Genomic DNA, 230,686 nt, shown 5'->3' on the forward strand with positions numbered 1-230,686 from the left:
CTGCCGGATGATCATTACTCCGTGTTGGGTGCCAAGTTCCAGAAGTGGCTTGCCGGCGATGAGAATCGTGCAACCCTCGCCAAGGACATCGAGACCTACTGGAAGTCCGCCAAGTTTACTGGCGCAACCGCCTGAACCCACTAATAAGGCAACATGATGCAAGGTCCGCAGTTAACATCGACTGCGGGCCTTACATCCCCGTCCAGAATGGGATCCATCATGAAACAAAACAAGCTTTCTTATAAGATCAGCCAGTTTCTGATGTTCGGTGGTCCGGCGACGATTCTTTTCTTCGCCGTGGTGATCCTGCCGTTCTTCTATGGCCTCTATCTGACATTCACCAGCTGGGACGGCGTTTCGACAACGAAGCCGTTCGTCGGTCTCGAAAACTACAAGGCGGCTCTTGCCGACACCGCATATTGGCAGTCGCTTGGACGCACCTTCATCTACTCCGTCATCGCCGTCATCCTCACCAACATCGTCGCCTTTCTGCTGGCCTACCTCGTGACCAGCGGCATCAAGGGACAGAACTTCTTCCGTGCGGGCTTCTTCATTCCGAACCTCATCGGCGGCATCGTTCTGGGCTACGTGTGGAAGTTCGTCTTCAACCGCGCATTCGTGGCCATCGCCGAAGCAGCGACGCAAACAGACCACGCATCGCTGCTCTCCACGCCAAACGGCGCAATGCTCTGCTTGATTCTCGTTTCGGTCTGGCAGTATGCAGGCTACATGATGCTGATCTATGTGGCAGGCTTCATGAGCGTTGACCAGAGCCTGAAGGAAGCGGCCATGATCGATGGCTGCAACAAGGGCAAGGCCATGTGGCACGTGGTCATCCCGCTGATGCGCTCCTCCTTCGTTCAGTGCATCTTTCTGAGCACCACCCGTTGCTTCATGGTGTACGACCTGAACCTTTCGCTTACCAAAGGCGAACCGTTCAACCAGTCGGTGCTCGCAGCAATGCACGTCTACAACCAGGCATTCGTTTACAAGAACTATGGCACCGGTCAGGCGGAGGCGTTGGTCCTCTTCATCGTCTGCGCAGTGATCGGCATGCTGCAGGTGTACTTCGGCAAGAAGGGTGAGGTGGCAGCATAATGAAGGGTCAAGTCAGCACTCGTACCAAGGTTCTGCATGCACTGATGATTGTCGTTCTGACGATGATGCTGCTGCTATTCATCGCACCGTTCATTTTGGTCGTGATCAACGTCTTCAAGACCAAGGCGGACATCAACACCGCTCCGCTAGCACTGATCGGCAAGCACGGGTTCACCCTGGAGAACTTCCCCAGGGCAATGGACAAGATGAACTTCGTCACCGTGTTCGGCAACTCCGCGATCATCACCATCAGCGCAACCATACTGACCATCCTGTTCTCCGCGATGTGCGCATACGTGATCGTGCGCAACCCCTCGTGGAAGTTCGGCGGCATAGTGTTCGCACTCATGGTGGCCTCCATGGTCATTCCGTTCCAGGTGCTCATGGTTCCGCTCGTTTCCGTCTACGGCGGTCTGCTTGACGTGTTGAACAGTCGTATCACGCTGATCCTCATGCACACCGGCTTCTCGGTTTCCTTGGCGGTGTTCATGTTCCACGGCGCGATCAAGACGAACATTCCGAACGAGCTTGAGGAAGCGGCCAGCATCGACGGCTGCTCCAAGTGGCGCACCTTCTGGACGATCGTGTTCCCACTGCTCAAGCCGACCGTCGCCACCGTCGCCATCATCGACGCCATGGCGTTCTGGAACGACTACCTGCTGCCGTCCCTGGTTCTGGGCCGTCGCGAACTGTACACCATTCCGATCGCAACCCAGATCTTCTACGGCACCTACTCCAACGATATCGGCCTGATCATGGCGGCCCTACTGCTGGCCATGCTGCCGATCCTCATCCTGTACCTGTTCCTGCAGCGCTACATCGTTGAAGGCGTGACCTCCGGCGCAGTCAAGGGCTAATCGAACGGTACGGAATCCGCAATCATAACTGAACAGACTCACACAACCGGTCCGGATGCGAAGCGATAATCGCATCCGGGCTTTTCTTATGCGATATCGATTCTTATGCGATATCGATATTGAGATTGCCATCGCATGTTTCTGCTTTCTGACAGGACGTATTGATATGGTTGATTTCGCCGAAAGAATCGCTCGAATGCACTGTTGCAGTGCGTCCGGGCGATTTTCATATGTGCTGAATATCGTGTGACATTTCGAAACGAGCAACGAAATAGAAGCAAGAACGAGAAGCGACGATACAAAACAGGAAAAACAGGAATAGAAACAAGAGATGACTGAAGATAATCAACATAATGCAGGTGAGCAGCAGACTCCAATGCAGCCGCAGCCGCTGCCGGGCCAGGTGTTCGTGCGCCCCGGTATCGATGACCGTCCCGATTACGAAAAAACGCTGACCGAAGAGACCAAAGCGGCCCTGAAGCGCTTGGCCGTACAGCAGAATCCGCGCGTGCCCGAGGCCTCCAACGAACGCCCGGAAGTGCAGCAGACCCGCATCAACACGGAAGGTGGCTCCCCCCTGACCGCGTTTGCTCATCTTGACGCGGCCGTGCCGAACCTCGAATCGTCGTTCCTCGACCTGCGCGACCCGATGACCGCGCCCGACGGCACCACGCCCACCAAACCGCAGGTGCATCGCCTCACCGTCGGCTTCGCGCTTGGCGCGCTGCTGTTCACCGCGCCGATGGCCGCGCTCAACTCCGTGCTCATTCCGCAGACCATCAGCCGTCTTTCCGGCACCAACCGCGTCACCGATCTGGCGCTGCTCAGCATCGTCGGCACGCTGCTGACGTTCCTGATGAACGCGTGGATCTCCGTCGGCTCCGACCATTCGTACTGCCCGCTGGGCCGCCGCACCCCGTGGATCATCGCCGGCACGGTGCTGACCGCCACGTCGGTGGCGATTCTTTCCGCATGCGATTTCATGCCGTTGGTCATCGTGTTCTGGCTGTTCACGCTGATCGGACATGCGATGGTGTCGATGCCGCTGGCGGCTGCTTTCGGTGAGCGCGTGCCTGACAAGTTCCGTGATCGTGCGGACGCGTGGCGTGGCGCTGGCCAAGCGTTCGGCCAGGTGTTGGGCATTATCGCGGCCGTTTCGCTTACGTGGGCCGCCGACGATTCCGGTTGGGATGGCACCACGCGTTTCGCCATGATGGTGTTTGCGTTGTGCCTGGTGGTGGCCGGTGTGGCTACATTGCTGGTGTTGCCGTTTGAGGGTTCCAGCAGCTATTTGCCTCGTGAGGGTGTGAAGAAGGGCGATTATTTTTCGCAGTATCGTCCGCCGAAGGGCGCTCCGAAGTTCTTCATTGCGTTTGCCGCGCGCATGTTTGCCATCGCAGCCACTTCCGGCATTGCGATTTACCAGTGGTATCTTGCGCAGGATGGTTTGGGTGATGTTTCGCAGGTCGCCATGTTTGGTTTGTCCGGAGCGGCTGCGGTTATGTCGATGATGGCCGTTGCCGCGTTCGTCGGCTCGCTGTTGGCTGCGTTGCTGCTTGGCCGCATCGCCCGCGCTTTCAAGGATTCCCGTATTCCCGCGATTGCCGCCTGCTTGTTGTTTGTGGTTGCCGTGGTGCTTCCGTTGACGCCGATCGATAGAGCGATGGCAGTCGCGCTGTATGCGCTGTTTGCAGGTTTCGCGTATGTGGTGTATGACGGCGTGAGCCAAGGGCTGAATCTTGCGACGTTGCCGGATGTGCGTTCCGTTGGTCGTTCGTTGGCTGCGTTCAGTTTGGCGAATACGTTCGGTTCGTTGATTGGCGCTGTCGTTTGCGCGATTGCGATTGCGGTGACTGGCGAGTATCTGCTGATTTTCGCTGTTGCCGCTGGTTGCATGGCTGTTGCGGGCGTGCTGACGTTGCTGCTGAAATGATTTGGATGACCTGAGATAATCCGAAAAACGAATATCAAATTCAAAATTGCGCGTCCACATAGTGAACCTTTAGTAGAAAGGGTATGTGGACGCGCTTATCTTTACGGCTTAGTTCGAGCGGATCGCCCGCCGAATACAAGACTTTGCGAAAGGAGGTTCGCCACGATGAACGGAATGGTTGCACGCGTACTGCTGTCCGCACGAATTATTATTCCGCTTTCGTTGGCGGACTGATTCGAGCAATGCAGCTTCAATCCCTCGCCAACGGAGGCAGGGTTTGAGGCGCGCAAAACACACACGTTGATGGCCCTGCATGCTGCGGGGTCTTTTTGTTGCCGCCCACAAGGCGTAAGGCAACGAAATGAAGACTGCAAACAAGAGAATAGAAGAAAGACGTTATCGGCGCATGTTGGGAGCCGGTAACGCGTGACAGACGTAACAGGAGTAATCCAATGAGTGCAGTCGAAGCAGCCGCTGGCAAAGCGCAGGCAATGGTGCGCGATTCGGTGAAAACCGTGATCGCCGCTTCCATGGTCGGCACCGCCATCGAGTTCTACGACTTTTACGCATACGGCACCGCCGCTGCGAACTATTTCCCGAAGGTGTTCTTCGGAGACACCACCAATCCGACCGTCGCGCTGCTGGCCAGTCTGCTGACCTTCGCCATCGCGTTCATCGCACGCCCGCTTGGATCCTTGGTGTTCGGCCATTTCGGCGATCGTATGGGCCGCAAGACCACGCTGGTGGTTTCGCTGTTGACCATGGGCGTCGCCACGTTCCTGATCGGCTGCCTGCCGACTTATAGCCAGTGGGGCATTGTGGCTGTCGCCGCGCTGTGCCTGTGCCGTTTCGTGCAGGGCATCGGTCTGGGCGGCGAATGGTCGGGTGCCGCTTTGGTGGCCACCGAGAACGCTCCGGAAGACAAGCGTGCGCTGTATGGCTCCTTCCCGGAATTGGGCGCTCCGATCGGTTTCTTCCTGTCGAACGGCACCTACTTCCTGTTGGAAACGTTCAACGATGACGATGCGATGCTGGCATGGGGTTGGCGTGTGCCGTTCCTGCTGTCCGCAGTGCTGGTGATCGTCGGTCTTGTGGTGCGCGTGCAGATGGAGGAGACTCCGATCTTCCGCATGGCCCAGGAACAGAAGAAGGTCGTCAAGTCTCCGCTGACCGAAGTGTTCAAGAAGAGCTGGAGGGAAGTCATCCAAGCCACGTTCCTGGTGGCCGTCACCTACACGCTGTTCTACACGCTGGCAACCTGGTCCCTCGCTTGGGGCACCAAGACCGTCGAGCAGGGTGGCGGCAACCTTGGTTTCACCAATCGTGAATACCTGCTCATGCTGATGCTCGCCATCTGCGTATTCGCCGCTTTCATCGTCATTTCCTGCGTGAACGCCGATAAATTCGGCCGCAAGCGCGTGATCGTCATCTCGTCCTGCTGTCTCGTGGCATTCGCTCTGCTCTTCCCGTTCCTGCTTGATCCGGCGGTCGTCGGCCAGCGCAACTTCGCTGCCAGCCTGCTGTTCCTGTGCGTCGGCTTTGCACTGATGGGCACCGCTTTCGGTCCGATCGGCGCGTTCCTTCCGGAACTGTTCGACGCCAACGTGCGTTACTCCGGATCCGGCATCGGCTACAACCTGGCAGCCATCGTCGGCGCGGCATTCGTGCCGACCATTGCCACTTGGCTGTCGCATCATTGGGGCGTCCACTCTGTCGGTCTGTACCTCGGCGTGATGGCCGTGTGCTGCCTTGTCGCGGTGCTGAGCTGCAAGGAGACTAGGGATGTTGATTTCACCAAGTGACCAATCGCCAAGTGCCGTTTAACCGGCTATTCAGCGACGTGTCAAGATGACATCGACGCGTAAGCCTTATTAAAACGTTTGACGCGAATATAACCACTATGTGAACGTCAGCAAGCAACATAAAGAAAGCGGGACTAAAACAGTTCCGCAGGAGAGGCGGGGTGGTTCCTCGGACACAATCCGGGGGGAGTAACCTCCTAGGAACCATCGCCCGCTGTGAACAACCGAAACAAGAATTAAATATCGCGAGTTTGTTCGGGAATGCAAGTCCCGAATCGCTATAAAAAGAAAAATAAAGGAGCGCCTATTATGGCAGCAACTATCTGGTACGAGAAGGACGCCGATCTGTCCGTGTTCGATGGCAAGAAGGTGGCCATCCTCGGTTACGGTTCCCAGGGTCACGCCCACGCGCTGAACCTGCGCGATTCCGGTGTGGATGTCGTCGTCGGCCTGCGTCCTACCTCTAAGTCCGTGGAATACGCCAAGGAGCAGGGCCTCGAGGTTAAGCCTGTTGCCGAGGCCGTTGCCGAAGCCGACGTTGTGATGATCCTGCTGCCTGACCAGTACCAGGCCGCCGTGTACAAGAAGGACGTTGAGCCGAACCTGAAGCCGGGCGCTGCTCTGGCTTTCGCTCACGGCTTCAACATCCACTACGGCTACATCAAGCCGTCCGAGGATCATCCGGTGTTCATGGTCGCCCCGAAGGGCCCGGGCCACATCGTGCGTCGTGAGTATGCCGCCGGCCGTGGTGTTCCGGTCGTCGTGGCTGTGGAGCAGGATCCGGATGGCAAGACCTGGCCGCTGTGCCTGGCTTACGCCAAGGCTCTGGGCGCTCTGCGTGCAGGCGCCATCAAGACCACCTTCACCGAGGAGACCGAGACCGATCTGTTCGGCGAGCAGGACGTGCTCATGGGTGGCATCAACCACCTGTGCGATATGGGCTTCGATGTGCTGACCGAGGCTGGCTACCAGCCGGAGATCGCCTACTTCGAGGTGTTCCACGAGCTGAAGATGCTGGTGGATCTGGCCAACGAGGGTGGCCTGAACAAGGCTCGCTGGAGCTGCTCCGACACCGCTCAGTACGGCGATTACACCTCCACCGTCATCACTGAAGAGACCAAGAAGCGCATGCAGTACCAGCTCAAGCGCATTCAGGATGGCTCCTTCGCCAAGGAGTTCATGGATGATCAGGCCGCTGGCGCTCCGAAGTTCAAGGAGCTGCAGGAAGAGTACAGCCACCCGCACCTGGAGACCGTTGGTCCGAAGCTGCGCGCTATGTTCTCTTGGAACAACCAGACGGACGCCGATGCTGATATGGCCGAGTCCTTCAACGGCAAGATCGCTCGTACCCAGGTTCAGTGATTTCGCCTGATTTCGAGCTGAGAGCCGGAATCTGAAGTTAAGACCGTCGCCCGATTCGTTCGGACGGCGGTCTTTTGCGTTGTGTTGGCTCCTTTTGCCGCGCTGACAGGTGTTCGGCGCGATGAATCGGGTTTTTCGTGTATGGGGGTATGGTTTCTTCTGGTTTCTGTCGATTCGGTGCCCCCTTTCCTGTGTTGGCTGGTGATTGGTGGTGAGGATCGCATTTTTTCGAGTACGGGGTTATTCGTTGGAACCGTGGTTCTGGAATCTCGGAACCTTGAAACCTCAAAACCGTGAAATCCTCTGAAAATAGAGGAAGACCGACACCCACAAACGGGCGACGGCCTTCCATTGGTAATTGAGGCTTGCGATCCGGTCCATCGGGACCAATTGACCGGATTCCGATGGACCGAGGCCGCTTGATCGGAATCCCGATCAAGCGAAGCCCTAAGTCACTCAGCCACGGGCGATCTTGCCGGTGAAGGTGGCCATATCAGCATCGTCATCCTTGCCGTTGTTCCAGGAGAACATGGCGCGCAGCTTCGGGCCGACGGTCTCGATGCGCACGTTGCCGTACTCTTCCTGCAGCTGCTTGAACTTCGGAGCGCCAGCGTCCTGATCATCGATGAACTCCTTGGCGAAGGAGCCGTCCTGGATGCGCTTCAGGTGGTACTGCATGCGCTCACGCACGTGCTCGTCGATGCAGGTGTTGGTGTAGTCGCCGTACTGAGCGGTGTCGGAGCAGGACCAACGGGCCTTGTTCAGACCGCCCTCGTTCATGAGGTCGACGAGCATCTTCAACTCGTGGCAGACCTCGAAGTAGGCGATCTCCGGCTGGTAACCGGCGTCGGTGAGGACTTCGAAGCCCATTTCAACGAGCTTGTTCACGCCGCCCATGAGCACATTCTGCTCGCCGAACAGATCGGTTTCGGTCTCCTCGGTGAAGGTGGTCTTGATGGCACCTGCGCGCAGGGCACCCAGAGCCTTGGCGTAAGCCAGAGTGATGTCCCAAGCATCGCCGCGCGGATCCTGCTCCACGGCCACGACAACCGGAACACCACGGCCATTGGCGTACTCACGACGCACGATGTGGCCCGGGCCCTTCGGAGCGACCATGAAGATCGGGTGATCCTCGGACGGCTTGATGTAGCCGTAGTGGATGTTGAAGCCGTGAGCGAATGCAACCGCTGCGCCCGGCTTGATGTTCGGCTCGATGTCATTGGCCCAGATGGTGCGCTGGTACTGATCCGGAGCCAGGATCATGATGATGTCGGCCTCAGCTGCGGCTTCCGGAACGGACTTGACTTCCAGACCCTGCTCCTTGGCATGCTCAACGGACTTGGAGGTCGGACGCAGGCCAACGACGACGTCCACACCGGAATCGCGCAGGTTCAGCGCGTGGGCGTGACCCTGGGAACCGTAACCGATGATGGCAACCTTCTTGCCTTCGAGGACCGAGAGATCGCCGTCGTTCTCGTACCAGATTTGTGCAGCCATTGTGATTGGCACTCCTTTTTATGTAGTGGGGTGAACGCCTTCCGGCGCTCGGGTTTCTACCATTCGCAGATGAATTCGCGTGTTTTCATGCATGGATTTTGTCCTGCAAACTGGGGTCTATCCTACCGGAGCCTTCATCTTGCAGCGTGTCTGGTCCACAAAGTGAGCCGCGAAACCGTAAAAATCCGTCGCGGCAACGGCAAGTTTCATGTATTTTGACGGGAAGGCGGCATAGGATACAACGCGTAGGGATTTTTGATTAGGAAGAGATGTCATGGTCACTGCGACTGGTCCTGCGCCCGGATCTGAAATGACGGCGGCAATCGGCGATATTGAGGACCGTAGCACGGCAGGAGTTCTGCACGTCGCCGCGATTTTCGCTTCGCACATGGTATTGCAGCGCAACAAACCCATCGCCGTGTTCGGCGCGTTGGATGCCGATTGCGCTGGACTTGAAGTTTTGGCGGAAATACGCGATTTCGATGGTTCCGTGATTGTGCAGGCGCATGCGTACGCCTCCAAAGAGATCAAGAACAGCCTGTCTCCGTGGCGCGTTATGCTGCCCGCGCAGCCTGAAGGCGGACCCTACACGTTGCGCGTCACCGCAGGCAACGATTTCATCGAATATTACGACGTTCTTATCGGCGAAGTATGGATGGCCGGCGGCCAAAGCAATATGGAACTCGAATTGCGTAACAGCGAAAACGCTGAGGAAGCCCTCGAAAACTGCGCCGATCCGCTCCTTCGTTTCTACAATGTGCCAAAAACCGGTGTGATCAATCGCAACGCCGAACATGCGGCAAGCTGGCAGGAATCATCGCCGGAAAACAGTGGCGTTATGAGCGCGGTAGCCTACTATTTCGCTCGAAAACTGCGTAACGAACTCGATTCCGATCTTCCGATCGGCATTATCGACTGTTATATCGGGGGTACGTCGATCAGTTGTTGGATGAGCGAAGATGCGCTGAATTCCAGCGAATCCGGGCGTGGCTATCTTGCGCGCTACGAGCAGGCGGTCGCAGGTAAGACGCAGGAACAATTCGATTTGGAGTATAGCGAATGGCAGTCGCGTTCTGATACGTGGAATGCGTCGATTGCTGCAGCTCGTGAAGCCGATCCTGATGTGACGTGGGATACGCTGACCCAACAGTACGGCGAATGCCCGTGGCCGCCGCCGATGACGCCGACCTCGCAGTGGCGTCCGACTGGTCCGTTCCATGCCATGCTGGAGCGTATCGTGCCCTATTCCTTGGCTGGATTCCTGTGGTATCAGGGCGAGGAAGACGAGCCGTATTGCGGATCCTACCGTGAGTTGCTGGGCATGATGATTGGTGAATGGCGTGCGCTGTGGAGCGAGAATCTGCCGTTCCTGATCGTGCAGCTGCCGCAGTGGATCGACAAGAAGGTCGACGAGGGCGAAGGCGATCCGATGCTGTGGCCGGTGCTGCGTGAGGCCCAGTGGGATGCCGCACAGTCCATCGACAACGTGTTCGCCATCTGCACCATGGATTGCGGTGAATACAACAACATTCACCCGGTTGATAAGCGCACGCCCGGCGAGCGTCTCGGCAATTGTGCGCTTCACCAAGTGTATGGTATGAGCCGTATTCCGGTGTATGGTCCGACTGTGCTGGGCTTCCGCTGCGACGAAGGCGGTCGCGTGCGTCTGTTCTTCCGGTATGCGCACGGCCTGCATTTCAGCGGTACTACGCCCGACAGTTATGGTGATAAGTTCGACAAGAGCCTGCCTTCGTTGGTACGACTGCCGGAACGTTCCGGTTTCGAGCTTGCCGGCGCTGATGGTGTGTTCCATCCGGCCACTGCTGCGATTTTCGTGGATTGCGATATTGACGATTTGATCAACGCGAAGGTCAATGTGGTTGACTATAACGCTACGGAGTTCGGTATTCCGATTAACAGTCGCAGTATCGGCACGATTACGTTGGCCACGCCGGAAGTGCCAGCGCCGGTGATGATGCGCTACGCGTGGCGCAGTTGGGGGCCTGCACCGTTGGTTAATGACAATGATCTGCCCGCTCACCCATTCAAGCTAGACCTGACCGATCACACCGACTCTGATCACGCTGAATAATCACGTTGCATGATTGTCGCTAGTTGACAATGAATAGCGTGCGATTGCTGTGCTTATAGTGTGCTGCAGTCGCACGCTTTGTATTGCGATTGAAGTTCTGCTGATCGCACGTCAGTCAAATACGAATCAAATACCAGTCAAATAAAAAATCGTTGAAAAATCAACGTTTCTGCGATTTGCGGCACCAAAATCGCAGAAACGAATCAAATAAAAATATGTCACGAACGCATAGGCTATTGCCGCAGATCCGGGCCGAATGATTCTAGGTATGCGGTCAGTTCGGCGGCCATCTGTTCGTCTTCCGGAATGCGAGGATGACCATCCGTGCCGCAACCATTGCGTGAATACAAGAAATGTTTCACGTGAAACTCGCCTTCAGTCGAAGCGTATCGCGGCCGTTGCTGTGGAAGATGGTGTGGAACTTACCGTCACAGCCAAGAGCTACGTGCGTGACCTGTTCTGCATGGCGGACAAGGTCGACGCGAAGGCTTCGGTGGCCGAGGGCATGGTCTCGCTGCTTCCGGGCGAAAGCGTCGTGCTGCATATCGCCACTGCCGATGCCGCAGCGCTTGCCGCTCCGGGTGCGTTCGCAGCCGCCAACGTGCTGCGTTACGCCAACGATCTGAAGCGTGAATGGTGAGATTCCGTGAATACGCCGTCTGCTGAAGCGGTAGAAGAGTGGATAGAGGACTACTGAAATTTCAGTTGACGTGTTCGGTTGAGTAAAAACATAAGTTGAAGCGCCGCCAATCTTAAGAGAGGGAAGTGTTGTGAACACTGACTTTTCAAGAGGCTGGTCGGCGCTTTTACTGTACGATGTAGATGAATCGTTTAAGTTGCGATTTAAGTTAAGAAGAAGGACGCGGACATGCCTATTCAAAAAAGCAAGGTGACGATTTTTGACGTTGCCAAAGCTTCGGGAGTCTCTAGTAGCGCCGTTTCGTATGCGCTCAACGGCAAGTCTGGTGTTTCCGATGTGACCCGAGACAAGGTGTTGAAGGTCGCGCACGAACTGGGATGGAAACCGAATGGCGCGGCACGGGCGCTGGCCAAGTCGAAGACGCAGCGCGTGGGTCTGGTGTTGGGTTACGACCCGAAGCTGCTTTCCGTCGAACCCTACATGATGGAGCTTATTTCCGGTCTTGGCGCCGAGTTGGAAAAATACGATTATTCCCTGTTGATACGAATGGCCGTGGATGAGGCCGCGAAGCTTTCGATCATCGATGATTGGATCGCCACCGGCAACGTTGACGCCATGCTGCTCGTTAATGTTGAGCTTGGAGACCCTTGCGTTGCCTTGCTTGAGGAGCATGAGGAGATGCCGGTACTTGCCATTGCCGACGCCTCCGTGGTCGGCAATCTGCCGAGCCTGTCAAGCGCCGATGCCGATGCCGTGCGCCAAGCGGTGCGATACCTGTATGATCTCGGGCATCGTCAGATCGCCCGCGTCGGCGGTCCCGAATCGCTTGCGCACTCGTATATTCGTGATTCCGCCTTTGCAAATGTCGCTACCGAGCTGGGCATGCGTTACCGCTGCCTGCACACCGACTACACGCCGGAGACTGGTAGCGAGGCCACGAAGCGTTTGCTGGCGTTCCCAGAGCATCCGACGGCGATCATCTACGACAATGATGTGATGGCGTTGGCAGGCCTTGGCGTGGCAGCTTCGCAAGGCATCAAAGTGCCGGAGGAAATTTCCATCATGTCGTGGGATGATTCCTTCATGTGCACCGCGGCCTATCCGAATCTGACCGCCATGGGCCGTGATGTGGTCGATACCGGTAAGCAGGCCGCCGGATTGCTGCGCAAGCTGATCGGCGGCGAGCGTGTGGGGCATCTGATGGAAGAGCCGTACGAATTGCGTGCCCGCGCTTCGACCGGTCCCGCTCCGGCAGCGGAGAAGATGCGATGATGAGTTAAAAAATTGTGATTGCGCATTTGCTGCGCCCTGACAAGGGCAGGATGAAGGCGAGCAGCGAGCCGATCACGGCGATCGCCGCAAGGGTTCCGCCATACAGGATTGCGACCTTTGACCGGTACCACAAGTCGAACAGCGCGAGTCCCCAGAACAGCGCGGGAATCGCGGATTGGAAATCAAAAAGCGAAATCTGAAATCGTAATCTGAAATCAAAAAGCGCCCGTGCCCCTAGCTTGAGGCACGGGCGCATTGCTGCCCTATGACTTCAGGCGCGTTTCTGTGTGATCTGATAGGCGGCGAACAGCACGACCAGCCAAATCACGCCGGCGACCACGGCGATGCGATAGCTTGCGGAGAAGCACATCAGCACCACGACCAGCAGCATGAACGTGATCACCACATACGGCGTCACCTTGGCGAACGGCAGCTTGAAAGCGAGCTTGTCAAGTGCTTCCTGGCCCTTCAATCCCTTCAAATCATTCGGACCGTCGCCGGCGGCGACAACGCGACGGAACTTAATTTCCGTAATCATAATCATGATCCAATTGATCGCAGCGGCGATCGTGGCGATCGACATCAAATAATTGAATGCGAAATCAGGCCATACGAACACCACGACCACGGCGATCGCAATAATGATGGCCGACGTGATCACACCCCCGACCGGAACGCCGCGCTTGTTCAGACGGCCCAGATACGCGGGCGCATTGCCCTGCTTCGCCAACGAATACAGCATGCGCGAGTTCGCGTACAGGCCGGAGTTGTACACGCTCATCACGGCGGTCAGGCATACGAAATTCAGAATGCCGGCGGCCGCATGCACGCCCACCGAGTCGAAAATCTGCACGAACGGGCTGGAATCGCCGTCGATTGTGCTCCATGGCACCACGGCCATGATCACGCCGAGCGCGCAGATGTAGAACACGAGAATACGCCAGATAATGCCGTTCGTGGCCTTCGGGATGGTGGTGCGCGGATTTTCGGTTTCACCCGCGGTGATGCCGATGAGCTCAGTGCCACCGAAGCTGAACATCACCACGACCAGCGCCATCAGCAGGCCGGTCCACGTGCCGTCCGCATTGCGAGACATCAGGCCGTGGGGCAGGAATCCGCCGTCAACAGTGAACCAGTTGGCGAACGACGCGCGAATACCCGAAGCTGTCGGCACGTTCGCGATGATCACATACAAACCGCCGAAAATCATGGCAAGCACGGCCACGATCTTGATGATGGCGAACCAGAATTCAAATTCGCCGAACTTGTTCACGCCCATAAGATTCAGCGCCGCGATCGCCACGAGGAACACCGCCGCCGACACCCACTTCGGAATGTTCGGGAACCAGTAATTCACGAACGAGCCAACCACGGCCAACTCCACCATGGCCACGAGCACGTAGTTGAACCAGTAATTCCAGCCGGAAATAAAGCCGGCGCGCTTCGACCAGTACTGCGTGGCGTAATAGCTGAACGCGCCCGCCTTCGGATCCTCGACCGCCATTTCGGACAGTGCGCGCACGATCAGGAAAATCGCCAGACCGCCGATCAGATAGGCGAGCAGAATGGCCGGGCCAGCCAGCTGAATCGACTCGCTGGAACCATAGAACAGGCCGGTGCCGATTGCGCCGCCCAATGCGATTAATTGAATATGACGATTCTTCAAAGACTTGCGCAGTGTCGGCGGAACCGGCACATCGTCGGTTTCGCGCGGTTTCTTCGCAACGGTTGCGTCGCTCATGAATGCTTCCTCTTCTCTTGTGTGCTGTGCGTCTAGCGTTGTTCGCGTTGTTTGAGCTTACGCGCGTTGCGCTGTCGCATGTTCGCCTCACGCTCACGATTTGTGTTTCGTTTGCGATTGCTTGCGTTTCGCCCTTTGTGAGGGAACGTTCTCGATTGTAGCGGGATGCGGTGGGTAAGGCGCTGGAATGTTCGTTCTAGGTTGTCTGTTTTCGGTTGAGGCAGGTGTTGTGGCCGTTCCCGGTGCCCCACGAAGACCCATCCTAAGTGTCCGTTTCTGCCGAAGCGGACACTTAGGATGGGTTTTGGGGGACTCGATTGTATTTTCTGGCGATTTGGAATCGCAAGTACCTCATATCCCCAGTTTTATGGTGTTCAATGGAAGCGGGACTGCGTGAGCCGACTATGGGGCCGGTCGCGCGCAAATCGTACGTGGGTTGAATATGGAGGCCGAAATGGCGTTCGTCAAGGACATGCTGCGGATGTGGGCGCATTCGTGGAAACGGTTCATCTCAATCGCCATGATTACATTACTTGGCGTGGCTGTGCTTACCGGCATTTACGCAGGCTGCCGCGACGCGTTCCGCGGCACCGACCGCTTTTTCGACGCGCAAGGTCTGCACGACATCCAGGTGCTGTCCACCGCAGGATTGACGGATGGCGATATTGCCGCGTTACGCAAGGTGCGCGATGTAGCGAAGGTGCAGGCGGAGCGGTCACAGGAAGTGACGTTCGATTTGGGCGGCCGCAAATCGGCGACCATGCAGGAAATCGGTGCGAACGGTATTGACCGGCCGTACGTGCAGGAAGGGCGATTGCCGAAGAAAGCCGGCGAAATCGCAGTAACCCGTAAATTTATCCGCGATTCCGGCAAAAAGATCGGCAGCCACCTCACCGTAGCCCCCGAATCCTCTTCTTCCGCTACTTCAGTGTCCGTTTCTGGTGAATCGGACACTCAGGGTGCTGAAGATAAGGCACCAAGCTTCCCGACCAAGCTCACCATCGTGGGCGTGGTGCTCGATCCGCAGAATCTAAGCAATCCGGACGGATACTCCGCCATGACCTCGTTTCGTTCCACAACTGCCACCGACTACACGTTCTTCGCTCCGTCCGACGGCGTGACCGGCACCCTCTACACGTCCGCCACGCTGCTCGTCAAAGGTTCGGCCAGCGAAAACACGTTCGACGAATCGTATGAAAACACCGTCAAACAGGTGACCGACCGCATCGATGACGCCGTGAAAACCGACCGGCAGAAGGTCCGCTGGCAGGAACTGCTCGACGCGGGCAGCAGGCAGATCGCCGACGCGCGTGCGGAAGCCGACAAGAAGTTCGCGGACGCGCAATCGCAAATCGACGAGAATCGTCGGCAATTCGACCAGCAGGTCGACCAAATCATGAGCATGCAAGCCGGAGCAACCGGCGCAATGGATCCCACCCAACTCAACGAAACCACGCGTGAAACAATGCGTGAAACCATCATCGCCGCAACCCCTGAACTTGCGCATGCCAAGCAGCGGCTCGACCAGGCGCAATCGCAATTGGACGAGCAGAAAGCGCAAACCGAACAAACGCTGAAAACCAAAGAAAACGAGCTTAAAACCAGTATTCCGCAAGTGCGCTGGTATGTGCAGGATCGGCAGTCTCTCGGCGGATTCAGCGCGCTCAAATCCGACCTTGATTCCATCCAATCGCTCGGCAACGCGTTCCCGATCGTGTTTCTGGTGGTCGCTGTGATGATGAGCCTGACTTCCATGGCGCGCATGGTCGAAGAGGACCGCTCGCTCATCGGCACCTACGTGGGGCTTGGCTATGGGCGTCTTGCGGTGGCGTCGCGCTATCTGCTGTTCGCGCTGCTGGCGTGTCTCATCGGCGGGGGCTTGGCCTACTTGTCGGATTCCTTGGAATTCCGGCGTTCCTTCTGGTTGTTTTGGAGGGCATGTATGTGATGCCTGGTGTGCGACTGGAATACGACTGGCTGTACGGTTCGCTGGGCATCGCACTGTTCGTGGTCGGTGTGCTCGCCGCCACCATTTACGCGTGCGTGCAGGAGATGCGCATGACGCCCGCCGCGCTGATGCGGCCGAAAGCGCCGCGTGCCGGCTCGCGCATTCTGCTGGAACGAATCAAGCCGGTCTGGAATCGTATGGGATTCCTCAGCAAAGTGACCGCGCGCAACATTTTCCGCTTCAAGTCGCGCCTTATCATGACGGTCGGAGGGGTGGCCGGCTGCACCGCGCTCATCGTCTGCGGCCTGGCCATCAATGACACCGTGGCCGACCTTGGTATCAAGCAATATCGTGACGTTTACCAATACGATCTTATGGTGGTTTCTGGCGATTCGGACGCGGACGAAATGCGCGCCAAAGTCGCGTCGGACGGTCGTACCACATCCACGATGAACGTGCGTATCGAATCGGGTGATATGGCTGTTAGGAAGAGCGATTCTGGCAGCGGCGACAGCAGTGGCAGTGTCGGCAGTGCAAGTATTCAGCTGGTTGCAGTGCCGGAAAATCGACTGTCCGACCTGGGCGAAATGGTCACGTTGCAGCCGGTGCATTCCGGAATATTGGGCACGTCCAGTATCGGCGGGAAAGGCTCGCTGAAGCTGGACGACGATGGTGTGATAGTGGCGCAGTCGGCGGCAAGCTCGCTTGGCATCGCCGCCGGAAGCAAAGTGCGATTGACCAACGGCGACGGCGTGCAGGTCACTGCGAAAGTGAGCGCGGTGAATCGCAATCTTATCGGATCGGACGTGTACGTCAGCGAAACCTACTATGCCAAGCTGTTCGGCAAATCCTTCGTGTCCAACGTGTCCGTTTCTGGTGAATCGGACGTGCAAAGTACGAAATCGCTGACCTGGAATGCCATGTATGCCAAAATTTCCGGTTCTGACCAATCGCAAGCCGACTATGCTCAATCGCTCGAAAAGGACAGCTCGGTGGTGAAAGCCGTAAGCAGCACGCACATGGCCGACAGTTTCAAGTTCGATCTTATGGGCGCGGTCGTGGCGCTGATTGTGGCGCTCGCCGGAGGTTTGGCGCTTGTGGTGCTGTTCACGCTCGCCAATACGAATGTGTCGGAACGCGTGCGTGAGATGGCTACACTCAAGGTGCTCGGCTTTTTCGACCGTGAAGTGCACCATTACGTGAATCGCGAGATGATGATCCTCACCGTCATGGGCGTGGTGCTGGGATTGCCGCTCGGCCGGTTCGTTGGCGGGCTGCTGACCATGGCACTCAACATGCCGTCGCTCTATTTCGAGGTGGAGGTCAAGCCGCTGAGTTACATGATCGCAGCCGTGGCGACCATGATGTTCGCGCTGCTTGTGCAACTGTTTGTCAACCCCGTCCTCGACCGCATCGACCCCATCAGCTCGCTCAAGTCTGTGGAGTGACGTGTGTCCGATTCACCAGAAACGGACACTCAAAATACCGGAAAGGCTCGCTCGCGTCTCAGTTCTTCGGATAGCGGTAGTTGTGTGGCAGTTGCGTGGTGAGCTGCGGGTCGAGGCCGAGTTCCTTCAACTGCCGGTCGATCTCACGTCGGGCGCGTTCCACAAGTTCGGCCCGATGCTCGTCGCCGTGCCCATGCGCTTCCAGTGCGTCCAACGTTTCCGCCATACGCTTGAGCCGGTCCTGATGGTGCAGCAGCGCACGCACCTGCGCATGTTCGTGTACGATCGTCCGCCAATCGGATGGCGTGTGCGCAATCTCCCGAACCGCGGTGACCGGATGTACGTCGGCCACCTGATATGTGATCGAGCCAAGCAGCGGCATTAGGAATACCGTAATCGCGCCGGCTGCGACCAGTGTTGACGCGGTGTCGCTTTGCATGGTGCCGACCTTCACCGCCAACGACGTGACGGCGACGATGATCGGCAGCGCGGTCGTGCAATACAGCGCTACGGTGACGCGATGATGCGATGACAGCGGATTCTCGCGTTTGTCGAGCGATAGCGCAACGTATACGGGCACCGCGCGAATCAGCATGAGCATTACGATGAACGCGACGAGCAGCGCGGGCCGGCCTGCCACGGCGCGCACGTTGATCGCGGCGCCTGATACCACGAAGAACACAGGAATAAGGAAGCCATAGCCGACGCCTTCCAGTTTCATTTCCAGTGACTTGCTGCCGTCGGGGATGATGTAGCGCAGGATAAAGCCTGCGGCGAACGCGCCGAGCACCGCGTCAAGTTCGAACAGTGCAGAAATGGTGACAAGGAAGATGAGCAGGAATGTGGTCAGTCGCATGAGCGTTTGCGATGACGTGTTCGCATTTTCCGTAAGGAAATGGTACAGGCGATGGCCGGTTTTCAGTGCTTTCGTGGGTAGCATTGCGCACAGTAGGCAGATGACGAGGAACGCTCCGAGCACGAGCATGGTCTGCCAGCCGGTTCGGGTGGATAGCAGGATGGCCATGGCAAGGATTGGGCCGAGTTCGCCCCACGTTCCGTATGAGATGATGGCGTCGCCGATGGGGGTGCCTTCGAGGTTGCGTTCCTTGAGAATCGGCATGAGTGTGCCGAGAGCGGTGGTGGTAAGTGCGATTACCGTGGCGATGCCGTCGATGCCCTGCTTTGCGAAGAATGGAAGAAGGGTCACGACAAGTCCGGCGAGCCCCAAGGTGATGATCCATGTGACAAGGCCGACTTTGCCTTGATGTCCGGCGAGTCGTTTCGGATCGATTTCATAGCCGGCGAGCAGGAATAGGAACGCCATGCCGAGCTCGCTCAAGAGTTTCACAGCGTCGTTCACTTCGATTACGCCCAGTCCGTACGGGCCGAGTGCGGCTCCGGCGACGAGCAGCAGCACGGTTTGTGGAATGAACCTTCCCGGAATCAGCTGCGCCACAATCGGGCTGACGGCCGCCACCGCCATGATGATAGTCAATGAAACGAGCTCTTGCGTCATGTTTCTAGCTTAGTGAGTCTGCATGACGGTGTTCAGAGACGTGATACCCCATGATGTACCAAAAGGGTGCGCTAGGGCAAGGTTAAGTTTTTGTAAATTTTATGGGGGGGGGGGTAATTCTATGAGCGTTACTACCTGTGGAAAATGGCGGAACTGTTTTGTTTTGAAGATGGAACTCCTTCTTTTCATTGGGGGAAAGGTGGGCTTTATTCGAGGGTTTTAACGAGGGTACCAATGGGGAAAGCTCCGATATGATTCTGAACCAAGCTGTTTAGGCAATATAGGGGGAGGGAAGAATGGTTGATGGAAAATTCACCGCAAAGGAGCGCGCGTATTTGGCCAGTCTTCCCGCGGTGGAAAGCGTGAGCACGTCGCGTATTCGATATTCAGACCGTTTCCGAGTGGAAGCGATGTGCCGTTATAACGCCGGTGAATCACCGTCAGCCATTTTCCGTGAAGCGGGGCTTGATCCGAAACTGATCGGCTACAAGCGTGTGGAGCGGTGCATCGCGCGCTGGAAGCAGCAGGAACGTGATGAGCGTCGAAAGGGAAAAGGGCCCGCGAATCATTATCTGCAGGATGTCGAAGACGATTTATCGATCGCCGAACTGCAAGGGACTACGCGCGAAGAGGAGACGAATGATCTAACTGAAGCCGACGAATCGCAGAATATGGCGGCAAAGCTTGCGCAGGCGCAACTGACCATCAACAAATGCGACATGCTCATCGCCAAGCAAGCGTTGCGTATCGACGAGCTGGAACGCGTGCTGCGGACGTTCATCCAGTGATGGACATGCGGCAACAGCAGACGGAGCGCTATCGGGAACCGTCTTTCGAAGAGGCGGTCGACATTGCCGATGAGGTGCGGCAGTGGCGCAGGGATCGCAGGAAAGTCATTGCCATGCGGGTGGTTGCGGCGCTGTTGATCATTCTTGCGATAGGCATCGGCGGGTTTCCTACGTTTCTGCAGTATCAGTCGGCGCGGGAGCTACGGAATACGTCGGATCGGTCCGCGCAGGCGGTCGCCGGCTGGCCTTACCCCCAGGCTGATGAGGCGTTTGCCGCGGCCAAAGCGTATAACAGGCGGCTTGCGGCTTCGGGGCAGCCGATTCTCGGCGAGACTCAAGACCCGTTCTCCCAAGTGCAGGGCGGTTCGCAGTCCAGTGAATCAGGTGCTGCAGAATCAAATAGCGCCAGTGCAAAGGATGCGGAATATCAAAGTTTGCTCGATTCGGGCAGCGGCGTGATGGGCACTATCCGCATTCCGAAGATTTCCGCACGTCTGCCGATCTACCATGGCACGTCGCAGTCGGCGCTCGCTTCCGGCGCGGGCCACCTGTATGGCAGCAGCCTGCCAGTGGGCGGGCGGAGCACGCATGCGGTGATCACCGGCCACCGTGGGCTGGTCGAGGCGATGATGTTCACGCGCTTGGATGAGATGCGCGTCGGCGACTACTTCTACATCGAAGTGATGGGCCGTACGCTCGGCTACAAGGTGGATCGCATTTCGGTGATCGAACCGAATGACACCTCGAAGCTGAAGATTGTGCCCGGCGAGGACCGGGTGACGTTGATGACCTGCACGCCGTACGGGGTGAACACCCACCGGTTGCTGGTTTCGGCGGTGCGTTCCGCGATTCCTGGAGTGGTTCCCGAGGAACGGAATGCGGCAAAGGACGCGCGATTGATTGCGATTGCGGTGTCGGCTGGCGTGCTCGTGTCGGGGATGCTGCTTGCCTGGCTGCGTAGACGGCCGTGGCATATTCGCAGACATGCGGCTTGGTGGCCGAAACGTGGCTAGCTGTTGCGTTGGCATGCTGCGGTGACATCCGTACGGTTACGGACATGTGAATAATGTTGCCCCGTCGTACGTCGTGCTTATGTGAATTTCGGGTAGCGTAGATAGCTGGAAACGTTGTTATCACTTGGTTTCGAGGCTATTTCATACCCCCGAATCTCCCGCGCTTAGGGTGTATATATCCATTCCCTTTTCCTTTTATTGTTCAAAATTGGAGCGCTGGAAGTGTATCCGCGTCGGCTGGATGCGTGACTGGTGATGAAGATGTGAATCGTGCACATGCACACGGTGCGTAAGGGGAGGTAGCAGATGAGGCATGCGCGAATACAACAGGCAAAGCCCGAGAGGTGCTTTGCTGAACGAATAGTCGCCGTCATCATTGCGATTGCCATGCTCGGCGGCATGGGCTACGCCACCACTTCCGCCGCGATGGCGGATAATGCCGAACAGACCCCGGAGCAGCAGGCCGGCATCAGCCTGGGATTGCATGATTACGATCGTTATACCATCAATAAGAATCATACGTTGCAATTCAAGAACGTTGGCAATCCAGGAACGTATAACGGATATGTCGGTGGTGGCAATGGCGCATACACCGGTATTGTGAATAAAACCCTGATAAATGGCTATCCGACCATGGCGGCTGATAAGGGATCAGAATCATTGGACTATCTCTTTGGCGGGAAGCCTGATGATAAAGCCGTCACCAACTACAAGCCGACTGGCGGACTGCTGACATTGGACAAGGATGGGTATTATGGTTTCGACGCCGATTCCCAGAATGCTACATATGACAAGGCATCGAGCAAGTTCACGCTGAGCGACCGGCAGTGTACGAGCCATTCTGATACTCCTTGCTTCGCTCCATTTGGAGGCGATACTGAGCATAATAAATATTCTTTCGGCATGAATCTTGGCGCCGAGTTCTACATGCCGGAAGACGGCAAGGTCAACAATCAGGACATGGTGTTCGACTTTACCGGCGACGATGATGTGTGGGTGTTCATCGATGGTGTGCTGGTGCTTGATTTGGGTGGTATCCATCAGGCGTTGGATGGCAGCATCAATTTCTCCACCGGCGAGATCAAGTACGACAAGAAGCAGAGTCATGGAGACACTCCTGCCGGAACAATCACCCAGGCATTTAAAAACGCGGGAAAGACGTGGGATCCCGTGGCGTATAAGACACATCATCTGAGCTTCTTCTATCTGGAACGCGGCGACGGCGGTTCCAACTGCAAGATCAAGTTCAATCTGCCGGTGAAGCCGTCCAAGGCCATCGATATCGAGAAGGAAACCCTAGGCACCATCGACGCGAACGAAAAGTTCCAATTCCAGCTGTTCGTCAACGGTTCCTCAACCCCGTACCAGGGCAAATACAGCGTGTACAATGTGTACACCAATCAGGTCATTCAGTCCGATGCGCAGACCGGAAACAACGGTGTGATAATGCTGGCCAAGGGACAATTTGCCCGCGTGCAATCCGACAATTTCACTGATGGCACCATGTACAAGGTGCGGGAGCTGAACTCTAGCGACTACACTGTGTCCGCGAACGGTTCCCCAATGACGCAGCAGGGTAGCGGCGATAGTGCATACGCCGAAACCGGCTTGTTCACCGTGGGCGAGACGAGTCATGTAACCATCGTGAATTCCAATGTGAAGCCGTCGAACAACAAGAGCATCGTGAAAACCGATGGCGGAAAAGGTGATGAGTACACGCTGTATCTGACCGCATCCGGCGATAGCACCTCATCCACGGTCACCACTGCCACACCGGCCGACATTGTGCTGGTCATGGACAAGTCCGGCAGTATGAAGGAAGACAACCGCGACACCAATGCGCGGAACGCGGTCGAGACTCTCGCCAATAAACTGCTGACTGACAAGAATTCAAAGTTGCCGACTGATCAACAGGTGCAGATGGCGGTGGTGACATTCAGCACTAACGCTGCTATCAAGCAGAATTTCACCACAGACGTCTCGAGAATCAACAGCGCCGTGGAGGGTAACCCCGAGGGCGGCACCAACTGGGAGGCCGCGCTCAAGCAGGCAAACGATCTACAAGGTCGCCCTGGTGTGAAGAAGCACATCATCTTCCTGTCGGATGGCGATCCGACGTACCGTATATCCGATTACCCGATTGGGTGCGGTGGATGGGGGAATAGATGCAATCCTGACGATAGCTGGCAAACCACGCCGAAAGGTGTGCATGGTGCAGGTAGCAGTGATAGGAAAGGTTATAACTATGCTGCCGCCTTGGCTGAAGCTAACAGGCGTGACGATGCTGCACTCTATGTGGTGAAGACTTCCACTGATGCGAAGAAGATGGCTGATTTCGCCGATCAAGCCGGTGCAGTGGACGGCAAGGAATTTGACGGCACGAACGCTGAGAATCTGACGAAAGCATTCGACCAGATTTATTCCACCATTACCTCTTCTGCGAAGATCAAGGTCTTCTCCATCACCGACACCTTGTCCCAGTGGGTGGATCCGGTCGAGTTCGCAAATGCAGCCAACGATGCCGACATCACGCAATATGTGACGGTGAAGAACGGCAGTACTACCATGTCGACGAGCGAATACAAGGCCACATACAGCGTCGACAGTCCCGACCATCGCACCGTGACGGTGACGTTCAACGGTACTGACGGTACTGATGGCATCGTCGCAGAAAAGACTGATGTCATCGACGTTTCCTTCAAAGTCAAGCCAAGCGATGCCGCATATATCAACCATGCGAGCAACGACTATCCGGATAAGGGAGACGCGAATACGGGAGACGCATCCGCTGGGCAGCAAGGCTACTATTCCAACAAGGATGCGAAGCTGAACTATTGCGTGCTCACCGAGGTCAACGGCGTGGAATCCTGCGAAAGGACCGAAGCCGAATATCCGCGTCCTGTGGTGCAGGTGAAGCTTGGCAAGATCATCATCACCAAGCAATGGAAGGGCAGCGGTGAGCATGCCGATTCCGTGACGGTGCAATTGCAGCGCAAGGCAATCAGTGCGACTACTGATGCGGAGAACGTCGGTAATCCGATCACGCTGAACGCCACCAACAATTGGACCACAACGGTCGATAAGCTGGTGCCCGGCTACACGTATTCCGTGGTGGAAACCACCGGCGATGACCGATATGACGTCACCTATACGGGTAACAATGTCGACTTGACCAAGCAGATGGTGTGGTCTTCCAATGCCGATGCGGGAACATTGAATGCGACCATCATCAACACGCTGAAGCCGGTATCACTAAGCAACTCAATTTCGGTGAAGAAGAATCTGACCGGTCGTGAGTGGAAGGATTCCGACCAGTTCAGCTTCACGTTGAAGGCGGAAAACAATGCTCCGTTGCCGGTCAGCTGCAAGGATCAGCAGTCATGCACGGTTACGGTAAAGCATGATTCGACCGGCCATACCGTGTCCTTCGGCGGTATCACCTACAACGCCGGTAACGCCGAATACACGTACTACGTGACGGAAAACTCGGGAAAAATCACTGCACTGCACTACTCGCAGGCGAAGTACAAGGTCGTGGTGACTGTGAGCAAAAACACTGCCGGTGCGTGGACGACTTCCGTAACGTCCGTGACCAAGGTGCAGGACGACAACGGCAAGACGATTTCCGAATCGCAGAGTGACAGTACGCAACCGGTCGCTTTCACCAACCACTACATCGCAGTGTCGGCGCTGCCGTTGACGGGCGGGATGACGGATCGTCAGTGGCTGTTCGTCGGCGGTGTGGTCGGCGGGCTTGCGGTGCTGCTCATCGGCGCTGCCGGTGTGTGGAACAGCAAGAAGCGACTCGTCTGAATCGCTTGTACGGGGTCGGAACGTCTGCCAACTTAAAGGCGTTCCGACCGATAATCCAAGATTTGCGGATCGCGGGAGCAAGTTGGGTTCCCGCCTCCCGCGATTGCAGAAACAAGTAATCAAACAATAAGGAAGAGAGGATTCTCATGAAGATGAGGAAACTTTTCGCAGGCATCGCCGCAGCGGCGACGTTGCTGGGTGGCATGGCCCTGGGTGCAGCCAGCGCACAGGCCGATGACACTCCTACAACGGTGACGACGAACGCGACGTTCACGTTCACTGCTGAAACCGCTGAACAGTTGACCAACGCCAATCTGAAAGCATACAAGATTGGCGATTATGTCCAGTATGGTTCCGGTGCGGATGTTGCCTACGGTGTGGTGACGAATTCCGCCAATAAGAAGGCCGTTGACTCCGCGTTGACGGCAGCTGGCGTGCATGTTGCTGAGAATCAGGATAAGCTGGCTGCCGCTCTGAATACCGGTGCTCTGGATATTTCCGCAACGCGTCCGTGGAATTCTCCTGATAAAACCCGCAAGTTTGCCAATGCTTTGGAGAGCGAAAGCAAGTTGGTTGATGGCAAGTCGGTTACATTTGGTACTCCGACTGGCTCCGGTAAGAGCGGATACTCTGCTACCGTGAGCCTGCCGGCTGGCATCTATGTGTTCATTGACTCTGCGGTCGCTACTGGCTCCGTGACCAAGGCAATCCCGATGATTGTCGCTTCCGGTACCGTTGACACTGCGAAGAAGGTTCTAGCCGATCCGGCTGCCGGTGCCACCGTGAACATGAAGAACACTAAGAACCCCGGAAAGACCAAGGAGGTCGATAAGGCTTCCGTTGCCATCGGCGACACTCTGACCTACACGCTGACCGGCATCATCGCGAATCCGGCTCCGACTGAGTTCAAGTTCACCGATAAGCCGGGCAAGGGACTGACCATCAAGGCCGGCACCTTCAAGTTCTACGCTGATGATGTCGAGATTTCCGCTAATGAGGTCGCTACTGACTTCACTGTTCCAACCTTCGATGTGACCGGTAGCGAGAATGCGTCCTTCGATGTGACCGTGAATGATCCGTCCAAGTATGCGGGCAAGACCATCAAGGTCACCTTCAGCGCAATGATCAATGATGAGGCTTCCGTCACCGATGGTGTGGTCAACAAGCTTGACAATTACGGCACCGATGTTGAGGCCAAGACTGGGTTTGTCGGATTCGACTTCACCAAGGTCGATCCGGACGGCAAGGGCATCGAGAACGTCACCTTCCAAGTGAAGGATGGTGGCACCGTGCTGTATTTCGTGAAGCAGGAAGATGGTTCTTACAAGAAGGCTGCTTCCGCCACTACCTCGGGCGCAACGGCCGATGTTAAGACTAACGGCATGGGCAAACTGAGCTTCACCGGTCTTGATGCCGCCAAGACCTACACCGTTACGGAAACTAATCGTGCTAGCGACGTCTACCTTGACATCAAGCCGAGCTTTACCGTGTCCTTCAAAAATGGCACAGCTGTTCTGTCTAGGACCGCCACTTCCGATCCGTGGGGCTTGGTCAACACCACTGCCCGGACCGTGAAGAACGTGAAGTCCATCACCCAGCTGCCGCTTACCGGTGCTGCGGGCACGACCCTCTTCACCGTCGTGGCTCTGCTTGTGGCAGGCGTCGGTGTGACCGTTGCGGTTAAGAGCCGTCAGCGCATGCACTAAACCAGCAAGGCGGTAACGTCAAAAGCTATGCAGGGGCCAATCCAACCGGGTTGGCCCCTTTTGCGTGCGCCCGTGACCCGACTGTCCTACGGTCCGACCCGGCCCCGCGGGAACTTCTGTGGGGTGTCATCCGCATCGGATGAGGATGTTTTTCGAGGGGATAGTGCGGGTTGGTGCGACGTGTTGCAACAAGCTGAACCGTGGGCGCAAGGCGGCCGCAGACGGTCTCCGAAGAGAGGGGAAAAACGGGGGCGTCGTACGGCAGGCGGGCCATAGAATCACAAAGCATATCCATGAGAAGCGGGCAATGGAGACACAGGACGGGGGAGGTATTGCCGTGCGTGGCGGCGGAGTATTCAGCGACGAGGAGATTCAGTTGTTGCGGGGATTACCGGCGGTGGCGAATGTGACGCGTAATCGTATCACCTATTCCGACGCTTTCAAGCAGGTGTGCACCATCCGATATCTTGCGGGGGAATCTCCGACCAAAATCTTTCGTGAGGCGGGATTGCCGCCGGAACTGATTGGGTACAAGCGTATAGAACGAAGTGTGGCGCGTTGGAAAGCTGCCGTCCTCAAATCCGTGAATGGTAGCAGTAACATGAGTAACGGCGAAATCATTACGGAACTCGTCAACCTGTATGTTCATGCGGTGACGCGCAAGGAGAAACTCGACGACATCGCAGGAATCGTCAATCCCGATAAGGCAAATATTGGAAATGCTCCGCATCCGCTGGACGGGGCGAACGTGTCGGGTAGGGGATGTATACCCGCTGACGTGCCCGTCCCATCCGGTACGGCTGCCATCGCCGTGCCGCCTGCACCTCTCAGTGCGGACAACGGTCTTGACAGCGAGACGGCGCTTGTCATCATCAAGCAGCAGGCCCGCCGCATCGACGAGCTGGAACGTGCCAATGCTTCCTTGCTCGACAAGCTCAACAAGGCGATCCCATCCCCGACCGTTGACAACTAAAACCATTCGTCTGCTTGATTGACATGTGGAGTTTCGGGCAGGCTACCCCGCGATTTGCATAAGATGCCCCCCATCTGGCATGCGGCAAATATGGTTTGCGCTATATGTGGCAGAGTCCTGCGGAAAAAAGAGGTTAGAGGGTGTGATTCACCCCCTCTAACTACCTTGCATTCAAGATGATCTGCCACATATAGTGAAAATTAGTTTTGGAAAAGATGCGAATCTGCCACATATAAGGCATATGGGTGTGTTTCGCGGTGCGAACAATGGCGGAGATTGTGCGGCTCCCGCGGTAGGGTGTGAACATTATGACTTTTGGGAATACGAAAACCGAAAAAACCGGTACAAGCACGTCCGACGCGACGGAAACCGCGCACATCAAATCCGTCGAAAGCCTCGACCAAAGCAATGAAATGGAGCGAGGCCTGAAAAACCGCCACGTCCAGTTCATCGCCATCGGTGGCACCATCGGCACCGGCCTGTTCCTAGGCTCCGGCAAGTCGATTGCACTGACCGGCCCGAGCATCATTTTCGTGTACATCGGCGTCGGCCTGATCATGTTCCTGCTGATGCGTGCCATCGGCGAAATGATGTACAGCGACCCCAGCCAGCACACGTTCATCAACTTCATCACGCGCTATCTCGGCCGCGGGTGGGGCAAGTTCGCCGGCTGGACGTATTGGATCGTGCTCATTCTGACCGGTATGACCGAAATCACCGCCGTAAGCACATATTTCGTAACGTTCTTCGGCACGTTCGGCATAGATCTGAACTCGTGGAAGTGGCTGATCGAACTGTGCTTCCTCGTAGCGCTCACTGGTATCAATCTGATTGCGGTGAAAGTGTTCGGCGAGGCGGAATTCTGGTTCTCCATGATCAAGATCACGCTGATCGTCGGCCTGATCGTCACCGCCATCGTGATGCTAGTCATCGGCTTCAGCTACCCCGCCACGCACATCGAAGGCGTGGACGGCACGGTGTCGGGCGCCACGGTGAGCCTCACGAACATCACCGACGGCTTTCAGCTCGCGCCGAACGGTTGGATGAACTTCTTCATGAGCTTCCAAATGGTGTTCTTCGCCTACCAGCTCATTGAATTCGTGGGTGTCACGGTGTCGGAAACGCAGAATCCGCGCGAGGTGCTGCCGAAGGCCGTGAACGAGCTGATCATGCGTATTCTGATCTTCTACGTGGGCGCACTGATCGCGATCATGGCTATTGTGCCCTGGCGCAATTTCCACGAGAATTCCGACGGCTCGTTCGGTTCGCCGTTCATCATGGTGTTCAAATATGCGGGTCTTGATTGGGCCGCCGCACTGGTGTTCTTCGTGGTGATTACGGCTGCTGCGTCGGCGTTGAATTCGCTGATTTATTCGGCCGGACGCCACTTGTATCAGCTCGCTTCGGATTCCGAGTCGCCTGCGATGGCTCGTTTGGCTGAAGTTTCCGACCACAAGGTGCCTGCGAAGGCGATTGTCGCTTCGGGTTGCATGATTCTGTTCTCCCCGATCATCAACGCGATTCCGGGTATTTCCGGCGCGTTCGTGCTGTTCGCTTCGGCCGCCAGCGCCGTGGTGATTTTCATTTACGTGCTGACGATGCTCGCCCACCACAGGTATCGTCAGAGCAGCGATTTTCTGCCGGACGGTTTCGTCATGCCCGCTTGGCAGGTGCTTGATTGGATTGCGATCGCGTTCTTTGTGCTCGTGTATGTTACGTTGTTCCTGTCGACGGACACGATTGGTTCTGCGATCGCCGGTCTGATTTGGCTGGTTGCGTTCGGCGGATATTGCCTGCTGCACGAACGATTCCAGAATCGCGATCTTAAGGAAGCCTTGCAGCGGTAGCGTTTGCGGGTAACGCAGGATACAAGTAAGGGGCGTTTGTCGAACGTGAGTGCATCACGTACGTTCGGCAAACGCCCCTTTTCAGTATGGTCTTTGCGCGAATCCCCATTATGGGATTCAGTGCAAATCAGCCTATGTAGTCGGCCTCATTCGTCGGACTGGACGGCACGGCATGATCTTCCGTAACTTTGCCCAAGCCAGACAAATACGCTTCACGACCCGCTTCGATCGCCTTCTTGAAAGCGCGTGCCATCAGCGGAATATTGCCGGCGGAAGCAATGGCCGTGTATGCCATCACCGCGTCCGCGCCCATTTCCATGGCTTCCGCAGCCTGGCTCGGACGGCCAATACCAGCGTCGATAATCACCGGAACATTGGAGTTCTTGATAGTCACTTCAATGAAATCGCGTGCACGCAGGCCCTTATTCGAGCCGATCATCGCGCCCAGCGGCATTACGCAAGCCGCACCCGCGTCTTCAAGACGCTTCGCCGCAATCGGATCGGGGAACATGTACGGCATGACCACGAAGCCTTCTTTTGCCAGCTGTTTCGTGGCTTTGATGGTTTCCTCATTGTCGGGCAGCAGATACTTCGCCTCATGTTCGATTTCCACCTTCACGAAATCCGTCTGGCACACTTCGCGGGCGAGACGTGCAATACGCACCGCTTCCTCGGCATTGCGTGCGCCGGATGTGTTCGGCAGCATGGTGATGCCCTTCGGAATGTAATCGAGCAGATTGTTTTCGGTGGTACGGCAGCGACGCAACGCCATGGTGACGATCTGCGTGCCCGCGTTCTCAATGGTCGCCTTGATGAGGTTCAAATCGTAGCGGCCAGAACCGAGGATGAAGCGGCTCGTGAACTTATGTCCGCCGAGGATCAACGGATCGGCGTCACCGGTGGCGATTTCGTCATACGCGTGCGCATCCGGTTCCGGCAGCAGTGCGGTGTTCGTGGTGGTGCCGACCAGCTCGTCGAGCGTGGCGTTCGGTGCCGCCGCGAAGTCTTTTTCCGCGGTGGTGATCGTGTTTTCGGTGCTCATGGTTAATCCTTACTATGCGATCAGTATCGTGTCATTCGTTGTGATTTGCGATTGTGATTTGCGTTTGTGGTTGCGTTTCGCTGTCAGGCGTCTTCTTCGCCGAGAATCAAGCGAGTGATCATATTGGCTTCATGGCAGGCGACCACACCCACGCGCGGTGCCATCAGACCAGCGCCCGGCACCGGAGCGGTTTCGCCGTCGCCGCAGAAGTAGAAATTCTTCGAAACGCGACGAGTATTCACCAAATTGGAACTGCGGAATCCCGCCATTCCAGAAGCGCTCACCAGCTTCTTATTCGGCAGATTCTCAAGCACGGCATTCACCAGCATCGTCTTGTTTTCCGGCACGTCGAACGCTTCGCAAATAATATCCTCATTGTCGAATAGCGCCGGCACGTTCTCGTCGGTCACTTTCACGGTATCAATGGTGATATCGATAAAAGGATTGATCTGACGCAAGTTACTGCGTAATGCTTCCGTCTTGTACTGCCCAAGATCCTTCAAAAAATACTGCTGACGATTCAGATTCGTCATATCCACGCGATCAAAATCAATCAAATGCAGGTGACCGACGCCAATGCGGGTCAACGCCACTGCAATCGTCGATCCGAGGCCGCCGCAGCCGCAAATGGCCACGTGCGCCGCGTCGAGCTTGTCTTGCGTGGCTGCGGTATGGCGGTCGAGTAGGGCCGCACGGATTTCTTCGCGGCTGACGAGCGTGGTCGGGTCGGGCTGGTTGTCGAAAGCGTGCTGGCGGGCGTCGATCTGTGCCTGCGATGCGGATGGTTCAAAAGTCATGGTTGTTCTCGTATTCTCGTTTTCCGTTCGTGCGTTGTTTTTGCCGGGTTGGTTGTGTTTTGTATGTTCTTGCGATTGTTACGCGTGTATTGTGCCGGTCGTAATCGCAAGAAACTTTGAAAGTGGTTCAGCCGCCCTGCACGAACGTGACGATTTCCAGCGTATCGGTGCCCTTGAGCTGCGTCTGCGCGCGCTGGGTGCGAGGCACGATCTCACCGTTGAGCTCCACAGCCACACGGTCGGTGCGCAGGCCCTTGCTTTCGATGAGTTCGGCCACGGTGACCGGCGTGGCGATGTTCTCTTCCTTACCGTTGATGATCATTGCGGTTCCCTTCTGTGTCTGTCGTGACACATGCTTTCCTGCACTCCAAATGTCCGTTTCTGGTGAATCGGATATCCGGAGGTTCATTTTTGGTCTCTAAATGTCCGTTTCTGCAGAGTCGGACACTCAGTGCTGGTACGAAAAAAGGGTCGCCGAAGGAACCGTACCCTATGAGGTGGTGCGCCCCTCCGTGACCCTAATCACGCGATATTCGGTTATCGCGAACGGAAGATGAGATACGCTTTGCGGCGTGAACAACCCGTCTCCTTACGGCGGCATTACCCGCATCAAGTCCTCGGTCGAAGCTCTATGAGCTCCCTCTCAGCCTTTCGGCTCCCGTTCGGTTGTGTTTTTATCTTCGCGCACGCGCCCGACAAGCTTGCGCCGGTTCACGTTGGGTTAGTCTTGATGTGAACATGTGTGAATTGACAGCGTGCTTGCAAGGAAGGGGAAGATGATGATGAACAGCGAATTGGCAGGATTTACGATTCCTCGGCTTGGCATGGGAACAATGGCTTTGGCGATTGAGGGGCGCCCGGATCGTGATACTGCGATTCGTACGATTCATGCCGGTTTGGACGCGGGTGTTCGCTATTTGGACACGGCTTGGTCATATTATCTGCCGAGCGAGCCTGGCACCGGCACTGCGGAAGATTTGGGGTACGGCGAAAAGTTGGTGCGTGATGCGCTCGCTTCGTGGAATGGCTCCAGAGATGAAGTGCTCGTCGCCACCAAAACCGGCTATCGCCGTACTTGCGAGGCCATCGCGGCCACTGATGGCACGCATGCGGTGGGTGCTGATGAGAGTCGCCCGCAAAGTCAGCGTTTGCAGGCCGAAGGCAGCCGTTACGGTTGGATTGCCGACTCCCGCCCCGAAACCATGATTCGTGACGCCAAGGAATCCGCACTGCACTTGGGCGTCGATACGCTCGACCTGTTGTATTCGCATGGCCCCGACCCCGCGGTGCCTTACGAAGACCAATGCGGCGCGTTGAAACAGCTGCTCGACGAAGGCGTGATCAAATATGCGGGCATTTCCCGTGTGAATAACGAGCAGATCGACCTTGCGCGCAGCATTATCGGCAGCGGATTGGTCGCCGTGCAAAACCAGTTCTCGCCGTCGCATCCCGATCCGGAACATACGATGGAGCATTGCGCCGAATTGGGACTCGCGTTCGTCTGCTGGTCGCCGCTCGGTGGATTTCTCGATACGTTCGATCAGAGCGCGTACGATCCGTTCCGCACGGTTGCCGCGCAACGTGGTTGCTCCTACCAGCGTGTGGTGCTGGCGTGGGAATTGACCCGTTACGAACGTCTGTTCACCATTCCCAGCGCTCGCAATCCGCAGGAAATCAACGATTCCTTCGCTGCGACGCAACTTCAGCTCACTCAAGAAGAACTCGCGATTCTTCCTTGCTGATTCTCGTTTCCTTTTTGCGCGTTTTCCTGTACTTGCATGTTGCGATCGAAAAAAATGTTTACAGTAAAAGATATTATCGAGATATCACTGATGGGCATCGAATAAGGCGAGGTGAAGCGTGGGCTTCGAGCAGGAGTCGTTTGACAAGCTGATGAAGGCGGTCCGGGGCAAGAAGTCTCAGATGCGGCAGGCGATATCGCGTGATTCCAAGGGCGAGCCATTCATTATTCGTGAGCTTGAGTTTAAAGGCGCGCAAACGCCGTCGCAATTGGCATCTGCGTTGAAGGTCACGTCGGGCAGGATCTCCACACTATTGTCTGCGTTGGAAAAGAAGGGCTTGGTGGAGCGAGAGGTCGATCCCAACGACCGCCGAATCGTGCATGTGAATCTCACCGAGCAGGGGCGGGCGAAGGCCAAGCAGCAGCGCGAGGATATGCGCGACGCCGTCTGCTGGGTCTTTTCGCAGATGGGGGAGCGTCGCACGCGCGAATTCGTGGATCTTACCGAGGAATTTGCCACATACGTGACCATCTGCATCCCCGGACAGCCTCGCCCCACCGCCGAAGAAGTAAAGCAAGCCTTCGCAAAAGCCGAATCTGAAGATCCTGCGTAGGGACTGCCCACCTCGTAAGCGTGCGCCTGACATGTGCCGTTCGCGACTGTAAGCTTGGCCAAACGGCCTTGAGTGTGTCGCGAACGGCACATGTCAGGCGCATACGACCGAACCAAGAATCGCTCTCAGGTAACACACAGGAATATGAGATTGTCTTACACTATAAGTAATTAAATACTGTAAGACAATTCAATAGGACCATATGTAAGTCATCAATCGCAAGTAACCCAACCAATCCACCAATTCAATCATCTTCATCAATCAAGCAAACTTCAAACAGCGCAACACAAGAGAAGGAACCAAGCATGCTTCGCATTGTGCGATACCTCTCCAAAGCGGAGATAGTCCAGATGCTCATTGCACTGGTCAGCATCGTCGGTCAGATCTGGTTCGATCTGACGCTACCGGATTACATGGCCGACATCACGCAGCTCGTGGAAACGCCGGGCAGTGAAATGAGTGATATCTGGATAGCGGGCGGCAAAATGCTGCTCGTCTCGCTCGGATCGGTGGCGTGCGCGGTCGTCACCGGCTTCATCGCCGCGCGCGTCGGCGCGTCATTCAGCCAACGTCTGCGCTCGCTCGAATTCAAGAAGGTGGAAAGCTTCGGACCGGCGGAAATGAACCGTTTCTCCACCGCATCGCTCATCACCCGCTCCACGAACGACATCACGCAGATCCAGATGTTCGTGACCATGGGGCTGATGATGCTGATCAAAGCGCCGATCATGGCCGTGTGGGCCGTGTGCAAAATCGCGAACAAAGGCCTTGAATGGACGTTCGCCACTGGCATCGCAGTAGCCGTGCTGCTGGCGGTGATCAGCGTGATCATGAGCTTTGTCATGCCGAAGTTCAAGGCCATGCAGCGCCTGACCGACAATATCAACCTCGTGGCGCGCGAGAACCTCACTGGCCTGCGCGTGGTGCGCGCATACAACGCCGAGGAGTACCAGGAAGACAAGTTCACCGAGGCCAACAAGGAACTTACCGAGACCCAGCTGTTCGCCAACCGCTCCATGGCCATCATGATGCCGTTGATGAACACCGTCATGAACGGTCTGATGCTGGCCGTCTACTGGATCGGCGCCTACCTCATCGACGCCGCCGAAGCGCTCGACAAGCTCACCACCTTCTCCAACATGGTGGTGTTCTCCAGCTACTCCATCCAGGTGATCATGAGCTTCCTGCTGCTGAGCATGGTGTTCGTGCTCTGGCCGCGCGCCGACGTGTCCGCGCAGCGCGTGCTCGAAGTCATCGACACCGATCCGATGGTCGCCGACGGTGTGAAGACCGCCGGCAAGCCTGGCGTGGAAGGCGAAATCGAATTCCGCAACGTGAGCTTCGCCTACCCCGATTCTCGTCAAGCAATGTTGGAAGGCGTCAATTTCACAGCCAAGAAGGGCGAAACGGTCGCGTTCATCGGCTCCACAGGCTCCGGAAAATCATCTCTCATCAACCTCGTGCCGCGCTTCTACGATGCCACGCAAGGCGAGGTTCTCGTCGACGGCGTTAACGTGCGCGACTACACGCTCAAGGCGTTGCGTGACAAGATCGGCTATGTGCCGCAGCAGTCGTTCCTGTTCAAGGGCACGATTGCCAGCAATGTCGCGTACGGAGATACGGAACGCAACGATGCCGACGTGAAGACGGCATGTGAAGTCGCACAGGCCACGGAATTCATCGACAAGAAAGACAAGAAATACGATTCCGGCATTGCGCAAGGTGGCTCCAACGTGTCGGGCGGGCAGAAACAGCGCCTGTCGATCGCACGTGCCGTTTACCGTCATCCGGAAATCCTGATTTTCGACGACTCCTTCTCCGCGCTTGATTTCAAGACCGATCGCGCCGTACGCGACGCGCTCGAACGGGAAGCGAAGGATTCCACGAAACTCATCGTCGCGCAGCGCATCGGCACCATTATGAACGCCGACCGCATCATCGTGCTCGACGACGGCAAAGTCGTTGGCCAAGGTACGCACCACGAACTGCTCGACAACTGCGAAGTGTACCGGCAGATCGCCGAGTCGCAGTTGAGCGAAGACGAGTTGAATCGCTGAAGGGGAGGACCAACATGGCAAGAGGACCAATGGGACGCTCTCGCGGACCCGTGGAAAAACCGAAGGATTTCGGCGGTGTGATGAGCAAACTGGCGAAATTCTGCCGTCACTACATTCCTGTGATGATTTTCGCCCTGATTCTGGGTGCGGCCGGCACGATCTGCCAGATTGTCGGACCGGACAAGCTCAAAGACATGACCAACGAGATCACGAAGGGGCTGCCTGCCATGGTGCATGGCAGGCCGGTCATGCACTCGATCGATATGGATGCCGTCTCGCACATCGCATGGCTGCTTGTCGCGCTGTATGTTGGGTACGCGCTGCTGAGCTACCTGCAGAGCTGGCTGATGGCCAACGTTACGCAGCGCACCGCGCAGGAGCTGCGTGAGGCGATCAGCAAGAAGATTAATCGCCTGCCGCTCAAATATTTCGACAAGGTCAGCTACGGCGATGTGCTCAGCCGCATCACCAACGATGTGGACGCGATCGGCCAGACGCTCGGCCAGTCGGTCGGATCGCTGATCACTTCGATCACGCTGTTCGTCGGCGCGCTCATCATGATGTTCTACAACAACGTGATCATGACGCTGTGCGCCATCGGTTCCGCGTTGCTTGGCCTGGTGGTCATGGGCGTGATCATGGTCGCCTCGCAGAAGTACTTCACCCGACAGCAGATCGCGTTGGGAGATGTGAACGGGCACGTTGAGGAAATGTACACCGGCCACACCGTGGTCAAGGCGTACTGCGGCGAAGAGGACTCCATCGAACAGTTCGAGAAATACAACGATGATCTGTACGTCTCCGGCTGGAAGAGCCAGTTCCTCTCCGGCCTGATGATGCCGCTCATGAACTTCATCGGCAACTTTGGTTACGTGGTCGTGTGCGTGGTCGGCGCGGTGTTGGCCATGGACGGCAAAATCGAATTTGGCGTGATCGTGGCGTTCATGATGTACATTCGCCTGTTCACGCAACCGCTTTCCCAGTTCGCACAGGCGTTCCAGAACCTGCAGCGCTGCGCTGCCGCTTCCGAACGCGTCTTCGGTTTCCTGGAAGAGCCGGAACTGGCCGACGAATCCGGCAAGAAAGCACTGCTGGGTGTCGGTGTGGACGGCAAACCGCAACCGGTGCGTGGCGATGTGGAATTCAGCCACGTGCAGTTCGGCTACGACCCGGACAAGACGATCATCCACGACTTCTCTGCGTCGGTGAAGGCCGGCCAGAAGGTGGCCATCGTCGGTCCGACCGGTGCCGGCAAGACCACGATGGTCAACCTGCTGATGCGGTTCTACGAGATTTCCGGCGGCACGATTTCGATCGACGGCGTCGACACCAAGTCGGTTCCGCGTTGGAATGTGCACGACCAGTTCTCGATGGTATTGCAGGACACGTGGGTGTTCTGTGGAACGGTGCGTGAAAACATCGCATACTCGAAGCCGGGCGTTACCGACGAGCAGATTGTGGCCGCCTGCAAAGCCGTCGGTCTGCACCGCTACATCATGTCTCTGCCGAACGGCTACGACACCGTGCTCGACGACAAGGCTTCGCTTTCGCAAGGTCAGAAGCAGCTGCTGACAATCGCTCGCGCCATGGTTGAGGACGCGCCGATTCTGATTCTCGACGAGGCCACGTCCTCCGTGGATACCCGTACCGAGGAGCTGATTCAGAAGGCGATGGACGCGCTGACGGTGGGTCGCACGAGCTTTGTGATCGCGCACCGGCTGTCCACCATCCGCGACGCCGACATGATTTTGGTGATGAACGGTGGCGACATTGTGGAGCGCGGCACCCACGAAGAACTGCTCGCCAAGAACGGCTTCTACGCCGACATCTATAACAGCCAGTTCACGTTGATCGACTGATCTTCTAAGTCGACCGACCTGCTGGGCCGACTGGTAAGGAAAGTCGGTTGATTCGCCGTGTCGGCCACTGTGCTGGCTAGCGGTAGACCGATTGTACTGGCCAGTGCCGGTCGGACTGATTCGCAGGCGCCGCACGTTTCCCAAAGATGTGCGGCTCCTGTCATTTGTGCCGTTTACGCTGCTCTGCCTACGCTGCCAGTTCGTCCTCCCCATGCACATCCATACACTTTCGTGCACATTCGTATACATCGGTACACTTTCGTGTACATTGGTACACAGTCGTGCGTAGTATTCATGCGAAAGTCGAGGTAAGACAGCTCATGGCAATGAATCCATTCAAGCCGACCGCAGGCAAGATGCCTCCGGTGCTGGTCGGTCGTGAATCTGCCATCGAACAATTCGCGGAAGCGCTTGACAACGGTGCCGGCGCTCCCGGTCGAATCATGCTGGTCACTGGCCAACGAGGTTTTGGCAAAACAGTACTGCTCACGGAATTCCGGCGTATTGCGGCCGATCGCAAGTGGGAAACCATCTCCGAAACCGCATCTCCCGGTGTGGCGCAACGTCTTATCGAGGCGCTTGATTCGCATAATTTGCGCATTAATCAGGCAAGTCTGAATCCTTCCGTGAATATCGCAGGAGTTGCGGGAGCAAGCCTGGGATCAATCGCCATTTCGCCACCTGCGTCGCCGTTGAACCTGCGTAACGCGATAGCCAAGCGACTGGAAAGCAGCAAAATAGGCAAAGGCAAAGGCATTCTTATCACCATTGATGAAACGCAAGCGGCCTCGCTTGACGATCTTGTCACCATCGCCACCGCCGTGCAGCACGTCACTACTTCTATCGATGAAACCAACGTACCGGATAGCGAGAAAAAGGGTATCGCCATCGTGTTTGCAGGGCTTCCGTCGATCGTCAACGATCTCATCAATGATGATGTCGTCACATTTCTTCGCAGAGCTGTGCAATGCAAGCTTGACAATGTTCCGCTATTGGACGTCAAGAACGCTTTTCTTGAGTCCGTTGTCGATTCCGGCAAAACGATTAGCGATGACGATGCGTGGAAGGCCGCCCAAGCGAGTGACGGATACCCGTACATGGTGCAGCTCGTCGGGTACTACATGTGGCAGTCGGCGCAACGGCGGCATTCGTCGAAAATCACGTCGGGTGATGTTGATGCGGGCATTGCGGATGCGCAGGTGGCTTTTGACGATGCCGTTTGTGCTCCGGCTTTGGATGGCTTGAAATCGCCGGAATTGAAGTTTTTGCAGGCAATGGCGGTTGATGTTCCCGATGCTACTGCAGTTAGCGACATTGAACTTCGGACGGGCCGTAGTCGAAGCTGGGTGAATAAATACCGCGCCGCACTGATCAAAGATCAGGTTGTTCGTACTGCAGGGCATGGCAAACTGGCGATTGCGGTGCCGCACTTGGGTGAATATCTCAAAAAGCGGCTTTAGATTTGAGATTTGGGCTGGTGTGCGGCCGTGATGCGGATTGCAGGAAAAGCTCGGCGGGAAAGTCATTGCTGGCTGAGATTTGGCGAGATTCGTTCAATGTTGCGCATGTGAAATTGAACGTGCTCTGCAGTTGCGCCGCATCGGAAACGAATAGGGCCGTAGCCAGACCGTCCGCAACAGCGGTGGGATAGTTTTGTGCGAGGCTGAGCGTCGCGTTTGCTGGCTCTGCTGCATTGGCGGTATCATGCGAATTATTAAGATATTGCGAACTGCTGGGAACGTACGTCCAACTGGCTTCGGTTTGTTGCGCGGGTAGTCCGTCGATGGCATTGAGCAGATGATGAATGGCGATTTGGGTGTATTCGTTGATGGCTATATTCCAATGGCGTCGGCTGGGTGCGCTCGCACACAACGCACCGTTCGCAATATGTGCGACGCCGATCGCGCGGGATTGATCTTCCGGATCCTCAAGCGCAACGGAAATAGTCTGTTCGGCATGAACCAACAAATCACCCCCCGCATCAATAACAAATTGTGGCGGCTGTGAGGAGAAGTGATTCTGGTTGGGATAGCTGACCTGATTAGGGTGCTGGGTTGAGGAGCTCGCGGGGCCTGAGAAATCGTCCCAATCTGCTGATTTCTCTTGAATCAGCATGTGTCCGAGCAAATCAACGAGATAGCCTTTGCCGCATGCGCCGAAGTCCAACTGCACTGGATCGTGTGTAACCAGCGTGGTTCCATGACGTTCCACATCGTGCCCCCAAACGGAACGTCCGCGTAATGCACCCAAATGTTTGGGTGCATCCTGCGTAACCGTGAAATTCATCGACGCATCGTACCCAAGTCGAATCAAATCCTCGCCGACGCACGGATCGATTGCACCGTGTGTGACGTCGTGTAGTGCGTCGTACAAATCAAACAGTGGGCCGGTCCAATTGGGAAAATCGAAATGTCCGCCATGCTCCGCGTTCCCGATGCGCGTAACCAGCGAATCGGCGCGGAATCGCGAAAGCACATGCTCGTATCCGTCGATGAGTCGTTCCATGTTGGCACGCAGGCCCGTGGAAACCGGGCGGGCGGTCGAAATCAGCAAGCCGGTGCCGAACGCCTTGGGAAAAGCGGTGGTGTAGGGCATGCGCTGCGCGAGCGAAACGGAAGCATCCATACTCCTGATGCTAGCGCGTTCGTTCGTTGAGAGTGAGGCCTGATGTGCCCGTTTCGTCAATACGGGCGCCTGACTGCGGAACGTCTGACGCGTGTATCTCGCTTATGGGTGGCGGCCCCTTGTAGAGGGGATGCCTGTTGACCTGTTTGATTTGCGCTATATGTGGCAGTTTTTCCGGTCTTGGAAAAGTGATCTGCGCTATATGTGGCAGATTTCATTGGGCAACCGGTTTTGGAGGGTGTCATTTGCACCCCCTTAGGTATGGTTGGATGAGGGTAAGTGCCACATATAGCGCATATTGTTTTTCGTGAGGCCAGGAATCTGCCACATATAGCGCATCTCGCTTATCGTATGACGCTCCGTTTCGACTGGTCCCATACAGATGGCGGCGGATTCCGGCGCGTCGAATTCAACAAGCATGCTGCGAGTGTGCCACTATGTGAGATGACACGCGCGGATTACAGAAAATAAGAATGGCGGAATTCCATCGTTTTGTGGGTGTTTACAACAAAACTGCCAAAAAATCAAGACTGTTATTTCGATTTTTTTCGTTCTATCTTGTGAAGTCGGTGCGCACTGTGCGTATGGCAAAGGTGGCGCACTCGTGAATCGGATTATGAACGGCTGAGAGAGGAAGCGGTCTTATGTCATCCTGCGATACGCAGCGGGCTACAAGTGTGTTCGGTCGCCTTGTCGCGTTCATTGCGGCCTTGATGATCGCGTTGGCCACGCTTTTCGCGACTACCGTAGTCCCGCAGTCGGCGTCCGCCGCCGATGACGGTCAAACGAATTTTGATTCCTGGACTGCCGCTGCGAAGAACATCGAAGACCAGCTTGCGACTGCCGAAAAAGACTACAATGACGGCAATTACGGTCAGGCTGGCACCGATTTCCAGACCGCGCATTGGATCGGTTACGACGCATCCAACTTCTCGAAAGTCGTCAACGACACCATCAGCGCCGACAAGCAGAAGGAACTGCTACAGCAATTCACCGATCTTGAAGGTCTTGCCTACCAGCGGGACCAAGGCGACGCCATCGCAGCCAAAATCGGCGCGCTGACCGCCGAAATCAACGCAACCGCGCAAACGCTCGACGCGAACGCAGACCTCGCCAATCCTAAGGAATACGCGAAGCAGCGTGCCGCGCAAACCGCGGAAGAGCGCAAGAAGCTCGACGCGGCCAAGAAGAATTCATCCAAAGGCAAAGGCGACCGCACGTGGAGTGAGGTTGCCAGCGAAATGACCGCCATTCTCGACAAGGCATACAAGGCGGCCACTTCTGGCAATGGCGATGAAGGCTCCGCTTTGGTCAACAACGCGTACTACCAGTATTACGAGAAGCTCGGCTTCGAAAAGAACGTGATGAATGCGATTGCCGGCGATCGTGTTTCGCAGGTCGAATACCAGTTCAAGATGACTCGCAAGACCATGCGCGACGGCGGTTCCGACAAGGAAATCAAGCAGCTCGTCGACGATTTGAAAAGCTGGCTTGTGAAAGACGCGGCCATCCTCGACGGTGGTGCGTCCGGCAATGTCAACGGCTTCACCAAACTCGTCACCAGCTCCGCCGGGCAGGCGTTCCTCATTCTGATCCGTGAGGGCCTCGAAGCGCTGCTGGTGGTGGCCGCAGTGATCGCCTACCTGGTGAAGTCCGGCAACAAGCGTTTCGTCAAGTGGATCTACCTTGGTGTGGTCGCAGGTCTGGCCGGCTCCGGTCTGGTCGCCGTGCTCTTCACGTTCCTGTTCGGCGGTTCCGGCCCGATTCAGGAGATTTCCGAAGGCGTGTGTGCGCTTATCGCCACCCTCATGCTGCTGTGGACCAGCAACTGGATGCTCAACAAGAGCTCTGTGGAAGCGTGGAACAACTACATCAGGAACAAGACCGAAGCGGCTGTGGCCGGCGCGCAAAGCAAGGTCGAATCCGGTCAGGGCTTGGGCTTGGGCATGATCGCCTCGCTTGCCATGTTGAGCTTCCTCGCCGTGTTCCGTGAGGGTGCCGAAACGGTGATCTTCTACGAGTCCATCTACTCCATGAGCCAGGATGCGCACGGCATGTGGGTTGGCGGTCTGGCCGCCGCCGCGGTGCTGATCGTCATCTTCCTGATTCTGCGATTCACTTCGGTGAAGATTCCGATCGGCCCGTTCTTCCTCGTAACTTCGATTTTGATGGCCGTATTGGTTGTCATTTTCGCGGGTGGCGGCATCCATGCGCTCATCGAGGGTGATCTTATTGAAGGCACCTACTTGAGCACTGTGCCAACTAACGATTGGATCGGCTTGTATCCGTACATCGAAACGATTACGGCGCAGGTGATTGCCGCGATCGCGGTGGTTGTGCTGTTCGTGGTCGGTTTCATCAAGAAACACAGGATGAAGTTGGCCGCGCAGGTGGAACAGGCTAAGTAAGCGCCAATCAATAATCACAAGTAAAGATTTAGAGATTTCCATAAGTTTCCAACGTTCCTCAAGGAACCAAAGAAAAGGAAGAGAACACAATGAAGAATAAGAAGATCGCCGCCCTGCTCGGCATCCTGTTGGCAGGCTCCATGGCCTTCTCCCTGTCCGCATGCGGCAATTCCGACAATGCCGCATCCAGCGGCAAGTCCAGCACCTCCACGTCGGAGACCAAGGGCGCCGACGACTCCAGCTCCAGCGATTCCGGCGCGGGCTTCGAGGAGATCCAGGTCGATGAGAACCATTCCGACCAGGAAGTCGGCCCGCTGACCGTCAACGCCGTGTACTTCCAGCCGATCGACATGGAACCGTCCGGCATGGGCCTGAAGGCCGCCGACGCGAGCTTCCATCTCGAAGCCGACATCCACGCCAACAAGAAGGGCACTGAGCTCGGCTACGGCAAGGGCGATTTCGTGCCGGACCTCACCGTGAACTACGACATCATCGACAAGACGTCCAACGAGTCCGTAGGCTCCGGCACCTTCATGCAGATGAACGCCTCTGATGGCCCGCATTACGGCGCCAACGTCAAGCTCGACAAGGCCGGCTCTTACAAGCTCGTGCTGAAGATCGAATCTCCGGAGAAGAAGGGTTGGATGCTGCACGTTGATCCGGAGACCGGTGTCAAGGGCCGCTTCTGGACCGAGCCGATCGAGGTCACCTTCCCGGATTGGAACTACACCCCGCAGGAGTGGTGATCTGAAACTCGAGTTCCGGCATATGCCAAGCGAAACGGTTTGGATGTAAGCCTGAATTCATGTTGAGATTCAACTCGTGGTTAACGCCGTTCACGTATCGCGAAACGTATGTAAGTAGCGCGAATATGGGTACGGCGTTCGCGGTTGCTTGGATAGTCGTTCGACGCACTCAAGGCCATTCGGCCGAGCCTACGGTCGAACAACCATCCAAGCAACCGCTCTCTTGCGTTTTAGGGGATACGCTTTTGGGAGATAACGCGCTTTTTTGGGAATCTTGGTAAGGGGGTTCCTTTTGCGTGCCGAATTCACTAGGCTTTGACAGGGATATACAACGAAAGGTGTGAGATGCTGACGCAGTACGTCACGGTGTTGCAGGGAACGCTGGCACCGGCTTTGCTGATTATGGCGCTGAACGTGATGCTCACGGTCGGTGAGGGGCGTGACAAGCCGTTGAGTGCGTACTGGCGTCTTGCGGGCTTCATTATTGGATTCGCGGGTGCCATTGTGTTCGCCGCGTTGCGTGCGTCCGCGGTGATCAATCAGCGTACGTTCGTCAATTACCCCACGTTGTGGTGTTGTGTGATTTTCGATATCGCAGTGTTCGTTATTGTGCTGTTCGCGCGTCGCATCACTACGAATTGGCATGATCATCGCGCGTTGCTCGATATTGCGAATGCGATTGGCGCTCTTGCGATTGCCGCCACCACCTTCCGTGCGTTGCCTGATGTGATTTTGCGTTTGACGATTTTCGTGGAGCCGGGAGATCCGATTTTCACTTCGGATATGCTGCTTCGTGCGCTTGGTTTCGCATTGGGTGCGGCCACTGCGATTGTTGCGGCGTTGATTTTCCGTACGATGCGTTCCACTGCGATTCGTTGGTCGTTCACTACGGCTGTGCTGCTGCTGATTGCGCTGCTGTTTGTCTCGCATTTCACTGATCTTGCGCAGATTCTGCAGTCCAAGCGCATCGTTCATTTCCCTACGGAAGCGTTCCTGGCGTTGGTGTGGTGCATTAATCATCAGCGCCATATGGTCATTGCTATGGTGTTGGTGTTCATCATTCCGGTGGTCGCCAGCATTGTGATGGGCTTCAAAATCAAACCGGAAGGCGCAAACGAGGCCATTGCGCGATCTCATATCGCGTTCCGTCGCCGTGCGAAGGCGGCCGGCGCATGGAGCCTTGTTGCGATGATTGGCATCACGTTCGCGCTCACGTATGGTGTGGCACAAACGAAGAAGGTTATTACGCTGTCTCCGCCTGAGGATTATTCGCTGAGCGACGGTGTGGCCACCATCAAATTCAGCCAAATCAACGACGGTCATCTGCATCGCTTCCAATACAAGGCGAAAGACGGCACGGTGATGCGTTTCATTATCATCAAGAAGAATGGTGGAGCGTACGGTGTCGGTCTTGATGCTTGTGATAACTGCGGTGACGCGGGCTATTACGAGAAGGATGGCAAGATCATCTGCAAGAAGTGCGATGTCGCCATCAACCTCGCCACTATCGGATTCAAGGGCGGCTGCAATCCTGTGCCGTTTGATTATCAGGTTGAATCCGGCAAAATCGTAATCCAAACTTCGACGCTCGACGCATTGTCGACGCATTTCCAGTGAGCGGAAAGAGGTAGTCATGTTCTTTTTTCGAATGATTTTCCGCTCGTTCAGCAGACAGTTCAAACGTAGACTGCTGATCGCGGTCACCGTGTGCCTGTCGGCTACGGTCAGCGTGGCCATGCTGGGCGTGGTGTTCGACGTTGGAGACAAGCTGAACGCCGAACTGTCGACGTACGGTTCCAACATCACCGTGCAGCCCAAGGCTGATGCCGTGGTCAACGACCTGTACAACACGGGTGGTGACGCGGATAGCAGCGCTTCCGGCACTTCCGAATCCGATCCGACCACATTTTTGAAGGAATCGGACGCACCGAAGATCAAAACCATCTTCTGGGCGTTCAACATCACGAATTTCGCCCCCGAACTTAATATCCATGCTGACGTGAACTGCGCGTCCGAATCAGTGGATTCCAGCTCCTGCAAGGCTTCCAGCGTGCCGATCGTGGGCACATGGTTCGCCAAGACCCTGCATATGGATTCCGGCGAATCTACGGTGGCGGGCATGAACGGCATGCGTTCGTGGTGGAAGCTTGACGGCTCCTGGCCGAAAGACGATAGCGCGCAAGGCCTGATCGGCACTACGCTCGCATCCAAACTCGGCGTAACCAAGGGAGATGCCGTAACCCTCTACAAAACCACCGCCGACGGCAGCCGCAACAAGCAGCGGATCACCATCACCGGCATTTACGATTCCGGCGATAGCGACAACAATGCGATGTACATTCCGTCATCCACCGCGCAGGTGCTTGCGAATCTGCCTGATTCCATCGACAAGATCGAAGTCAAGGCTCTGACCACGCCAGACAATGATTTGGCGCGTAAGGCGTCGAAGAATCCGAATGCGCTTACACAAGACGAGTGGGAAACATGGTATTGCACCGCGTACCCTTCGTCCATCGCCTACCAGATCGAAGAGGTTATTCCCGGTTCCGTAGCCAAGCAGGTGCGTCAGGTGGCCGCATTGCAGGGCGATGTGCTGCAGAAAACGCAGGCGGTGATGGTGCTGATGACCGTGCTTTCGTTGGTTGCGGCCGCTATTGCAGTGGCGAACCTGATGGCCGCCTCGATTGGTGAGCGCGGTTCCGAATTGGCGTTGCTGAAGGCGATTGGTGCCACCGATGGTGCGGTTTCTCGCCTGATGCTCGCTGAGACGGCTGTGATTTCGTTGATTGGTGCGATTGTCGGTGCGCTGTTGGGTTCCGGTGTTGCGCAGATTGTGGGACACGTGGTATTCGGTTCCGGCATTACGATGCGTCCGATGGTGTTTGTGCTGGTGTTTGTGTTGCTGACGCTTACCGTGCTGATCGCCTCGTTCTCGTCGATCCGTTCGATTCTGGGACTCAAACCTGCGGAGGTCTTGCATGGCCGCTGAGTTCAAGACAGTCCGTAAGGGGCATGAGATGACTAATCGCAAGATGTTCTTCACCATGCTGTGGGGCGCGGTGTTCCGCCGCCGTTCACGAGCCGTTATGGCCGTGATCGCATCCATGGTGGGCGCTGCCACGCTATTCTGCCTTGCGGCGACATGTATTGCGGTACCGCAGCAGATGAACGAGGAAATGCGTGCGTACGGCGCAAACCTGATCGTCACGCCGTCCGAATCGAGTGAAAAGTCCAGCGGAATCGACACCGATACCGCCAAAGCGTTGAACCAGATGGTGAAAGGCTCATACAGCGCCCGTTCCGCAGCCTACCGGTATGAAAGCGTGCGCATCAACTCGGCGCCATACACGATGGCCGGCATCACAACCAAAGACGTGAAGGCGCTTAACCATCACTGGAACGTAACCGGCGACTGGCCTAGCGAAGGCAATGTGATGCTCGGCCGTGATGTGGCCGACGCGCTCGGTGTCTCCATCGGTTCGACCGTAACCATCGGCTACCGCGCATCCGACGATGCGCAGGATTCCGGCGCTCTCGGCCAAACCGAAGCGCAAGCCACGGAAAATGGCCGTGTTTCGTCCGACATTATGGAGAACACCGGCACTGAATTCCGTGTCGGAGGCATCGTCGATACGGGCGGCAGCGAAGACGAAATCGTCTACGCGGTCAACGCTGACGTGGCCAAACTGGCCGGTTCCAAACGCGGTGCGGACGTGATCGAATATTCCGTCAATGCGGTAGGTAGCGAACTCAACGACGTCGTCAAATCGATTAATGCGAATCCGTCAACCGGTGTGAAAGCGCAGACCGTCACCAAAATCACCTCCTCCGACACTCGTATCATCGCCATGCTGCAAACCCTGTTCTGGATCGTGTCGCTGGTCGTGCTCGTGCTGACGTTTGTGGGCGTGGGCACCACCATCAGTTCCATCGTGTCTCAGCGACGCAACGAAATCGGCTTGCGCAAGGCGTTGGGCGCATCGTCGCAGGCCATCGGCACTGAATTCTATGTGGAATCCGCCATCTACGGACTGATTGGCGGCCTGATCGGCACTGCTATCGGCTACCTGCTGGCCCGCGTGCTGTGCGTGTCCGTATTCGAGCGTGCCATCGGCTTCAACTGGCTGTTGGGCGTCGCTTCGCTGCTGTTGAGCGTGCTCATCGCCGTCATCGCATCCATTCCGCCGGTTCGCCGCGCAACCCGTATCGACCCCGCCATCGTTTTGAGGGAGGAATAATCATGAGTTCCGAGAATACGTTGAATACGTTGCTTGAATTGGATCATATTTCCAAGATTTACGGCGATTTGCGTGCCGTCGACGATTTGACTTTGACCGTTCCGCAAGGTGAATGGCTTGCGATTGTCGGTTCGTCGGGTTCCGGCAAAACCACGCTGATGAACATGATTGGCTGCATGGACACGCCTTCAAAGGGTTCCGTCATGCTGGAAGGCCGCAAGTTGGAGGATTTGAACGCCAAGCAGCTTGCCGACGTGCGTAAGAACATGATCGGATTGGTGTTCCAGAAGTTCTATCTGGTACCGCATCTGACGGCTGTGGAAAACGTGATGGTGGCACAGTACTACCATTCCGTAGTCAACGAGCAGCAGGCGTTGGAAGCGTTGGAGCGCGTCGGTTTGAAGGAGCGTGCCCACCATCTGCCCGGCCAGCTTTCCGGCGGCGAACAGCAGCGCGTGTGCATCGCACGTGCGCTCATCAATTGCCCGAAACTGATTCTTGCGGACGAACCGACCGGCAATTTGGATGAGAAGAACGAGAAAATCGTGCTTGACCTGTTCCGTCAGCTGCACGAGCAGGGCACTACCATCATCGTCGTGACCCATGATGCGCTCGTCGCATCTTGTGCCCAGCGTGAGATTATGCTCAACCATGGCGTGCTCGTCGGCGAGAAGTGGAATGATGAGGCCGCACGGAAGACCTATGAGCAGTCGGGCGGCAAGCCGGCATACACCGGTTCCACTGCGGAAGGCGCACAGAATGGCGAGACGGCCATCAGCTTCGCCGACCCGACCAAAGCCGCGAAAACCGGCGGTGAGGAATAAGCTGAAATCAGCCGAATAATCCAAGCCATAGCACTGACGAATCGTACGGAGCGAACATGAGCAACGAATCATCGAATGCGATCAAAGTAATCGCGCTGTCTGCGGCAAGCCTTGCATTACTGTCGGCATGCGGCGAACCCACGGCGACGCCGATGGACGATGAATATGCCGGAAATTCCGGCGAAAGCGTGCAATCGCAGGAAGAAAATTCAAAGAACAGCGGTAGCGCCACCGACTCCGGCGATTCTGCGGATACGGACGACAAAAACCATGCCGACGATCCGAACAGCACTACATCCGACAAGCAAGACACCGGCAACTACGCCGACGGTACCTACTCGATCAACGGCCAGTACGGGCCGGTGGGCGAAGACACCATCGACGTGCATGTGACGGTCAAAGACCAGACTGTCACCAATGTGGAGGTTATCGGGCATCCGTTCACGTCCATCTCCAAAAAGCACCAGAATGCGTTCGCCGAAGCCATCAACGGCGTGGTGGACGGCAGGCCTCTCAAAGACCTCAAGGTAGACAAGGTGGCCGGTGCCAGCTGGACGTCGGAAGCGTTCAACAAGGCGTTGGACGTGGCCCGTCAGGAAGCGTCAATCCAATAGGGCCAGTAGCGGCGAAAAGTCTGCAAACGTACAATGAGCGCCTCAGCTACAGCCTCACTCAAAGAGTGATTAAAGGCCGTAGCGGGGGCGCTTATTAGTTTCAGATACTACTAGTGCAACTCTGCTCTGCAATGCCTTTCAGACGGCCATAACGGGCCACAGAACAGCCGTCATGTTCTCAGGCCAAGGAATACTTGCGTCGCCATGCAACGCCTTACAGGCGAGCATGGAGCCGAGTATCGTGCTGAATAGGAATTGCGGATCCAATCCATTATGGAACACTCCGGCTTTCATACCGCGTTCAACAAACTCAGAAAAACGCTTTTCCGCAGGAACAAGCACTTGATCGGCAATCGCATGCAACGAAGTGTTATCAGACGAAAGCACCACACCAACGGCCTTCAAACCAAAATCGCTGTCGAAAAAACAACCTTGAATGCGTTGCAATATCGTCAGCAAACCGTTTTTCGACAACTCGACATCGCTGAAATCCGGTAATCCCGCAACTTCCAGCTGCACGCGGCGCAACAGATCATCAGCATTCTTATAGCGGCGATAAATCGTGGTTTTCGCAACGCCGGAACGACGAGCGACCTCTTCGATGGTCACCGCGCCGACGCCATCGGAAATCACAATCGCAAGCGTGGCCTTCATAATCTTATGGTCGGTCCGCTCACGAAGCTGCTCGCGGCGGCTTTGCGCCTTGCAAACAGCCTCATGCACGTCACTGACCGCGTCGGAAACCACATCGGAAACAGCTTCGGAAACCGCCTCATGCACTCCGGTAATCATGAGATCACCTTGGTGCTTTCCACCTTCGCCACATACCACTTGTTGAACTTGACCAGAGGAATACGCAGCACCAGGCCAATCAGCAGCAGCGGAATCAGGAACAGCAGCAGCGAGCCGAGCGCATGCCAGTAATCGTTGTTGTAAATACCGGCAATTGCCGCACGCAATGCCACAATCGAATGCGTGGCCGGCAGGAACGGGCTGATATCGCTGATAATCTTCGGCAGCACGGCAAGCGGATACGCGCCATTCGAACCGGAAATCTGCGCCACCAGCACCAGCACGCCAATAGCCTTGCCCACATTGCCGAAACTCGCCACCATCGTGTACGTGAAGAACGAGAACACCAAGGAGCTCGTCCAGCCAGCCAGCATGAACAGCCACGGATGCACCGCCTGCACATGCAGAAACAGGAGATTGCCGCCCAGCGAGAACGTGCTCTGCAGCAGCGCGATCACACCAAACACGCCATAATGGCCGAGGAACAGCTGATGCGGCTTCGGATTGTCAAGACCCTCACGGTTCTTGCGTGAAACACCGGGTTTCAGCGTTACAGCCATAAGCAGCGAACCTACGAACAGCGGAAGAATCGTGTAGAACGGCGCCAACTGCGAGCCGAAATTCTTAACAGGGAACACAGCCGTGCGCTTCACCTGGACGGGCGCCGCAAGAGCCGCCGCCAGCGAATCCGTGTTGTTGCCGAGCACTTCCTTAACGGTGCCCATATCGCCGCTGTTCAGCGCGTCGGAAAGTGTGCCATTGAACGAAGACAGCGCGGTGCTCGCCTTGGTGAGGCTTTCGGCGGTGGAATCAAGCACCGTGCGAATATTGGTCAGCTGCTTGTCTGCCGATTTCGTGGTGCTGTTGAGATCTCCCAACGCGCCCTTCAGATCGGCGGCCGTGCTGCTCAATGCGGTGGCCGTGCTGCTGATTGAATCGGAAATATCGTTGAGCTGCGGCTTGAGCTGGCTGTCGAAATCGGTTTTGATGCCGTCGATGGAGGCCTTCGCCTGCTGGGCAAGCTGGCTCACGCGCTCACGGTCGGCTGTGGTGTCGCTCACCTTCGCGTCGATATTGTCGGCGCTGGTGTTGAGTGAGTTCGCTAAATCGTTGAGTTGCGTAATGGTCGCGCCCACGTTGGTTTTGAGATGATTGATGGCGATTTTCGCGACTTCCGGCACCAGATTGTTGTTGCTGAGCTCGTCGAGGGCATCGTAGATGTTCTGATAGCTTTGCGCCTGCTTGGATACGTTCGCAGCCTGATTGCGCAGGGCGGTGGCCGTATTGCCGGCTTGGGTGCCCGCATTGTTGAATACGCTGTCAATATCGGTGGAGACCGCGCCGAAGCTGTTCGACGAGCTGCTCAATGCGGTGCTCAACGCATTCGTGCTGGTTTTGACGGCTCCGGTCAGATCGTCGATGCCGTTCTTCGACTGTTTGAGCTCGTTGACGGCGTTCTTCGCGCTGCCACTCACGTTGGAGAGCAGGCTGTTGGAACTGTCGAGCAGGTTCTGCGCGCTCAACGTCAGCGAGCTGAACGTGGTCAACGCGGACGACGTGTCTGTAAGCGTGTTCGCGAAATTGCCCATGTTGTTGCTGAAGTTGGTGAGCGTGGTCTGCGATTCCGGTTTGTCAAGCTCGTCGGCCAGCTGCGAGGCGATGTTGAGCGCGGTGCTCGTCAACGTTTTGGAGAACATTTCGTTGATCTGCGCTGCCACGGTGTCGGCTCCTTGGCCGGTGATCTTCGGGGCGAGTGCGTTCTTCTTCTCGTTGTTGTAGTAGGTGAGCGTGGCATGGTCGCCGTCCGCGGTGAAGAACGTCATCATGCGGGTGCTGAAATCTTTCGGAATCACCACTGCCGCATAGTATTTGCCGGATTTGGTGCCGTCGATGGCCTCTTTTTTGGTGGTGAAGGTCCAGTCCAGCTGGTCGTTGGCGCGCAAGGTGTTGACGACTTGCTCGCCGATGCTGATCTTCACTGGAATGAGGTCGGACTTGTAGCCTTCATCGTCGTTGGCGACGGCGAATTTCAGATTGCCGGTGTTGGCAAACGGATCCCAGCTTGCGCTGATGTTGAACCAAGAGAACAGACCTGGAATCACCACCAGTCCGGTAACGATGATGATGGAGACGATGTTGCTGGTCAGGCGTCGAACGTCGCCGACGAACAGTTTCCAGATGTTTTTCATGCGTTGCTCCTTTCGCTGTTACCGTTGGAATTGGTGTTGTTTGCTGTGCCGGTGTTGCCGGTCGCGTTCATGGCCTGTACCAGTGTTGCGATGCCGTCGGCATCGGCTTGGCTGGTGCTTGCGACGTTGGCGATCGCCTGTTTGGTTTCGTGTTTTCTTCGTTGTGCCTTGCGCATCAGCTCATCTCGCCTGATTCGTTGCGCGCGCTTCTTGCGGCGCAGCCTTGCAGCTTGGCGTTCCACCAGTTGTTCGCGAATCGCTTCGTCGCTGAGGCTGCCGAGTTCCACCTGGCGTTGCAGGCTGAAACGCATATATTCGATGACCATCAGGAATCCGATGATGAGCAGCACCCAGATGATCCAGGTGGCAAGCACCACGCTCTTCTCGCCGTTGGTGAAGGAGAAAATCAGCACCAGAATCACCGGCACAATGAAACCGGCGATGAGCGCGCCACGCTTGAACTTCGGATACAGTTCGGCGAAACGGCTTGCGCGTTCCTCGATCGCCTCACGGTAGCCGCCCTTGTCGGCAAGCACCTGAATGGCTTGGGATACGTTGTATCCGCGTTCCGGAAGCTGTACTTCCTCGCCGATGATCATGTCGCTTTCCTTGATCTGACGGGCGAACAGGCGGTTGAGATTAACCAGCAGCGGTCGAATCGCAAGTCCAATGAAGAACGCGGCCACGGCGAACAGCAGCAGCGTGCCAATCGACTTGAGCCAATGCCCATCGTAGAAGCCGGCAATCGTCTCGCGGAACGCGTCAATCGAATAACTGAATGGCACGAACGGGTAGACCATACGGAAGAATTTCGGCATCATCTCAATCGGATACAGGCCGGAAGCGCCCGGAATCTGCACGATAATCAACGCGACGCACAATCCCTTGCCGATATGCATGAACGTGGTCGATAGCGCGAATGTGATGCTCAGATACACCAGCGATGTGATGATGCCGGTAAGCGCGAACAACGGTGCGTTCACGGTCTGCACGCCAAGTAGCAGGTCGCCGATGGTGGTGATCGTGCCTTGAGCCGCGCCCATGATGCCGAGCAGCATGTAGCGGGCGAAATACTTTTCGGAAGCGGTCAGGTCGAGGTCTTCGAGGCCTTCATCGTCGACTTCCACCTTGAAGATCACCACGAAGGCGAACGCGCCCACCCACAGGGCCAGATTGGTCATGAGCGGAGCCATGCCGGAACCGTAGGAGTTTATCGGGTACACGTTCTTCGTGTCGATCACGGTGGGGGACTGCATGAACGAGGCGATTTTCTCTGTGTCGAGGGAGCTGTCGCCGGTCAGGTTTTTCAGCATGTCGACGCTGCCGAGTGCCTTCAGGTCGGTGCTGACGGTGATGAGCTTGTTCTCCACCTGTTCAAGCTGCTTGTCGGTGTTCTGCAGGGTGGTGCGGGTGTCGTTCGCTACCTGGTAGAGCTGGTCGAGCACGGCGGAGGTTTGGGTGACGATGGTGTTTTGGCTGGTCACGGTGCCAGACAGCGTGCCTGCGGTCATGGCGAGCGAGCTCAGGCCTGAGTTGAGCTGGGGGAGTGCGCCGGAATTCAACGTGTTGCGGGCATCTTCCATGCTTTTCAGTGAATTTTGCGTGCTGGTGTTGAAGTCGGTGGCGAGCTTGGCGACGCTGTCGGACGTGGATTGCGTGTTTTCGCTCAACGTTTTGAGGTCGTTGAGCGTGCCGGCGGCCGTGTTGTTGGTGTCTTCGAGCTTCTTGATGATGTCCTGATACTGCGTGTTGTCGCTGACGCCTTTGAGCTTCTCGATGAGCTGGGCGTTGCTGTCGGTCACGCTTTGCATGTTGCTGACGGCCTGCTGCGCGGTGCCGCTTGCGGACGAGACGGCCGTGGTTACCTTGTTGATGCTGGTGGTGGTGTCGCTGGTGGCCTGCGAAATCAGACCGGAACCGTTTTCCAAAGCGGTGTTGGCGTTGGCAGTGAAGGTATTGAGTCCGTTTTGCGCGGTGCCGATCGCGGTGGAGGTGTTCGCCAGGCCCTTGCCCGCGCTTGCTGCGGCCAGCTGCACGTCGTTCATTGCCTGACGGGCGGATTGCGTTTGTTGCGGCACGTTGGCGAGCTGTGCGTCAAGATCTTCGATGGTGGAGCGGATAAGGCTTACGTTCTTCTGGGTTTTGTCGAGTTCTGCTGTGGTTTCGTTGACGAAGGAGTTGGTTTTGCCGTTGATGGTGCCATTAGCGGAGTTCACGGCTTTAGTGAGTACTTCGCTGACGGTGGAGACAAAGGTGTTGTTGACGGTACGGTCAACGGTGGTCGCGCCTTGATCGGTGATTTTCGGGGAGATCGGGCTCGATTTTTCGTTGACATAGTATTCCAGCGTCGGCCGGTTCTTGCTTTCGGTCACGACGTTGGCGAGATCCTCGCTGAAATTGGAGGGGATGATGATCGCCGCATAGCAGTCGCCGGACTGTACCGCTTCCATCGCTTCGGCCTTGCCCATGAATTCCCAGCCAAGCTGGTCGTTGTCTTTCAGCGTGTCTTCAATCTGGTCGCCGAGGTTCATTTTGCCGAGCAGAGCGTTGTCGGTGCCTGTGTCGACGTTGGCCACGGCAACTTTGATGCCTTGGGTATTGCCATACGGATTCCAGAATCCGTAGATGTTGAACCATGCGTACAGCGGCGGAATGATGGTTATACCGATCATGATGACCCAGGCGGCAGGTACGGTGACGAGTCGTTTGAGGTCACGACGCAGAATCTGCAGTACGTTGCGCATTGTCTCCCCAGTCCAATGGATGTTCGACCGTGTTCGCGCATAGCGATACGTTATCCGTAGCGCTACGCCTCCCGTATCGTAATACCCGCTCTCGGACAAATTTGGGCACAGGCGTAAATACGATCCGCCCATGGCTGAAATAAACACGACAAACTGCGGCGGGACTGTGAATCTTGCTGTTGGCGACCGCACAACTTGCCTTCTGTGTCTGCGAAAGTCGAGTCTGCTGTCTGCACATCTTGTGATTGCGAGATGACATGTGACTTGTGCAGACAGAAATCGCAGGTTGTGCGGGTTGCGCACAAACAATCCTCTCGTGTAGCGCACTGCGATTGGATTTTGGTAGCGTTGTGCAGGGAAGGACGAATAGTATGGGCAAAACCGATAGTATGGGCAAAACCGAAGAAGTGAGCGCGGCCATTGCCGACGAAACCGAAATCGCAGCGATTGAAGAGGGCGGCATCATTGCGCAATCGCATGCGCAATCGCAATCGGCGGAAGATAACGGCAATCCTGCCGACCGCAGACTGCCGCTGATTGCACGTATTTACGGCATCATCATGTTGATCGAAGGCGTGGTGACGTTGCCGATCATCGTGATTTCCTGCCTGTATGCAGTCCATGCCGCGCTTTCCGGCAAACTGGCGTTTGGCGCGCTGAATCTCACCACTATTCTGTCGGTTATTCATGCTGTGGTGCTGCTGGTCTCCACCGCATGCCTTGCGATTTTCGGCGTGCTGCTGATTCTCAACAAGCGTCGGCATATCGCGCAATGGACGTATCTGATGATTCCGCTCACGCTTGCGGAAGGCCTATTGTCGTTGTCGTTGCAGGGTTTGGGTGTGAATCTGATCAGTCCGACCGTGCAGCTGCTTGTATTGGTTGCGTTGCATATCACGGCTGATCCGTCGCTGCGCGAGGAGCGACGTTTGCAGTTCGCGCTTCGTCGTTTGGATGCGCGCAGCGAGTATGAGACGGCTGTTTCGAAGGGTATGGCCGGCCGTGATCTGACTGGCAAAGGCTACATTTCGTTGGATTTCTTCAACTTGTTCTGGCTGTTTGTGGTCGGTTGCGTGTTTGGTCTGGTAGTGGAGACGCTGTACCACTATGTGCTGTTCGGCGAATGGCAGGATCGCGCCGGTTTTTTGTGGGGGCCGTTCTCACCTATCTACGGTTTCGGCGCGGTGATCCTGACGGTGTTGCTCAACCACTTGTGGCGGTCGAATTGGATGCTGATTTTCTGCGCGAGTGCGGTGATTGGCGGCGCGTTTGAATATTTCACCAGCTGGTTCATGGAGGTTGCGTTCGGTATTCGCGCGTGGGATTACACGGGTCAATGGCTGTCAATTGATGGGCGCACATCCGGCAAATACATGTTTTTCTGGGGAGTACTCGGCTTGGTGTGGGTGAAGCTGATTCTGCCGCATTTGCTTGCGATGATTCAGCGTATTCCGTGGAAGATTCGCTATACGTTGACGGCGGTGTGTTTCGCGCTGATTTTCGTTGACGGCGTGATGACGTTGATGGCTCTGGATTCCTGGTATTCGCGTATGGCGGGTATTGCGCAGAATTCGCCTGTTTCGCAATTCTTCGCCACGTATTTCGACGACGGCTTCATGGCCAATCGGTTCCAGACCATGACGCTCGATCCGTCTACTGCCAGCCGTATGTAGTGGATGACTGTTTTATGGCCTAGACGGCGAAGCTTTGTGGAAGAACGCGGATGGTGACGTCCGCTGTTGGTCGCGCCCTGCGTGACTGCATGTGACCTGTGCCCGCACTGCCTTCGCGGACTCGGTGCACTGACTTCTACTTGCTTATGCGGCGAAGCTTTGTGCGAGCTGGCGGATCAAATCCGGCCTATGTCCACTCCACGAGGAATTCGGTGAGATGACGACCGGAATCTGCTTGAAACCGGCGTTTTTGATCTGTTCGAAGGTGGACGGGTTTTTCGTCAGGTCGACGGTGTCGTAACGCACGCCCAGCTTTGCAAGCTCTTGTTCGGTGGCTTCGCATTGCGGGTTGCTCGGATTGGTGAAGACGGTCACGGTCATTCGATTTCCTCCCTATGCAAATGGCTTCCGTCGTTTGCGAAAGCCGTGTCGGCCACGTTCTTCGGTTATGCTCGCTTACGCAAGCCACTATCTAGCATACACACTACCGGTAGTGGTGTGTCGTGAGTTTCCTCACTGTATATAGTGGGGAATTCCCCAGAATTCCCGAAAATACGAACGTTTGTTCGAATATGTCTAGTGTACCCCAAACCACGGAATTCGCGCCCGCGCGTATGTCGAAACTGTTTCTAATGCTGTTTGATGGGCGCAAGATGCGTTTCGGGAGGTCGTGAAATGACATCGAGTCTGCGATGTCTGTAGCGGTGAATGTACTGGGTAAATGCTGGGTTGCGGCCTTTGACCTATTAGACCGCAAAAACAAGAAAGCCTCGGAGACTGTTGAAAACATTGGCTTCCGAGGCTTTTCGCATGTGCCCCCCGTGGGATTCGAACCCACAACCCACGACTTAAAAGGACGCTGCTCTAACCGTTGAGCTAGAGGGGCAACAGAGAGACAGTATACAGCATATTTACGCAAAACGCCACACGAATCAGCTGTAAGTAACAAAAAACGTGGATTATCACCAAGTCATCGCCGAATCATCATCGAATTCTCGCGAATCGCAATATCATTTCTGCATATCTGCTCGTACAGTGGAACGCATGTCATGTACCACGATTCTTGTAGGAAAGAAAGCCAGCTACGACGGATCCACCATCATCGCACGCGACGATGATTCCGGTTCCGGCCGTTACGACCCTAAGAAATTCATTGCGGTCGCACCGCAAGACCAACCTAGGCATTACCGCAGTGTGCTCAGTCATGTCGAAATCGACCTTCCCGACAATCCATGCCGATATAGCATTGTGCCGAACGTGCTGCCGAATCGCGGAATTCTCGCGGAAGCGGGCGTCAACGAGCGCAATGTGGCGATGAGCGCCACCGAAACCATCGCGGTCAACGAGCGCGTGCTAGCCGCTGATCCGCTCGTCAAACTGCAACCGGCGACTGAAGCCACTGACACCCCCGAAGTCCCGGGCGGAATCGGAGAAGAAGACATCATCACCCTCGTGCTGCCTTACGTAACCACGGCACGCGAAGGCGTCGCACGTCTCGCCGAACTGCTTGAAACATACGGCACCTACGAATCGAACGGCATCATCATTTCCGACGTAAACGAAATCTGGTATGTCGAAACGATCGGCGGGCACCATTGGATCGCCCGCCGCGTGCCGGACGACTGCTATGCGACCATCCCCAACCAGCTCGGCATCGACGATTTCGACTTCGACGACGCCTTCAGCACCCAACGCGAGTTCATGTGCAGTGCCGATCTGCGCGAATTCATGGACGCGCACCACCTTGACCGCACTATGAGCGCGACTGCGAGTAGCGGCTTCGGATTCCAGCCGACTAGCGCTTTCGGAGACGCCAGCATGAACGGCGGCGGCAATAGCAGTAGCGGCGCGGCGCTGGGTCACAACCATTTCAATCCGCGCACGGCTTTCGGCACCGCCACCACCAAAGACCGCATCTACAACACGCCGCGTGCCTGGTACATGCAGCGCTACCTCAATCCAAGCGAGGATTGGGATTCGCCGGCCGCCCGCTACACGCCCGCGTCCGACGATATTCCGTGGTGTCGTGTGCCTGAGAACGCTGTGACGCTCGAAGACGTCGACTTCCTGATGAGCGCGCACTTCGAAGGGACCCCTTACGATCCGTACGGTACGCTCGGAACGTCGGAAAGCCGCCATCGCTACCGTCCGATCGGCATCAACCGCACCGGGCATATGGTGGCCATACAGATCCGCCCGTACGCGCCGGAAACCAGCCGCTCGATCATGTGGATTTCGTACGGTTCCGGCCCCTTCACCGCGGCCACGCCGTTCTATGCGAACGTCAACGATACGCCCGCCTACCTGCGCGACACCACGCCGGAAGTATCAACCAGCAACCTGTACTGGGCGAACCGTTTGATCGCCGCGCTCGCCGACGCGCATTTCTACGAAACCAACAATGCGATCGAAGAATTTGCGGAATCGGCCCGCGCTTACGGCCATCGTCTGGTGGAACGTACTGATGCCGAATTGCGTGAGATGTCCGCGCAAACGAGCGCGTCCGAATCGCAAGAGAGTGCAGGGGTCGCGGAGATTACGGAAAACACAAGTATTGCAATCGTCGCCAGACTGCAGCAGTCCAACGAAGAAATGGCGGAATACTTGCGCACTCACGTTACGAAACTGCTCAACGACGTGCTCTACACGTCCAGTAATCTCATGCACAACAGTTTTGCCATGTCCGACCGCTGGAACTGAGCATAAAGTCCCGAAATCCGGCAAAACCCGTCCCAATGGGCCAGGTTTCCGCGCTCGGGGAGGTTCCGCATGAACGTAGGCTGTTGGAAGCGTCCGTGTTGCTTCCAACAGCCTCACGACTGCATCCTCACCCCCCGTACGTCAGTTCTGCCATATATAAGGCAGATAGTGCCATCCAGACCGTCGATTGACCATCAAATCGTCGGAAATCGCGATCAGTTGAACCCGACGACGTGTTCCGCTACGAAATATCCCTTGCGAATCACGAAACGACCGATCGACCCGCGCAAATTCAACGCACGAGACATGGCCTTCTTGCGCACATCCTTGTAAATAGTGGGGGAGTACGCCTTAATGTCGTCCCACATATCCTTTTTCTTCTCATAATTTTCCGGATCGCGAGACAAAATCATGAACACACTTGCCACGGAACTTTCAATCGCCAGGAAGTGGATCATATAACGGTACAGGCCGTCCGGCACCGTGTCGCGTTCCGGAGTTGCACGCACCATGCACTGGTTGACGAGGCGCAGCTGGTCGACACGGCGGATCATCACATCAGTCTGCACGCTTTGCCCGTCGCGCCCGATGAAATAGTGGTAGAACGGCGTATCCAAATACTGCATGGTCTTCACCCACGGGAACGGCTGGTACGCGTAAATGAAGTCCACGTAGAACGTGTGCTCCGGCAGCTGCATACCGGACTCTCGCACCACGGCGGTGCGGTACGTCAGCGCGTGCATGAGAATGTATTCAGCCAAGCCGAAATGCCCAAGATCGTTCCAAGTCAGGCGCTCGCCGGCCTTCATGGCATGGCGGAAGTTCACCACATGCTTGTTGCGTTTGCCAACCTTGTCATACACATAATTGGTGACGAGCATGTCGATCGGCTCGGTGGAATCGGCCTCTTCGCGCAGCACGGCCATGACCTGTTCGAGTGATTCGGGACCAACCCAATCGTCGGCGTCCACAACCTTCACATACATGCCGCGTGCCGCCGCGATGCCGGTGTTGACGGCCCCGCCGTGCCCCTTGTTCTCCTGGTGGATGGCGCGTACGATGCCTGGATAGCGGGCCTCGAATTTCTGCGCCATTTCCAGCGTGCCGTCGGACGATCCATCGTCCACGATCAGCACTTCGATGTCGTTGTTGCGCTTCGCTGCGATTAACGACATGACGCATCGTTCCAAATATTCGGTCATGTTGTACGCGGGCACCACGAAGGTGAGCGTCTTCTTCTCCTGCATAGTCTTCCTTGGTCGGCCGAGGTGACCTGCCGCGCGCGGCGCGTGGTCACTGCGTAACGAAACTAACGTAGCACCTTGTTCGCTTCAGGGAAACGGTTTGTACGCAATAGGCACCCTGAATAGCGCAATCTGCACCTGAAATTTCCCTTAAGGGTACCGTTGTTGACGATTCGTCAGTTTTCGTCGATGTTTATTGGCTGTTGCGCTGTTTGCGATTCCCTGTTGCGGGCACTGTTTGATTCCTGTGTCTGGCGCCTGTTGGCGTGGGTTGCAATGCTTGCTATGACTGGGTGCGGCTGGTTTTACGACTGCTGTTCGGCTTGCGTGCCTTGGCTTCCGGCTGTGCCTTGTTCGGTGTTCTGTTCAGCGTTCTGCTCGGCTGGGCTTTCTGTATTGTTTTGTGATTGTGCTTCTTTTGCGGCCTTGCGCTCGCGTTTCGCGATTTCCTTGATTTCGCGCCTTTCCTGCTTTTCCGCCTCTTTTGCGGCTTTGTCGCTTTCGAAACGCAGTTCCGGCTTGGCTTCCATGCGGCTCAAGCCATGCCAGGCCAGATTCACGATGTGCGCGGCAATCTGCTCTTTGCTGAGTTTGCGCTGGTCCGCCCAATACTGGCAGGTATATACGGTCATGCCGATGAGCATCTGCGCATAGTATGGCACGCCCTTGGCCGGCAGATGCTGGCGTTTGAACGCTTCGGCGAGAATGTCTTCCACGCGCAGGGCGATGTCTCCCAAAAGCGAATTGAACGAGCTGGCCGGATCGGTTTTCGGCGAATCACGGGTGAGCACGCGGAATCCTTCAGCATTCTCCTCAACATAGGTGAGCAGTGCCAGCGCCGTGCGTTCCACGATTTGGCGGGGGTGCGCTTGTGGGTCGGATAGCGCGTTGATGAGCGTGTCGGTAAGGGCGCGCATTTCGCGGTCCACCACCACAGCGTACAGGCCCTCTTTGCCTCCGAAATGCTCGTACACAATGGGTTTCGACACTTTTGCGGTGGCGGCGATCTCTTCCACGCTCACTGCTTCGAAGCCCTTCGACGCAAACAGCGAACGACCGATTTCGATGAGTTGCTCGCGCCGCTGATACGACGTCATTCTGGATGTATTGGCCATGCCGTCCAGTTTTTCACGCCCCGTGGATAGCTCCTTGACCGTCCGACCCCCACGTATCGTCCGATTCTGCGGAATCGGACACGTGTGTCATATTGACAATGCTTCATTGCGGCTTTAATATATTTAATAAATAATAAATTTTATTAAAGGGGGTGATGTGGACCGTCTACCAGAATGGTTGGCCAACCTTGCGGAGGAGGATTTGGCCTTCATCAAGAACTTCGTGCTATCGTCAGGATCTCTGAAGCAAATGTCCCAGCTGTATCAAGTCTCCTACCCGACCATGAGGATCCGGCTTGACAGGCTTATCGAAAAAATACGGTTGAACGACAACGAGACGGAGGATCCATTCATCCTCTTGGTGAAGAGTCTCGCCATTGACGATAGATACGACGTCGACACGGCTCGAATACTCATAGACGAGTACAGAAAGAGAAAGGATGAATCATGAGCTGGACATGGATCGCATTATTGATTGAGATCCTAGGTGTAATCGCCGTATTCGTTCTGGTCTTCCTCATCGCGAGGAGCCTGATTCGCTACGCAAATTCCCTAAAGAAAGGAGGTCCTTCAAAGCAGGCAGCAGAAGACAAAAAAATCACTCTTCATGATTTATAAAAACGTTACCAGATATATCGAAGTCAAAATCGCATTATCGATGCCTTGCATGGTAGAGCACCTTATTCTTCTGGCGAATCGGACATTCGTGGTGCGTCCGCGGGGCGGAGCCGGTGTGTCCGTTGCGCTTTTTAGGCTGGAGCCATGGATACGAATGTGATTATTGCGATTGTCGCCGTTGTCGTTATCGCGGCAATTCTGGTGATTGGCGGTTGGTGGCTCGGTAAGACCCGCAAGAACGCCGTCGATAAGTCCACGGAGGATGCGAAAGCCAAGGCTGACGCCCGTCTTGCTGCGGAAGCAAAGTCGGCTGCGGCTGATTCTTCCACGGTGAAGCCGTCCGTTGATTCCAATGTTGATGCAGCTGAAAAAGCTCCGGCTGAAAGTCAGCAGAAGTCCTCAGCTCAAGCTTCCTCTTCCGAAACGGCAACTCCTGCACCAGCCACCGAAGCCAAGCCCGAACCGGTTCATGAAACCCCCGAATCCGCCGGCACGCGCATGCAGCGTCTTAAGGCGCGCCTGTCGAAATCCGGCAATCCGTTCGGCAAGGCCCTGTTCAACATTCTTGTGAAGGATCAGCTCTCCGAAGCCGACTGGGAAGACGTCGAAGACACCCTCCTGCTTGCCGACGTGGGCGCGGAAGCCAGCGAACAGCTAGTTGAAGAACTGCGTAATGATGCCCGAATCGCAGGCCAGTCCGACCCGGCCGAAGTGCGTGCCGCGCTGAAAGACAAGCTGCTGAAGCTCGTAGGCACTGACACGGATCGCCGTCTCAACGCCGATAAGGAAGACGCGAACAAACCAAGCGTCATCATCATGGTCGGCGTGAACGGCACGGGCAAAACCACCACTGCGGGCAAGCTTTCCCGCCTGCTTGTTTCCGAAGGCAAGCAGGTCATGCTGGGCGCTGCCGATACCTTCCGCGCGGCGGCCGCCGACCAGTTGGAAACTTGGGGTGCCAAGGTCGGCGTCCCGGTCGTGCGTTCCGACAAGGACGGCGCCGATCCGGCGTCCGTCGCATTCGAGGCCAGCGCCAAGGCCAAGGAAGAGAACGCCGACGTGCTCATCATCGACACCGCCGGCCGCCTGCAGAACAAGGCGAACCTCATGGACGAGCTCGGCAAGATCCGCCGCGTTACCGAAAAGAACCTTCCGGTCGACGAGGTGCTGCTCGTGCTCGACGCCACCACCGGCCAGAATGGCATGACGCAGGCCAAGGTGTTCGCCGAAGCCATCGGCATTACCGGTGTGGTGCTCTCCAAGCTTGACGGTTCCGCAAAGGGCGGCATCGTGATTTCCGTGCAGAAAGAGCTTGGCGTGCCCGTCAAGCTTGTCGGCCTGGGCGAAGGCCCGGACGATCTCGCCCCGTTCGATCCGGAAGGCTTCGTCGACGGCATCCTCGCCTGAGATGATTGCGCTCTCGAGAAAGCCTCCCCGCGTGGGAGGCTTTCTTTTTACCTCCGACCAGTCCTATCTCGCCTATATATGGCAGATACGCTGAAAAATGGGCTGATATTGGTTTGGCTTGAGAGCGGTGCGCAATTTGAAACAAAACGTGCCAGCCGCTTTATTCCGCCGTTTTCGGTTGACGTAATGGTGAGATGGCGTTACCTTGCTGTAACACGTCGTAACGTTTTCAAAACGCGGGCGGCGTTCCATACCGTTTTGTCAGCCCCATACGATGGGGCCGGAAATGTGAACTCAAAGAGAAAGAAAGAGGAGGGTGACATGGGTCAGCTTGATTCTGGCAATGCCGCGTGGATTTTGACGTCCGCGTCCCTTGTGTTCCTCATGACGCCGGGTGTGGCGTTCTTCTACGGTGGTATGGTCCGCGCAAAGGCCGTGCTGAACATGATGATCATGGAGGCGGCCGCTCTATCCGTCACAATGGTGATCTGGGTGCTGTGGGGCTGGTCCATCGCCTACGCAGGCACTTCGGTCGGCGGTGTCTTCGGTGACCCGGCCACGGGCTTCCTGCTGAAGGATTCCATGGTTTCTGACGGCGGTGTCTTCACGTCGGCTTCGCTGAACTCCAACCACTACCCGGTCAGCGTCGATGTGGCGTTCCAGTCCGCATTCGCCATGATTACCGTCGCTCTGATTTGCGGCGCTATCGCTGAACGTGTCAAGTACTCCACTTGGATGATTTTCGTCGCGCTGTGGATTACCTTCGATTACGCTCCGCTCGCCCACATGGTGTGGAATGGCGGTCTGCTGAGCGCTGACGGCGCGATCTCCCAGGCCATCGGCGCTGCCGCCCACGATTTCGCAGGTGGTACGGTCGTGCACATCAATGCTGCAGTCGCCGCTCTGGTGATCGTGTTGATCATCGGCAAGCGCAAGGGCTTCGGCACTCAGCCGTTCCGTCCGCACAATGTTCCGTTCGTGATGCTTGGCGCTTTCCTGCTGTGGTTCGGATGGTTCGGCTTCAACGCTGGTTCCGCGTTCGCCGCCAATGGCACCGCAGGCTACGCTTGGGTTTCCACTTCCGCCGCAACCGCCGCCGCAATGCTCTCTTGGGGCTTCACCGAGAAGATCCGTACCGGCCACTACACCGCCATGGGTGCCGCTTCCGGCATCGTCGCGGGTCTGGTTGCCATCACCCCGGCCGCCGATGTGGTTTCCCCGCTGTGGGCCATCGTGCTCGGTGCTATCGCCGGCGTGCTCACTTGCCTCGCTTGCGGCCTGAAGTTCAAGCTCGGCTACGATGATTCTCTCGACGTTGTCGGCGTCCACGGCGTCGGCGGCTTCACCGGCACTGTGCTCATCGGCTTCTTCGGCGAAGGTACCGGTCTGTTCGCAGGCGGCGACTGGAAGCAGCTGGTTGTGCAGCTCATCGTTGCCCTCGTCGCCATCATCTGGTCCGCTGTTGTCACCGGCATCATCGCCTTCGCTCTGGAGAAGACGATTGGCTGGCGTGTCACCGAAGCTCAGGAAGTCGGCGGTATCGATCTTGCCGATCAGGGCGAACGTGCTTACGATTTTGCTGGTACCGCCAGCTCTGTTCTCAAGGAGGTGAAGTGAGATGAAGCTCATTACCGCTATCATTCAGCCGCATAAGCTTGACGATGTCAAGGAAGCTCTCGCTGCCGCAGGTGTTCACGGTCTGACCGTGTCTGAGGCTAACGGTTACGGCCGCCAGCGTGGCCACACCGAGGTTTACCGTGGCGCCGAATACACCGTGGATCTCATTCCGAAGATTCGCATCGAGGTGCTGTCCGACGACGCCGATGCCGAGACTCTGGTCGGTGTGATCGTCAAGTCCGCCGGATCCGGCACCATCGGCGACGGCAAGGTCTGGGTTGCCCCGCTTGATTCGGTGACCCGCGTGCGCACCGGCGAAACCGGCTCTGCCGCTATCTGATAATTCATTCGGATAGATATTAAGGGCCTCCGGGCTTAGGTTCGGGTTATCAATAGACAGATCCCCGTACGTGCTTCGCGCCGTGCGGGGATTTTCATACGATTTTCGCGTCATATTTTCTGCTTCGAATTTCCCCACTTTCGCTTTTATCTGCTCAGATTTGCTTGTTTTTGCGTAGATTTATAAGGATTTGCTATGACTTCAGCGGTTGATGGTCTTAAACAACGTTTCATGGATATGAGTCAGCCGGATGCCGACGGCGTGTACCGCGATGGTGCGGCTAAGCGCAAGGCTCGTACGGATCTGGCCGTGGATTGCCTGACGAAGTTGTGGCAGGAGGCCTGCCGGACGGTTTCTTTTGACGTTCCGCAAGTTGGTATTGGTCTTGGCGCGGTCGGTTCGTTGGCTCGCGGCCAAGTGGGACCGAGTTCCGATCTTGACTTGGTGGTCATTTATGAGCCTCACGCGCTCACTGACCAGCAGCTCAATGAGCTTGCTAACAAATTGTGGTATCCGATTTGGGATTCTGGTCTTGATCTTGACCAGTCGGTGCGTACCCGCGCGCAGTGCGAGGCGGTCACCGACCATGATCTGCCCGCCGCGATGGGTTGGCTGGACGTGGTGCCGATCGCGGGCGACACGCAGCTGATCGAATCCACGGCTGTCTCCATTTTAGAGCGTTGGCGTAGGGCCGCCCGTAAGCGTTTGCCTGAATTGTTGGATTCCGCCAAGTCTCGTTTGGACGAGTTCGGCCGGATGGCGTACGGTAATCAGCCTGATATTAAGGAGTCTCGCGGCGGTTTGCGCGATTCCGTGCTGGTATCCGCGCTTGCCGCTTCTTGGCTTGCCGACCGCCCGCACGGCCAGTATGACGATGCCGTTGGACGGTTGTTGGATGTGCGTGACTGCATTCATTTGGTTGCTGCCAAAGACACGAACATGTTGCTCGCTCCCTATCAGGCGAGGGTTTCGGCGATGTTGGGTTTGGCTGATCCGACGTTGCCGAGCGGTGAGCGTGAGGCGAAGTCGATTGATGATTTGCAGACGTTGCTTGCGCGTGTTGGCCGTCAGATTGCGTTTTCGCTTGATTCCACGGCTTCTCGAGCCGAGCATTCGTTGACTCATGAGAAGCCTCGTTTTGCGTTTTTTCAGGTGTTCCAGCCTCGTGGCGGCGGTAAGCGTCAGGCGCCTACGTTTGATGTGGTCGCGCCCGGTATTGCCAAGCATGAGGAGGAGATCGTGCTTGCGCCGGGTGCCGATCCGAAGTCTGATCCGTGTCTTGCATTGCGTGCGGCTGTTGCTGCGGCTGAGTTTGGTCTGCCGATTGCGCCCGGCACGTTGCAGAATCTGAAGTTATGTCCGATTGATGATCGCACTTGGAATGATGAGTCGCGCAGTCTGTTCTTGCGTTTGCTTGCGAGCGGTCCCGCGTTGTTGCAGGTATGGGAGGAGATTGATTTTGTTGATATTCCGGGTCGTTTGATTCCGGAATGGTTGGCGATTCGTAATCGTCCGAGCGCTTCGGCCGTGCATCGTTACACGATTGACCGTCATTCGGTTGAGGTGGTCACGCGGCTTGGTCGTGAAACACCTCGTGGAAACCGTTATGATGATCGGCATTATCAGGCGTTGCTGTTGGCTGGTATTTTGCATGATATCGGCAAGCGTCCGGGGGTTGCCGATCATGCTGCGGAGGGTGCCCGTCATGCGTCCACGGTTTTGAAACGTATGGGTTTTGACCGTGACATTATTTGGTGGGTCACGTTGCTGGTGCGCGAGCATCTTACGTTGTCGGAATTTGCGACTGGCCAGAATCCTAATGATCCGAATGTTGGCGACGAATTGGCCTCCCGTCTTGATCATGATCCGCTGCTGCTTGACATGCTCTTTGACCTGACTCGCGCTGACGGTTCGTCATTGGGTGCCACGTCCGGCGAGACTATTTCCAAACAGTACGGCTGGAGCAAATGGCGCGAAACCCTCGTCCGAACCATGTACAACGCCACCCGCTATCACATGTGAGGCCGTGTAGGCCGTGAGCGAGTGCCCAGCACAGCGACATGGTTGCCAATATGGTACCCGCCACGTTGTCGGATATGCGACGTTTAAGAAAATGTGGGGAACATATCACCTTCAGTTCACTTAAGCAAGTCAAAACCAGGGGAATAGACACCCGTACGAAAAATGTCCCCAAGTTGTCCACTTGGTTATCCCCATTTGGTGGATAACTCGATATGTTTTCCACATAGTTATCCCCAATATGTGGATAACTTGGCTTTTTCCGACTTTCTTATCCACAGCGAATCGATTCGCGCGTGTCGGGTGATTTCGATCCTGCCAATGCGGAGATTCCTCCAGAATCTCATCGCAACATCATTCGTGAAGCGGCACAGGTATTATGGTTTTTCCCGGTACACCACACATCGAAGAGCTGGAGAAGCATGGCGGAGAGCAATTCTTGGAACAACGGCCTGAATCAAGGGCAAAACCGCGGTTTTTCAGGCAATGGCAGCACTTCCGGAACATCCGGAACGGCCATTCGCGACGCCATCTTCGACCGTGTGCCGCCACATGACGACGCCGCAGAAATGGCAGTGCTCGGCGGCATGCTCATGAGCAAAGACGCCATCGGCGAAGTCTCACAGATGATCGACATCACCGACTTCTACCAGCCGCGTAACCAAACCGTGTACGAAGCCATCATCAACCTGTTCTCCGCATCGCAACCCGTCGACGCGGTGCTGGTAGCCAATCAACTGCTCAAAGACGGCGACCTCGAAAAAGTGGGGGGATCCGACTATCTGCACAGCCTCGTCGCATCCGTGCCGACCGCAGCCAACGCAACCTTCTATGCCGACATCATCCACCAGCGTGCCATCTTGCGCAATGTGATCGCAGCCGGCACCAAAATCGCGCAGCTCGGCTACACGGCCGAAGGATCCCAAGCCGAAGACGTCGTCAACCTGGCGCAGGCCGAAGTCTACGAAATGTCGACCGGCAAAGTAAGGCAGGATTACGCGCCGATCGGCACCGTCATCACCGACACCCTTGACCAGATCGACCGACTGCAGAACGGCGAAGTCTCCAAGGGCGTGCCAACCGGATTCCGCGACATTGACGAAGTGACGCAAGGCCTGCAGCCGGGTCAGATGATCGTTGTGGCAGGACGCCCCGCCATGGGCAAGTCCACGCTCGGCGTCGATTTCGCACGATCCGCCGCGTTGCACCACAATATGACATCCGTGATCTTCAGCTTGGAAATGAGCAAAAACGAACTTGCGCAACGAATTATCTCCGCGGAAACGAATATTCCGTTGGCAGCCATGCGCCGAGCGGAAGATATTACGCAGGAACGTTGGAATATCCTCAATAATCTGCAAGATAAACTGCAGAACGCACCATTATTCATCGACGATAGTCCGAACATGAGTTTGATGGAGATCCGTGCGAAATGCCGCCGATTGAAGCAGACGAACGATCTGAAATTAGTGGTGATCGACTACCTGCAGCTCATGACTTCCGGCAAGGCCGTGGAAAGCCGCCAGCAGGAAGTGTCTGACTTCTCGCGTGCATTGAAGCTGCTTGCCAAGGAATTGGAAGTGCCGGTGGTGGCGCTGAGCCAGCTGAACCGTGGTCCCGAAATGCGTCAGGACAAGAAGCCGCAGCTTTCCGACCTGCGTGAATCCGGCTCGATCGAACAGGACGCCGACGTGGTGTTCCTCGTGCACAGGCCGGACGCCTACGACAAGGAGGACCGCCCGGGCGAGGCCGACATCATCATGGCAAAACATCGTAACGGTCCGACCGATACCTTCAATCTCGCGTTCCTTGGCGCGTACTCCAAATTCAAAGATATGCCGCAGGACTATCAGAGCCAGCAGGAGGTATAAGCATGGCGTGGAACTCATTCGCAACGCCGTTGATCGGCAAAGCCGTGCGAGCGGCCTCCCGCCTGGCGCATGGCGGCGGCAGCGCGTTCCCCGGCAAAATCGTGGAACAGATCGACCCGCAATTCCTCGCACGCACGCTACAGCAGCTGCCGCTCGGCGTGGTGCTCGTATCCGGTACGAACGGCAAAACCACCACCACTCGCATGGTGGCAAGCATGCTGGAATCGTTGGGATTAAAGGTGTTCACCAACCCGACCGGATCGAACTTCACCCGTGGCGTGGTCTCGTCGCTGCTGGCGGAAGTTTCGCTCGGCGGCAAACTGGACGCCGACATCGCCGTATTGGAACTCGACGAAGCGTACGCGGTGCATTTCGTCAAACAAGTACAGCCCGACTACTGCCTGCTGCTCAACGTGATGCGCGACCAGCTCGACCGTTTCGGCGAAATCGACAATACCGCGAAACTGTTGAGCAAAGCCGCCGAAGCGACCACCGGAACCGTGGTACTCAATCGTGAGGATCCGCGCATCGCACGACTTGCTGACGTCGCCCATACTGAAGATGGTGTGGAAGTGCGCTATTTCGGACTTGACGAGTCGTTGCGTAGCTTCTTTCCTTCCGACGATGACATGCGCACGACGGTCGATGCGGAATCGGCAACTGATACTGAAGTGTCAGTTGGTGTTGACTTGTCCGATTCTGCAGAATCGGACAAGAATACTGAAATTGACGATTTCTCGGCAATTGCGAAAACTGGGGAACATGCAGAAAAATCGGCAAATGCAGACTCTGCGGAACAACTACCGGCTGATGTGACCCTGCTTGCCGTAGGCGACCATCGTGCCAGCTTCGGCATCGACGGTGAAACGTACGAAACCGGCGTGAAACTGGAAGGCGTATACAACCTGTACAACGCGGCGGCCGCACTGGCCGTTGTACGCGCGGTCGTATCCGATGCGCAAGCAATGTTCCTGCCGTTCGAAGAGAACGTAACCGACGAACTGCTGCGCCAAGTGGGAATCTCACAGCGCATGATCGACTTCGCGCACGCCACCACGCAAGCCATGATCGACGCGGCAGCCGAAGTCACTCCGGCATTTGGACGCGGCGAAGTCATCGACGTGAACGGCTCGCCGGTGGAGCTGCTGCTCGTCAAAAATCCCATGGGATTCCGCCTCTCGCTCGCATCCTTCACTCCCGAAGGCTGCGACACCATGATCGCCATCAACGACGAATACGCTGACGGGCGTGACATGAGCTGGTTGTGGGACGTGGACTTCTCCTCGATGCGAGGCACCGGTGTGTCCATGGTCTCAGGCGTGCGCGCATGGGATATGGCGTTGCGTCTCGAATACGATCAGGTGCCGGTGAACAGCGTCAACACGGAACTTGAGGAGGCCGTCTCAACGTTCGTGAACGCGAATCCGGGTACCCCCAAGCATATCTACTGCACGTACACGGCGATGCTCAAAACGCGAGCCGCGCTCGGCAGAATCGCCGAAGTCGCCGACGCTGGCGTAGGCAAATAACGGCGCGCATCCGCACAATCCGGCAAAACGTGCGAAAAACGCATGAAAATCGGCGCAACGAAAACGCATGAAGAACGTATGAAGAACGTATGAGGGAGACGATATGAGCCAGACAATCGACATCGTGTCGCTATATCCGAAAGACATGAACATCTACGGCGACTCCGGCAACGTACTCACCATCCAGCGCCGGCTCGCGCTGTACGGCTACGAACCGCATGTGCACGCCTACAATCAGGGCGACGCGTGGCCCGAACACGTCGATATGATTCTGGGCGGCGGCGGCCAAGACACCGGCCAGAAGAAAATCATCGACGATTTCTTCAAACGCGCCGATCTGCTGCGCTCGCTGGCTGCCGACGGCACCCCCATGCTCATGATCTGCGGCCTGTACCAGCTGTTCGGCGAATATTTCGAAACGGTGGATGGTTCCCGACTCGACGGCATCGGCGTGATCGGCGCGTACACGGTCGGTCAGGAAGTGCGCATGATCGGCAATCTGACCGAGCATTCCGCCGATTTCGGCGATATCATCGGCTACGAAAATCATTCCGGCCAGACCTTCCTGCGCGAAGGTGTGCAGCCGCTCGGCACTGTCGACGTGGACGGCACCGGCAACAATGGCGAGGATCATACGGAAGGCGCGCGCGTCAACAATGTGATTGGCACATACATGCATGGTTCGCTGCTGCCGAAGAATCCCGCGATCGCCGATTTTCTGATCCGTACCGCCGCGGAACGTCGATACGGTTCGTTCGATCCGGTTGCTACAGGGCAAACCCAAGCGCAGCGTGCGGAACTTGACAGCATCAATACGATTGCCGACAACGCGCGTCGCGTGGCCATGTCACGTCCGCGCTGATCGGTCGTTCGTTTTTTGCGTGAGTTTCGCGCGATTCCGCTGTCCTGCGTTTTTGAGGCTTCGTTTTCGTTTTCCGTACGCTGTGAGCATACGGCAGCGAGTCTTCCGCAGAATTGCGACAATTGACCAGTTTCGTTGGCTTTATTTGTGAAGATAATGCGATAGAGTAGGTACTACCATCACCTAAGGAGGTAATCATGGCTGATTTTGATTTTGGTGACGGCCTGCGTAAGGTCTTCCTCGCCGGCGTTGGCGCTTTGGCGACCACGGTTGAGAAGAGTCAGGAAATTGTCGACGAACTCGTCAAGAAGGGCGAGCTGACCGTCGAACAAGGCAAGGCCCTCAACGCCGAACTCAAGCATAAGGTCGAAGAGGTCAAGGAAGCCTCCGAAACCAAGGCTGCAGAGGAAACCAAGGAAGCGGAGCCTGGAGCCAAAGCCGAGTAACGTTCAATCGTTCCCATCGCCGTCTGCGCGTTGCATCACGTTCAGACGGCGATTTGCTATGCGCGTCATACGAAACCTGCAAGTTATGCGAAACATGCGAAAAATCGCGTGCGAATCGCATGAAACGTGCGGAACATGCGAATCGCATGAAATACGCGGGACGCAAGCCCCTATGAATCCTACTCATCGTAATCCGACCAACGTTTGCGAGCAGCGATATGTCTTTGAATTCCCCAATCGAGCCGGACGCGGCCCGTCCCGAAAGCGTGGAACCGGTCACACTCTCCGACCGAGTCAATGCGGTGATCAATCCGACGGCGGACCCCTCGCCCGACGCGGCGGCGGCGACGGCAGCCAAATCCGCGGAAAAAACGGGGATGCCACAATCGCACAAACAGAACAGCGCCTCCTTTACGCAACCCGAAATCATAGGACTGTTCGGCCCTCGTAAAGACTCCTTCTCGCAGCGTTACCATCTAACGCGGCGCGGCAAACTGAAACGACTTACGCAAATTGCGCAAATCGTCAACCAGTTCGACATTGTGCACGGACTGACGCCCATCAAAATGCGTCTCATGCTCGAAGCGCTCGGCCCGACCTTCGTGAAAGTCGGACAGATCCTATCCATGCGATCCGAAATCCTGCCCCAATCGTTCTGCGACGAGCTGTCCAAACTGCGCGCCGATGCCGATCCTATGCCGTATGGTACGGTACTGCAGGTGCTTGAGGACGAATATGGTCGTCCTGTTGGCGAGATCTTCGAACATATCAACGCCACGCCGCTTGGCTCAGCGAGTCTTGCGCAGGTACATCGCGCGAAACTTTCCACCGGCGAGGACGTGGCCGTAAAAGTACAGCGGCCGGGAGTGCGCGAAACCATGGCACAGGATGTGTCCATCATGCGCACCATCGCACGAATAGCCGCCAAAACCATGCACAGTGCGCAAGTGGTCGATCTCTCCGGCGTGGTCGAGGAATTGTGGGACACCTTCGAATCGGAAACCGACTTTTTGATTGAAACCCGCAATTTGGCGGAATTCAAACGATTCTGCGAACGCTACAAATACATGGACTGCCCGAAGCCCTACCCGGAACTGTGCACTGAGCATGTGGTGGTCATGGACTATGTGGAGGGCATCTCCGTTTCGCATCCCAACGAACTTATCGAAGCGGGCTACGATCTGAAGGAGATAGGCACCAAACTTGTGGACAACTATGCCACGCAAGTGCTTGACGAAGGCTTCTTCCATGCGGATCCGCATCCGGGTAACATCATGGTGCGCGGCGGGCAGATCGTGCTGCTCGACCTTGGCATGACGGGTCGGCTTAATGCCAAAACCCGTTCCGTGCTGAAGGACATGATCTTTGCCGTCGCCAAACAGGATTCGCCCGCGCTTGCCGACGGTCTGCTGCGTTTCGCCGGTGCCGAGGCCGATCCGGAGGATTATCCGGCGTTATTGGCCGACTTGGACGTGATCGTCAAGGAATTCGGCACAGTGGATTTGGCCGAACTGGATATCGCCGCCATGCTCACCGCATTGACACAAATGGCGCAACGACACGGCATTGAAGTGCCGAGCACCGTCACCACGGTCGGGCGTGCGCTGGTCACTTTGGAAGGCCTGCTCGACGAGTTCATTCCAGACGTGAATATGATTCAGATCATCTCCGACCATATCGCCGCAAGCACGTCGAAGAAGGATTTCGCCAAGGATGAGGCGAAATCGCTGGTTATCGAAGGTCATCAGGCTCTACACAGTCTGCTCGCTGCTGCCAATGAGCTGAAAGTGGCATCCCGTATGCTTACGCGCGGCCAATTGCGCGTGAATATGGAGATGGTCGGCTCGCAGGAACCGATCCATCTGCTTGCCAACATGGTGAACAGGCTTACGATGGCGCTGATTGTCGTCGGATTGTTCATCGGCTCGTCGATCGTGTACTACGCGGGCATCAAGCCGGTGATTTTCGGCATCCCGATCGTCGGTTTCATGGGATATGTGATCGCGTTCATTTTGTCCGTCTGGATTGTATTCGATATTTACTTCAAGGGACGTTCCAACAAAAAACGGTAGTCTCTTGTGGTTCTTAGCCCCGGTCTCTGGGCTGAATATGTGTGCTTGACGCACTCAAGGTACCGCTACGCGGTCTTCGGGCCTTATCTACGCCCCAATCAGGTGTCCGCGAGTCCAGCTTTGGCTTCGACGGGGGCGGATAAACGAGTTCGGATTTGAAGGCACTGCCTAACTGGCAAGTGTAATAAGTTCTTTTACGTTCGTGATTATTTCTTCGTAGGCGATATCTCAGAACCACGAAAGTGCCAATAGGTTTCGTACGTTATCGGAGATGACGGACGCTCAACAAACAGGCGATCGCGTATTGCGTAGATGACGGCTTTTTTGTGATTTATGGGCTAATCTCAGAAGAGACAGATTCGATGGCCGCGAACGGTGCGAACCAACGCGAGAGAATGCGCGAACGGCCGCGTAAGGGAGGAAAGCCCATGTCCAAATCATTCGTTAACAAAGTGCTGGTGGGCGGTGCGCTCGCTGCAGGAGCCGCAGTATGGGCGATCGCGCCGCGTACCTTCTCCGACAAGCGCCGCAACTATGTGCCGTCCATTCCCGACGTGTGGTATGCGCATCGCGGTCTGCATGACGCAGGTTCCGGTCTGACCGCGCAGTACGCCAACGAAAGCGGCGAATATGTGGCGCTGGCACGTCGCATGGCCATGAAGGCGGGCTATGGCAGCCCTAGTGTAGCCGGGGCGATCGCTCCGGAAAATTCACTCGCGGCATTCGCAGCGGCCTGTGAGGCGGGTTATGGCATTGAACTTGATCTGCAGATGACTGCCGACGGCGAAATCGTGGTGGTGCATGATGGCGATCTGATGCGCGTCGCCGGAGATCCGCGCCGTATCGCCGATCTCACGTACGATGAGTTGACTCGCATCCCGCTGTTTCCGACCGACGCCCCCGGTGCCGCCGTCGCCGCGCCGTTGTCGGGCTCGCTGGAGAAGCCGCCGCTGGTCACCACCCCCGACAGTGCTCCGGCAGGGTATTTCCAGCATGTGCCGCTGTTCGCCGACGTGCTCAAGGTAGTGGCCGGTCGTGTGCCGCTGATTGTCGAATACAAGTTCGATGACAATTCCAAGTGGAATCCGCGCGATGTCGAGCTTATGGAAAAGGGCGACGCACTGCTGCAGGCCTATTCCGGCGCGTATGTGATCGAATCGTTCAATCCGGCCGCCGTCAACTGGTATAAGGAGAACCGTCCTGAAGTGTGCCGTGGACAGCTTTCCTGGTGGCCGCAGGGGGAGGAGAAGCCGTCTGATCCTGCCGCGCTCGCCAAGGAATATGCGGCCGGTGCGTTGATCTTCGACTGGATTTCCCGCCCTGATTTCGTCGCCTACGACTGGCATGGTGGCAACAGCCCGCAGGTGCGGTTGGCTCGTTTCATGGGTGCCGTTCCCGTGTCGTGGACGGTGCGTAGCCGCGATGAGCTCGCCCAGTGCGATGACTGGTTCGACCACCACATTTTCGAAGCGTTCGTCCCCGACGAGCAGTAGAGGTTTTTACATATGATTTCGGCCTGCCGCCGCATGATTTGCGTTGTGGCAGGCCGTTTTTTATTCGATTTACTCGATTGACTGATTGGGCCGATTCGGTTGAACTCTGATTCGGTCAGTCGATCACGCCATACAGACGGTCGCCGGCATCGCCCAAGCCGGGCACGATGTAGCACTTGTCGTTGAGCTTCTCGTCGACGGCGCACAGCACCAGCTTGAACTTGATGGACGGATCGAGGTTCTCCTCAACGAACTTCAAGCCTTCCGGAGCGCCCAGAATGCACACGGCGGTAACATCCTTCGCGCCACGTTCAGCCAGGTAATGCGTTGCTGCGACCAGCGTGCCGCCGGTGGCGAGCATCGGGTCGATCAGGAAGCACTGACGGCCGCTCAGATCGTCGGGCAGACGGTTCGCATACGTGATCTGCTGGGTCGGGTTCTCCTCGTCACGCTTCATGCCGAGGAAGCCAACTTCAGCGGACGGAATCATCTTGGTCATGCCGTCAAGCATGCCCAGTCCCGCGCGCAGCACAGGCACAATGATCGGCGCCGGGGAAGCGATGTGCTTGCCTACCATCGGAGCGACGGGGGTTTCGATCGGCTTGTCCACGACTTCGATGTCGCGGGTGGCTTCGTAAGCCTCAAGCATCACGAGCTCGGAAACGAGCTCGCGGAACGTGGAGGACGGGGTGTTCTTATCTCGAAGAACGGTGAGCTTATGGTCCACCAGCGGGTGGTTCAAAACATGAATATCCATGATTGCTAAGCGTAGTCCATGATTGCGAAGAAAAGCGCGGGAACTGGGAAAGGAGCCAAGAAAGAAACTGAAAAATCGTATGAAAAAAGCAACGAAACTTAAGAAGAGGAAAAGCGCCGAACCACGAAAGCGCCTGTCGGCGCAAAGGCCGCTCGCAGCGGCAAAAAATGGAGCCCGGGGCTATGCATGGCCCGGCGCGAATTTCTATTCTACAGATGCTGCAGACCGCACGGTACGCCGTGTCGCGAATTGATATTGCGATTGCTGTGCGGCACTTTTATTAGGGGATAAGAGAAGTGGATTGCATTACTCCAGATTGCGCTACTCCAGTTTTCCTCGCCTCCACAGATTCGCCCCATGACGAAAATCCTTGGCGGTGACAAACAGATTGCCGGCCGTGTGCATCAAGCGGGCCGCTTTCGTGCGTGCTTGCTTTTTCGTGGCGTCCGAGCTTTCCGCTTGCACGGCCTCTGAATTCACCGCCTCCAAGCGTGAGGCCATATTTCGTGCCTCAATGCGCAATCCCAACGCAACCACGTCGGTGAACGCCGCCGCACGTTCCAACGCAATCGCGAAATCGCCGGTGAATGCGCCCGCCAGAATCGAATCGGCGGTGTGTGCAATGTCATCTTCCGTGGGTGCTTGGTCGACTCCGGCAATTGCCGAAGCGGTAGTTGCAATCGGTTCTCCGACGCGCCACAATCGTGCGATCGACTCACGATTCTTCCGCATCCACGTGCGCAGCACATACAGTCGCCATAGAATGCCCGGCAGCGAATCCGGCTCGGATTTGTTCCATAATTCGGCGATTACGTCAACGCCTTCGCGGTCCACCAGCGTGAGCACGCGCTCCACGAGTTCGGCGTCCTGCGTGTGATGCACGCGGTCCAGCAGCGCGGCTGCCGAGGTGTGGCTCATCTCGTTGATTTGTGCCGGATCGGCACCTCCCGCAATATTGTCGGCCATCATCTGGTCGAGCTGCCCCGGGCGGGCCGGACGCGGCGATCCAGTGTTGGTGAAACCGGCGGAACGGCTTGGAATAACCGAGCCGGAACCGTAATGCATGTTAGTAGACAATGGGCGAAACCTTTTGAATATCGATAATGCTGGGACCTTGCGGCGTATCGATTATAAACAGCGCTACGGCGGTGCCGGTAGGCATGAACGGCGTTTTGGCGATGAGCTGCTTGGAGAGCGCTTTGCGGGCGCACAGTCCGCGCAGATGGTCAAACATGCCCCCGATTACCGGTCGGTGCATGCAGATCGCCGTGGTTTCGCGGGTTTCGAGCGTGAGTTGGATCTGCTTGAGGAACGCCAGCCATGCGATGGTCGGGTGCTCGGCGAAGGCGTCTTCCGTGAGCGCGTCGATGTGTTCCATCGGGCGTTCGGTCTGCCAGCTAAGCACCTGCAGTGTTTCCTGGCAGCGCAGCCATGGTGAGGTTGCGAGGCGGGTTGGGTTGTAGCAGGCGAGTTCGCGGTTGAGTGCGAATGCTGCGGCCGCGCCTTTCGGAGTGATCGGCCGGTTCGCGTCGGTGCCTTTCCATGATTTGCGCGATTCAGCCTTGGCGTGGCGCACGATCAGCAGATTCTGCGCGGTTGCGGCACCCTCCTGTACACGGTCCACGAAGATGGCGAGGGTGTCTTTATCGGTGGAATGCGTGAGGATTTTACGTGCTTCACGTACGGAAACCCATACGATATCGTTGATTTCGCCTACGTCCGCGCGATGCACGGGGCCGAATGCGTCAAGCAGATGTTCCGCATCATCTCCGGAAATCGGTTGCGCCATCCAATACAACGTGTGCTTGGTGTCGACGGTGCGATCGTGTGAATGCCGGGTTTTCTTGCCTTCTTCGGACAGTGGATATTCGACTTCGCACAGATACGGGCCGAGGGCGATGGAAACGCCTGTCTCCTCGCCGATTTCTCGCACTGCGGCATGACGATGCGATTCGCCCTGCTCGAGTTTGCCTTTCGGCCAGCTCCAGTCATCGTACTTTGGTCGATGCACGATGCACACTTCAATGCTGTTGAGTTGTTCTTTTGGAGATTTCTGTGCTGCAATTGCTGGATTTTCAGCGATTTCGCTACCGGCTTTCCACCGCCATACAATACCCCCGGCGGCTTCTACGACACGTCTCATGTTCTCGCTCATATCTTTCATTGTAAGTGGTAGGCGTGGTTATTGTTCATGATTGCGCAACGAAAATGGCCGATCCCGCAATTGCAGAATCGGCCATTTTCGCGAAACTTAGTGCCTTGCCGGTCGGCGTGTATGCTTCTTGATGAGATATTCCTGGGAATCGACTAGCGGGCGACCCTCCTCATCCTTCGCATGGCGCACGTAGGTGCCGTCGGCTGCCATATGCCACGAGGTGGTGGAATCGGCCATCTGCAGATCCACGTACTTGATCAGTTCGTCGATCTGCTCCGGAGCGGTGATGCGCACCAGCGCTTCGACTCGACGGTCGAGATTGCGGTGCATCAGATCGGCGGAACCGATCCACACTTCCGGACCTGCGGCCGGGCCTTCACCGATCTGCGGGCCATCGGAGTTCGCGAATGCGTAAATACGGCTGTGCTCGAGGAAACGACCCAGAATGGAACGCACGCGAATGTTCTCGGAAAGTCCCGGAACACCCGGCTTGAGCGCGCAGATGCCGCGTTCCACGATGTCGATCTTCACGCCGGCCTGGCTTGCGCGGTACAGCGCGTCAATGGTCTTCTCGTCAACGATGGAGTTGACCTTGATCTTAATCCATGCTTCCTTGCCTGCGCGTGCGGCATCCTCTTCGCGGCGGATGCGCTGAATCAGGCCGGAACGCACGGTACGCGGCGCCACCAGCAGGCGGTGGAAGCTCGACTTCGGAGCATAACCGGACAGCTGGTTGAACAGGCGAGTCATATCCTGACCGACCACCGGATCGCAGGTCAGCAAGCCGAGATCGGTGTAGATACGGGCGGTCTTCGGGTTGTAGTTACCGGTGCCCACATGGCAGTAGCGGCGCAGGCCGTCGGCTTCCTGACGTACCACAAGGCTCAGCTTGCAGTGGGTCTTCAGGCCCACGATGCCGTACACCACGTGCACGCCGGCGCGTTCCAGCTTGCGCGCCCATGCGATGTTGGCGTCTTCGTCGAAGCGTGCCTTGATTTCGACCAGTGCCAGCACCTGCTTGCCCGCATGCGCCGCGTCGATGAGCGCGTCGATGATCGGGGAGTTGCTGGACGTACGGTACAACGTCTGCTTGATGGCGAGCACCTTCGGATCCGCCGCAGCCTGCGCTAGGAACGCCTGAACGGAGGTAGAGAACGAATCGTACGGGTGATGCAGGAGGATATCGCGTTCGCGAATCGCTGCAAAAATGTCTTGCGCGCGGGACGACTCCACCTCAGCAATCTGACGATTAGTGGTCGGTACGAACGAACGGTACTTCAAGTCCGGGCGGTCGATGCCGCCAAGCTCGAAGAGCACGGTCGCATCGAGCGGTGCCGGCAGGCGGTATACCTCATCGGCGCTGACGCGCAGCTGGTCGGCGAGCAGCTGGGAAAGGAACGGGCTGGTCTCGTCGGAAATCTCAAGACGGATCGGCGGTCCGAAACGACGGCGCAGCAGCTCCTTCTCCATAGCGTTGAGCAGGTTCTCTGCATCATCCTCTTCCACGTCGATATCCTCGTTACGGGTAACGCGGAAGGAACGTGCTTCCTTGATGATCATGCCCGGGAACAGGGATTCCAGATGCGCGATGATCAGGTTCTCCATGGTGATGAAGCCGTAGCGCACGTTGGTGGCATCGTCGTCGGTCATGTCGTCGACGGGCACGAGACGGTTCAGGTTTCCAGGAATCTTCACGCGAGCGAAGTGGGACTTGCCGGAAGCCGGATTCTCCACGAGCACGGCGAGGTTGATGGAACCGCCGGAAATGTACGGGAACGGATGGGCCGGGTCCACGGCGAGCGGCGTCAGAACAGGGAATACCTGCTGACGGTAGTAGCGAGACAGGCGCTCCTGTTCGGCTGCGGTGAGCTTGTCCCAGCTCAGAAGCACGATCTGTTCCTTCGCTAGGTCGGGAAGAATGTGATCGATCATGTAGTGCGCGTGCTCGTCCTGCAGACGGTGTGCTTGCTCGCTGATGGCGCGCAGCTGCTGCCTTGGGCTCAATCCGGAGGCTGCCGTCACGGCGATGCCGGTGTCGATGCGGCGCTTCAGGCCTGCGACGCGAACCATGAAGAACTCGTCGAGGTTGTTCGCGAAGATTGCGGCGAAGCTTGCGCGTTCGATGATCGGCAGGTCCTCGTCCTGAGCGAGTTCGAGGACGCGCTTGTTGAACTTCAGCCAGCTCAACTCGCGGTCGAAGAAGCGGTCGTTCGGCAACGGCTCTTCGCCGGCCTGAAGCTCACGCTTGTCGTTTTTATCGGTCTCGGCGATATGCTCAGCTATCTGGCTGCGCAAGATCGCCTTCGAGGGTGCGTCAAAAATCTGTGCCATACTTTCCTACTCTATCCTTAAGTAGCTGGAAATGCCGCCAAAAGTGTCAAAATTTAGCAGGAGTTAACATTCGTTCGTTCATTATGCAAAATAAAGCGTCGACACGCCGCATTTTTGCTACAAACGCACGCAATCAAACAAACACGCCGCGCGTTTCGCACATGACGGAACATTTTCGTGATTCTTGCGATCGCAAAGCAACAGTTGCGATAAATAGGGAACATCAGCCGGTTTCGGTTTGCGATTGCCGGATTGCTGAGCATAATTACAAAGTACGAGAACAACTTAAGAGCAGAGCCCACAAAGAGTGTATGGCCAAGATAGGTCGTTACGTTGGACGGGCATTGGATAGACTTACCGTTACGACGATGTTGTTGTGCAGAGATTCTGCTTTCGAGGTTCTTGCAAGGAAGGCCCGCTTCGGCGGGTCTTCCTTTTTGTTTTGAGGTGTGTGGCATGCGTCCGTCCCGTTTTCTGGAAGGAATCGACGGGCGTGGATATTTGATGTTTTGTGGATAGCTGTGGATGACACGCCGTGGTTGTGGATAACTAGCGTCCTCCGACCACAGGGCCGGTTCGGCTTGCGATGGTATGCATTGGGGCCTTTCAATCGACGGTATGAGTAGTGCAACGTCTTTTCCCAATATGCCTCCGGTGCCGTTGCCGTCGGGCGGACTGATGCCGGTCGTGAGCTCGGCCACATCAAGAACGGCGCCTCCGACGCAGCGTAGAACCATCTCTCCGCAACGGTTTTACACGCCACCTGGATTAGTCCAAAGCGGAGCGACACCGGTCGACGCGATGCCTGGAACGTACGACATGGTTGCCGAGCGTGGCCGTACGGTGCGAGAACAACGCTGCGATGTGAGCAATGTGGTAATCGTTGACTCCGTAGTGGCGGGAGTGGGAGCGAGCACCCTGGCGGCCATTTTGGCTCGTGAGCTGAACGAGCGTGGACTCAAATGCGTGCTTGTCGATGCCGATCTGCAAGGCGGAGGCCTTGACGTGCTTCTCGGCGTGGAAAACGAGGACGGCTCGCGACTTGGGGAAATCAGCGCACCGCTTGGCACCATCGACGGCAAGGCGTTGCTGCGGGAGCTGCCAGTCTGGGATGGCGTGCCACTGCTGTCCTGCGATCCTTGGAAAACCGAAAATCCGCAATCCTGGGAAGTGCAGGCGTGCATTCGCGCGCTATCGCAGGTACGAAGTGCGGTCATCGTCGACATGGGGCAATGGAACGGACTGCAAGATCTGATGGAACTACGACAAGCCATCCGCATCACCGTGGTCGAAATGACAGTACTTGGCCTTGCCCGCGCCAAAGCGAACATGCAATCGCAACGCAATCCAAGCGATCCAATTGGGGAACACGATGCCGCAACGCAGGAACGGGAGTTTCTTGTAGGCATACAACCGCGCGGAACCATACGCGACCATGGTGTGACGGCGACCGAGGAAGCGGCGGAATATCTCGACTGCGATATCGCCGCGGTCATCACAACGGACGCCAAACTCTGCAGCGAACTGTTGGAAGGGCTCGGACTGCGCAAACCCAATCGTGCGAATGCAAAAGCAATCGCAACGCTGGCTGATCTCATTCAGGAGGCATTGGGAGAAAAGAGCGTCAACCATGGAACTCGGCCCGCTTAGCGATATCGCATCCGAACCAGGCGTCACCGACATTGCGGTGACCTGCGACGGCACCGTATGGGTGGATCGCGGCCAAGGAATGCGGCCGCACGCATTGCGTGTGCCATTCGCCAACCCGCAAGCCATACGCGATTTCGCCGTACGACTGTGTTCGCAGCTCGGCAGAAGACTCGACGACGCATACCCGATAGCCGATGCCTCCACCGTGGAAGGCGTGCGTGTGCACGCGGTTATCGCACCGCTCGTTCCACAAGGCGCGGCCATCAGCATACGATTGCCGGACGCGGTTGCGCCCAGTCTGGAATCCTTGGCGAAAAACGGCATGTTTCCAAGCAAATGGATGCCTTTGCTGGAAGGATTCGTGGAACGCAAGGCCAGCGTGCTTGTGACCGGTGGCACCGGAGCCGGCAAAACCACGATGCTCAAGGCAATGCTTATGCGATGCGCGCCGGGGGAGCGCATCATCACTGTGGAAGAGGTGCGCGAACTCGGCATGCTCGACCATGACAATCGCGTGTCGCTGGTGACGCGAGACGCCAACATGGAAGGCAAAGGTGCCATAGGACTGTCGCAATTGATATGCGCGACATTGCGAATGCGGCCGGATCGCATTGTGGTGGGCGAATGCCGAGGCGGCGAAATTGTGGACCTGTTGCGTGCGCTGAATTCCGGGCATCGCGGAGGTATGACCACTTTGCATGCCAACCAAGTAGCAGCGGTCCCTTCGCGACTGGTGGCATTGGGGCTGCTTGCTGGGTTGAGCCCGCAGGCCACTGCGGCGCTTGCACAAGACGCATTCGACGTGGTGCTACACGTGAGTCGGGTGGGAGGCCGTCGGCGCATCACGCAAATAGGGCGGCTCGAATTTACGGAAGGCAAATTGCGCGGAAACCTGCTGTCCGGATGGAACGGCAGCCAAATGCTGGCCTCACAGCAGTGGCCCGATTTCGTACGTGCATGGAGTCGTTGAATCGAGGTGGATGGATGGGAAGTCTTGGCGTTATCGCCGCGATATTGTTCGGACTGGCCGTATGGCTGTGGCCACGCCGAAACACGTACGATGTGGGTGAACGAACAGGGGATGGTTCAGGGTGCGCAGGTGGGCGATGGAGTAAGGAACATGGCGGGAAGCAGGGATTGGAACCCGAAGGAATCGAAGACTTGAATGCGTCGGCGAACGCATTGCCCGCCATCGGATGTATGGCATGTGTGGCGTCTCTGCGAGCCTCCGTGCGTAGCGGAGCCACATTGGTGCAGGCGTTCGAAGAACTTGGAGGAACGCCGTTCGCCACGGCTGAACTCACCAGACTGCGCATAACCATGGTGATCCGCAGCCGATGTCCGCCCAACGAGCAATCCGGGAGATTCGGGCAATCCGGCCAAGTCGAACGGCTGAGCGGCGAGTTGCATGCGGCCTGCCAGCTGAGCCTGACGCTCGGATGCGAAACCGGCCGATGCTTGCAGGCGGTGGCTGAATCGTTGAAACGGCAACGATTATTGGATGATTTGCGTGCCAACGCATTCGCCATGCCCAAGGCGACGGTGAAACTCCTGCTGGCGTTGCCGCTGCTCACTGTGCTCTTGGGAGAAGGCATGGGTGCGCACTCATTGGCCTTCCTTGTTTCAGGGGTCAAAGGCTTGGCATGCCTCGGATTTGCCCTCTGCTGCTACACGTTCGGACTTATCTGGATACGTGCGCTGATACGGCAGGATGATATGAAAGGAGCCATGCGATGACTGGCTTATGGATGCTGACAGCGGTGGCGTGCGCGGCCGAGGCGATATGGCTGAAGCAGTGGAGGCCGGTTCGCGCGCCCTCCGACCTTGCGCCCGCCGAGCGAATGCGGGAACTTCCTCTGCCGTTGATATTGGAGATGCTCGGCGTCGCCATCCGACAGGGATCTTCCGTTCCACGTGCGCTGATTGCCGTGGGAGATATTGCGGCAGGAGAATTCGGCGCAGGACTGCGGTCGGCCGGAGAACAGTTGAACAAAGGTGTTTCCTGGGATGATGCGTGGCCAGATGATGGCGATCTTGCGGTAGTACGCGATGCGTTCGCCTCCTCATGGCACAGCGGTGCCTCTCCAGTGGAACGCTTGGAAACAGCCGTCGAACAATTGGATTGGGACGAGCGCTCGCAGATCGAACAGGCTGCGGCGAAATTGTCGGTTCGTTTGTTGTTGCCGACCGGATTGTGTTTTCTTCCCGCATTTATTGCGGTTGGAATCATTCCATCCATCATGTCGTTTGTGCAATGACGGCGTTTGCGCAACGACAACGAAAAAGCGGGGAATGTCGGGAGACGATAATTCACGGAGTTTTGTGGATAACTGTGGATGACACGCCGAGGGTGTGGATAACTCACATCCTCCGACCACAACCCTGGAAAAACGCTCCTGCAAGCGTGATGATGCGCAACACTGGGTGCACTCGGCCGTCCGGCCGGGGTTGTTCGAACGAAAGGAACGCCATGAACAACGTAACGCCAATCAATGTCGATGGCTTGCCAGGCCTGATAGGCAGGGCAGGGCAACGGCTGCATGCCATGCGGGGACAGGTTAACAAGGCGATATGCCTGTTGGATGCGCGTATGCGCACGCTGACCGCCGAACCGGAAGAAGGCGCCGCCACCGCCGAATATGCGGTGGTGCTGGTTGCCGCCACCGGATTCGCCGCCGTCTTGGTGGGCATCATGAAATCCGATGCCGTCAAAACGCTGCTGACCAACATCATCAAGAAAGCACTCAGCGTCGGGTGACCCATGGTGAGGCAGTGGTGGAAACGCCATGCTGATGATGCCGATGAGGGAGCGGCCACCGCGGAGTTCGCGGTGGTGCTCCCCTGTGTGGCGGCGGTGGCGATTTTGGTGTTGTGTCTGGGACGCGCGTCCGTGGTGTCGATGAGCTGCCAGGATGCGGCTGCGGCCGGTGCGCGGGCCTTTGCGGTTGGTGATGCCGGCGGCGAATCGAAAGCAAGGGCTGCCGCTGTGGCTGCGGCCGGCGATTCGGCGACGGTACGGTTCGACCGTAACGCGGATTCCGTCACCGTTACGGTGCAATGCCCTGTAATACCTGACCCAACCGGCATGCTTCCCACACGAGTCACAGGCAAAGCGACCCGCTACTTCTAGCGCCTGTGCCTTGCATTTGCGTGATACGGGGCTGCTGGGGTGTGGGCTATACGTGGGTCTTCGGTTTCGGGAACTTGCAAGCACGACATGTGAAACATGCTGTGAAACACTGTTGGAGAGCGTCCGATGGATGCGAATCAGAAAGGAATGAGAGATGTGAAACGCTTTGTGAAACATTGGCTTGCTTGGATTCGCCGATCCGACGAAGGTTCGGGAACCATATCCGGTGTGGCACTGATTGCGGTGGCGGCCATCATGTTGAGTGCGGTTGCGTCGGCAGGCAATCTGTTGCTTTGCCTGCATCGCGCGCAGAATGCGGCCGACCTGGCGTCGGTGGCTGCGGCCAACGCGCTATATGGAGGCTCTGCCGACCCCTGTTACGTGGCGGAACGTACCATTTCCGGTAATAATGCGACGATCGGATCCTGCACGATAGAAGGTGAGGATGTGCTGGTCGAAGCGCAGGTCGGTACGCAAGTGCCATTCGTATCCCACGTCAGCAAGCGGTCGAGAGCGGGACCGATTGTCTGCGAATAAGCATCGTCTGGACAAGCGTCTCATGGCGGAAAATCGTCACGCAAAACGTGGCCATTTGTCTGGAAATCCGTTCGCATGTGGCGTGTGACGCGAATCGCGATTATCGTACTGAAGTATGAGCGAAACGTCCTATGTGAATGCGACCGTTGCCGTTGTCGGCAATCCGACGTCGAACAAAGGCAAGGGCACCGAAGTCGGCAATCAGGTGACCGGTCTGCTGCGGGAAGCCGGGCGCAAGCATGGTTTCAACGTTATCGATGTGACCGGTGAGAGTTTTGAAGACTCTTTGCTGAACGCCAGGAACCGTAGAAACGAATATGACTACTTGGTGGTGGTCGGCGGTGACGGCATGATCGCGCTTGGCGCCAATGCCGTGGGCTGCTCCGGCAAACCGCTCGGCATAGTGGCGACGGGTTCCGGCAACGATTTCGCGCGTGGACTTGAATTGCCGGTCAATCGTGTTCAAACCGCTGTCGATGGCATTGTCGGCGCGATCGTGCGCGGCACGCATATTGACGTGGATATGGGACTGGCCACGTCGTTGCAGGGCGGATATGCCGTCGATTCCAGCACCGGTGATGAGTTGGTCAGCGATTCGGGTATGCCATTGCGTCCGGCGGTCAATCGCTTCTACGCGGGCATGCTCTCGTGCGGTTTGGATGCGAGCGTCAACGACCGTGCGAACCACTCTCGTTTGCCGAACGGTTCGTTGCGTTATTTCGCGGCCGTGCTTGTGGAATTGACCCATATGAAGCAGTACGGGTACCACATCAAAGCTACGTTGGCCGATGGAACGGTGGAAGAGCAAGACGTTATCTCGCCGCTGCTCACGGTGGCCAATTCGCGGCATATCGGCGGAGGCATTGAGATCTCGCCGTATTCGCGGTTCTCTGATGGTTTGCTTGACTTGGTGTGGCTCGACCATGTGCCCAATGTCGCCGAATGCGCGGATGCGGTGGCGCGTGCCTACAGTGGCAAGATCCTCGGATGCAAGGTGTTTGGCTGGAAGCGTGTGCGCGATATCGAAATCACCCGCGCGCAGGAGGGCGATGAGCCGCCGGTCTTGATGGCGGACGGCGAATATGTTGGTCGCCTGCCTGTCAAGGTCGTAGTTCAAGACCGTGCGTTGCGTGTGCTGGTGCCGCCGGCCGTGGCGGAAAGCCAGGCCGCCAACACCGAAGAGAAAGTGCTGGAAGCCATCAAGCGTGATCACCGTGATCCGGTCACTGGCAAAACCGACACCTACTACGCGAAGCGCTCGCGGTAGTGCGTGCACATTGGCCACGAGCGCGAACGGGAAGCATTTGAACCATTCGGACTTGCCGATCTTGCCTCACTTGCATTTGAGCGCCATAAAGCCGATGCAGCCTACTTTTACATGTATTCGTTCAGGTGCAGCGTCTGTGCTGCGACCTGCCTGATGACGGTGTCTTCAATGTCGGGGTGCAGTCTGATCAGCGAAATCAGGCCAACGATGAGCGTATAGAACGTCTCATGCTCGTTGGTGATGGGCATGCCATGTAATTTTTCGAAATCGCGCACTGTCGAATTGCAGATGTATTCCGCAATGCGATCGGCCACGCGGTCGATGAATTTGATGTACAGCCCCGCGTTGCCGTCTTCGATCATGCGTTGGCTGAACGGGCCCTCATCGGTGATGAGGGAGCGGGTCAGCCGCACCACGTCGTCGAGTGCTTTCGAGATGTTGCCGACCTCTCGATTGGCGTTCCACTGTTCCAATTGCGTGATCACTTCGTCGATGACGTCGTCAAGCACGGCATCCGCGACTTGATCTTTGTCTTGGAAATAGTGGTAGAAGAGAGATCTGGTCATGCCGACGCGGCCCGCAATATCGCTGATGGTGACTTTAGAAAAGCCCTTTTCCAGGCAGATTTCGTGGGCTGCGCGCACGATTTGCGCACGGCGTGCGTCTCCGACTGTCATCGCGGAAGCGTTGTGCTGTCCGTCCATGGCTCTCTCCTTCGCTCGAGTGGCGTCTCTCACCTGCGCGACATGTTGACACTCTGTCAATTTCTTGACTGCCTCCAGTCTAAAACGGAAATTGACGCGACGTCAATTTCGTAGTGTCGCTGTCGTTAATCCCAGCTTAAACGTTGCCACGATGCTTGTCTCCAGGGACACGCGCTGCACCGTTACGGGCAGGCTGTGCAGCTGGTCTTTGCAAAAAAACGTGTCGTAATTAATCGGTAGCCTAGTGGCACTACTGCGGAAGGAATTGCGATGGCACTGGCACTCTATAGAAGGTATCGTCCCGACACATTCGACGGCGTGATCGGTCAGGACCAGGTCACGGTTCCGCTGATGCGCGCGCTCGACGAGAACAAGCTTACGCACGCCTACCTGTTCTCCGGCCCTCGAGGTTGTGGCAAAACCAGTTCCGCCCGCATTCTTGCGCGATGCGTCAACTGTGCGAAAGGTCCGACCTCGCATCCGTGCGGCGAATGTGAAAGCTGCAAGGATCTCGCTACGGGCGGCCCCGGTTCCATCGATGTGGTGGAAATCGACGCGGCCTCGCATAACGGCGTGGACGACGCCCGCGAACTGCGTGAGCGCGCTGGTTTCGCACCGGCCCGCGACCGCTACAAGATCTTCATTCTCGATGAGGCCCACATGGTCACGCCGCAAGGCTTCAATGCGCTGCTGAAAATCGTGGAGGAGCCGCCGGAGCATGTGATGTTCATCTTCGCCACCACCGAACCAGACAAGGTGATTGGCACCATCCGTTCGCGCACCCACCATTACCCGTTCCGCCTGGTGCCGCAGGAGGTTATGGGTCCGTACCTCGAGCAGATCTGCGAAGACGAGCATATCGAGGCCGAGCCGGGCGTGCTGCGCCTTGCCATGCGCGCCGGCGGCGGTTCCGTGCGAGACACCCTTTCTGTGCTTGACCAGCTCATGGTTGGTGCGGTCGACGGCAGCATCGCATACGATTCCGCGGTTGCGTTGCTCGGTTTCACGCCCGACGCCCTGATTGGCGAGGCCGTCGACGCCGTTGCCGACAAAAATGGCGAAGCACTGTATGGCGTGATTCAGAAGGTTGTGGTCGGCGGTTTCGATCCCCGTCGATTCGTTGAAGATTTGCTTGCCCGCGTGCGCGATTTGCTGGTGCTCACGTTGGGTGGAGCGCGCGCGGAAAGCGTGCTTTCCGACGATGCGGCCGCCGAGAACATGGATGATTTGCGTCGTCAGGCTTCCGCTTTGGGATTATCCGCGCTGACGCAGATGGCTGACACGATCAATGCGACGCTTGCCAATATGACCGGTGCGATTTCGCCGCGCATGCGACTGGAATTGCTTGCCGCGCGCTTGCTGGCTGGGCGTGAGGAAGGGATGGCTGCCGTTGCGTCATCTTCCGGTATGCCCGATTTTGCCGGCGATTCCGGGGCTTCCGCCGCTGCAGAATCGCTGCGTGGATCCGTGGCCGGCTCGCGCCGCGGTACGACGAGACGTGCAGACGGTGCTCGGCCACAGGATTCCGCGTCGGCAATTGATGCTCCTTCCGCGCCTGTGAAACCGGCTGTGCAGCCGTCTGTGGCGCCGATGAATCCCGCCGACGCCGTCGCTTCCGGTGTGGCTTCCATGCTTGCGGATGTTCAGCAGGCGATGAGCGCGACGTCTTCCGTTGCAGCCGCTGCGCCTGCCGCGACGCCGGTGCCTGTGGCAACTTCCGCACCTGCTCCGGTACATGACGATCGCACCCCCGACCAGAAGTGGGATGCTTTGGTGGCCGCGCTCCCTGAAGATGTGCGCGGTTATGTGAACCGCGAAAAAGTGCCTCGTGTGCTGTTGCGCGGCGACAGCTTGTGGATCAAATTCGACAAGGCGCTCAGCAAATACGCGTTCGCCAAGGGCGTGGCGAAAGAGTCGGTGGATGGAACCACCGAAGTGGTGAAAATCGTCCGCGCCGAAGTGCACAAGGTGTTCGGCCCGAATGTCACGCTTGCCCCCGCCAAAAAGCTGGCGGACGGTTCCGAATCGGTGCCGTGGAGCAAGCTTAGTCCGGAAGAGCAAAGCAAGATCAACGTGCAGCTGGCGCAGGAGCGACTCAAATCCGCAACGCTGCTGACCGCGAATCTTGGCACCGCCGCAAGTCTTGAATCCTCCGGCAAAGAGCCGGCGGTCGAGGGCGCGCAGAAAGCCGAGGATGGCGGTAATGCAGGGGATTCTAACGATGAGGAGGCTCACCGAGCCGTTGCGGACGCAACCGCTGAAAACGATCCATGGGCGGTCTCACAGCAGGCCGCAGTAGCCCCACCGCAACTGGATGACGATCCATGGGCCATGCCAGCGCAACAGATGCAACCGCAATCGGTAATCGCAAGCGGCGTCAACGACGTGAAAGCGCCGGAACAACACGCGAAACATGTGGCCGTTCCCGATACCAGCGATAATGTCGACCCTTGGGCCGTGCCAGCGCCGGTATCGCAGCAACCGCCGGTGGACGACGATCCTTGGGGTGCCCCCATGCCAGTCCAGGCAGGGCCAGCGGAGCCCATGCCCGCTCCAGTGGAACCTGAAACGGCCCCTAAGCATGCCAATCACCAGCATCGCGCACCTCGGCAGGAAGCGGCATCGCAGCAAAACCAGCCGAACGCCGATCCATGGAGCCAACAATTCTCCGCGCCTGCACAGCCGACACCGCAGGTCGCCGCGGAAGACGACGAATATTCCATGAGCGACGAATCGATCGGAGCGTCCAACGCGTTAAGCGTGGATGATCTGACACGACTGTTCGAAGTGAAAAAAGTCGAGGATTTCGGCCCCGACGACGCCAAAAACCCGCGCAACATGCAGCAGAAGAAGAATCTCGACGATTAACGCGGCACAATCGCGAATCTCACGGAAACAACTGCGAATCTTACGGAAACCAAGGAAAGGTGAACCATGGCACTGGCCTATGACGGCGCCATCCAACGACTGATCGACGCATTCGCGCACCTGCCCGGCATCGGGCCGAAAGGCGCGCAACGCATCGCCTTCTACCTGCTCAACGCATCCGACGAGGAAGCGCAGACCCTGGTCGACGCCATCACCGAAGTCAAGGAAAAAATACGATTCTGCGACATTTGCGGCAACGTGTGCGAAACCAGCCCATGCCCGATCTGCGCCGATCCGCGCCGCGATCATAGCGTGATCTGCGTGGTCGAAGAACCGAAAGACGTGATGAGCATCGAACGCACGCGCGAATATCGCGGCCTATACCACGTGCTCGGTGGCGTCATCAATCCGATGGCCAACGTGCAGCCCAGCGACCTCAACATCTCCAAACTCATCGAACGGCTCAAAGACAGCGAAGTCACCGAAGTGATTCTCGCGCTCAATCCGAACGTGGAAGGCGAGGCGACCACCAGCTTCCTCTCGCAGCTGCTTTCGCAAACCGACATCACAGTCACGCGCTTGGCGAGCGGTCTGCCGGTCGGTGGTGACCTCGAATATGCCGACGAAATCACGCTCGGACGTGCGCTGGCCGGGCGTCGCGCGGTTTGACGCTACATTGCCTGCGCATTGCTTATGCTGGCTTGCGCTGGCATGTATTGGATTGCGCAAGCGTCGTACGGGCGATCTGCGGAAGATTTGACGGAACGTACGTCGAAAAAATGTGTGGATTCCATATATTGTTCCGCATGTTGGGCGTGCAGGGGCTTGACAAATCGGATTTTTCCTATAATCGACCAGCCTGCTTAGTATGTTGACAGGCAACACATTGAAGAAGATTGGATAAGTTGTGGCTCTCATCGTGCAGAAATTTGGCGGCTCTTCCGTAGCCGACCCAGAATCGATCAAGCGCGTGGCCCGACGCATCATCGAAACGAAGAACGCCGGCAATGACGTGGCCGTGGTGGTTTCCGCAATGGGAGACACCACCGACGACCTGATCGATCAGGCGCTCAGCATCGACTCTAACCCGCCGGCGCGCGAGATGGACATGCTGATGACCGCAGGCGAGCGTATTTCGATGAGTTTGCTCGCAATGGCAATTCATGCGGCCGGCTCTCACGCCTACTCCTTCACTGGCTCCCAGGCTGGTTTCATGACCGACGCCCAGTTCGGTACCGCGCATATCAAGGCCGTGAAACCTGACCGCGTGCGTCGTGCGCTCGACAAGGGTTCCGTGGCCATCGTGGCCGGCTTCCAAGGCGTGAACGAGGGCGGCGACGCCACCACGCTCGGCCGAGGTGGATCCGATACCTCCGCAGTGGCTTTGGCCGTGGCGCTGGACGCCGACGTATGCGAGATCTACACCGACGTCGATGGCGTGTTCACCGCCGATCCGCGCATTGTACCGACCGCACGTCGTATTCCCGTCATCGACTACGAGTCGATGCTGGAAATGTCGTCCTGCGGTTCCAAGGTGCTTGCCCTGCGTTGTGTGGAATACGCACAGCGGTTCAACATGCCGTTGCATGTGCGCAGCTCCTTCTCCCACCGCCGCGGCACTCTGATCGTGCCGGAAGATGTCGATCCGCGCACATTGCCGAATATCTGAGATTTGCAAGAAAAGAATCGCAAGGCATCGCAAGATATTGCAGGCAATCGCGAGAAAACGCAAAATAAGCTAAGACTTTACAAACAAAGGTAAGAACATGAGCGAAAACAACAACCAGTCCTTGGGTGACCTGTTCCCCGATCTGGGACCGGAAGTCCCGATCATTTCCGGCGTCGCGCACGACAACACCGAATCGCTGGCCACCGTGCGCCGTGTGCCGAATGAGCCGGGCATGGCCGCCAAGGTGTTCACGATGCTGGCTGAGGCCGGCGTGAACGTCGACATGATCGTGCAGGCCTCCGCTTCCACCGGCACCGCCGACATTTCCTTCACCGTGCCCGGTTCCGCCGCGGCCAAGGTACGGGATGTATTGCAGGAGAAGCAGGATGAACTGGGCTACCAGTCCTTCGACATCGACGCCAACGTGGGCAAGGTGGCCGTGGTGGGCGTGGGTATGAAAACCCACTCCGGCTTGGCTGCCAAGTTCTTCAACGCGCTGAGCGACGAGGGCGTGAACGTGCTGATGATCTCCACGTCCGAAATCCGCATCGCCGCGCTGGTTCCGCTCGAGCAGCTGCAGGACGCCGTCCGCGCGCTGCACACCGCCTACGGCTTGGACGCCGAGCAGGTGGAAGCCGTGGTGTACGGCGGTACCGGTCGCTGACGCAATAGCACGTAATATCAATCGCAAGAAAGACTTGACTGGATTGCCTTAGGCATCTCAGTCAAGTCTTTTTGTATTCCCATATCTGTTTTACAGATATTTTTTGCAGATAATCTGCAAATAAAAAAGCGGAGGATTGCTGAATAATCAACAATCCTCCGCAGTATTATGTTCTGCAGAAATCAGATATTACCATGTGCAATCATGCATGATCATGCGTAACTGCAGAATATACGCAGATCGCTGTCACTTCTTGGTGATGTAGCCGAGTGCCTTCAGCATTTCGGCGCTTTCCAGTGCACCGCCGGCGGCACCGCGCAGGGTGTTGTGAGCCAAGCCAACGAATTTCCAATCGAAAATGGAATCCTCGCGCAGACGGCCGATGGAAACACCCATGCCACCCTCGTAATCCACGTCCTTCTTGACCTGCGGACGATCATCGTCGGTCAGATACTGGATGAACTGCTTCGGCGCATGCGGCAAGCCAAGCTCGGAAGCCTGGCTTGTGTAGTTAACTAGGCGATCGACAAGCTCTTCCTTGGTTGGATTCTTGCCGAAGTTGATGAACACGGTGGCGGTGTGACCGTTGAGCACAGGCACGCGAATGCACTGCGACGTGATTTTCAGCGGACCGTCGAATGGCACGATTTCGCCCTTTTCCTCATCGACGTGACCGAACACCTTCAGCGGTTCCTTCTCGGACTTCTCCTCTTCGCCAGAGATGAACGGAATGATGTTGCCCAGCATTTCAGGCCAGTCGTTGAACGTCTTGCCAGCGCCGGAGATGGCCTGATAGGTGCTCACGATAACCTCGCGCGGCTCGAATTCCTTCCAAGCGGCGAGCGCCGGAGTGTAGGCCTGGATAGAGCAGTTCGGCTTGACGGCGATGAAGCCGTGCGTGGTGCCGAGACGCTTGCGCTGGTGCTCGATCACCTCATAATGCTCCGGGTTGATTTCTGGCACGACCATCGGCACGTCCGGAGTCCAGCGGTGGGCGCTGTTGTTCGATACGACCGGCGTTTCGGTTTTCGCGTATTCCTCTTCGATAGCGCGGATCTCGGCCTTCGGCATGTTCACTGCGGAGAACACGAAATCGACGTTCTTGACCACGTCTTCCACGTCGGCCACGTTCTTGACGACCATGTTCTTCACGAATTCCGGCATCGGCGTTTCCATCTTCCAGCGACCGCCGATGGCCTCTTCGTAGGTCTTGCCGGCGCTGTGCGCGGACGCGGCAAGGGTGACCAATTCGAACCACGGATGGTTTTCGAGCAGCGTGACGAAGCGCTGTCCGACCATGCCCGTAGCTCCGAGAATGCCGACCTTAATCTTTTCGGACATAACAACCTCTCGCTTATGCTGGAACGGTTTCGTATGATTTCACGCTTGAGGTCGACCAGCCGGCCCCAAACGACTCCGTGGGCGGCCACATGCGTTGTTTTATCTTACGAAATTCGCGGAACAAGCATGTTCTCCTATCCGTATGCTGGTCTGTTTCGAGTATGAGTTTGGCGATTGTTATGTGTGGCAAAATGACGTACACTATTGGTATGGCTACAGTAATAAGTAACAGGACATCGCGGTTGGATATTCGTTTAACAGCGGAGCAGCGTTCGTTGATTGAGCGCGCTGTCTCGCTGAAGGGGTCCACGATAACACAATGGACGGCGCAGCATCTACTAGATGCCGCACGACGGGAAATAGAGGAGGCTTCCTCACTCAAACTTGAGAATGAATCGTTTGATGCGTTTCTTCGTGCGCTCGATGAGCCTATTCCGGCTGAGACGAAGGAACTTATGCGGAGGGAACCTCAATGGGCGTAACTGAAGTGAGGTTTCTCGAGCCGCGAAGATTGAATCCTGGCGAGACGCTTGAAGGTTTCTCGTGTGGTGTCGAACTGATCGACAATTGGGCGAATCGCCATGCCCCTTATGCGGCGAAGCGGGGTACGGCGGTTCCATACGTGTGTTTCACAACAAGTGGGGAAGTTGCGGGCTTCTATGCGATTAGTGCGTATTCAATTGATCGTGATGCCGTGAGAGGTGGATGGCTTAAACGGAATGCCCCTGCCAAAATACCTGTGATTCTGTTAGGAATGCTGGGCGTGGATTCACGTTTTCAGCATCAGGGGCTGGCATGGATGTTGCTGCAGGATGCAATCAAGCGAGCTCTTGCAGTAGGCCGCCAAATCGGGTCCCGCGCACTTGTTGTTGATTCTTATGATGATGTCTCGCGTGGCTTTTACCAGCATTTTGGCTTCCGTGACGTCTCTGGTTCCAACAGTATGTTTGTCAGATTGGTTTGAACGCAGGATGCTTCCTGCCTCACAGAAACGCTGCATAGCCTTTCGTCTGCGCGTGGAGCAATAACAAATACCGGCGCTGAATAGTGCAACGAATGTTTTTGCGGAGCATGTTTGCCGTTGCTGTGCATAATATGAAAAACGGAAATCATTCTGCTTCCGGAGCGCGCAAGTCTACTTCGCGCACTTTTTGGTATATGGCTCCGATGTCTTTGAGGTTGATGCGGAACTGGCTGCGCGGTCTGCGAGGCTTTTCGTGCTTTGGACGTATCGCTCGCGTACACTGGAAGCCATGTCGAAGGCATCAGAAGAAGCGCAAAAGCAGTTGGATCGTATCGTGGCGTTGGGCTACCCGGATGTGGCCGATATGTCGGCCGCCGCGTTCCGTGCTTTGGCGCGCCCGCTCATCCGTGCGTTGGAGGATTCCGATTTGGGCACGCAGATTCTGTTGGTGCCTACGCGCGAGTTGGTTTCCCCGGAATCGTTGATCGCGCGTACGTCGATCAATCGCATGGCTGGTTTCACCACGATGCCTCCGCGCGATATTGCCAGTTTTCTTCCGCAGGATGGTTTCGAACCGCCGGAAGGCCCGTTTTACTTGGTGATCGAGCCGCATACGGGAACCTGTTACATCAATCGCGAGCCCGATGTTGCGCGCAAGCTGATCGATTCCGACGAGCGTTTGCCTCTCACGTTGGAAGAGGGGCTTGCGATTGCCACGCAGCATCCGGAATGGTTGTTGGAGGAGAACGGGTTTAATTTGTTGGGATCGCGTTCCGCGGATGGTCGTGTGCCGAGTATTTGGATGAGTCAGAATGCGCCTCGATTGGGTGCGGTATGGCCGAATTCCCGTCATACTTGGCTTGGCAACGCGTTTTGTGCGTCTCGTCGCGGTGTCAGTCTGTTCCATTGATGTTCCGCTGATATTTCGCAGATTTTCCACAGATTTTCCGCATTCCGCAGATTGGCGATTGTCCGACTGTCGCGACGGCCATGCCTTGCGGCGGTCGCGCCTAGCGCTTGAACAGTTTGGCGATGGCGTGGCCGGCTGCGGCGCACATCACCGATCCGACGCCCAGCAGTGTGACGGTGACCTGCGGGCGGCGCAATTCGTTGCGGATGCCGACCAGATCGGTCACGCAATGGTCTTCGAAGAACACGCGCAGTTCGTTGCTGGAATAACGCCCGACCAAATCGCCCCACGTGAGCATGCACGTCACGTAGCTGACCGGATTATTCTCACGGAATTCGAACAGGCGAATGCCGCGCAGTCGCGATTTCGGCCCATAGCATTCGAAGCCGCAGGTCGGCGCGTACCCAAGATCGATGTCGTGCGCGTGCCCGACGAACGCGTTCTTATGATCATGTCCGCAGAACAGCGCGAAATAGCCGCCGGCATCGCGCAGCGCCTGCACTTCGCCAACGTTCTCGTCCGCGCATCCGATCGCCTCGCCAAGCCGTGAGCCGGGTCTGCACACGTCTCGATCCAATATGTAGCAATGCCCTGCGAACGTTCGCGCACCCTCCACCGCATTCGGCGTGTATGCGGGCACTTCGCGCAGGCAGTCGTAGAATTCCTGCGGCGGAATATGTTGGAACGCGATCGCCGGAACCGCCAAACCGTCGCCGTTGCGTTCGCCCAACTCGCGTTGCACTTGCTTCAGCCATTCGATCGCCTCCGGCGAAGGTGTACCGTAGCCGTCGGAATCGGCCAAATCCCAGCCGCGTGAATTCGACGCATACTTTGCATAGGATGTCAGCGATTCCCGTCCGCCGGCAGTATTGCGGGCAATATTTCCGGCAGCATTGCTGGATTTACCAGTATCTCCAACATGCTCGTAATCGTTGGAAATGCTGCGATCGCCGTCAAACGCATTATCCGCATAATCGCCGGAATTCACCATCATCACGCTCATCGCAATGCGCCCCGACCCGTCGGAAGCCTCAATCGGAATCGCAAACGTGCCTGGTTCGAGCGCCAAAGGAGACGACCCGGCAATGGGGTTCATGCACCCGGAAAACTCGCGGTAGATGTCATCCTGCTCGTCTGCGAGAATGCCGCACTGGAAATCGTGGTTGCCGTAGGTTGCCGCGAAGGGGATTCGCGCTTCCAATGCAGGTCCGAGGAATGCTGCGAACGTGTCTCGTACTTTCTGCCGTGTGCTGTCGAGTATGGTTGCGGCGGTCGCGCGATTGATGGATTGTGCCCACGATTCAAGCTTGTTGGCGGATCCGTTGCGCCCGTCGCGTTTGTTGCGTTTCACGAGTTTCGGCGAGTCGGTGCCGATGCCGTCGATCATCCAATTGTCGTCGGTCGGGGGCTGTTCGAGCAACGCTTTGGTGAGCGGATGGCGTTTGATGCCGCGGATTTTCGCTTCGATTTCGGTGACCGCGCGTATGTGCGTGCCCGGCTGCTCTCCGCGGCGGCGCAGGAACGTGTCGATGTACGCGGGGTCGTATCCGCGAATCTGGTCGCCGGTGAAGACGATCAGATCGGGATGCGTTTTCTTGATGGCGGCTTCGATGAGACGGATCGTGTCTTCGCGCACGTTCGGTCCGTCCTGAATATCGGCCATCTGCAGCACACGGAAGGTGCCGTCGCTGTTGAATCGCAAGGTCATGATGCTCACTGTAATGCGGCAAATTTGGATATGAGGTGAAAAAGAGACGAAAATCGTGGTCTGCCCGTCATATGGCGGAATGCCGGCGATACATGGGATTGGTTGCCGCTACTATGGGCGGCAGTGCAGGTAGGTAACATGCACGTAACAATGTGGGCCGGCAGAAGGCCTGCCCAGCTTTACAGATAAGGAGGAGTGATGGGTCAGGATCAATCTTCAGTGTTTGATCTCGCGGCAGTCGCCGCGGCGTCCAACGGAGGGAACAACGACCCGCTGCTGCCTCCGGCGCGTTATATTGGAGCTCCGCAAAAGCCCAGCAAGATGCCGTACAACAAGTACGTCGCATACGATAAGCAGGTGCCATTTGATTACCCGGAGCGTACGTGGCCGGGTAAGCGACTGCAGCGTGCACCGCGTTGGTGTTCCGTCGATCTTCGTGACGGCAATCAGGCCCTCGTCAACCCGATGGATTCCGAGCGCAAGTTGCGTTTCTGGAATCTGCTGGTGTCGTTGGGCTTCAAGGAGATCGAGGTCGGCTTCCCGTCGGCTTCCGAAACCGATTACGATTTCATTCGTATGCTGATCGAGCGTGAGCTCATTCCTGACGACGTTACGATCGTGGTGCTGACGCAGGCTCGCGAGCACCTGATTCGCAAGACTTACGAGTGCCTGAAGGGTGCCAAGCGTGCCGTCGTGCACTTCTATAACTCCGTGTCCGTGCTACAGCGCGAGGTTGTGTTCCGTAAGGATAAGGCCGGCATCAAGAAGCTTGCCACCGACGCGGCCACCCTGTGCAAGGAGCTTGAGGGCGAGGCCGAGGGCATCGACCTGTATTACGAGTATTCTCCGGAATCCTTCACCGGCACCGAACCGGAGTACGCCGTCGAGGTGTGCAATGCGGTGATCGACGTGATCAAGCCGACTCCTGAGCATCCGATGATCATCAATCTGCCGGCAACGGTGGAAATGACCACTCCGAACGTGTTTGCCGATCAGGTGGAATACGTGTCGAACAATCTGGTGCCGCGCGATGCCGTGGTGCTGTCGCTGCACCCGCACAACGATGAAGGCATGGGCGTGGCCGCCACCGAGCTGGCCGTGCTTGCCGGTGCCGATCGTGTCGAGGGCTGCCTGCTGGGTAACGGCGAGCGCACCGGCAACGTCGATCTGGTTACGCTTGGTTTGAACTTCCTCACGCAGGGTATTGATCCGCAGATCGATTATTCCAACGTTCCCGAGATTCGCAAGACGGTTGAGTACTGCAACCAGCTGAAGATTTCCGAGCGTCACCCGTATGCCGGCAATTTCGTGTTCACTGCCTTCTCCGGCTCACATCAGGATGCCATTAAGAAGGGTCTTGAGGCTCGTCAGGTGGCTGCCGACCGCGCTGGCGCCGATCTTGACAGCTTTGTGTGGCTGGTGCCGTATCTGCCGATCGATCCGAAGGATATCGGCCGTACGTACGAGGCCATTATCCGCGTGAACTCTCAGTCCGGCAAGGGCGGTATGGCTTACCTGCTGAAGACCAACCACAATCTTGATCTGCCGAAGCGTTTGCAGGTCGAGTTCGACAAGGTTGTGCAGGCGTACGCCGATGAGACCAAGAAGGAAGTCAAGGACGAGGATATTTGGCGTCTGTTCAAGGACGAGTATCTGCCGGTCGAAGAGTCCGGCGCTACTGCGGCTGGTGCCGTGGTCGGCGACAGCAAGGACGACTCCCTCGAGCAGTGGGGCCGTCTGAAGCTGCTGAAGGTGTCGGTGTCTTCCGGTGAAGATGGTTCCGATACCGTGCTGAAGGCCAGGATTCTTGACCGTGGCGTGAACGTCGGCGTTGATGAGCCGGTGGAGCGTGAGGTTTCCGGCATGGGCAACGGCCCGCTTGCCGCTTTCCTGAACGCGCTGAGCAACTTCGGCATCGAGGCTTCCGTGATGGATTACGTGGAGCACACCATGTCCGTCGGTACCGACGCCATGGCCGCCTCCTACGTGGAATGCCAGATCGGTGAGGAAGAGGATCCGCGGATCGTGTGGGGCGTCGGCATTGACACGTCCATCGTCACCAGCTCGCTGAAGGCCATTATTTCGGCCATCAACCGTTCCGAGCGCTAAAGCCCTGGCGGGCGCTGGCTGCGGACTAGTCCGGTCCAGTTCCGGCCCGCAAACTGTAATCCCCGTACGGTTCTCCCATTCCGGGCCCCTTCAAGGCCCCAAAATGGAAGAACGGTATGGGGATTCCGTTTTGGTGGCGTTGAGGCCCTGAAACTGGAAGAGCAGCGCGGGGATTATGGAAATGGATGGCAGGAGCCCTCTGGAATGGAACAGCAGTACGGTTACGGATTCCGAGACCGCCTGATGCGCACGAACACTGATTTACATCGTTGTATACCATATGACGTACGCTTGAAGGCATCCATATAGTTCCATAATTGGAAGGTAATGCAATGACGCAGGCGCGACTTGTTGTCGATGATGATTTTATTGTGGCCGCGGTGAACGACCGACTGTTCGGCTCCTTCGTGGAGCATCTGGGCCGCTGTGTGTATACGGGCGTCTACGAGCCGGGCCATCCGACCGCCGACGAGCACGGATTCCGCGGCGATGTGCTGGATCTTGTTCGCGAGTTGGGTGCGACTACGATCCGCTACCCGGGCGGCAACTTCGTTTCCGGCTATCGCTGGGAAGACGGCGTCGGCCCGAAGGAAGACCGCCCGCGTCGCCTCGATCTGGCCTGGCACTCCACGGAAACCAACGAATTCGGTCTGCATGAGATGGCCGACTGGATGGACAAGGCTGGTGGCAACGAGCTGATGGAAGCCGTGAATCTCGGCTCCCGCGGCCTTGAGAACGCCCTGGATCTGCTGGAATATGCGAATGTTCCGTCCGGTACGGAACTGTCCGAACGCCGTCGCGCCAACGGCGCGGACAAGCCGTTCAACATCCGCATGTGGTGCTTGGGCAACGAAATGGACGGCCCGTGGCAGCTCGGCCACAAGACCGCGGAGGATTACGGCACTCTTGCCGCATCCGTCGCCGCCGGCATGCGCCAGATCGACCCGGATCTGGAATTGGTGGTGTGTGGCTCTTCCTCGCATGGCATGCCGACCTTCGGCGCTTGGGAACGCACGGTGCTCGAGAAGACGTACAACAACGTCGATTTCATTTCCTGCCACGCGTATTATGCTCCCGCACGTCGTGAAGACGGTTCCCGCGACATGGCCAGCTTCCTCGCATCCGGCGTCGACATGGACGGCTTCATCAAGGACGTCGCCGCCGTCATCGATTCCGTCAAGGCAAGTCTGAAATCGAAGCATGATGTGTATATCAGCTTCGACGAGTGGAATGTGTGGTATCAGCAGGATGAGCCGAGCAAGACGCCTGAGGGCATCGACAATTGGCCGGTCGCTCCGCGCCTGCTGGAGGATATCTACTCAGTCGCCGATGCGGTGGTGTTCGGCGATCTGATGATCACGCTGCTCAAGAACGCCGACCGCGTGCACGCCGCCAGCCTCGCGCAGTTGGTGAATGTGATCGCGCCGATCATGACGGAACCGAACGGCCCGGCATGGCGTCAGACCACGTTCTATCCGTTCGCGCAGACCGCGCGCTTGGCCAAGGGCGGCACGGTGCTGGAGCCGAAGCAGGATTCCGACCAGACCGCGACTGCGAAGTACGGCGACGTCGACGCCGTGAATTCGGTGGCCGTACGCTGCACCGACGGTTCGCTGGCGGTATTTGCGGTGAACCGTTCGCTGGATGAGGCCGCAACATTTGAAGTGCGCCTTCCGGAAGGATTCGCGCCGCAGTCCTGCTCCACGCAGACGCTGCATGACGACGACATTTTTGCGGCCAACACGCTCGAGCAGCAGAATCGTGTGACGCTGCACGAGAACGACAGCATTGCGATCGACGCTGACGGCAATGCGGCGACTATTTCGCTGCCGCCTGTTTCCTGGACGGTCATGCATCTTCGCTGATCGATAGTGCGATCGCTGATTGATGCATCGATAAAAATTGCGTAATAATGCGGCCCTGCCTGCATCCGACATATTCGCCGGATGCAGGCAGGGCCGTTTCGTTAGTACCAATCAGGATTGATCGGGGGTCGGCGCAGGTTGATGTTTCACGTGAAACTGATGATTATGCCGTGCGCCCCACAGTGCTTGATTGCCGCCGATTGCAGTGAAGACGAGCGTCTGTCGCCCGTCGAGTTCACGCGGCAGCTGCGCGAAGACACCGGTATAGGTGACGCCGTCGATAGTGATTTCCATATCACTGGCGCAGCATCGCACACCGGCCGGCGTCGCTCCAAACAGGCGCCAGGATCCACGGGAGACCGGCCCGTCAGTGGATCGGGGCAGATTCGCCTCCGGGGTGTCGAAGAAATCCACGGCGCCACCGCTGGTGACGCGGCCGTCGGCGTGCAGTGTGACGGTCTGCGGCGTATTGATGCCGTAGTAGGTGCCGTCAGCGTTACGCTTGCCGTTAAAATAAGTGTGAGGATCATGGAGCACGATATCGTATTCGCCGCAGAGCGTCTGCGTCATGTCGTTAGTGCCGTCGCAATGAGGCGGCGTCGCCACGGCTCCTTGGTATTCGTACGGCGCCACGGCCAGCCATCCGTCTTCCGTCGGCAGCAGCTCTCGCACATGCGTCTCGTAATCCTCGTCGTCTCCGCTGTGGAAACGCTCGGCGAAACGCGTGTGGTATGTGAGGAACAGACGCCCGTCGCTACGGCGGCGCAGTACGGAATTATGGCCTTGCGACACCTCCACGTCTTCCAACGTTGAAGGGCCTCCATCCCAAAGTATGGAAGAGGTGAGACGGATGCCTGTGCCCTTCTCGTGATTATCCGGTATCTCACCGTTGGAAATGGCGGGGTTGCCGAACTGGTCGACATAAGGCCCCAGCAGATGGCGGGAGCGGAATAGGCGGATCTGGTAGCCGCCGGCACGGCCCAGCCAGCCATACGACATGAACAGGTACCACCAGCCGTTTTTGCGCACGAAGTATGAGCCTTCGCCGGAATTCCAGTATCCGCCGGCGATCTTTACGCCGTAGTACGGGTCGGAGGAATCCTTGCGCAGCGGATATACCATACCGTAGTCGCGCAGGCCAGTGGTTGGGTCGAGCTTGATCATCCAGATGCCGCCGAACCAGGAGCCGACGCTCATCCACATCTCGCCGTGCTCGCATATGATGGGCGCAGCGTCGATCGCGTTGATGCGTGTGTCTTTCAGTGACTGGTATCGGGCGAGGTCGCCGTGCGCCTCTTCGCCGAGCACACGAGGCACGTCGGTGGCATCGACGTTATCCGGGGTGAATCCCGAATAGACGACCGGGCCGACATACCGCCAGTCGCCGTCAAGGCGATCGGCGACCAGCAGCACGATGACGGAGCGGAATTCGTGGCCGTTCACGGACATATACATGCACCATTTGTTCATGGTCGGGTTCCAGATCACATCCGGGGCCCAGGTGTTGCCCAGCAGGTCGGGATTCTCCGGCTGCTTCGGCCACGCCTGCCAGATGTCGCCGAGCACGGAGTATGGGTTGCAGCTCAGATTGTTCTCGAAACGTTCCCAATGCACCATGTCGGTGCTGCTCGCACAGCGGCGATGCGTGCCGAAGATGTAGTAGACGCCGTTATCTTCGACAATTGCCGGATCGTGGATGGCGATGCGGCTGTGGGCCAGTGGCATGTCGATTTCGTGGGCTTCGGGCGAAGACGTGGTGTTGCTATCCATATTGGTGAAAATCGCTTCCTTCCTCAAATCATTTCTGGGAGCCCCAAATGCACACGTTGTTGCCGACTGCGCTGAAGGTCATGACTTCCTTCTGGTCCTTGTCACGTGGCAATTCGTCGAACGCGCCGTTGTAGGTCACGTCACCGTCTTCGCCTGTCAGCGTGATGGTCATTTGGTTGGATCCTTCCGTGGCTTGCCAGGTGCCGGTCTGATCACCGGAGACGGTTCCGTCCTCGTTCAACGTGATGTTGACGGGTTTGTTGACTCCGCGATAGTCGGTGCTGGTCTTGTCGGTAACCTTCTTCGGACCTTTGAAATAGGTGCTCTTGTCGTGTGTGACCAATTCGTAGTCGCCGGTAAGGTCGGCGGCGTCGTATCCCTGCTGGTCGGCCTTGGTGCCGGTGTATTCGTAAGGCGCGGCGACCAGCCATCCGTCGGAAGTGGTCAGAAGTTCGCGCACGCGAACCTCATGTTTTTCGCCGGAGCCGGAGAAACGGGTGTGGTATACGAGATAGATGGTTCCGTCATCATCCACCAGGACGGAGTTGTGACCCTGCGATACCTCGATGTTGGCATTATCGTTGCCGCTCCACTGAATCGAGCTCATCAGTCGGATACCGGTATCACTTTGCCAGTTGTTGCCGATGGCGCGCGTGGAGACAGCGGTGTTGCCGGCTTCATCGACATACGGACCGGTGATGTTCTCGGAACGGAACATGCGGATCTGGTAGCCGCCGGTCTGTTGAAGGTTGCCATATGAGGCGAACAGATACCAGTAACCGTTGGTGTGGATCAGATAGGAGCCTTCGCCGGAGTTGCCGAAGCCTCCGCCAAGTTTGATGCCATAGTAGGCATCGGACTGGTTGGACACGGTTTCATAGGTGGTGCTGTAGTCGCGTAGGCCAGTGGCGGAATCGAGCTTGAACATCCACATGCCGCCGAACCAGGAGCCGAAGGTCATCCACATGTTGCCGTTGTCATCGGTTTTCACGCACGGATCGATGGCATTGATGCCGGTGTCGGTCTGCGAGGCGTAGCGAGTCAGATCGGCGCCTTCGCCCAAAACCTTCCAGACGTCGGTTTTGCCTGCATTAACCTTTTCGAAGCCTGAGTAGACCACGGGGCCGACGTAGGTCCAGTCGCCTTCAATGTCGTCGGCGGTGAGCAGCACGATTACGGAGCGGTAATTATCGCCGTTGATGGACATGTACATGCACCACTTGCCCATCGTTTCGTTCCAGACCACGTCGGGGGCCCACATATTGCCTTTGACGTCCGGATTCGTGGACTGCTTGGCCCAGCCTTCCCAAATGTCTTTGAAGACCCTCTCGTAGTCGGTGCTCAGATTGTTGGTGAAGGTGCTCCAGTTGATCAGATCGTCGCTTTTGAGCCAGGCGCGGTGCGAGCCGAAAATATAGTATTTGCCGTTGGCCTTGACAATGGAGGGGTCATGCGATTCGCTGCGCTTGATGCTGGCGGTGCTGGTTTCGCTGGTTTCGGCTTTCGACGATGCGGACGATTGCTTCGTCGAATTGCCGGAGCATCCGGCGAGCGTTCCCACCAGCATGGCTGCGGCGATGATGCCTGCCGCGATCTGCTTTGCTGTTGTACGGAGTTTCATTTTTTCCCCTTCCTTGCGGATGATGCGATTTGTACAACGATGTAATTTCTTGTATAGTGTACAACGTTGTAAAGAAAAGTCGAATCATAGGGGGTTTCTCGATGTCGAGTTCCTACGAATTGCTGTGCTACACGCGCGAAGCCACCAGCCGCGAAGAGGCGAATAATGAGGACATCGCCTACAGCATGCACCTTGCGTTGCGTGCCGACGGGGCCACCGAGTGGGAGCCGCTCAACGAGAATTACGGCGTTTTCTTCGCCGCCGGTGTGCCTATCCAGGCCGCATCCTCCGAATCTCGCCGCGCCTGCGTCGCCGCGGCGCATTTTGTCGCCGATCCGTTCGACGAGGCCCGTCCGGCCACCGATGCCGTCGCGTACGGCGCTGTGATGCCGGGAATCGACATCACGCTCAAATCCTTGAAGGATCCGTATCTGTTCCGCCTCGCGGACGGACGATTCGCTCTCGCGGCCACCCGTACCGCGCGCGGCGGCGAGCCGGATGGCTCCGAGCGATCGGCGTTCCTGTTGGCCGTCAGCGACGATCTGACCTCCTTTACGCAGCTTGGATTGGTGATGCTGCGTACCGGCGGCGGCGTCAATCGTCCGTCTGTCGCGTTTGATGCTGATGCCTCTCGTTATGTGATTTCCTGGATCTCAAACGATGGCGATCCATGTTCCGCAAGCGTTGCCGATATTGTCGCCGCGGCCGAATCCGGCGAGCCGATCGATGTTGCGGAAGCTGCGGTATCGGCGAAATCCTGCCATTTTGGCGGCCTTTCGGGCGATTGCGATATTCCCAATGCCGTTCCTGGAAACGTGATTGATATCACCGAAGAAGAAGCGGCGAAACTCATCGAACGTTTCGGTCGTATTTACAACGTTGGAACATCGGTGGCGACGCAACATATCGATGCGGCCATCAGCGGCGAAGCGGCCCGCGAGGCTGTGCTGGCGCTCGACAAGGTCCACGCCGATCTCGTCTACAGCGACGGTTCCGGTGCCACCCGTGCCGTGGATTGGAACAAAGACGAACTTGAGGCGATTGCGCAGGACGCCGCCGAAGGCAAGCTCCAGCCGGGCGACACGCGCACGGTGAGCGGCCGCATCCGCCAAACCGTATACCCGGTGCCATTTGCCGTGGAGCGTGCAGACCCGTCGGTGTTCGCTTGGAATTTCAACGGCAAGCCGATGTTCATGTTCATCGCCACCGACGATACCGACGGCAACTGCGTCGATCCGAACGATGGCGCCACGCATATGCCGTTGCGCATCGCCGACTCCATCGAAGCACTTTCCGACGTGGCGGGCGGCCGTGCCAAGGAAATCGATCTGCTCAAATGCGGCGATTACAACGCTGAAGGACGCGCCATGACCGGCTGCTTCTGGGCGCCGGAACTGCATGTCATCGATGGGAAACTGTCGGTGCTCTTCATGCCATGCTTCGATGGGCCGGCCACCAATCCAGACGGCACGCCCAACGATCGCGCGGGCAAGCCAGACATGTGGACGGGTAGCTGCCATATCATGCAGCTCAAGCAGCATTCCGACGGCACGGATTTCGACCCGCGTGAACCGGAAAACTGGACGGTCCCGAAGCCGATCCTCACCCCGGAAGGCGGCGTGCTCAATCCAATCCAGCGCATCTCGCTCGACATGACCGTCATCAGCGATTCCGGCCGCTGGTATTACGCGTGGCAGCAGGTCGGAAGCGTGTGGATCGCCAGCTTCGATCCGGCCCGTCCGGAACGGCTTACCTGCGAGCCGAAGCAGGTCGTTGTGCCGGAATTCGCGTGGGACAATATGATTGCCGAAGGTCCGAACGCCATTGTGCATGATGGCACGATCTATCTGATCTATTCCGGCTCGCTGGTCGGTATCGACTACACCACCGGTCTGGTCACCGCTCCGGCCGGGCAGGACGCCGATCTGACCGATCCGAATGTGTGGACGAAGCTCGACTATCCGCTGCAGAAATCCGGAGTATACAACGGGCAGTGGCAGCTCGGCACCGGACATGGCATGTGGTCGAACGATGAAGACGGCAATCTCATCTATGTATTTCACAATGCGGAATACGAGAATGGACGGTATGGTGGCCGCGACGCCCAGGTGCGCCGCGTGCACTGGTCCAAGGAGGGTATGCCGATACTGGACATGCAGGCGGCGGAAGAGCTCAATCCGGACTATGCTGATGTAACGATGAAAATCGTGGTTTCCGGCAATAAAGGCTGATTTCGTTGGTTTCAGCGCCGCAAGGGGCGAAAGCCGGTGCTGGAGTCGAATGTATGACGTTTTTGGTGAAAAGGGGTTGACATGCCGAAGCAGAATAGCGCCAACGGCGAGCACGTGGTGACCATGCGCGAGGTTGCGAAGGCGGCCGGCGTATCGATCAAAACGGTGTCGAATGTGGTCAACGACTACGAGTTCGTTTCCCAGGCCACGCGAGACAAGGTCAACAAGGCCATCGACGAGCTTGGCTACACGTTGAACGTGTCCGCGCGCAATCTGCGCAGGGGGCAGACAGGCATCATCGGTCTCGCCATTCCCGATCTGCAGATGCCATATTTCGCACAGCTTTCGTCGCTGGTCATCGAAGAGGCCAAGAAGCTGGGCATGCGTGTGATCGTGGAGCCGACGCAATATTCGCGTGAAGGTGAGATCGAGGCGCTGCACGGCTCCCAGCAGACGATGATCGACGGACTGATCTACAGCCCGCTGGAGCTTGACCAGGACGACGTCGACCAGCTGGACGTGGACTACCCGCTGGTGCTTGTGGGCGAACGCATCTTCACCGACAAGGTGGACCATATTGCCACGGAAAACGTGGAGGGCGCCAAGCGTGCCACGTCGTATCTGCTGCAGACCGGTTGCAAGCGCGTGGCCGTGGTCGGCGTGCATCCGGGCGAGAAGGTCGGCTCCGCCGCGCTGCGCTATCAGGGCTACCTTGAGGCGTTGGAGGAGGCCGGCGTCGAATTCGACGAGCGTTTGGTGATCGAATCGGGCATGTGGCATCGTAGCGATGGTGTGCGCGTGATGAACGCGCTGCTCGATTCCGGCGTGGTTCCCGATGGCGTCGTCGCGTTGAACGACATGCTTGCTTCCGGCGTGATGCATTCGATTCAGATGCACAATCTGCGCATTCCCGAAGATATTTCGGTGATCGGTTTCGATAATTCCGACGATTCGCAGTATTTGTCTCCTGCGTTGACGTCGATTGCTCCCGGTCTTGAGGCGGTGGCGCGTCTGTCGGTGAAATTGCTGAAGGATCGTATCGACGGGTCTCGCCGTCGCAGGATCTGAAGCCGGATCAGAAGGTGTTCCGCAAGGTTTCGTCGTCGTTGGTGGTGCGTCAGTCCACCAAGCTGCCCACGAATTCCTTGGTGGTGTGATCTTCCTTCCTTCTTTTTCTTCTTCTTTTGGAAGGAAGGAAGTGATTGGCACCTCGGCGCTGGCGTCCGGTTTTTTTACGGATTGCCGGTGCCGAGGTTTTTGTTTTCCCTTTCTGACGATTGCCTGTTGCCGGGTATTGTGATGTGATTCGTTGGATATGCGGCTGCGAGAAACACGCGGTGCATTTCTCCGATTTGTTACAACGTTGTAATAGTGATATATTCAACGTTGTAAATTACTGGAACAACGGATTGAAAAGGACTAGACATGGCTGTTTACAACAATCCGATCGTGCTTCAGCGAGCAGATCCTTGGGTCCTCAAAGTTGACGGCGAGTACTACTTCACTGGCTCCGACCCGGAATACAACTGCATCGCCATTCGTCACGCATCGAATATCAACGACCTGCAGAAGGCCCCTGAGACTGTGGTGTGGCGCAAGCATGAATCCGGCCCGGCGAGCATCTACATCTGGGCTCCGGAACTGCACCGCATCAACGGCGCTTGGTACATCTACTTCGCAGGCGCCGCAACGGATTTCGAGGCCTCCGGCCTACCGACCCACCGCATGTTCGTGCTGGAGAACACCGATGACGACCCCACCACCGACAACTGGGTGGAAAAGGGTCAGATCGTCACCCCGATCGACTCTTTCGCGCTTGACGCCACCACCGAGGTGATCGACGGTGTGCAGTACTTGGTGTGGGCCCAGAAAGATCCCGCGATCGAAGGCAATTCCAACCTGTACATCGCCAAGATGGCAAACCCGTGGACGCTGGACAGTGAGCCGGTCATGCTCACCAAGCCGGAATATGACTGGGAATGCATCGACTTCCTCGTCAACGAAGGCCCGGCCTTCCTGTTCCACGAGAACAAGATCTACATCACGTATTCCGCCTCCGGAACCGGTGTACCGTATGCCGTTGGCCTGCTCACCGCCGAGCGCGGCAGCGACCTGCTGAACAAGGATTCCTGGACCAAGAGCCCGGTGCCGGTATTCAAGACCTGCGCCGAAAACGGCCAGTACGGCCCCGGCCACAACTCGTTCACCAAGTCCGAGGACGATTCCGAAGACCTGATGATCTACCATTGCCGCAACTACACGGAAATCAAGGGCGATCCGCTGTTTGACCCGAATCGTCATGCCCGTGTCGGCGTGGTCAAGTGGACGGAGAACGGCCCCGACTTCGGCGTGCCGGAACCCGACAATCTGTGGACTCCGGACACGACGGATGTGTTGCCGTCCGACGGCGGCGCTCTTGCGGGAACGCCGGTAGCGAACTGACTTGCGTAATCGTAAGAAACGTTGCGATTCCAACAAAAATGAATAATTGAAGATTATAAAGAAACAGCTTTTCCATCGGCGTGTTTCCCGATTTGTACAACGATAGAAAAAGCTGTATAATCAAAATTACAACGTTGCAAACGGCAGTGCAGCTGACGAAGCGTGAACGACATCGCAAACAAGGTTGTTGATGAATGTCACTGCAACGGTTGGAGGAAATGTCTTGGGAGACCAAGAGGAAAAGGAGAAATCCATGAGGATCAAGAAGAGCACCAAGGCTCTCGCGGCTGCGGCGTCCTTGGCTATGATGGCCACCGTCGGCCTGTCCGCCTGCGGCGGCAGCAGCAACGACGCCGAGACGACCGCTGACGGCAAGGTCAAGATCACGATGTGGCACGGCTTCTCTGAGGCTGATGGCAAGACCCTCGAGTCCATCGTCAAAGACTTCAACAAGTCCCAAGATAAGTATGAGATCGATGCTCAGCTGCAGCCGTGGAGCACCATCGGCGAGACCATGGTGACCAAGGTCACCTCCGGCGACGGCCCGGACTTCGTGACCACCGGCGCCGACAACGGTCAAGGCTGGTCCATCGACGGCACCTTCCAGTGCGTCACCGATTTCTACGACGACAAGGACAGCGGCACCGATGAGTACATCGAGAACGTCGTTGACCAGATCACCTTCAATATCGACGGTTCCGAAGAGAAGTGCGGCGTCCCGATGGGTTACGCACCGACCGCTGTGTGGTATAACACCGACATGTGGAAGGCTGCCGGCCTGACCGACGCCGGCTACCCGCAGACTTGGGATGAGCTGCTCGAAGTTGCCAAGAAGCTCACCAAGTCCGATGGCTCCCAGTACGGCATCGCTCTGCCGGATCTCGGCTGGGCTCCGTTCCTGAAGGGCAATGGCACCGGCATCTACACCACCGATGGCAAGGTCTCCATCAACACCAAGGAGAACAAGGCCTTCCTCGAGAAGATGCGTGACTTCTACAAAGGCGGCTACTCCGTGTCCGGCATGGATGAGACCGCTGCTCGTGAATCCTTCGAATCCGGCCAGTCCGCAATGGTGATCGTCGGACCGTGGGAGGATCAGGCCTCCACCGACAAGGGCATCAACCACGACCTGTTCCCGGTTCCGAATGGCGACGGCACCTATGTGTACCCGGACGGCACCAAGGGCTCCAACACCGGCTCCACCGGTCTGTACTGGTGGGTCACCTCCCAGGTTGGCGACTCCGCTAAGAAGCAGGGCATCTACGACTTCTTCAAGTTCTACAACAACCACGACAACCAGGTGACCTGGTCCCTCGGCTCCGCTTACCCGCCGAACAACACCACCGTCACCGCCGATGAGCTCTCCGAGCGTCCGCTGATCGCCAAGATCGGTGAGAACACCAGCAAGTCCTTCATCGGTATCGCAGGCCTCAAGGGTGGCTTCGGCGACATCGCCGCCTCCGTCGACACCCTGACCTCCAACACCGCCCGCACCGACGACGACATCCAGAGCCTGCTGGACGACGCCGAATCCCAGATCCAGGGCTACCTCGACGAGTACACCGAGTAAGCGAAGCGGGATTCACCTACAATCAACAAGTGAGCGGGGCTAACCCGCTCACCACCCCAGCAAAAGGCCACGGTGCTGGCCCTCACGCCAGCGACGTGGCCTTTGCTGTCTTAAAAAACACATCCCTGGTGTCATTAAGGAGGAGATAATGGCACAAGCAACTGCCGTCCCAGGATCCGCGCATTCCGCGGTGGCCAAGGAGAACAAGAAGGCGATCCAGGCCCGTAACCTGCGCACCGGCCTGCTGTTCACCGCACCGGCCCTCATCGTTCTCGCAATCTTCGTTTTCTATCCGGCGATCAAGACGTTCATCACGTCCCTGACCTCCGACCGCATCAACCGTGCCGGCAAGTTCGTCGGTTTCGACAACTACATCAAGCTGTTCCAGAGCGCCGACTTCTGGACCGACGTCAAGAACACCCTCGTTTACGCAGTGGCCTACGCTCCGATCGTCGTGGTCGTCGCACTCGCGTTCGCACTGCTGCTCAACCGCAAGGACCTCAAGTTCGTCGGATTCTTCCGTACCTGCATGTTCCTGCCGTTCGTCATCTCCCTGACTGTCGCCGCCATCGCATGGCAGTTCATCCTCTCCCCATCGCTGGGCTTGGTTCCGTACTGGATTCAGCAGTTGACCGGCATCGCGCACGTCGATCTGCTCGGTACCCGTGAAACCGCCATGGCTACCATCGTCTTCATCACCGTGTGGAAGAACTTCGGCTACTTCATGGTCATCTTCCTCGCAGGTTTGCAGGGCATCTCCGCCGAACTGTATGAGGCCGCCTCCCTCGATGGCGCCTCCGCATGGCAGAAGTTCCGCTACATCACTCTTCCGGCACTGCGCCCGACCTTCAATTACGTGGTCATCTTCGGCCTCATCGGTTCCTTCCAGGTTTTCGATCAGGTCTTCATCCTGACCTCCGGCGGCCCGGCACGCGCCACCGAAACCATCGTGTATCGCATCTACACCGAAGCATTCGGCAACGGCAAGCTCGGCTACGCATCCGCACTGTCGTACGTGCTGCTGATCATGACGCTCATCGTGGGCCTCATCCAGCTATATACCAACAACAAGCATGAGAAGGAGGAAATCGCATGAGCACCGCGACTCTTTCCGCACAAGAGCAAGAGAATGCCCGCATCAACGCCGAAAACGAGCGTCTTCGCAAGCAGGCGACCCGCAAGCGCCGCATCGGTCTGGGCTTCAGCTACTTCGCTTTGATCCTTATCACCATCCTGATGATCTTCCCGCTGCTGATTGTCGTGCTGGTGTCGTTCACCCCGAACGCCATCACGCAGACTTGGCCGCCAAAGCTCGTCCCGAACCAGTTCACCTTTGAGAACTACCAGTCGCTGTTCGAACGTCTGCCAATCGGTCGAGAAATGCTCAATACCGTCATCTTCGCCGGTGCCGTGACCATCATCTCCGTGTTCTTCGACTCCCTGGCCGCCTACGGCCTGTCCCGCGTGGACTTCAAGGGCCGTGGCCTGCTGCTCGGCGTGCTGATTGCCACCATGATGATCCCGGGCATGGCCCTGCTCATCCCGGTGTACAAGTTGCTCGCCAACATGGGCCTCATCAACAGCTACTGGGGCATCATCATCCCGCGTATGGCCGACGTCGGCGGCATCTTCCTGCTGCGTCAGTTCTTCATCTCCATTCCGAAGGACCTCGACAACGCGGCCCGCATCGACGGCGCAGGCGAATTCCGCATCTTCGCGCAGATCATTCTGCCGAACGCCGTGCCAGCAATCCTCACCGTGGGCATGTTCAACTTCATGGGCAACTGGAACGACCTGCTTTGGCCGTTGATCATGACCTCCAAGCCGGAGACCCGCACCATCACCGCAGGCCTCGCCATGCTGACCGGCCACGGTTCCTCCGTCACCCCGTACGGCGTGGTGATGGCAGGTGCGCTGATTTCCGCGCTGCCGCTGCTTATCGTGTTCTTCTTCGTGCAGAAGCGCTTCGTCGAAGGCATCGCGATGACCGGCATGAAGTAACCATAATTCAATAACTTTCCTTTCATCTCCTCCATCCGCATCTTGATCGGGTGCGGAAAATCCGCCGCGGTGTCTGCGATGCACTTCGGCGGATTTTTTAAAGTACGTGCGCTACATTGGACACAACGTTTATAACGATAGAAATCATCGTGTTCCCCTACCAATCATGCTGTGCGCAAAGGAACAATCATGAACGATGCCATCACACGCTTTCCCACATCCCGCGTCAGCATTGACGATACCGAATACCTAGCGGCTCAACAAGCAGGGGCGCAGTACCTGCTTCATCTCAATCCCGACAGGCTGCTCTATCCTTTCCGTCGCGAAGCCGGCATCCCCCAGCCGACAGCATCAAACGGTGAAACGATATTGTCATATCCCAACTGGGAGGCAACCGGCCTCGACGGTCATATCGCAGGCCACTATTTGTCAGCATGCGTAGCCTTCGCACAAGCTCTTGCTGGATCCTCGACCAACAACATCGCCGCCGCTGTCAACAGCACTGCTTTCATACAGCGTGCCGCCCACATGGTGCGCGGCATGCGCGAATGCCAGCAGGCCTTCTCCGACGACGAAACAATGCGTGGCTACATCGGCGGTATCCCGAATTCCCGCAGCATCTTCACCCGAATCGCACGCGGCGACGTCGAATCGCAGAACTTCGCCCTCAACGGCGGCTGGGTGCCGATATACAACCTGCACAAAACCTTCGCCGGGCTGCTGGACGCTTGGGAAGGACTGGCATGCATCGATGCGGATACCAGCATCATAGCCCGGCGGTCCGTCATCGAATTGGCCGACTGGTGGTGCCGCATCGCCGAACCGCTCAGCGACGAAATATTCGAACGCATCCTCGTCTCGGAATTCGGCGGCATGTGTGAATCCTTCGCCGAACTATACGCGCGCACAGGCAACGAATGCTACCGGCGCATGGCCTACCGGTTCTGTGACGCCACGATCTTCGAACCGCTGTCACGCGGTGAAGACACTCTTACTGGCATGCACGCCAACACGCAAATCCCCAAAGTGCTGGGCTGGGAGCGATTAGGCGCGCTGTGTGGCGACGACACCTGCAATACGGCGACCAATACGTTCTGGAATTCCGTGGTGCATCACCGTTCCATCAGCATCGGCGCACACTCGGTCAGCGAGCATTTTCACCCGGCCGATGACTTCTCCTCAATGGTCGAATCGCGCGAAGGCCCGGAAACCTGCAACTCCTACAACATGTCGAAACTAGCCGAACGGCTGTGGCTGCGTGAGCCGAAGCCGGAATATCTCGACTTCTATGAGCGCGTGCTGGAAAACCACCTGCTGTCCACGGTGAACCCTGAACATCCCGGATTCGTCTATTTCACGCCGATGCGGCCAGACCACTACCGTGCATACTCTACGTCCGGCCAGTGCTTCTGGTGCTGCGTCGGCTCGGGCTTGGAAAATCATGCACGTTACGGACGCCTTGTTTTTGCGCGTCAGCATGTTGACGGCGAGCCGGAGCGACTGCTGTGCAACCTGCTGATTGGCGCGACGCTTGACTGGGCGGAGGAAGGTATTGCCGTTAGGCAGACGGTGACGCGCAGCAATGCTGACGGTGGACGGTACGTTGCACATATCCGCATTCATGCCGATGATGCGCGGACGCATCGTCTGATTGTGTGTGTCAGGGATCCGTGGTGGGCTGCCGACTTCAGTATAGAGGTCGTGGCCGGCGGCGTTGCAGGTGATTGCACTGCGGTTGATTGTGTTGTGGACGACTGCGCCGTATTTGATGGCGCTGCGCCGGAGGGAGGGGCTTCGCAGTTGGCTTCGCTGCCGGAAGGCTATCGGGCCATGCGGCTTGAATGGCGAGGCGAGACTGAGATTCGCGTGCTGGTGAAGCCGCGCGTGAGCGTGGAACTGCTGCCAGACGGCTCCGCATGGGCGAGCTTCATGGTCGGTCCGAAGGTGATGGCGTTGCGCGGTGACGATCAGGATCTTATCGGCCAGTTCGCGGATGACAGCCGTATGGGTCATATTGCGGCAGGCCCGTTGCGTGCCTCTGCGGAACTGCCCATTATCGTTGCGGGCGATGCTGATGGCGCTGGTGTCGCCGGCGCTCCCAGCATGCTCGGCCAAGCCAGGCTGGACATGGAGAACAAGCGCCTGTCCGTGCCGGCGCTCGACTCCCGGAATCACCTGGTTTCATTGGAGTTGGAATCGTTTACCAGCATTCATGAATCCCGTTACAGCGTATACCTACCGATTGCGCCCAACGGTGATGTGGATGGCCGCCGTCAGGAACTGGCGCAGGCCGATGCGGAACAGATGCGACACGAAAGCAGCACGATTGATGCGATTTCGTGCGGCCAGCAGCAATCGGAAGTCGATCATGAATACTGTGGACAGAGCGATGACATGGGAGCGGATGGCACCATTCATTGGAGGCGTACCGCAGCGGAGGGGTGCTTCGGCTATACGATGAGGAGACCGTCTGACGGTGGCCGTTTGGAAGTGTCGCTGTGCGTTGACGACGCGGATATGCCGTATGCGCTGTCAATCGACGATGTAACGCTGAAACGCGTGGAGCGCCGCGTCATCGACGGTGATCCGTTATGCGCTGACATATATGATTTGGCCACTGCCGGCGACGCCTCACGTATCGCAGTGCGCATTGCCGCTGCCGGTCGGGTTTCAACGCCGCGAATCTCCGTGCTTCGCGTTGTTGCGTGCTGAGTATGATGCCGCTATATTGCAGGAAAGGACGCGGCCGATGAGTGATTGCACCAACGACCCTTACGCTTATCTTCTTGTACATTTCTTAGAGGATCCGGACGGCTACGCCGAACGCATCTATCTGGACGTGTCGGACGGCGACAATCCCCATCGCTGGATTCCGCTCAACGGCGGGCGACCGGTACTGACATCGGATATCGGTACTACCGGTGTGCGCGATCCGCATATCATCCGCAATCTGCAAACCGGCATGTGGTATATCATCGCGACCGATTTGCGCGTATTCGGCGGTGACAACGGCGGATGGTACGAATGGTCTCATCATGCGAGCACGAATCTGATCGTCTGGCAATCGCCAGATCTGCTGCATTGGGAAGGCCCTCGCATGCTGGACGTCTCCCAGCGCGCCGACGGCACGCATATGCAACTTGGCATGGCCTGGGCCTGTGAATGCCTGTGGGTGCCGGACTATTATCCGGAGGAATATGAAGGCGATCGCGGCGCATTCGTAATGTACTGGTCCAGCACCGTATTCGACGATGCGGATACGGCGCATGATGATAATTCTGTGACCAGTTCCGTGCTGTGGGGCGCGACCACCGACTTCACACAGGATACGTTCGAATTCGGCGGCGTGCTGATCGACACCGGTGGCGATTCCATCGACACCACCATGGTGCAGCGTCAATTGCCGGACGGCGGGCTGCGCACGTATCGCATCACCAAAGACAATTCCTTCGGCAACGGCATTTGGATGGACTACACCGATGCGCGGCGCTGGTGGGAATCCGACACGCAATGGCATGTCATACAGCGTCATATCGGTGCGAATTATGTGGAAGACGGCAATCCCGGCGGTGTGGAAGGTCCCGCGGTATTCGCTAACCATCACAACAACGGTGGGCCGGACGACGAATGGTATCTGTTCGTGGACGTCATACCGTCAATCGGCTACAAGCCCATGAGCACGAAGGATCTTGACACCGGCTGGCATCCGCTAAACGCCGCGGATTATTTCCTCTCGCCGCACACCAAGCATGGCGGCGTCGCCTCGCTGACTCGCGAGGAATACGAGCGTCTCATCCAAGTTCTCTGATTCGTAAAGCCCCTCTAATTCGTTAAAACCACGCGGTTTTAACGCTTGATGGTCCCTAAACACGCAATCCCCGTACTGCTTCCATTTTCGCCCTTTTTCGGGCCACGAAAATGGAAGCAGTACGGGGATTACGGTTTTCAGACTTTAGGACTGGGACTCGGAACTCAGCCGAAATCTACTGCGTATTTCCGTTGGTTCCGGTCTGGCCGTTGGATTCGCTGGTGGAGCCTCCGCCGCTAGTATCGCCGCCGGTTCCGCCGGAATTGTCTCCGCTGCCGTCGCTGCCGCTGTTGCCGCCGGTCCCGCTACCGCCAGTGTTGCCACCGTTGCCGGAATTCTCTTCGTCTCCGTCTCCGCTGCCGTTGCCGTTGCTGTTCTGATCGCTGTTCTGCGTCGGATCAGGCGTGGTCTGCTCGGTGTTTTCCTCGACCTTCGGCACCGTCTGGCTCTGCCGTGTTTGGGCCTTCTGCGCGCCGGTACCCCACGTGCCGTCCGGACCGCCGATCTTGCCGTTGTCGGTCGACTCGGTGAAGGTCAGCACCTCCTGATTCTGCAGGGCGAGCGACATGAACTCCTCGAACAGATGCGACGGGTAGCCAGTGGAGGAAACGCCATAGCCCGCGAATGGTGGCACTTCCTGCGCGCTGCCGTCTTCCGCAGGATTCCAGATGGCCCACACATTGAGCAGTTGCGGCGTATAGCCTACGAACGAAGCTGCCTTCTCGTCGTTTGCGGTACCGGACTTGCCGGCCACCTGGCGTCCGAGACGTGTCGAAACGCCTGCAGCGGTGCCATACGTGGTGGTGCCCTGCATGGCTTTCTGCACCAAGTGGCAATCGTTTGCATCGAACACCTGCTGGTTCTCCTGCGCCGTCCTGTACAGTTCCTTCGAGCCGTCGGACGTGAGCACCTTGTCGACGATGTGCAACGTGTTTTTCACACCATCGTTGGCAATGGTGGAGTGGCCCTGAGCCAGATCCCATACAGTAATGCCGTTGATGCCCAGAATGTTGTAGGTGGTGTCTTCGGCAATGTCTCCCTCAATGCCTGCCTGATGCGCTATCTTGGCGAGATTCGCGGCGCCGAGATGCTTGTTGACATCCATGAATACGGTGTTCACCGAATTCGCGGTCGCCTGATAGAGGTTGATATACCCCCAGTTGGTGTTCAGTGCGTTCGGCACCTGCGCGGTGGTTCCCGGAGTTGTCTCAAACGTCAGTCCGGAATTACCGTTGAACAACGTGTTGAAATTCACGCCCTCCTGAGCGGCTCCCAGCAAACCGAACGGCTTCATCGTGGAGCCCGGCTCGAACGTGGCCTGAGTGACGTTGTTGAGCTGCTTGGTGAGGTAATCGTTGCCCGCATACATGGCCTTGACGGAACCGGTTTTCTGATCGACCGCAATGCCGCCCACCTGAATGCTATCCGGCATGCCTTCCGGCCGGGTGTCGCCGACCTGTTGGATTTCGTCCTGCATGCCCTTGTCAAGCGTGGTGACAATCTTGTAGCCGCCGGTTTCCAAATCGTCGGCGGTGAACGCCTTGGAATTGACCAGTTCGTTCTTCACCGTGGTCAGCAGATATCCGTTGGCGCCCGCCATCTGGTTGTTCTGCTGGATTTCCGCCACGGTGGGGAACTGCGCTTCCTTCTTTTCCTTGGCGGTGATGTAGCCATCTTCCTTCATGATGTTGAGCACGCGGTCGTATCGTTTTTCAGCCTGCTTAGGGTTGACGGCCGGATCCCATGAGCTCGGTGCCGGAATGATGCCGGCCAGCATGGCTGATTCCGACAAGGTCAGATCGCTGGCGTTCTTGTTGAAATACGCCTTCGCCGCCGCCTGGATGCCATACGCGCCACGACCAAGGTAAATCGTGTTCATGTAATTGCAAAGCACCTGGCTTTTATCTTGCGACTGCGCGATCTTGATGGCCAGGAACGCTTCTCTGAGCTTGCCGGAATACGACGTGGTTTCGCCCAGATAATATCGTTCCGCATACTGCTGAGTGATGGTCGAACCACCTTGCCTGCTGCCGGTGGTCAAGTTCGTATACAGCGCTCGCGCGATGCCATACAGGTCGATGCCCTTGTTGGTGTAGAAGGATCGGTCTTCCGATGCGACGATCGCGTTGCTCACGTAATCAGGCAGTACCGCGCAGTCGATGATTTCGCGGTTTTGCTCCGCGTAGCTGCCGATTTCCGTAGTGCCGTCGGCATAGTAGACGGTTGTTTTTTCGGCGAGGGCGAACTTCTCCGGTTCGGGGATTTCCGTGGTGATATACATATATGCGAACAGGCCGATTCCTGCCGCGAGCAGCGCCGCGAAGATGCCGAGTACCCACTTCAGTACGAGATGCTTGCGCTTGTTCTGCTTTTTCTGAGGTCCGTTGGCGCGGTGCGATCCGTGGTTCTGCGGCTTGGGCGCGCTATGGGATGCGTTGCTGCGATTGCTGCTGGCGCCGCCGTTGCGGGCGCTTCTTGAGCGTGAGCTTACGCTTCGTGTGTGTGAAACCATAGGTTCCACCGTAGCTGATTGACTTGAGAAATCAGGTGGAAATGGGGCACGTTTGCTTTGGTGGGAGCATTTTTGCGCAGCTCTTTTACAAATCGACAGTTTGCGGGACGTTGCCTCAATATCGGCTGATTTTCAGGGTTTTGTCAGTTTTTCAGGTGCCTTTTTGCTGTTTCGCAGGTATGCTTGAAACTTGGTACCTGTGAAACGCATACATAACAGAGGAGTCGTTTACAGATGAGCATTCGTGTAGCTATCGCCGGTGTTGGCAATTGCGCCTCGTCGTTGGTGCAGGGCGTTGAATACTACAAAGATACGAAGGACGAGGATAAGATTCCCGGCCTGATGCACAACAATTTCGGCGGATACCGCGTACGTGACATCGAATTCGTCACCGCGTTCGACGTGGATGCGCTGAAGGTCGGCAAGGACTTGTCTGAAGCCATCGAGGCGTCGCAGAACAACACGATCAAGTTCGCCGATGTGCCGAACCTGGGCGTCGAGGTGCTGCGCGGTCCGACCAACGATGGCTTGGGCGAATACTACCGTCAGATGATCGACGAGTCCGACGCCGAGCCGGTCGACGTGGCCCAGGTGCTGCGTGATAAGAAGGTCGATGTGCTTGTTTCCTACCTGCCGGTCGGTTCCGAGCAGGCCGACAAGGCGTACGCCCAGGCCGCCATGGACGCCGGCTGCGCGTTCGTGAACTGCCTGCCGGTGTTCATCGCCTCCGATCCGGAGTGGGCTCAGAAGTTCCGTGATGCCGGCGTGCCGATCGTCGGTGACGACATCAAGTCCCAGGTCGGCGCCACGATCACGCACCGCGTGCTCGCCCGCCTGTTCGAGGACCGTGGCGTGCGCCTGGACCGCACATACCAGCTCAATGTGGGCGGCAATATGGACTTCATGAACATGCTGCAGCGCTCGCGCCTGGAATCCAAGAAGATTTCCAAGACTCGCGCCGTTACCTCCGTGGTGCCGCACGATATGGACCCGCACAATGTGCATATCGGTCCGTCCGATTACGTGGCATGGCTTGACGACCGCAAGTTCGCGTTCGTGCGTCTTGAGGGTACCACGTTCGGCGATGTTCCGCTGAGCTTGGAATACAAGCTGCAGGTGTGGGATTCCCCGAATTCCGCCGGTATTGTGATTGACGCCGTGCGTGCCGCCAAGATTGCGCTCGATCGCCATCTGGCTGGCCCGATTCTGGCTCCGAGCGCGTACTTCATGAAGTCGCCGGCCGTCCAGCACGAGGATGGGGAGGCGCGCCGCTTGGTGGAGGAGTTCATCAAGGGTAGCGTTGAGGGCAGCGAAGAGCAGCTTGATGCCGATGTCGCCGCAGCGAAGGCCGCCGGCAAGGATGTGTGGCGCGCCTGATTTTTGGTTCGCCTGATATGAGGAATCCCCAATCTACCGTCGGTGGATTGGGGATTTTTAATTACGATTTGGAAACGATGCGTATCGTCACTTCTTGAGGAGGGGTTCGACCTGTTCCTCGTACGCGGTCAAAGCGGTGTCGATCACATTGTGCATGTCGTAGTACTTGTACGTGCCCAGACGGCCGCCGAACACCGTGAGCGGCTCGGCCTTCGCGAGCTCCTCGTACCTCGCGTACAGCGCCCTGTCGGCCTCCGTGTTGATCGGATAGTACGGTTCGTCGCCACGCTCCGCGAAACGGCTGTACTCCTCCCACACCACCGTTTTGCCCGGGTTCTGCGAGTCCCTGCGCTCCGGATTGAAGTTCTTGAACTCGATCGCGCGCGTGTACGGCACGTCCGCGTCGGAGAAGTTCATCACCGGGCATCCGAAATGGTCGCCCTCGTCGTAACGCACCTCCCTGAAATCGACCGTGCGCCACTTGAGCTCGCCCAGCGAATAGTCGAAGTAGCGGTCCACCGGACCCGTGTACACCACCGGCACGCCCGCCGCGGCCAGCGCGGCCTTGTTGAACGGCTGGGACCCGTCGAAGAAGTCGGTCTCCAGGGTCACATGGATGCGCGGATCGTCGATCATGCGCTCCATCCACGCGGTGTAGCCGTCCGTGGGCAGGCCCTCCCACGTGTCCCTGAAATAGCGGTTGTCGTAGTTGAAACGCACCGGCAGGCGGTTGATGATGCCCGCGGGCAGGTCCTTCGGATCGGTCTGCCACTGCTTGCCCGTGTAGTTCTTGATGAACGCCTCGTACAGGGGACGGCCGATCAGCGAAATGCCCTTGTCGTTGAGGTTCCGGGGATCCTGGCCCGCCAGCTCGCCGGCCTGCTCGGCCACGAGCGCCCTGGCCTCGGCGGGCGTGTAGTGGGCATGGAAGAACTGGTTGATGGTGCCCAGGTTGATCGGCAGGGGGTAGACCTCGCCGTCGTGCGTGGCATACACGCGGTGCACGTAGTTCGTGAACGAGGTGAACCTGTTCACGTAGTCCCACACGCGCCTGTTGGACGTGTGGAACAGGTGCGCGCCGTACTTGTGGATCTCCGCGCCGGTCTCCCCGTCCATGTAGCTGTACGCGTTGCCGCCGATGTGGTCGCGCACGTCGATGATCTCCACGCGAACCCCGAGCCTCTCCACGGCCTGCTGGGCCACGGTCAGGCCGAACAGGCCCGCGCCCACGACCACCAGATCGGGATACTCCACCGCTTCAGTCATAAGAACAACCTTCCGAACTCAAACAAACACACAATATTCGTATGCGATTCCTCATCAAGCATACCCGTCCGCCCTCCTTAATGCGGGGTGCAGCATTTTTGACGTTTGATTTTTCGTATGGCGAGGCCTGCGCGACGGCCTGTGATGCGGCTCGGTCCGGGCATGGTGTACACTGGTCTTTGCCTCCGCGTGGCGGTACGTCACCCAACTCCCCCAGGGCAGGAATGCAGCAAGGGTAAGTGGCCTCTTCCGGGTGCGTGGAGGTTTTCTTATATCTTCTTGCCATTCCCGTATACCGTAGAGACAATGTCGTATTCTCAATGATTATGACCGACGAATTCAAGCCAATCATCCGAGACCCGCATAAGTCCGCGAATATGTTGGAGCAGCCGGTCGCGCCCGTTCCTGCGCCGCAGCCGCCGTCTGATCCGATCGAACAGGTGCTTTCCCCGCGTGAAGTGAACGCAGGACTCGCCAAAGCCGATCCGCTGACCCGCCATCCGCGCGTGTCGAGCATCATGCTCAGCGTGGTGTTCGGCCTGCTGCTGCTTGCCGCCGCAGCGGGCGTCTGGTGGTTGGGCGTGCGCACGATGGAAGGCCAAAGCTATGAAGACATGGTCTGGTCGAAATTCGACGCGGCCTTGCCGGGATGGCTGGAACCGATCGTGCATGCCTTCACCATTTCCACCGTTGTAATCGCAACAAGCGCGATTATGTCGATAATCGCCCTCGCCGTACTCATCGTAAGAAAACGATGGCTGTTGATTGCGCAATTGGCGGTATTCGGCGGAATCTGCTTTGCCGCAGCGGAGTTGCTGAAGCCGCTGCTGCCACGTCCGTACTTGATTAATCTGGAATCAAATCCCAATAATTCCGCGCCTTCCGGGCATGTCATACTCGCAGCGACGGCGGGGGTGATCCTGTTGTGCGCTGTGCCTCGCATGTGTCGTGCGTTGGTCGCGGTGATTGGTTGGGCGTACGCGGTGCTTGTCGGATTGTCGGTGATCGCGGGGCAGTGGCACCGCCCGACCGACGTGATCATGGCGCTGCTGATCGTCGGCGGAGTGGCCATGCTCATGCTCGCCGCAACGTTTGCGAACGGTATGGATGAGCCCGGATCGCGTGCGTCGTCGCCTTCCGTGCAGATCGTCGGCAGCGTGTTGCTGACATTTGGCGTGATTGGCACCCTGTATGGCGCATACATTATTTGGCAGATCCAGCCGGGACTTGCGATGAGCGCGGAATGGACGAATTCCGGCGCGCATCTTTCCACGGTGATTTTGACTGCTTCCGTCGCATCGCTGGTGTTCGGCCTGGTGCTGACCATGCGTCAGCTGACCGCCTCGCCACTGACGCAACTTGGGCTGGTGGGGGCTCCTCCGGCACCGCCGAAACGCTGACGGCCATGCCTGCGATCGTACCGAAATTTTACGGTGAAGGTCGCTCGCGCCACACGGGCGGTTTGCCAACTGCATACGGTCAGTGAGTATTATTGCGTTGCAAACGCTAGTAATAAGGAGTGGCTATGGCTACCGGCAGCAAGCTCGTGATTGTGGAGTCTCCCACCAAGGCCAAGAAAATCGGTGGGTATTTAGGCTCCGAATATACGGTGATGGCCTCGGTCGGCCATATTCGAGATCTTGCGCAGCCAAGCCAGGTGCCGGCCGCCGACAAAACCAAATTCGGCAAGTTCGGCGTTGACGTGGAAGACGGATTCAAACCGTACTACATCGTCGACGGCAACAAGAAGAAAACCGTATCCGAACTGAAAAGTGCGTTGAAAAAAGCCGACACCCTGTACCTCGCAACCGATGAGGATCGCGAGGGAGAGGCCATCGCCTGGCATCTGGTACAGACGCTCAAACCGAAAGTGCCGGTCAAGCGCATGGTGTTCCACGAAATCACGAAGGAAGCCATCAAAGCGTCGCTTGACAATACTCGCGACGTTGACGACGACATGGTCGATGCCCAGGAGACCCGCCGTATTCTGGACCGCCTGTACGGCTATGAGCTTTCTCCGGTGCTGTGGCGCAAGGTTGGTCCGGGTCTTTCCGCGGGCCGTGTGCAGTCCGTCGCCACGCGTTTGATCGTGGAGCGCGAGCGCGAGCGTATGGCGTTCGTGCGTGCTCCGTATTGGGACGTCACCGCAACGTTGGAAGCGCCGGATGCCGATGGCAATAATGTTGCGTTTGATTCTCGTATGGTGTCGCTTGGTGGGCGTCGTTTGGCGGGTTCCAAGGATTTCGGCGCCGATGGCAAGCTGACTGCGGCCGGCGCGAAGGACCAGGTCGTGCAGTTGGATGAGGCGCAGGCTTCCGCGATTGCGCAGGCGTTGGAATTTGCAACGTTTACCGTCGCGTCGATGGAAACGAAGCCGTACCGTCGCCGTCCGGTTCCACCGTTTACTACGTCCACATTGCAGCAGACTGCCGGCAATCGTCTCGGCATGAGCTCGCGTCAGACCATGCGCGCGGCGCAAGGATTGTATGAAAACGGCTATATCACCTACATGCGTACCGATTCGGTGACGCTGTCGCAGGAAGCGATCGCAGCCGCTCGTGAAGCGGTCATCAAGCATTTCGGCGAAAACTATCTGTCGGATGCGCCGAAACAATATGCCACAAAAACCGCGGGCGCGCAGGAAGCCCACGAATGCATTAGGCCGGCGGGTGCGAAATTCCGCGACCCTGCGGAAATCGCAAGCAAAGTGCCGGCCGACCAGCTCAAGCTGTACACGCTGATCTGGCAGCGCACGCTTGCCTGCCAGATGGCAGACGCAACCGGTTCCACGGCGACCGTGCGACTGTCTGCACCGACCGAATCGAATGGGGAAGCCATGTTCCAGGCTTCCGGTACTGTCATCGAATTCCCCGGCTTTATGAAGGCGACCGGTGAAGGCCGCCGCGCATCCGCCGAATCGAAGAAGGGCGATGCTGCTGGAAGCGTTGAACAGGCTGCGCAATCCGGTAAATCCAGCAAAGCGGATAAGAAGTCGGATGACAATGTGTCGCTGCCGCCGATGAATCCGGGCGATGCGCTTGCCGCGGTGGCGGTTGGTGCCGACGGACACGAAACTCAGCCTCCGGCGCGTTACACCGAAGCGTCGCTCGTGAAAACGTTGGAACAGAAGGAAATCGGCCGCCCGTCCACGTATGCGAGCATTATTTCCACGATTATCGATCGCGGATACGTGTATGAGCGCGGTCGTGCGTTGATTCCGTCGTGGCTCGCGTTTTCCGTGGTCAAATTGCTGGAAACGAAGTTCCCGCGGTATGTGGATTACGAGTTCACTGCCGATATGGAAAGCGGTCTTGACCAGATTGCGAGCGGTCAGGAGACCGGCAGGAATTGGCTGACCCGCTTCTATTTCGGTTCCGGTGAGGGTGCCGCGCAGTCTGCGGACGAGGCGCATGCCGGTTTGCAGCAGCAGGTCGCGCAGTTGGGTGAAATCGACGCTCGCGAGATCAATACGATTGAGATCGGCGACGGTTTGCATGTGCGCGTCGGCAGGTATGGCCCGTATTTGGAGGATGTGAACCATCTGGATGATGAGGGCAATCCGAAGCGTGCGTCGCTGCCGGATACTCTCGCTCCGGATGAGCTGACGGTGGAAGTCGGTCATGATTTGATTGAGAATCATTCCGGCGGTCCGCGTGCACTTGGTGTTGATCCGGTTTCCGGGGGCACTGTTGAAGTGCGTAATGGTCGTTTCGGCCCGTATGTTGCGTTGGTGATGCCTTCTGCGGATGCTGGTGCTGACGGTGACGTGGCTGGTGATGGCAAGTCGAAGAAGGGCAAGAGCGCTAAGAAGGCTGCCGATCGCCCGAAGATGGCGTCGTTGTTTAAGACTATGAGCCCGGAATCGTTGACGTTGGATGATGCGTTGCGCCTGCTGAGTTTGCCTCGTGAAGTTGGTTCTTATGAGGAAGCGGACGCTCAGACCGGTGAAGTGCAGGCGGTTGTTGTGCAAGCCAATAATGGTCGTTACGGCCCGTATTTGACGAAGACTGGTGCCGATGGCAAGTCGGATACGCGTTCGCTCGCTTCGGAAGATGAGATTTTCACGGTTGATTTGGATAAGGCGAAGGAACTGTTCGCCCAGCCGAAGTATGGCCGTGGGCGCGGTCGTGGCGCTGCCAAGCCGCCGTTGCGTGAACTGGGCGTCGATCCGGAAACGCAGAAGCAGGTGACCATCAAGGAAGGCTTCTACGGCGCGTATATCACCGATGGTGAAACGAACCGTACGTTGCCGAAGCAGTATGCTCCCGAGTCGATCGAGCCGGCTGAGGCGTTCCGTCTGTTGGCGGAGAAGCGTGCGCAGGGTCCGTCGAAGAGGCGTGGGCGCAAGGGTGCTGCTGGCAAGGGTGGTGCGAAGAAGACTGCTGCTAAGGGTGCTAAGGCTTCTGCTGATCAGGCTCGTGCCGATCGCCGTGCCAAGGTGCGTGAGTTGGCCGATAAGGGTTGGGCCAACACCCGTATCGCCAAGGAGATCGGTTCCACGCCGACCACGGTGAAGGCCGATGTGGAATGGCTTTCCGCCAACGAAGGCTACATCCGTCCTGCCGTAGTTCCCGCCCGGTGATGGATATGCAGGGCATATTCATCTCCTTTGAGGGCATCGACGGCGTCGGCAAAACCACGCAGGTCGAACGATTGCGTGCGTATGTTGAGGCGCAGGGGCGTGAATGCGTGGTCACGCGTGAGCCAGGCGGCACTGTGCTTGGTGTGGCGATTCGCAAGCTGCTGCTTGGCGGCGTGGAAGGTTCCGACGCGGATATCGCTCCGCGTGCGGAGGCGTTGCTGTTCGCCGCCGATCGTGCCCAGCATGTTGCCGAGGTGATTCGCCCTGCACTGGAACGCGGTGCCGTGGTAATTACCGATCGGTACCTTGATTCTTCTCTTGCATACCAGGCTGGCGGCCGCGAATTGACGGCAGATGAAATCCGCAACTTAAGTATGTGGGCAACCAACGGTTTGTTGCCGAATCGCACGTATCTGCTGGATCTTGACCCTGTGCAATCGCATGCACGACTGCAGCATGATGAAGATCGCATGGAATCTGCAGGAGATGATTTCCAACGTCGTACACGACAGGCGTTTCTTGATTTGGCAAAGGCGGAATCGCAACGTTTCTGTGTGATTGATGCCAGCCAATCCATCGATGAAGTATGGGCGCATATCCAAGACGATTTTGCGCAAATCAGCCAAACGAAAACTTTCCAATCGGAGGCCGCCGAGTGAGCGTGTGGGATTCGATTGTCGGCCAGCAGCGGGTTGTAGAACAACTCAAAGTCATCGCAAGTGGCGATCCGAAAGCCATTGCGCAATCCTGGCTAATTTGCGGTCCTCCAGGATCGGGCCGTTCCAATGTGGCGCGTGCGTTTGCGGCGGCGTTGGAGAGCCCCGATCATGGTCTTGGTGACGAGCCGACCAAAGCCGCGCAGCAGGTGCTTGCCGGCACTCATCCCGACGTGACCGTGCTTGCCACCAACAAAGTGACCATCGGCATCGATGAGGTGCGAGACATCATCACCACTTCCGAGCAGATGCCGAGCACTGCGCCGTGGCGCATCATCATTATCGAAGATGTCGATCGTATGCTGGAACGCACCACCAACGTGCTGCTCAAGGAGATTGAGGAGCCGAGCGAGCACACGATTTGGCTCTTGTGTGCGCCGAGTGCGCAGGATGTGTTGCCGACGATTCGCTCGCGCACTCGCATCGTCAATCTTGCCGTGCCCTCCACACAGGCGGTGGCCTCATTTCTGGAACAAAATGGCGGATTTGAGCCGAAAATCGCGGCGCGTGCCGCACGTCTTGCGGAAGGGCATATCGGCATTGCGCGCTTGTATGCGGAGAATGAGCAGGTGATGTCTGACCGCGACGAGCTGATTGTGGGCGTGCTTGGATTGCGTCGCGCGTCGGATGCGGTGCTGCTTGCCGGCAATCTTATCGACAGTGCGAAAGCGCAGGCCGAAGCGGAGGTGAAGGTCAAAGCGGCAGAGGCGGAAGCTGATTTTCGTAGGGTCAATGGGCTTGGGGCGAAGGATCGTATTCCTCCGAAACTGCGCGGCGCGTACAATGCGATCGCCAAAAAAGACGAGCTGAAGCGCCAGACTACGCGACTTACGCGTGATGTGCTTGACCGTGCGTTGAACTCGATTGCCAGTATTTACCGTGATGTGGCTGTGCTACAGAATAATGCCGAGGATTCGGTGGGACTGATTAATTTGGAGAATCGTTCGTCGATCACCGAACTATCGGTGCGGCTCACGCGTGGGGGAGCGGTGCGGCGGCTGGAGGATATTGCCGTTGCACGTCGCCGCCTAGCCGGCAATGGCAATCCCGTACTGGTCTTCGAAGCCCTCTTCTGCTCCCTCATCGTCAGCTAGGGCTAGCAGCGTTGGCACATAAAAAATGTCGATTCAGCGCTGGCAGTTGGTGGATTCGCGCACGATCAGTTGCGGTGCAAGTGAGATATGCGCGGGGTTGTCGGGGCCGTCGTTGAGTAGGCGTAGCACTTCGGAGACGATTTGTTTGAATGGCGGGCGCACGCTGGTCAGCGGCGGCATGGTGGTGCGTGCGATTGGCGAATCGTTGTAGCCAACCACCAGCACATCTTCAGGCACGCGAAGCCCAAGCGAATGCAACGCCACCATCACGCCGAACGCGATCGCATCGTCGGCGCACACCACGGCTTCCGGTTGCACGAGCGGCTCGGAAAACAGTCGCATGGCGCAGTCGAATCCGCGCTGCACGCTACGGTCTCCGAACTTGTTCCATTCGGTTTCGGTGGCAAGATGGTGCGCTCGCATCTGAGTGTGGAACATGGTGAACAGTTCCGCCGATTCGAAGGAGATTTCCTTGCCGGCCATGTATGCCACGGATGCGATGCCACGTTCGGCCAAATGCCCGATCACGATTTCCATGGCTGCGCTTTCGTCGACGCTCACCATGGATGTGCGGAACGAGCATTGGCGTCCGCCCACCTGCACGATCGGCAGTGTGGAGGCGTAATGTTCAAGCCCCGCGGAAAGGTAGGCTCCCCAGGCGGGCAGCACAATCAGACCGTCAACATGGCGGTCCATCAATGACTCGATGCGTTGAATCTGCGTGGCCTGATCGCCGCCGATGCCCAGCAGCAGTTGCTGCGAATCCACGTCGATGACGGGTTCGATTTCGTCAAGCAGCTGCGCGCAGAACGGGTCGTTGGCGGTCGGAATCACCAGGCCGATGGTGTTGGTGACGGTGCTGCGCAACGCGCTCGCCGCATAATTGACCGAATAGTTGAGGTGTGCCGCGGCCGCTCGCACGCGACGTGCGATGTCGTCGTCTTTGGTGCGTTTGCCGGAAAGTACGCGGGAGACGGTGGCGATGGAGACGTTGGCCAGCGCTGCGACGTTCGTGATCGAACTGTTCGCCGAAGCTGCCGAAGCCGAAGCGTTGTCGGTTGTGCGTGCCATGCTCTCCTCACCACAAATATTCGAAATGCTCGAAAAAACTCGGATTATTCGAATTACTGCCGTATCTCAATCGCGTATTCAAGAATAAAACAGCCACCCGTCGAAAGCGGCAGGTGGCTGAACGCAAGTATCGCAAGTATCGCAAGTATCGCAATCATGCATGTTGCATTGCGATTCCATAATTGCGATGCAATAACTGAAGATTGTTGAACATCTTGCGAAATTCTGAAATCTTCAGCAAGAGGAAGATCACTCGGCGTTGACGAGGATGTTCAGCAGGTTGTCTGCCACGGTTTCATCATCGGCGCCCTGCACGTCGATGACTACGGAATCGCCCTGCTTGATGCCCAGGCCCATGACGGACAGGATGGAGTTAGCCGGAACCGGGTTGCCGCCTTCCTTGGCGATGGTGACGGTGCAGCCGGAGGCGGTGACGGCCTGGGTGAACTGTGCGGCCGGACGGGCGTGGATGCCGACGGGATCGTTGATGACGGTGGTGCGGGTTGCCATGATGGACACTCCTTTGAGTCGTGTGTTGATTGATTTTTGGTTGTGTTATTTGAAAGTCGTGCTGCTTGCCGAGCGAAATGCCTCGGTGCGCCGCTGCTAATTACTATAGCACCTTTTTTCACGAAACGCAGAAAACGTTTACCGGTTGTGTGTTACGGCTTAAAGTGTGTATACTGTGTGCAGGCTGAAAATGATTTACCGGCAAAGACGGTGGGAATCACGCAGTAACTCGACGCGCAAAGCAAGCGCGTAAATCACAACAACAAACGTTCGGTTCGCGTTCCTTTCGCGGGCAAACAACAAAACAAGGAAACAGGTCAAAGGAGTTCACATGATTATCAAAGGTGTTGGCATTGGTCGCGGTGTTGCAGTCGGCCCGGTCATCCGTATGGCGCAACCGCTGCCGGAACCGTCGGACGCTCCGCGTGCGGAAGGCATTGCTGCCGAAAGCGAAATCGCCCGCGTTGAAAAGTCCCTCGCACTGGTGAACGCCGACCTGAACCGTCGTGCCGAAGAGGCCGCCAATGGTGACGAAGGCGCCAAGCAGGCCGCTCCGATTCTGCAGGCCGTCGCCATGTTCGCTTCCGATCCGTCGCTGGCGGAATCCATCAAGGGTCTGATTCAGCAGGGTAAGACCGCCGAACGTGCAGTGCTCGAAGGCTTTGCCGCGGTGGAAGACATGTTCCGTGCCATCGGTGGCTATCAGGCTGAGCGTGCCGCCGATCTGCACGATGTCGGCCAGCGCGTGATTGCCGACCTTATGGGTGCTCCCGCTCCGGGCTTGCCGCAGAGCGAAACCCCGTTCGTGCTTGTCGCCGAAGATCTTTCCCCCGCTGATACCGCGGCGCTCGACATGAGCAAGACCCTCGCCATCGTCACCTCGCAGGGCGGCCCGACCTCGCACACCGCTATTCTGGCGCGCGCTCGTGGCATTGTGGCGGTTGTTTCCGCGGCCGAAGCCGAAAACCTGACCGATGGCACTACCGTGGTCGTGAACGCGGCCAAGGGCGAACTTGTCGTTGACCCGACCGAAGAGGAGATCGCCGTTGCCGAAGCCGCCAAGTCCCGTGCGGCCGCAGCCAAGGAACTGCGAGGCAATCCGGGCTCCACCAAGGATGGTCATCTGATTCCGCTGCTCGCCAACGTGGGCAAGCCGGCCGACGCAGCCAAGGCGCTGGAATATGGCGCTGAAGGCGTTGGTCTGTTCCGTACCGAATTCCTGTTCATCGGCAACTCCGAGCCGCCGACCGTCGAAGAGCAGACCCGCGCTTACACCGAGTTGTTGAGCCAGTTCCCGGGCAAGAAGGTCGTGATCCGTATGCTCGACGCCGGCGCTGACAAGCCGCTGCCGTTCCTCACTCCGGAAGACGAGCCGAATCCGGCTCTCGGCCTGCGCGGTCTGCGCACCCTGCGCGCCCACATGGACGTGCTCGAAGGCCAGCTCAAGGCGCTCGCCGCAGCCGATGCCGCCACCGACGCGAACCTGTGGGTCATGGCCCCGATGGTTGCCGACCAGCATGAGGCTGACTATTTCGTGAAGCTGGGCAAGAGCTTCGGTCTGCAGTTTGTGGGTGCGATGGCTGAGGTGCCGTCGATCGCGCTTATGGCCGATAAGGTGGCCGACGTGGCCGACTTCGTGTCGATCGGCACCAACGATCTGACCCAGTACACGCTGGCCGCCGACCGTACGCTCGGTTCCGTTGCCAACTATCAGACCGCTTGGCATCCGGCGGTGCTGCGTGCCATCAAGATGATCTGCGATGCGGGCAACGCCAAGGGCATGCCGGTGGGCGTGTGCGGCGAGGCCGCTGCCGATCCGGACTTGGCCGTAGTGCTGGCCGGTCTTGGCGTGAACTCCCTGTCCATGACTCCGGTGGCACTCGACGACGTGCGTGCCTCCCTTGCCGAAGTCACCTTCGAAGAGGCTCAGGCCCGTGCCGAAGCCGCCCTTAACGGCGACTTCTACCACCCGGCCAACTGAGCCGTATTAGCTGTGCCTATCGCCTGTAACGTCCTGTTTTTCAAGTGATGTGAGGTCTGGTAGGCCCTGTTTCCCGGAACGACCCCTGCCCGCGTGCCCCCATAGGCTCGCTCGCAGGGGTCGTTTCGTTATGCCGTCAATTGAAACCTTGTATGAGTCAGACGCTTGAGAGATACTGGGTTCATGAAGATTTCCGCAGATTTCACCGTCATTCCCGACGCGTTTGCCAAGGCGGCGCCGCCTGAGAACTGCATCGACGGTACGCCGATTGTTTCCTTCCCCTTCTACATTGATGCGCTTGATCCTGCAGTGCAGTTCCTGCATTGGGAATTCGTTGATCCGGATTCAATTCCGGTATGCGGTTTCCAGTGGAATCATTGGTCCCTCGCAAATCTGCCCGTGGATGCGCTGATGTACGATTTCAACGATTCCCACGCGCTCGCGATTCCGGCTGATTTCTCGCGCACGGTTTCCGCGATGATTCCTGAAGCGATTCAGGGACGCACGTCCGCCGCCTCGCCGTTGCTGCAGGGCCGCAGCAGTGATTCCGCAGTGACGATGCGTTACAACGGTCCGTATCCGCCGGATCAGGATCACGACTATTACCTGCATGTGTGGGGCACTACGGCTCCGCTCGCCGGCCTCAATCAGGGATTCTGGCTCAACGAAATGGAACGTGCGCTGCGTACTTCCGGTACAATCGTTGATCAGGGCGCTATTTTCCTCACTGGAAAAGCCTGATTTTTGAAAGAGAATCTCAAGTAAGGCCAGAAATCTGATTTCCGCAGCAATATAACGATATAAAAATGCGGAAATCAGAAATATATCCGACGAAAACGTATTAACAATAATCGAAAGGATTGCTGAATAATTATGGCGTGTACCACGATTTTGGTTGGCAAAGACGCAAGTTATGACGGATCGACCATCATCGCCCGTAATGAAGATAGTGCAAATGGTGAGTTTTGCCCGAAGCGCTTCATTGTAGTCAAGCCTGAAGATCAGCCGCGCAAGTACAAGAGCGTGCTTTCGCATGTTGAAATCGATCTTCCTGACAATCCGCTGCAGTATACGGCTGTGCCGAATGCCGATCTGAAGGAAGGCATTTGGGGCGAAGCGGGTGTGAACGAGGCGAACGTTGCCATGAGTGCCACCGAAACGCTCACCACCAATGAGCGTGTGCTTGGCGCCGATCCGTTCGTGGAACTCACGCCGGCCAAGGGCAAGGAAGGCGAAGAAGGCTTTGAGCCGGAAGTCGCCGGTGGTATTGGCGAAGAGGATTTCCTCACCCTCGTACTTCCGTACGTCACCACCGCCCGCGAGGGTGTGGAACGTTTGGGTGCGCTGCTTGAGGAATTTGGCACCTATGAGATGAACGGCGTTGCCTTCTCCGACGTTGACGAGATTTGGTGGCTGGAAACCGTTGGCGGCCATCATTGGATCGCCAAGCGTGTGCCGGACGAAGCGTATGTGACCATGCCGAACCAGCTGGGCATTGACGAATTTGATCTTGAAGATGCGTTTGGCGAGCAGGAGGACCACATGTGCTCCGCCGATCTGGCCGAGTTCATCGAACGCAACCATCTTGACTTGTCGGTGGAGAGCACTACGCCGTTCAACCCGCGTGACGCGTTTGGCTCCCACTCCGATTCCGACCACGTGTACAACACTCCTCGTGCTTGGTACATGCAGCGTTTCCTCAACCCGTACGACGAGCAGTGGGATGGTCAGGATGCCGACCACAAGCCGGTTTCCGACGATATTCCGTGGGCTCGCCAGCCAGAACGCAAAATCACCATCGAAGATGTGAAGTATGTGCTGAGCTCCCACTATCAGGGCACCCCGTACGATCCATATGGAAAGCTTGGCGACCAGCGCACCCGCCACATGTTCCGCCCGATCGGCATCAACCGCCAGAGCCAGCTTGCGGTAATGCAGATCCGCCCGTACCGCCCGCAGGTGAGCCGCGCGATCCAGTGGATCGCCTACGGTTCCAACCCGTTCAACACACTCGTGCCGTTCTTCCCGAACGTCAACTCCACGCCGAAGTATTTGGAAGACACCACTACGCGCGTCACGTCCGAAAACTTCTATTGGGAGAACCGCATTATCGCGGCCCTGTGCGATTCCAGCTTCGCCGACACCGCCAACGCTGTGGAACGCTATCAGGAGAAGACCGGCGCGATGGGCCACCGCATGGTTGCCTCTACCGACGAGCAGATCGAACGCTTGGTGGGTGACGTCACCGACGAATTCGATGCGGAAGACGAAATCGGCGATGTTCAGCCGATGGAACCGGATGAAATCATCGAAGCCGTGCGTAACGACGAAGCCCGTGAAATCCTTGCCGCAGCCAACGAGAACATGGCCGCGCAACTCAAGGAGGAAACCGACAAGCTTCTTGATTCCGTGCTGTACACCGCCAGCATGAACATGAAGAATGGCTTCCACATGTCGGACTTCTAATATCTCACTATTCGGCTCCTGTGACCACGTTACGGGAGCCGATTTTTTCCTGCAATACAACATCGTTAGAATGACGTCGTCCAAATCGAAGAAAGGAAACCCCAGTGACCAGCATTGAGGATTTCACCAGCCAGTACGGCTTGGTGCAGAAGATTGATGCGTTCGGCTATCTCGATTATTTGAAGAATGATCCGGATGCCCCGCGCAAGCATGGCAAGGTCGTGCTCGTCACCGCCGATACCCCGTTGAAGGCGTCTCGCGGCGAGGGCAAGACCACCACCACGATCGCGTTGATCGATGCGTTGCGTGAGCGTGGCGTCGATGCGGCCGCTGTGCTGCGTCAGCCGAGCATGGGCATTACCGCTGCCGGTTCCAAGGGCGGTGCTTCGGGCGGCGGCAAGGCTTCCCTGACTCACCCTGAGCTGATCGACTGGGGTCTGTGCGGCGAAATGGGTGCTATCGAAGCGGCTCAGAACCTGCTGGTTTCTTTCGCTGAGAAGGCCATCGACGATGGAAAGCTTGACGATATTGCCGTGCCGCGCGTTTCCGAAGTGCCGTCCCGTTCGCTGCGCCAGATTGCGGTGGATCGCGGCAAGGGCAATGTGGCTGAGCGTGTGGTGCTCACTCCGACCTGCGAGCTCATGCAGATTGTGGTGCTCTCTCGTTCCATGGATGAGATCGCCGATCGTGTTTCCAAGATGATTGCCGGTACGAAGGACGGCAAGGCCGTTACATTCGGTGAATTCGTTGATTTGTGGCGCATTACCGGCATTCTTTCCGATGCGGTGAAGCCTGCGAAGACGGAAACGGTGAATGGTTCTCCCGTGTATGTGCACGGCGGTCCGTTCGCGAACGTGTCTATCGGTATTCCGACGCTGGTTTCCGTGGAAATGGCGTGCGCTCTGCACGACGTGGTGATTGTTGAGGCTGGTTACGGTACTGACGCGGGCGCCCAGAAGTGGCTTGACATTGCTTGCCGTGAGTATGGCGCACAGTGGCCGTCCGCCGCGATTGTGGTGACTCGTGCTTCCACTTGGCGTGATGATCCGGCGCTCGCTTGGCGTTACCCGTTCCATGTGCAGCGCTTGGAAGGTCTTGATATTCCTACGTTCCCGCTGATTAACCTGTGGGATGGCGAAGACGATCAGATTCCGTCTTTGCAGCAGACCGCCAAGGATCTGGAGTTCCGCGAGCCGATTATCGGCAACCTGTATCGTGACGGCGGCAATGCGCTCGCCCCGCAGCTTGACGCGTTTGTTGACGCGGTGGTGAACGGTTCCATGCCGGCCACGCCGCACAGCCGCAAGGGCATGGCTCTGGTGGAGAACGTGCGTTGGGTCGCCGAAAACGCGTACGGTGTGCCGGCAGACCGTGTGATTCTAAAGGACGGTTTTGCCGAATCGCTTAATAAGGCGATGGACCTGTGCGCCAGCGCCGGCATTGACTTCGGTTCGCTCGCTCTGGTTGCGGTGAAGTCTCCGGCCACGATGACTGACAACGATTCTGCTCCGGCAGAGGAGCGTACGGTTACGTTGAAGAAGGTTGAGGTGCATTCCGGTGCCGGTTTGGTGCATGTGAACCTCACCACTTCGCTGACCACCCCTATGCCGAAGATCGTGTGATAAACGAGTCATAGCGTTCTGATCGCAACGTTTTAGGGCGGCCACTTACGTATATGCGTAGGCGGGCCGCCCTTTTTGCACCTTAATTTTGGTGGTCTCTAGCGAACGTCGCAACGCCATGACCTCGCAGGAAGGAGGTGACTTCGTTGGAAGTTGTCGCCCCGAACCGTGAGGCGGGGAACACGGTGTGTTTCCCGTAGGTGAGGTGAGAGGTTCGCAATATGGGCGAATCTCGAAGGAACGGTGGTGACTTCGTTGGAAGTTGTCGCCCCGAACCGTGAGGCGGGGAACACGGTGTGTTTCCCGTAGGTGAGGTGAGAGGTTCGCAATATGGGCGAACCTCGAAGGAACGGAGGTAACTTCGTCAGAAGTTGCCGCCGTTCCAGCCCCAGTCGGTGGTGGCGGTGTAGCGGATGTACGTGCGGTCGGCCGGAATGCCCAGTTCCTTCTCCAACGCGGCCATGATCTGCTCGGTCAGCTTCTCCCAGGCGGAACCGGGCACGGAACGACCGAACACGTTCACTTCGACGTATGCGGCTGGCTTGGAATTGTCGCCGCCGAAATAAATCGGCATATTGTCTTCAAACGGGCACATCAGCCAGCCTTCGGACTTGCCGGGAACGGCGGTGATCGCCTTGCCGTATGCGGACTTCAGCGCCTCTCGCTGTTCGGCGGTGGTGGACACGGAAACATGGGTGTGGATGACTGGCATGATGCTCTCCTTGAATTGTTGGAATCAGCCTTTGCGGTTCACCTCCAGTCTAGGCGTCGAACGGCGCAGTCGGGGTGGTTGTGTGAGAAATTTTGGGCTTTGCCTGAACGGCTGCCAAGGTGGTCTGCGTGCGCGTGTTAAATATTCGTTGTGAGAAAACTGATTGAACAGCTTATGAAATTTGGCCTCGTTGGCGTGATCGCCTTCATTATCGACTGGGGCATTCTGAATCTTCTCGTCGGCGTATTCCGCATGCACAACGTGCTCGCCGCAACCATCTCGTTCGTTATTTCCCTGATTTTCAACTATGTCGCCAGCATGAAACTGGTGTTCAAGCACCGTGACGACATGGCCCGCTGGATGGAAATCCTTATTTTCGTGATTGGCGCGCTGATTGGCCTGTTCATGAACGACGCCATTATTTGGATCTCCACGTATGGCATGAATCATGATGCATACGTGTCGCAGAGCACGGAATATCTGATCCGCACCAACGTCGGCAAGCTCATCGCAACCGCCGTGGTGATGGTGTGGAACTTCCTGACGCGCAAATGGTTGCTCGACGATACGCATACCAACGCTATGAACCGTTTGCGTAAGGCTGACAACCGTCTGACTCCGGAGGAGCTGGAAGCCAAGTGGCAGAACAGCTTCTCGCACAAGCTTGGCATATGGTCGCTGGAGCACACTCCCAACGGCTGGCCCAAGTAGTCCTGAATTCGGAAAATCTGTCTGCACAACCCGGAAATCTGCCCTGATTAAATATGCCCTGATTTTCGCATTGTGCAGACGGCCGGGCAGCCCTGAATATGAAAAGGCGGTGTCTTACACCTATACAAAGGTATAAGGCACCGCCTTCTCATATGCTTTGCATGCTTTAAGAGCGAAAGGTTACACGCTTACGGTGGTGAGCATGGGCTGCTCGGTGGAGTCCTTGATCTGCTTGAAGCCGAACAGGGCGATCACCAGCGAGGTGAGCGCCAAAGTCGTCACCACAATGAAACCACCGTGCGATCCCATACGGTCGATGAACTGGCCGGCAATCGCCGAACCGACAGAACCGCCGATCGAGTTCATTGCCCCCATCCAGGCCATGCCTTCGGTGAAGCGTGTGGGCGGTACCAAGTGCAGCATCAGCTGGTTGCCGTTCACCCACGTCGGTGCCTGGCACACGCCGATGAATAGGTAGATGATCATGATCACCCACAGATGTTTGGCGAACATGAACGAGCCAATGCCCAGATCGACCACGGCAAGGCAGAAGTAGAAACGCTTCCACAGCGGAATCGTCCAATTCTTCGCACCATACACGAGTGCGCCAATCAGCGAGCTGAACGAGAAGCAGGCGAACACGAAACCCGTGTACTGCTTCATATTCGCCTCCGTGGCGAACGCAACGATCGAAATGCCGGCAGCCGACTGGAACGCACCCAAGCCAAACCATGTCACGCACACGGCAATCAGGCCCGGCCCCCAAATCGACTCCTTGCGCCCGGCATTCACATCCGCGGCGGCCTGATCCATGGCGGCCTGCACTTCCGCAGCAGTTTTGCCTTCGGAACGTGCGCGATCGCGAGCGTATTCGATTGCCGCTTCAGCCTGCAACGCCTTGGAACGGGCAGCTTCGCGCTCACGGTATTCCTTGCGGGTCATGCCTGCTTCGCGAGCCAGTTGCGTCTGCGATTTCGGCTCGGTGGAAAGCTCGGTGAGGAACATGAGCGCACCGACCACTACGCACACGCCGGTGAACGAGAACGCCAACAGGCCGGAAATCACGGCCAGCGTGGAGGCGAGCGGATTGCCGATCACCCACATGCATTCGTCGAACACGCCGGAAAGCGAAAGCGCACGGTTCGTTTTCTCCGTATCGCCTTTAAGCAGCGTTGTCCAACGCTGACGGCTCATCGCGCCCCACGGCGGAATCGCCGCCATGAACGGCACGATGCAGAACAGAATCCATGAGGGCACTCGCGCGGTGATGCAGGAAACCAGCGCGGTCGCCGCGATCATCCACACAATGATCGTCGGAATCGACACCTGACGCTGGCCGAACTTATCAACCAGCTTGCCGAGCATCGGGCTTGCAACGGCCAGTGCGATCGCCTGCACGGCCGTCAGTGCGCCTGCCAGCGAGTAATTGCCGTAATAATGCTGCACGGAAATCGTGATTGTCATGCCGACCATCGGGAACGGCATGCATGCGATTACTGAACCGACCGAAAATCGGGCGGTGTGTGGTATGCGAAGAAGCTCCGCATACCCTCCGAAAAGACGTTGGCCGATGCTTTTGGCTCCGGCGAGGACTGAATTGGTCATGTTTTGCCGCTCCTTTCTGCTCACGGTTGGTGCTTGCGTCCGCCGCTTTGCGTTGCCGCAGACCGCTTGATATACCCTTGTTCTGCCTTGATTGGTTTTCTGTTTTTCTCCCCAGACCCAGTATCTCGCTTCAACCTTGCTTGAACGTCAATCGATTGACGCTTCAGCGTGTTGCATAGGGGTGGAGATTGGTTGTATGCCATTTTCTTGACCTGAACAACTTTATGCGGAGGTACTGTCGCAACACGCGGTACATTGAGGTTGGCAGACATAATTCGATTGGTTATTTTGTAAGTACTCATCACACGTTCACTTGGTAGACGAAAAGATGTTCGGCGGGCGAAAGACGGTTGTTGCAAAATGGTTGCGCAACGCTTCCAAAGCTTGCGATTGCAGAATTTTCGTTCCATCGGTCAACGTCAGCAGTCCGGCAGCATCTTGCGGAAAGGCGGTAGGGATGCCCGCAACAACCATCCATTTCGTACGTCACGGCAAAGTCGAAAATCCAGGGCATTTGCTCTACGAACGACTGCCCGGATTCCACCTGTCGGAAGTGGGTGTGCGCATGGCGCAGGCGACCGCGCACTACATTGCCGTCAGTCCACAACTCAACACAGTTTCCGCCATCTACTCGTCGCCGCTGGAACGCACGCGCGAAACGGCCGGCGAAATCCTCACCGCACTCAACGAAGTGCGCGAAACCCGTGGCGAGGAGACGCTGGAACTCACCACCGACGAGCGCATCATCGAAGCGCGCAACGAATTCCGCGGCACGCGCATCGGCTACGGCGAAGGCGCACTCTGGAAAAACGGCAACTGGAAGCTGGTACGCAACCTGTGGAAGCCAAGCTGGGGTGAAAGCTACCAGTCGATCGCGCATCGTGTGCAAGCGTTCGCCCTCGAAAAAGTGGGGGAGCATCCGGGCGAGCAAATCATTGTAGTCAGCCACGAATCGCCCATCTGGAGCTACAGGCACATGCTGGAAACCGGGCACCCGGAACATAATATGCTGCTACGTCACACGGCGCTCGCCTCCATTACCTCCATTACCTACGATTGCGATACGCGAAAGGTTTTGTCGATCACGTATGTCGACCCCGCTGCCGACGTGAAATAATGCGTGAAACGCGCGAAACGCGCGGCGGATAGTTGTGATGGCTGATATGCGGCAGGTAACGTGCGTCGGTTGTTGAAAGGAAGGGGATTCCATGCCATTATTGAAGGGCTGGGTCTCCTGATGGGCTTAGCGAAGATATGGACGTCGAGGCTGCAAAGGAGCACGAATGCCTTTTAAGATCAACAACGAAGCGCTTTACCCGCTCTACAATATGCCTCATACGCAGTTGGCCATCGAATATTGCGTCAAAGTGGTGGAGTTGTGGCCGCTGCAAACCGCGCAGGAGATGGAGAACGACGCCAAGTATATGGAAGATCTGCAGGTAGGGTTCTCCTGCATGATGGCAAGGGCGTTGCTGCGCTTGCCGGATGAAGTCGACATATCCGTGGCGGAAGCCGTATATGAGGGAATGGATGAGATTCCGGGCTGCGATCCAGCAGTGGTGCAGGCCCTGAAGAAAGCAAATCAGGCGTATGACGTGATGCGCGATTATTCCGAAACCAACAATGCCGACCTGTTCTTCAAAGCAGCCGACATTCTGGGCATCTTCATTGACGCCCACGTCGAAAAGAGCATCCGCAGTGTGATGAAAAGCGTCACTCACCTCATTCGCGGTAGCTCCGGATTCGAATTCGACGGCGAGGTGTCGAAGAACGTCAGCTTCTGCTACGCCACCACAGTCGATCCGTTGCAGCTCACCGGCCGCTACCTTGCGTCTGTTGCGGTGTGCGACGGACTGATGAATCTCATGTGTGACGGCATTGACGATTTGGGCGAGCAGGTCATACGTATACTGCCGGTATTGCTGTACGCCAACGAGCTGTGCGAACAGATGGCCATTCCGCCGACCTGCATGGGTGATGCGGCCCTGCTGCAACTGGTTGAGATGCGCGATTCCATACGCCACATGGATGGAATCGTTCCGGTCGAGGTCAATTCCTTCTGCGAGCGGACTTTCCTTATAACCGCAAACATGATGATTCCGCAGGCGGGCTTGGAATGGTCGTATCATGCGGATTGCCTGCGCTGGGATCCAAAGAAGGCTGAGCGGGAGGCCAAGGAAGAGGATGAGCGTAAGAGCAAGGAGGCGCTCGCTGAAAAGTTCAAATTGAAGAAGGACGATTCGGATAATTCGGACGATTCGGACGAAGGCGCGGAAGGCGATGATACGGAAGGTGGAACTTCAGAACGCGATTCGGAATAATCAAAATACTGCAAAACGGATATTCTGAAAATAAATTTGGAATATGAAATCTCGTCTCGATGTCGAATGATGGTATTGACGTGACAATATAAAAATCCCGGCACTTGCGACTGCGGTACCGGGATTTTTAGAGGAATATTACAATACTCTTTCATTACAAAAACCAAAAAAACTGCAGTGTGGAACAATCCCGACGAACCTCGAAGAAGAACGGCGCGTCGGATACTCTCGGCAATGTCGGCGTAAGGTCGTACGCATTGTCTGACGGATAAATTCAACGGTGTAGCGAAAAGCGAGTCGGTGTGTGGGGATGGGTGGCACGTCCGGTTTGCGGGGCACAATGGAACCTATGACTGAAGCTGAAAACACCAAACCGGAACTTCCCGAGAATGTTCGCGTGCGCTTCTGCCCGTCTCCGACCGGCATTCCGCACGTCGGCATGGTCCGTACCGCACTGTTCAACTGGGCTGAGGCCCGCCATACCAAGGGCACGTTCGTGTTCCGTATTGAAGATACGGACGCCCAGCGCGACTCCGAGGAAAGCTACAACCAGATCATCGAAGCCCTGAATTGGTTGGGCATCGACTGGGATGAGGGCATCAACGTGGGCGGTCCCGACGGTCCGTACCGCCAGTCCGAGCGCGGCGACATCTACAAGGATGTCGCAGCCAAGTTGCTCGCAGCCGGCTACGCGTACGAATCCTTCTCCACTCCGGAGGAAATCGAAGCCCGCAACGTGGCTGCAGGTCGCCCAAAGGCATTCGGCTACGACGGTTACGATCGCAACCTCACCGAAGAGCAGAAGGCCGCTTTCCGTGCGGAGGGCCGTAAGCCCGCCCTGCGTATCCGCATGCCCGACGAGGATATCGCGTTCGACGATCTGATCCGTGGCCGCATCGAATTCAAGGCCGGTTCCGTGCCGGATTACGTGATCGTGCGCCCGAACGGCGATCCGCTGTACACGCTGACCAATCCGGTCGACGATGCCATGATGAACATCAACGTGGTGCTGCGTGGCGAAGATCTGCTGAGCTCCACTCCGCGTCAGATCGTGCTCTACCGTTACCTGATCGAGCTGGGCGTGGCCAAGGAGATGCCGCTGTTCGGCCACATGCCGTACGTAATGGGCCAGGGCAACAAGAAGCTTTCCAAGCGCGATCCGGAATCCAACCTGTTCCTGCATCGCGACAACGGCTTCATTCGCGAAGGCCTGTTGAACTACCTGGCGCTGCTGGGCTGGTCCATCGCCGCCGACCGCGACGTGTTCTCCATGGAAGAGATGATCGAGAAGTTCGACGTGCGTGACGTCAAGGCCAATCCGGCCCGCTTCGACATCGACAAGGCCATTTCCATCAACGCCGAACACATTCGCATGCTCGAACCGCAGGACTTCCTAAACCGTGCCGTGCCGTATCTGAACCGTGACGGCGTGGTTTCCGCCGATTCTTGGGATGCGCTGACCGACCGTGAGCGCGAAGTGCTGTCCGCTTCCGTGGATCTCGTGCAGCCGCGCGTGCGTCTGCTGGGCGAGGTTGCGGGCATGGTCAGCTCGCTGCTCTCTACCGAGGGCTATATCGAGCCTGACGACGATGCCAAGAAGCAGTTGAAGGATTCCGCTCCGGCGGTGCTCGACGCCGCCATTGCCGCGCTTTCCGCTGTCGATGAGGCTGATTGGAAGACCGACTTTCTGCATGAGACGCTGAACAAGGCGCTGATCGAGGATGGCGGTTACAAGCCGCGTCTGGCATTCGGCCCTGTGCGCGTGGCCATGAGCGGCCGCCGCGTGTCTCCGCCGCTGTTCGAATCCATGGAGATCGTCGGCAAGGAGATTGCCGTCGCTCGCCTGCAGGGTTTGCGCGAGCACCTGTGATGCGCTGATTCGTGCGTTTGCATGATTGCATGACTGTTGACCCGCTGGAATGTTTTGTTCCAGCGGGTTTTGTTGTTCCTGAAATGATGCTCAAGAATGGCGGAAAATGGTGCGACACGCCGTGACTTGCGCACTTCTGAGGATTCGCGTATATTTATCACTCGTTGCGGTTCACGGCTTGGCTGAGAATCACAGCGATAACTCAAGCCCCCGTCGTCTAGCGGTCTAGGACTACGCCCTCTCACGGCGCCAACACCGGTTCAAATCCGGTCGGGGGTACGACGGACAACTTTTCGGAGTTGCCACGCCTGCCAAATTGGGATGTGGTGTAATTGGCAACACAGCTGATTCTGGTTCAGCCATTCTTGGTTCGAGTCCAGGCATCCCAGCCAATGACCCTCGCGGATGCGAGGGTTTTTTGTTTTTCGCAAGTATAGTCTGTCACTATGACACGGTCCAAGAAAGTTGCACTACCCTAGGAAACATGACTGAATTGCAGAACGCAGCAAAAGCCGCGGCCACGCGACCGCGCATCCAACCGGCGGAAGAAGGAGACGATCGCCCACTTTCCGTATCCGCGCGACTGGGGCGACTGCAATTCCACCAATCCGGCAAATTCCGTGTGCTGCAGCTTACCGACATCCAAGACGGGCCGAAAGTCAGCAAAGACACCGTCAAACTTATCGAAGCGTCGCTGGACGTCACACGGCCGGACATTGTTATCTTCACCGGCAATCAGATCGCAGGATACGATTCCGCATACGCGCAAACCACGCGCAAGCGTCGCTGGAGCGCTCCTGTCGGAACTGCGCGCGAGGCTGACTCATCCAAGTCTTCTGAAGCGTCAGAACGGTTCGAAGCCGCACTGGAATGTACACGCGCATCCGTGCGCGCCACCGTCGAACAGCTCGTGCGTCCGCTTGCCGACCGTGGCATTCCGTGGGCGGTAACCTTCGGCAATCATGATTTTCAGTGCGGGTTGGGCAATGCGGAAATCGAAAGCATTTGCAGGGAATTTCCCGGATGCCTGAATCCTGATCCTGCGCGACTTCAGGCGGAGCAATATTTGCCGAGCCAACGCGTGTTTGTCTGTGAGCCGGGCACATTCGCGTTGCCGGTTTCCGACGTGGATCATACGACGTCCGTGCTTGGCCTGGTATTGCTGGATTCAGGCGATTACGCACGTTCCGGCGGATACGGAAGCCCGTCCGCGGAGGCGTTGCGATTCCTTGCCGAAGTGCCGGAAATGATGGCCACGCAATCTCAGAAACAGGTAGAATTGCACGAAACCGCGCAATCGCAGGAACAGGCGGTGCCGTGCATGGTATTTCAGCATTTTCCGGTGCAACAGTATTACCAACTGTTGAAGCCGGCTGCGGCGAATGCGGCGCGCGCGATCGAAGGCTACCGCAATTACGCTGGGAAACACTACGTTTTGGACGAGGAGAAAACGCTTCCCGGCAGTTATTTGGGGGAGGGCATCAGCTGTCCCGACGTCGACAGCGGCGAATTTGCAATTTTAGAGCAATACGGATATTTCGCGATTTCCGCGGGGCATGATCACCGCAATGCGTTCGTTGGAACGGTACCGATTTCGCAGAATTCCGCTGATGCGCAGACGGCGAAGGTTCCACCGAAGGTGATTGACGGGCTGATGATGATCGCGTCGCCCACCAGCGGTTTCGGATCGTACGGTCCGGTGCCGCAGAAGAGGGCCGCACGTCTGATTGAGTTCGACATTCGACATCCGTACGAGCCGCGCACGCAGCTACTGGAATACGGCGAATTGGTGGGCAAGCCGAGCGCGGGCAAGGCGTACGCATACGGTATGACCAGCGAGTCGAAGCCCGAATCCGAAGGCGTGGATCTGCTGCATAGGTCAACTTGGTGGAGCAAACTGCTGTCTTGGCTGTGCAAGTGAACGGCAGTCGCGGCAAATGAAAACCACAAAACGAAAAACCGTGCCTTGCATGCGCTGCAAAGCACAGTCGAAAAGCTTGCGAAGCTGTACGGTCGTAAAACCGTAACCGCCTGTCAGCGGCCGGAAGAAGCCTTAATCAGGGCGTCGGTCAGATATTTACCGGCAGCCATAACCAGCGGGGCGTAACGGCGTCCGGGATTGGACCCCATACGACCGTCCGGACCGGAAATCGAAATCGCGGCAATCACTTGGCCGGAAGCATTGCGAATCGGCGCGGAAATCGAGCATACGCCCTCATCGCGCTCGTTCACGGATTCAGCCCAACCGCGCTTGCGCACGGCGGTAAGCTTGGACGCGGTGAACTTGGCGTGGCGCAACCCCTGATGCAGGCGTTCAGAATCCTCCCAAGCCAGCAGAATCTGGGCTGCGGAACCGGCCGCCATCGACAGCATCGCACCAACCGGAATGGAATCGCGCAAACCGGATGCGCGCTCCACAGCGGCGATGCACACGCGCATATCGCCCTGACGGCGGTAAATCTGCGCGGATTCGCCGGTACGATCCAGCAACGTCTGCAAAATCGGTGCGGCTGCGGTCAGCAAACGATCTTCGCCGGCGGCTGCGGCCAATTCCGCAAAACGCGAACCAAGCACGAAACGGCCATGTTGATCACGCAACACAAAACGGTGACGCTCCAGCGCAATCGCCAGTCGATGCGCGGTCGGTCGAGCCAGGCCCGTTGAGGAAACCAGCTGTCCGAGCGTTGCCGGACCGGATTCAAGCGCGTCAAGGATTTTGACGGTCTTGTCAAGCACGCCCACGCCGGAATGAATCTCGTTGCTTTGAGAAGACGTCGTGTGGTGGGTCTCAGCTTGAAGCTCAGTCTCATCCGACTGCGATTCAGGCATGGTGGTGCTTGTATTCGAAGAAGTCATAAGAGGGATTATGCCATCTCACATATTGAAATGCAAAATGTATGCAATGTCGGACTGCGGTAAAGCAGAAATTTTCTAACTTTTACTCAGTAAAGGAAAAGTTGGGAAAATGCTGATTTTTCAACGATTATGTTGGCTCATACGGAGAGATATGTCGCATTTTGCGTGTTTTTAGCGTGAATTAACGTGAACTCGACGCATGCATGATACGTGCGTTGCATGCAAGTATCTCATATACCGGCATAGACGCATTCGAACCGGGCTCAAACACCATAGGCTTATAGCACGAACAGCGCGGGTTGGCAATACCTGCGAGGAAAAAGCGAGGAAAAATCCGAGGAGGTCCCGCAATGGGAACGACATTGGCCGAGAAGGTCTGGGCCGATCATTTGGTACGCAGGGGTAGTGATGGGGCTCCCGACTTGCTGTACATTGATCTGATGCTCATGCACGAAGTCACCAGTCCGCAGGCATTCGAAGGCTTGCGATTGGCCGGACGCAAGCCGCGTCACCTTGACCAGCTGATCGCAACGGAAGATCACAACACTCCGACTGCCGACATCGACCGCCCGAATCCGGATAAGATCTCTGCGCTGCAGCTGAGCACGCTCGAAAAGAACTGCAAGGATTTCGGCGTACGTCTGTGCCCGCTGGGAGACGCCGATCAGGGCGTGGTGCACGCGTTCGCGCCGGTGCTGGGTCTGACGCAGCCGGGCATGACGATTGTGTGCGGCGATTCGCACACCTCCACGCACGGCGCGTTCGGTGCCATGGCCATCGGCATCGGCACCTCCGAAGTCGAACATGTTATGGCAACGCAGACCCTGAGCTTGAAGCCGTTCAAGACCATGGCCGTGAATATCGAAGGTGGGCTGCCGAAGGGCGTCACCGCAAAAGACATTATTCTTGCGATTATCGCGAAGATCGGCACTGGTGGCGGCCAGGGGCACGTCATTGAATATCGTGGCGAGGCCATCAAGAAACTGTCGATGGACGCACGCATGACCATCTGCAACATGTCGATCGAAGCAGGCGCCCGCGCCGGTATGATCGCGCCGGACGAAGTGACGTTCGAATACCTGAAGGGCCGCCCGCACGCGCCGGAAGGCGAAATGTGGGACAGAGCCGTCGAATACTGGAAGACGCTGAAAACCGACGATGACGCCGTGTTCGACAAGGAAGTGACCATCAAGGCTGAAGATCTCGAACCGTACGTGACTTGGGGCACCAATCCGGGCCAGGGCATCAAGATCTCCGGCGTGGTGCCGGATCCGGCCTCGTTCAACGACGAAACTGAGCGCACTGCGGCCGAGCGTGCCATTGCCTACATGGGTTTGACTCCGGGCACGCCCATCAAAGACATTGCTGTGGATACCGTGTTCATCGGCTCCTGCACCAACGGACGCCTTGAGGATCTGCGCGTGGCCGCCTCCATTATGAAGGGGCATCACAAAGCCGAGAACATTCACCGCGTGCTCGTGGTGCCGGCCTCCTCGCGTGTGCGCCTGCAGGCGGAAAAGGAAGGACTCGACAAGATATTCAAGGACTTCGGTGCCGAATGGCGTAACGCCGGATGCTCCATGTGCCTGGGCATGAACCCCGACAAGATGGTGGCCCGCGAACGTTCCATTTCCACGTCGAACCGCAACTTCGAAGGCCGTCAGGGCAAGGGATCGCGTACGCACTTGGCATCGCCGGCAGTCGCCGCAGCAACCGCCATCCGCGGTACCATCTCGTCTCCGGCCGACCTGTGAATACTTGGAAATCCTCGAAAAAACTCGGAAAATCTTGGATTTCCGGCATCCTGTGAATCGTAAATCGAAAGAAATGTTGAAATGGAAAAACTGACTGCTCTTACCGGCGTGGCCGTGCCGCTTCGCCGCTCCAACGTCGATACCGACCAGATTATTCCCGCTGTGTTTTTGAAGCGCGTGCAGAAGTCCGGTTTTGACGACGCGCTGTTCTACGCATGGCGTCGCGATCCGGAATTCGTGCTCAACCAGCCGGAATACAAGCAGGGCAAGATTCTCGTTGCCGGACCGGATTTCGGCATCGGCTCTTCGCGTGAACATGCCGTGTGGGCGCTGCACGATTACGGTTTTCGTGTGGTGATTTCGTCTCGTTTCGCCGACATTTTCTACGGCAACACCGCGAAGAACGGCGTGCTGGCTGCGATTATGCCGCAGGAATCCGTTGAGCTGCTGTGGAAGCTGCTCGACGAGGAGCCGGGCCGTGAAATGACCGTGAGCCTAGAGGATCGCACGGTGACGTGCGGTGATGTGACGCTGCCGTTCGAGGTGAACGACTACACCCGTTGGCGTTTGATGAACGGCTACGACGACATCGATCTGACGTTGCAGCATGAAGACGATATCGTGGCATACGAGAAGATGCGTGCTGAAAAGTTCCCATTCAAGCCGAAGACGCTGCCGGTCAAGCGCGAACCGGAGCAGACGATCGCTTCCGCGCGCGAAGGCGAATACCCGGATTGGCAGGGTCCGCTTGCCGATCGCGGCATTATCTGAGTTGGTTAGAGCTGTGGTCTCTTAGCTTTCGTGGCTTGTTAGCTTCAGGCTGGTGTGTTTCGTTCCGTGATGGAGCGGGCCGCACCAGCCTTTTCTTTTGCCGTCGCTTTTTGGAGAGGCTACAATAAAAGCGGTGATAAATTTACGAAAAGCGACGGTAAATTCTAAAAGCGGTGGTAAAATTGCTGGTAGCGCACAATGCTGAGTGGAAAGGCGGTGGCAATGGTGTCCCAATCTCGATTGCAATTGCAAGATGAAGATAAGTGGTGGGAGCGAGAGATTCCTCACATGCGTGAGCATAATCGTCTTGAGGCAAAGCGTGCGAAAGGTGGTCTGCCGCATAGCATTTGGGAGACGTACAGTTCTTTCGCCAATACTGATGGTGGAGTGATTCTGCTCGGCGTTTCTGAAAATCCCGATCATTCGTTGAGAATTACGGGTGTTGATGATGCACGCAAGATGGTTCAGGATTTTTGGAATACCGTGCACGATACGTCGAAAATCAGTTCGGTGGTCCTTAGCGATGATGATGTCAACATACGTTGCACCAGTCATGGAAACGTTATTTGCATTAATGTTCCGCGCGCGTCCAGGGAGCGGGTCCCCGTGTATGTCGGTCCTAATCCGATGAAAGGGTCTTACAGGCGCAATGGTGATGGTGATTATCTATGTGATGAGGAAGACGTGCGTGCCATGCTGCGTGATAGTGAACTGAAGCCACTGGATCGACAGATTGTTGGGGGCATGACCGGGGGCGTGCTGAATGGTGACTCCATTCGCGCATACCGTCAGCGTTTTCGTGGTTTACGGCCGGGGCATCCGTGGGCTGAGATTTCGGATGAGGATTTTCTCTTGCGTGTTGGTGCGCTTTCGCTTGACGGTTCTCTTGCTCGCCCCACTCGTGCCGGATTGCTGATGTTCGGACATGCCTGGAATATTATTGAAGAGTTCCCCTACTATTTTTTGGATTATCGTGAGATGTTCAATGGTGCAGATCGTTGGAGTGATCGCATCACTTCGGATGACGGGGACTGGTCCGGCAATATTTATGATTTCTGGGAGAAAGTGGTCAATCGGCTACGGTACGCGGTTGCGCATCCGTTCCAGTTGGGTGCGGATATGCACAGAATAGACGATAATCCAATGGATAAAGCGGTGCGTGAGGCTGTGACCAATACGCTTGTTCATGCGGATTATTACGTTCGGCGCGGAACGGTGATCGTGCAATATGCGGATCGAATTGTGTTTTCGAATCCAGGTAGATTGCGTCTTTCCGTTGACGAGGTTGTGTATGGCGGTATATCGGATGCCCGCAATCCCACGCTGATGAAGATGTTCAATCTGATTGGCGTTGGGGAAAAAGCGGGAAGCGGTTTCGACGTAATGCGTGCCGGATGTGAGTTTGCCGGTACTGCGGTTCCCGAATTGAGGGTGACCGATAATCCAGGCCGGGTACAGCTCACATTGTATCCGCGTGCGTTCCCGCACTATGCCGATTATGATGGGATGCCTTCGAATGGAACTTCAGCTGGCTCTTCCGTCGGCGGTATTCGCGTGGTGACTGATGATTCTTCCCTGGATTGTGATGTGGAGCGTGAGAATGCTTTGCATGAGAATGCTGGAAGCGCTGGGAATGATTCGGGCGTGGAAATTATGGGAAAATCTGCGGTCAAGTCGAAGAGCTATGTGGAGAAAATCACGCGTACGCTGATTGATGAAGGACCTTGTCAAACTTCATATTTGGCGCAGGTACTGGGGTTGGGGCTCACGCGCACACGCGAAATACTGGCCGACCTGGTGAAGGCGGGCACGATTCAGCCGGTTGGTGTTGGCCGTGGTCGCAAATACCAGCTAGTGGCTGATAATTAAGGATTAGGTGTTGGGATTGCTGATTATGTGAGATTTGCGCGGGTTTTGCATATGAGACGCGCTATGGTGGGCTTATTGTTTCGCGCTTTCGTAGCTTTCGGAGAGAAATATGAGTCAGGGTTTCGCGCCGTTTTATGATGTCAATCGCACGTATGAAGATAACTATTTGCAAGGGCCGTTCGGCGCGTTTGCCGAAGTGTTGAAGGCTGATTCGTCTGATTCTGCAGATTTGTTCGCTCCTGTTGCTGCGGCTGCGTCCAATTCCTCCAGTGAAGATCATGCTGCTCAGACTAATCAGGCTGCCCATGTTGTTCAGGCTCAAGCTCAGGAATTCCTTGGTTTTCGCGTGAATCTGCCGTTCGGAATTCCGGCAGGTCCGCTGCTGAACGAGCGTTTCACTACGGCTGCCTTCCGTATGGGTTTCGATTTGGCCGTGTATAAGACGGTTCGCTCCCGCGCATGGGGTTGCAATGCGTTCCCGAACGTGCTTGCCGTGCATCCGAGGAATGCTGACGGTTCGCTGGTTCCCGGCAGTGCCGAACTTGACGAGGGTGTGCTTGCCGACACCCGCTATGAGCTTCCGATTTCAATTTCCAACAGTTTCGGCGTTCCCTCCCGCGATCCGGACGAGTGGCAGCCGGATATGCAAAAGGCGATCGCGGCGGCCGGCGATGGCCAGCTGCTGGTGCCGAGCTTTCAGGGATCCCGCGTCGAAGGCATGGATCGCGAGGCGTACATTGCCGATCATGTCACCACCGCGCATTTGGTTGCCGAAACTGGCGCTGGCCTGATGGAAATGAACACCAGCTGCCCGAATGAGGGGCATAATCGTCTGTTGTGCCATGATCCGCATTTGGTCGGTGAGATTACGGAAGCGGTGAAGAACGAAATCGGCGATCGTCCGCTAATCGTGAAGCTCGCATACATTCCGAATGATGCCGATCTGGAGATCATGGTGAAGGAAACTGTAGGCCATGGTGCGGTGCAGGGATTTTCCACAATCAACACGATTTCCGCAAAACTGGTGGATGCGAACGGCAGTCAGGCGTTGCCTGGCGCGGGCCGTGACCGTTCTGGCGTGTGCGGCAATGCGATTCGTGGCGCAGGTCTCGATATGGTTGGTCGTTTGAGTGCGATTCGCGAGAAGTTGGGTCTTGATTTTGCAATCGTCGGCGTGGGCGGTGTGATTCGTCCGGAAGATTACAAGTCGTACCGTGAGGCTGGTGCAAACGCGGTAATGAGTGCCACGGGTGCCATGTGGGACGCGAATCTTGCGCGCGAAATTAAGGAGACACTGCGCTGAATTCCGTTTTCCGCGAATATGCTACATGCCTTATGGCAAACTGAAAGGCAGTGTTTCTTTAAATTTGATCCAATAGCGGGTCGAAAGAGGTTGAGCGTGTCTGACAATAACAACGACATTCTGCACGTCGAAGGTGGCAAGCCGCTGAACGGCACCATCAAGGTGCGTGGCGCGAAGAACTTCGTGAGCAAGGCCATGGTGGCGGCGCTGCTCGCCCCGGGCACGTCCGTGTTGAAGAATGTTCCGGAGATTCGCGACGTGCATGTGGTCTCCGATCTGCTGCGCCTGCATGGCGTGGACGTTACGGTGGATGGCGATCACGGCGTGGTCACGATTGATGCCACGAATGTGCAGCTTGCTGATGTGGCCGACGTGGATACGCTGTCCGGCTCGTCGCGCATTCCGATCCTGTTCTCCGGCCCGCTGCTGCACCGTTTGGGTGAGGCGTTCATTCCGGCTCTCGGCGGATGCAATATCGGCGGTCGTCCGATCGATTTCCATTTGGAAACGTTGCGCAAGTTGGGTGCCAACGTCGATAAGGAACATAAGGACGGCATTCATATCACCGCTCCGAACGGCTTGCATGGCGCGAAGATTCATCTGCCGTACCCGTCGGTGGGCGCTACCGAGCAGACGCTGCTTGCCGCAGTGCTTGCGGAAGGCAAGACGGAACTTTCCGGCGCTGCCACCGAACCTGAAATCATGGATTTGGTGTGCGTGCTGCAGAAGATGGGCGCGATTATTTCCGTGGATGTGGATCGTACGTTCCGCATCGAGGGCGTGAAGGAACTGAAGGGTTACACGCACACTTCGCTGACCGACCGCATCGAGGCCGCTTCTTGGGCTTCCGCGGCATTGGCTACGCATGGTGACATTTTCGTCAAGGGCGCTACGCAGCCTGAAATGATGACGTTCCTGAACGTGTTCCGCAAGATTGGTGGTGAGTTCGACATTACTGATAACGGCATTCGTTTCTGGCATCCGGGCGGCGATTTGAAGCCGGTCGCGATCGAAACCGACGTGCATCCGGGCTTCATGACCGACTGGCAGCAGCCGCTGGTGGTGGCGTTGACGCAGGCGAAGGGCCTGTCGATCGTGCACGAAACGGTGTATGAGAATCGTTTCGGTTTCACGAAGCCACTGGTGCAGATGGGTGCCACGATTCAGCTGTATCGCGAATGCCTCGGATCGCTGCCATGCCGTTTCCAGCAGCGCAATTACAAGCATTCCGCGGTTATTTTCGGACCGACTCCGCTGACCGGCCGCGATATTGACGTGCCGGATCTGCGTGGCGGCTTCAGCCATCTGATTGCCGCGTTGGCGGCAAAGGGTCCGTCCAACGTGCAGGGCATTTCTCTGATTGACCGCGGTTATGCCGATTTCCGTGGCAAGCTCGAAGCTCTCGGCGCAGATTTCGACTGATTCGCCGTGATCGGTCAGGATTGGTTGCGGCTGACCAGTCGTGGCTGATGATTTGCGATTGAACGGTCGTGTCGAACGTCCATACCGCCTTTCGCCGGCACTCGCCTTACGCGGGTGCCGGTTTTTCTTTATTCGCGATTGCCGCTGCCGTAATCGCAAACGTGCTTTCCGTGCCTTCCGCGCATTCCGTTTGCTGCCTCATCGCCCGTCTTTTCTGCATCATTCGATGGTAAAATGATGCAGAAAAATGCGGTATGCGGTAGAAAAGAAGGTGGAATGATGCATACGTTCGACTATTTGAAGACACCGTCCACCCTGTTGTCCGCAGACATCACCGGATTGTTGCTGGAACTGCGTGAATGCAAAGGTCGGCAGACTCTGTGGATGACGGCCCGGCCTGAGGTGCTGCGTTCCCTGCTTGACGTGGCGCGCGTGGAAAGCGTCGGTGCGTCGAACCGCATCGAAGGCATCGTCACCACCCGTCCAAGGTTGGAAGGAATCGTGCTGCACGCCACGGAACCCCACGGTCGCGACGAGCAGGAGATCGCCGGATACCGCGACGTTTTGTCGTTGATTCATGAACAGCACGACTATATCGACATCACCGCTAACACCATCCTGCAATTGCACCGCGATCTTATGCGGCACACCTCGTTTTCCTACGGTGGTCACTGGAAGGATACAGATAACGAGATAGTCGGTTTTGATGCGGGCGGCAATCGGGTGACACGTTTCGTTCCCACGCCTGCGATTGCCACACCTGAGGCCATGGAAAACCTATGTGCCGCGCTGCGCGAGGGGCTTGCGCAAGGGGATGGCGATCCATTGCTGACCGTATACAGATTCGTGTTCGATTTCCTCTGCATCCATCCGTTCAACGACGGCAATGGACGCATGAGCAGGCTGCTTACAGTACTGCTTTTGGAGCGGTTGGGGTACCAAGTCGGAGCGTATGTGAGTGTTGAACGGCTGATTGAGGATAACAAAACGTTGTATTACGAAGCGCTCGCCGCAAGCTCCGTTGGCTGGGATGGCGACGGCAATGATGAGGCGCCGTTCGTGCGGTTCATGTTGGGTATTGTTTTGGCGGCTTATCGCGATTTCGCCAATCGGGTGGAATCGGTGGCCGGCGGCAACCGTCGTACCAAAGCGCAGCGTGTCGCGGATGTGTTCGACCGTAGGCTTGGCAAGGTTACGAAGAGCATGATTCATGAGGAATGCCCGGATGTCAGCATGACCACTATCGAACGGACGCTTGCGAACATGCTTGCCCAAGGACGCATCGAAAAAGTGGGCAGTGGCCGATCGACTGGATATGTGGTGCGGCATGATGCGATAAAGAGCTGATTTTTTGTACGATTTTTGTCTGACTTTTCGCCGGCACTCGCCTTACGCGGGTGTCGGTTCTGTTTTTGCCGGCGATTGCTGTGGATGTGCGAAGTCTTCTTGTGTTTTGATCTTGCTGCCTCATGATTTCTTTTTCTGCATCATTTGATAAGAAAATGAGACAAGAAACAATGAAACATTTTGCAATAAATCTGATGTTTTTCTGAAAAATGAAACAATTGAAATGATGTTTTCTTTTGAGTCCTGAATCAACTTTACAGGTTTTTCCCCATACGACGGGCGTGTGAAAACCGTTGGAAATACGCAATTCCATTGCATAACGGGTGATTATACATAATCTGGGGGGGGGGGGGGGTTCCGTTGTTGTTGCTGTTATCTTGTCGTCGAAGTAATTGAGAACACCTTTGAAGCTGGGGTAATTTTCATGAGGGATGGTTTCAAAAAAATCGGGCGGAGCCATGTCTGGCGTAAAACCATGGTGACCTTCGTGACTTTCGCCACGCTACTGGCGATGGTGATGGTTGGTGGAGTGGCCGCTGGCAATGCTCATGCTGATGGCTCCCAGCATAGCCTGAACCAATACGTTCATTCCGTGACATTGAAGAAGGCTCCACAAGGTAGTGAAGACTGGACCGATCTCAATGGAACATTAGAAGAAAACGAACGTCTCAAGGTAACGTTCAACTTCGAAATTCCGAAAGGCACGCTTGGAACGGACGAGGCGTCACGCACGTTCGTATACGATTCGCCGGTCGGCATTACCTCTTCGGACGCCACCAAGGACCATCCGGGCACCTTTCCGTCAATCGGAGCGAAATACTATTTCGAAGGAGACAAGATCTATATTGTCTTCGATGAGGAGACGGCCAAGGAGAACGTCGACCATCCGATCACCAACGGAACGTTTAATTTCGAATCCGACGGCAGTCATGTCGAAAACACAGGCAAAAACGAGTTCGATTTCGGTGACGGCAATAAACAAACCATCAAGGTCAACCACAGAGGCGACCTAACGGTGCAGAAGACCCATGCCGAACCATCCGCAGACGGAACCGTGAGCTGGACCGTAACGGTACACAGTAATTCCGGCACCAAACCAGGCGAGAACATCAACATTACCGATGTGCCATCTTTGGGAACAATCGACCTGAACTCCATCCAAGTATCAGGCGGCAACTGCACATCCAACCCCTCGGGCAGTGGGTTCGCCATGTCCTGCCCTGCGCTGAACGAGAACGGCACCTACACCATCATCTACACCAGCAAGGTGGACGTAAAGAATGGCGAAACCACCTACCAGAAGAACGATGTGACCGTCAAAGCCACAGACAAGAATGGCAACACCATCGACAAGACTGTGTCCGGTGACGTTTCCTGGGACAAGAAACCCACGATAAACAAAAAAGAGGGCGTGCTGAATGAGAACGGCACTGCCACCTGGACCGTCACGGTCGACGTGTCCAAGCTGGACAATCTGAACGGTTGGACACTGAAAGATCAGGTCACCGGCGGAACCCTTGTCGGAACCATCACATCCGACAAGCCAGTGAACGGCCAGACTTCGTTCGCCTCATTCCCAATCGTTTTCAGAGCGAATGACGAGAAAACGACGTACACGTTCACCTACACCACCAGACCGAACAACGGCATCGGCGCGACCATGGTGAAGAATAGGGCCGAACTGGCCCCGCCAAACGGTGGCAATTCTGTCAACACTGGAGACAAGGGTGTGGCCCCGGGAGCGTTCAACCCGTTGCACAAGACCCACGGCACCGTGACCCCATCCACTGACGGCAAGACCGTCACCGTGCCATGGGCCGTGACCATTGCGCCGGAAAACGCGGCTGAAGCATTGCCGGCCGGATGGTCCTATACCGATAGATTGTCGGACAACCAGTATTTTGACGCTTCCCAATGCTCCGAGCTGGAAACTGCAATCAAGAACGCATTCCGGAAAGCCGGTTTCCGTGCGCCGAGCATCGTCTTCAACAAAACTTGGGATCAGAAGAAGGTCATCGGCTTCACCATCACCTCACCGGACGCCTTGACCGTCGGCCACAACGTTAAGTTCTCCTACAACGCCACCGGCGAGATCAGAGAGACCTGGAACGGTGAACAGGACTATTCGAACACGGTGAACACCAGTGGATTCACTAAGTCCGACAGTGTCAAATACACTCCAAGCAATCTGAAGTGGACGCTCAAGAAGGTCGATGCCAAAACCAATATGGACGCCGATTCCACGCACGAATACAACGACCTGAACTCGATGGAGCAGATTGACGGCAAGCCGGTCATGCACTGGCAGATTCAGGTCGATCAAGCCGAGAACGTCACCGGTACGAACGGTTACACCGATCTGACGATTACGGAACAGATGCCCGCAGGTGTGACGCTTCACAATGCCAACGGACTGAGTATCAGCATTAATGGCGGCAGCAGCGTGTGCAATACGAATCTGAACATTCCCGCAGTCGGTAATACGGTCCAAAGCTCATGCTCGTGGACTAAACATCCAGATACCGAATCCGGCAACATTAGCGTCACACAGAACAACAATGGGACCTTCGCCATCACGGTGCCCGGAGAACTCATGAAAAAACTGCGCACAGTCACTTATTATGATTCGCAGAAAATAAGCATTAGATTGGACGTCCACGCAACCATCGATGACGCCTCAGAACTCGGCAAGACGGCTACGGCGTTCAAGAACACCGCTAAGTTGAACGATGCCAGCGGTAAGGACTGGGGCGAGAAAAGTCAATCGCAGAAAATCACCAAGGACGACGAGTGGAACGTGATCCACAAGGCCACGTCCTACAATCCGAACGACAACAGCAATCTGGTGCCGTACTCCATCGTGGTTAATCCGAATGCGTTGGACCTGGACAAGAACTCCGACACCATTACCTTGGAAGACAGCCTTTCCTACCCGTACAACGGAAATCAGCCCGTCGAGTTCAGCCTCAATGAGGTGAAAGTCTACCATTACAATGCCGAGACTGGCACCAAAGGAACCGAACTGCCGAAAAACGGCTATACGGTAACCCCATCCGGCTCCTCGGACGGGAACACGCGCATCAACAAGTTAAAGCTGACCATACCGGACTCCACCGCACTGGTAGTCGAATACTCGTATAAGGCGGTCGGCGACGCCAACACGTGGGTCACAGTATCCAACAATGCGTCATTGCATGGCAAAACCAGTGGAGTAAACGGCACCAGCGTCAAAGTCGCATCCTCCCATGGTGACGCGACCATCAGCAAACTGACGTTCACCAAAGCCGATTCGAATGATCCGACCAAAACATTGCAGGGCGCCATATTCGACCTGTACCAATGGAACGACACGCAATGGGACAGACTATGCAGCGGGCTGAAAACCGGGAAAAACGGACAATTGGCGTTCTCGGCGAGCACAACGGAAACGACATCATGTCCGGAAAATCAAAGAACGGCCTGCAACTCCTCCGGAGCGAACGTCCGGTTCAATATGGCATACAAGCTTGTGGAAACCCAAGCCCCAGACGGTTATGACACCCCGATCGGAACGGCTGCGGAACATTACTTCATGCTGCGCGACAAGAATGCCGAAGCCCAATTCCCATTGTCCAAGCCGGACACGTTCCCAGTGGACGCGATTCACAACAGTGGATATACGGACTTCATTCTGAACAGTAGAAGCAAGGCATCACTGCCGTCGGCCGGTGGAAGCGGTGACGGCTGGTTCGTAGCGGGCGGAGCACTGACCGTGCTGGTCGCAAGCTTCGGCCTGGCCGAAACCCGCAAGAACGCCAAACGTATGACGTTCACGCGTCGGTAAGCCATTCCAACGCGGCAAGACTTTTGTGGCCGTTAGACATCCAGCCTAATGACCGTACCGAAAATGAAGAACTATCCCAACAGACAGGGGGGAAACAATAATGAAGAAGGCAATCAACGCCCTCGTTGCGGTGTTCGCCACCGTGGCCATGGCAGTTGCCGGTTTCGTGGGCGCGGGCTCCGCGCTTGCGGCCGAAGCCACCAACACCATCACCGGACCGTCCAACGGCCACACCTATGAGGTCTACCAGATCTTCACCTGCGAACTGACCAACGGCAAGCTGTCCAACATCAAGTGGGGTTCCGCCACCGCAAAGAACGGTACCGCCGTCACTGATGAGGAACTGAAAGCAATCACTGATCTGGCCTCCAAATCGGAGGACAACAACGCCCAAGCGACCGCGAACAGCATCGCACAATACCTCAAGACTAATGCTCAGCCGACCACGACCATCACCGATACCAACGCTTCCGCCCAAGTGCCGGCAGGCTACTACCTGATCAAAGACAAGGCGGGCACCATTCCCAACGGTCAGACCGCCACCACCTACATCGTGACTGTCGCAGGCGACGTGACCATCAAGCCAAAGTCCGACGTTCCGTCCTTCGAGAAGAAGCTGAAAGACAAGAACGACACTGAAGGCACCACTACTGGCTGGCAGGACTCCGCCGATTACGACTTCGGTGATGCGGTCCCGTTCAAGCTTGAGGGAACCGTCGCCTCCAACTACGCCGACTACACCAAGTACTACTTCGCCTTCCACGATGTCGAGGAACCGGGCCTGACCTTCAACAAAGACTCCGTCAAGGTCTACGTTGACGATACTGAAATCACTGAGGGCTACCAACTTGTGACTGACGGCTTGACCGATGGCTGCACCTTCGAGGTCAAGTTCGCCGATCTGAAGACCATCAAGGCTGTCAAGGCTGGTTCCAAGATCCGCGTCGAATACACCTCCACGCTGAACGAGCATGCCAACCTTGGCCAGCAGGGCAATGTCAACAAGGCCAAGCTGCAGTTCTCCAACAACCCGAACGACTCCCAAGGCGGCGAGAACGGTCCGACTGGCAACACCCCATGGGACAACGTCATCGTCTTCACCTACAAGGTCGTTGTGAACAAGGTCAACAAGGGCCAGCAGCCGCTCGAAGGTGCCGCCTTCAAGCTTGAAAAGAAGCAGTCCAATGGCACCTATCAGACCGTGAAAGACTTCGCTCCTGACGTCACTGATTCGAATAAGCCGACCTCGTTCGAATTCAAGGGTCTTGATGATGGCGATTACAAGCTGTCCGAGACCAAGACTCCGGCCGGCTACAACACCATCCAGCCAATCACCTTCACCGTGACCGCTGAGCATGACATCGAATGGACCACCAAAGATCGTGCGGACGTCCTGACCGAACTGAGCGGCGACGTGGCTTCCGGCGAGATCCACTTCACCGCTAACAAGTCCGAGGGCTCCCTGACCACCAACGTGGTCAACAAGCCGGGCTCCTCGCTGCCGGAGACCGGCGGCATGGGCACCATCGTGCTGTACGTGGCGGGCGCGGCCCTGGTAGTCGCGGCTGGCGCATACTTCACCCTCAAAAAGAAGTGCACCCGCTGACCCGCCGATCTACATTCGGCCACTGAAAGTGGCAAGAACGGCTGTGGGGCGATCCGAAACATCCGGATCGCCCCACAGCCGTCGGCAACGTGACAACGCAACGACCGCAGCATTAATCGCAAGGTATATGATGAGTCGGCATAAAACGGTCAAACCCAAAGCCAACATCGGCTCCAGAATCGCATCCCTGTTCTTCGGGACGGTTCTGGTGGCCGGATTGTGCCTGCTCTCATATCCGACCATAGCCAACTGGTGGAACCAACTGCACCAGTCAAAAGCCGTGGCCTCCTATGTTGCCCAAGCCAAGGACTATTCCAAACAGGAACGCAAGGCGATGCTCGCGCAAGCGCGGCAATACAACACATTGCTCGCAAAGCTCGCGTTACTGAGCAAAACCGAGAACGAAAACGACCGTTGGGTCATGACCGCAGACGAGAAACTGCGCTACGACAGCACACTCGACGTCAACGGTTCGGGCGTGATGGGCTACGTGACCATACCCAGCATCAAAGTGAGACTGCCGATCTACCACGGCACAGACGAAGGCATTCTGCAGATCGCCACCGGACACATCGCCGGAAGCTCACTGCCGGTAGGCGGCCCGGACACGCATGCGGTCGTCTCCGGACACACCGGACTGCCAAGCGCCAAACTCTTCACCGGCTTGGACAAGCTCAAAAAAGGCGACACCTTCGCCTTCCACGTGCTCGACCAGACCTACACGTACCAAGTGGACCACATCACAACGGTCCTGCCAAAAGACCTCTCGCAACTCAACATCGAATCTGGCAAGGACTACGCGACCCTCGTCACCTGCACACCATACGGCGTGAACACGCACCGGCTGTTGGTGCGAGGCCACCGCATCCCGAACCCGAAAACCGCCGACAACACCGACTATGATGCCCGCATCAGACTGATGAGTGCGGTGATCATCACCTCTGTAGCGCTGGTAATCACCGCCATCATCTGGTGGCTCGTAACTATTACGCGCGGCTATTTCATGGAGAAGAACGGCATGGCCGTTGGTGAGAACGCAATAACGGATAAGGTGAACGGAGGACAACACAGGCATGCGGGAAAACGACATGAATGAACAGGTAATTTAAGGGGATTGGATGGTGGTTAGGCAAAAAACGTTCACACTTGAAGAAGCCGCGTATTTACGGTCGCTTCCTGCGGTGAAAGAGGTGAGTGCGTCGCGTATCACCTATGCACACTGGTTCAAAGTGGAATGCGTACGCCGTTATCTAAAAGGCGAACCGGCTCGCAGGATTTTCCGCGAAGCCGGTCTGGAACCGTCCTTGATTGGTAGCAAGCGCATCGAGAGATGTGTCTCCCGATGGAAAAGCACCAGATCCATTGTAGGTGAGGCAGCCAGGGAGAAAACCGAAGGCCCGGATGATGAAAAGTCGAACATAGATGCGGTGGGGGGGGGCTTCCAAAGCCAAGACCCTGCTGGAAAATTACAACATCGCCAATGCGGCGTTCATGGCTATCGGCACCAGCAAAAACGGACGAAAGATGTTCGACGTGCGCGACTTGATCATCTACCAGCAAGTACGACAAATCGCGATGCTGCAGGAGAAGATCGACGAGCTGCAGCATCGGCTTGATGCTATGAACGAAAACTGATGCCGATACGGTTCCATACGTATCGGCGGCCGGTGGCACAATGAGACCATGGCATCCAAAGGAAAACCGTCGCCGCGCTCCGCAGTGAAGCCGCTGAGCGACGAGCAAGTCGCAAAACTCGCGCAGAAGCATCATCTTGTAGACCCGACCCATGATTTTCCGACCGGTCCTCGCAAAGCCAACACCGCGGAAATCGAAGCGCAGAACCCTAAAGCCACGCATCGCCTGCTGACCGGCTGTGACGTGGTGCTGCGCAATCGCAGTAAAGTGCGCGCATGGGGGCTGGAGCATGTGCCGGAAACCGGTCCGTTCATCACCGCAGCAACCCATGTGACCATGTATGACGTGTTCGTGCCGATGGTCTCACTGTTCCACCAAGGCCGCCGCCCACGCTACATGGCCAAGGCGGAAATGGCCAAATGGCCGCTGATCGGCAAATGGTTCCAGCTGGTCGGTATGCAGCCGGTGCAGCGTCGTTCCGGCAAAGCCAAAGCCATCGAGGAAACCTCCATAGAAATCCTCACCTCCGGTCGACCCCTAACCGTATGGCCGGAAGGCACGGTGACGCGAGACCCGCAGAAATGGCCGATGAGCATGAAAAACGGCGTGGGCATGATCGCACTTGAGGCCTCACGCCGACTTGGCTACCAGATTCCGCTATATTGCGCGGTAACGTGGGGTGCGGCAAGTATCAACCATTGGTGGCCGTGGCCGCGTAAAAACGTGGTCATGTGCTACGACGAAGCGCTTGATTATGCGGATCTGCTCGCCGATCGCGATTCCTGGGGTGAGGAAGTGCCGGAAGATCTCGCCAACGAACTCACCCGACGCATCCGCGTGCGCATGACCGAAGTCATGGCCGAAATCCGCGGCGAACAAGCCCCCGACGGATATTGGGATTATCGCACGATGAGCCGAGTGAAGGACTGAATCGAAAAGGCCGAATATGCGATTGCTGAAATGAAGTAATCGAAATACTGCCAGCCGATTGCGCATACGTATGGCGCGTATTGCAGTACGCATCGCGGTGTGCGCAGCCGGCGGTAGCATAGGAAAAGCAATTTTTGAGCCAAGACTCCGGCTATGAATGATGCCCGGAGTAATGCAAGGAGCAAATATGACGAACGTGACGGTACTGGGCGCAGGAGCTTGGGGAACCGCTTTCGGTCAGGTGCTTGCCGATGCAGGCAACAATGTGACCATGTGGGCCATCGAACCGGAGATCGTGGAAGGCATTCGCGACCACCATCACAACGGTGTTCGCCTGCCCAGCGTGAAAGTGCTGCCAAGCAACATGACCGCCACTGGCGACCGTGCCGAAGCCGTAGCCAACGCCGACATTGTGATCGTGGCCATCGCCGCACAGTTCGCCCGCGTCGCGCTCGCCGAATTCAAGGGTCTGATTCCCGAAACCGCACTTGTCGCCTCGCTGATGAAAGGCATCGAACGCACCACCGGCAAGCGCATGGATGAAGTCGTTATGGAAACTCTCGACCTGCCGGCCGACCGCTTCGCCGCAATTTCCGGACCGAACCTGAGCAAGCAGATCGCCGACCGCGAGCCGGCCGCAACCGTGGTCGCCTGCGAAAATCTCGACAATGCGCGCAAGATCGCAGCCGCTTGCACCACCGACTATTTCCGTGCGTTCGTAACCCGCGACGTGATCGGCTTGGAAATGTGCGGATCGCTGAAGAATGTGGTCGCGCTGGCCGTGGGCATGGCCCGCGGTGCCGGCTACGGCGAAAACACCGCTGCCATGATCGAAACCCGCGGCCTGGCCGAGCTGACCGCCTTGGGCGAGGCAGCAGGCGCCGATCCGAAGACATTCGCCGGTTTGGCTGGCGTGGGCGACCTGATCGCCACCTGCGGATCCCCGTTGAGCCGCAACTACACGTTCGGTTCCAACCTGGGCAAGGGCCTGAGCGTTGAGGAAGCCACCAAGGTGAGCAACGGCGTGGCCGAAGGCGTGCCGACCGCCGATGCGGTAGTGGCGCTCGGCAAGCAGTATGGCGTGCCCACGCCGCTTGCCACCGCCATGAGCCACGTGCTTTCCGACGGCATCTCCTGCGCGCAAATGCTGTCCGAACTTTTCGGCGAAGGCATCAGCGAAGAATAATCTTTCCGCAACATCGCAATTGCAAATAAGACCGCACTTTCAGGTGCGGTCTTTTTATTTTTTCGAGACATGCGATTGCGTAAAACGTCAATCGGAATTTACCAATCGTCAATCGCCATATATTCGGCAATAATAGTAAATCTGTATAAAAATAGTCTAATCGTAATTAGTATAATCGTGATTAGACAAAGCGCTTAAGCTCGGTTTTTCAGGCTGCAATCGCATCATTCCAACGTTTGATTCCGTATTCTATGATTCATGAAAATAGGACATGAGTGACGGGCGTGTGTAATCATGATTCGTCGCGTGTGGCTGTGGGGTGCGGTTTGTATACTGAACTGCGATATTACGAATGCGTGGTATCGCGGGCGAACAGAAGTGCGAACCGGCGCGATATTACGAAGACAGACAGTACAGACAGTATTGGCAGACGGTATTGGGCGCGTGTGCGTTCAACGGACCAACTTATGGAGCATAAGACAAAGATGGCAAAACAGCGCATTGTAGTGATGTATGGCGGCAAAGCCGACGAGCATTCGATTTCCTGCATCTCTGCGGCGGGCGTGCTGCGCGCGTTGGATACTGACAAGTTCGAAGCCATTGAGGTGGGAATCACCAAGAACGGCGAGTGGATTGTGGACGGCGAGGATCCACGCAAGTGGAACATGAGCGAAGGTCTGCCGACGGTGGAGAAGACGGATTCCTCCAAAGATGTGGTGCTGGAGGTGGCACTCGGCCAGGATGGTTTCTTCGCTCGTGAAGACGACGGCACGCTGACTTCGCTTGGCCACGTGGACGCCGTGCTTCCGGTATTGCATGGTCCGTACGGTGAGGATGGCACGATTCAGGGCCTGTTCGAAATGATGAACGTGCCGTATGTTGGCTGCGGTGTGCTCGCTTCCGCCGCCTGCATGGACAAACATTATACGAAGGTATTGCTGGCTGCGGCCGGTATTCCCGTGGCTCCAGGCATCACGTTGGATGTGCGTAATTATGATGCCGCTTCCGAATTCGCCACCGAGGCGGACGAGATGCTTGCCGCGGTGCAGCAGGCCGGATTGCAGTACCCGCTGTTCGTGAAGCCGTCCCGCGCCGGTTCCAGCTTCGGCGTGACCAAGGTCGAACATGAGGGCAATGCGGCCGAGCTTGCCGCCGCAGTGTTCGAAGCGTCCCACCATGATTGGCGTGTGCTCGTGGAACAGGGCGTCGACGCGCGCGAAATCGAATGCGCCGTGCTCTGCCCGAAGGCCGGCGAGGCTCCGCAGGCCAGCTGGCCGGGCGAAATCGTGCTTGACAAGCGTGCCGAAGGCGACGACCAGTTCTATGATTTCGACAGCAAGTACATGAACTCCGACGCAAGCCATGTGGAAGTGCCCGCAAGCCTGCCGGAAGAAACTCTGAACCGCGTGCGCGAAACCGCCAAAAAAGCGTTCATCGCAGTCGACGGCGCCGGCCTGAGCCGTGTCGACACCTTCGTGACGGCCGACGGCGAAGTGATGGTCAACGAAATCAACACCATGCCGGGCTTCACCCCGATTTCCATGTATCCCAAGGCATGGGAGGCGACCGGCGTGAGCTACACCGACCTGATCACCACGCTGATCGAAGGCGTGCTGCGCTGATTTCGATTGTGTGGTTGCTTGATTTATATTGGCCCGCTTTAGGCTGATTCGATTTGCATGAGACTGGCATCAATGCTGACACTGCGTTGGTGCCAGTTGACATATTTCGCCAATTTACCTGCAGTTTAGAAAAATTTAGTTTTTCCGATTCAAAATAAACTGCATATTTACTGTAAGGTCAGTATTACGCTGATTTGAGGGCTTATCTTCTTTCTTGTTGTTATGAACAAGGCATAAGAAAGATATTGATGTCCATGATTTCTCTGCGCAAACTGGCCGCCGGCTCCCTTGCGGCCGTTCTGGCTTTCTCCATGGCCGCCTGCGGATCGGACAGCACGGATTCCTCCGCTGATTCCACTTCCGGCAAGGCTGTGAAGGTTGATGAAAAGTCTGCAAAGGCTACTTCCTTGGCTGATTTCGGTACGATGGACGATCTGGTTGCCGCCGCCGAAAAGGAAGGCCAGCTCAACGTCATCGCACTTCCTCACAACTGGTCCAACTATGGTGAGGTTATCAACGGCTTCAAGAAGAAGTATCCGAACATTAAGATCAACGAGCTGAACCCGAACGCCTCCTCCAAGGAAGAAGTGGACGCAGCCAAGACCAACAAGGGCACCGACGCTGCTCCCGACGTGTTCGACCTCGGCTTGGCCGTGGCCTCCACCAGCACCGACAACTTCGCCTCCTACAAGGTGCAGGCTTGGGATAAGATCCCGGATTCCGTGAAGGATGCCGACGGCAAGTATTACGCCGACTATACCGGCATTATGTCGATCGGTTGGAACGCCGACAAGTACGGCGACATCAACAGCCTCGATGATCTGATGGATCCGAAGTTCGCGGGCACCGTGGCACTGAACGGCAAGCCTGCCGAAGCTGGCGCCGCATTCAACGGCTACCTCATGATCAATCAGCTCGCAGGTGGCGACATCAACGACCTGCAGCCGGGTCTCGACTACTGCAAGAAGCTTAAGGACGCTGGCAACCTCACCACCATTGACGTGACCGACGGAACCATCGACTCCGGCCAGACTGGCGTGGTGATGGACTGGAGCTACAACCAGGCCTCCTACCAGAAGAGCCTCAAGGAGAAGGGCGTGAACTGGAAGTTCAAGACCTTCAAGAACGCCCAGGTGGTCAGTTACTACAACCAGGCCATCAACGTGGACGCTCCGCACCCGGCCGCAGCACGCCTGTGGGAGGAATACCTGTACACCGCCGACGCTCAGAACGAATGGTTCAAGGGTGGCGCCAACCCGGTGCTCCTCGACTCCATGAAGGAAGACGGCACGGTTGACCAGAACACCCTGAAGACCGCCATCACCATCGAAGGCGATCCAGTGACCTATACCAACGACGATTCCACTCGCATCACCGAATGGCTCCAGAACAACTGGGACAAGACCATCGGCAACTGATTGGCAACCGCTCGTAAGCAACGCAAATGAGCTGGAACGCAATCGAAAATAATGCAATCCAAGGCCGGTAGACCGGCGGATACGACGGGCTGAAGCAAGTTCCCCGACGTCTTCTGCCGCAACAACCGGCCTTGAAGCATGTCTCCAGCGCAATAGCGGAATCCCACAATCCTATGCAATCTCACCGCATATCAATCGTATGAAAGCATGCATGCAACCATGACTGCAGCAATCACCCCCAAAGCGGGAGTCATCGGCGGACGTAACGCACGCGAAGCCCGCGGAACGCGAGGAAACGGCCCCTCCGCAACCTCCGATTTCGCCACGCATCGCCGCGAAATCGGTACATTCGTCGTGACCATCCCGTTCTTCGTCTACACCGCCTGCTTCCTGCTCGCGCCTACCGTTATCGTGATTGTCGGCGCATTCCAGGACGTCGACGGCGGATTTACCCTCAACAACTTCAGCAAACTCTTCGAAGCGAACACCATCGCCGCGTTCGCCACCTCCATTCTCGTTTCCGTGATCTCCGCACTCATCGGCGCGGTCGTGGGTGCGGTTGCCTCGTATGCGCTGGTGATTGGCAGCAAACCGAACGGACTGCTGCGCCGCATGGTCAGTGCCATTTCGTCGGTGCTCGCACAGTTCGGCGGCGTGATGCTCGCTTTCGCCTTCATCGCCACCATCGGTATCAACGGCGTCGGCACCATGCTGATCCGTCAGCTGACCGGACTGACCGTCAATCCGAACTGGTTGAGCTCCCTGCCTGGCCTAATCACGGTCTACTGCTACTTCCAGATTCCGTTGATGATTATCATCTTCCTGCCTGCGGTCGATTCGATTCGTCCGCAGTGGCGTGAGGCTTGCGAATCGCTCGGCGGTAACACATTCCAGTATTGGACGCGCGTTGCGGGGCCGATACTGGTTCCGCGTTTCATTTCCGCATTGCTGCTGCTGTTCGCCAGCGCGTTCTCCGCATATGCGACGGCCGCCGCATTGTTCTCACAGCGTTCGATTCTGGTGCCGCTTATGATTCAGGGCGCCATGCGCAACGAAATGGATCCGAATCAGCAGGGATTCGCGCAAGTGCTCGCCTTCGCGATGATCATCGTGGTTGCTCTGGTGATGATGCTGAGCCACGCTGTGGAAAAGAAGGCCGGACAATGGCAGTGAATCATACTGAAGCAATGCCCCCGCAGCTGCGTGCCGCCCGCGTGCGCAAGCAGCGCGTGATCAAGGCGATTATTCTCACGTTCACGCTGCTGTTCCTGTTCGTGCCACTGGTGTCTATGTTTGTGTTCACCATTCGACACCCGCTTTCCGGCAAGTGGAGTTTGGATCCGTGGATTGCGATTTTCACCGGCGATGGCAGCGCGCTTGGTGCTGACTTGTCCACATTGTGGAGCGGTCTTGGATCGTCCATGGGATTGTGTGTGGTGACTGTGGTCATCATGCTGCTGCTCATGGTACCCACCATGGTGATCGTGCACATTCGCTCCAAGCAGCTGGAACGCGCCATCGAATGGGTGGCCACCCTGCCGCTGACCATCCCCGCCATCGTGCTCGTAGTCGGCCTGGGGCCGATTTACCGTTGGCTAAGCGCCGACGTGCTCAGCACCAACCCGATCTGGCTGTGCTTCGCGTACGTTATTCTGGTGATGCCATTTGCATTCCGCGCGCTCGCTGTGGGCCTCAACTCCATTGACGTGAAAACGCTGTGCGAAGCATCCCGCTCGCTCGGAGCCTCCTGGCCGCGCGTGTTCTTCCGTGTGCTCATCCCCAACCTGTGGCAGTCGATCCTCTCTGCATCGTTCATCTCCATCGCCGTGGTGCTGGGCGAATACACCGTCGCATCGCTGCTTGGACGCATGAACCTGCAGGTGGCGCTCTACCAGCTTGGCCAATCCAACTCCCAAATCTCCACCGCCATGTCGCTGCTGGCACTACTGTTCGGCGTGATCCTGCTGGTAGCCCTCGATCTTATTTCCGACGCACTGCGTAAATCCACAGAAAGCAACGAATCATGACTCTCGCTGATCAGAAAGCAACCATCGCACGCACTTCGGAAGCGTTCGTAAACGCCAATCCGAGCGCCGAAACCGTAACCCGAGCCGCACGCGAAGTCCTCAACGACTCCGCGGAACGCGGCGGCGGCGTGCAAATGCTTAATGTAGACAAAATCTACCCAGGAGCCACCAACAAGGCGCTCGACAACTTCAACCTAGAAATCAATCCTGGTGAAATGGTCGTGCTGCTCGGTGGCTCCGGCTGCGGCAAATCCACCGCGCTGCGTTCCCTCGCAGGCTTGGAAGACATTCAGGCCGGCCGTATTCTCGTCGGCGGACAAGATGTGACTGGCGTGCCCGTCAACAAGCGAAACATGGCCATGGTGTTCCAGGCGTACTCGCTGTTCCCACACATGACCGCTCTGCAGAACGTGGAATTCGGGTTGGAAATCCGCGGCATGGGCAAGACGGAACGCCGTAAGCAGGCCATGGAGAAGCTGGAACTCGTAGGTCTTGCCGATCAGGCTGGCAAATACACGCAGCAGATGTCTGGCGGTCAGCAGCAGCGTGTGGCGCTCGCCCGCGCACTGGCCGTGAACCCCCGAGTGCTCCTGCTCGACGAGCCGCTTTCCGCACTTGACGCCAAAGTTCGTGTGCAGCTGCGCGACGAAATCCGCCGCATCCAGCTCGAAGCCGGCACCACCACCGTGTTCGTGACCCACGATCAGGAAGAAGCGCTCACCGTTGCCGACCGCATCGGCGTGATGAACCACGGATGTATCGAACAGATCGCCGACCCGCAGACGCTGTACCGCCGTCCGGCCAGCGAATACGTGGCCACCTTCATTGGCCTGACTAACCGGCTCCCCGGCATCACGAATGGTGAGGAAGCCGTGGTGTTTGGCCAGCGCGTGCCTCTGCTCGAAGCCTCCAAGCGCGACGCCTCCACCGTGCTCGTGAGGCCGGAAAACCTTGTGATCACTCTGGCCGCAAACGATGGCAACATGGTAGGCGAGCATGGTCGCGTCGACATGGTGCACTTCCTCGGTGCGCTCGCCCGCGTTGACTTGACGGTTGCCGCAGGTGTGGGCCACCTGCCCGTCACCGTGCAGCTGCCGGCCAATGAGCTTCCTGCCGGTCTGACGGTTGGATCCGAAGTGGTGGTGGCTCCGCGTCCGATCGCCGCGCTCGCCGTATGAGCTGTTTCGTTGCGGACGCTCATGACGACGGTCATGAGATTGTAAGCTGATATTCAGTATTCCTGTACTAAGGTGCTGGATATCAGCATTTTCGTATATGCACCCCGTGCACGTCGTCGCAAAGGCAAATATGACGTTTCCGCAGTACCCCCAATATCCGCAGCGGCCGCAACAACCGCATCCGCAGCAGAATCCACAACAGCCATCCCAATATCAGCAACAACCGCAGTATCCGCAGCCACAAGCCAATCCTTATGAACTTTGGCTCAGGCGCGTGAAAAGCGTGTTCTCCCGCATCGGCGCAGGCATGTGCCTGATGGTGGTGATCTGGTATGCGCTTGCAACGGTGCTTTCCGGTGTGTTCTATCAAGTACTGCATACCACGAATCTGCCGAATTGGGCGGTGTATGTGGCGTCGGATGCCCCTTTGTATCTCGTGGCCATGCCGCTCGCAGTGCTGATCATGGGCAAATCGTCGGTCCTTGAAACACGCAAGTTCGACATGAAGCCGGGCCAATTCTTCAAACTGCTTATCATGTGCTTCCCGCTCATGTATGGGGGCAGTCTCATCGGCAATATGTTGGCGTCGCTGCTTTCCGGAGGCAACGCCAGCAATTCGGTGAGCGATCTGGCCATGCAATTCGACGTGTGGAACGTGGTGTTCCTCGTGATTCTCGGACCGTTGTTCGAAGAATGGATCTTCCGCAAGGAACTCATCAGCCGCACGCGCAAATACGGCGAAAAAACCGCGATCGTGTTCTCCGCGCTGTTCTTTGGCCTGGTGCACATGAACCTGTTTCAGTTCTTCTACGCATTCGCATTGGGTCTTGTGTTCGGCTATGTGTACGTGCGTACCAGCAAACTGCGTTATTCGGTGGTCATGCACATGTTCGTCAACTTCATGGGCGGCGTGGTCGCGCCATGGGTGGTGACGAACATTGACATCGACAGTCTGATGAACGTGCTGACCAGTGCGGAAAACGGCGACGGAACAGCCATGATGCAGTGGATGGGCCAGAATGCGACGGGAATGATGATATTCGGCATCTATATGCTGCTGTATTTCGGTCTGATTATTGCAGGTGTGGTGCTGCTTATTCGTGAACGTAAGAATTTTGAATTCTATACCGCACCGGAAGAACTGCCTCGCGGCGTTCGCACGAGCACGGCAATACTGAACGTCGGTGTAGTTACTTACATTGTAGTGACGGTTATTATTACGTCAATCAATCTAATGATGCAATAATTTCAGTATAAAAAAGTGCCGCATGTGGACTACTGCATGCGGCATTTTATATATATATATATATATATGGGTCAACCGCGATTTCTTGTGTTCGCGAGGATATTACGATTCCTTGTTAATGGCGCGATTCTCAAGAAAATCAGCATTGGCGATGGAACGTGCCACGGCGTTGATCATGTCGGGAAGCAACGATTCCGGCTTGGCGTACGCGCACACTTCGACATTGATGCCGTAAGGGGAGTAACCGGTCAGTCTCACTTTCGGAGGGAAGCGCGGATCGGCCAAATCGGCGGTATCGCGCTGCACGGCCTGAACCACCTGACGGGTCATCTCGTCGATGTCGGTACCGGCCTTGGCGGTAAACGGCACACGAACCAGCATCTCATTGGACGGATTGAGTTTTTCCAGTGACGCGGTGTTCAGAATCGAATTCGGAATGATCTTGACGTTGCCATTGCGCTCGCGCACCACGGTCTGACGCCAGTTGATATCTTCGACCACGCCATCGGTGCCCGCCACATTCACCAGATCGCCCGGCTGGATTACACGGCCAAGCATCAGACCGAAACCGCCGATGATGTTCGCGATCGTATCTTTCATACCGAGCGACACCGCAAGACCACCAATGCCGAGCGCGGTGAAAATCGTGGTCGGATTAATGCCGAACACCGGCTGCAGCACAGTGCCCACAGCCAACGTCCACACCACCGCGCGCAGAATATTGATGAAAATCGAAGCGTTCGGCACTTGCGAACGGTCCAGCACTTTGCTCACGATTCGGGTAAGCGCCTTGTCGATAACGGCCGCAAGCAGTGCGACGACAATGAGCAGAATGATTTTTCCGGAATTGGTTTTCAGCCAATCCACAGCGATTTCAATCGGTTCCATGGTGTTCTGGAGCGTCCCTTCATAAGTTTGTTGCATGCATTACTGGTGCGTTCGACTTGCGTTCGCTGCACCTGCGATGTGTGTTTGCAACTGGTGTTCGCACATATCCTACAGTGTGTGGCTGAGTCGGTTTGAGCATGGGTGTACGGGGGTGTGTGCGAGAACATGTGGGGAAATGCGCGTGGTGGCATGTGGTCGGAGCCGCGAACGGGCTAAAGTTGAGGCATGGGCAATGTGGTGGATTATGTGCGCCGAGAGTTCCGCGGGTTTGGCGAATTGGCGTTCAGCAATGTCGATTCCTTGGTGCTTTCCGAGCTTTCCTACATGCGATTGCTGGGTTTGGTTCCAGTATTCGGCGAGGCTAAGTCGGTGGCGACCGTGCCGATTCGTGAATTGCTGCGCGCCGAAAGCTACGATGAGATGTTTGTTTCGAATTCCTCTGAAATGAATGATTACCGGCTTTCGCTGCTGCGTGCGGTTTGCGAATCGCCGCGATTCCGCGGATTGCGGGTGGGGGAGTATGCCGAACGTTTGGATGAGGGCGAGCAGCAACAATTCGCTGCGATGACCTTCGATTTGGGTGCCGATTTCGGCTTATATGTTGCGTTCCGTGGCACTGACGGCACGCTCGTCGGTTGGAAAGAGGATTTCAATATGGCGGTGCGTTGCCCAGTGCCGTCGCAAGAATCGGCATATCGATATGCGGACTCGATTTTGGACAGGACGGAACGTTTTCTCTCGGCGAAAAAATCACCCGACGTTATGATCGGCGGGCATTCCAAAGGCGGCAATATGGCGGTATATGCGGCCATGCAAATCACGCAAAGCGATATTGAAGCGACCAACGAGCGCGCGCAACGGCTCGGACTGCTGCCGGCACTCGGCGGAAGCGTGCCGGGGCGCAACTGCAGAATATCCCGCATCTTCTCGCATGACGGTCCTGGAATGTCTCAAGTCATGGTGCATAGCCGCGCATATCAGGCAATCGCGGCACGAATCGACAAAACCGTGCCGGAATCCTCCATCATCGGCATGCTGTTGCAATCGCAAATCAAACCAACCTTCGTCAAAGCCGACGCCATAAGCATTCTGCAGCATATGGGATCAAGCTGGCAAGTGACGCAATCCGGCGAATTCGAGCGGGCAAGCGAGTTGACAGGCGGTGCGCAACTCATCGGCAAAACCATCGACGGATGGTTCGACCGCGTAAGCCAGGAACAACGCGAACGAGCCATCAACCAGATATACGACATCTTCGCAGCGGCGGGGTACGGTAATATCGCTGATCTGGTGGCGAATTGGACGGATTCGCTGCCGAAAATCGTGGCAGCCGCCAGAGGTACCGACGTGGAAACGCGCGAACTCATCAAAGACGTGTTCAAAGCGATTCCAGCCAGTGCGGCGAAAGTCGCTGTCGGTGAACTGCGCAACGACAAGGAGGGGGATGCGTGATGGGCAATATTATTGACTATGCGCGCACGGAAACGCGCAGTTTCGAGGCATTGCCGTTCCGCGAGGCCGACGCATTGGTGTTGGCGCAGCTTTCGTACGACGAAGTACCGGAATGCGTGCTGCGATTGGACGATTTGGTAGCGAAATACGGTACGTTGCAGGCGCGTGCGAAGCAATTCGATATTCGGCGTCCGATTGCATCGTTGCGTATGCTGCGCAAGCCCCCGTTTGGCGGCGTGACGATTGCGCGTGCCGATGACGAGCTGAACCACGACAAGCCCGTAGCCGACCATGACGTGGAGAACGTGGGATTGGTCGATCCGCAGGTAACGCACGACTTCTACCATGCTGTGGCGGCGAATCCGCGGTTTTCCGACGTTGAGATGAGCGCGTATTGCGAGCAGTTCGATGGCGGTGCGCAAACGCAGTTCGCGGCAGTGACTTTCCGGCTGCCGTCGGGAACGCTGGTTGTGGCGTTTCGGGGTACCGATGATTCGCTGGTCGGATGGAAGGAAGACTTCAACATGGCCTTCCAATACCCGGTTCCAGCACAGGTTTCCGCAGCTGAATACCTGAAAAAAGTCGCCTCGCTGTGGGATGGGCCGATACTGCTGACCGGTCACTCCAAAGGTGGTAACCTGGCCGTATATGCGGCCATGAACGCCGAAGACGAGATCAAGGACCGCGTTGAACGCATCTACTCGCTCGACGGGCCGGGTTTCCCCGAAGAAGTGGTGAAAAGCTTCGAATATGCGAGCGTTAGCGACCGCATTGTGAAAATCGTGCCGGACTCCTCGGTGGTGGGCATGGTGTTTGAAACCCCCGAACGTTGTGTGGTGGTGAAATCCGACGTGGACGGCATCATGCAGCATTTCGCCTTCTCGTGGCAGATGCACGGGGGTGAATTCGCCAAGGCCGAAGATGTGGCCGACAGTTCGGTGGTGTTCAACAAGTCGCTGAATGGCTGGCTTGCGGGACTTTCCAAAGAACAGCGCGAGCATGCGGTCGACGCGCTGTTCTCCGTGCTCGAAGCTTCCGGGGCGGGCAGTATTTCCGCGATCGTGGCAGCCGGTCCGAAAGTAATTCCCGAAATGCTCGGCACATATGTTGGCTTGAGCAGTGCGGATCGGCGCAACATCAATCAGGCGCTGGTGATTCTGTTACAGGCGGCGCTCGCGCGCAATCCGAAAGTTCAGCGAAAGTGAAGTGCGAATGAGGTGTGAGCACTGTGCGAACGTGGGCGGGCGCTGTGCACGTAGCGTACTTGTGTTGTAAGCGTGAATTCGTATACGACATTTGCCGAAATTTGGTCTAGACAACTTGTACAATAAATGTGGTTATAAGGCAGCGTGACTAATTATCAGGGGGTACTGATGCCACGACCACGCAGAGACTCAGAAATCCTGCCGGCGAAAGAACGTCTCGAAAACGCATTCTGGGAGCTGCTTTCGGAACGCGAGTACAACAAAATCACCGTCACCGACATCGTTCGCGCGGCAGACGTGAATCGCAATTCCTTCTACTACCATTTCTCCGGACTGCCGGAACTCGCGGACTCCGCAATTCTGCACGCCGTCGAAAACACGCCAATGCCAGGCGTACCGGGACGGGATTTCGATCCGGACACCGAATGGCGCAAGCATGTCACCGCGCTGCTGCGCGATCCGGAACAGCGCCAGCGTCTCGACCGACTGGCATTGCTGGCCGGCCCGCACAGCTCACCGGAACTCGTTTCGTCACTCAAGGAATTCGGGCGACTCACCATGATTTCCGTACTTGGGCTGGAGGCCGACAACCTCGATCTGAAAACCGATCTCATGCTTGACTTCACGGTCGGCGGAATGCTTTCCGTACTGCAACGCTGGCCGAAACTGCATGAGAAACTGCCGATTGATACCGTATTCAACGAGGATGTCGCCGTGCTTGCGGCGGGCATGTTCATGTCAATGTCGAAATCAGACATGCTCGAATATTGGCGCAGAATCTTCAGCGAAGGATTCGTGCCCAGCATGGCGATTTCGCAACAGCAGCCGCCGTCTGCCAAGTGACCATCGAAAGCCGGCTGTGACAATCCGGTGGTAAAAACGATATAGCGGCGTTTTTCCGCGGATTGTCCTGCGGAAAACGCGAACGTGCGAACATGCGTGGCAGTATGAAAGCGCGTGGCAGCGTAAACGTGCGAAAGCGCGAAATGAACGAACGACGGGGAGGTTGTCCATGATCAACGAAGCTTACAAAGCCATGCTCGGCGGAAAATCTGTAATCCGCGAGCTGAGCGAATACGCGACCGCGCGTGGCGCCGAAATCGGCTATGAGAACGTGTTCGACTATTCGCTGGGCAATCCGAGCGTGCCCTGTCCGCAAAGCTTCACCGACGAGATGATCGCACTGTACCAGGAGGTGGGGCCGGTCGCGCTGCACGGATACTCGCCGTCGCTGGGCATTGCCCCGGTGCGCGCGGCCATTGCGGAAAGCCTCAACCGTCGCTTCGATATGGACTATACGGCCGATTACATCTTCCCGACCACGGGAGCGGCCGGCGCGCTGGCCCACGCACTGCGCGTGGTGATCAAGCCTGGAGACGAAGTCATCACGTTTGCCCCCTACTTCCCTGAGTACCAGCCGTATGTCAACGGAACCGGCGCGCACCTGACCGTGGTGCCAGCCGATACCGAAAGCTTCCAAATCAACTTCGAAGCGTTTGAACAGGTGTTGAACCCGGGTACTGCCGCAGTGCTCATCAATACGCCGAACAATCCTTCCGGAGCCGTCTACTCCGCCGAAACGCTGACGCGACTGGCTGAAATCCTGCGTGCCAAGCAGGTTGAATACGGTCATGACATCTTCTTGATCTCCGACGAACCGTACCGCGAAATCGTATTCGACGGGGGTGTGCAGCCGTATCCGAGCAAGTTCTACGACAATACGCTCTCGTGCTACTCGTACTCCAAGTCGCTGTCATTGCCGGGCGAGCGCATCGGCTATGTGGCGGTGAATCCGCGTGCCACCGACGCCGAACTGATCGTGCCGATGTGCGGGCAGGTCAGCCGCGAAACCGGACACAACTGCCCAGGATCCAGCGTGCAGCTGGCCGTGGCCAAGGTGGTGGATGAGACGAGCGATCTTTCCGTATACGAAAAGAACATGAACCTCCTGTACGACGCGTTGGTGAGGCTCGGATTCGACGTGGTGCGCCCGGGTGGTACGTTCTACATCTTCCCGAAGGCGCTAGAAGATGATGCGAACGCATTCTGTATGAAAGCCAAGGACTACGATCTGATTCTCGTGCCGTCCGACAGTTTCGGTGTGCCCGGCTACTTCCGTATGGCGTACTGCATCGACACGGAGAAGGTGGAGCGTTCCATCGCCGCGCTCGAAAAGTTCGTGCACGAAGTCTACGGCCGCTGAACAAGTCGTTTGCGCTATATGTGGCAGGTTTATGCGGAAAACGACGGTTAGAGGGGATAAAACTTGCCCCCTAAGTGACGTTTGGCCTAGTAGGTCTGCCACATATAGCGAATATCATCTTTCCTGAGAGGGGGAATCTGCCACATATAACGAATATCGTTTTTTGATGTGTACGGATATGGGTTCGCCCGAAATCCGGTGGGGCGGGAGGCCGGGCGAAATCTACGAAACGAGATGCATGGTCGGCGCGTGGTACGTGGCGCTCGCCGACCATGACGCAATCAGTGCGTGGCAATTTCGTCAATCTTGGTGACGTGACCGCCAAACTGGGCGCGCATGGTGGAAACTACGCGCAGAATGTCATCCGCACCGCCGCGGGAAGTCTGACGTGCGTACAGTGCGGCCGCAGTGGCGGGGGTTGGTACGCCCAGTTCGAGCGCCGCCTCGATCATCCACTTCGCCTCGCCGGATTCATTGGCCACCGGCGGCATGGACTGGAGTGTCGGATCCGACTTGAACGCGATGGCCAGCAGATCGAGCAGCCAGGACTGCACTACGGAGCCGTCTCGCCACGAGCTCATTACGGCGGCCGGATTCCTGATGAGGTCGGATTCCACCATAGTGGCAAAACCTTCGCCAAACGCCTGCATCATGCCATATTCGATGCCGTTATGCACCATTTTGGCGAAATGGCCGCCGCCAACCGGGCCTGCGAGCACGAGTCCGGAATCGCCCTCAGGCTTGAGCGCTTCGAAAATCGGTCGGGCGCGTTCAAAATCTTCTTCGTTGCCACCCACCATAAGCGCGTACCCGCGGTCGATGCCCCACACGCCGCCGGAAACGCCGCAATCCATGAAGTGAATGCCCTTCGGCTCGAGTTCGGCCGCGTGGCGCGCGTCATCGGTGTAACGGGAATTGCCGCCATCGATGATCATGTCGCCGGGCTCCAGCAGCTCCGCCAATTCGTTGATGGTGCTATCGGTCGCCTCGCCTGCGGGCGCCATCACCCACACGATGCGCGGCACGGTGAGCGCGGCTACCATCTCTTCGAGGCTTGCTACGGTGCGATCCGATTCGGGGGAGCGGTCGTATCCGACCACTTCGTGTCCGGCTGCCGTGATGCGCTTCGCCATATTGCCGCCCATTCGGCCTAGGCCGATCATTGCCAGCTGCATGATGTTCTTCTTTCTACGGTTGTGTTTGATGTGGAATTGTGGATTTGATTGGGATTGGTGCCGCCCGTCCATCGCTGTCGCCTTCCGCAATGCAGAAGAGAAGGTGACAAACAACAGATGGACGGCAGGTCTGTAATTTCTGTATCTCAGATATGTTGTTCAGATATGAGACGTGCGAATCGTATATCTCAATTCATGTGTGGAATATCGTGCGTCAAAGCACTAGCGAAAGCAGCATGACGCAACCCAAGCCGGTGACCGACAGAATCGTTTCCATTAACGACCAGGTCTTCAACGTCTGGCCGACAGTCATGCCGAAATATTCCTTGACCAGCCAGAATCCAGCATCATTCAGGTGTGAGAAGAACACGGATCCTGCGCCGATGGCAAGCACCAGCAGTGCCAAATGCGTCGGGCTCATGCCGGTGGCGAGCGGCACCATAATGCCGGAAGCGGTGACGGTGGCGACGGTTGCGGAACCGGTGGCGAGGCGGATGAGCACGGCGACCAGCCAGCCTGCAATCAGCGGATTCATGGCGGATTCGGTGATTGAATTGGCGATCACGTCGCCGATGCCGGAATCGACGAGCGTCTGTTTGAAGCCGCCGCCTGCTGCGACGATCAAAATAATGCCGGCGACCGAGCTGAAGGATTGGCCGACCATGCCATTGACCGCGTCGCGGGTGAACTTCTGTATGTAGCCGAGTACGACCATCGCGAAAATCGTGGTGATGAGCAGCGCGGTCAACGGAGTGCCGATGAAAGCGAGCGCACGGCCCCACGCGGTTTCGCTTTGGCCGGTCAGATCCACGATGGAAGCGGCGAGCATGAGCACGACCGGCAGCAGGATGACGCCGATTGCGGATGCGAAGGATGGGCGGTTTTCCGCGGATTTTGGCGCTTCGGCCTCAGCCTTGTTTTCCGGAGCGGCGATCGGTACCCACTTGGCGGCGAGTTTGCTGAAGATCGGGCCGGAGATGATTACGGTTGGGACGGCTACGAGCAGGCCGAGTGCCAGGGTGATGCCAAGGTTGGAGTTCAGTGCGCCGATTGCGGTGAGTGGTCCGGGGTGCGGCGGCACGAACGCGTGCAGGGTGGAAAGGCCTGCGAGGGCCGGAATGCCCAGCAGCACAACCGGTGCTTTGGCGCGGCGGGCTGCGAAGAGCACCACCGGAATGAGGATGACCACGCCGACTTCGAAGAACATGGGAATGCCTACGATGAACGCGATTAATGCCATTGCCCACGGCAGGCGTTGCAACGGTGTGTTGGCCATGATGGTGTCGACGATGGTGTCGGCGCCGCCCGACCTGAACAGGATCGTGCCAATGATTGAGCCAAACGCGATGAGCAGACCGACGTTGGCGATGGTGGAGCCTACGCCGGAGGTGAAGCTGCCGAACGCTTCGTCGTATTCCACGCCTGCACATACGGCCATCGTGAACGAGCCGGCTAGCAAGGAGAGGAACGGATGCACTTTGCATACCGCGATAAGTAGAACGATGATGGCGATGCCGATGATCGCTGCTGCAATAAGGTTCATGAATCCTCCTCGATTCATGGGGTTGGCTTGCTAGATTTGTCCGATTCTGGAGATTCGGACATATGGAAGCCCATTTTGGGTGCGTACATGTCCGATTCTGGTGAATCGGACAGTTGAGCTGCTGTTTTTGGGTTCTGTTTGTCCGTTTCTGTGGAATCGGACAAACATGCACCGGTTTTGGGTTTTGGCTGTCCGTTTCTGCCGAATCGGACACATGCGGACTGGGGGATGGTGGGTTAGGCGGCCTGGGTTGCGGTTTGGGCTGCCACGGTCGCGGCTACGGTTGTCGCATAGGCGTTCAGCGCTTCGATGGCACGGTCGACCATTTCGTCGACGCTGCCTTCGATGGAGATTTCCACGCCGTTCTCTTCGGGGGCAAGCGGCTCAAGAATGGCGAACTGGCTTGGCAGTAGCGCGGGCGGCATGAAATGGCCCTTGCGTTCGCTGAGCCTCTGCTGAATGAGCTTGTGGCTGCCGTTGAGGTGAATGAAGAATGTGGGCACGTTTTTGGCGAGCACCTCGCGGTAGCTGCGTTTCAACGCGGAGCTGGACACCACGGTGTTTTCGCCGAGCGCCTCGCGTGCCACCATCCAGGAGTTGATGACGTTCAGCCATGGCCAGCGGTCCTCATCGGTGAGCGGAATGCCGGCTGACATTTTGTCGATATTCGCCTGCGGATGGAAGTCGTCGCCTTCCGCGTACACGTATCCGAGTCGTTCATGGATGGCTTCTGCGACGGTGGATTTGCCACATCCTGCAACGCCCATCACCACTACGTGAATGCTCATGTTGCTCTCCTTGCTATTGACGATCCCGTGCCGCTTCGCACCAGGAATAAGACTACTATAAACCGTAAAAGTAGTATCAGTCAAATAAAAAGTACTATGAATTGGAAAAATCGTGTGACTTGCTATGCTGGAGATAGTGCAAAATAGCGGTAAATCACGCAATCGCAGATACGCAATCATCTGCAATTTGTGATTACCGTGCGTGTCGCAGAATATGTGAAACATACCGTGAAACAAAGCAGGCATGTTGTGGAGTGGGCAAGGGAGGAACGGTCGATGGCTGAAGGCACGGTAATCGCAGAAAATACTGGCGGTGAGCTGATGCAGGATTCGGTGAGTCGAACGCTCGCCATCGAAATGCTCGACGGCGTGTGGAAGGCTGGCGAAAGCCTTACGTTGGAAGCCTTGCAAAGTCGTTTCGGTATTTCCAGAACCGTGGCGCGAGAAGTCGCGAAAACACTGGAATCCATGAATGCGGTACTCGTCAAACGTCGCATCGGACTTGTTGCACGTCCATTCGGCGAATGGCAGGCGCTCAACCATCAGGTGATCGAATGGCGTCTCCACTCCATGCAACGCGAGCAGCAGTTGTCATCTCTCACTGAACTGCGACTGGCGGTCGAACCGGCTGCAGCAGCTTCCGCCGCACGTCTTGCCCCCATCGACGTCAAGGCGAAATTCCCCGTGTATGCGGCGCGAATGCGGCAGATCGCCGAAGCCAACGAGGAAGGCGAAGCCGGGCTTGCGCAATTCCACGATCTTGACGTGGAATTCCATACGCTGATTCTGCATGAAAGCGGCAATGAGCTGTTCGCCGCGCTTTCCGACACCATCGCCACCGTGCTGCGTGGTCGCGTGGAACTCGGTAAATACCCGATGAAGCCGAAGCCCGACGCACTTGACGCGCATGATGCCGTAGCCGACGCGATCGCCAAGGGGGATCCTGAACGTGCACGCAGCGCCATGCTCGACATCGTCGACGAAGTGGCACGTGCCTTCAATTTCTTCTGATTTTCGAATCAGCATTGCTTTTTTCGTAGACTCTGAAGAAGAATGCAATTGCGATTACTATGCGGTCGACTCTTGCCATGCGTGACTTTTCAGACGTAAGTTGACATCGGAAATACGGCATGAAGGCAGCTGTTTTCCGAAAAACAGGCAAAAGTTAAGCAGTAAAACAGAAGACGGTAGCAATCGCATGAACGTGCATCGCAGCAGAGTGGTGGTCGTCGATACGGGGCATGTCGGCATGACGTGTTCCTGAGTTTGCCGGTTGCTGTTGATGGCAATGGCGTTGGCGATTTCGTCAATCTGTATTTGACCGACGATGAAACGGCGAAATTCCACCGCTGCGACCTTGTCATCGACCGGTTGCAGAAGGTTGAAAATTCTGGTTTTTGCGGTTAAAAATAGTCGTTATTACTGTTCTCTTTTGCTGCGATATTAGTGGAAGAAAACCGATTAATCAATTGACTTCGCAGCTGGGATAATTCCTGCGCGTTTACACCCCAGTTGTGCACTAAATCGCAGGAAGGATACTCAAACAGGGCTGCGGCGAGGTCGGAGGTGCGCTCGCAAATCATCCTCTTATTGACAGGGTTGTAATACACGTCAAAATCGCCAATACGACCGCACTTATGCAAATCAGTCATAGAAACGGACATAGCCGAACACTTCCTGCCATGTCATGACGATGTCTGGGGCGACAGAACGAAGGAAGTCAGTGATACCTCGTATTTCCTTTGCAGACATATCTGGGCTAGCCTTTTCCATACGAACGTCACCATTCTGTAAAATCCAGAATTTTGCGGCAGCTGGAGATTGTTTGCCCCGTGCAACATGCACATGAATAGGCTCATTGCTTTCGTTGACCCAGAAATAAATGAGGAAACCGCCGATTCTATACAGCCCAGGCATGGTCAACGCCCCCGTGTTGTGCATAATCCATGATGGATTTCATACCCCGTACTGCACTAATGAGAAAGGCAGCAGCTTGACTGTCGCTGAATCCTTTATTTTCAATAATGCGGCCTTCTGGGATGGAAACCTCTAGATGTCGATCGTCTTTGTCGAAGAACACGAGAACGTTGTGCCCAGGCGTCAAATCAGAATGAGTGACCTTAACTCCGTCTCCGGTTTCGTAATAATCGAAGATGCGCATGCTGACCTCCTTGCTATTTCTATTGTAGGGCGGAAGTGTGGTCCCGTTAAGTGTGAAAACATAAAGGAGGCGGGCGTGTGTATACGGGCGGGTAATGGCTGAATCCGCAATTGAATGGTTTTACAGAACTCTGCCAACGTTTCTTTCGGCAAATATGAAGACGTCGGAGGGTTCCCTTTGGCGGCTTGGAGCCTTCCTTGTTGCCGGGAGAAAGCTTCTCCATGATGGCAAAATGCGCATGTAGAATCAATCGGTTGTGGCGATTGAATCTACATGCGCATTTAGTAGACAAGTACTACTTGCGGGTGGGGTCTTTTTGCAGGAAGAGGAAGATGAGGGCGACGATCAGCAGGATTGCGATCGAAAGCACGCCCACCGAAGCGTTGCCGGTGATCGACGTGGTGGTGGCCACGAGGAAGGTGCCGATGATCGAGGCGGTTTTGCCGAAAATATCGTAGAAACCGTAATATTCGTTGGCACGATTCTTTGGAATGATCTTGCCGTAATACGAGCGTGACAACGCCTGAATACCACCTTGGAACAAGCCGACAAGAATCGCAAGAATCCAGAATTCTGTAGCGGAACGCAAGAAGAACGCGGCGAACAGCACAATGCAGATATAAGCGATCACAGCGGTGGTGATCATGGTTTTTGCGCCAAAACGCCCAGCCAGCTTGCCGTACGCGATTGCGCTCGGGAATGCCACGAACTGCGTGACCAGCAGCGCCATTACCAGATGCGTAGAGTCGATGCCTAACTGCGTGCCGTATGAGGTGCTCATGGAAATCACCGTGTTCACCGCGTCAATATAGAAGAAGAACGCAATCATGAACATCCACAACGGCTTGTTCTTGCGGATTGCACGAAAAGTGGAGCCGAGCTCTGCGAATGTGCCGCGGATGGCCTCACCGGTCTGACCCGCGGTAGCGCGGTAATGCACCTGCTTATAGCTGGTGAGCAGCGGAATGGTGAACGCCACCCACCACAATGCGGTGATTACGAACGAAGCACGCGTGCATGCCACCGTGGACCATCCAAACAACGACGGACCGCCGAAAATCAGCGCGATACAGGCGATGAACGGAATCGTGGAGCCAATATAGCCCCATGCGAAACCATGCGAGGACACGCGGTCCATACGTTCATTCGACGTGATATCGACCAGCATGGAATCGTAGAACGTGAGCGAACCGTTCAGGCCGACCGTGGCGAGAATGCACACCACCAAGAAAACGAGCCAGCTGAGCGGCAGTGCCATCGCACAGCAGGCGACCACGCCAGTCAGGAAGAATCCGGTGAAGAACTTCACCTTCATGCCCTGCACGTCGGCCATGGACCCGAGCACAGGCATCATCACCGCGATGATTAGTGATGCGATGGTCTGTGCGTACCCCCATGTCGACACGATATTCGATTGGCCGGCGGACTGCAGCAGCGAGTTCGCGTAGATTGGCACGACGGCGGTCGACAGCATCACGAATGCGGAATTGCCGACATCGTAGACGATCCACTTTTTTTCGCGGGTGGTGAGTTTTGCGTTGGGTTCCGGCAGATTTTCTGCGGATGTTGCGGCTGTCTCAGAAGCTACGGGCATGGAAGTTGCGGCGGGCGCAGTTGTGGGCGCTGTTGCGCGTTCAGACATGATTGTTGACTCTTTCGAATAAACCGTCAATTCACTGTTGTATACACTACAGTTCATCTTAAATGGACGTAAGGGATGCGCTCTGCCGTTACGCATGAACAATGCATGAACATTGCGACTGATGTGTGATTGATGTTCAGCTATTTTGAACAAGCGCCATGATTCCGGGGAATCCAAGACGATTTCTATCCACAGGTTTACGATCTGGTTTGCGATTGGCTGGGGCTGGTTGTATAGTTGAGAAGTTGTGTGTTCTGCCGTGCATTCAGTTGCATGGTGTCGAATGCGCAGACTTGCAAGTCAATAGTAATTTATAGGGAGTCCATTATGGCAGCTCGTTGCGCAGTGTGCGGCAAGGGACCGCAGACCGGTTTCACCGTTTCGCACTCACATATTCGCAATAAGCGCACCTTCCGCCCGAACCTGCAGCCGGTTCGCACCACCATCGACGGCGAGAACGTTCGCGTTCGCGTTTGCGTCAAGTGCATCAAGGCTGGCAAGGTTCAGCGCGTTGAAGCGTGAATCGCGAAATAACAGCTTGAAACCCCGGTAGACCACTGGTCGCCGGGGTTTTGCTTTATGCGCCCAGGTCTTGAGCGTACGGATTGTTCCAGTGGGTGGGGAATTTTGCCCGCTGAAGCCGTATCTGTCGGCATAAATGGGGAGAATGGTGCGTTATGAGCACCACACTGGAAACACCGATTTCATCAATCGAAAGCAACCGCCGCAGGGTTGGCGCGCTGAAATCGCTTGGCGTGGTGTCCGTAGGCGACGCCCTGACCTACTATCCGTTCCGCGTAACCGACCCCGTTCCAGCACACGCACTGCACGAGGCGAAAATCGGGGAGAAAATGGCATTCGCCGCGCACGTGCTCGAAACGCGCGTTTTCCCCATGGCTCGTCGTGGCTTCCGTCTGATCGCAACAGTCGCCGACGATGATTTCGCAGCCCGTCGCAACACCCCAAAATCGTTGGCGTCGCTGGTTTTCTTCTCATATCGCAAATCGTATGTCGACTGGGTGCGGCGCAAATTGCACACGGGAGCGCTGCTGGTCGTCGCAGGCGAGCCAAGCGTGTATGACAATCGTTTGCAATTCACGCATCCCGACCTGCTTACCATCAATCCCATGCAATCGCAGGCAGAAAGCGGGGAATGGAATGACGGTTTCGGCGATCCTGCAAATCCGCCGCTTGGTAATCTGAAATACGATGCGCAAACGGTTGATGAAGCATTGAAACGAGTCTGCCGTCCGCGACCGGTATATCATGCGAATTCCAGGATTTCCAGCGAACATATTCACGAATCGGTATTGAAATACATGGATGCGTTGCGTGGAAGCGAGTATTTGCCAGCGCAAACGGCAAATAATTCCTCAGGTAATATCGCACAAGAAGGGGAGTTTGACGCTCCTCAAATAGATCGTGAAGTGCAGATTGAATCATTGTCTGTTGCTATTCCCGACATTATTCCGGAAGATTTTCGTGAGAAATATGGGCTTATGCATCGCGCTGAAGCATTCATGGCGATTCATGATCCGGTCGATCGCAAGAATTTCGACAACGCCCTGCAAACGTTGCGATACGAGGAAGCTCTGATCTGCCAGACCGCACTCGTCAAAACACGCGACGCATCACGCAAAAACAAGGCGACCGCATGTTCCGTAACGCGGTTGAAAGACGATTTCATTGCCTCGCTGCCGTTTGCTCTGACGAGCGGTCAAAGACAGGTTATTACCGATATTTCCGCCGATATGACGCGTGACTACCCCATGCAACGATTACTGCAGGGCGAGGTTGGATCCGGCAAAACCGTGGTCGCGGTCGCAGCCATGATGCAGGCTGTGGGATCAGGCGGGCAGGCCGTGCTTGTAGCGCCAACGCAGGTTCTTGCCGAACAGCATTATGCGAGCATTTCCAAAATGGTGGCGAAATTGACGGATGCAGATAATAAAACAGCTTCCAGAATCCGAGAAAATACTGCGACAACGCAAGTGCCAACATACCAACAAACTGGGGAATCCACACAACAAACTATCAACAATAATGCTGTGGATAAAGGTGCACAACTCGTCGACCTGCTTGACATAGCCGAAATTTCCAATGTGGATAACTCAAATAACGACGATTTGATTACATTGCGAAGTGAGCAATCGCATATTTTCGATGCAAAAAAAGCGGGTATTCCAAGCAAGGGGAACGATGTATTCGGCACAAAAGATGGGGAAATTCCCGTATTTCTTCTTACGGGAGGCATGCGACTTGCCGAACGCCGCCGCGTACTCGCCGCAGCCGCATCAGGCATGCCCTGCATCGTCGTGGCGACGCACGCCGCATTTTCCAAGAGTTTCCAAGCACCGAACCTCACGTTGGCGGTAATCGACGAACAGCATCGCTTCGGCGTGGAGCAACGCGAATCGTTGAATTCCAAGGGGGCTACTGCGCCGCATCTGCTGGTCATGACGGCCACGCCGATTCCGCGCACCGCAGCCATGACCTGGTTCGGCGATCTTGATATTTCCGCGCTGACCGAACTTCCTGGCGGCCGCAAGCCGATTCGCACATTCGTGGTGCCGGAAAGCAATGCGTCGCTGATGAGCGAAATGTTCGCCCTGATCCGTAAGCGCATTGATGCGGGGGAGCGCGCCTACGTGGTCTGCCCGCGCATCGACGACGATTCCGAAAATGCGGACGACGCGTTGGCGGAGTCGGCTGCTTCAAACTCGAAAACTACGGGCTCGCCGATTCCCACCTTTGATGAAGCATACGATCTTGGAGAAGACGACGAACAGCGCGCGCAACGCCCCCCGTTGCATTCCGTCGCAGAAATCGTGGAGCGTCTGCGATCGTTGCCGCAATTCAAAGGCATTCGATTCGCAACATTGACTGGGCGCGACGATGACGCCACAAAATCGCAGGTTATGGCCGATTTTGAAGCCGGTATAACGCCGATTCTGGTGGCGACCACGGTGATTGAGGTCGGCGTGGACGTTGCGAAAGCCAGTTGCATCGTGATTTTCGACGCGGATCGGTACGGACTTTCGCAATTGCACCAGTTGCGAGGGCGCGTTGGCCGTGGCGGCACTGATTCGGGAGCTTTCCTGATTTCGCGTGCGCCTGCGGACAGTGATGCCGCCCGCCGTCTTGACGTGATTCAGGGCACGTTGGATGGTGCCGAAATCGCACAGGCCGATTTGGAATTCCGCGGAGCCGGCGACGTGCTCGGAGATGCGCAATCCGGCGGAAAAACGGGATTGAAGCTGCTGCGCGTGGTCAAGGATGTGAAGATCATCGAACAGGCACGGGCCGAGGCCACTCAGCTTGTTGCGGCTGATCCCGATTTGCTTGGATCTGTGCAGTTGGCTGGAGCGGTATTGGATTTCACGCGCGGTAACGAAATGTTCCTGACCAGCAATTAGTTTGGCACGCCTAGAAAAGCCGGGCACACCTAAATTAAGCCCACCACGCTAAAGTAGTGCGTATGCGCGTAATTTCAGGACGATTCAAAGGTGTGGCATTGACCACGCCGAAGTCGGGTACCCGACCGACTACAGATCGCACCAAAGAGGCGATTTTCTCACACCTTGATTCATGGGGAGTGTTGGACGATGCCCGCGTGCTCGATTTGTTTGCAGGAACCGGCGCTTTGGGCATCGAAGCATTGAGCCGTGGCGCACGAGAGCTGGTGGCGGTGGAATCATCCGCTCCGGCGGCCGCATTGATCGCGCAGACGCTGACCGCGTTGAAGCATAACCGTTCGTGGGAACATGGCATGAGCGCCCGCGTGGTGAAGGCCCGCGCGGAAAAATACGCGGCTTCAGCTTCGGCCGTTGAACCGTTCGACATGGTGTTCATTGACCCGCCGTACGCCTTCGAAACGAATGATTGCAACCAGCTGCTCGCCGATCTTGCCAGCCGTGAACTGACCTCCAGCAACACGGTGATCATGCTGGAACGATCCACCCGTTCCGAAGCTCCCACGGCCCCCGCGAACTGGGAAATCACCGATCGGCGCGACTATGGCGAAACCGCCGTCTACTACATTGAACCCAGCGAGCCAATCTCTGATAACGGTCAGCAATAATCGCAGGAAAAACTTGCGATTATTCCGTGTAAAAACAAGCGTTTGAAAGCTAGCGTTTGCGCGGGTGAGCGGCGGAAACCTCCCAACCGAGCGCCATTAACGTCTTGCGATCGGCTTTGTCAAGCTTGGCGCAATCCAACGCTTCGATCAGATCCGGACGCAACTCGTCGGTTTTCTGGAGCGCCTCATCACGGCGGAAACGATCCACTTTCGCATGATTGCCGGAAAGCAACACGTCCGGAACCTTGATGCCACGCCATTCCGCGGGCTTCGTGTACTGGCGGTGCTCCAGCAGCGCGTTCTCGCCCGTATACGATTCCTCAACAATCGATTCCGCGTTGCCCATAAAACCGGGCAGCAGTCGCGTAATCGCTTCCAACATGACCGAAACCGCGACCTCACCGCCGTTCAACACGTAATCGCCGATCGAATATTCGCGCACGTCAATGCCTTGCGCGCGGTAATACTGCGGAATGCGCGCGTCATACCCTTCGTAACGGCCGCAGCCGAACAGCAGATGATCGGCATGGCTCAGTTCCGTCGCATCCTGTTGTGTGAACAGTGGGGCGGAAGGATTCGGAAAAATCAGCACAGGACCTGCGGAAGATTGTGCAATATCAGTTTTTTCGGAATTCTCAGAATCTGCAGAAGATTGTGCAGTGCCGGAATCTGCAGTATCGCAGGAATCCGCAGAATCCTCAATATTTTCCGTATTCTCAACTACCGCCGGCTCAAGCTGCAGCAGCTCGTCAAGACACTCGCTCCACACTTCCGGCTTCATCACCATGCCCGCGCCACCGCCGACAGGAGTGTCGTCGACGGAATGATGCACGTCGTGCGTCCAATCGCGCAAATTATGGGCGGTCACTTCCACAAGACCTTTCGCCTGCGCTTTGCCGAGCAGACTGAGGTTCAGCACTTCGAAATATTCCGGGAAAACGGACACGATATCAATCTTCATAATGATTCCAGAATACCGGTATGTCTGCCAAATAGCGGAAAACAAAAGGTGGGCATGGAATCCAATGCCCACCTAATAAGTAATTGCGATCACAGACCCGGAATAAGTCCTCCGGGCGGATCGAGGGTCAGATAGCCCTCTTCGAGGTCGATGTCTGGCACGAGCTCGTCCACAAACGGCACAAGCGCGCTGTTCTCAACCACAACGCCGTCGGCATCCTTCACTGGATTGGCGAGACGAATCTTCAGCAGCCATTGGGCCACTTCTATCACGTCAACGACTTTGCCGACCACCACGCCCGGTTCGAGACCAAGCATATTGTCTTCAGCCAGTCGCGCCTCAAGACCGATGAGGTCTTTCGGATACCACTCGTCGGCTTCAAGCATGTCTTCCAGATCGTCCGCCTCGCCATACAGCACAATGCCGTTGGCCGCTTCGGACTGGTCGCGGTTGTCAATGCCTTCGAACTTGATAATCCAACGGTTCTTGAAGGTACGGGAGTTCTCCACCACATACTCTTCTTCGCCGTCTTTCGTGTACAACACAGCACCGGGAGCGAACCGGTATTCCGGTTCGTCCGTAAAGATCTGCACGGTGACTTCGCCTTTGAGTCCCTGCGCACGCCCGATACGACAGACCCTCAGCAGCTCGGGCTGTTGAGGGTCGTCAGAATGCATATCACGCACCACGCTAGGATCTCACCTGCGCACGTCCATGATGTCGACGCGCACCTTGTGGTCGGCCAGTGCCTGCACCACGGTGCGAATCGCATTTGCCGTGCGTCCGCTGCGTCCGATGACGCGACCGATGTCTTCCGGGTTGACGCGCACGCGAATGAGTTCGCCACGCGCGTTCTCATGGGACTTCACAGAAACATCATCGGGGAAATCGACGATGTTCTTAATCAGATGTTCCACAGCCTGGGCGAGCATGATCACTCAGCTTCCGCAGCCGGCTCTTCAGCCGGAGCTTCCTCGGTAGCGGCGGCTTCGGCTTCAGCCTTGGCCTTGGCTTCAGCTTCGGACTTTGCAGCCTTCAGCTTCTGAGCCTGGGACTCAACGGCCTCAACGCGAGCGGCGGCATCCGGGCCGGACTCAACGGTCTTCAGGGTGCCTTCAGCACCTTCAAGGCCCTTGAACTTCTGCCAGTCGCCGGTGATCTTCAGCAGGTTCAGCACCTGTTCGGTCGGCTGGGCGCCGACGCCGAGCCAGTACTGAGCGCGCTCGGAATCGATAACGATGGTCGAAGGCTGGGTGTTCGGGTTGTAGGTACCGATCTCTTCGATGGCGCGGCCATCACGCTTGGTACGGGAATCCATGATCACCACGCGGTAGAACGCGTAGAACTTCTTACCCATGCGCTTCAGACGAATCTTGGTTGCCAAAATGGCTCTCCTTGTATAACTAGGGGTGTGCGTTTCGTTTTCTGTGTGGGGCACGGAATCCGAAACCCACGTGTTCCTCACGTCACGCGATAGTTAGAGGGCCTCGCGCGCGCGAATAACTTGACGATTATAACCGTGGGGTACGGACGGATGGGTCTTAGGATGTTTCCCGCTCTACGCGACTTTCCGAACCCATGCAAAACCGGGAAGCCGTTTGTCTGATTCTGCGGAAACGGTCAATTATGCGGCGAATATGAGGCTTTGAATGACCGAATCGGCAGAATCGGACATTTGCTGGCATTCGTGAGATGTTTGCGTGGGTCTACATGGCGGAATCGTCGGAATCAGGCAGGCTGGCTACACTTGGAGGTTCCGAGTTTGCGTATGTCCGTTCGAAGTGAACGGTTTGCATAGGGGGAGTTGCCTGAATGATTATCGCGCTTTGGATTGCGTTGATTATTTGCGTTGTATGGATTGCGCTTGGCGAGATGCCGGCTGGTTGGGATGGTCATTTGCCGCTGCCGTACTTGATTGCGTTGATTCCGTTGCTGTGGATTCCGACGCTTGTGATCGCCGTCGCCGGTTTCGCGTTGCATGAGCCGGCTCTCGGGGGAGTCGCTGCGGCGGTCTGTTTTGCGTCGCTGCTGCGCAAAATCGCATATTGGATGGAAAATCTCAATTCTCCCAATACTGCGCAGAAAGTCGCCGAAAAACTTGCGGAAAAGCGTGAAACATCTCGTGAAACAAGCAATGAAGCTGTTGTGGAATCCGCGAAACATGGCCGTTTCCGTGTGATGACGTTGAACTGTCGATTTGGTCGCGCCAACGCTGCGGCAATCGTCAGTGCGGTCAAAAAACATGATATTGCAGTACTTGCATTGCAGGAATTGACAGACGATCTGGTTGCGCAATTAGACGCTTCGGGATTGTCTGATTTGCTTCCGTACCGTCAGTTGGGGGAGAACAAAGGAACGGATAATGGCGGATTCAATGGTGTGTGGATTCGTATTGAACCAAGCGACATGTCTCCGGTCACTGCGGTGATTCCCGCGGCCGACGTGCCGGGCGTGTGCTTCCCGATCGATTCGATGCGCGGCATCACGTTTGTTTCGGCACATCCGAAGTCTCCGATGCGCGGATGCAAGGAATGGTCCGCCGGCATCATTGGCTTGGGGGAATTGGCGACCACTCAGAAGCAGGGCGACATCACCGTTGTGCTGGGTGATTTGAACTCCGGTACCGATCATCCGAGCTTCCGCAAGCTGCTGGATGCGGGCTTCAAGGATGCGGCCCTGTGCGAGGCGAAGGGCCGTCATGCCACGTTCCCATCATGGCTGCCGTGGCCGCGCATCATTCTCGACCATGTGCTTTTCACCAAGGGATTGGACGCTTCCGATGTGAGTTCGTTCCGCGTTGAAGGCAGCGATCATCTTGCGCTTGCTGCCACGCTGACGTTGAAGTAGTTGATGGCGATTATGCGGTAGTCGATTCGGCTGAAAACAGCTGATTAGAGTACGCAAAAAGGGGATGTGATTCGTTTTGAATCACATCCCCTTTTTTACGTTACCGTTTTCGCGTCGCTTGCTTTAGTGCAGCAAGCCGGACAGTCCGCCACCAAAGTTCGGCGGCAGCTCACCGGCATCGCCCATCATGTCTTGCAATCCGGCAGGAAGCGCAGGATTCTGCGGCTTCTTGGCAAAAGCGGAACCGCCGGAAGACTTACCGCCGGAGTTCTTACCGGCAAGCTTGTCGCGCAACGCCTTCTCTTCAGCCTCGCGCTTCATTGGATTTCCGGACTTACCGCCCTTCTTCTTGCCCTTCTTGCCCTTCTTGCCTTTGCCGCCGCCCATGGCAGGGCCGCCAAAGCCAGGCATGCCAGCGCCAGCCTTGTTGCTCATACGCTTCATCATCTTCGCAGCCTGCTCGAAACGCTGCAACAGCGCGTTTACCTGCGAAACGGTCACACCGGAACCGTAAGCGATACGAGCTCGACGAGAACCGTCAATAATCGAAGGGTCACGACGTTCCGCAGGAGTCATCGAACGAATAATGGCCTCCGTACGATCGATTTCCCTCTCGTCGAACTGCTCAAGTTCTTTACGATGCGCGGCCATACCCGGAATCATGCCAAGCAGATTCTTCATCGGACCAAGCTTGCGCACCTGCTGCAGCTGATCGAGGAAATCATCCAAACCAAAGGAACCATCGGAAATCTTGATGGCGGCCTTACGAGCTTCTTCCTCATCGAACTGCTTCTGCGCCTGCTCGATCAGGGTAAGAATATCGCCCATATCGAGAATGCGGGAAGCCATACGATCCGGGTGGAAAACCTCGAAATCCTTCAGGCCTTCGCCAGTGGAAGCGAACAGAATCGGCTTGCCGGTAACGGAGGCGACCGAAAGCGCGGCACCACCACGGGCGTCGCCATCAAGCTTCGAAAGCACCACGCCGGTGAAGTCCACGCCCTCATCGAACGCCTTCGCCGTCTGCACGGCATCCTGACCGATCATCGCGTCGATCACGAACAGGATTTCGTTCGGCTGCACGGCGTCGCGAATATCGCGAGCCTGCTTCATCAGCTCTTCGTCAACGCCGAGACGGCCTGCGGTATCGATGATGACCGTGTCGTACAGCTTCTGCTTGGCCAGCGCAACAGCGTCACGCGCCACCTTCACCGGATCGCCGGTGGTCAGACCCGGGGAAGCAACGGCTTCGCCACCATCGGACTGCACACCCTTTTCCGGAGCGTACACGGGCACGCCTGCACGTTCGCCAACCACCTGCAACTGCGTCACTGCGTTCGGACGCTGCAAATCGGCCGCGACCAACAGCGGAGTGTGGCCGGAATCCTTCAGCCAGTAGCCGAGTTTGCCTGCGAGGGTGGTTTTACCAGCACCCTGAAGACCAGCGAGCATGATGATGGTCGGCGGATTCTTCGCAAAATTCAGCGGGCGGTCAACGCCAGCGCCAAGCACGGCCGTCAACTCTTCGTTGACGATCTTCACGACCTGCTGGGCCGGATTCAGCGCTTGGGAAACCTCGGTGCCGAGCGCACGCTCGCGGATTCGACCGGTGAAGGAACGCACCACGTCGAGCGCCACATCAGCGTCGAGCAGCGCGCGGCGGATTTCGCGGATCGTACCATCGATATCAGCCTCGGAAAGCTTGCCTTTGCTCTTCAGATGCTTGAACGCATTCGAGAGCCTATCTGTCAAAGAACTAAATGCTGCCATAATGTTCCTCAGTCTAGCCGTCCCGCGGGAAATTTCGCATCCCGCTTTTGGTGTGGTTGATGAGATTCGATTGGGATGCTCGCCACCATTCGGCGGGGAAATGAAAATCCCGTCTCTTCCAATAGGAGAAGACGGGATTATTGCTTATCAAGAATGCAGCGGATTATTTGAGGGTCCAGGTGGGGCCTTGTGGGGTGTCTTCGATGGCGATTCCGGCTGCGCCCAAGGCGTCACGAATGGCGTCGGCGCGGGCGAAATCCTTGGCCTTGCGGGCTTCGGCACGCTCCTCCAACTGTTCGGAAACCAAACGGTCAAGCGCAGTATGCTCAGCGGAATCGGCACCGGCTCCGGCGGCGCCGGCCGCACCTTCGCTTACCCACGGCTCCGCCAGCGGATCCAAACCAAGCGTATCGAGCATCGCACGCACATTCACCAAAACAGCGCGAACTTCATCCTTCGCAACATCCGAATCAACACGATCGGCAAGCTTCGAAAGCAACGTGTTGCCGGAACGAATCGCCGTGAAAATCGCAGCGGAGGCGCCGGAAACATTAATGTCGTCATTCATTGCGGCAACGAAATCAGCCGGAAGATCATCGGCAGAAACCGAAACGATCTCCTCACGGGACGGCTGCCCGCCGACGGCGGCGCCGGCACGTTCGATGAAATTCGACACACGATCGTACGCGGACTGAGCCTCGGTCAACGTCTGATCCGACCATTCCAACATGGAACGATACTGCACGGAACCAAGCGCGTAACGCACCACCCAAGCGGAATTTTCCGCCAAAACCGCCGGTACGGACAAGCCATTGCCCAGCGACTTCGACATCTTCTCACCCTTGGCGGTAACCCATGCGGAATGCATCCAACGAGCCGCCGAATCGTAACCGGCGGCACGAGTCTGCGCCATTTCGTTCTCATGGTGCGGGAAACGCAAGTCCAGCCCGCCGCCATGAATGTCGAACATATCCTTCAAATAGCGGTGGCTCATCGCCGAGCATTCAATATGCCAACCCGGGCGACCCGTGCCGAACGGAGTATTCCAACGCGCGTCAAGCGGATCGGAATCCTTCGGAGCCTTCCACAATGCGAAATCACGCGGATCATGCTTGTCTTCCGACATGTCCGCAGGATCAACCGGATTGTATTTGTCGTTGCCCGTATTGTCGACCGACGGACCCATGGCATCGGCCACTTCGGAAGCGGCATCAGCCACAGCGGTCTGCTTCTGATGCGTCAACTCGCCATAATGAGGCCAGCTTGCCACGTCGAAATACACGTTGCCGGTCGGATTGCCGTTCTCGTCAGTCACCACGTAGCCGTGACCATTGTCTATGATCTGCTTGATCAGATCGATCATGTCAATCATGTGGCCGGTCGCACGCGGCTCATATGTAGGAGGCTCAACGCCCAACGTGTTGTAAGCCTCAGTGAATTCACGCTCGTAAATGTACGCACGCTCCCACCACTGCTGACCGGCGGCCGCAGCCTTATCTAGAATCTTGTCGTCGATATCGGTGACATTGCGCACGAACGTGACCTTGTAGCCTAAACGCTCAAACCAGCGACGCACCACGTCAAACGCGACAGCCGCACGAATATGGCCGATATGCGGCGAGCTCTGCACGGTGGCGCCACACACGTACATGCCGACCTGACCAGGCTTGATCGGCGTGAAATTCGACACGGCGTGCGATGCGGTGTCGTACAGCTTCAGATCGGCAGCGGCGCTCGCCACTGCGTCAACTGCGGTTGCGACGCTAGAAATGTTGATATTCTGCGGTTCTTGCGTGTTCGTCATAACCACGAGAGTATTGCCAGAATCGGACATGCATGCGAGATGAAAATGAACGGCAAAACGGTTTTTGTTGGATTTGTGAACATCGTTTACGTAGGTGATGCAACAATAGAACGTATGACGCAATCGCAGGTGCTGATTTTGCAACACGTTCCGTGGGAGAGACCGGGACGCATTTTAGACAGTCTGGATGATTTGGGACTGCAGTATCAAATCATCAATGTCGCCAAGCAGAAGAAACCGGATTTGCCTGATTTTGGCGAGGTTTCCGGCGTGGTGATCATGGGCGGGCCGATGGGCGCACTCGACTACGACAAGTATCCGGGATTAAAGGCCGAGGCCAAGCTCGCGCGGGCTGCAGTCAGTGTGGGCAAGCCGGTGTTGGGCGTGTGCCTGGGGCATCAGATCATCGCCACCGCGCTGGGGGCGAAGCTGAAGTCGGGAGATGCTCCAGAAATCGGCTTCGCGCCGATCAAGCGCATCGACAAGCATGATTATTTCTCGATGTGGAACAAAACCGTGGATGTGCTGCACTGGCATAACGACGTGGTGTCGTTGCCGGAGGGCGCGCAGCCATTGGCGCGATCCGAGAAAACCAAGGTGCAGGCGTTCCGTTTTGGTTCCGCCCTGGGCATGCAGTTCCACTTGGAGGTTACCCCTACTCTGTTGGAGGAGTGGCTTGACGAGTCAAGCATGGTCAAGGATCTCAAGGCTGCCGGCGGGTCGAAATCGCAGTTGCGCGAGGCGTTCGCCGAATATAATCCGCAGTTGCAGCCGCTTGCGGATCAGGTGTTTTCGAGTTTTGCCGCTCGTTGTAATTCGTATGGGCAGAATTTGGCTCAGGCGCAGCAGGGCTGATCGCCGAGTTGTGTGCGGTTCCGATTGCTGCGTAGCGCTGGTGGCGATTCGCAAGTTGCGGCATTGCCTGCAGGTTTGGGAGATGTCCCCGCTACATTGGTGACTTATGCCGACTTATGATTTGGGACTTGAACACGTTTCGCTTGCTTTTGCGACCAAGAATATTTTCAACGATGTAACGCAGGGTGTTTTTGAAGGCGATCGCATCGGCATCGTCGGTAAGAACGGCGACGGCAAGTCCACGTTGCTGCATTTGTTCAAAGGCACGCAGGAGCCGGATTCCGGTCGCGTGACCATTCGCGGCGGGCTTACGTTTGGCATGCTCGACCAGCGTGATCCGCTCGACGACAACGCCACCGTGCGCGAAGCTGCGCTCGAAGGCCGTGAAGACTACGAATGGGCTGCGGAAACCAAGTCGCGCGAAATCGTCGAAGCATTGCTTGGCGGCATCAGCTTGGAAGCGAAAATCGGTTCGCTTTCCGGCGGTCAGCGTCGCCGCGCTGATTTGGCACGCCTGTTGCTCAAGGATTGGGATATTCTCGCACTCGACGAGCCTACAAACCATTTGGATGTGGTGACCATTCACTGGCTGGCGGAACATTTGAAGAACCGTTGGCCGGCCGGATCCGGCGCGCTGCTGCTCGTCACCCATGACCGTTGGTTCCTCGACGAAGTGTGCGAATCCATGTGGGAGGTGCATGACGGCGAAATCGAGCCGTTTGAAGGCGGCTATTCCGCGTATATGCTGCAGCGCATGGAACGCGATCGCCAAGCCGACGTGCGTGAAACGAAACGTCGCAATCTGGCTCGTAAGGAACTTGCCTGGCTTACCCGCGGTGCCCGCGCCCGTTCCACCAAGCAGAAATTCCATGTGAAGGCCGCGCGTGAGCTCATCGCCGACGTGCCTCCGGTGCGCAATACGCTGGAATTGAAGCAGATGGCCACATCCCGCTTGGGCAAGCAGGTGGTTGACCTGATCGACGTGACGCAGATTTTCGAACATGTGCAAGGCGAGGCCGATATCGATCCTGACGTTGCCGAAATGGAAGCGTCGGCATCGCGCGTCGATGTGGTGCCGGCCATGTACGCCGAGCCGCAAGTGCATGGTTCCGTGGAAGTTGCCGTCGACGATCTGACTGATCCGCGATTGGTGGATGCCGGTGTTGCAGCGGCGCAAGTTGCTGCAGCTGCGAAAGAATCGCAAGAAATTCAGGAATCGCAAGAAAATAATACTGATGATTCTGCAGAAGAAATTACTTCTGCAGCGCAAAAAATTACTGTTACCGGTCGTAAGATTCTTGACGACGTGACATGGCTGATTGGACCTGGCGATCGTTTCGGCATCGTCGGCGCGAACGGTGCCGGAAAATCGACGTTATTGAAGATTCTTGACGGAACAATCACCCCCACTGTAGGTCATGTGAATATCGGCAAAACCGTGAAATTCGCGGTGCTTTCACAGCGTCTCGACGAATTGGAGAAGCTCGGTAAATACAAGATCAAGGAAGTGCTGAGCCGTTACAAGCCGAGCTATATCGTGGACGGCAAGGAAACCACGCCGGGGCAGATGATGGAGCGTCTCGGATTCGAGTCGGCGCAGCTGATGACGCCGATCAAGGACCTATCGGGTGGTCAGAAGCGCCGTATGCAGTTGCTGCTGATCCTACTGGACGAGCCGAACGTGCTCATCATGGATGAGCCCGGCAATGATCTCGACACCGACATGCTCGCCGTGATGGAGGATCTGCTCGACACTTGGCCGGGAACTCTGATCGTCGTCTCCCATGACCGGTATCTGCTCGAACGTGTCACCGATCAGCAGTTCGCGCTGATCGGCGGCAAGGTGCGCCACCTGCCCGGTGGCGTGCAGGATTATCTGGACATGACTGAGGCCATCAAGAACGGCAAGGATCCGTTTGCGGACGAGAAGGCAGGTGCAGGCAAAGGCAAGAAGGGCGGTTCCGCTGGGGCTGCCGGTTCCACAACCGAAGGCACCGCAGGCAACTCCGCAAGTGGGTCTGCGACTGCCGAAACCGCATCTTCCTCGCCTTCTACGCCGAAACTTTCCGGCAAGGCCTTCCATGAAGCCTCCAAGCGCGTATCGGCAATCGAGCGCAAACTCTCCAAACTCGAAGAGCAGAAAGCTGATCTTGAGCAGCAAATGGCCGCGCACGACCCCAGCGACTACGAGGGTCTAGGCAAGCTCAACGACCAGCTGCAAGCCGTCACCGACGAGTCCGAAGAACTCGAACTCGAGTGGATGGAGCTTTCCGAACAGCTCGAGTAGCATTCGTATCGCCCGCGCCAATTACCGGACAGGGTGTGCATGTTGTGGCGGCGGCGCAGCTCCTCCAGCGTTTCCGGTGAATGTTGGCCATTCGTGCGACAGCGATGCGTGGCATTCCATGTGCCAATGTCATATTCTTGTTATTGCAGGAAACCTTAGCTGTTCTTGTCGAAGAGACCAATGGAGGTGCCTTATGAATCAAGTGATGCGAAGAAGCGCCTGTTGCTTGTTGTCCACCTTGTTGTTGTGGTCATGCGTTGGCTGCACAAAAGCTGCACATGAAAGTTCCGGTGATGGCTCCGCACAGAGCAGCAGCGAGAATGATGATGCCGCAAAACAGGCATATAAAGCATTTACTGTGGACGCTCTAGACCGTGTCGCCGTTGATGATTTCAATAGCTCGGGCAAACTGGTTCTAGTGAACAAGCTGGGCGCGAAATCCGTGCACGGTGATGGTGCTATTCCATTTGCTCAAAAAGTCGACGAAAACAATATGTATTACGTCATTTCCATGTGCAAACAGAAGGAGCAGGCTCCTTATTCGCTTGTTCTCTACAAAGATGGGCAGCCACACACCCTAACCACTAGGGAGGCATGTACATCTAACGGAATAGAAACGATCTCTCTTCCGGCGAAGAATTTCCCAGATGCCACCTCATTGTCCATTATCAATATCGGCAATACGGATCTTGTTGTTTCCGTATATGAAGTAAAGGAACACCATCATGAGTAATTTCAGTCATAACGCTCCCTGTCGTCCTGCCATCATCATAGTTTGTGACATCGCGATGAATGCTACTGGGCTAGTTGTTGTAAAACTTGCTGATTAGGTAGATGGGGTAGTAGGTGATGTTGTGATCGGTTTCGATGTTGCCGGGGCCGAAAATTAATCCTTGGTGAAGGTGATAACTTTCCTCTGCCAACACATTATTAAGAGCCCGATGAACCTTGTTTGATATCTTCTTGCGCCTGGCGAACGTCTATGAGACTGTTGTTTTGCGCAAAAGATGCTACTGCAGCTGGCATGCCTCCAATGATCAGATATTTTCTGAATATCGCAGATTTGACAACAAAAAGGGCTTTCCCGCGTTGAAACGGGAAAGCCCTGTAGGTTTGGGATTAGGCTGATTGGATCAGCGACCGGTGATTTCGGAGCCGAGTACCTTTTCGCTCAGCGCCTTCGGACCGCGCGTGACGGCGACCGCGCCGGAGCGGACCAGCTCGATGATGCCGTAATGCTCCAAAAGCCCCAGCAGCGCGTCGATTTTGCCTTCGGCACCGGTAGCTTCGATGGTCAGCGATTCCGGATTCACATCGACCACGCGCACGCGGAACAGACGCACGATCTCAAGCACGTCGGAACGGTTGGATTCATCGGCGGCCACCTTGATAAGCACCAGTTCGCGCTCCACAGTAGTGTTCGGATCCAAATCCACGATCTTCAACACATGCAGCAGCTTGTTGAGCTGCTTGATGATCTGCTCGAGCGGCACTTCCTCCACGTCGGCGGTCACCGTGACACGCGAAATGTCAGGGCGCTCAGTGGGGGAGACGGACAGTGAGTTGATGTTGAACGCACGACGGGCGAACAGACCGGCAATACGCGCCAGCACGCCCGGACGGTTCTCTACGAGCACAGAAAGCGTATGGCGCTTGGAACCTGGCTGAGATGCAGGATACATTGGTAGACCCTTCCTTACTACTTACTCGTTTGCTCGTTTACTCGTTGTCGGCAGCAGCCTTCGGGCGCTGCAGCGGCTTGATTCCGGGCATATAGGTGACATTGTCGTTGGCATCGCCAGCTGCGACCATCGGCCACACCATAGCGTCCTTCCACACGCGGAAATCGATAAGCACCGGGCGATCGTTGATTTCGTTGGCCTTCTTGATCGCTTCAATGGCTTCTTCTTCCGTAAACGCACGCATACCAACGCAACCGTACGCTTCGGCAAGCTTTACGAAATCAGGAACATCCACGATTTCCGTCGTATTCTCTCCATCCATCAGATTGGTGGCGGAATAATGCTCGCCGTAGAACAGGGTCTGCCACTGACGAACCATGCCATACACGGAATTGTTCAGCAGTGCGATCTTAATCGGCGTGTGATCGTGGAATGCGGTTGCCAGCTCTTCAGAAGTCATCTGGAAGGAACCGTCGCCGTCAATCAGCCACACCGGCTTCTCGCCCTCATGGAAACGTTCGGAACCAACACGAGCGCCGATGGCGGCCGGCAGTCCGTAACCCATGGTGCCAAGGCCGCCGGAGCTCAGCCAAGAATGCGGCTTCTCGAAATCGATGAGCTGCGTGGCCCACATCTGATGCTGGCCTACACCGGTAACCCAAATCGTGTCAGGATCGGCCAGGTCGGAAAGCTGCTTGATGACCCACTGCGGAGCGAGCGAACCATCGGTCGGCTCATCCCACTTGATCGGGTACTTTTCACGCCAATCGTTGATGATCTCCCACCAATGCGAAGTGTCAGGCTTGCCATGTACGGCCTGCTCGCGCTTGATTTCCGGAATGAGATCCTTCAGCACGGTTGCCACATCGCCAACGATCGGTACATCCGGCTGACGGTTCTTGCCGATTTCCGCCGGATCGATATCAATGTGAATCACACGTGCACCCGGAGCGAAAGCATCAAGCTTGCCGGTTACACGATCGTCGAAACGAGCGCCAATCGCAACGAGAAGATCGCAACGCTGTACGGCACCGGTAGCGGCAATCGTGCCATGCATGCCAAGCATGCCAAACACCTTCGGATCGGAATCAGGCACAACACCGCGTGCGGGCAGCGTGGTGACGATCGGAGCGTTCGTGACTTCCGCCAGCTCCTGCACGAGCTTGCCGGCATCGGAACGTGCCGCGCCGCCGCCCACATACAGCACCGGACGGTACGACTGCTCGAACAGCTTCGCAGCGTCGGAAAGCACGCGGCCGTGAGCCTTCGTAGTGGGGTTGTAGCCGGGCAGAATCATGCGCTGCGGCCACGAATAGTACATGTCGCCGGTCTGCGCGGTTTTGGTGACGTCAACCACCACCGGACCAGGGCGGCCGGAACGTGCCACATAGTGCGCTTCGGCGAGCACGCGCGGAATATCCTGCGCACGCGTGACCAGATAGGAATGCTTGACTACCGGGTAGGTTGCGCCGACGATATCGGCTTCCTGGAAGGCGTCGGTGCCAATGGCGTTCACGCCGACCTGGCCGGTGATGACCACCATCGGCACGGAATCCATGTTCGCGTCGGCGATCGGGGTGATCATGTTCGTGGCGCCCGGGCCGGACGTGACGATGCACACACCGACTTGACCGGTCGATACGGCATAGCCTTCAGCCGCATGACCTGCGGCCTGTTCGTGACGCATCAGCACAAAACGGAAGCTGGTTTCATTATTGATTGCATCGTATACCGGCAGAATCGCGCCGCCTGGAACGCCGAAAACATCCTTGACGCCCAGATCTTCCAGCGAACGTACCAGCGCTTCGGCGCCGGTCATCTTCTCGCCGTCAACAATGGTCTGCTTTTCAGTGGTTGCGGCTGCCTTGGGCATGCCGCTGAATGCCTGCAGGGGCGTAGGTAACACCATGTTCCCTCTCATATTCGCTCGTGGAACTTTCTTACGGGGGTATGCTGCCGCGTTTCGGTGCACGCAATCAGCCGAACCCTATCATCGGAAAGCGGCGCAATCGCTTGTGGCGACTTGCGAATCGCAATCCTTCGCTAGTAATCAGTCTATGCTATCGGCTGACAGGAGAATATGCCGGATTCGTGCCATATTCTGGCGTATTGCGTTCCGCGGCGGTATGAGAGGGCGGATTTGCGGCCGCTTGTTGGCTGTTTTTGGCTACTTGTTGGCGCTTTCGTTGTTTTCGCCGTTGCTGCCGTTACTTTCGTTGCCGCTGTGCTTGTGATGATGTTTGCGATGCTTACGGACGTTTTGCGCCTCAGGCTTGCGATTGTCTAGCGCCTTCCAACCTTCTTCGGCTGCGGCGAGTTGCGCCTTGCGCTTGCTGGTGCCTGTGCCGGTGCTGATGATTTCGTCGCTTTCGCCCAGCATGACGTTCGCGGTGAACACTTGCGCATATTCCGGACCGGAAACCGACATCTGGTAGCGCGGTTCGCCGAAGCCCATGCCATGCGCTTTGACGGTAAGCGAGGTTTTCCAATCGAGGGCTGGGCCTTCCGTCGCGACTTCCGCAAGCGTTTCGTCAACAAGATGATGCACAACGCGACGTGCCTCGTCAATGCCATGCTGAATGAACGTCGCACCGATCAACGATTCGACGATATCGCACAAAATCGAGCTTTTATCAGCGCCGCCCTGATCGCTTTCGCCATGACCGAGCAGGATGTACGGGCCTGCATTGAGTTTTTCGCGAGCGATTTTGCTCAAGGATTCCTCGGAAACGGCTTTCGCGCGCATTTTCGCAAGCTGCCCCTCGTTCATGTCGGGATGCGCCTTGTACAGGGTTTCCGTGGAGACGAGCTCAAGCACGGCGTCGCCAAGGAATTCCAAACGTTCGTAGTTTTTTGCGCCAGGGTTCTCGTGCGAGAAGGATCGATGGGTGAGCGCTTCGACCAGCAGGTCGGGTTCGAGCGTGGTACCAAGTGCTTCAAGCAATGCGTTGGCGGTCATCTCGCCTTCGGAAACGGCGGATGCGTCGGTGTTGTTCTGGGTCATAATCGTCCTCGGTTTCGTAGTGGGTATGCGGCGGCGAAGCTCGCCGCGCTGTTCGGGACGTTGCGTACGTGGCAACAAGCCAGCGAATCTGGCCGATTGCTATGCAAACAACAATCTCATTCAGTCTACTCTCCGCCCATGTCGAGGCGGAAATACAGGGGAATGCGCGGATATTCGGTGGATGCGATACTCGGCGGATGCGAGGTGGGATGGTCGGGTGCGTGCGAATGCACATGGCCAAGTGCGCAGCCTGAAATATACAAAAACCCTGCCACCCGTCGATGGCAGGGTTTTAATGCTTTATGCCGTTACTCGGCAGCCACTCACTTGGTGTGGATGGAGCGGACAGCCTCGCGGTACACGCGGCCGCGGTAGGCGCCGCAGCTCGGGCAGGCCATGTGCGGCAGCGACGGAGCGCCACAATTCGGGCAGGTAACGGTCTGGGCGGCCTTGGCCTTCCAGTTTGCGCGGCGAGAATGAGTATTCGCGCGCGAGGTCTTGTACTTAGGCAGTGCCATTGTGTTTCCTCTGTTTCGTTCGAACGATTGAGCTTAAGCGTTCAGTATCTTAACTTGTGCTCCGTACAAACTGCAAAACCCAAGCAAAATCCGAACGAAACCCAAGCGAAATCAGTCCTGTTCGCAGTCTATTTATTGCCTTCCAGCTGGGCCTTCAACCCCTCCAAAGCGGCAAAACGAATATCGGTCACATCATGATGATGGTCCGGTTCCTCGTTCAAATCGGCACCGCACTGCGAGCACAATCCCAAGCAATCCGGTTTGCACAACGGTTGCAGCGGCAGTTCCTCAACCAGCGTGTCGCGCAGCAAAGCCTCGATATCGGCCCAGGAGCCGCCTTCAAGCAGCGGATACGAATCTTCCGACTCGTCTTCGCCGGCAATAATGTCGACTTCTTCTTCCTTGACGCCGCCCTTGCCATTTTTGCCGCCCTTACCGGACGTAACGTTTGCGGACTTGTCTTCATACGGGAAGAACGAGGTGACGTTCACCGTCCAATCGCGCTTGATCGGTTTCAAGCAACGGGTGCATTCCGCATGCACGGGGGCGCTGATACGGGCGTTGAAAATCAAGCCGTCAACAATCGAATCAAACGATCCGACAACAGCGACGTCAGCACCCTCCTCAACGCCGACGATCTCATCGCCGATGCCGCTCGGTGCGGGGAAAGTCGCGTCGATCTCCTTGCTTTGCCCGGCTCGTGAGGCGACCTGCGCCACGGAAATCGCCCACGGGGAATCTTCGATACGTGCCATGTTCAGCCTTCCATTCAGCTTTCCGGATAGTCGTTTGCGTCAAGATGCGGCACATGCGTGCTCGCTTCGCGCTGGCGATCATACAGTACGTTCAATCCCGCCTGCACGTCGTTGCCAAGCTTGCCGAGCTGCTGTTGCAGCGTTTCCATCACCGTGGTGCAGTATTTGTCGGCTCCCTGCGTGAGATGGTCGGCCCTGGCTTGCGCTTGGTCGAGAATAGCACGCGCCTTCTGCCGAGCCAGTTCGGTCACGTTTTCCTGCCCGGCGAGGAATTGCGCCTGCTCGTTGGCTTCACGTATCGTGTCTGCCGCACGCGATTGCGCCGAAGCGACGATGGCGTTGGCTTGCGTCTGCGCGCTTTCCAAACGTCGTTCCGACTCACGCATCAACGCCGAGGCGCGTTCCAGCTGCACCGGCATCATTTTCTTCAACTGGTCGAGCTGTTCGGTGAATTCGTCGCGGTCGACGCGCACGCTGCCGGGGAAGAACAGTATCGGTTTCGCTTCGTCCAATGCCGATTCGAGTTTGTCGATGATGTCGTACACGGTGGTGAATTCGTCGCGGCTCAAATCGTTGGAATCGTCCAGCGGCGCGTTGGGATTGAACGTGTTGCGTAAATCCGGCAGATCAGACATGGAAATCAACGGTTTGATCGGCTCGGCGGCGCGTTCCGTGGCTTGCGCCTTCTGACCGGACTGGGCCGTCCGATCGATTGGGCGTTCGGCAGTCACGTCGTCGTCAAACTGGCTGTCAGCCGGATCGTACGCATTCGTTTCTTCACCCATCATGCTCTCTTTTCATTGTTAAGCGCTTCGCCGAGCAGCGGAATCACGCAATCGGGCACCATGCCAGTCACATCGCCGCCGTGGCGAGCCACATCTTTCACTATCGAACTGGAAATATGTTCCAAATCAGGTGCCGCCGGCAAAAACAGCGTTTCCACATCGGCAAGCTTGCGATTGACTAACGCCATACCCAACTCGGCCTCATAATCGCCATTCTGGCGAAGACCCTTCACAATAACCGTCGCGCCGACCTTTTTGCAATAGTCGGTAATCAGTCCGGTTGTTGAAGAAACCTTGATATTGCGGCAATTCCGCTTTTCAAGCGCCTTACGGATGATCTCAACGCGGGTCTCTTCGGAAAACATCGGTGTTTTCGCCGCGTTCACCGCCACCACAACATGCACTTCATCGAAAAAACGCGCGCAACGTTCGATGACGTCCAAATGTCCGGCGGTTACTGGGTCGTACGACCCGGGGCAAACTGCAATTGTCATAGCCTCAAGCGTACCGCGGTTGCGTGAAATTACGCGAAGTGTCGGCGAATATGTGGGTTTTCATGGCTATGATGGAGGCAGTGGTGCCGCGGTTGCGGCGTATTTGAGGAGTTGATTATGGCATTTTCGATGTTTGGGGATCGCGACGGCTTCATTGACGAGGCTGATCCGGTCTCGCCGCTTTCCAATCCGGATGCTGGTACCGGCACTGCGGTGCTGGAACGTCCCGAAGAGGAGACGAAGCTGGATGATGGCGGCAATGGTGATGCGGATCGTTTCGCACATTATGTGTCGCGCGATCGCATTGCCGAGTCCCGTCGCACCGGCCGACCGGTGGTGGCGTTGTGCGGCAAGGTGTGGGTGCCGAAGCGTGATCCTTCGCAGTTCCCGGTATGCCCGGATTGCAAACGCATCTACGACGAAATGATGAACTCCAACTTCTGATCGTTTTTCTCATCGTATTTCTCGTCGTATGGTGATTTTGGAATTTCACTGAGATTTCTGAAGATTGCCGAACGCTATCACGTATAAAAAATCTGCCGAGATGGTCTCTGTATCGAAATTGTTTTCGATAATTTAGATTGTCTTGGCAGATTTTTATTGCTATCGCGTTTTATTGTCGGCTTGCTTTTTTGAAATATCCGCGTTTAGCGCAGCGAGATTTCGTCGATGCGGCGCAGCTCCTCATCGCTGAACGTGGTGTTCTTCAGCGCGCCGATATTGTCGAGCAGCTGCTGCGGGCGGGATGCGCCGACAAGCACGGACGTTACGTAACCGTCGTGCAGCAGCCAGGCGAGCGCCATTTCGGCGAGCGTCTGACCACGTTCGGCGGCAAGGTCGTTCAGGTCGCGGATCTGCTGCAGGCGTTCCGGTGTCAACGCGCTTTCCTTGAGGAAGCGGCCGTCATGTGCGATGCGGCTGTCTGCGGGCACGCCGTTGAGATAGCGGTTCGTGAGCAGGCCCTGCTCGAGCGGCGAGAATGTGATGAGGCCTTTGCCGAGCTTTTTTGCGGTTTCCTTCAAGCCGTTGCGTTCCACAGTGCGGTCGAAAATGTTGTAGCGGTTCTGGTTGATGATGAACGGCACGTGCAGCTCATCGAGGATTGCGGTGGCCTTTTCGAGCGTCGGGCCGTCGTAGTTGCTCAAGCCCACGTACAGCGCTTTGCCGCTTTGCACGGCGGTTGCCAGTGCGCCCATGGTTTCTTCGAGCGGCGTGGAGGAATCCATGTGGTGATGGTAGAAAATGTCGACGTAGTCAAGGCCGAGACGTTCGAGGCTCTGATCGAGGGAGGCGAGCAGATATTTGCGGCTGCCGAGATCGCCGTAGGGGCCGAGCCACATTTCGTAGCCGGCTTTGGTGCTGATGATCAGTTCGTCACGATGATGATGGAAATATTCGTGCAAGAGACGGCCGCAGTTCTTTTCCGCGCTGCCCGGTTCGGGGCCGTAATTGTTGGCGAGGTCGAAATGCGTGATGCCGTTGTCGAATGCGGTGAACACGATGTCGCGCATGGTGGCGTATGGCGTAATATCGCCGAAATTATGCCAAAAACCGAGCGAAACCGCTGGAAGTTTCAGACCGCTCGCACCCACATGGTTGTAGGTCATGGAGTCGTATCGGGTGGGTGACGGCGTGTAGACGGTGGTCGGTTCGAGCATTGTTCCTCCTTGAAAACTATGCGTATTCCGCTGTGCGCTGTGTTACTTGTGACAGCGCATGCCGTGAGTTTATCAACGATTCTATCGTCGCACTTCAAGTAAACTTGAACGCAAATATCGTCGATAGTGTGTTTTCCGATGATTGCCAATCGCAAGGAATCGCAAAATCGCAGAAAACGTAGAAATGAGACGGGAAGATGGCAACATATACGATTCGTGAGGTTGCGCAACGATTCCATGTGCAGACGTCAACCTTGCGCTATTACGAGGATCAGGGGCTGCTGTGCAATGTGGAACGCGACGATGCGGGGCGGCGCGTGTACACCGACGCGCATATTGGGCGGCTCAAGGCGATCGCCTGCTTCAAACATGCGGGCATGAGCATCGACGAACTCAAGCGCTTCTTCGCCTACGAAAAGGATGAGCGCGCACATATCGCGGACATGTTGGAATTGTTGGAATCGCGGCATCATGCGATTCTGGAGCAGCGGGCCGCGCTGGAAGAAGCGTACATGCATGTATTGCGCAAACTGCACTTGTACCGCGATATTCAGCACAGTATTGAAACCGGCGAGCCGTACCCGGATTGGTCGAACTACGATGGCAGGGATTTTCGTGCCGACGATCGGTGAAGATTAGTGACGATTGATGGAGATCGGTGCCGCCCGGTGGCGTCCGGTTGGCGAAGATCGGAAACGGTGAGGTTCGGTGGCGTTCGGTGAGAATCGGCAAACAAAAGGTGTGGAACCGTAAACTACGGTTCCACACCTGATAGCAATTGTTGCGTCTTGTCTTGCGACGGCTTGTTCGACCCCGCGTCGGCCTTGCTTCTCTTACTTCAGCAGGGCGGCCACGGACGGCAGCAGAGCACGCAAGGCCTTGCCTCGGTGGGAGATGGAGTTCTTTTCGGCCGGTTCCATCTGCGCGGAAGTGAGTTTCTCGCCCGCTTCCGTGGCACGGGCGGGCTGATCGTCGGGCACGAACAGTGGATCATATCCGAAGCCATGCTCGCCATGTGGTCCATGCAGCAGCACACCCGGCATTTCGCCGATTTCCACAGTCTCGCTGGCAATCGTATAACGGCCGTCGGTGCCGGCGCCAGCTTCGGTTTCCGGCACCACCAGCGCGGCTGCGCAACGGAAACGCGCGGTACGCTTGGCGTCCGGAATGTCGGCGATCTGCGCGAGCAGCAGCGCATTATTGGCTTTGTCGTCGCCATGCTTGCCCGACCAACGTGCGGAAAGAATGCCGGGGGCATTGCCCATCACGTCGACGATCAGGCCGGAATCGTCGGCGATCGCCGGGCAGCCTGTGCGCGCTGCCACGTCGCGGGCCTTGAGTAGCGCATTCTCTTGGAAGGTCACGCCGTCTTCCACCGGATCCGGCAGATTCAGCGAGCCGGCGGACACCAGCTCCACCTGAGTCGCGTCCTCACCCAGGCAATCTTCCAGAATGCGATTGATTTCAACGAGTTTGCCTTCGTTATGGGTTGCGACGATGATTCTCACGTTCCGATTCCTTTCGTTGCTGTTCGTTGCTTCGTTGATGTCGGCTTGCCTGACGTGCGCTTGACGTGCCCTGGCTTGCCTGACCTACGCTCGTTTTGCGAGGCCAGCCTACGATTGGCTTGCGGCCGTTTCAGTCCTGTGCGAGCGCGGCCTGCTGTGCGGCCTGCAGTTCCTTGTTGCCCTTTTCCGCCAGATCGAGCAGCTCGTTCAGCTCGGCGCGGTTGAACGGACGATGCTCCGCGGTGCCCTGAATCTCAATGAATTCGCCGGATCCGGTCATGGCCACATTCATGTCGGTCATGGCCTTGCTGTCTTCGATATACGGCAGATCAAGCATCGGCTTGCCGTCAATCACGCCCACGGACACGGCGGAAACACTGTCTTTGATCACGCGGTCGGCAGACCTGATGTGCTTGCGCTTCTCGGCCCAACGCATGGCGTCCACGAGCGCCACGTACGCGCCGGTGATCGATGCGGTTCGGGTGCCGCCGTCAGCTTGCAGCACGTCGCAGTCGATCTGCACCTGGTTTTCGCCGAGCGCCTTCATGTCGACCACGCCACGCAGGCAGCGTCCGATCAGTCGGCTGATCTCGTGCGTGCGTCCGCCGATCTTGCCGCGCACGGATTCGCGATCAGTGCGGTCTGCGGTGGCTCGCGGCAGCATCGCATATTCTGCGGTGACCCAGCCCAGGCCGGAGTCCTTGCGCCAACGAGGCACGCCTGCGGTGAACGTGGCCGTGCACATTACGCGCGTATTGCCGCATTCCACGAGCACGGACCCTTCCGGAACATCCGTGAAATGACGAGTGATGCGCACCGGACGCAGCTCATCCACCTTACGTCCGTCCGCACGAATTACCGTCTGCCCGTCCAACATGTCTTTAATCGCTACCATCGTTGATTTCTCTGCTTTCGATTGATTACACGATCAACAATCGCTTGTATTTTCCGAAAAAACAGTATCACCAGCCGAAAACCCGTCTTGAGGTGCGTGAATCGTTTGCAATCGTCTTGCGACCATTTTGCGTCGTTTCCGCGTTTGTCTCACGTAATGCAGGCATGCAAGCACGTATGATGGAACGAAAACCTGTGTGTGGCCGCGGCGAGGCCTACGCTTATGGTCAGTTTCACCAAAAGTCAGAAAGGCTTTGGAAATGCTGGATTATTCACCTGCACTCATGACCGACATGTACGAATACACCATGCTTGACGCGTGTCTGAGGGACGGCACCGCCAATCGCAAGTGCGTATTCGAAATTTTCACCCGCCACCTGCCGCTTGGCCGCCACTACGGAGTGGCCGCCGGGCAAGGACGCATTCTTGACGCGCTTGAAAACTTCCATCTTGACGATAATGATCTGAAATTTCTTGCAGATCGCAAGGTGGTAGGCCCTGAAACCATCAAATGGCTTGAGAATTTCCATTTCTCCGGTTCAATCAAGGGCTATCGCGAAGGTGAGATGTTCTTCCCGAATTCGCCAATTCTGCAAGTCGAAGGCACGTTCGGCGAGTGCACGCTGCTGGAAACGCTGTTGCTGAGCATTCTGAATTACGATTCCGCGGTTGCGTCGGCGGCGTCCCGCATGGTCAGCGCAGCGAAGGATCGCCCATGCATGGATATGGGCGGCCGCCGAACGAACGAGTGGGCCGCCGTTGCCGCAGCCCGCGCCGCCGTAGTGGGTGGTTTCAAAGGCACGGCCAATCTGCTGGCCGCGCAAATGTATGGTTTGAAGGCCATTGGCACGGCCGCGCACTGCTTTACGCTGGTGCATGATGACGAGCGTAGCGCGTTTGAATCGCAGATCGCCGCGCTTGGCAAGAACACCACGCTGCTGGTCGACACGTACAACATTGAAGAGGCTGTGAAGACGGCTGTTGAGGTGGCTGGCCCCGAATTGGGCGGCGTGCGTATCGATTCCGGCGACTTGGCGTCGCTGGCGCAGCGTGTGCGCAACCAGCTGGACGCGTTGGGTGCCACCAACACGAAGATCACCGTTACCAACGATTTGGATGAGTATGCGCTCGCATCGCTGCAGACCGCGCCGGTCGATTCGTATGGTGTGGGCACCATGCTCGTCACCGGATCGGGCGCTCCGACCTGCGCGATGGTGTATAAGCTGACCGAACGCGAGAATTCCGCCGGCGACATGCAGCCGGTGGCCAAGAAGTCGAAGGACAAGGCCACGGTTCCGGGTCGCAAGCTTGCGTTCCGCTCGTACGAGTATTCGCTGGCCGATTGCGAACATGTGATTTCCGGTTCCGAAAAGCAGCTTGCCACATACCAACCGGAAGAAGGCTGGAAGGATCTGCTGGTCGACTACGTGTCCAACGGCGAAATCAACTCCGACTATCAGGGGCACGAAGCTATCGTCAACGCGCATAATTATCGCGCTCAGGCGCTGGCCGAACTGCCGATCGGTGCGCAAAGCCTCATGAAGGGCGATCCGGTGATCCCTACCGAAATCACCGTCCTTTGACTCGTGCTACCATCATGCTGGTTGCGTACGGCAATCAATCTCGTAATCAACCAGCATGAAGGGGTAGGATTACATGCGAGCATTTTCTCTGGTTACGTTGAGTCCGGAGGCGTTTGACGATTTTTCCGCACATCACGCGGACGGCAACTTCCAGCAGACCTCTGCCGCAGGCCGTCTGCGTGCCGGCCAAGGAATCGAAGTGGAATACCTTGGCGTTCAAGAAAACGGCAAAATCGTTGCGGGAGCGCTGTTCGAAACGCATCGCAGCCGCCTTTCCACCTTCAGTGTGGTGCACGACGGCCCCTTGTGTGACTATCGCGATCGCGAATTGACCGAATATTTCATGACCCAACTCAAGCAGCACGCGAAGGCGAAAGGTTCCGCACAGATGGAAATCGTGCCGGAAATGCCATACTGCCTGCATGACTCGCATGGCGGCGAACTGCCAGCCGACCAAGGTGGTGCTCCTGCTGATGATGCCGTGGAAACGTTGAAAAAGCTCGGCTTCATACATGATGGCTTCACAATCGGCTACACTGCGGTGCCGCGCTGGCGCTACTTGAAAGACCTGACTGGCATTACCGACGAAAAGTCACTGCTCAAGTCGTATGACAAGCGCACGCAGTGGAGCGTGAAACGTGCCGCATCCATGGGCGTGCATGTGCGCGAGCTAAGCGAAGACGAGCTGCAGGTGTTTGCCGACATCGAGCAAGTCACCGCCGAACGCCGTAATTTCGAATATCGCGGTGAAGCGTACTTCCGCAAGTTCAAGCAAGCCTATGGTAGCAAAGCCCACTTCATGGTGGCGCAGATTCACATCGGCGAATATATTGCCGACATGGAATCCAAGCGCGATGTCTTGCAGAAGAAGGTCGATACGCTGCAGGCCAAATACGATGAGCATCCGACCACCAAAACGGGACGCCAGTTAGGGGAAGAGTCCCGCAACCTTGCGGCGGCGGAAAAGCGTTTGGCTGAAGCGGCCGAGTATGCCAAAGATGGTGACGTGCTTCCGGCGGCGGCCTCCCTGTTCGTGGAACATGCGCGTGAAACGGTGTATCTGTTCTCGGGCAGCGTGGAGAAGTACAAGCCGTTCTACGCTTCCGCGCTTATTCAGCATGACGCCATGCTGCATCTGTGCGTGGAGCGTGGCGTGACTCGCTACAACTTCTACGGCATCGACGGCGTGTTCGACGATCCGAACAGCGAAGGCCGTGGCGTGCTCGAATTCAAGCAAGGTTTCAACGGGTATGTTGAGGAACTCATGGGTTCGTTCGTGCTTCCCGTGCGCCCGTTGGCATTCAAGCTCAAGACTTCCGTACGCAAACTCCTGCGCCGCTAGCTCGTCCTTTGCTTGGAGGTTTCTGGGCGCGGACTTATAGGCGCGCGAGGGTTATGTGAACGCGGTTGACAGCGACTGTAGGTCAGACTAGGTTATCGCCCTTGGGAAAAGGGGCTTTTAGCCGGTTTGAATAATGAAAGGCAGTGCGGATCGTGGCGCGAGAAATGAACGCGAGTGAGGAACAAGAGCGAGAATCGTCTGAATGGAATGTGCGTGAGCTGAGCGCCGGTGAATTTGATGCCCTTTCCGCTGCGAGCGAGTACGGCGGATTCCAGCAGACTTCCGAAATGGCGGTTTTGGCGCAATCTGAAGGCATGCAGACGCAGTATGTCGGAGTGGTGGATGCGCACGATGCTCCGGTGGCCGGCGCGTTGGTGGCTTTTTCGCAAGGGCGTTTCGGCGTGGAAGGTTCGTTGTGGCTTGGCCCGTTGTGCAATGGGAATGACGGCGAGCAGATGACCGCGTTGACCGACGGTTTGCGAGAGGTCGCCAAACGGGTTCATGCCATCAGCCTGACGTGCTGGCCCAACCAGGTGTATTGCGTTCGTGATTCGCAGGGCAAGGCCATGGGCGAACCCAATGATGAGATGGTACGGGAGTACGAGCGGCTGGGCTGGAAACATGCTGGCTTCACACGTGGGTACGATGCCCTGATGAACCGTTGGAATTACGTTAAGGACTTGAGCGAGTTCTCGAACGCCGGCGAACTGCTCGCTTCGTATGCGAAGAACACGCGTCGTAACGTCAAGATCGCGCGGAACAGCGGCGTGGAGGTTCGACGCCTGAATCGTAGCGAGCTGAACGTGTTCCACGATATTTGCGAGCTGAGTAGCGAACGCCAGCATTTCGCCAACCGTAGCCTTGATTATTTCGAACGCGTATATGACGCGTTTGGAGACAAGGCCGAGTTCATGGTGGCGGAAGTGCATCTTGACCGCTATCTGCAATCATGGGAAGAAAAGCTGGCGAAGTTTTCGAAAGACGCGGAACGCTTGGAGCGTTCGCTTGAGCATACGAAGTACCCGGATGATGTGCGCAAGAAGCTCGATACGGCTCGGAAGAATGTGGAGTCCGCACGTCGCCGCATCGAGGACGCGCATGAGCGCATCGCTCGTGACGGAGAAGTGGTGCCGGTCGCCGTAGGTCTGTTCATGTGGCATGAACGCGAGCTGGTGTATTTCTCCAGTGGATCCGACGACCGTTACGCCAAGTTCTACGCGCCCACCGCCTTGCAGCATGAGATGATGTCGCGTTGCTTGGAACGGGGGGTGACGCGGTACAACTTCTATGGCATTTCGGGAGTGTTCGACGACCCGGAAGACGATGGACGCGGCGTGTTGGAGTTCAAGCAGGGCTTCAACGGCTACGTTGAGGAACTGCCGGGCGAATTCACGCTTCCGGTGAGCAGGCTGCGCTGCGGCGTGAGCGATCTTGCCCACAAACTCCTGCGCCGCTAGTCCTAGGGGTCGGGCCTGCACCACACTGAAAGTGGAAAGGTGGACGCGACGCGGATTTGCGCGGGATGAGTTTTTCTGATAGGCTTTGTGTCTTGTGCGCGGATGGCGTATGCATGCCGGGCATTGCCACTTTAGCTCAGTCGGTAGAGCGGCTCACTCGTAATGAGCAGGTCGACAGTTCGATTCTGTCAAGTGGCTCCAGCGCCCTAGATGTGAAAGCATCTAGGGTTTTGCATATCAGGAGCGTTTCGTTCCGGTATGGCTACTTGCGCGAGTGGCGGAATTGGTAGACGCGCAGGATTTAGGTTCCTGTGTCTTTGACGTGTGGGTTCAAGTCCCATCTCGCGCACTTTCAGAAAACGGCGGAAGCCTGCCTGTTCTTGGCCATCGTAGACCATTCAATGAGCCTTTTTTGAGAGCATTTCGCACGTTTTCATCCCGATTCTTCCAGTGAATGGATGTTTTTCCGCTGGGATGGCTTTGAGTGGTGGATTATTCCAGTGGGCGGGGAATTAGGGCTGTGGGGAATCGGTTTGGTGGCGTGGGATGCTCCTAAGATGACTTTGGATAGGAAGAGAATCCTAAGGATTAGGGGGATGTTGTGTCTGCGCTGATTCAGCCTGTTGCGTTGCTACTGATTATCCTCGCCGGATATCTGTTCAAGCGAGCCGGCCTGTTCAAGGATCGCGATTATCGCATTATGCAGACCGCTATTTTCAATTTGGTGCTGCCGGGCGCGATTGTCTATTCGTTTGCTACGAATCCGCATGATTCCAGCCTGTTGCTGATTGCGCTGTTCGGCCTGATCGTTGCGTTCATTCCGCCGGTCGTGGTTTTCCTGACGTCCCGCCATCGTCCGGTGCAGGATCGCGCGTTCATGATGTTGAACGGCTCCGGCTTCAACGTTGGTTGCTTCTGTTTCCCCGTAGTGCAGGCTTTTCTTGGCACGGGTGCGATCGTGCCCGCCGCTATGTTCGACATTGGCAATTGCGTGATGGTTGCTGCCGGCACGAATGTGATGACGCAGACGCTGCTGCATATCAAGCCTGGCATGCCGCTTACCGAGCAGTATCAGGGCAATGCGCCCACGCTCCCGCATGTGAAGCTGAAAGACAAGGATGCCAAGCGTCTTGCCCGCAAGGCTTTGGCCCGCAATGTGTTCAAGGGGTTCTTCGGTTCGGTTCCGTTCGACACGTACTTGGTGATGATTATTCTCACGCTCGCTAACGTGAAGATTCCTGACATTATTGCCACGCTTGTGCAGCCGCTTTCTAACGCGAATTCGTTCTGTGCGATGCTGATGGTGGGCATGCTTATGGATTTGCCGTCTGGCAGGCAGGATGTGTTGAAGCTTCTCAAGGTGATTGGTTGGCGACTGCCGTTCGGTATTGCGTTTGCCGCTGCGGCTTGGCTGCTGCTTCCGTTCAGTGCTGAGATTCGTGAGACGGCCGCCTTGTGCTGCTTGGCGCCGATTGCCGTGTTTTCCACGCTGTTTACCGACAAGGTGCTTGGCAATGCGAAGCTTGCTGGTTTTACGCTGTCGATTACTGCGATTATCAGTTTGCTGCTGATGACTGGCGCTCACTTCGTGTTCGTCGCGCTCGCATAAGAGCGGCAAGGAGATCTTTACCGGGTGCAGGAGATTGTTTGTGACCCTGCAGAACGCGAAGTCGTTGAATGATTGCTTGCTGGTAGTTGCAGTGCCATTTTCTTGTCGTTCACTGCATAATGCGATCGTTTCGTTTATTACATGTTTGGAAGCGTGACGAAGACTTGAGGCGGAACTATGCACACGATTTCAGTAATCGTCAAAAGTGTGCATGTCGAAGATGAAGGTGGTCGGAACCGCACTATATTGCGAATCCTGGCGAATGTGTTAATTCAGGAAACATTTTTGTGTTGTTCTGTCTTATTTTGTGGGTATCTTGTGAGATGAAGAGATACGGAATGCGGCATGCGGAAATCTGCAGAGATCCTCAGCTCGTTCCGCTTCATAGTGATGATGAAAGGACCTACACACCATGGCCATCAATCCTCCTGTTGACGCCACCAAGACCCCGGAGTGGGCCGCACTGCAGAAGCACTACGATGAGCTGCAGTCCGAAGGCATCAGCCTCAAGCAGTGGTTCGCCGATGACGCCGAGCGCGTCGAGAAGCTGAGCTTCGATGCGGGCGATCTGCACTTCGACCTGTCCAAGAACCTGATCAAGCCGGAAACCCTGCAGCTGTTCGCAGACCTCGCCAAGGCCGTCAAGCTCGACGAGCGCACCAAGGCCATGTACACCGGCGTGCACATCAACAACACCGAAGACCGCGCCGTGCTGCACACCGCACTGCGCCGCCCGGCCGAAGACGAAGGCAAGTACATCGTTGACGGACAGGACACCGTCAAGGACGTGCGCGAAGTGCTTGGCCGCATCTACGCCTTCGCCGACAAGGTTCGTTCCGGCGAATGGACCGGTGTCTCCGGCAAGAAGATCGAAACCGTGGTCAACATCGGCATCGGCGGTTCCGACCTGGGTCCCGTCATGGTGTACGAAGCACTGAAGCCGTACGCTGACGCAGGCATCTCCGCACGCTACATCTCCAACATCGACCCGAACGATCTGGCCGAAAAGACCAAGGGCCTCGACCCGGAGACCACCCTGTTCATCGTCGTTTCCAAGACCTTCACCACCCTGGAAACCCTGACCAACGCTCGTGAAGCCCGCACTTGGCTGCTCGACGCCCTCAAGGCCGCCGGCGCAGTCGACGGCTCCGACGAGAAGAACGCCGAAGCCATCAAGAAGCACTTCGTCGCCGTCTCCACCAACCTGGAGAAGGTCGCCGAGTTCGGCATCGACCCGGCCAACGCCTTCGGCTTCTGGAACTGGGTTGGCGGCCGCTACTCCGTGGACGCAGCCGTCGGCACCTCCCTCGCCGTGGTGTTCGGACCGGAACGCTTCGAAGAGTTCCTGCACGGCTTCCACGAGATCGACGAATACTTCGCCAACACCCCGTTCGAGAAGAACGTGGTCGTGCTGCTCGGCATGCTGAACGTGTGGTACCGCAACTTCTTCAAGGTCGCCTCCCACGCCGTGCTGCCGTACGACCAGTACCTGCACCGCTTCCCGGCTTACCTGCAGCAGCTGACCATGGAATCCAACGGCAAGTCCGTGCGTTGGGACGGCACCCCGGTCACCTCCGAAACCGGCGAAATCTTCTGGGGCGAGCCGGGCACCAACGGCCAGCACGCCTTCTACCAGCTGATTCACCAGGGCACTCAGCTGATTCCGGCCGACTTCATCGCGTTCGTGAACACCCCGAACCCGACCAAGGACGGCGACCAGGACGTGCACGAGCTGTTCCTCGGCAACTACTTCGCACAGACCAAGGCTCTGGCCTTCGGCAAGACCGCTGACGAAGTGCGCGCAGAAGGCACTCCGGAAGAGATCGTTCCGGCCCGCGTGTTCACCGGCAACCGCCCGACCACCTCCATCTTCGGCGTGGCACTGACCCCGTTCGCAATCGGCGAGCTCATCGCCCTGTACGAGCACATCACCTTCGTTGAAGGCACCGTGTGGGGTCTGGACTCCTACGATCAGTGGGGCGTTGAGCTGGGCAAGCAGCTTGCCAAGCAGATCACCCCGGCCATCTCCCAGGATGACGAGGCTCTGGCCGCTCAGGACGCTTCCACCCAGTCCCTGATCAAGTTCTACCGCGCAAATCGCAAGTTCTGATTTCAGAGAAATCAGAACGCTGCGTTCAGCGACGCATATAGCGCCGTAGCGCAATAACTTCCAAAGGGCTCTGCATTTCGGTGCAGAGCCCTTTTTGTTGCCCCTGAACCATCATTTCCAAATATCCAAGCTCCGCGTTTCGTGCGAAATCAGCACAATGAAGTGCATATCATGCATAGGAGCAGTATTTTCCGCAGATAATAGCCATTCTTTGAAATAGTCAATCATTAAGAACTTTTGCGGCGAGTTTTGGGCGGCGTGAGGTCTGGTGGGTGGGGTATTTTTGAATATTGCTGTGCCGGGATTCAGGACGCCGCATAATCCTGGGTCCCTTCGGGTCCAGCCGGAAACAATCGCAAGATTGAGCGGAACTTTGCACGAACGCAAACTTTGCGAACGCAAGTTGCACGAACGTGAGTTGCCGCGATTTTCGGCGGATTGGCAATCCTTCGCAGGCAGACCTGCGAAGAACATACCAGGCAGAACGAATTTGCGAAAATCGTGAAGCCCTTACCTGTGCGCTGATATGCGGCGGCGACTCGAGGAAACACAATGGTTAACGCTATTGAAGCATTTGACGCCAAGCACCTGAAGCCGGCCGAGGAAATCCCGGCATTCCGTCCGGGTGACACCGTTGAAGTCAACGTGAAGATCCAGGAAGGCAACAACTCCCGTATCCAGGCCTTCACCGGCGTTGTGATCGCTCGTCAGGGCGGCGGCGTTCGTGAGACCTTCGTTGTTCGTAAGATTAGCTTCGGCACCGGTGTGGAGCGCCGCTTCCCGCTGCACTCCCCGGTCATCGACTCCATCAAGGTGGTCCGTAAGGGCCGTGTGCGTCGCGCCAAGCTGTACTACCTGCGCAACCTGCGCGGTAAGGCCGCTCGTATCGTTGAGCGCCGCGACAACTCCGAGAAGTGAGTTTCAAACGCAAATAAAGCGTGAAATTGGCCCTCAGCCTTACGGCTGGAGGGCCTTTTTCTATTCTTGGCCGCTATGATAAGGGTCAGTGTGCAAACCGGACGATAAAGGAATCATGTATGAGGCATGCCAAAGAAGAAAACAATAGCGGCGACAGCTTTGGCTTGCGCGACACCTTGGTTTGGTGCGGAATTCCAATTATTATCGTGCTGCTGATACGTATTTTCCTGCTCGGATTCTACGTGATTCCCTCCGGATCCATGATGAACACCATCGAACCAGGCGACCGCGTGATCACCTCGAAACTCACCCCGAAAGTCTTCGACCTGAAACGCGGCGACGTGGTGGTGTTCAAAGACCCCGACCACTGGTTGCAGCAGGAAGACAGCAGCAAACTCGGCGGCGACTACCTCATCAAACGACTCATCGGACTGCCAGGAGACACCGTGGCATGCGAAGGGCCGGGCAAGCCGATCACCATCAATGGTGTGGCGATTGACGAAAGCGCATACATTCGCCCAGGCGTGGACCCCAGTTCATTCGCGTTCAACGTGACCGTGACCGAAGGACACGTGTTCGTTATGGGCGACAATCGCGCCAATTCCGCCGATTCGCGCTACCATCAGAACGATTCCTCACATGGACTCGTGCCCATTTCCGACGTAGTGGGTGTCGGACTCGCGAAATATTGGCCATTGAACCGCATCGGCGGGCTCGATGCGCACCATGAAGTGTTCGCCGACGTTCCGGAAGGAGGCTCGGCGGTCTGATGGCGGTTTCCGTAATTCCCACATTGGATTTGGAACGCGCTATTGCCGAACAAGGCTATGATGTGATCGTCGGCTTTGACGAGGTGGGGCGTGGATCTCTCGCAGGGCCGGTAATGGTTGGTGCGGCTGCGATTTGGGCGCGTGACTTGGATGGGGCGGCTGGAGCTTCGCAAGGAGGCTCACAAGAATCTTCGCATCTGGAAGTGCCGAAAGGCGTGGCCGACTCCAAAATGCTGACCGAACACAAGCGCGAAGCCATCTTCGACGAACTCGAACAATGGTGCGCCGCATGGGCGGTCGGAGCGGCCTCCAATACGGAAATCGACGAATGGGGTATTTCGTACGCTCTCGGCGTGGCGGCACTGCGGGCGCTCGCCGAAGCGGAACGCAAGCTTGGCATTGGCGGGGGTGAATCTGCTGGAATCGCGGGGTCTTCTGAATCATCGGAAGCGTTGAACAATCTGAAAATCGGCGCGATTCTTGACGGGCCGAACGACTACATCACCAAAGCGCTCAACACCTTCGACGCACCCGATGTGCCAATTCCGGCGGACGTGACCTGCAAAGTCAAAGGCGACCGGCATTGCGCGACCGTGGCGACGGCGGCCGTCATCGCCAAAGTCACACGAGACCGACTCATGGTCAAACTCGCCGCGCAGCCGCAATATGCGCCCTACGAATGGGCCAACAACAAAGGCTACGGATCGGCGGCACACCGCGAAGCCATCGTCGAACACGGCCCCAGCGACCTGCACCGCCTGTCCTGGCACCTCGTCTGACATACGGCATCTCATCCGCAGTCCGCGATTACGCTAATCCTTGCGGATGATGCATGCCGGAAGGAAACCTGTAAGTTCATCCCGCCGTCTGATGGCCGGGACCAATCCGTTTCCGTACCGTAGGAAACATGGAACACATACTTCAGGCGACCGATCTGGTCATGGATTATTCGACCCAACAGGCGACACCAAACGCAACACACATGTTGGCGCTCAATCACGTAGATTTCGGCATCCAGGCAGGCGAAAGCATCGCGGTCATGGGACCGTCCGGTTCCGGCAAATCGACGTTACTGCACGCACTCGCCGGCATCATCACCCCGACAGCCGGCAATGTGATGTTTCGCGGTGCCAACCTAGCGCGGTTGAGTGACGCTGACCGCACCAAACTGCGCCGCAGCGCCTTCGGCTTCGTCTTCCAATCCGGACAACTGCTGCCGGAACTGCCGGCCATCGAAAACATCGCGTTGCCGATGATGCTGGGCGGCGCAAGCTACCAGCAGGCCACCGACACGGCCATGCTATGGCTGGAACGATTGGGATTGCGCCAGCTCGCGCAACGACGTCCCGGCGAAATGAGCGGCGGCCAGATGCAGCGCATCGCCATCGCACGTGCGCTCGCCGCGCAGCCGGCAGTCATCTTCGCCGATGAACCGACCGGCGCGCTCGACCAGACCACCGGCCACGAAATCATGAGCATTCTCATGCGGACCGCACGACAGACCGGCGCGGCCGTGGTCGTGGTGACGCACGATTCGAACGTGGCCGCATTCTGCGATGCCACCGTTACTATGCGTGATGGCAGGTTGAGCTCGCCGCAGCAATCCCAACCTACCGCCGGAGGCGCACGATGAACATGTTCCGATTATGGCGATTGTTCCACCGCTCCGGCACCCGCGGCACATCCGGCCGCACCTCTGCGCTGGCCATCGTTGCCTTCGCATCCGCCACCGCCGTCTTCCTAACCGTGCTCGGAGGCCTGCATGGCTTCATCTGGCGGGCCTCCGCCGACCACACGTTCGGTTGCATGATCGATTCCAACAAGTGCGCGCCCGGTACATACGAAACATGGTCCAAAGCCCTGGCGCACGCCGACAAGCTCGTTGCCACGGTCGGCGACGGCCATTGGACGGCCGACCAGGCCACAGCCGTCATGAACACCTATTCCGACGGCTATGTGATGCTCGCCGCATTCGCCAGTCTGCTACTCATCGTGCCGTTCGTGGCGCTCGCCGGCTCGGCGGCCCGTCTCGCGGCCTCCCGCAGGGACGCACGTCTCGCCGCACTGCGACTTGCGGGCGCCACCACCGCGCAGGTCACGAAACTCACCGCGCTCGATGCGGGTGGCCAGGCTCTGCTTGGCGCGCTGGTTGGCATGACCGGCTACTTCGCGCTGATACCGGCGATCATGCTGCTCGACTTCCAAAACCAGCATTTCACCTTCGAACAGTTGTGGGTGGGACTGCCTGCCCTGGCGGCTGTGACCGTCGGAGTCACGCTGCTTGCCTTGGTCTCCGCGCTGGTCGCCCTACGCCGCGTGTCCATCACCCCGCTTGGCGTGATGCAACGTACCGGACAACCCATGCCGTCCGCATGGCGTGCACTGATTTTTCTTGCCGTGTTGGCCGTAGGCTACCTGCTGCTCAACAGCATCTCCGCATTCGCGCACTTGGGTCAGATGGTGGTCTACGCCATCATCTTCGGCGTCTTCTTCCTCGGCTTCGCCATGGTGAACGTCGTCGGTACCTGGGTGGTGGCGATGCGCGCCAGATCGCGTGCGAAACACCCGAAGGACGCGGCCACTATGATTGCCATGCGCCGTATCCTCGACAATCCCAAGCGTGCTTGGCGCAACGTGTCCGGTGTGGCGCTCGCTGTGTTCATCGCGGGGATGACGTCGGTGTGCGGATTGCTCGCCACCGGAATCGGAGGCAACCACGACCCGTTCGACCCATCTATGCTGTACATGCGCGATATAGCGATGGGTGGTTTCCTGACGCTCGCCTTTGCCGCGGTGCTCGCCGCCGTCAGTTCCGGCGTGATGCAGACGGGCAACGTCTACGACCAGGCCGACGAGTACCGCATGCTTGCGTTGGAAGGCACGGATGAGGCGACGCTCGACAAGGCACGCATGATGGAAGTGATCACCCCGCTCAACACGGTGATGGCCGTTTCATTAGGGTGCTCGGTGTTGTTGCTGTTTCCGATTCTGGCAATGTCGTTGCTCAATCCGGCTTCGTTGCTTACGTTGGCCGCGGGAATCGGCTTGTGTTATGCGCTGATGGTGCTCGGAGGGTGTGCCGCGAATCATGCGGCGCACGAGCTCGGTCATGCCGGCTACCGTACGGACGATTGATGGCCTCGCCGCGGCGGTCGTGGATACCGCGGCGAGGACTGGCGAGATCAGCCGAGGAGCACCGCGATGATTGCGATGAAGATCGGTGAGGTCAGTGTCGAGAAGAGAATGCCGTCGCGTGCGAACGAGAGACCCACGTTGTACCGCGCCGCGTAGTTGTAGACGTTCTGCCCGGTCGGCAGGGCGGCGAGCACCACGCACGCGTACAGCGTGGCGCCGCGGAAGCCCATCACGAAATACGACAGCAGGAACGCGATGATCGGCATCACAATGTTCTTCAAAGCGGCCACCGTGAATACCGCCGGAATATTCGACTTATCCTGCAACGGCTTTGTGCCGTGCAACGACATGCCGAACGCCATCAGAATCATCGGTACTGCGGAATCGCCGATCATGTCGGTCGGATCGTAAATACAGTCCGGCACCACGAAATGACCGGCTTTTGCGGAAAGCGCGGATACGGCGATGCCCAGCAGCGAACCGATAAGCAGCGGCTGATGCAGCGGCTGCTTCAGAATCTCCCTCGTGGAGACCTTGCCTTTGGTGGTCACGTCGAGCACGGTCAGGCCGATCGGTGTGAACACCGCCTGTTGCATGACCAGAATCGGCGCGACCAAAGCGGGATTGCCCAGAATGTACGTGGCGATCGGCAGACCGATGTTGTTGGAGTTCAGATACAGGGAATTCAACGCGCCGATGGTGGCATCCGCCGCCTTCAGATGGAAGAACAGCCTATTGAGGATCAGAAACACCAATCCGACCAGCACGGCCGAGAAGAACGCCACAACAATGGAGGAGTGGAATATCTCGAAGATTCTCTCCTTGGACAGGATGGCGAACATCAGGCACGGGCTCGATACGAAAAAGCTGAACCTGTTGAGCACCATCTGCGCGGTAGATCCGCCTATGCGCATGCGCGCGGCCACGTAACCGGTGCCGATGACGATGCCAATGACGCAGAAGCCTTCCAATGCGCTTAACAGACCCAGCATGACACTCTTCCTTTCGCTCTCGGCCGTTGGTTTGGCCGCTATCCAGTGTTGCACCATGCATATGGATAACATCCGACCCGTCTCAAAAGCGTTGTCGAACGGCGATGTCGGTTCTGGTGGTGCTGGATAATGGGCGGTATGAACAAACTTGAGATTGGATTTTCCGCTTCCGCTACCAGGCAGGAGCAGCTGAACGGGCTGATGGAACAGATCATGGGATCCTATTCCGTGAGCGACGACGAAGGGCCGTTGACCGATGCCGTCGAAGCGTTTCTGAACAAGCAGGCGCATCTTACGGTACGCAGGCATGGCGATACGCTGGTTGCGTCCACGAATTCCGGACGTGAACGCCGCGTGATTCTCGCCGGGCATCTTGACACAGTGCCGGTGATCGACAACTTCCCGCCGCGATGGCTGGAACCAGGCAATCCGCTGATTCGCGAGGATGTTGCCGCCGGCCATGAGAAGGAGCGCGTGATATGGGGGCGCGGTGCCACCGATATGAAGGGCTCCGACGCAGTGATGCTGTATTTGGCGGCCACGTTGACGGATGCGAAATACGATCTGACATACGTGTTCTACGACCACGAAGAGGTTGCTGCCGAAAAGAACGGCCTACGCAAGGTGGTCGAAGCGCATCCTGATTGGATTTCCGGCGATTTTGCGATTATTGGCGAGCCGACCGATTGCGGTATTGAAGGTGGCTGCAATGGCACGATGCGTTTCGACGTGATCACGCATGGCATTGCGGCACATTCGGCGCGAGCGTGGATGGGCAAGAACGCCATTCATGCGGCCGCTGAGATTCTGAACCGGCTGAACGCTTATGAAAATCGTGCGATTGAAGTGGATGGCCTGACGTATCAGGAGGGGCTGAATGCCACGCTGATTTCAGGCGGCAAAGGCACGAATGTGATCCCCGACGAATGCCGCGTGCATGTCAACTACCGTTTTGCCCCCGACAAGTCGTTGGCTGAGGCGAAGGCGCTGATGATTGGCGCGGATGCCGGTGCGGAATTGGGTAACGGCGAGCATGTCGCCACAGGCGGCGTGTTCGAAGGCTTCGGCATTGAGATGAAAGACGAGTCGCCTTCCGCACGTCCGGGGTTGACGTCGCCGCTCGCGCAGTCGCTGGTGGAATTGGTGCGCGAGCGCACTGGGCGTGAGCCTCTGGCTAAGCTTGGCTGGACGGATGTGGCGCGATTCTCGATGCTGGGCATTCCCGCAGTGAATCTAGGCGCGGGCAGTCCGTTGCTGGCACACAAGCACGACGAGCAGCTGCCGGAATCGGATTTGCTGTTGATGACCAATCTGCTTGAAGACTGGCTGAAGTAGCTGTCTGCTGCCTTTTTCTGCCTTCTGTTTTCTGCCTGCTATCGGCTGTTTGTTGTTTTCCGTCTTCTGTCTGCACAACCTAAGAAAGCACCCCGATCTGCGACTTGTGTAGACGGAAAAACGACTTGTGCAGACGGGGTCTGGGATTTGCGGGCGGGGAAAGCGGGCGGCGGGTTGCGGGATCCGGAAAATTTCCCGTCATGTCACGCTCCGTTGTTTTTTGTGTCATACTTATAGACGGTGGTTCTGCAAATCACCAATGCATCCGATGGCGTTGATCCCCTCGCGTGAAGTTCATGTGTGCCCGCGAGCGCCGGTGTCCGCCGTCGCATGATGAGGACTTTTGACGGAAGTTGCTTCCTACGGGCGCCATGATGCGCGGCCACGGTGAGAGCGTGGTGTGAGAACCGTATGAGGCCTAAGCGTGGGCGGCGCGATTGCAGCGTGCCGTCGAGGAGCCATTGTGCCTAATACCAATGAGGGCTTCGATCAGGTCGAAGCCGTGGCATCGCCTGAGCATGTCGTGAATGTTGTGAAATTCGAATCGGCCCAGTCTGATCCTGCACCGCGTCGCCGTCGTGGCGGTCGTCGTGTGGTACGTGGGGTTGGAGCCGCCGGCGTGTCTTTGGAATTGAAGGTCGAGGAGCATGCCGCGACCCCGCTGTTCGAAGAGCCGAAGTTGCCGGTTGCGCAGCCTGCACATGATGCCGGTGATGTCGCTGTTTCCAGTGATGATGGCGATTCCGATGGCATGTCTCGCCCGACTCGTCGCCGTCGTCGTTCGGCCCGGCCCGACGATGATGTTCGTGAGATTGCCGATGAGCAGTCGACGCGTACTCGTCGCCGCCGCGCGGTGCAGGTCGAGGATGAGCGGGATGAGGATCGTCTGCGTCGCCGTCGTCGTTCCGTTGAAGATGCGGATGAGTATGACGAGATGCCGCGTCGTCGCCGCCGCAGTGCCGTCGATGATTCCCGTGATGAGGAATCGTTTGAAGAACGTGCGCTTGATGCGGTCGATATGTTGCCGGAAGGCCATGAGGTCCGTCATAATCCGCGTCCGATGATGTCGCTGCTGTTCCAGGAGCCGGTTTTGCCGTCTGTTGCGGATTCCCGTAACAGGTCCGATGATGATCGTGACGATTCTCGTGAATCTCGCAATGATCGCAATATGCAGGATCATGACGATGCGCAGGATGAGGGCCATGCGACCCGTCGTCGTCGCCGTCGTAATCGTGACGTTGCCGACGAAGAGCGTTCCGAAGACAATCGCAGTGAACGCAACGAACGTGACAATCGTAATGATGATGCGGAAAACGATGAGGAAGGCGGATTTCGCAAGTCCCATCGTTCCCGTCGTTTGAACGCGCAGGAACGTCGAGCTGCTGCCGAAGTCGAGCAGATTGAAGAGGATTTGATCCTCGACGATATCACGTACGCGCCTATCGACGACGAAACACGTGGCAGTCGTGGTGACGATGATGATGACGAGCAGCCGACGCGCACCCGTCGTCGCCGTCGTGGCCGTGGCAATCGTGAGGAAGCTGACGAACAGCAGCAGGGGAACGTCGAAGGTGAGTCTCGTCGCCGCCGTGAGGAGGATGATGAGGAAGAGGGCACGGTGACCCGTCGCCGTCGCCGTCGCCGCGGCGGCGCGAAGTCCGAGGAGCAGGAAGAGCCGCTCGTACGCCGTTCCCGCAAGCAGCAGTACATCGACGAGATTACCGATGTCGAGGGTTCGACTCGACTTGAGGCCAAGAAGCAGCGCCGTCGTGACAATCGCCGCGAGCGTAGCCGTCAAAGCCAGCTCATGGAACAGGATTTCCTGGCTCGCCGCGAACATGTGGACCGCCTGATGGTGGTGCGCGAGCGCGAACGCCACACGCAGATTTCCGTGATCGAAGACAACGTGCTTGTCGAGCATTACGTGTCCGACATTCAGGAAGTCGCCACAGTGGGCAACATCTATCTTGGCCGCGTGCAGAACGTGCTGCCGAGCATGGAGGCCGCGTTCGTAGACATCGGCCAGGCGCGCAACGGCGTGCTATATGCGGGTGAGGTGAACTGGGATTCCGCGCGTTTGGAAGGCCAGCCTCGCCGCATCGAACTCGCGTTCAAGTCGGGAGACCCGGTGCTCGTGCAGGTCACCAAGGATCCGATCGGGCACAAGGGCGCACGACTGACCTCGCAGGTCACCCTTGCGGGCCGTTTCCTGGTGCTCGTGCCATCCGGTGGCATGACGGGCGTGAGCCGCAAGCTCAGCGAGCGCGAACGTTCCCGCCTCAAGAACATCGTGTCGAAGGTTGCTCCGAAAGACATGGGCGTGATCATTCGTACCGCTGCGGAAGGCGCTTCCGAAGAGGCGATCACCAAGGATCTCGAAAGCTTGGTGCGCCAGTGGGAACGCATCACCGCCAAGCGTGACGAATTCCTGCACGGCAAGCGTCCGAAGCTGCTGCAAGGCGAGCCGGATGTGGCGATCCGCGTGGTGCGAGACATCTTCAACGACGACTTCTCCAAGATGATCGTTGAAGGTGACCGCGTGTACGGCCGTATCGAGGAATATCTCGACACCATGGCTCCCGACTTGAAGGACAAGCTTGAAAAGTGGGATCCGGCCGAACATGAAGGCAAAGACGTGTTCGACAAGTGGCAGATCGACTCCCAGCTGCGCAAGGGCATGGAACGTCAGGTTTACCTGCCGTCGGGCGGTTCGATCGTGATCGACCGCACCGAAGCCATGACCACCATCGACGTGAACACCGGCCGTTTCATCGGCCGCGGCAAGAGTCTTGAGGAGACGGTGACCCGCTGCAACCTCGAAGCTTCCGAAGAGATCGCACGTCAGCTGCGCCTGCGCGATATCGGCGGCATGGTGATGATCGACTTCGTCGACATGGTCATGCCGGCCAACCGTGATCTGGTGCTGCGCAGACTGGTGGAATGCCTGGCTCGCGACCGTACCAAGCATCAGGTGGCCGAAGTCACCTCGCTTGGCCTGGTGCAGATGACGCGAAAGCGCATCGGACAGGGCTTGGTAGAGGCCTTCTCCGAGGAATGCCCGACCTGCAAGGGCCGCGGATTCATTCTTCACGACGAGCCGACCGTGTCCGCGGATTATGACGATCCGTACGCCTTGAAGGGCGGCGACCCGTTCGTCAAAACCAACAAGCATGGTCACGGCACGGACGTGCAGGTGCCGAAAGGTTCCTCGCCGGACGTGAAGGCCAAACTCGCGCAGATTGCGGCGGCTGCCGTGGCCGCCAACAATGCGGAACTGGGCGAGGAGGCATAGAAGAATAAATGATTATTCCGGTCTGTCAACCTGACACGCCGGAAACAGACTTGCGGTTGTACGCGGGTATGTGTAGATTAGATTGCTGGTGTCTGGCCGCGAGGCTCGAACGTGCCGGGCAGTAAGCTTTCCAAGTTAATAAAGGAACGGATATGTACGCGATTGTGAAGGCCGGCGGCCATCAGGAAAAGGTTGAGGTCGGTGACGTCATCTACGTCAACCGTCTCGAGGCTAAGAAGGGCGAAACCGTGGAATTCCCGGTTGCTCTCGTTGTGGACGGCTCCAAGGTTGTCCTCGGTGCCAAGGATCTCGCCAACGTCAGCGTCAAGGCTGAGGTTGTCAACGATGAGGCCAAGGGTCCGAAGATCAGCATCATGAAGTATAAGAACAAGACCGGCGTTGCTCGTCGCAAGGGCCATCGCCAGCAGCTGACCGCTGTCAAGATCACGGCTATCGCCTGATTGGCGCAGGGTTAGAGTCAAGGACCGAAAGGAACAGACATGGCACATAAGAAGGGCGCGTCCAGCTCGCGCAACGGTCGCGATTCAAACGCGCAATACCTCGGTGTGAAGAAGTTCGGCGGCGAAGCCGTCGTGGCCGGCAACATCATCGTTCGTCAGCGTGGCACCAAGTTCCACCCGGGTGAGAACGTCGGCATGGGCAAGGACCACACCCTGTTCGCCCTCAAGGACGGCAGCGTGAAGTTCGGCGTTCGTCGCGACCGCAAGGTCGTCGACGTGATCGCCGCCTGAAATACGCGCAATCAACGCTTATAAGATAAAGCCGCGCCCGTTGTGGACGCGGCTTTTCTTTATTTTTATGATCGCTGAGGATTGTTTTCCTCCAGTCCGTCCCAAACGTCACGTAACGTTGCATGCAGAACATGCATGCAGACTTGCGAACGGACAATAAATCGGACCGTTTCGAACAAACGATTAAGGTAGATACATGAGTGATTTCGTCGATCGCGTGACCGTCCATGTGAAGGGCGGAGACGGCGGCAACGGTTCCGCCGGCATCCGTAGGGAAAAATACAAGCCGCTGGCAGGCCCGAATGGCG

At 56.9% G+C, this 230,686-nt stretch carries 181 protein-coding genes, 5 tRNA genes, 1 other RNA gene and 6 pseudogenes (2 of these 193 only partly in view); 135 read left to right on the top strand and 58 right to left on the bottom strand.

Going from position 1 to position 230,686, the window contains the following annotated elements:
* From AH68_RS00430 to ilvC (AH68_RS00455), 6 genes are all read left to right on the top strand, one after another.
* Positions 1-135 carry the 3' end of an ABC transporter substrate-binding protein gene (locus tag AH68_RS00430; RefSeq protein WP_039196619.1) on the top strand. Its footprint begins 1,152 nt before the window's first position, so the window shows 135 of its 1,287 coding nt (coding positions 1,153-1,287); its start codon lies off the left edge, out of view; it ends in the stop codon at positions 133-135.
* An 84-nt stretch (positions 136-219) separates the two neighbouring features.
* Positions 220-1,098 carry a carbohydrate ABC transporter permease gene (locus AH68_RS00435; RefSeq protein WP_236682421.1) on the top strand — a complete coding sequence of 293 codons (879 nt, stop codon included), beginning with the start codon at positions 220-222 and terminating at the stop codon, positions 1,096-1,098.
* Positions 1,098-1,955, top strand: a complete 858-nt coding sequence (locus AH68_RS00440) for a carbohydrate ABC transporter permease (RefSeq protein ID WP_039196621.1) — start codon at positions 1,098-1,100, stop codon at positions 1,953-1,955. Before AH68_RS00435 ends, AH68_RS00440 begins: the two co-directional genes overlap by 1 nt.
* Before the next feature lie 331 nt (positions 1,956-2,286).
* On the top strand, positions 2,287-3,888 hold the full coding sequence (locus tag AH68_RS00445; protein ID WP_039196623.1) for an MFS transporter: 1,602 nt from the start codon (positions 2,287-2,289) through the stop codon (positions 3,886-3,888).
* Positions 3,889-4,340: 452 nt separating this feature from the next.
* A complete protein-coding gene (locus tag AH68_RS00450) occupies positions 4,341-5,690 on the top strand; it encodes an MFS transporter (protein ID WP_039196625.1) in 1,350 nt (449 codons plus the stop codon).
* Positions 5,691-5,999: 309 nt separating this feature from the next.
* Entirely contained in the window at positions 6,000-7,052 is a 1,053-nt protein-coding gene (ilvC, locus tag AH68_RS00455) for a ketol-acid reductoisomerase (protein ID WP_034878339.1), read from the top strand.
* 456 nt (positions 7,053-7,508) lie between these two features.
* Here the strand turns inward: ilvC (AH68_RS00455) and ilvC (AH68_RS00460) are convergent, their stop codons facing one another.
* Positions 7,509-8,549, bottom strand: a complete 1,041-nt coding sequence (gene ilvC, locus AH68_RS00460) for a ketol-acid reductoisomerase (protein ID WP_039196630.1) — start codon at positions 8,547-8,549, stop codon at positions 7,509-7,511.
* Between the two features lie 274 nt (positions 8,550-8,823).
* On the opposite strand from ilvC (AH68_RS00460), the gene AH68_RS00465 reads away from it, so the two are divergent.
* From AH68_RS00465 to AH68_RS00475, 3 genes are all read left to right on the top strand, one after another.
* Positions 8,824-10,641, top strand: coding sequence for a sialate O-acetylesterase (locus tag AH68_RS00465; RefSeq protein ID WP_039196632.1), 1,818 nt, complete (start codon positions 8,824-8,826; stop codon positions 10,639-10,641).
* Positions 10,642-10,981: 340 nt separating this feature from the next.
* Positions 10,982-11,281, top strand: coding sequence for a hypothetical protein (locus AH68_RS00470; protein ID WP_236682422.1), 300 nt, complete (start codon positions 10,982-10,984; stop codon positions 11,279-11,281).
* Between the two features lie 228 nt (positions 11,282-11,509).
* Complete coding sequence (locus tag AH68_RS00475; RefSeq protein WP_039196636.1) at positions 11,510-12,553, top strand: LacI family DNA-binding transcriptional regulator; 1,044 nt, start codon at positions 11,510-11,512, stop codon at positions 12,551-12,553.
* A gap of 4 nt (positions 12,554-12,557) precedes the next feature.
* Here the strand turns inward: AH68_RS00475 and AH68_RS00480 are convergent, their stop codons facing one another.
* Positions 12,558-12,809, bottom strand: a complete 252-nt coding sequence (locus AH68_RS00480; RefSeq protein WP_039196639.1) for a hypothetical protein — start codon at positions 12,807-12,809, stop codon at positions 12,558-12,560.
* Between the two features lie 15 nt (positions 12,810-12,824).
* The gene (locus AH68_RS00485; RefSeq protein ID WP_039196640.1) at positions 12,825-14,294 is read right to left on the bottom strand and encodes an amino acid permease; all 1,470 of its coding nucleotides are present in this window, start codon (positions 14,292-14,294) and stop codon (positions 12,825-12,827) included.
* 454 nt (positions 14,295-14,748) lie between these two features.
* On the opposite strand from AH68_RS00485, the pseudogene AH68_RS00490 reads away from it, so the two are divergent.
* A pseudogene (locus AH68_RS00490) lies at positions 14,749-17,690 on the top strand (FtsX-like permease family protein).
* A 58-nt stretch (positions 17,691-17,748) separates the two neighbouring features.
* Here the strand turns inward: AH68_RS00490 and AH68_RS00495 are convergent.
* Positions 17,749-19,206 carry a cation:proton antiporter gene (locus AH68_RS00495; RefSeq protein WP_039196641.1) on the bottom strand — a complete coding sequence of 486 codons (1,458 nt, stop codon included), beginning with the start codon at positions 19,204-19,206 and terminating at the stop codon, positions 17,749-17,751.
* 296 nt (positions 19,207-19,502) lie between these two features.
* Here AH68_RS00495 and AH68_RS00500 point away from each other — a divergent pair, with 296 nt between their 5' ends.
* The 6 genes from AH68_RS00500 to AH68_RS00525 all read left to right on the top strand — a co-directional run bounded on the left by AH68_RS00500 (position 19,503) and on the right by AH68_RS00525 (position 29,346).
* Positions 19,503-19,994 carry an HTH domain-containing protein gene (locus tag AH68_RS00500; protein WP_039196643.1) on the top strand — a complete coding sequence of 164 codons (492 nt, stop codon included), beginning with the start codon at positions 19,503-19,505 and terminating at the stop codon, positions 19,992-19,994.
* On the top strand, positions 19,994-21,007 hold the full coding sequence (locus tag AH68_RS00505; RefSeq protein ID WP_236682483.1) for a class C sortase: 1,014 nt from the start codon (positions 19,994-19,996) through the stop codon (positions 21,005-21,007). Before AH68_RS00500 ends, AH68_RS00505 begins: the two co-directional genes overlap by 1 nt.
* Before the next feature lie 387 nt (positions 21,008-21,394).
* Positions 21,395-24,820, top strand: coding sequence for a DUF7604 domain-containing protein (locus tag AH68_RS00510; RefSeq protein WP_236682423.1), 3,426 nt, complete (start codon positions 21,395-21,397; stop codon positions 24,818-24,820).
* A 146-nt stretch (positions 24,821-24,966) separates the two neighbouring features.
* On the top strand, positions 24,967-26,526 hold the full coding sequence (locus AH68_RS00515; RefSeq protein WP_039196649.1) for an isopeptide-forming domain-containing fimbrial protein: 1,560 nt from the start codon (positions 24,967-24,969) through the stop codon (positions 26,524-26,526).
* A gap of 307 nt (positions 26,527-26,833) precedes the next feature.
* Complete coding sequence (locus AH68_RS00520; RefSeq protein ID WP_039196650.1) at positions 26,834-27,499, top strand: hypothetical protein; 666 nt, start codon at positions 26,834-26,836, stop codon at positions 27,497-27,499.
* Between the two features lie 308 nt (positions 27,500-27,807).
* Positions 27,808-29,346, top strand: coding sequence for an amino acid permease (locus tag AH68_RS00525; RefSeq protein ID WP_039196652.1), 1,539 nt, complete (start codon positions 27,808-27,810; stop codon positions 29,344-29,346).
* A gap of 127 nt (positions 29,347-29,473) precedes the next feature.
* On the opposite strand, the gene AH68_RS00530 is transcribed toward AH68_RS00525, so the two are convergent.
* The 3 genes from AH68_RS00530 to thiS all read right to left on the bottom strand — a co-directional run bounded on the left by AH68_RS00530 (position 29,474) and on the right by thiS (position 31,507).
* Positions 29,474-30,388, bottom strand: coding sequence for a thiazole synthase (locus tag AH68_RS00530; protein ID WP_081995838.1), 915 nt, complete (start codon positions 30,386-30,388; stop codon positions 29,474-29,476).
* A gap of 83 nt (positions 30,389-30,471) precedes the next feature.
* The gene (gene thiF / locus AH68_RS00535) at positions 30,472-31,185 is read right to left on the bottom strand and encodes a sulfur carrier protein ThiS adenylyltransferase ThiF (RefSeq protein ID WP_039196654.1); all 714 of its coding nucleotides are present in this window, start codon (positions 31,183-31,185) and stop codon (positions 30,472-30,474) included.
* A 127-nt stretch (positions 31,186-31,312) separates the two neighbouring features.
* The gene (gene thiS / locus AH68_RS00540; protein WP_039196655.1) at positions 31,313-31,507 is read right to left on the bottom strand and encodes a sulfur carrier protein ThiS; all 195 of its coding nucleotides are present in this window, start codon (positions 31,505-31,507) and stop codon (positions 31,313-31,315) included.
* A 454-nt stretch (positions 31,508-31,961) separates the two neighbouring features.
* Here thiS and AH68_RS00545 point away from each other — a divergent pair, with 454 nt between their 5' ends.
* From AH68_RS00545 to AH68_RS00565, 5 genes are all read left to right on the top strand, one after another.
* Positions 31,962-32,927: an aldo/keto reductase gene (locus tag AH68_RS00545; protein WP_144245673.1), complete on the top strand. Its 966-nt coding sequence runs from the start codon at positions 31,962-31,964 to the stop codon at positions 32,925-32,927.
* Between the two features lie 118 nt (positions 32,928-33,045).
* On the top strand, positions 33,046-33,540 hold the full coding sequence (locus AH68_RS00550) for a MarR family winged helix-turn-helix transcriptional regulator (RefSeq protein ID WP_039196658.1): 495 nt from the start codon (positions 33,046-33,048) through the stop codon (positions 33,538-33,540).
* A gap of 305 nt (positions 33,541-33,845) precedes the next feature.
* Entirely contained in the window at positions 33,846-35,597 is a 1,752-nt protein-coding gene (locus AH68_RS00555) for an ABC transporter ATP-binding protein (RefSeq protein ID WP_039196662.1), read from the top strand.
* 14 nt (positions 35,598-35,611) lie between these two features.
* Complete coding sequence (locus AH68_RS00560; RefSeq protein WP_039196663.1) at positions 35,612-37,456, top strand: ABC transporter ATP-binding protein; 1,845 nt, start codon at positions 35,612-35,614, stop codon at positions 37,454-37,456.
* 320 nt (positions 37,457-37,776) lie between these two features.
* Positions 37,777-38,916: an ATP-binding protein gene (locus tag AH68_RS00565; RefSeq protein ID WP_039196665.1), complete on the top strand. Its 1,140-nt coding sequence runs from the start codon at positions 37,777-37,779 to the stop codon at positions 38,914-38,916.
* Here the strand turns inward: AH68_RS00565 and AH68_RS00570 are convergent.
* Positions 38,900-40,081, bottom strand: a complete 1,182-nt coding sequence (locus AH68_RS00570) for an FAD:protein FMN transferase (protein WP_052189114.1) — start codon at positions 40,079-40,081, stop codon at positions 38,900-38,902. The genes AH68_RS00565 and AH68_RS00570 overlap by 17 nt on opposite strands.
* Before the next feature lie 644 nt (positions 40,082-40,725).
* Here AH68_RS00570 and AH68_RS00575 point away from each other — a divergent pair.
* The 7 genes from AH68_RS00575 (at position 40,726) to AH68_RS00605 (ending at position 48,911) form a co-directional block, all read left to right on the top strand.
* Entirely contained in the window at positions 40,726-42,489 is a 1,764-nt protein-coding gene (locus tag AH68_RS00575) for an FTR1 family iron permease (RefSeq protein ID WP_039196666.1), read from the top strand.
* A gap of 89 nt (positions 42,490-42,578) precedes the next feature.
* Positions 42,579-43,235 carry an iron transporter gene (locus tag AH68_RS00580; protein ID WP_039196667.1) on the top strand — a complete coding sequence of 219 codons (657 nt, stop codon included), beginning with the start codon at positions 42,579-42,581 and terminating at the stop codon, positions 43,233-43,235.
* 345 nt (positions 43,236-43,580) lie between these two features.
* Positions 43,581-44,852: a DUF2318 domain-containing protein gene (locus AH68_RS00585; protein WP_039196671.1), complete on the top strand. Its 1,272-nt coding sequence runs from the start codon at positions 43,581-43,583 to the stop codon at positions 44,850-44,852.
* A gap of 16 nt (positions 44,853-44,868) precedes the next feature.
* A complete protein-coding gene (locus tag AH68_RS00590; protein WP_039196672.1) occupies positions 44,869-46,224 on the top strand; it encodes an ABC transporter permease in 1,356 nt (451 codons plus the stop codon).
* Positions 46,225-46,252: 28 nt separating this feature from the next.
* Positions 46,253-47,473 (top strand): ABC transporter permease, encoded by a 1,221-nt coding sequence (locus AH68_RS00595; protein ID WP_039199623.1) that lies wholly within the window; start codon positions 46,253-46,255, stop codon positions 47,471-47,473.
* A gap of 2 nt (positions 47,474-47,475) precedes the next feature.
* Positions 47,476-48,297 (top strand): ABC transporter ATP-binding protein, encoded by an 822-nt coding sequence (locus AH68_RS00600; protein WP_039196673.1) that lies wholly within the window; start codon positions 47,476-47,478, stop codon positions 48,295-48,297.
* A gap of 56 nt (positions 48,298-48,353) precedes the next feature.
* Positions 48,354-48,911, top strand: coding sequence for an FMN-binding protein (locus AH68_RS00605; protein WP_039196674.1), 558 nt, complete (start codon positions 48,354-48,356; stop codon positions 48,909-48,911).
* Positions 48,912-49,049: 138 nt separating this feature from the next.
* Here the strand turns inward: AH68_RS00605 and AH68_RS00610 are convergent, their stop codons facing one another.
* From AH68_RS00610 to AH68_RS00620, 3 genes are read right to left on the bottom strand one after another with little or no spacing between them, the layout of a single operon-like run.
* Positions 49,050-49,703 carry a TetR/AcrR family transcriptional regulator gene (locus tag AH68_RS00610; RefSeq protein ID WP_039196675.1) on the bottom strand — a complete coding sequence of 218 codons (654 nt, stop codon included), beginning with the start codon at positions 49,701-49,703 and terminating at the stop codon, positions 49,050-49,052.
* Positions 49,700-51,892: a YhgE/Pip domain-containing protein gene (locus AH68_RS00615; RefSeq protein ID WP_039196677.1), complete on the bottom strand. Its 2,193-nt coding sequence runs from the start codon at positions 51,890-51,892 to the stop codon at positions 49,700-49,702. Before AH68_RS00615 ends, AH68_RS00610 begins: the two co-directional genes overlap by 4 nt.
* Positions 51,889-54,636, bottom strand: coding sequence for a YhgE/Pip domain-containing protein (locus tag AH68_RS00620; protein ID WP_039196678.1), 2,748 nt, complete (start codon positions 54,634-54,636; stop codon positions 51,889-51,891). The genes AH68_RS00615 and AH68_RS00620 overlap by 4 nt, the downstream gene beginning before the upstream one ends.
* 389 nt (positions 54,637-55,025) lie before the next feature.
* On the opposite strand from AH68_RS00620, the gene AH68_RS00625 reads away from it, so the two are divergent.
* Positions 55,026-56,309 (top strand): putative ABC transporter permease, encoded by a 1,284-nt coding sequence (locus AH68_RS00625; protein ID WP_039199624.1) that lies wholly within the window; start codon positions 55,026-55,028, stop codon positions 56,307-56,309.
* A 144-nt stretch (positions 56,310-56,453) separates the two neighbouring features.
* On the opposite strand, the gene AH68_RS00630 is transcribed toward AH68_RS00625, so the two are convergent.
* Both AH68_RS00630 and AH68_RS00635 read right to left on the bottom strand, forming a co-directional pair.
* Positions 56,454-56,690 carry a glutaredoxin family protein gene (locus tag AH68_RS00630; RefSeq protein ID WP_003833732.1) on the bottom strand — a complete coding sequence of 79 codons (237 nt, stop codon included), beginning with the start codon at positions 56,688-56,690 and terminating at the stop codon, positions 56,454-56,456.
* Between the two features lie 432 nt (positions 56,691-57,122).
* Positions 57,123-57,195 (bottom strand) — tRNA-Lys (locus tag AH68_RS00635).
* Between the two features lie 158 nt (positions 57,196-57,353).
* Between AH68_RS00635 and AH68_RS00640 the strand changes: the two genes are divergently transcribed.
* Positions 57,354-59,009 carry a C69 family dipeptidase gene (locus AH68_RS00640; protein ID WP_039196686.1) on the top strand — a complete coding sequence of 552 codons (1,656 nt, stop codon included), beginning with the start codon at positions 57,354-57,356 and terminating at the stop codon, positions 59,007-59,009.
* Between the two features lie 215 nt (positions 59,010-59,224).
* Here the strand turns inward: AH68_RS00640 and AH68_RS00645 are convergent, their stop codons facing one another.
* Both AH68_RS00645 and AH68_RS00650 read right to left on the bottom strand, forming a co-directional pair.
* A complete protein-coding gene (locus AH68_RS00645) occupies positions 59,225-60,256 on the bottom strand; it encodes a glycosyltransferase family 2 protein (RefSeq protein ID WP_039196687.1) in 1,032 nt (343 codons plus the stop codon).
* A 302-nt stretch (positions 60,257-60,558) separates the two neighbouring features.
* Complete coding sequence (locus AH68_RS00650; protein WP_236682425.1) at positions 60,559-61,368, bottom strand: TetR/AcrR family transcriptional regulator; 810 nt, start codon at positions 61,366-61,368, stop codon at positions 60,559-60,561.
* Positions 61,369-61,525: 157 nt separating this feature from the next.
* On the opposite strand from AH68_RS00650, the gene AH68_RS00655 reads away from it, so the two are divergent.
* The 12 genes from AH68_RS00655 (at position 61,526) to AH68_RS00705 (ending at position 75,642) form a co-directional block, all read left to right on the top strand.
* Entirely contained in the window at positions 61,526-61,819 is a 294-nt protein-coding gene (locus AH68_RS00655; RefSeq protein WP_012576670.1) for a DUF2089 family protein, read from the top strand.
* Entirely contained in the window at positions 61,816-61,986 is a 171-nt protein-coding gene (locus AH68_RS10855) for a hypothetical protein (RefSeq protein WP_144245675.1), read from the top strand. The genes AH68_RS00655 and AH68_RS10855 overlap by 4 nt, the downstream gene beginning before the upstream one ends.
* A gap of 144 nt (positions 61,987-62,130) precedes the next feature.
* A complete protein-coding gene (ftsY, locus tag AH68_RS00660) occupies positions 62,131-63,393 on the top strand; it encodes a signal recognition particle-docking protein FtsY (protein WP_039196692.1) in 1,263 nt (420 codons plus the stop codon).
* Between the two features lie 321 nt (positions 63,394-63,714).
* On the top strand, positions 63,715-65,010 hold the full coding sequence (locus tag AH68_RS00665) for an ammonium transporter (protein WP_039196694.1): 1,296 nt from the start codon (positions 63,715-63,717) through the stop codon (positions 65,008-65,010).
* 1 nt (position 65,011) lies between these two features.
* Positions 65,012-65,350 carry a P-II family nitrogen regulator gene (locus tag AH68_RS00670; RefSeq protein WP_003807443.1) on the top strand — a complete coding sequence of 113 codons (339 nt, stop codon included), beginning with the start codon at positions 65,012-65,014 and terminating at the stop codon, positions 65,348-65,350.
* A 195-nt stretch (positions 65,351-65,545) separates the two neighbouring features.
* On the top strand, positions 65,546-67,372 hold the full coding sequence (locus AH68_RS00675; protein ID WP_039196710.1) for a [protein-PII] uridylyltransferase family protein: 1,827 nt from the start codon (positions 65,546-65,548) through the stop codon (positions 67,370-67,372).
* Positions 67,373-67,791: 419 nt separating this feature from the next.
* Positions 67,792-69,240: a replicative DNA helicase gene (dnaB, locus tag AH68_RS00680; RefSeq protein WP_039196712.1), complete on the top strand. Its 1,449-nt coding sequence runs from the start codon at positions 67,792-67,794 to the stop codon at positions 69,238-69,240.
* A gap of 2 nt (positions 69,241-69,242) precedes the next feature.
* Positions 69,243-70,769: a Mur ligase family protein gene (locus AH68_RS00685; RefSeq protein WP_039196714.1), complete on the top strand. Its 1,527-nt coding sequence runs from the start codon at positions 69,243-69,245 to the stop codon at positions 70,767-70,769.
* A gap of 103 nt (positions 70,770-70,872) precedes the next feature.
* Positions 70,873-71,631, top strand: a complete 759-nt coding sequence (locus tag AH68_RS00690; RefSeq protein ID WP_039196716.1) for a type 1 glutamine amidotransferase — start codon at positions 70,873-70,875, stop codon at positions 71,629-71,631.
* Positions 71,632-71,828: 197 nt separating this feature from the next.
* Positions 71,829-72,077, top strand: coding sequence for a phasin family protein (locus AH68_RS00695; protein WP_039196719.1), 249 nt, complete (start codon positions 71,829-71,831; stop codon positions 72,075-72,077).
* Positions 72,078-72,295: 218 nt separating this feature from the next.
* Positions 72,296-74,149 (top strand): ABC1 kinase family protein, encoded by a 1,854-nt coding sequence (locus AH68_RS00700; protein ID WP_039196720.1) that lies wholly within the window; start codon positions 72,296-72,298, stop codon positions 74,147-74,149.
* Between the two features lie 428 nt (positions 74,150-74,577).
* A complete protein-coding gene (locus tag AH68_RS00705) occupies positions 74,578-75,642 on the top strand; it encodes a glycerophosphodiester phosphodiesterase family protein (RefSeq protein ID WP_039196721.1) in 1,065 nt (354 codons plus the stop codon).
* 115 nt (positions 75,643-75,757) lie between these two features.
* Here the strand turns inward: AH68_RS00705 and upp are convergent, their stop codons facing one another.
* The 4 genes from upp to AH68_RS00725 all read right to left on the bottom strand — a co-directional run bounded on the left by upp (position 75,758) and on the right by AH68_RS00725 (position 80,885).
* A complete protein-coding gene (gene upp / locus AH68_RS00710) occupies positions 75,758-76,399 on the bottom strand; it encodes a uracil phosphoribosyltransferase (RefSeq protein ID WP_039196723.1) in 642 nt (213 codons plus the stop codon).
* A gap of 321 nt (positions 76,400-76,720) precedes the next feature.
* The gene (locus AH68_RS00715) at positions 76,721-77,464 is read right to left on the bottom strand and encodes a hypothetical protein (protein ID WP_039196724.1); all 744 of its coding nucleotides are present in this window, start codon (positions 77,462-77,464) and stop codon (positions 76,721-76,723) included.
* 1 nt (position 77,465) lies between these two features.
* A complete protein-coding gene (locus AH68_RS00720) occupies positions 77,466-78,563 on the bottom strand; it encodes an NUDIX hydrolase (protein WP_081995840.1) in 1,098 nt (365 codons plus the stop codon).
* Between the two features lie 87 nt (positions 78,564-78,650).
* Entirely contained in the window at positions 78,651-80,885 is a 2,235-nt protein-coding gene (locus AH68_RS00725) for an RNA degradosome polyphosphate kinase (RefSeq protein ID WP_004220317.1), read from the bottom strand.
* Positions 80,886-81,704: 819 nt separating this feature from the next.
* Here AH68_RS00725 and AH68_RS00730 point away from each other — a divergent pair.
* From AH68_RS00730 to AH68_RS00765, 8 genes are all read left to right on the top strand, one after another.
* Positions 81,705-82,535 carry a P-loop NTPase gene (locus tag AH68_RS00730; RefSeq protein ID WP_039196727.1) on the top strand — a complete coding sequence of 277 codons (831 nt, stop codon included), beginning with the start codon at positions 81,705-81,707 and terminating at the stop codon, positions 82,533-82,535.
* Positions 82,516-83,505 (top strand): TadA family conjugal transfer-associated ATPase, encoded by a 990-nt coding sequence (locus AH68_RS00735; RefSeq protein WP_039196728.1) that lies wholly within the window; start codon positions 82,516-82,518, stop codon positions 83,503-83,505. The genes AH68_RS00730 and AH68_RS00735 overlap by 20 nt, the downstream gene beginning before the upstream one ends.
* 14 nt (positions 83,506-83,519) lie before the next feature.
* Positions 83,520-84,272, top strand: a complete 753-nt coding sequence (locus tag AH68_RS00740; protein ID WP_395947815.1) for a hypothetical protein — start codon at positions 83,520-83,522, stop codon at positions 84,270-84,272.
* Positions 84,269-84,793, top strand: coding sequence for a type II secretion system F family protein (locus tag AH68_RS00745; RefSeq protein ID WP_039196731.1), 525 nt, complete (start codon positions 84,269-84,271; stop codon positions 84,791-84,793). Before AH68_RS00740 ends, AH68_RS00745 begins: the two co-directional genes overlap by 4 nt.
* A 212-nt stretch (positions 84,794-85,005) precedes the next feature.
* Positions 85,006-85,293, top strand: a complete 288-nt coding sequence (locus AH68_RS00750; RefSeq protein WP_039196732.1) for a DUF4244 domain-containing protein — start codon at positions 85,006-85,008, stop codon at positions 85,291-85,293.
* A 3-nt stretch (positions 85,294-85,296) separates the two neighbouring features.
* Positions 85,297-85,665, top strand: a complete 369-nt coding sequence (locus AH68_RS00755) for a TadE family type IV pilus minor pilin (RefSeq protein ID WP_039196734.1) — start codon at positions 85,297-85,299, stop codon at positions 85,663-85,665.
* 147 nt (positions 85,666-85,812) lie between these two features.
* On the top strand, positions 85,813-86,202 hold the full coding sequence (locus tag AH68_RS00760; RefSeq protein ID WP_052189235.1) for an Rv3654c family TadE-like protein: 390 nt from the start codon (positions 85,813-85,815) through the stop codon (positions 86,200-86,202).
* Positions 86,203-86,317: 115 nt separating this feature from the next.
* The gene (locus AH68_RS00765) at positions 86,318-87,469 is read left to right on the top strand and encodes a diacylglycerol/lipid kinase family protein (RefSeq protein ID WP_039196735.1); all 1,152 of its coding nucleotides are present in this window, start codon (positions 86,318-86,320) and stop codon (positions 87,467-87,469) included.
* Positions 87,470-87,576: 107 nt separating this feature from the next.
* Here AH68_RS00765 and AH68_RS00770 read toward each other — a convergent pair whose 3' ends face one another.
* Positions 87,577-88,173: a TetR/AcrR family transcriptional regulator gene (locus AH68_RS00770; protein ID WP_039196738.1), complete on the bottom strand. Its 597-nt coding sequence runs from the start codon at positions 88,171-88,173 to the stop codon at positions 87,577-87,579.
* Between the two features lie 270 nt (positions 88,174-88,443).
* Between AH68_RS00770 and dnaX the strand changes: the two genes are divergently transcribed.
* The 4 genes from dnaX (at position 88,444) to AH68_RS00790 (ending at position 93,374) form a co-directional block, all read left to right on the top strand.
* Entirely contained in the window at positions 88,444-91,041 is a 2,598-nt protein-coding gene (gene dnaX, locus AH68_RS00775) for a DNA polymerase III subunit gamma/tau (RefSeq protein WP_039196742.1), read from the top strand.
* A 66-nt stretch (positions 91,042-91,107) separates the two neighbouring features.
* Positions 91,108-91,710, top strand: a complete 603-nt coding sequence (gene recR / locus AH68_RS00780; RefSeq protein ID WP_039196745.1) for a recombination mediator RecR — start codon at positions 91,108-91,110, stop codon at positions 91,708-91,710.
* Positions 91,711-91,948: 238 nt separating this feature from the next.
* Positions 91,949-92,710, top strand: a complete 762-nt coding sequence (locus AH68_RS00785; RefSeq protein WP_081296599.1) for an aspartate kinase — start codon at positions 91,949-91,951, stop codon at positions 92,708-92,710.
* A 97-nt stretch (positions 92,711-92,807) separates the two neighbouring features.
* Positions 92,808-93,374 (top strand): ACT domain-containing protein, encoded by a 567-nt coding sequence (locus AH68_RS00790; RefSeq protein WP_033500678.1) that lies wholly within the window; start codon positions 92,808-92,810, stop codon positions 93,372-93,374.
* Between the two features lie 246 nt (positions 93,375-93,620).
* Here the strand turns inward: AH68_RS00790 and asd are convergent, their stop codons facing one another.
* The gene (asd, locus tag AH68_RS00795) at positions 93,621-94,715 is read right to left on the bottom strand and encodes an aspartate-semialdehyde dehydrogenase (protein WP_039196754.1); all 1,095 of its coding nucleotides are present in this window, start codon (positions 94,713-94,715) and stop codon (positions 93,621-93,623) included.
* Positions 94,716-94,924: 209 nt separating this feature from the next.
* On the opposite strand from asd, the gene AH68_RS00800 reads away from it, so the two are divergent.
* The 3 genes from AH68_RS00800 to AH68_RS00810 all read left to right on the top strand — a co-directional run bounded on the left by AH68_RS00800 (position 94,925) and on the right by AH68_RS00810 (position 96,589).
* Positions 94,925-95,197 (top strand): type II toxin-antitoxin system TacA family antitoxin, encoded by a 273-nt coding sequence (locus AH68_RS00800; protein WP_144245743.1) that lies wholly within the window; start codon positions 94,925-94,927, stop codon positions 95,195-95,197.
* Entirely contained in the window at positions 95,188-95,679 is a 492-nt protein-coding gene (locus tag AH68_RS00805; RefSeq protein WP_039196758.1) for a GNAT family N-acetyltransferase, read from the top strand. The genes AH68_RS00800 and AH68_RS00805 overlap by 10 nt, the downstream gene beginning before the upstream one ends.
* Before the next feature lie 289 nt (positions 95,680-95,968).
* The gene (locus AH68_RS00810; RefSeq protein ID WP_039196760.1) at positions 95,969-96,589 is read left to right on the top strand and encodes a DUF5701 family protein; all 621 of its coding nucleotides are present in this window, start codon (positions 95,969-95,971) and stop codon (positions 96,587-96,589) included.
* Positions 96,590-96,689: 100 nt separating this feature from the next.
* Here the strand turns inward: AH68_RS00810 and AH68_RS00815 are convergent, their stop codons facing one another.
* Positions 96,690-98,300: a metallophosphoesterase family protein gene (locus tag AH68_RS00815; protein ID WP_395947833.1), complete on the bottom strand. Its 1,611-nt coding sequence runs from the start codon at positions 98,298-98,300 to the stop codon at positions 96,690-96,692.
* 195 nt (positions 98,301-98,495) lie between these two features.
* Here AH68_RS00815 and leuA point away from each other — a divergent pair, with 195 nt between their 5' ends.
* Entirely contained in the window at positions 98,496-100,406 is a 1,911-nt protein-coding gene (gene leuA, locus AH68_RS00820) for a 2-isopropylmalate synthase (protein WP_039196764.1), read from the top strand.
* A 332-nt stretch (positions 100,407-100,738) separates the two neighbouring features.
* Positions 100,739-102,271: an arabinosylfuranosidase ArfA gene (arfA, locus tag AH68_RS00825; RefSeq protein WP_039196766.1), complete on the top strand. Its 1,533-nt coding sequence runs from the start codon at positions 100,739-100,741 to the stop codon at positions 102,269-102,271.
* Between the two features lie 111 nt (positions 102,272-102,382).
* Here arfA and AH68_RS00830 read toward each other — a convergent pair whose 3' ends face one another.
* Complete coding sequence (locus AH68_RS00830; RefSeq protein WP_052189115.1) at positions 102,383-104,041, bottom strand: glycoside hydrolase family 43 protein; 1,659 nt, start codon at positions 104,039-104,041, stop codon at positions 102,383-102,385.
* Between the two features lie 28 nt (positions 104,042-104,069).
* Entirely contained in the window at positions 104,070-105,662 is a 1,593-nt protein-coding gene (locus AH68_RS00835; RefSeq protein WP_039196768.1) for a glycoside hydrolase family 43 protein, read from the bottom strand.
* Positions 105,663-105,763: 101 nt separating this feature from the next.
* Here AH68_RS00835 and AH68_RS00840 point away from each other — a divergent pair, with 101 nt between their 5' ends.
* The 8 genes and pseudogenes from AH68_RS00840 to AH68_RS00875 all read left to right on the top strand — a co-directional run bounded on the left by AH68_RS00840 (position 105,764) and on the right by AH68_RS00875 (position 117,714).
* Positions 105,764-107,893, top strand: coding sequence for a family 43 glycosylhydrolase (locus AH68_RS00840; RefSeq protein ID WP_039196770.1), 2,130 nt, complete (start codon positions 105,764-105,766; stop codon positions 107,891-107,893).
* An 81-nt stretch (positions 107,894-107,974) separates the two neighbouring features.
* Positions 107,975-109,050: pseudogene (locus tag AH68_RS00845) on the top strand (LacI family DNA-binding transcriptional regulator).
* A gap of 268 nt (positions 109,051-109,318) precedes the next feature.
* Positions 109,319-110,335 (top strand): glycoside hydrolase family 43 protein, encoded by a 1,017-nt coding sequence (locus AH68_RS00850; RefSeq protein ID WP_039196771.1) that lies wholly within the window; start codon positions 109,319-109,321, stop codon positions 110,333-110,335.
* 253 nt (positions 110,336-110,588) lie between these two features.
* Positions 110,589-111,905 (top strand): ABC transporter substrate-binding protein, encoded by a 1,317-nt coding sequence (locus AH68_RS00855; protein WP_039196772.1) that lies wholly within the window; start codon positions 110,589-110,591, stop codon positions 111,903-111,905.
* 148 nt (positions 111,906-112,053) lie between these two features.
* Positions 112,054-113,001 (top strand): carbohydrate ABC transporter permease, encoded by a 948-nt coding sequence (locus tag AH68_RS00860; RefSeq protein ID WP_039196774.1) that lies wholly within the window; start codon positions 112,054-112,056, stop codon positions 112,999-113,001.
* Positions 112,998-113,906 (top strand): carbohydrate ABC transporter permease, encoded by a 909-nt coding sequence (locus AH68_RS00865; protein ID WP_039196776.1) that lies wholly within the window; start codon positions 112,998-113,000, stop codon positions 113,904-113,906. The genes AH68_RS00860 and AH68_RS00865 overlap by 4 nt, the downstream gene beginning before the upstream one ends.
* A 189-nt stretch (positions 113,907-114,095) precedes the next feature.
* Positions 114,096-116,618, top strand: coding sequence for a beta-L-arabinofuranosidase domain-containing protein (locus AH68_RS00870; RefSeq protein WP_052189116.1), 2,523 nt, complete (start codon positions 114,096-114,098; stop codon positions 116,616-116,618).
* A 37-nt stretch (positions 116,619-116,655) separates the two neighbouring features.
* Complete coding sequence (locus tag AH68_RS00875; protein ID WP_039196777.1) at positions 116,656-117,714, top strand: glycoside hydrolase family 43 protein; 1,059 nt, start codon at positions 116,656-116,658, stop codon at positions 117,712-117,714.
* Positions 117,715-117,889: 175 nt separating this feature from the next.
* On the opposite strand, the gene AH68_RS00880 is transcribed toward AH68_RS00875, so the two are convergent.
* Entirely contained in the window at positions 117,890-120,226 is a 2,337-nt protein-coding gene (locus AH68_RS00880; RefSeq protein ID WP_039196778.1) for a transglycosylase domain-containing protein, read from the bottom strand.
* Positions 120,227-120,460: 234 nt separating this feature from the next.
* Between AH68_RS00880 and AH68_RS00885 the strand changes: the two genes are divergently transcribed.
* Positions 120,461-121,603 carry an inositol-3-phosphate synthase gene (locus tag AH68_RS00885; protein WP_039196779.1) on the top strand — a complete coding sequence of 381 codons (1,143 nt, stop codon included), beginning with the start codon at positions 120,461-120,463 and terminating at the stop codon, positions 121,601-121,603.
* An 87-nt stretch (positions 121,604-121,690) separates the two neighbouring features.
* Here the strand turns inward: AH68_RS00885 and glf are convergent, their stop codons facing one another.
* Positions 121,691-122,869: a UDP-galactopyranose mutase gene (glf, locus tag AH68_RS00890; protein WP_039196780.1), complete on the bottom strand. Its 1,179-nt coding sequence runs from the start codon at positions 122,867-122,869 to the stop codon at positions 121,691-121,693.
* Positions 122,870-123,045: 176 nt separating this feature from the next.
* On the opposite strand from glf, the gene ffs reads away from it, so the two are divergent.
* From ffs to AH68_RS00910, 5 genes are all read left to right on the top strand, one after another.
* Positions 123,046-123,142: signal recognition particle sRNA small type (gene ffs / locus AH68_RS10180), an RNA gene on the top strand.
* Positions 123,143-123,195: 53 nt separating this feature from the next.
* Entirely contained in the window at positions 123,196-124,269 is a 1,074-nt protein-coding gene (locus tag AH68_RS00895) for a phosphatase PAP2 family protein (protein WP_039196781.1), read from the top strand.
* A 125-nt stretch (positions 124,270-124,394) separates the two neighbouring features.
* The gene (topA, locus tag AH68_RS00900) at positions 124,395-127,451 is read left to right on the top strand and encodes a type I DNA topoisomerase (protein WP_039196783.1); all 3,057 of its coding nucleotides are present in this window, start codon (positions 124,395-124,397) and stop codon (positions 127,449-127,451) included.
* 5 nt (positions 127,452-127,456) lie between these two features.
* On the top strand, positions 127,457-128,110 hold the full coding sequence (gene tmk / locus AH68_RS00905) for a dTMP kinase (protein ID WP_039199636.1): 654 nt from the start codon (positions 127,457-127,459) through the stop codon (positions 128,108-128,110).
* Positions 128,107-129,261, top strand: a complete 1,155-nt coding sequence (locus AH68_RS00910) for a DNA polymerase III subunit delta' (protein WP_039196785.1) — start codon at positions 128,107-128,109, stop codon at positions 129,259-129,261. The genes tmk and AH68_RS00910 overlap by 4 nt, the downstream gene beginning before the upstream one ends.
* A gap of 33 nt (positions 129,262-129,294) precedes the next feature.
* Here AH68_RS00910 and AH68_RS00915 read toward each other — a convergent pair whose 3' ends face one another.
* Both AH68_RS00915 and AH68_RS00920 read right to left on the bottom strand, forming a co-directional pair.
* The gene (locus AH68_RS00915; protein ID WP_052189117.1) at positions 129,295-130,332 is read right to left on the bottom strand and encodes a LacI family DNA-binding transcriptional regulator; all 1,038 of its coding nucleotides are present in this window, start codon (positions 130,330-130,332) and stop codon (positions 129,295-129,297) included.
* Positions 130,333-130,581: 249 nt separating this feature from the next.
* A complete protein-coding gene (locus AH68_RS00920; protein WP_003836316.1) occupies positions 130,582-130,842 on the bottom strand; it encodes an HPr family phosphocarrier protein in 261 nt (86 codons plus the stop codon).
* Between the two features lie 331 nt (positions 130,843-131,173).
* Between AH68_RS00920 and ptsP the strand changes: the two genes are divergently transcribed.
* From ptsP to AH68_RS00940, 4 genes are all read left to right on the top strand, one after another.
* Positions 131,174-132,823, top strand: coding sequence for a phosphoenolpyruvate--protein phosphotransferase (gene ptsP / locus AH68_RS00925; protein WP_039196798.1), 1,650 nt, complete (start codon positions 131,174-131,176; stop codon positions 132,821-132,823).
* A gap of 183 nt (positions 132,824-133,006) precedes the next feature.
* Positions 133,007-133,564: a YbhB/YbcL family Raf kinase inhibitor-like protein gene (locus AH68_RS00930; RefSeq protein WP_039196801.1), complete on the top strand. Its 558-nt coding sequence runs from the start codon at positions 133,007-133,009 to the stop codon at positions 133,562-133,564.
* A gap of 132 nt (positions 133,565-133,696) precedes the next feature.
* On the top strand, positions 133,697-135,289 hold the full coding sequence (locus AH68_RS00935) for a C69 family dipeptidase (RefSeq protein ID WP_039196803.1): 1,593 nt from the start codon (positions 133,697-133,699) through the stop codon (positions 135,287-135,289).
* Positions 135,290-135,393: 104 nt separating this feature from the next.
* On the top strand, positions 135,394-136,911 hold the full coding sequence (locus tag AH68_RS00940) for a formate--tetrahydrofolate ligase (protein ID WP_039196805.1): 1,518 nt from the start codon (positions 135,394-135,396) through the stop codon (positions 136,909-136,911).
* A 364-nt stretch (positions 136,912-137,275) separates the two neighbouring features.
* On the opposite strand, the gene AH68_RS00945 is transcribed toward AH68_RS00940, so the two are convergent.
* Positions 137,276-137,623 (bottom strand): phenylpyruvate tautomerase MIF-related protein, encoded by a 348-nt coding sequence (locus AH68_RS00945; RefSeq protein WP_039196806.1) that lies wholly within the window; start codon positions 137,621-137,623, stop codon positions 137,276-137,278.
* A 174-nt stretch (positions 137,624-137,797) separates the two neighbouring features.
* On the opposite strand from AH68_RS00945, the gene AH68_RS00950 reads away from it, so the two are divergent.
* Positions 137,798-138,334 carry a GtrA family protein gene (locus tag AH68_RS00950; protein ID WP_033500693.1) on the top strand — a complete coding sequence of 179 codons (537 nt, stop codon included), beginning with the start codon at positions 137,798-137,800 and terminating at the stop codon, positions 138,332-138,334.
* A 180-nt stretch (positions 138,335-138,514) separates the two neighbouring features.
* Here the strand turns inward: AH68_RS00950 and AH68_RS00955 are convergent, their stop codons facing one another.
* From AH68_RS00955 to AH68_RS10695, 3 genes are read right to left on the bottom strand one after another with little or no spacing between them, the layout of a single operon-like run.
* Positions 138,515-139,939, bottom strand: coding sequence for an MFS transporter (locus tag AH68_RS00955; RefSeq protein ID WP_039196807.1), 1,425 nt, complete (start codon positions 139,937-139,939; stop codon positions 138,515-138,517).
* Between the two features lie 20 nt (positions 139,940-139,959).
* Positions 139,960-140,241, bottom strand: a complete 282-nt coding sequence (locus AH68_RS10515; RefSeq protein WP_144245676.1) for a hypothetical protein — start codon at positions 140,239-140,241, stop codon at positions 139,960-139,962.
* A gap of 7 nt (positions 140,242-140,248) precedes the next feature.
* Entirely contained in the window at positions 140,249-140,413 is a 165-nt protein-coding gene (locus AH68_RS10695) for a hypothetical protein (protein ID WP_158332975.1), read from the bottom strand.
* On the opposite strand from AH68_RS10695, the gene AH68_RS00960 reads away from it, so the two are divergent.
* From AH68_RS00960 to AH68_RS00985, 6 genes are all read left to right on the top strand, one after another.
* Positions 140,397-141,056 (top strand): histidine phosphatase family protein, encoded by a 660-nt coding sequence (locus tag AH68_RS00960; protein WP_039196808.1) that lies wholly within the window; start codon positions 140,397-140,399, stop codon positions 141,054-141,056. The genes AH68_RS10695 and AH68_RS00960 overlap by 17 nt on opposite strands.
* A gap of 166 nt (positions 141,057-141,222) precedes the next feature.
* Positions 141,223-142,260, top strand: a complete 1,038-nt coding sequence (locus AH68_RS00965; RefSeq protein ID WP_039196810.1) for a hypothetical protein — start codon at positions 141,223-141,225, stop codon at positions 142,258-142,260.
* A 349-nt stretch (positions 142,261-142,609) separates the two neighbouring features.
* A complete protein-coding gene (gltX, locus tag AH68_RS00970; protein ID WP_039196812.1) occupies positions 142,610-144,130 on the top strand; it encodes a glutamate--tRNA ligase in 1,521 nt (506 codons plus the stop codon).
* A gap of 206 nt (positions 144,131-144,336) precedes the next feature.
* Positions 144,337-144,409: transfer RNA gene (locus tag AH68_RS00975), tRNA-Glu, on the top strand.
* A gap of 38 nt (positions 144,410-144,447) precedes the next feature.
* Positions 144,448-144,522: transfer RNA gene (locus tag AH68_RS00980), tRNA-Gln, on the top strand.
* A gap of 92 nt (positions 144,523-144,614) precedes the next feature.
* A complete protein-coding gene (locus tag AH68_RS00985) occupies positions 144,615-146,051 on the top strand; it encodes a metallophosphoesterase (protein ID WP_039196813.1) in 1,437 nt (478 codons plus the stop codon).
* A gap of 113 nt (positions 146,052-146,164) precedes the next feature.
* On the opposite strand, the gene AH68_RS00990 is transcribed toward AH68_RS00985, so the two are convergent.
* The gene (locus AH68_RS00990; RefSeq protein ID WP_033500700.1) at positions 146,165-146,986 is read right to left on the bottom strand and encodes an IclR family transcriptional regulator; all 822 of its coding nucleotides are present in this window, start codon (positions 146,984-146,986) and stop codon (positions 146,165-146,167) included.
* Between the two features lie 350 nt (positions 146,987-147,336).
* Here AH68_RS00990 and leuC point away from each other — a divergent pair, with 350 nt between their 5' ends.
* From leuC to AH68_RS01080, 19 genes and pseudogenes are all read left to right on the top strand, one after another.
* Positions 147,337-148,740, top strand: a complete 1,404-nt coding sequence (gene leuC / locus AH68_RS00995) for a 3-isopropylmalate dehydratase large subunit (RefSeq protein WP_039196821.1) — start codon at positions 147,337-147,339, stop codon at positions 148,738-148,740.
* Positions 148,741-148,821: 81 nt separating this feature from the next.
* Entirely contained in the window at positions 148,822-149,511 is a 690-nt protein-coding gene (gene leuD / locus AH68_RS01000) for a 3-isopropylmalate dehydratase small subunit (RefSeq protein WP_039196822.1), read from the top strand.
* Positions 149,512-149,709: 198 nt separating this feature from the next.
* Positions 149,710-151,380 (top strand): ATP-binding protein, encoded by a 1,671-nt coding sequence (locus AH68_RS01005; protein ID WP_039196824.1) that lies wholly within the window; start codon positions 149,710-149,712, stop codon positions 151,378-151,380.
* Between the two features lie 109 nt (positions 151,381-151,489).
* Positions 151,490-152,683 (top strand): beta/alpha barrel domain-containing protein, encoded by a 1,194-nt coding sequence (locus tag AH68_RS01010; RefSeq protein WP_039196826.1) that lies wholly within the window; start codon positions 151,490-151,492, stop codon positions 152,681-152,683.
* A 96-nt stretch (positions 152,684-152,779) separates the two neighbouring features.
* Positions 152,780-154,105: a UDP-N-acetylglucosamine 1-carboxyvinyltransferase gene (murA, locus tag AH68_RS01015; RefSeq protein WP_004220229.1), complete on the top strand. Its 1,326-nt coding sequence runs from the start codon at positions 152,780-152,782 to the stop codon at positions 154,103-154,105.
* Between the two features lie 279 nt (positions 154,106-154,384).
* Entirely contained in the window at positions 154,385-155,452 is a 1,068-nt protein-coding gene (locus tag AH68_RS01020) for a Fic family protein (RefSeq protein WP_039199640.1), read from the top strand.
* A gap of 487 nt (positions 155,453-155,939) precedes the next feature.
* A complete protein-coding gene (locus AH68_RS01025) occupies positions 155,940-159,275 on the top strand; it encodes a SpaA isopeptide-forming pilin-related protein (protein WP_144245677.1) in 3,336 nt (1,111 codons plus the stop codon).
* 100 nt (positions 159,276-159,375) lie between these two features.
* The gene (locus AH68_RS01030) at positions 159,376-160,881 is read left to right on the top strand and encodes an isopeptide-forming domain-containing fimbrial protein (protein ID WP_039196834.1); all 1,506 of its coding nucleotides are present in this window, start codon (positions 159,376-159,378) and stop codon (positions 160,879-160,881) included.
* 127 nt (positions 160,882-161,008) lie between these two features.
* Positions 161,009-161,977 (top strand): class C sortase, encoded by a 969-nt coding sequence (locus tag AH68_RS01035; protein WP_081995841.1) that lies wholly within the window; start codon positions 161,009-161,011, stop codon positions 161,975-161,977.
* Positions 161,978-161,999: 22 nt separating this feature from the next.
* Positions 162,000-162,149, top strand: a pseudogene (locus AH68_RS11210) (HTH domain-containing protein); the annotation flags it as partial.
* A 154-nt stretch (positions 162,150-162,303) separates the two neighbouring features.
* A complete protein-coding gene (locus AH68_RS10940) occupies positions 162,304-162,516 on the top strand; it encodes a hypothetical protein (protein ID WP_236682485.1) in 213 nt (70 codons plus the stop codon).
* Positions 162,517-162,564: 48 nt separating this feature from the next.
* Complete coding sequence (locus tag AH68_RS01045) at positions 162,565-163,446, top strand: lysophospholipid acyltransferase family protein (RefSeq protein WP_039196836.1); 882 nt, start codon at positions 162,565-162,567, stop codon at positions 163,444-163,446.
* 187 nt (positions 163,447-163,633) lie between these two features.
* Positions 163,634-164,632 carry an NAD(P)H-dependent glycerol-3-phosphate dehydrogenase gene (locus AH68_RS01050; protein ID WP_039196838.1) on the top strand — a complete coding sequence of 333 codons (999 nt, stop codon included), beginning with the start codon at positions 163,634-163,636 and terminating at the stop codon, positions 164,630-164,632.
* Positions 164,633-165,117: 485 nt separating this feature from the next.
* Complete coding sequence (locus AH68_RS01055; protein WP_039196840.1) at positions 165,118-166,254, top strand: D-alanine--D-alanine ligase family protein; 1,137 nt, start codon at positions 165,118-165,120, stop codon at positions 166,252-166,254.
* Positions 166,255-166,508: 254 nt separating this feature from the next.
* Positions 166,509-167,672, top strand: a complete 1,164-nt coding sequence (locus tag AH68_RS01060; RefSeq protein WP_039199644.1) for an ABC transporter substrate-binding protein — start codon at positions 166,509-166,511, stop codon at positions 167,670-167,672.
* 219 nt (positions 167,673-167,891) lie between these two features.
* Positions 167,892-168,845: an ABC transporter permease gene (locus AH68_RS01065; protein WP_039199646.1), complete on the top strand. Its 954-nt coding sequence runs from the start codon at positions 167,892-167,894 to the stop codon at positions 168,843-168,845.
* Positions 168,836-169,699 carry an ABC transporter permease gene (locus AH68_RS01070; protein ID WP_039196842.1) on the top strand — a complete coding sequence of 288 codons (864 nt, stop codon included), beginning with the start codon at positions 168,836-168,838 and terminating at the stop codon, positions 169,697-169,699. Before AH68_RS01065 ends, AH68_RS01070 begins: the two co-directional genes overlap by 10 nt.
* Positions 169,696-170,877, top strand: coding sequence for an ABC transporter ATP-binding protein (locus AH68_RS01075; RefSeq protein ID WP_039196849.1), 1,182 nt, complete (start codon positions 169,696-169,698; stop codon positions 170,875-170,877). Before AH68_RS01070 ends, AH68_RS01075 begins: the two co-directional genes overlap by 4 nt.
* A 130-nt stretch (positions 170,878-171,007) precedes the next feature.
* Positions 171,008-172,123 (top strand): CPBP family intramembrane glutamic endopeptidase, encoded by a 1,116-nt coding sequence (locus AH68_RS01080; RefSeq protein WP_039196850.1) that lies wholly within the window; start codon positions 171,008-171,010, stop codon positions 172,121-172,123.
* 102 nt (positions 172,124-172,225) lie between these two features.
* Here the strand turns inward: AH68_RS01080 and AH68_RS01085 are convergent, their stop codons facing one another.
* On the bottom strand, positions 172,226-173,011 hold the full coding sequence (locus AH68_RS01085; protein WP_039196851.1) for a mechanosensitive ion channel family protein: 786 nt from the start codon (positions 173,009-173,011) through the stop codon (positions 172,226-172,228).
* A 225-nt stretch (positions 173,012-173,236) separates the two neighbouring features.
* Here AH68_RS01085 and AH68_RS01090 point away from each other — a divergent pair, with 225 nt between their 5' ends.
* The 4 genes from AH68_RS01090 to AH68_RS01105 all read left to right on the top strand — a co-directional run bounded on the left by AH68_RS01090 (position 173,237) and on the right by AH68_RS01105 (position 177,871).
* Positions 173,237-174,463 (top strand): Mbeg1-like protein, encoded by a 1,227-nt coding sequence (locus tag AH68_RS01090; RefSeq protein ID WP_039196854.1) that lies wholly within the window; start codon positions 173,237-173,239, stop codon positions 174,461-174,463.
* Entirely contained in the window at positions 174,463-175,668 is a 1,206-nt protein-coding gene (locus AH68_RS01095; protein ID WP_004220207.1) for a DUF2974 domain-containing protein, read from the top strand. Before AH68_RS01090 ends, AH68_RS01095 begins: the two co-directional genes overlap by 1 nt.
* Positions 175,669-175,836: 168 nt before the next feature.
* Positions 175,837-176,511, top strand: coding sequence for a TetR/AcrR family transcriptional regulator (locus AH68_RS01100; RefSeq protein WP_039196855.1), 675 nt, complete (start codon positions 175,837-175,839; stop codon positions 176,509-176,511).
* A gap of 169 nt (positions 176,512-176,680) precedes the next feature.
* A complete protein-coding gene (locus tag AH68_RS01105; protein WP_039196857.1) occupies positions 176,681-177,871 on the top strand; it encodes a pyridoxal phosphate-dependent aminotransferase in 1,191 nt (396 codons plus the stop codon).
* A 281-nt stretch (positions 177,872-178,152) separates the two neighbouring features.
* Here AH68_RS01105 and gnd read toward each other — a convergent pair whose 3' ends face one another.
* From gnd to AH68_RS01120, 3 genes are all read right to left on the bottom strand, one after another.
* Positions 178,153-179,118, bottom strand: a complete 966-nt coding sequence (gene gnd, locus AH68_RS01110) for a phosphogluconate dehydrogenase (NAD(+)-dependent, decarboxylating) (RefSeq protein WP_081995843.1) — start codon at positions 179,116-179,118, stop codon at positions 178,153-178,155.
* A gap of 142 nt (positions 179,119-179,260) precedes the next feature.
* Positions 179,261-180,589: a GntP family permease gene (locus AH68_RS01115; protein WP_039196861.1), complete on the bottom strand. Its 1,329-nt coding sequence runs from the start codon at positions 180,587-180,589 to the stop codon at positions 179,261-179,263.
* A gap of 236 nt (positions 180,590-180,825) precedes the next feature.
* Positions 180,826-181,377 carry a gluconokinase gene (locus AH68_RS01120; protein ID WP_039196863.1) on the bottom strand — a complete coding sequence of 184 codons (552 nt, stop codon included), beginning with the start codon at positions 181,375-181,377 and terminating at the stop codon, positions 180,826-180,828.
* Positions 181,378-181,653: 276 nt separating this feature from the next.
* On the opposite strand from AH68_RS01120, the gene AH68_RS01125 reads away from it, so the two are divergent.
* Positions 181,654-182,388 carry a FadR/GntR family transcriptional regulator gene (locus AH68_RS01125; protein WP_039196866.1) on the top strand — a complete coding sequence of 245 codons (735 nt, stop codon included), beginning with the start codon at positions 181,654-181,656 and terminating at the stop codon, positions 182,386-182,388.
* 392 nt (positions 182,389-182,780) lie between these two features.
* Here the strand turns inward: AH68_RS01125 and AH68_RS10700 are convergent, their stop codons facing one another.
* From AH68_RS10700 to AH68_RS01145, 4 genes are all read right to left on the bottom strand, one after another.
* Positions 182,781-183,029: a hypothetical protein gene (locus tag AH68_RS10700; protein ID WP_039196867.1), complete on the bottom strand. Its 249-nt coding sequence runs from the start codon at positions 183,027-183,029 to the stop codon at positions 182,781-182,783.
* Positions 183,022-183,294: a DUF4160 domain-containing protein gene (locus AH68_RS01135; RefSeq protein WP_039196868.1), complete on the bottom strand. Its 273-nt coding sequence runs from the start codon at positions 183,292-183,294 to the stop codon at positions 183,022-183,024. The genes AH68_RS10700 and AH68_RS01135 overlap by 8 nt, the downstream gene beginning before the upstream one ends.
* Positions 183,278-183,538 carry a hypothetical protein gene (locus AH68_RS10525; RefSeq protein ID WP_039196869.1) on the bottom strand — a complete coding sequence of 87 codons (261 nt, stop codon included), beginning with the start codon at positions 183,536-183,538 and terminating at the stop codon, positions 183,278-183,280. The genes AH68_RS01135 and AH68_RS10525 overlap by 17 nt, the downstream gene beginning before the upstream one ends.
* A gap of 295 nt (positions 183,539-183,833) precedes the next feature.
* Entirely contained in the window at positions 183,834-185,132 is a 1,299-nt protein-coding gene (locus AH68_RS01145) for an MFS transporter (protein WP_052189237.1), read from the bottom strand.
* Between the two features lie 375 nt (positions 185,133-185,507).
* Here AH68_RS01145 and rpmB point away from each other — a divergent pair, with 375 nt between their 5' ends.
* The 3 genes from rpmB (at position 185,508) to rsmD (ending at position 189,261) form a co-directional block, all read left to right on the top strand.
* Positions 185,508-185,702, top strand: coding sequence for a 50S ribosomal protein L28 (gene rpmB / locus AH68_RS01150; protein ID WP_003807649.1), 195 nt, complete (start codon positions 185,508-185,510; stop codon positions 185,700-185,702).
* 155 nt (positions 185,703-185,857) lie between these two features.
* Positions 185,858-188,596, top strand: a complete 2,739-nt coding sequence (locus AH68_RS01155) for an ATP-dependent DNA helicase RecG (RefSeq protein WP_039196873.1) — start codon at positions 185,858-185,860, stop codon at positions 188,594-188,596.
* Positions 188,597-188,658: 62 nt separating this feature from the next.
* On the top strand, positions 188,659-189,261 hold the full coding sequence (gene rsmD / locus AH68_RS01160) for a 16S rRNA (guanine(966)-N(2))-methyltransferase RsmD (protein ID WP_039196875.1): 603 nt from the start codon (positions 188,659-188,661) through the stop codon (positions 189,259-189,261).
* Between the two features lie 49 nt (positions 189,262-189,310).
* Here rsmD and trmD read toward each other — a convergent pair whose 3' ends face one another.
* From trmD to rpsP, 4 genes are all read right to left on the bottom strand, one after another.
* Positions 189,311-190,222: a tRNA (guanosine(37)-N1)-methyltransferase TrmD gene (gene trmD, locus AH68_RS01165; RefSeq protein WP_039196877.1), complete on the bottom strand. Its 912-nt coding sequence runs from the start codon at positions 190,220-190,222 to the stop codon at positions 189,311-189,313.
* A gap of 89 nt (positions 190,223-190,311) precedes the next feature.
* Positions 190,312-190,899: a ribosome maturation factor RimM gene (rimM, locus tag AH68_RS01170; protein WP_039196879.1), complete on the bottom strand. Its 588-nt coding sequence runs from the start codon at positions 190,897-190,899 to the stop codon at positions 190,312-190,314.
* 21 nt (positions 190,900-190,920) lie between these two features.
* A complete protein-coding gene (locus tag AH68_RS01175; RefSeq protein WP_003811858.1) occupies positions 190,921-191,154 on the bottom strand; it encodes an RNA-binding protein in 234 nt (77 codons plus the stop codon).
* A gap of 2 nt (positions 191,155-191,156) precedes the next feature.
* Positions 191,157-191,606, bottom strand: a complete 450-nt coding sequence (gene rpsP / locus AH68_RS01180; RefSeq protein ID WP_039196883.1) for a 30S ribosomal protein S16 — start codon at positions 191,604-191,606, stop codon at positions 191,157-191,159.
* A 428-nt stretch (positions 191,607-192,034) separates the two neighbouring features.
* Between rpsP and AH68_RS01185 the strand changes: the two genes are divergently transcribed.
* Entirely contained in the window at positions 192,035-193,069 is a 1,035-nt protein-coding gene (locus tag AH68_RS01185; protein WP_039196884.1) for an endonuclease/exonuclease/phosphatase family protein, read from the top strand.
* 123 nt (positions 193,070-193,192) lie between these two features.
* On the opposite strand, the gene ffh is transcribed toward AH68_RS01185, so the two are convergent.
* Together ffh and cysS are read right to left on the bottom strand one after the other, a co-directional pair.
* Entirely contained in the window at positions 193,193-194,839 is a 1,647-nt protein-coding gene (gene ffh / locus AH68_RS01190) for a signal recognition particle protein (protein ID WP_039196887.1), read from the bottom strand.
* A gap of 163 nt (positions 194,840-195,002) precedes the next feature.
* Positions 195,003-196,643 carry a cysteine--tRNA ligase gene (cysS, locus tag AH68_RS01195; RefSeq protein ID WP_039199661.1) on the bottom strand — a complete coding sequence of 547 codons (1,641 nt, stop codon included), beginning with the start codon at positions 196,641-196,643 and terminating at the stop codon, positions 195,003-195,005.
* A gap of 114 nt (positions 196,644-196,757) precedes the next feature.
* Here cysS and AH68_RS01200 point away from each other — a divergent pair, with 114 nt between their 5' ends.
* From AH68_RS01200 to AH68_RS01210, 4 genes and pseudogenes are all read left to right on the top strand, one after another.
* The gene (locus tag AH68_RS01200; RefSeq protein ID WP_039199663.1) at positions 196,758-197,498 is read left to right on the top strand and encodes a type 1 glutamine amidotransferase; all 741 of its coding nucleotides are present in this window, start codon (positions 196,758-196,760) and stop codon (positions 197,496-197,498) included.
* Positions 197,499-197,604: 106 nt separating this feature from the next.
* A pseudogene (locus tag AH68_RS11230) lies at positions 197,605-198,300 on the top strand (ATP-binding cassette domain-containing protein); the annotation flags it as partial.
* 444 nt (positions 198,301-198,744) lie between these two features.
* Positions 198,745-199,785: pseudogene (locus tag AH68_RS11235) on the top strand (ATP-binding cassette domain-containing protein); the annotation flags it as partial.
* A 193-nt stretch (positions 199,786-199,978) separates the two neighbouring features.
* Positions 199,979-200,518, top strand: coding sequence for a hypothetical protein (locus AH68_RS01210; RefSeq protein ID WP_039196891.1), 540 nt, complete (start codon positions 199,979-199,981; stop codon positions 200,516-200,518).
* A gap of 400 nt (positions 200,519-200,918) precedes the next feature.
* On the opposite strand, the gene ilvN is transcribed toward AH68_RS01210, so the two are convergent.
* The 7 genes from ilvN to coaD form a co-directional block, all read right to left on the bottom strand.
* Positions 200,919-201,467 carry an acetolactate synthase small subunit gene (gene ilvN / locus AH68_RS01215; protein ID WP_039196893.1) on the bottom strand — a complete coding sequence of 183 codons (549 nt, stop codon included), beginning with the start codon at positions 201,465-201,467 and terminating at the stop codon, positions 200,919-200,921.
* Positions 201,468-201,504: 37 nt separating this feature from the next.
* Positions 201,505-203,376, bottom strand: a complete 1,872-nt coding sequence (locus AH68_RS01220; protein WP_144245680.1) for an acetolactate synthase large subunit — start codon at positions 203,374-203,376, stop codon at positions 201,505-201,507.
* Between the two features lie 258 nt (positions 203,377-203,634).
* Entirely contained in the window at positions 203,635-204,471 is an 837-nt protein-coding gene (gene rnc, locus AH68_RS01225) for a ribonuclease III (RefSeq protein ID WP_039196898.1), read from the bottom strand.
* Positions 204,472-204,794: 323 nt separating this feature from the next.
* Positions 204,795-204,989, bottom strand: coding sequence for a 50S ribosomal protein L32 (rpmF, locus tag AH68_RS01230; protein ID WP_022244549.1), 195 nt, complete (start codon positions 204,987-204,989; stop codon positions 204,795-204,797).
* A gap of 128 nt (positions 204,990-205,117) precedes the next feature.
* Positions 205,118-205,744 (bottom strand): YceD family protein, encoded by a 627-nt coding sequence (locus AH68_RS01235; RefSeq protein ID WP_039196902.1) that lies wholly within the window; start codon positions 205,742-205,744, stop codon positions 205,118-205,120.
* A gap of 14 nt (positions 205,745-205,758) precedes the next feature.
* Positions 205,759-206,532 carry an ATP synthase subunit B family protein gene (locus AH68_RS01240; protein ID WP_039196904.1) on the bottom strand — a complete coding sequence of 258 codons (774 nt, stop codon included), beginning with the start codon at positions 206,530-206,532 and terminating at the stop codon, positions 205,759-205,761.
* Entirely contained in the window at positions 206,529-207,023 is a 495-nt protein-coding gene (coaD, locus tag AH68_RS01245) for a pantetheine-phosphate adenylyltransferase (RefSeq protein ID WP_039196906.1), read from the bottom strand. Before coaD ends, AH68_RS01240 begins: the two co-directional genes overlap by 4 nt.
* A gap of 117 nt (positions 207,024-207,140) precedes the next feature.
* Between coaD and AH68_RS01250 the strand changes: the two genes are divergently transcribed.
* On the top strand, positions 207,141-207,467 hold the full coding sequence (locus AH68_RS01250; RefSeq protein WP_039196907.1) for a DUF3039 domain-containing protein: 327 nt from the start codon (positions 207,141-207,143) through the stop codon (positions 207,465-207,467).
* A 203-nt stretch (positions 207,468-207,670) separates the two neighbouring features.
* Here AH68_RS01250 and AH68_RS01255 read toward each other — a convergent pair whose 3' ends face one another.
* The gene (locus AH68_RS01255) at positions 207,671-208,681 is read right to left on the bottom strand and encodes an aldo/keto reductase (RefSeq protein ID WP_039196908.1); all 1,011 of its coding nucleotides are present in this window, start codon (positions 208,679-208,681) and stop codon (positions 207,671-207,673) included.
* A 197-nt stretch (positions 208,682-208,878) separates the two neighbouring features.
* On the opposite strand from AH68_RS01255, the gene AH68_RS01260 reads away from it, so the two are divergent.
* Complete coding sequence (locus tag AH68_RS01260; protein WP_039196910.1) at positions 208,879-209,313, top strand: MerR family transcriptional regulator; 435 nt, start codon at positions 208,879-208,881, stop codon at positions 209,311-209,313.
* Positions 209,314-209,514: 201 nt separating this feature from the next.
* Here the strand turns inward: AH68_RS01260 and AH68_RS01265 are convergent, their stop codons facing one another.
* Together AH68_RS01265 and rph are read right to left on the bottom strand one after the other, a co-directional pair.
* The gene (locus AH68_RS01265; RefSeq protein ID WP_039196913.1) at positions 209,515-210,189 is read right to left on the bottom strand and encodes a non-canonical purine NTP pyrophosphatase; all 675 of its coding nucleotides are present in this window, start codon (positions 210,187-210,189) and stop codon (positions 209,515-209,517) included.
* 130 nt (positions 210,190-210,319) lie between these two features.
* A complete protein-coding gene (gene rph, locus AH68_RS01270; protein WP_039196915.1) occupies positions 210,320-211,084 on the bottom strand; it encodes a ribonuclease PH in 765 nt (254 codons plus the stop codon).
* 259 nt (positions 211,085-211,343) lie between these two features.
* Here rph and AH68_RS01275 point away from each other — a divergent pair, with 259 nt between their 5' ends.
* The 12 genes and pseudogenes from AH68_RS01275 (at position 211,344) to AH68_RS01330 (ending at position 224,007) form a co-directional block, all read left to right on the top strand.
* Positions 211,344-212,666 carry a nicotinate phosphoribosyltransferase gene (locus AH68_RS01275; protein ID WP_039196917.1) on the top strand — a complete coding sequence of 441 codons (1,323 nt, stop codon included), beginning with the start codon at positions 211,344-211,346 and terminating at the stop codon, positions 212,664-212,666.
* Between the two features lie 73 nt (positions 212,667-212,739).
* Positions 212,740-214,008, top strand: a complete 1,269-nt coding sequence (locus tag AH68_RS01280; protein WP_039196919.1) for an aminoacyltransferase — start codon at positions 212,740-212,742, stop codon at positions 214,006-214,008.
* Positions 214,009-214,160: 152 nt separating this feature from the next.
* Positions 214,161-215,465: an aminoacyltransferase gene (locus AH68_RS01285; protein ID WP_236682427.1), complete on the top strand. Its 1,305-nt coding sequence runs from the start codon at positions 214,161-214,163 to the stop codon at positions 215,463-215,465.
* Between the two features lie 125 nt (positions 215,466-215,590).
* Positions 215,591-215,666: transfer RNA gene (locus AH68_RS01290), tRNA-Thr, on the top strand.
* A 67-nt stretch (positions 215,667-215,733) separates the two neighbouring features.
* Positions 215,734-215,814, top strand: a tRNA-Leu gene (locus AH68_RS01295).
* 252 nt (positions 215,815-216,066) lie between these two features.
* Entirely contained in the window at positions 216,067-217,074 is a 1,008-nt protein-coding gene (locus AH68_RS01300; protein ID WP_039196921.1) for an AEC family transporter, read from the top strand.
* A 412-nt stretch (positions 217,075-217,486) separates the two neighbouring features.
* Complete coding sequence (pgi, locus tag AH68_RS01305) at positions 217,487-219,184, top strand: glucose-6-phosphate isomerase (RefSeq protein ID WP_039196923.1); 1,698 nt, start codon at positions 217,487-217,489, stop codon at positions 219,182-219,184.
* 552 nt (positions 219,185-219,736) lie between these two features.
* On the top strand, positions 219,737-220,102 hold the full coding sequence (rplS, locus tag AH68_RS01310; protein WP_039196924.1) for a 50S ribosomal protein L19: 366 nt from the start codon (positions 219,737-219,739) through the stop codon (positions 220,100-220,102).
* Positions 220,103-220,221: 119 nt separating this feature from the next.
* Positions 220,222-220,872 carry a signal peptidase I gene (lepB, locus tag AH68_RS01315; RefSeq protein WP_039196925.1) on the top strand — a complete coding sequence of 217 codons (651 nt, stop codon included), beginning with the start codon at positions 220,222-220,224 and terminating at the stop codon, positions 220,870-220,872.
* On the top strand, positions 220,872-221,651 hold the full coding sequence (locus AH68_RS01320; RefSeq protein WP_039196926.1) for a ribonuclease HII: 780 nt from the start codon (positions 220,872-220,874) through the stop codon (positions 221,649-221,651). Before lepB ends, AH68_RS01320 begins: the two co-directional genes overlap by 1 nt.
* Before the next feature lie 161 nt (positions 221,652-221,812).
* A pseudogene (locus AH68_RS01325) lies at positions 221,813-222,502 on the top strand (ABC transporter ATP-binding protein); the annotation flags it as partial.
* Positions 222,502-224,007 carry an ABC transporter permease family protein gene (locus AH68_RS01330; RefSeq protein ID WP_039196930.1) on the top strand — a complete coding sequence of 502 codons (1,506 nt, stop codon included), beginning with the start codon at positions 222,502-222,504 and terminating at the stop codon, positions 224,005-224,007. The pseudogene AH68_RS01325 and the gene AH68_RS01330, both read left to right, overlap by 1 nt.
* A 47-nt stretch (positions 224,008-224,054) precedes the next feature.
* Here the strand turns inward: AH68_RS01330 and AH68_RS01335 are convergent, their stop codons facing one another.
* Positions 224,055-224,999: an AEC family transporter gene (locus tag AH68_RS01335; RefSeq protein ID WP_039196932.1), complete on the bottom strand. Its 945-nt coding sequence runs from the start codon at positions 224,997-224,999 to the stop codon at positions 224,055-224,057.
* Between the two features lie 138 nt (positions 225,000-225,137).
* Here AH68_RS01335 and dapE point away from each other — a divergent pair, with 138 nt between their 5' ends.
* From dapE to obgE, 5 genes are all read left to right on the top strand, one after another.
* Positions 225,138-226,334: a succinyl-diaminopimelate desuccinylase gene (gene dapE / locus AH68_RS01340; protein ID WP_039199667.1), complete on the top strand. Its 1,197-nt coding sequence runs from the start codon at positions 225,138-225,140 to the stop codon at positions 226,332-226,334.
* Between the two features lie 463 nt (positions 226,335-226,797).
* Positions 226,798-229,626: an Rne/Rng family ribonuclease gene (locus tag AH68_RS01345; protein ID WP_039196936.1), complete on the top strand. Its 2,829-nt coding sequence runs from the start codon at positions 226,798-226,800 to the stop codon at positions 229,624-229,626.
* Positions 229,627-229,778: 152 nt separating this feature from the next.
* Positions 229,779-230,087 carry a 50S ribosomal protein L21 gene (rplU, locus tag AH68_RS01350; RefSeq protein WP_003836136.1) on the top strand — a complete coding sequence of 103 codons (309 nt, stop codon included), beginning with the start codon at positions 229,779-229,781 and terminating at the stop codon, positions 230,085-230,087.
* 39 nt (positions 230,088-230,126) lie between these two features.
* Entirely contained in the window at positions 230,127-230,378 is a 252-nt protein-coding gene (gene rpmA / locus AH68_RS01355; RefSeq protein ID WP_003807757.1) for a 50S ribosomal protein L27, read from the top strand.
* A 196-nt stretch (positions 230,379-230,574) separates the two neighbouring features.
* Positions 230,575-230,686, top strand: the 5' portion of a protein-coding gene (gene obgE / locus AH68_RS01360; RefSeq protein WP_039196950.1) for a GTPase ObgE. 1,580 nt of this gene lie beyond the right edge of the window; the window shows 112 of its 1,692 coding nt (coding positions 1-112); it begins with the start codon at positions 230,575-230,577; the stop codon falls past the right edge of the window.

The sequence above is a fragment of the Bifidobacterium catenulatum PV20-2 genome (assembly GCF_000800455.1).
GTDB lineage: Bacteria > Actinomycetota > Actinomycetes > Actinomycetales > Bifidobacteriaceae > Bifidobacterium > Bifidobacterium kashiwanohense_A.

Coding starts and splice junctions, on each gene's coding strand:
- AH68_RS00435 (WP_236682421.1), top strand. CDS start 220: ATGAAACAAAACAAGCTTTCTTATAAGATCAGCCAGTTTCTGATGTTC.
- AH68_RS00440 (WP_039196621.1), top strand. CDS start 1,098: ATGAAGGGTCAAGTCAGCACTCGTACCAAGGTTCTGCATGCACTGATG.
- AH68_RS00445 (WP_039196623.1), top strand. CDS start 2,287: ATGACTGAAGATAATCAACATAATGCAGGTGAGCAGCAGACTCCAATG.
- AH68_RS00450 (WP_039196625.1), top strand. CDS start 4,341: ATGAGTGCAGTCGAAGCAGCCGCTGGCAAAGCGCAGGCAATGGTGCGC.
- ilvC (WP_034878339.1), top strand. CDS start 6,000: ATGGCAGCAACTATCTGGTACGAGAAGGACGCCGATCTGTCCGTGTTC.
- ilvC (WP_039196630.1), bottom strand. CDS start 8,549: ATGGCTGCACAAATCTGGTACGAGAACGACGGCGATCTCTCGGTCCTC.
- AH68_RS00465 (WP_039196632.1), top strand. CDS start 8,824: ATGGTCACTGCGACTGGTCCTGCGCCCGGATCTGAAATGACGGCGGCA.
- AH68_RS00475 (WP_039196636.1), top strand. CDS start 11,510: ATGCCTATTCAAAAAAGCAAGGTGACGATTTTTGACGTTGCCAAAGCT.
- AH68_RS00480 (WP_039196639.1), bottom strand. CDS start 12,809: ATGCGCCCGTGCCTCAAGCTAGGGGCACGGGCGCTTTTTGATTTCAGA.
- AH68_RS00485 (WP_039196640.1), bottom strand. CDS start 14,294: ATGAGCGACGCAACCGTTGCGAAGAAACCGCGCGAAACCGACGATGTG.
- AH68_RS00495 (WP_039196641.1), bottom strand. CDS start 19,206: ATGACGCAAGAGCTCGTTTCATTGACTATCATCATGGCGGTGGCGGCC.
- AH68_RS00500 (WP_039196643.1), top strand. CDS start 19,503: ATGGTTGATGGAAAATTCACCGCAAAGGAGCGCGCGTATTTGGCCAGT.
- AH68_RS00505 (WP_236682483.1), top strand. CDS start 19,994: ATGGACATGCGGCAACAGCAGACGGAGCGCTATCGGGAACCGTCTTTC.
- AH68_RS00510 (WP_236682423.1), top strand. CDS start 21,395: ATGCTCGGCGGCATGGGCTACGCCACCACTTCCGCCGCGATGGCGGAT.
- AH68_RS00515 (WP_039196649.1), top strand. CDS start 24,967: ATGAAGATGAGGAAACTTTTCGCAGGCATCGCCGCAGCGGCGACGTTG.
- AH68_RS00520 (WP_039196650.1), top strand. CDS start 26,834: ATGGAGACACAGGACGGGGGAGGTATTGCCGTGCGTGGCGGCGGAGTA.
- AH68_RS00525 (WP_039196652.1), top strand. CDS start 27,808: ATGACTTTTGGGAATACGAAAACCGAAAAAACCGGTACAAGCACGTCC.
- AH68_RS00530 (WP_081995838.1), bottom strand. CDS start 30,388: ATGAGCACCGAAAACACGATCACCACCGCGGAAAAAGACTTCGCGGCG.
- thiF (WP_039196654.1), bottom strand. CDS start 31,185: ATGACTTTTGAACCATCCGCATCGCAGGCACAGATCGACGCCCGCCAG.
- thiS (WP_039196655.1), bottom strand. CDS start 31,507: ATGATCATCAACGGTAAGGAAGAGAACATCGCCACGCCGGTCACCGTG.
- AH68_RS00545 (WP_144245673.1), top strand. CDS start 31,962: ATGATGATGAACAGCGAATTGGCAGGATTTACGATTCCTCGGCTTGGC.
- AH68_RS00555 (WP_039196662.1), top strand. CDS start 33,846: ATGCTTCGCATTGTGCGATACCTCTCCAAAGCGGAGATAGTCCAGATG.
- AH68_RS00560 (WP_039196663.1), top strand. CDS start 35,612: ATGGCAAGAGGACCAATGGGACGCTCTCGCGGACCCGTGGAAAAACCG.
- AH68_RS00565 (WP_039196665.1), top strand. CDS start 37,777: ATGGCAATGAATCCATTCAAGCCGACCGCAGGCAAGATGCCTCCGGTG.
- AH68_RS00570 (WP_052189114.1), bottom strand. CDS start 40,081: ATGGATGCTTCCGTTTCGCTCGCGCAGCGCATGCCCTACACCACCGCT.
- AH68_RS00575 (WP_039196666.1), top strand. CDS start 40,726: ATGTCATCCTGCGATACGCAGCGGGCTACAAGTGTGTTCGGTCGCCTT.
- AH68_RS00580 (WP_039196667.1), top strand. CDS start 42,579: ATGAAGAATAAGAAGATCGCCGCCCTGCTCGGCATCCTGTTGGCAGGC.
- AH68_RS00585 (WP_039196671.1), top strand. CDS start 43,581: ATGCTGACGCAGTACGTCACGGTGTTGCAGGGAACGCTGGCACCGGCT.
- AH68_RS00590 (WP_039196672.1), top strand. CDS start 44,869: ATGTTCTTTTTTCGAATGATTTTCCGCTCGTTCAGCAGACAGTTCAAA.
- AH68_RS00595 (WP_039199623.1), top strand. CDS start 46,253: ATGACTAATCGCAAGATGTTCTTCACCATGCTGTGGGGCGCGGTGTTC.
- AH68_RS00600 (WP_039196673.1), top strand. CDS start 47,476: ATGAGTTCCGAGAATACGTTGAATACGTTGCTTGAATTGGATCATATT.
- AH68_RS00605 (WP_039196674.1), top strand. CDS start 48,354: ATGAGCAACGAATCATCGAATGCGATCAAAGTAATCGCGCTGTCTGCG.
- AH68_RS00610 (WP_039196675.1), bottom strand. CDS start 49,703: ATGATTACCGGAGTGCATGAGGCGGTTTCCGAAGCTGTTTCCGATGTG.
- AH68_RS00615 (WP_039196677.1), bottom strand. CDS start 51,892: ATGAAAAACATCTGGAAACTGTTCGTCGGCGACGTTCGACGCCTGACC.
- AH68_RS00620 (WP_039196678.1), bottom strand. CDS start 54,636: ATGCGCAACGTACTGCAGATTCTGCGTCGTGACCTCAAACGACTCGTC.
- AH68_RS00625 (WP_039199624.1), top strand. CDS start 55,026: ATGGGCAAAACCGAAGAAGTGAGCGCGGCCATTGCCGACGAAACCGAA.
- AH68_RS00630 (WP_003833732.1), bottom strand. CDS start 56,690: ATGACCGTGACCGTCTTCACCAATCCGAGCAACCCGCAATGCGAAGCC.
- AH68_RS00640 (WP_039196686.1), top strand. CDS start 57,354: ATGTCATGTACCACGATTCTTGTAGGAAAGAAAGCCAGCTACGACGGA.
- AH68_RS00645 (WP_039196687.1), bottom strand. CDS start 60,256: ATGCAGGAGAAGAAGACGCTCACCTTCGTGGTGCCCGCGTACAACATG.
- AH68_RS00650 (WP_236682425.1), bottom strand. CDS start 61,368: ATGGCCAATACATCCAGAATGACGTCGTATCAGCGGCGCGAGCAACTC.
- AH68_RS10855 (WP_144245675.1), top strand. CDS start 61,816: ATGAGCTGGACATGGATCGCATTATTGATTGAGATCCTAGGTGTAATC.
- ftsY (WP_039196692.1), top strand. CDS start 62,131: ATGGATACGAATGTGATTATTGCGATTGTCGCCGTTGTCGTTATCGCG.
- AH68_RS00665 (WP_039196694.1), top strand. CDS start 63,715: ATGGGTCAGCTTGATTCTGGCAATGCCGCGTGGATTTTGACGTCCGCG.
- AH68_RS00670 (WP_003807443.1), top strand. CDS start 65,012: ATGAAGCTCATTACCGCTATCATTCAGCCGCATAAGCTTGACGATGTC.
- AH68_RS00675 (WP_039196710.1), top strand. CDS start 65,546: ATGACTTCAGCGGTTGATGGTCTTAAACAACGTTTCATGGATATGAGT.
- dnaB (WP_039196712.1), top strand. CDS start 67,792: ATGGCGGAGAGCAATTCTTGGAACAACGGCCTGAATCAAGGGCAAAAC.
- AH68_RS00685 (WP_039196714.1), top strand. CDS start 69,243: ATGGCGTGGAACTCATTCGCAACGCCGTTGATCGGCAAAGCCGTGCGA.
- AH68_RS00690 (WP_039196716.1), top strand. CDS start 70,873: ATGAGCCAGACAATCGACATCGTGTCGCTATATCCGAAAGACATGAAC.
- AH68_RS00695 (WP_039196719.1), top strand. CDS start 71,829: ATGGCTGATTTTGATTTTGGTGACGGCCTGCGTAAGGTCTTCCTCGCC.
- AH68_RS00700 (WP_039196720.1), top strand. CDS start 72,296: ATGTCTTTGAATTCCCCAATCGAGCCGGACGCGGCCCGTCCCGAAAGC.
- AH68_RS00705 (WP_039196721.1), top strand. CDS start 74,578: ATGTCCAAATCATTCGTTAACAAAGTGCTGGTGGGCGGTGCGCTCGCT.
- upp (WP_039196723.1), bottom strand. CDS start 76,399: ATGGATATTCATGTTTTGAACCACCCGCTGGTGGACCATAAGCTCACC.
- AH68_RS00715 (WP_039196724.1), bottom strand. CDS start 77,464: ATGCATTACGGTTCCGGCTCGGTTATTCCAAGCCGTTCCGCCGGTTTC.
- AH68_RS00720 (WP_081995840.1), bottom strand. CDS start 78,563: ATGAAAGATATGAGCGAGAACATGAGACGTGTCGTAGAAGCCGCCGGG.
- AH68_RS00725 (WP_004220317.1), bottom strand. CDS start 80,885: ATGGCACAGATTTTTGACGCACCCTCGAAGGCGATCTTGCGCAGCCAG.
- AH68_RS00730 (WP_039196727.1), top strand. CDS start 81,705: ATGGTTGCCGAGCGTGGCCGTACGGTGCGAGAACAACGCTGCGATGTG.
- AH68_RS00735 (WP_039196728.1), top strand. CDS start 82,516: ATGGAACTCGGCCCGCTTAGCGATATCGCATCCGAACCAGGCGTCACC.
- AH68_RS00740 (WP_395947815.1), top strand. CDS start 83,520: ATGGGAAGTCTTGGCGTTATCGCCGCGATATTGTTCGGACTGGCCGTA.
- AH68_RS00745 (WP_039196731.1), top strand. CDS start 84,269: ATGACTGGCTTATGGATGCTGACAGCGGTGGCGTGCGCGGCCGAGGCG.
- AH68_RS00750 (WP_039196732.1), top strand. CDS start 85,006: ATGAACAACGTAACGCCAATCAATGTCGATGGCTTGCCAGGCCTGATA.
- AH68_RS00755 (WP_039196734.1), top strand. CDS start 85,297: ATGGTGAGGCAGTGGTGGAAACGCCATGCTGATGATGCCGATGAGGGA.
- AH68_RS00760 (WP_052189235.1), top strand. CDS start 85,813: ATGAGAGATGTGAAACGCTTTGTGAAACATTGGCTTGCTTGGATTCGC.
- AH68_RS00765 (WP_039196735.1), top strand. CDS start 86,318: ATGAGCGAAACGTCCTATGTGAATGCGACCGTTGCCGTTGTCGGCAAT.
- AH68_RS00770 (WP_039196738.1), bottom strand. CDS start 88,173: ATGGACGGACAGCACAACGCTTCCGCGATGACAGTCGGAGACGCACGC.
- dnaX (WP_039196742.1), top strand. CDS start 88,444: ATGGCACTGGCACTCTATAGAAGGTATCGTCCCGACACATTCGACGGC.
- recR (WP_039196745.1), top strand. CDS start 91,108: ATGGCACTGGCCTATGACGGCGCCATCCAACGACTGATCGACGCATTC.
- AH68_RS00790 (WP_033500678.1), top strand. CDS start 92,808: ATGAGCGAAAACAACAACCAGTCCTTGGGTGACCTGTTCCCCGATCTG.
- asd (WP_039196754.1), bottom strand. CDS start 94,715: ATGTCCGAAAAGATTAAGGTCGGCATTCTCGGAGCTACGGGCATGGTC.
- AH68_RS00800 (WP_144245743.1), top strand. CDS start 94,925: ATGGCTACAGTAATAAGTAACAGGACATCGCGGTTGGATATTCGTTTA.
- AH68_RS00805 (WP_039196758.1), top strand. CDS start 95,188: ATGGGCGTAACTGAAGTGAGGTTTCTCGAGCCGCGAAGATTGAATCCT.
- AH68_RS00810 (WP_039196760.1), top strand. CDS start 95,969: ATGTCGAAGGCATCAGAAGAAGCGCAAAAGCAGTTGGATCGTATCGTG.
- leuA (WP_039196764.1), top strand. CDS start 98,496: ATGGGTCAGGATCAATCTTCAGTGTTTGATCTCGCGGCAGTCGCCGCG.
- arfA (WP_039196766.1), top strand. CDS start 100,739: ATGACGCAGGCGCGACTTGTTGTCGATGATGATTTTATTGTGGCCGCG.
- AH68_RS00830 (WP_052189115.1), bottom strand. CDS start 104,041: ATGGATAGCAACACCACGTCTTCGCCCGAAGCCCACGAAATCGACATG.
- AH68_RS00835 (WP_039196768.1), bottom strand. CDS start 105,662: ATGAAACTCCGTACAACAGCAAAGCAGATCGCGGCAGGCATCATCGCC.
- AH68_RS00840 (WP_039196770.1), top strand. CDS start 105,764: ATGTCGAGTTCCTACGAATTGCTGTGCTACACGCGCGAAGCCACCAGC.
- AH68_RS00850 (WP_039196771.1), top strand. CDS start 109,319: ATGGCTGTTTACAACAATCCGATCGTGCTTCAGCGAGCAGATCCTTGG.
- AH68_RS00855 (WP_039196772.1), top strand. CDS start 110,589: ATGAGGATCAAGAAGAGCACCAAGGCTCTCGCGGCTGCGGCGTCCTTG.
- AH68_RS00860 (WP_039196774.1), top strand. CDS start 112,054: ATGGCACAAGCAACTGCCGTCCCAGGATCCGCGCATTCCGCGGTGGCC.
- AH68_RS00865 (WP_039196776.1), top strand. CDS start 112,998: ATGAGCACCGCGACTCTTTCCGCACAAGAGCAAGAGAATGCCCGCATC.
- AH68_RS00870 (WP_052189116.1), top strand. CDS start 114,096: ATGAACGATGCCATCACACGCTTTCCCACATCCCGCGTCAGCATTGAC.
- AH68_RS00875 (WP_039196777.1), top strand. CDS start 116,656: ATGAGTGATTGCACCAACGACCCTTACGCTTATCTTCTTGTACATTTC.
- AH68_RS00880 (WP_039196778.1), bottom strand. CDS start 120,226: ATGGTTTCACACACACGAAGCGTAAGCTCACGCTCAAGAAGCGCCCGC.
- AH68_RS00885 (WP_039196779.1), top strand. CDS start 120,461: ATGAGCATTCGTGTAGCTATCGCCGGTGTTGGCAATTGCGCCTCGTCG.
- glf (WP_039196780.1), bottom strand. CDS start 122,869: ATGACTGAAGCGGTGGAGTATCCCGATCTGGTGGTCGTGGGCGCGGGC.
- AH68_RS00895 (WP_039196781.1), top strand. CDS start 123,196: ATGACCGACGAATTCAAGCCAATCATCCGAGACCCGCATAAGTCCGCG.
- topA (WP_039196783.1), top strand. CDS start 124,395: ATGGCTACCGGCAGCAAGCTCGTGATTGTGGAGTCTCCCACCAAGGCC.
- tmk (WP_039199636.1), top strand. CDS start 127,457: ATGCAGGGCATATTCATCTCCTTTGAGGGCATCGACGGCGTCGGCAAA.
- AH68_RS00915 (WP_052189117.1), bottom strand. CDS start 130,332: ATGGCACGCACAACCGACAACGCTTCGGCTTCGGCAGCTTCGGCGAAC.
- AH68_RS00920 (WP_003836316.1), bottom strand. CDS start 130,842: ATGGCAACCCGCACCACCGTCATCAACGATCCCGTCGGCATCCACGCC.
- ptsP (WP_039196798.1), top strand. CDS start 131,174: ATGATTATCAAAGGTGTTGGCATTGGTCGCGGTGTTGCAGTCGGCCCG.
- AH68_RS00930 (WP_039196801.1), top strand. CDS start 133,007: ATGAAGATTTCCGCAGATTTCACCGTCATTCCCGACGCGTTTGCCAAG.
- AH68_RS00935 (WP_039196803.1), top strand. CDS start 133,697: ATGGCGTGTACCACGATTTTGGTTGGCAAAGACGCAAGTTATGACGGA.
- AH68_RS00945 (WP_039196806.1), bottom strand. CDS start 137,623: ATGCCAGTCATCCACACCCATGTTTCCGTGTCCACCACCGCCGAACAG.
- AH68_RS00950 (WP_033500693.1), top strand. CDS start 137,798: ATGAAATTTGGCCTCGTTGGCGTGATCGCCTTCATTATCGACTGGGGC.
- AH68_RS00955 (WP_039196807.1), bottom strand. CDS start 139,939: ATGACCAATTCAGTCCTCGCCGGAGCCAAAAGCATCGGCCAACGTCTT.
- AH68_RS10515 (WP_144245676.1), bottom strand. CDS start 140,241: ATGAGTACTTACAAAATAACCAATCGAATTATGTCTGCCAACCTCAAT.
- AH68_RS00960 (WP_039196808.1), top strand. CDS start 140,397: ATGCCCGCAACAACCATCCATTTCGTACGTCACGGCAAAGTCGAAAAT.
- AH68_RS10695 (WP_158332975.1), bottom strand. CDS start 140,413: ATGGTTGTTGCGGGCATCCCTACCGCCTTTCCGCAAGATGCTGCCGGA.
- AH68_RS00965 (WP_039196810.1), top strand. CDS start 141,223: ATGCCTTTTAAGATCAACAACGAAGCGCTTTACCCGCTCTACAATATG.
- gltX (WP_039196812.1), top strand. CDS start 142,610: ATGACTGAAGCTGAAAACACCAAACCGGAACTTCCCGAGAATGTTCGC.
- AH68_RS00985 (WP_039196813.1), top strand. CDS start 144,615: ATGACTGAATTGCAGAACGCAGCAAAAGCCGCGGCCACGCGACCGCGC.
- AH68_RS00990 (WP_033500700.1), bottom strand. CDS start 146,986: ATGACTTCTTCGAATACAAGCACCACCATGCCTGAATCGCAGTCGGAT.
- leuC (WP_039196821.1), top strand. CDS start 147,337: ATGGGAACGACATTGGCCGAGAAGGTCTGGGCCGATCATTTGGTACGC.
- leuD (WP_039196822.1), top strand. CDS start 148,822: ATGGAAAAACTGACTGCTCTTACCGGCGTGGCCGTGCCGCTTCGCCGC.
- AH68_RS01005 (WP_039196824.1), top strand. CDS start 149,710: ATGCTGAGTGGAAAGGCGGTGGCAATGGTGTCCCAATCTCGATTGCAA.
- AH68_RS01010 (WP_039196826.1), top strand. CDS start 151,490: ATGAGTCAGGGTTTCGCGCCGTTTTATGATGTCAATCGCACGTATGAA.
- AH68_RS01020 (WP_039199640.1), top strand. CDS start 154,385: ATGCATACGTTCGACTATTTGAAGACACCGTCCACCCTGTTGTCCGCA.
- AH68_RS01030 (WP_039196834.1), top strand. CDS start 159,376: ATGAAGAAGGCAATCAACGCCCTCGTTGCGGTGTTCGCCACCGTGGCC.
- AH68_RS01035 (WP_081995841.1), top strand. CDS start 161,009: ATGATGAGTCGGCATAAAACGGTCAAACCCAAAGCCAACATCGGCTCC.
- AH68_RS10940 (WP_236682485.1), top strand. CDS start 162,304: ATGCGGTGGGGGGGGGCTTCCAAAGCCAAGACCCTGCTGGAAAATTAC.
- AH68_RS01045 (WP_039196836.1), top strand. CDS start 162,565: ATGGCATCCAAAGGAAAACCGTCGCCGCGCTCCGCAGTGAAGCCGCTG.
- AH68_RS01050 (WP_039196838.1), top strand. CDS start 163,634: ATGACGAACGTGACGGTACTGGGCGCAGGAGCTTGGGGAACCGCTTTC.
- AH68_RS01055 (WP_039196840.1), top strand. CDS start 165,118: ATGGCAAAACAGCGCATTGTAGTGATGTATGGCGGCAAAGCCGACGAG.
- AH68_RS01060 (WP_039199644.1), top strand. CDS start 166,509: ATGATTTCTCTGCGCAAACTGGCCGCCGGCTCCCTTGCGGCCGTTCTG.
- AH68_RS01065 (WP_039199646.1), top strand. CDS start 167,892: ATGACTGCAGCAATCACCCCCAAAGCGGGAGTCATCGGCGGACGTAAC.
- AH68_RS01070 (WP_039196842.1), top strand. CDS start 168,836: ATGGCAGTGAATCATACTGAAGCAATGCCCCCGCAGCTGCGTGCCGCC.
- AH68_RS01075 (WP_039196849.1), top strand. CDS start 169,696: ATGACTCTCGCTGATCAGAAAGCAACCATCGCACGCACTTCGGAAGCG.
- AH68_RS01080 (WP_039196850.1), top strand. CDS start 171,008: ATGACGTTTCCGCAGTACCCCCAATATCCGCAGCGGCCGCAACAACCG.
- AH68_RS01085 (WP_039196851.1), bottom strand. CDS start 173,011: ATGGAACCGATTGAAATCGCTGTGGATTGGCTGAAAACCAATTCCGGA.
- AH68_RS01090 (WP_039196854.1), top strand. CDS start 173,237: ATGGGCAATGTGGTGGATTATGTGCGCCGAGAGTTCCGCGGGTTTGGC.
- AH68_RS01095 (WP_004220207.1), top strand. CDS start 174,463: ATGGGCAATATTATTGACTATGCGCGCACGGAAACGCGCAGTTTCGAG.
- AH68_RS01100 (WP_039196855.1), top strand. CDS start 175,837: ATGCCACGACCACGCAGAGACTCAGAAATCCTGCCGGCGAAAGAACGT.
- AH68_RS01105 (WP_039196857.1), top strand. CDS start 176,681: ATGATCAACGAAGCTTACAAAGCCATGCTCGGCGGAAAATCTGTAATC.
- gnd (WP_081995843.1), bottom strand. CDS start 179,118: ATGGACGGGCGGCACCAATCCCAATCAAATCCACAATTCCACATCAAA.
- AH68_RS01115 (WP_039196861.1), bottom strand. CDS start 180,589: ATGAACCTTATTGCAGCAGCGATCATCGGCATCGCCATCATCGTTCTA.
- AH68_RS01120 (WP_039196863.1), bottom strand. CDS start 181,377: ATGAGCATTCACGTAGTGGTGATGGGCGTTGCAGGATGTGGCAAATCC.
- AH68_RS01125 (WP_039196866.1), top strand. CDS start 181,654: ATGGCTGAAGGCACGGTAATCGCAGAAAATACTGGCGGTGAGCTGATG.
- AH68_RS10700 (WP_039196867.1), bottom strand. CDS start 183,029: ATGACTGATTTGCATAAGTGCGGTCGTATTGGCGATTTTGACGTGTAT.
- AH68_RS01135 (WP_039196868.1), bottom strand. CDS start 183,294: ATGCCTGGGCTGTATAGAATCGGCGGTTTCCTCATTTATTTCTGGGTC.
- AH68_RS10525 (WP_039196869.1), bottom strand. CDS start 183,538: ATGCGCATCTTCGATTATTACGAAACCGGAGACGGAGTTAAGGTCACT.
- AH68_RS01145 (WP_052189237.1), bottom strand. CDS start 185,132: ATGCCCGTAGCTTCTGAGACAGCCGCAACATCCGCAGAAAATCTGCCG.
- rpmB (WP_003807649.1), top strand. CDS start 185,508: ATGGCAGCTCGTTGCGCAGTGTGCGGCAAGGGACCGCAGACCGGTTTC.
- AH68_RS01155 (WP_039196873.1), top strand. CDS start 185,858: ATGAGCACCACACTGGAAACACCGATTTCATCAATCGAAAGCAACCGC.
- rsmD (WP_039196875.1), top strand. CDS start 188,659: ATGCGCGTAATTTCAGGACGATTCAAAGGTGTGGCATTGACCACGCCG.
- trmD (WP_039196877.1), bottom strand. CDS start 190,222: ATGAAGATTGATATCGTGTCCGTTTTCCCGGAATATTTCGAAGTGCTG.
- rimM (WP_039196879.1), bottom strand. CDS start 190,899: ATGCATTCTGACGACCCTCAACAGCCCGAGCTGCTGAGGGTCTGTCGT.
- AH68_RS01175 (WP_003811858.1), bottom strand. CDS start 191,154: ATGCTCGCCCAGGCTGTGGAACATCTGATTAAGAACATCGTCGATTTC.
- AH68_RS01185 (WP_039196884.1), top strand. CDS start 192,035: ATGATTATCGCGCTTTGGATTGCGTTGATTATTTGCGTTGTATGGATT.
- ffh (WP_039196887.1), bottom strand. CDS start 194,839: ATGGCAGCATTTAGTTCTTTGACAGATAGGCTCTCGAATGCGTTCAAG.
- cysS (WP_039199661.1), bottom strand. CDS start 196,643: ATGACGAACACGCAAGAACCGCAGAATATCAACATTTCTAGCGTCGCA.
- AH68_RS01200 (WP_039199663.1), top strand. CDS start 196,758: ATGACGCAATCGCAGGTGCTGATTTTGCAACACGTTCCGTGGGAGAGA.
- AH68_RS01210 (WP_039196891.1), top strand. CDS start 199,979: ATGAATCAAGTGATGCGAAGAAGCGCCTGTTGCTTGTTGTCCACCTTG.
- ilvN (WP_039196893.1), bottom strand. CDS start 201,467: ATGTATCCTGCATCTCAGCCAGGTTCCAAGCGCCATACGCTTTCTGTG.
- AH68_RS01220 (WP_144245680.1), bottom strand. CDS start 203,376: ATGGTGTTACCTACGCCCCTGCAGGCATTCAGCGGCATGCCCAAGGCA.
- rnc (WP_039196898.1), bottom strand. CDS start 204,471: ATGACCCAGAACAACACCGACGCATCCGCCGTTTCCGAAGGCGAGATG.
- rpmF (WP_022244549.1), bottom strand. CDS start 204,989: ATGGCACTGCCTAAGTACAAGACCTCGCGCGCGAATACTCATTCTCGC.
- AH68_RS01235 (WP_039196902.1), bottom strand. CDS start 205,744: ATGGCACGTATCGAAGATTCCCCGTGGGCGATTTCCGTGGCGCAGGTC.
- AH68_RS01240 (WP_039196904.1), bottom strand. CDS start 206,532: ATGATGGGTGAAGAAACGAATGCGTACGATCCGGCTGACAGCCAGTTT.
- coaD (WP_039196906.1), bottom strand. CDS start 207,023: ATGACAATTGCAGTTTGCCCCGGGTCGTACGACCCAGTAACCGCCGGA.
- AH68_RS01250 (WP_039196907.1), top strand. CDS start 207,141: ATGGCATTTTCGATGTTTGGGGATCGCGACGGCTTCATTGACGAGGCT.
- AH68_RS01255 (WP_039196908.1), bottom strand. CDS start 208,681: ATGCTCGAACCGACCACCGTCTACACGCCGTCACCCACCCGATACGAC.
- AH68_RS01260 (WP_039196910.1), top strand. CDS start 208,879: ATGGCAACATATACGATTCGTGAGGTTGCGCAACGATTCCATGTGCAG.
- rph (WP_039196915.1), bottom strand. CDS start 211,084: ATGGTAGCGATTAAAGACATGTTGGACGGGCAGACGGTAATTCGTGCG.
- AH68_RS01275 (WP_039196917.1), top strand. CDS start 211,344: ATGCTGGATTATTCACCTGCACTCATGACCGACATGTACGAATACACC.
- AH68_RS01280 (WP_039196919.1), top strand. CDS start 212,740: ATGCGAGCATTTTCTCTGGTTACGTTGAGTCCGGAGGCGTTTGACGAT.
- pgi (WP_039196923.1), top strand. CDS start 217,487: ATGGCCATCAATCCTCCTGTTGACGCCACCAAGACCCCGGAGTGGGCC.
- rplS (WP_039196924.1), top strand. CDS start 219,737: ATGGTTAACGCTATTGAAGCATTTGACGCCAAGCACCTGAAGCCGGCC.
- lepB (WP_039196925.1), top strand. CDS start 220,222: ATGAGGCATGCCAAAGAAGAAAACAATAGCGGCGACAGCTTTGGCTTG.
- AH68_RS01320 (WP_039196926.1), top strand. CDS start 220,872: ATGGCGGTTTCCGTAATTCCCACATTGGATTTGGAACGCGCTATTGCC.
- AH68_RS01330 (WP_039196930.1), top strand. CDS start 222,502: ATGAACATGTTCCGATTATGGCGATTGTTCCACCGCTCCGGCACCCGC.
- AH68_RS01335 (WP_039196932.1), bottom strand. CDS start 224,999: ATGCTGGGTCTGTTAAGCGCATTGGAAGGCTTCTGCGTCATTGGCATC.
- dapE (WP_039199667.1), top strand. CDS start 225,138: ATGAACAAACTTGAGATTGGATTTTCCGCTTCCGCTACCAGGCAGGAG.
- rplU (WP_003836136.1), top strand. CDS start 229,779: ATGTACGCGATTGTGAAGGCCGGCGGCCATCAGGAAAAGGTTGAGGTC.
- rpmA (WP_003807757.1), top strand. CDS start 230,127: ATGGCACATAAGAAGGGCGCGTCCAGCTCGCGCAACGGTCGCGATTCA.